The organism is Lignipirellula cremea (assembly GCF_056501455.1).
The window spans coordinates 3,845,515-4,076,200 of the sequence record NZ_CM151415.1; the positions used below are offsets into that span (position 1 = coordinate 3,845,515).

The window sequence follows — 230,686 nt, forward strand, 5'->3', positions numbered from 1 at the left end:
GAGCTACTTCTGGGCCGCTGCCGCCGTCACGCGCGGAAGCGTCCTGGTGGAGGGGCTGCGGTTCGACGCGCTCCAGGGAGACGTCGAATTCTGCCGGCGGCTGGAGGCGATGGGCTGCCGCGTCGAAGAGACCGCCGAAGGGATCCGCGTCGCCGGCGCCGACCGCCTGCGCGGGATCGAGACCGATATGAACGCGATCAGCGACACGGTGCAGACCCTGGCGGTCGTGTCGCTCTTCGCGGAGGGTCCGACGGAGATTCGCGGCGTGGAGCATATCCGCCACAAGGAGACCGACCGGATCGGCGACCTCGCGCGGGAACTGCGGAAGTTCGGCGCCAAGGTCGTCGAGTTTCAGGACGGCCTGCGGATCGAGCCCGGTCCGCTGCATGCCGCCGCGGTCGATACCTACAACGACCATCGGATGGCGATGAGCTTCGCCGTCGCGGGGCTCCGGATCCCCGGCGTGGTCCTGCGGAATCCGGCGTGCGTGACGAAGACCTATCCCTGGTTCTTCGAGGATCTGGCCCGGATCGCGACGCCCGTTAGCTGACGTCGCGTGCTGACTTCACGATGTCGGCTCGATCCCGGCGGCAAGCGGCCGGGAGAGCGCGAACGCCGCCGCTCAGCGCGGAAGCACGGGGGACTCACCGCGGAAGCACCGGGAGTTCGTCTTCCAGGCGCTCGCTGGAACGCCTCTCGCTCGCCAGATCCGAAGTCGTCGTCGGAAACGCGTCGGACTCGATTCGCGAACGGAAGCTTCCGCCGCAATGCGTGCACTGAACGCGACGTCCGACGAAGTGCATCCGGATCTGCAGGCGTCGGCCGCAGATGGGGCAACCCTGAACGACGAAGGTCTGCGACATCTCGGCGTGTCCTTCTACCGATGGGGAATCCCCGTGAACGTCACGCAGCATAAATTTATCGACCGCTAGAGTCAAGCGAAGGCAGAGAAAGTCGCATTGATGGGAGAGGAAGCTTCCGTGCGTCAGGTCAGGCCATGATAGAGACCGCCTCCCGGGTAGCAAGGGTTCGCGCGTGAAACCAGCGCAAAGATTGGAAGCGCTTATCGCGCGCAGTCGCAACTGCGAGATTTCATAATCGCACGGCCTGCTGACACGGCAGGACCGATCGCCGGAAATCCTCTCCTGGGAGAGGCCGGCGACACGACGTAAGAAGAGCTGCGAGAAGAGTTTGAGGAATAGCGGGCGCACGAATTTCGACGATCGTGCGCCGTTCTTTGCCGCCGCGCGGCGACCGGCTTTAGTACCGGAGCACGCCTAACGCTTCGATCTGCGCCAGATCCGAAGGAATCTTCTCGAATTCCCCCGTCGACGTAGTCGGCGATGCGGCTATCGCATCCAAAATATCAAGTCCGTTCACGACGCGTCCGAAGACGCAGTAGCCCTCGCCAGCCTGGGAGGCGTCGAAGTCGGGATTGTCGTTCAGGTTGAAAAAGAACTGCGACGTGGCGGAGTTCACGTCGTCCGGCAGACGGATCATGGCGACCGTTCCCTTGACGTTCTTTCGGTCGGGCGAGGATTCGTTCGGAATCGGGTCGCCGGCGTAGACCGGTCGGAGCTCGGAGTCGTAGCCTCCCGCGATGGCGATGAACCCGGCATCGACATGGTGGAAGACCGTGTGCGAGTAGAGGCCGTTCTCGACGTAGGTCTCCAGGAAGTTCTTGACCGTCTGCGGGGCTTCGTCGCGGAACAGCTCGATCGTCACCGGACCGCGGCTGGTGTGCAGCACGATCTGCGGACGGGCGCTCGGCGTGCGATCGACGACCGGCGTCTCCGCGGCGACGAACTCCGAGTCGACCGGCGGGGCAGGGGGCAGGCCGCGGGCGGTCGACGCCTTCGCGACGGTGGTCGCAGCCGCCGAGTCATTCGCAGCGGCGTTGGCCGGGGCGGACGTTCCCTGGGCGGTAGGGACTTCAGAGGAACCGCAACCCGCGACCGTCAGGGCGAGCGCGCCCGCGATCGAGGAAACGGACCAGGAAACGGTCGAATGAATGTGGCGCATCGTGGCCTCCCTGCGACGAAACGTGAGCTTCGTCAGTCGACTGCCGAAAAGGTTCGAACGCGTTTCGCCGCTCGGCGACTGCTCGAGGGCTCCGCGCGTCGTATCGGCCGCACGAGGGCATCTTGCCTTCGTACGGCGTCTGTACGCGAGCGATCCGCCCGCGGTTCGCGAGCGGACCAGAAAACTTATTCTTCGCGGGCGTATCCGAATCGCTCGAGATACTTGCCGCAGCGTTCGCCGATCTTCCGGCGAAGTTCGGCGTCCGGTTCGTGCTTGTTCGGACGGTAATCCTTGCGCGATTCCAGGTACTCGACGATCTTCGGGCGCACGGCGTCGAAGCCGGGAAGCTCGAGCTGTCGGTAGACCTGTTCCAGCGTTTCGAGCGGCGCCTTGACCAGGTCCTCGTAACGCATCTCGCAGAGGGTCTTCTCGTCGAAGCCGTGTCGCTGCGACTCGTACGCGTCGAAGAGGCGATCGAACGTGTCGAAGACGTAGTTCTCCAAGTTCCGATGCTTCGGAAACTGGAACCCCTGCGCCGCGTCGAGCGCCCGCCAGAGGCGATCGGTCGACGGGATCACCCGGTAGGGCGACCGGGCGATGTAGATGAACTTCGCGCCCGGGAAGAGCCGGGAGAGGAATTCCAGCCGTCCGCAGTGGGGCGGCGACTTGAGCACCAGGCGCTTCGGATTCTTGACCGTCAGGGCCTTGAAGAACCACTTCAGCGACTTGCCGAATCGCTCTTCCAGTTCGGGCTCTTCGCCCGACATGGAGTACAGCGATTCGTACGGCGCGGGCTCGTTCGGGAAGGCCATCCGCAGGTAGGGCGTCGGCGTTCCGAGTCCCAGCAGGGCGAATTCGTCTTCCTGCGGCAGATCGAACGCCGTCGCCATGTCGTCCATCGGACGCTTGCTCGGCATCAGGAACCAGATCAACTTCGGCAGCCAGCTTCCGGTCGCCAGGAAGTGATTCGGCGCGAAGCAGTCGTAGGTTTCCGAGAAAGCGAATTGCTCGTCCTTCACCATCATCTCGTGCAGCATCGTCGTGCCCGAACGCCAGTGCCCGACGATGAACACGGGCGGGGCGACGAGCTCGGTCTCTTCGATCCGCTTCGCGTAGAACAGGTTCTGCACGCGATAGAAGAGCGAATTGACGCCCGCGACCGGAACCAGCAGCACGGCCATCGGCCACCGCAGCGGGTGCATGCGAAAGCGATTGCGGGCCCACAGCGCGAACAGCGCGCGGAACCGCATCCCGTGCCAGAACCGGGGGCTGTAGAACGGGTAGGCGTTGAGCGGGGCGGGCTTCGTTCGCTCGGCGGTCGGCATGCGCGGCGGGCTGCGGAAAAAGCGACGAACGCCGCTGACGGAGTGGGGAACGTTCACCGGCGAATCCAGGCGCTTCGGTAGCAGACGCGTCGCGATCGGAGGTGCGATCGTCCGAGCCGTTGTACCGAATCGCCATTTTCGGGCATAGACGAGCTTACCCGGCGTTCGGGATCCGATGAACCCGGCGTCGCCTCCGCTTCGCTGCTTCAACGGACGAAGGGCGAAGGACGCGTCTGGACGCGGCGCAGGGGAATCGGATATAAGCCCCCGCCGATCCTGCGCCTTGGCGTCCGCTCTTCGACGCCGCGACGCAGCGTGCCTCCGTCTTCTTCCGCTCGGCGACCGCTGATGCACCGCCTCGCCAACTTGCTGACGTCGCTGGCTCTCGCGTCGCTCGTCTGCCTCGGATTCGGCAGCGCGGCGCTGGCGATCGACGCGGAATCGGCTGGCCTGCGACAGGACGCGACGCTGCGCGACGTGACGTTCCTCAATACCGAGGATGGCTGGGCGGTCGGCGATGCGGGAACCGTTCTCCGCACCACCGACGGCGGGGAGACCTGGATCCAGGCGGCAGTCGATTCGACCGCCATGCTGACGGGCGTCGCGTTCGCCGATCGCGAACGGGGGTTGATCGTCGGCTGGAAGCTCTCCCCCTACACGCATCGGGCGTCGGCCGAGGTCCTGTCGACCGCGGACGGCGGAGAGACCTGGATCCGTCAGACGAACGAATCCCGCAATCCGACGGCTCAGGCAGCCCGCTTGCAGCCCGGTTTTCTCGGACTGGCCGTGGGCGAAGAGGAACTTACCGCCTACGGCTACGTCAACCTGCATGCACGCACCGGCCTCGCTCCCTGGAGCGGGCCGACCATGGGTTTTCGCCGCGAGGGAATCGATCGCCGTGCCCCCATCACGGCGGCGACTCGGGCCGACGCGGGAACGTGGCTGTTCGTCGATGCACTAGGAGCGGTGAGCCGGGTTCGGGAAGGGACGCTGGAATCGGTGAAGTTTCCGGAGGCGAACCAGCCGGTCGTGAAGGCCCTGTCGCATGACGGTCCGATCGTCGCGGCAGCGGGGGCGGACGCTTTCGCCGCGGTCTCGACCGACTCGGGCGCGACGTTTCAGGTCGTTCGTCCGCTGCCGACGGAACTGAGCCGGATCGTCCATTGGAAGAGCGTCGCCGTCCGCGGGACGTCGATCTGGCTCGCCGGTTCGCCCGGTTCGATCGTCGCCGAATCGGACGACGTCGGCGCGACCTGGAAGTTTCATACGAATCTCGATCCGTTGCCGATCGAGCGAATCTTCTTCCTCGACCGCGGTCGAGGCTGGGCCGTCGGCGCGCTCGGAACGATCCGTCGGACGCTCGACGGCGGAAAGTCCTGGCAGGTGACCCGCGGCACCGGAAGAGCGGCAGCGCTCGCGACGTTCTCCGCCTCGCCGCACGATGCGCCGCTGGAGCCGCTTGCGAAGCATGCTACGGTCGACGGTTACCGCGCGGTGAACTGGACGCTGGCCGACGTCGACGACGAAGGCGCCTGGTCGGGACCGACCGCCGGCGCGAGACTCGCCTTCGCCAGCGCCGAGTGCGGAGGAGGATCGGTCGAGAACCTGACCGGTCGCGTCCTTCCGCCCGGGGCGCTGGAAGATATGAACGCCGCTCTCGGAAAGATGGCTCGCGAGGGCGTCGGCTCCGAGGAGGCGGCGATCGGGCGGCTGGCAGCCTGGATTCGAGTCTGGCGACCCGAAGCGGCGCTGATCCCTGCGCCTCCCTCGCTGGGCGGCACGCCGGCGGACGAGCAGGCACATCGCTTCGCCCTGGCGGCGTTCGATCGGGCTGCCGATCCTCAGTTCGAATACTCGGCGATGCGGACGCTCGGCCTGGAGCCCTGGCAACCCAAGCGGATCGCGTCGCCAACTTCCAGTCCGGACGTATCTCTCCGCACGGACGGCGCCGACTATGTCGCGGCCGCGCGACTTTCCCTGGTCGAGTACGCCCTGGTTCTGAACGCCTACCTCGAAACGGCGCCGGCACTGAAGTGGAAGGACGTCATCCGCTACGCGGAGATCCGTCGGAACCTGCCGCGCGGCGGTGCGAATGAACTGTTCGCCGATATCAGCGCCTCGGCAGGTTCGGCCCGCAGGCGCGAGAAGACGCCGCCCGACGCTTCTCGGCTGCGCGAGCATACGGAGGCTCTTCCCTGGCGCCGTTCCTTCGAGACGCTGGCTCATCCGGAGACGCAGGGAGAAAGCTTCGTCGCCCGGTTCGAGGACGCCGTCCGCCGCACGGCGACGTTCGGACCTCCGGCGGCGAGCGCGGCGTTGCATTCGTGCGCCTGCCTCGCGAGCGCTCGCGGGCGTGACGACCTGGCGGAGGTCGCGTGGCGAACGCTGGTCGACCGTGATCCGCAGGGAACGCTGGCCGAATACGCGTCGCTGCGGCTGGCGACGGCTGCTGCCAGCAAAGAAATTCGAGCGGCGAAAGATCGCGTGGCCGAAGCGCGAGCGGAAGCCAGGGAGCGGGAGACCGTATCGCTGCTACCTGGAGTGCAATCGTTCGAACTGCCGAAGCAAGCCTCGGATCCGAGCGGAGCGTCGGTTCGGAAGGACGACCTGGAGTATCGCGCGGTCGAGATCGAACCGGGCGCCATCGCGTTCGGCCCGGTTCCGAAGGCCGTGGCGGAACAGTTGAACGAAGTCGAACTGGGCATCGCGAAAGCGGACGACGTCGAAAGTCCGATCTCGCGCATCGATCGCATGAATCGCGCGGCGCCCTGGACGCTCGCATGGCCGCGACCGCAATTCGCCGCCTGGGCGATCGGACAGTCGCAGGGGGGAGCCGTCATTTCAGGGACGAATCCAGCTCAGCTCATCGCGACGCTTCCGCCGTCGCTCGCGGCGCTGATCGACGGAACCGTCGCCGGTTCGAGCGCCTCGCTGGTGCAGATCGTCCGCATGAGCGACAAACCTTACCTCGACGGTCGTCCGGACGAACCTGCCTGGATCGACGCCGCTTTGGCGGACCGACGCGACGGCGAACGTCTGGCGATCGGCTTCGACGACGACTTTCTCTTCGTCTTCTATCAGACGCCTAAGCTGTCGCCCGCACAGCGGGATGCCGGGCAGGCGCTGCCCGCTCGCAGAATTCCGGCGGCATCGGCACGTCGCGACGCCGCAGTGCTGGGAACCGAGCGCCTGGCCCTGGTCCTCGACGCCGACGGCGACGCGCTGACGTCGATGCGGTTCGAGGTCGATCGGTTCGGTCGCTGTCGCGAATCGATGATCGGCGACGCCAGCTTCAGTCCCACGTGGTACGCCGCGACGACCAGCGCGGGAGATTCGTGGAGCGTCGAAATCGCCATCCCGCGTACGTCGGAATGGGCCGGCAAGAAGGTCGCTCCGATCGTCGCGGCGCTCGGCGTCTACCGGATCGTGCCAGGCGAGGGGACGTTCGACGTTCTGTCGGGCCAGCCGGCTGACGATCCCAGCTTGCCCGTTCGCCGGACGCTCTGGATGGACGGAGGTCCGATGGGCGTCGCCGATTCGCCCGTAGCCGACTCGATGGGCGTCGACAGTGCGCCAGGCGTAGCCGGTCCGGTCGTCGAGAGTCTGCCAGAAGCGCCCTTCGCCCCGGGAGCGAGCGAAGCGCCTGTCGCCGCGGCGCCGGCATTCGAGCGACCTGCTTCGCTACCGAGCGCGGCGCTTCAGTTCGACGAGTCGCCGAACCAGCCCCTCCGACCGACGCGATTACCGAAGATGCGATAGAGGCGCTCCCCGCTTCGCGCGGAGGGCCTGCTTTCGAGCGTCGTGCCGGGGACGTATATTCCGACCTGCCCGTCGCCGCTGGTCCCTCTGCATCCCGGCGAACGCTGCCGATCGTCTTCCTGCCCGCGTTTCGCTGGATTCCATGGATCTGAAGAAGTACCTCCGCGACATCCCGGACTTCCCGCAGCCCGGCATTCTGTTCCGGGACATCACGCCGCTGCTCAAGCATCCGCCGGCGTTCCGCGAAGCGATCGACCAGTTCAAGCGGGTCTATCAGGACCAGCAGATCGACGCGATCGTCGCCGCCGAAGCGCGTGGCTTCATCTTCGGCGCTCCGCTGGCGCTCGAACTGGGCGTCTCGTTCGTGCCGGTGCGAAAGCCGGGGAAGCTTCCCTTCCAGACGATCGCCCACGAGTACGAACTGGAATACGGACACGACAAGCTGGAGGTCCACGTCGACGGCATCGAGGCGGGGCAGCGGGTGCTGATCGTCGACGATCTGCTGGCGACCGGCGGCACGGTCGAAGCCTGCTGCCGGCTGCTCGAACAGACGCAGGCCCAGATCGTCGGCTGCGCCTTCGTGATCGAACTGCGATCGCTTAAGGGGGCGGCCAAGCTTTCGCCCCACCCGATCCATTCTCTGGTGGTGTACGACTGAGCTCGGAGCGGAGCGCTCGAATCATGACGCCGTCGGATGAGAAAGCTCCAGCGTTCGACGGCGCAGAACCTGAAATCCCTGCCATGCATCGGCAGGGACCGACCGCGAGGACGCAGACGATCGGATGCCTGCTGGCGGCGTTCTTCGTCGTCCTTCCGGCGCTGGCGTATTTCGGGCTCTTCGCGGTTTTGGTGGTCGACTCGCTGTTCTTCGACGACCGGCTGTTCTTCTCCCTGCCGGACGGCATGGAGTCATTTCTGATCCAGGCGTACTCGCCGGTCACCTACTTTCTGCGACCCTTCCTGGCCGCCCTCTAGATCGCCGCCGGCATCGCGGTCGTTCGATAGCCCGGGCCTGCGATCGGCATCGAACCTGCCCTTCATCGCCGTCGAAACGCGATAGGCTACCGCTGGCGGGTTCGATAGAATGACGAAGAGAGGAAGAGTCGAGGGGCTCCGTCGTCGTTGCGGAATAGAACGGCGTCGAGGCGCTCTTCGCCTTCTCGCGACCTTCCGAATCGCTCTCCCCGACGCCCGTTCAGCGAACCCGCGGGACGCCAGCGCTTCGGCTGCACGCTCACCTTCCGACGAAAGGCGAACCTATGGCCTTGTCACGCTTTCAGGCCGGCGCTCCGCAATCTCTGGCTGTCGCCCGGCGATCTTGGACGACCGTCAGGCGATTCTGTTCGGCTGCGACGCTTGCCGCCTGTCTCCTGGGCGGCGCTTCCGTCCATGCGCAGGAGGGTCAGGCCGATCTCGACGCGGCCACCCAGCAGAAGATCACCGCCCGAACCGGCGACGACCTGAAGAAGGTCGTCGAACTGGTCGAGTCGGCGATGAAGAAGGGACTCGACGAAGAGAACACGGCCTTCGCGAAGCAACTCCTGACGTCGTCGCTGTACCAGCAGGCGGAGGAGATGGCCAATCGCATCACCGAGCAGTCGCCTCCTCCGCAGGAGTGGCCCCGGCTGCGTCGCGAATCGCTCAAGCTGCTCGTGCGGGCGATCGAGGTCGACAAGGACCAATACGACGCCCATCTGCTGATCGCGAAGTTGAACGCGCTTCCGCGCGGAGATCGCGAAGAGGGGCTCGTGTCGGTCGACGAAGCGGTCCGGCTCGCGAAGGACGATACGCAGAAGCTGGTCGAAGCCCTTCTCGTCCGCATCGCGCTCGCCGAAGAGGATGACCAGCGCATCGCCGATCTGAACCAGATCCTGGCCATCGACGACAGCAACGCCAAGGCGCTGCTGATGCGCGGAATGCTGCTCGCGCAGTCGGAAGAGTTCGAGAAGTCGCTGGCCGACTTCCAGAAGGTGCTCGAATCGGACGCGGACAACTTGCCCGCGCTGCAGGCCTCGATCGAGGCGCTGTTCCAGCTCGAACGGTTCGACGAAGCCGAATCGGTCCTGCAGAAGGTGATCGACAAGGCGCCGCAGAGCCCCGAACTGCAGATCATGCGGGCGAAGCTGCTGCTCGCGCAGGACAAAAAGGACGAAGCCAAGGCCGCGATGGACAAGGCGGTCGAACTGGCGCCCGACGCGCTCCTCCCCCGGCTGACGCGGGCGGAGATGTCGATCCAGCAGGAACGCTACGCCGAAGCGGAAGCCGACCTGAGCAAGCTGCTGACCGCGCAGCCCGGTCTCGTGCAGGCGCTCCTGCTTCGCAGCATCGCGAACGCCGGTCAGGAGAAGTGGGACGCTGCGATCATCGACATGAAGAAGCTGGTCGATTCGGCGCCGGGCGAAATCAGTTGGAAGATGCAGCTTGGGCTCTACTACAACGCTTCGGATCGGCCGCGGAAGGCGATCGAACTCTTCACCGAAGCGCTGGAACTCGAACCGGGCAGCATCGAAGCGCTGCGCGGACGGGCCGACGCCTACCTGAGCATCGGCGAGCAAGAGAAGGCGCTGCCCGATTACGAAAAGATCCTGGAGCAGGATCCGAAGCACGAAGGGGCGCTGAACAACTACGCCTGGGTGCTGGCCACCTCGCCGAAGGACGAAATCCGGGACGCGAAAAAGTCGCTGGAATTCGCGCTCAAGGCGGTCGAAGTCACCGAAGGTAAGAAGCCCCACATCCTGAGCACGCTCGGCGCCGCTTACGCGGAGAACGGCGACTGGGAGAAGGCGCTCGAGTGGTCGAAGAAGGCCGTCGAGATGGCCGAAGACGACGAGATGCGGTCGCAGCTCCAGAAGGAAGTCGACTCCTACGAAAAGAAGGAGCCGGTCCGCGAGCTTCAGCAGACCGAAGAGAAGCCCGACGTCGAGATCCCGGGCGAAGACGACTTCGACCTGTAAGCGCCGACGCCGAACGCATCGCGAAAACGAACAAAGGGAGAGCGAATCGTCGCTCTCCCTTTTTCGTTACGCGTTTATGTGACCCGGTCTCGTGCCCGCACGACATTCAGTCGTGGAACGCCTTACTGGCCCTGGGCCTTCTGTCCCCAGGTGGAGAGCTTCGTTCCGGCGGCGTTCGCCTGTTCGCGGAACTGTTCCAGCTTGGCCAGGTTCTTCTTCTCGATCCCTTCGCGGCCGACGACGATCGCCGCCTGCATCTCGTTGATGCCCTCTTCCAGGTAATCGTGATAGCTCGGCGGCGAGTCCGGGTACTCCGATTCGATGGCCGTCAGCATCGCGTCGACCTCGTCCAGCTTGGCGAGCGCCGCCTTCTGCGAAGCGGGAGCGCCGAAGAACGCGGCAGGCTTCGACGCCATGACCTGCACCTCCTGCAGCTTGGTCGCGGCCTCCTGAATCTTCGGCCCCCATTCGGAAGCCTGGAGCGAATAGCCCATGCCGCAGCCGGCGAGGAGCGTCGCCCCTGCCGCGAGCAGCGAACCGATGCAGAAGCGAAGCGGACGACTGAGCATGACGGAGAGGATCGTGAGCGAAACGAAGGAACGAAGTCGAAAGAGCCGGAGAGCGATCGACCCCTGCCTCAGCGAGGCGAGACGGGTTCCGCCTGCGATGCGGCGCCGATCGCGACGTCCGGCGCGGCCGATCCAGCGGCGACGCGCTCGGGAAGCTTGCCCGCGTCGGCCGAACCGAACCAGATGTTCCAGAGCAGGCCGCTGAAGCGTGGAAGGTCGGCGACGAACGTGGCGTAGCGCCAGCCGACGCCCTTTTTCCGCAGACCGCGAGGTCCCAGGATGTAGTTCGCCGCGCAGCCCACCGCCAGGTTGCGTCCGCCGGCGAGGCGGCGGTTGGACTCCGCCTCGGTTCCGCCGACGTAGGCCTCCTTGCGTCCGCCGGTCAGATGGGCGTAGTCGTGATTGTGGTGAACGGCGAGCGCTCGGCGGGTGATGTCGATCACCGGGAGTTCGCGCTCGTGCGCCGAGGCGACGACCCAGTTGTCCCAGTTAGCCCTTCCGATCGCGAACGCGGGAATCTCTTCGTACGGTCCCCGCGGGAAGACGAAGTAATCCTTGCAGACGGCCGGCGCGAGCGACCCGGTCTTCCTTGCGATGGAAATCAGGTCCTCCCGCTCCTCGGTCTTGCGGCAGTCGAGCGGAACCTCGATATCGACGTCGGTTCGGCGACCGATCGCCAGGAACGGCTCCTGCATCAGTTCGTCGAGCGCCGCGAGCGTCTCGACGAAGTCGTCGAACAGGGCGATGTCGGCGTTGACGTAAACGAGGTACTTTCCCCGTCCGCGCTGGTGGGCTTTGCGGAACAGGTCGTCGAGCAGGGGGGTGCCCTTCTCGTTCCGCGCGATGTCGGGGTGGTGGGTCACGCCGAACTCGGCGGCGGCCTCGGCGGTGCCCTCGTCGTCGCCGAACAGCAGCGGCTCGACCTGCGGACCCAGCGCGGCCCAACTGCTCACGGCGTTTCGCTGGATCGTCCCGACGTGACCATGGAAGGCCTTCGGCAGGGCGAACAGCGTCGCGAGCGGCGTCTCGCCCCGTTCGGAGCTCGACGCGGCGGCCTGATTCGGAGCGTCAGCGGACAAAAACGGGCCTCGCGTCGTCAGGCGGAGTTGCGGATCGTCGGCGAGCCGCGAGTTCCAGGTCGGAGGAGACAAGTCGCCCGATTATAATCTGGCGTCCGGAGCGTCCCGGCGGCATTCTTTCTTGAGTCCGATTTCCCGCAAGTCAGGCGTCCGACTCGCTGGATGTAGGGATCCTGCGTAAGACGCCGCCTGGACCGGCTGCTCGCGACTCGGCTTGCCCCGAATCTCCCCGGCGCGGTATCTCGGTCGAAGTACTCTGGACGCGGGGCGCTAAGGCTCCCGCCGCGTTCGGATTCGCAGAAAACAGGAGCGCCCGACCTCCGGGGAAGCGCCCTGTGCCCGGGAGAACCGCCGCCTTGTCCGCGATTTCCGAATCCTTCGAGTCGGGATCGAAAAGCCGATCCGACCGCGCCAGCCGCCCGCTTCTGCCCGTAGGCCGAGACTCGCGAAACGGTAGCGGCTTGTGCGCTGTTTCCGCAACGATTCAAGACGCCGGGAACGCTACATTGTCAGTGCGACACGCACTCGCGACCGAAACGCTCATGCCTGCCGCCACCGACCGCGAATCGACCCTGCAGGCGATCCGCTCGGCCATCCTCGCCGAACGGGACGGATTGCAGCGCCTGCATGACGGGGTCGGCGAACCTGCCTTCCGCGCGGTCGAAACGCTCGATGCCTGCCGCGGTCGCCTGATCGTCGCGGGAATGGGCAAAATGGGCTGGATCGGTCGCAAGATCTCCGCCACGTTCTGCAGCATCGGGCTCCCTTCGGTTTTCCTCCATCCGGCGGAGGCTATTCACGGCGACCTCGGCATCCTCGGCGACGGCGACGTCCTGCTGGCCCTCTCCAACAGCGGCGAGACCGAAGAAGTCGTCGTGCTGATGGAGCACGTCAAACGCTTCGGGATTCCTGTCGTATCGCTGACTGGCAACGCGGCCAGCTCGCTCGCGCGTTACAGCGATGTCGTGATCGACATTAGCGTCGAACGCGAGGCCGATCCGCTGAATCTGCTTCCCACCGCCAGCGCGGCCGCGTGCCTGGCCATGGGCGATGCGCTCGCCTCGGCGATCGTCGCCCGGCGGGGCTTCAGCCGGGAGCAGTTCGCGCTGTTTCATCCGGGCGGGAACCTGGGGCGGAAGCTGCTCTGGACCGTGGCGGACCTGATGCATCGCGGCGACCGCATTCCGGCGGTGCGTCCCGGGGCGCTCCTGAAGCAGGCGCTGGTCGTGATGACGAGCAAGACGCTCGGGGCCGCGTTCGTGGTGAACGAGGACCAGACGCTCGCGGGCGTCTACACCGACGGCGACTTGCGGCGAACGCTGGAGCGGGACTGCTCGGCCCTCGAGCAGCCGATCGACGACGTGATGACTCGCTCGCCCCGCACGATCCAGGCCGATGCGCTGGCCGCCGAAGCGCTCCACCTGATGGAGTCGAAGAAGATCACCGTGCTGCCGGCGCTCGACGAGGCGGATCGCGTCGTCGGCGCGATTCATCTGCACGATCTCGTCCGGGCGGGACTGGCGTGACGCCCGAGTCGCCGACCGAAGCGTCTGAGCATCCGATCGTTGCGCCCGAATCGCCGGTCGCTGTGCTCCTTGCGACGAGCGTTCCGTTCTGGCGACTGGAGCGCGGATCGCACCGCCGGATCGAGGCGATGGTTCGCTCGCTGGCGAACTCCGGCGTGCAGTGGAGCCTGGCCTACCTGGCGGACGACCCCTTTCCCGCCGACTTCGCGCCCTTCGGCATCGTCGAAGCGAGGCGCCTGCCGCATACGCCGGGACCGACGCCGCGAGGGCTCTCCGGCTTCCTGTCGAAGCATTGGAAAGGGACGGCGAACGCACTGAACATCGCCGCAGCCAGGGTTCGCGGGTCGATCGCGTCAGCGACGGGGTCGACCGCGTCAGCCTCGGGGTCGACTCCGAAGAAACTCGCCGACTTCTACTCGGGCGAAGCGGTCGAAGCGCTGGCCGAGTGGATGAACGAAAAGCGCTTTCATGGGGCGCTCGTCGAATACGTTCATCTGGCCTACCTGCAGCAGGCCGATGCGCTGCTGTCCGCGGAGCGACGTCCGACCTGGCTGATCGATACGCATGACGTCATGTGGCAGCGGGCCGAGCGCCATGCCCAGGCGGGCGCCTCGCATTGGCTCGCCATCGATCGCCAGGAAGAGTCGCAGGCGCTGACGCCCTTCGATGCGACGCTGGCCATTCAGCCGGTCGAACGGGAGACGTTGCAGGCCATGCTGCCCGGTCGACGCGTGCTGCTCGCGCCGCATGCGGTCGAGCTGCCTGAGGGCGTTGCGAATATTAGTCCGTCGCTTCCCGCGGCGTTCGACGCGTTGCGTCCGCTCTGCGTCGGATTCATCGGTTCGGGCGGGGCGATGAACCTCGATTCGGCGAAGGTTCTGCTCGAAGAGATCTGGCCGCGGATTGAAGCGGCGTGCGGCGACGCGGTCCGTCTGGTTCTCGCCGGCGAAGCGACGGAAGGCTTTCGCGAGTCGCACCGCTCTTCGCGCACGACGTTCCTGGGCCGCGTCGCGAACCTGAGCGAGTTCTATTCCCGCATCGACGTTTCCGCGAACCCCGTCCGCTTCGGCGCCGGGCTCAAGATCAAGAACGTCGAAGCGCTCGCCTACGGCAAGAGCCTCGTCACGACCACGGTCGGCGCCGCCGGAATGGAAGCAGGCAGCGGCGCCGCGTTCGTCGTCGCGGACGAGCCAGATCGCTTCGCCGAAGCGATCGTGAGTTGGTCGAGCGATCCCGCAGCGCTTAACGCGTTCGCGCGCGCGGGCCGCGACTTCGCGCGGAAGACGTTCTCTCCGGAGGCCGCGTACGGCGAAGTTCTCTCGCTGCTTCGCGAGGCGGCGAAGCGATAGCGTTTTCGAAGAGCGTTTCGTCAGTCGGCATCGTTCGTGTGCCACGGCTGGCTCGTCCAGCCGTGCGTGCGACGTGCTCCATTCGGCACGGCTGGCATGCCAGCCGCGGACCACGAATCAATCTGGCAGTTCGACTTCTCAGAGGTGTACGAAAAAGGCCGACGTCGGCTGGCGGGGGCGCGCGGTCGTCGTGGGCCAGTCGAGGGTCGAGTATCTAGAATTTCGACCGCGACGCCTGGGCCGGCGCTTATCCCCGCCGACAGAACGATACGCGCTGTCCACCTGAGAAGGCGACACTTTTCTTTCGCGCCCTGCGTAGCGAGCGGCGTCAGAAGTCCCAGGCGAGCGGAGGGTGTCAGCACTCCGTGTCTTGGAAGCTGATGCTCAGCGTCGTTCCAGCGCCGCCGAAGCGGGCGTCGCGACCGATTCCTTGCTAACCGCCGTCATCTCGGACTCGATCGGAGTGCGCTTCTGGGCCTTCGCCCAGACGCGGCGGGTCGCCCGTTCGACCCGGAGGCAGAACTGCAGGAACCAGTACTTCCGCGTCTGCTTGATGCTCGGCGTGGGACGCCAGCCGGCCCAGGCGGTCCGGTCGAGCGTCTCGAAGAACTTCTCGCGGAACGGGTGCCGGCAAGTGGCATGCCACGGTTTGATCCCGGTCGTGAAGTGCACGATCGCGGGATCATGCTTCAGCGACTCGAACGGCTCGGCCTCGAACGGGCTGAAGGTCCAGTCGGGAATGTCGTAAACGATCGAGCCCTGATTCCACCGCAACGGCAGCGGGCGCCAGCGCCCGGTCAGCGCGACGTTGAGCGCGTACTGGTCCCAGCACCAGGCGTGGCGACCATGCTCGTCGAGGATCTTCAGCATGCGCTCGGCCAGCCGCTGCTCGCGGAACGCGCTGAGGTTCAGGACGAGAACGCCCGAGTTGAAGTAGGGCGCCGCGGGATCGATCTCGAACGTGCGATAGTTCGGGACGGGAAACAGGCTGGCCATGTAGGGCGCCGCGCGGCGCCAGCGGGGCAGCGTCAGCGTGGCGTCCATCACCGGGGCGGAGGTCTCGGGCACGGCGAGCGCCCAGTCGTCGCCGACCGGTTCGTCCCACAACTTGCCGAGATCGTCCACGATCAGCAGATCGGAATCGAGATAGATCGCCCGCTCGATCGAAGGCGGGAGCACCTCCCCCGAGAGGATCCGCAGGTACATGCAGTGGTTGGCATGGTGCGAGATCGGCAGCTTCGCGAGCCGGGAACGGTCGATCGCGACGAACTCCAGGCTGGCGCGATCCGCCGGGAGCGACCGGCGCAGTTTCTCCTTGCTGGCGTCCGAGATGCCGCCGTCGAGGACGTAAGCGAACGCTCTTCGTTCCGGATCCAGTCGTTCGACCGCGGAGCGCAGCGTGACCGCCATCCCCATCACGTAATTGTCGTCGCCGGCCACGACGATGCGCGGGTCTTGCGGACGCGGGAGAGGAGGGGCGGCGTTCATCAGGCGGTTCGTTCGAGGCGTCGCGGCGATCGCAGTCGATGGCTCAGCGTTTTCGGAAGACGCGGTTCAGGACCTGGCCCGCTTTGAAGAACGTTCCCGTAATCGGGTGGGTCTGCAGTCCGTGGAGGATGGCGTGGGCCTGGGCCAGTTCGCCCCGGACGAGTTTCAGTTCCCGCCGGGCCTGGGCCAGATCGGCCTGCAGGGCGAGAACCTCGGGCGACGCCGTCGTGTCGCCGGCGTTCTTCGCGAAGGCAAGCGACGCGGCGGAGATCGTCGGCGTCGTCGATTCTTCGCCGTCCAGCACCCGGGCGGGGAAGACCGGCGGACGATTCGCGTCGGCGGCGGATTGAGCCTCGCGGCCCATCGCCAGAAGAAGATCGACCATCCGGTCGGTCGCGCTCGACTCCGATTGCAGGGCGTCGGCGAGCAGGAACCGCTGCAGGTCCCTCTTCTCCGGCGGCGGAGACATCAGTTCCCGCATCGTGCGCGGCAACGCCTCGCGGGAGGCGATCGTCCATGCGGCGGGGACGTAGATGGGGCAATGGTGATAGTCGAGCAGCGCGACCGGGACGCCTTGCAGCATCCCCTCGAGCATGGCCGTCGAGGCGGTCGTGACCACGGCGTCGACGTTGGCCAGCGCGGTCGCGAGATCCTTCCCCGTCAGGTCGCGGAGGTCGTTCCGCACGCCGAGGGTCTCTTCCAGGCTGTGCGTGATCCGCCAGACCGGCTCGATCGCGACGCCGTCGATCCGCGGGTTCTCGTCGAACCAGGTCTTCAGGTCGGCGAGCGACTTCAGCGTCCGTTCCATCTGCGACGGCGTGAACGCGGGAAATTTCGCGGTCATCACCAGCACGCGGAACGGGTCGCCGGGCGAACGTTCGCGCGGGCGCCGATCGCGGAGCGCGTCGAAACGGGGGATGCCGACGAGTTCGCACTTGCCGCCGTTCCCCCAACTCTCGAGGACGCGCACCTGGCTTCTGCCGATGCAGGCGACCTTATGGCTGAGGATCGGACGCATCGTCCAGGGGCACGAGAGCGAATCCGGGTTCAGCTCCCAGGTATTGCGCCACTCGAGGATGCCGTCCATCGCGTAGAGCGTGGCGACGCCCCGGTTCTTCAGTTCGCCGACCGCTTCGCGGAAGCGGTCGAAGTGCTCGGAGAAAAAGAGGCAGACGTCGCCTGGTCGAGCGAGTTCCAGAATTCGCGCGGGTTCTTCCACGCGAACGTCCAGGCGGCTCTGCAGCGGGGCCGCGTGGTGAGCGACTTCCGCGGCCGTGCCGGCGTAGTAGACCTGGCCGCGGTTGTCGGTCATGGCTCGTCGTATCGGTCGAACGGCGCTCCCGGAAAGCGGCGTGCGGATCAGAAGTTGTCGACCGGCTTGCCGTCGTCGCGGACGCTCAGGCGATGGAGCGTGTGGGCGTCGATCGTGTTCATGATCGGGCGGACGCTGCCGTCGCCGAGCGTGAACTGGCAGACGCCGGGGTGGACGCTGCCCCAGATCGGGAAGGTACCCGGGCCGGGCGGGGGAAGGCGAATCGACTTGGCGATCGTGCCGAAGAGGTGCCCGCCGGTGCGAACGGTGTAGGCCGGCGAGTTGCCGTTCCAGATCGAGCCGTCGCCTTCGCCGCCTGCCTGATTGATCGATTCGATGCTGACGGCTTTTTCGCCGATCATGAGCACGTTCGACAGACCGTCCGAGACGCTGGCGAAGTTATGGCGGTGCTTGATTTCTTTCAGGCGAAACGTGGAGGGGTCGTAGCCTAGCGTGCCGTCGCCGAACATGCCGTTATCGTTCGGGCCGGTCGCCCAGTCGGGATTGTCTCCGGCGTTGCCGCCGTAATCGCCGGTGGCGCCGTCCGGAGCGCCGGCGGCTTCGAGCGGTTCGCCGATGCTGATGGCGGGGGTCGCGCGTCGCGAAGGACAGACGAACGCCTCGACGTTTCGCTCGATCGCCGCCTGCGGCTGAGCGGCGTAAGGCAGGAAGATGTCGAACTGATCGTAGAGCGGCTGCTGCTCCATCTGGGGCAGGATCAGCACGCACCAGGTCAGATAGCCGTCACGGAGTCGCGCCGACGGGATCGCTTTGTGGGTGTCGTGAAAGTTGTGAACGGCCAGCCCGACCTGCTTGAGGTTGTTCGAGCAGCTCATACGGTTAGCCGATTCGCGCGCCATCTGCACGGCGGGAAGCAGCAGCGCGACGAGCACGCCGATGATCGCGATGACGACCAGCAATTCGACCAGCGTGAAACCGGCTTGACGACGAGCGGTCATGGGTTCGGACTCTCCTGAGAAACGACGTCGCCGGGTATGAACCGAGATTCCGGCGAACGGACGTCCGACCTCAAATGATAAAGGCCGGACGCAGAATGCGTTACGGCTTCGTCGCGCGAAAAAGTTCCTGAGCGGGCGATGTTAATCCCCCGAGGTCCGGCCCCCGACGTATGCCAGGAGCGTGAAGACCGGAAACTTCGATCGCGAGCGAAGCCGCTGTATCTTAGGGCGCCGTTCCGTGGCGTGCGAATTTTTCGTCTGGGTAGCGGCGGCCGACTGGATCAGGTTTGACGGCCAGCCGATTCCTCGGCCAGCGGGGCGAACTCGTCCGCGTCGAGGGCCAGCACGTACTCGCAGGAAGCCGTGAGGCCCGGTTCCCAGCGGACGCAGCGACCCTTGTCGAACTCGACCGTCCACTGACCGCCGCCCGGGCCGCAGACGTCGAGGCCGACGACGCCGCCATGCGAGAGCGTGCCGTTCAGGCGGCGACCGAGCGTGGCGTGCCAGGGCTGATCGAGCTTGCGGCGAACCGAATCGTCGATCCACTGCTGAATCCAGCGTGAAATCTTCGTCGGCTTCGCGCGGCGGCGGCCCCACTTGTCCTCTTCGCCGAACTTCAGATAGCGATGAATCATCGCTTCGTCGATGTCGGGACAGGGGAGGTGCCCGGCGAGCCGGTGCAACGTCGTGCAGTCGAACGTCGGGTCGAGCCGCTCGTAGGGAGCGTAGTGCCACATCCCCGAATAGAACCGCTTTTCGAATTCGGTCTGGTCCTCGGGCATCGGCAGGTTGCCGCAGCCGATGTACTCCACGCCGGTCGAATTGAAGTAGCTGTACGCCGCGTCGATGATGCGCCGCGGGGTGAGGGGCTCGTCCGGGGCGAGGTGGAAGGTCTCGCCGTTCGATTTCGGCGAATCGCTGAGGGACGTGATGACCTGCGAGACCCAGTCGACCGGCACGACGTTGCGGCGCTCTTCGCCGGTCATCGGCAGGCGGATCGGCGTGAAACGGCGACCGGCAGCGTTCTTCGGCTGCGACGGCACCAGCATCGCCATCAGGCGAAGGTACAGGTACAGGCCGTGGTAGGTGCTCGTGTAGCCGGTGACTGAATCGCCCGCGATGACGGCGGGTCGGTAGATCGCCAGGCGATCCCAGCATCCCGCGTTGCGGATGATGTTCTCGCCCGAGTGCTTGGACTTTTCGTAGTCGTTCTTGAAGTCCTGACCTTCGTTCAGGTCCCGCTCGTGAATGACGCCTTCGCGGTCGCCGCAGACGTAGGCGGTCGAGACGTAGTCCATCTCGCGAATATCGGATTCGCGGCAGAAATGAATGAACGCCTCGACGCCGTTGACGTTGGTGCGCCAGGGCTCGCCGGCAGGATCCGTGCCGTGGAAATGCAGGACCGCGGCGTTATGCAGGGCGCCGATGACGTTGCGGCGGACCCAGGAGCGTGCGTCGCCGCTGAGGCCCAGGCCCCGTTCGGCGAGGTCGCCTTCCAGCACCACGGGCCGGTTCAGGCGGACGCCCATCTCCTCTTCCCAGTGGACGAGGATCGACTCGATCCGCTCGGCCGCCGACTGCTTGTCGGTCGAACGCGCCATCACCGCGATGTGACGACCGTCCAGCAGGAGGTCGCGGAGGAGATAACGCCCGACCAAACCGGTCGCGCCCGTCAACAGCAGATAGTTCTTCACGGCGCTCACTCGTACTGGCGTCTCTTGATCCCAAGGTGCTGATGCCGCGTCGCTGTCAGTGTAATTCGCACCGTTTTCTCAACGAGCAAATTCTGACGACTCGAGCCATTTTCGCCGCGACCCGAACGATCGCGCGGAGCTTCCCGGTTAGGGGAAATGCGCAGCTCGCCGGAGGGGCAGAGTTGAACTTTAGTTCGCGAGAATAGGGAAAGGCGGGGGATTCGGCGGGCAACTGATAAGTGTGAGCGTAAACTAGCCGGAACCGCTTTCGCAATCAGTAACCGCGCTCCGCTATGTTTCACTGGCAAGCTTTGATGGGATTTGCGATCGCCGCGGGCGCCTTTTTGGCCGTGCAGTGGGCGCTCGTGGAGCGGTTCGGGGGCATTCTCCGTCATTCGTCTACCGATCGAAATGAAGGGGAAATTTCCCTAAACGCTGTCGTCGTCATGTGTCTGAGGGGTTCGGACCCCTTTCTGAAGCGCACGCTGGAGGCGCTCGCGACGCAGTCCCATCAACCCGTCGCCATCCGCCTGATCGTCGATCACGCCTCGGATCCGGCTGCTTCGGAGGTCCGAAGCGGACTTACCGAGTCGCTGGAGCACGGGCGAGCGCATCTGACATTCCTTCAAAATCCGCTTTCCGGCTGTTCGCTGAAGTGCAGCAGCCTGGTTCAGGCTTGCCGCGATCTGCCTGAAGAGGCCGAGGTCGTCGCTTTCCTGGATGCCGATACGCTGCCCGACTCGGAATGGCTCGCGCGATTATGCCGACCGTTCGAGGACGAATCGGTCGCCGTCGTCACCGGGAACCGCTGGTTCGATCCGCCCCGTTCGTCGTTCGGAGCCGTCGCCCGGCAGGTCTGGAACGCCGCGGCGATCGTGCAGATGTCCGAATACGGCATCCCGTGGGGCGGAACGCTTTGCGTGCGCCGCAGCTTCCTCGAAGAAGCGAACCTGCCGGAGAAGTGGGGCCGGGCGTTCTGCGAAGACACGATGCTTCGCCGGGAAGCGGGACGCCTCAAGAAGAAGGTGGTCTTCGAGCCGACGCTGCTGATCCCGAACGGCGAGGACTGCACGCCCGGCGATTTCCTGAGCTGGTGCTCCCGGCAACTGCTCACGGCCCGGCTGTATCACCCCGCCTGGATGCTGGTGAGCGGTCACGCGCTTCTGGCCGCCGGTCTGCCGGCGGCGGCGATCGTCGCGGCGGTCGTTTACGCGATCTTCGGCGAGTGGACGATCGCGGGCGGATACGTCCTGGCGCTCGCGTTCCTCGTGCTGGGGAACGCCGTGCTGGTCGAGCGGATCTACGGACTGGTCGCCAGGCTGTTCCGTCGGATGGGTCGTCCGCTACGCGAACGGACCCTGGGCGAGGCGCTGTTTCAGGGGTGCGTGACCGGGGTCAGTCCGTTTCTGTACCTGATCGCCTACCTGCAGTCGCTGTTCGTCCGCCGCGTCCGCTGGCGGGGCATCGACTACGACATTCACGGTCCGTGGGACGTGCGGATGCTGGGCTATCGCCCCTACGCGCCGCGTTCGACAGGCGACGAGATGTCGCTCTGAGCTTCCTGTCTGCTGCGGTCGACGCGTTCATCTGACGTCTGAGCGATCGCTTTACACAGCCTTCGATCTCGCGGTAGCCGTTCAGGAGGGTTCGAACTGGCTTCGCGGCGCGGTAGGCTCCGCGAAGATCGGTCGGAAGCGACAAGCGGAGCGTCACGTGCCGAAGTTCACCAGGAATCCGAAACGGATCGCGGAGCTCAAGCGTCTGCGCGACCAGATCGAAGACGAGCAGCGGGAGCGGACGCGCGAGCAGTCCGAGATGGACTCCTTCCGCATGAGCGAGGTGACGATCTGGTTGCGGATGCGCGACGGCTCCTTCGTTCAGGGATGGCTGCTGCAGGTGCAACTCGACTGGCAGGAGGAATGGCGATCCCAGCGTCCGACCGCCCGCGGATCGGTCTACCTGCTCAAGCTTCGCGGCGGCACGCCGTTCTGGGTCGACCTGCTCGAAGTCAAGGAAGCTCTCTTCCGAAAGCCGGCGGACTACGTTCCGTCCGGCCATCCGTTCGGCTAGAGCGAGGGGCGGCTGCGGCCATCTTTCCGTCGAAAGCGGTCCCTCGATCGACTACCTGGCTTCGGAAGAATCCGGAAGCTCGCGCAGTCGGGCGTTGCGGATCTGGACGCCGAAGTCGTCCCGGCTGAGGTTCTGGAACCCGAGATGTCCCCGCCGGGGACGGTCCTTCAGGGGCGGAGCGGGCGATCCATCGTGTCGCTGCGGGATCTTTGCCTGAGACGCCAGATCGACGTCCTGCACCGGGACGCCGTTCACTGCTGCGACGAGGCGACTTCCGTCGAGCCGAATCCGCACTACGTTCCATTCGGTCGGACGATAAACCTGCCGCGTCGGCGCGAGCGCCCTGTAGATGCCGCCCGTGATCTCCGAATCGAACGCGTCCGGGTTGTATCGCAGATCGGCCATCTGGAACTCCATGCCGTCGAAGGCTGGATCGCCGGCCAGCGGAGCGCGCAGCGCCAGACCGCTATTCCCTCGCGGTCCCAGACGGAACTCGTAGACGAGCTCGAAGTTTTCGTACTCTCGGTCGCTGACGAGCCAGTTGCCCCGCTCTGGACCGGAAGCGAGGACGCCGTCCTGCACCGTCCACGCCGCCTTCGCGCCGTGAACCTGCTGGGCCAGATCGTTCCAGGCGCGGACGCTCCATCCCGCGGGAGCGCCCTGCTCGGGAAAGAGCGAGGCGAAACCTTCTTCGTCGGCGCGAAGTCCGGCGGCGAGCGTCAGACCGACCGCAAGAACCGTGAGGGTGACCTTCATGGCTCGGCGTCCGCGTGGGAAGCGAAAGTCCGCCGTCACTTCTCGATCGGCACGAACTGCACGGCGTCGACGATGACGTGGCCGTCGGTTCCGGCGTTGCCGATCGTGACCGCGGTCGTTCCGCCGCAGTGGAAGACGCCGAGCGATTTCGCGGGCTGCTCCGCCGAAGTCCCCTGACGCTGGTCGACGACGAGCTTCTTTCCTTCGCGACCGAAATCGAGCTCGACCGGGACGTTCGAGGCGCGGTTCGACGAACTGCTGTAGTAGACGAAGACTTCGTACTTCCCGGGATCGAGTTCGGCCTCGAAGCGGGCGGTCAGTTCCCCCTTCGCGGTGTCGTTGTCGTGCAGGTAGCCGGCGCCGACGTAAGGCTTGATCGAAGCGGAGGAGGCCCAGGCGCCCGTCGTTTTCGCCTGGCGATCGTCGACGACGATGCCCGGGAGCTTGCTGGGGATCAGGCTCTTGCCGCTCTCGTGTTCCAGGACCTGCCCGTCGGCGATCAGCCGTTCGCGCAGATGGTCGTACGGGACGTCCTGCACGTCGAGCTTTCCGTCGATGGCCATCGCGGCCGCCGTCGCCGCCGATTGGCCGAGGATCATGAAGACGGGCTCCATGCGGATCGAGCCGTACGCGATGTGGCTCGACGAGACGGCGACCGGGACGAAGAGGTTGGTGCAGTCTGCCTTCTTCGGCACGATGGCGCCGTAGGCGATGCGGTAGGGGCCGGGCGTGCCGACGCCGATATCCCCCTCGTTCTGGACGTAGCCGTCCGGCTTCACGTAACGCTGGACGTTGTGCGAATCGATCGTGTAGGAGCCCATGCCGACCGAATCGGGAATGTCGGTCGTCAGCAGGCAGTCATGCTCCGTCATCACGTACTCGCCGATCATCCGCCGAGCTTCGCGGACGTAGATCTGATGGGGCCAGCCGCCGTTGTCGGTGAATTCGTCCTTCGCGAGGCCCCACTTCGACATCTTCGCCCGGACGTCCTCGGGCACACGGGGATCGTACGCGAGGAAGTGCAGCAGGCCCTGCTGGTACCGGACGTGATCCTCGATGATCTCCGCGCGGCGGTCGTAGGTCGCTTCGGGGTAGTCGTAGTTGAAGCCGATGTGGTCGAAGCTGAAGGGGCCGTGGTTGTTGGTATCGGTCTTGCGATTCGGGATCCGGTCGAACTTCTGGAACGCTTCGCGCCAGCCCGTTTCGAGCACGCGCAGCGCCAGTTCGTACTTCGCCGGGTCGTAGCCTTCGGGCTTCGGGAAGGGAATGCGGTTGTCCGGATCGTCGGTCAGACAGGTGCGGAAGCAGTAAGCCTGCACCCGATGATCCGCCTCTCCGTATTCGCCAGGGGGCTCGGCGCTGATGAACGGGAGCAGTCCGCTCGACGGGTCGCCCGGCGTCACGTAGGGATCGACCGGCTTCTTGAAGTGGTGGCCGTGATGCAGAACGCCGACCTGCACGCCGTTCCATTTCTCGCCGTAGGTCGCGTTCGCTTCGCGGCCGACGTGGAAGGCGACGCCCGCCTCGGCCAGCAGATCGCCCTCGTAGGTAGCGTCCATGAACATCTTGCCGCGGAAGGTTTTGCCGCTCTCGGTCGTCAGGGCGACGAGGCGATCCTCCTGCATCTCGACGCCGCGTCCTGCGTCGCGCTTCAGCCGTTCTTCGCGGACGAGGGGGATCTTCTCTTCGGCGATGAAGTCCTCGAAGACGGCCTCGGCAATGTGCGGTTCGAAGACCCACATCGCGGGCGATCCGCCTTCCTTCAGGGGCGGGCTGACGTGCGAGTCGCCGTATTGCTTCGCCGTTTCCTGGGTCCAGGCGTCGTCGGACTGGTACTTCTTCCAGACCCGTTCGTAGAACTCGCGACTGACGCCGCCGATGACCGCCTTGCTGCCGGTGTCGGTCCAGCCCAGGCCGCCCGCGCTCAGGCCCCCCAGATGTTTATCGGGCGAGACGATCACGACCGACTTGCCCATCCGCATCGCCTGGACCGCGGCGACGACCGCGCCGCTGGTGCCGCCGTAGATGACCAGGTCGTAGGTCTGGTTCTGGTCGGGCGCGACGTCCGCGGCCATCGCAGACGTCGGCGAACCGACATGACAGGCAGCGAGCAGGGCGACGCTCGCGACGAAGCGAGCGGACGATCGAAACAGAGACATACGGCGCCTGGAGGAGGAAAGCGTCGAGGCGGAAAAGAGCAGGTTCGTCCGATTGTCGTTCGGCATCGGCGACGGAACAACCGCCTTTCGGGCCCGGGTCACCATCGGCGGACGTCGCGACCTGCCGGAGCTTGCCGCGATAGAATCGAGCCCTCCCGTTCCGGCGTCCTGCGCTCTCACCCTATTCCGCCCCGTGAATCTGGAACTTCAGGATCGCGTCGCGGTCGTTTTCGGCGGCGCCCGGGGCATCGGTCGGGCGATCGCGGAGGGTTTCGCCGCGGAAGGAGCGCGTGTCGTCGTCTGCGACATCGCGCGGGAGACGGCGGATCTGGAAGCGAGTTCGGGGGCGCCCGGCCGGCGACCGCTGGCCGGCATGATCGTCGATGCCACGAAGCTGCCCGAGGTGGAGAGCGCCGCCCGGTCGATCGCGGAGCGCTTCGGACGCTGCGACGCGGTCGTCTACGCCGCGGGGATCGGGTCGGGGCAGTTCGGCTTTCCGTTCTGGAACGTCGACCCGTCCCGCTGGCCGCGCGTGTTCGAGGTGAACCTGTACGGCGCCGTCCACGTCGCTCATGCGTTCCGCGAAGGGCTGATCGCGTCGCAGGGGTCGCTGCTGTTTCTGTCGTCGGTTGCGGGGCAGATGGGCTCGCAGACCGATCCGCCCTACAGCGCGGCGAAGGCTGCCGTGCTGAACTTCATGCAGTGTTCCGCGAAGGACTTCGCCCCGTTCGGCGTGCGAGTCAACGCGATCTGCCCCGGCATGGTGAAGACCGACCTCAACCGCAGCGTCTACGAAGCCTGGGCAGACGGGCAGCCGGCCGACGCCACGGTTCCCTCGTACGAAGCCTGGGCGGAAGAGAAGATCCGCCGGGTCGTGCCGCTGGCTCGCTGGCAGACGGCCGAGGACATCGCCGCCGCGGCGCTCTTTCTCTCCTCGCCACGCGCCGCGAACGTCACCGGTCAGCAGTTCAACGTCGACGGCGGCTTCGTGATGAAGTGAAGCGAATGAATATTGAAAACAAACGCCTCGTGTTGGCCCGGCGCCTCGCCGAATTCCGAACGTGGTCTTACGAAGCGCTCGTCGCGAAGATCGAGTACACGCTGATCTGCGACTGTCTCGCGCACTTCGAGGAAACGTTTTCCGACGGCACGGGCTACCAGATGGAGTTCAACGTTTATTGGGACGACGAAGAGGGTGACAACGTCCGCGTCCTCGGCTCGTTGGACGCCGACCCTCACCTGCCGATTCCCGGCACGAGCGTTTACATGTCTCAGGTCACCGATTCGTTCATCATGGCGCCCGACGGCAGCTTCGTCGGCGAATGATCGGCTGCAACTCTCCGATCATTCGACGGAGCTAGCGGTTCACGGCGAAGAAACGTCGGCAGCCGGCGAGGCAGGGCCTTCGCCCTTGAGGTAGGCGAGCAGGTCGGCGAACTCCTTCTCCGTGACGGTCTTCTCGAAGCCGCTCGGCATCAGCGAGTTCTTGCTCGCGACGAAGAGTTCGATCTCCGATCGCAGGAAGCTCTCCTCTTTCCCCTGCGGCATGCGGAGCGTCACCGAGGTGGGCGAATCGGCGGCGAGCAGGCCGACGAAGGAGCGACCGTCGTCGGTGACGACCTGATACGCCCCGAAGCCCGCGGTGATCTCGTGATCGGGCGCGAGGATGTGCAGCAGGACCGCCGCCTTCGGCTGGTTGCGGATGCCGAACAGGTCGGGTCCGACGGCGTAGCCTTCCCGGTCGAGACGATGACAGGTCGCGCACTCGCGGCGGAAGGCGACGCGACCCTGCTCCGCGTCGCCGGGCGCGTCGGCGGCAGACTTCAGTCGCTCGTAGACTGCTGCCCGATCGCCTGAGACGGCGCCGAAGAGCTTCTCCGCCCGCGCCTTGATGGCTTCGTCCCGCACGCCGGCGAGTCTGCGCCGGCGAGTCGAATCGATCGAAGCGACCGGCACGGCGCCAGCTTCCAGCGCCTCGACTAGCGCGGCCGTCAGCGCGGCGTCCGAAAGCGCCGCGTCGAGAATTTCGTCGCGAAGCGTCGGGGCGTACGAGGCGAAGCGGGATTGATCGAACAGAATCTCGCCCGCTCGCGGATCGCCGAATGATGTCAGCGTCTTGGCCGCGGCGCTCTGGATGGCGGCGGGGTTGGAGGCGGCGAGAGCGTTCGTCAACGCTTCGGCGGATGCGTCGTACGAACCCAGCCCGACCGCTCGCAGAGCGATCTCTCGCGCGTCGGCGTCGAGCATACCGTCCTTCGCAACCTTCGTCGCGCGGTTGACGAGATCGGCGAGACGGTCGGCTGACGCCTCGTCCTCCAGCCCGAAGGCGACGGCGGCGGGAAGGGGATGCGCCGGATCCTTCGCGCGGACGTCGCGGATCGACGAACGGACAGAGTCGCCGAACCCGACGAGGAAGGCGAGGGCGTCCGAATTCTTTGACCAGCGTGATTCGAGAGCGAGTCGAGCCGCGGGTCGGCGTTCAGTCATGGGGAGTGCATTGCCGAGAAAGCGACCGACTTCGAGCCAGGCGATCGTCGCGCGTCCGGGCGTTTCAGCGGTATCGCGCAAAAGGTCTCGGAGAAACGCGATCTCCTGCCCGGAGAGACCGCTCAGGACAGCGGCCTGCGTCCAGGCGTCGTAGCCAGCCGTGGCGTAAATCGCCGCAAGGCGCGCGACGGCCCGATCGTTCACTGCAGTTTCGGTTCTGGCGACCTCGCCTAGCGCGACCGCGAGCACGAACCGAGTGCGCGGGTCGAGAGTTGAAGGATCGATCCCAACCAGCGCCTTTGCGATCTGCTCATCCTTGCCTACTGCCGGGGTAAGCAGTCGAATCGCGACCTCACGGACGCCGTTCGAAGGGCGATCGAGCGCGGTGAGAAGCGCTTCGGTGGTCTCTGGCGCCGCCGGGTCAAGCAGTTCCAGCGCCTGCGCCGCGGCGGCGGGATGCTGCGCCTCTGCGGCGATTCGTGTCAGCGACGCGATCGTCGCTTGGTCGAGGTCTCGCTCGCGCAGCAGCCGATGCGCCGTATCGCGGCGCCAGCCTTCCGGCGCATCGAGCGCGGCGACGAGCGCTTCGTCGTCGGCGTCTTGAGGGATCAGGCTGTCGGCGAAACGACGGGCCCGCTCTTCCGTCGACAGGCGTTCGTCGACCACCCGCCAGAGGCGGCCCATCCCCTTGCCGGAGTCGAAATCGGTCCGCTTGCGGATTTCGACCGGCAGGTAGTCCGGGTGCTCGATCGTCCGGCGGTACATGTCCGCGACGTAGAGCGCGCCGTCGGGCCCCGTCGTGACGAAGACGGGACGGAACCATCCGTCGCTCGAGCGGAGGAATTCGGTCTCCTTGGCGGTGCGTCTCGCCGCGAAGGTCGCGCCGTTCGGTTCGAGCGCATCGAAGTGAACGAGGTTCGCCGTCGGATCGCAGGAGAAGACGCCGCCGCGATAGACTTCCGGCAGACCGGCGCCTCGATAGACGTGCACCCCGCAGGCAGCGGTGAAGGCGCCGGCGTGGGAGTCGGCAGTCGTCACGTTCGCGCTGATCGGGAAGAGTCGGGCCGCCGCGCCGTGACCCTTCAGCGGTTCGCCCAGCATCTCGGAAGGGCAGTCGTGCACGGTCTTGGAGAAGGCGAGCTTCGGATGCCGGGCGAGCGTCGCTTCCGACAATACGACGTGCTGTACCTGCACGCGGTTGTAGCAGATGAATCGACGTCCGAAATCGTCGAACGTCATGCCGAACTGCGACCCGCCTCCCGCGGGTTCGCAGACGAGATCGCCGAAGCGAAATCGCAGATCCGTCCGCTTGATCGCGACCGGCGGTCGCTCGGGATGTTCGGGGCAGGTGATTTCTCCGCCCGTGAGACCGCTGGTGAGATAGATCCACCCGTCGGGCCCCAGCGTCGGATGACTGACGCGAAGCTGAGTGCTGCCCGAGGTGGCGAAGCCCGTGAGCAGCACGCGGCGCTCTTCCGCTACGCCGTCACCGTTTCGATCGGCGAAGAACAGCACGTCAGGCGCGCAGGTGACGATCAGGCCGCCCGCGTAGGGCAGGATGCCGTTGGGAAAGGTGAGACCGGTCGCGAAGTCCTGCCTTCGATCGGCGACGCCGTCGCCGTCGTCATCGATAAGTTCGACGATCCGACCGCCCGGACCTTCGCCCTCTTTGGGACCGGTGGGATAGTCGCGGTTCTCCGCGACGAACAGGCGCCCTCGTTCGTCGAACGCCATCGCGACGGGACTGTCGACCAGCGGCTCTCCCGCGACCAGTTCGACGCGCAGACCCGGTTCGAGCTCGAACGAGTCCGGCGCCTGCTGCGGCGTCAGCGGTCCGTCGATCGTCGGATGAGACGGACGTTCTTCGGCGACGACTGCGCCGAGAATCAGGCATGTCAAAAGCGCCGTCAGGGTCGCGATTCCGCTCCGCATCTGCCTCTCCGTCATGGTTGCTTCGCCGCGGGAATCGTTAGTCGACCGTCGGCTCATCGGTTCGTACGCCGACGCACTTCTCCAGTTCGAGCACGCCCCGCTCGCCCGTCTCGCGATCGTCGGCGAGCAGGCATCCGCTGACCCGGCTGTCGGTCACCTCGCGAAGCAGCAGTTCCGGCCCGTCGCAGTCGAGAACCGTGCAGCCGGTGACGTTCATGCGGCTGGAGCGTTCGATGAGCAGGCCGGCGTCGGCAGCGACGCCCTGGATGTGCAGACCCTGCAACGTGCAATCCCGGCAGTCGCGAAAGATCACGGCGTTCTTCGTCGTCGTCGCGTTCCCGTAGTCGTATGCAGGGTTCCGCTCGAAGGCGTTCGCTCCGACGACGATCTGCGTCGAGTTCTCGACCAGCAGATTCTCGTCGTATCCCATCCAGAACGTGTTCCCCTGCAGCGTGACGCCCCGGGCGCCGTCGAGATGAACGTTGGTTCGCACGTCGGAGAAGACGTTCCCGATGATCGTCACGTGCCCCCAGCGACGCCCTTGCTGCTGCGAAAGGGGTCCCGGGGATTCCCCTTCCGCCGGATCGGTGACGCCGCGGCCCAGGATGCGGACGTTCGCGGACTGTGGCGCCTTCGACTGGTGCTGGATGGTGCAGCCGACGATGGCGACCTCGGCGGTTCCGTTCCGCGACGTCCGGCAGTCGATCAGCACGTTCGCGGTCGGCTCGCCGTCGGCGGAGTGGTTCGACTCGAGATCGCACGTACCGATGTGAATGTTCCGGACGTCGCCGCCGCGGGAGACGATCCCTCCGCCGCCGCAGTAGCTGATGTGGCAGCCGACGATGTTCGACTGATGGAGCGAGACTTCGTCGTAGAAGATGCCGATCCCGCGGTTCTTGTAGAAGTGGCAGTCGCTGACTAGCAGGTTGCGATTGCGCTCCACCAGATGCACGCCGTGCCGGCACTCCGTGACCCGGCAGCGCGTGAGCGTCAGTTGCATCGTGCCCTTCGCTTCGATCGCGTCCGCCTCTTCGTGGGACCCGACGAACTCCACGCCGTCGACCGTCGGCATGCGCTCCGTTTCGAGCACGCCGGGATCGAACGAACCGGGATCCGCCGAACCCTTCAGATGCGACCCGACGAAGCGGAAGGCCGGCCCGGCGCCCGCCATCAGGATGCGACCGACGCCGGAGCCTTCGATGGCGATCGGCCCCGTCTTCGCGAGGTCGATCTCGACGGTGCGCTCCAGACGGAATGTTCCCTTCGGCACGCGGACGACGCCGATGCCGGACGCGATCGCTCTCTCGAAGGCGGCAGTGCAGTCAGCCTTTAAGTCGCCGACGGCGCCGTAAGCTCTGATGTCGGCGAACGCAGGTGGCGTTTCCTCGGGCGACGCGGGTGGCGTTGACTCTGCCGTCGGCGCCTGAGCGCGGGCGAACGGAGCGAGTTGCGCGGAACAGGCGGCGATCGTCAGACAGACGATCGTGCCCAGGCGGACGCTTCGCACGTAGGACGCCTCCGAAAGGAACGCGAGGCGCCGGCCGACATCGGGGAGGGAAAAAGGTCGGCAGGCGAAAGGGCGGGATGGAGGTTATCGTAAGAACCCGGGACGCGCGAAGCAATCTTCCGTCGCGTAAGCTGGAGGCGCTCGCGGTTCCGCTCTTCGATCTCGCCTCCGCTCTTCCAGCGCCGACTTCATGATCTCTCCTCATCGCTTTCGCCTCGCGTTCAGCGCCGCGTCGATCGCCGCGGCCTATCTCACTTCGTCAGCTCTCGCCCAGGTCGGCGATCCGACGCTCAGAACGGACCATCCGCATTACGCGGGCGAAGGAGCTTTCCAGACGGCGGCCGACTGCGTGGCGTTCGCGACGGAGGGAAAGAGTTCGCCGCAGGATCAGGCGATCGGGCTCTACCTCTGGATGCTGACGCATCAGTGGCATCTGGCTTCGCCGCAGGAACCGGGGCCGCGCGGCGTCGCCGATACTGCCGCGGGGAGCGACGATCTGATCGTGTACGACGCCGCGAGGTCTCGCTTCAGCTACGGCTACGGTCTGTGCGGAACGGTTCACGCGTGGAACGAACCCTACTGGCGGGAACTGGGGATGAACGCCCGGCGTCGAGGCTTCCCCGGCCATACGAACAGCGAAGTCTGGTACGACGGTTCGTGGCATGCGTTCGACACCGACATGGCGGGGCTGATCTTCCGGCCCGACGGCGTCGTCGCGGGATACGACGACGTGATCGCGGACCCGGCGCTCGCGAACGCGTACAAGCCGCCTCTGCCGCACTATCCCTTCGCCTGGCCGGGCGACGAGAAGGCGATGCGGGCGGGCTGGCAGGAGGTCGCGAAGAAGAAGGATTGGGACAGCCTCTACGCTGGCGGCTACGAGGCCCACCCGGGCATCGTGAATCTGCGACCGGGCGAGTCGTTCACGCGGTTTTTCGATCCCGATTCCTTCGGCGGTCCGACGAAACGCCGTTTCTGGCACCATCAGAAGAACGGTCCGCAACGGGACTGGACCTTCGCCAACAACGGCGTCCCGCGGCACGACGGCCCCGACTCGAACGCGCGCGGCTACGCCTCCTACTGCAATGGCCTGTTCGAGTACGAGCCGAAGATTGCGGAAGCGCTGCTCAAATCTCCTGAGGTCGAAGCGAGCGCTAACGTCGTCGTCGACGAAAAGACGTCGAGCCTGCGCACCAGGGACGGCCAGCCGGCGAGCGTCACGTTCCGTCACTTCTCGCCCTACGTCATCTGCGGCGATCCGACCGACGACGCCAACCCGATGACGGGGGCGGCGACGGACGGCCTGGTCATCTCGGGCGAGGTCGAAGGCGACGTCACGATCGAGGTCTCGGCCGACGAAGGTCAGACCTGGACGCCGCATGCGGGCCGATCGCTGCCGCTCGACGCGACGGACCTCGTCAAGGGGCGATACGGCTGGAAGGTGCGTCTCTCCTGGGAAGGCGAGGCGCGGGTGCACGGCGTCAAGTTCGCGACCACGACGCAGGTCTGCCAAGCGATCTATCCCCGGCTGAAGGCGAACGGCAGCGAGGTCGCTTATCGCGCCGCGGACCGGGCGGTCGTCGCGAAGCTTCCCAACTTCTCGCTGGCGGAGAGCGACGCGAACCTCTTCGAAGACGTCAGCAGCCGCAGCGCGAACGTCGCTTACCGCGGACGGAGCGCCTCCTCGCGGAACGCCTACGAGACGACCGACAACAAGCCCGGCACGATCGTCTTTCCGATCGAGGCGCCAGGGGAACTGTTGGAAGTGCGTGCGGCGATGCGCTACTCCGTCCGCGTTCCGCAGCCGGAGAATTGCGACTATCGCCTGGAGGTCTCGACCGACGACGGCGCGACTTGGTCGCCGCTCGCGAAGGCGGACCTGGCGCCCGACAACGACTTCTCCAGCGGCTGGACCTACGGCAGCGCGGACGTCGCGAAAGCCCAGACGAGCAAGGCGCTCGTCCGCGCGACGATCTACGCCGGCGGTTATCGCACGGGCCTCATCGACATACAACTCTACGGCATCTACGACGCTCCCTCGGTTGACGCGGTCGAGGTCGAATACGGCTGGCGCGAGGGCGACGCGAAGAAGAGCGAAACTCGCGCGATCGCCGCCGGCGTCCGCGAAGATCGCTGGACCGTTCCCACCGGCGCCGAAGTCCTCGACGACTACGTCCGCATCGTCGCGGGCGCGGGAAATTGAACCGAGCGAACGCCGGATGACGCCGAGACCCTGATCTCCGAAAGGCAAGCGTATGACGCCGAACGACGCCCGTGCTCTGGCGCTTCAGGAATCGCTCGGAGAGGCAGGCGTCGTCGTCGCCTTGCGAATCGGAAAGGACCCCGGCGCCGAGCGCATGGCCCGGCTGCTCTCGGCGCTCGAAGTGCTCTTCGAGGAACTGCGGGGCAAGCCGACGCTCGACCGGCAGTTGGCGGCGGCCCTGCATCAACTTTCCATGCAGATCGAGTCGCAGGCGAGCTCCTGGGAAGTGCGAGGTCGGACCTGGCGCGAGGAACTGATCGACGAGGAAGTGCCGAATCTGGCGCTTGCGGTCGAGTCGCTGTTCGAGGATGACTGGCTCGGCGATTGAGCGAGGGGAACTTTCGCATGCTGAGAGCGCACCCTTGCGGTGTGCACGTCTTCTCCGGGTGGCCGCGATTGCTGTGCCATCGGGGATAGGTCTTAACTCCCTTCCCTTCGTCTGCCGCGTCGTTCTGAACTCGGCGTGAGTCGAGTCCCTTCGCGGCCCGTCGGCAATCGCTGGCGGGCCGTGTTCGTTTCCCCAGGGCGACGAATCGACGCCGAGAAATCGCCCCTGTAGCGAATGCGAAGGGGACCCAGCATGGCGAAGCGAGGAGCAGCAGGGACGACAGGGACGCGAAGTTCCTTCCGTCCGAGGACGTCATCCAGAAAAGGGCCGAGACGATCTTCTAGCTGCGAGAGCATGGATTCGACCGTCAGTTCATCGAGACCATGATGCAGCATGATTTCGAGAACGCGCTGCCGCAGCGCCGACGCATGGCCGAGCGGAACGGAAAGAGCGTCGAGCGAATCGAACTCCTCTACTATTTCCTGCTGGACGACTGACGCCGCCGGCCCAGGGCGTCAGTCCGCGTGATCGGCGTCGCTCGTCTGATCCGTTCCTCGCCGAGTCGAGTTCCCCAGCGAGTCGATCGCCAGTCCGTTCCCTCGCTTCGAGGAACGCCCCGTACCGCACGTCCAAGGGACAGGGCGACCGGGAAGCGGTCGGGACAAAAGACGTCGTCTATCGATGGCCGTCGTCGTGCCGCTCAAGTCGCCCGTTGCTGCGGTCTCAAGGAGGAGGCAGGACACACACCGAAGATCGCCAACGATTACAGACGCTGACCCTTGATCACTTGGCTGAACGGCATCGATAGAATGGAGGAGGTTGCAACCTCCTCTCTGTCCACTCGTGCTATGTCCAACCACGATCCGGATGCTGCGCTGGCGAGCCTTAAGAAAATCGCCGCCGATTTCCAAAGCTTCTTGGCCGATCACGGTCGTGCGTCCGAAGCAGACACTCGCGCGAAAGTGATCACGCTCGTCCTGCGGGATGTTCTGTACTGGCCAGAAGGAGAACTGGATCGCGAGCCGTACACGGATTCGGGCCGGATGGACTATCGGCTCAAGGTGCGCGGCAAACCGTTTGTCGTCGTAGAGGCGAAAGCCGAGGGCATAGCGTTCACTCTCCCTGCGGACACCGGTAAGCAACGGATGTACGCCCTTGATGGCACCCTCGTTACGGATGCTGAAGTCAAGGCGGCGATCAATCAAGTTCGAAGCTATTGCGATGACGAGGGCATTCGCTACGCGATCGCGACAAACGGAGATGCGTGGATCGTCTTTCGGGCGATCCGAGACGACAACACTGGATGGAAAAGGGGCAAGGCCCGTGTATTCCCAAGTACCGAATACATCATTCAGAACTTTACGGAGTTCTGGAACTTGCTTGCATACCCAGCGATTTGCAACGACTCGCTCAATGCGCTCTTCTCAACTTCGTTGCGAACTTCACGCGAGATGCATCGAGTTGTAGCGAATCACTTCAACGCCGAACTTCCCCTGCGACGGAATAGGCTGGCGACGCACATTCAGCCGTTAATCAGGCTCGTCTTCGAGGACATCGCAGACCAAGAAGAACTAGAGGTTCTCAAGTCTTGTTATATTCACACGGGATCGCTGAAGCAGGCCGCTAACGACCTTAACACGGTCATCACCGAGTCTATCCCTAAGTTTCTTGCGGACGAGGGGACCGTTCCGGTCGGCGCGGACCACGATCGCAAAGGCTTTCTGCGCAGCATTAAGGACTCAGTGAATGTCACGCGAGGAGATCTCTTCCTCGTGCTTGGCGCTATCGGATCTGGGAAGTCCACATTTCTAAAGCGCTTTCGTCGATCTTCCGGCCAGCCTCAACTCGATGAGACGTCTCTATGGTTTGCTGTTGATTTCCTTCGTCCGCCGCAAAGAGACCAACTTCAAATCTTCGTCTGGAGAGCAATCCTCAAATCGATTCGGTCCAAGTATGCGCATTTCGACCTTGAAAGCCGAGAACACCTGGTCGAGGTGTTCGAGAAGGAAATTGCTGTCTTAGCAAACACAAAGCTAAGCGGACTCAAGCCCGGGCAGACGCGATACGAATATGTACTTTCTGCCGCTCTAGAAAACTGGCGGTCGGATGAAGCCGAATACGTCCCCAAGCTGATTCGAGCGTCTTGCATTCGACTCGGTCTCAAGCCCGTACTGTTCATAGACAACGTCGACCAACTCTCTCCAGACTATCAGCGAGACATCTTTCTTTTCGCCCAGCACGTCACGGGAGAGCTGTCGTCTGTCACTGTCGTCGCGCTTCGTGAGGAGTCGTATTACTCCGCCAGCATCAAGAAAACCTTCACGGCGTACAGCAGCCGAAAGTTTCATATTGCCCCGCCGCTGGTCCGTAAGCTTCTCGATAGCCGAATTACGTACGCGGTCAAACGCCTCGAAGAATCTCGCGAGGGGGATTCAGTTACGCCTCAGGAAGGTGCGCTGCGCGACCAGATCAGCGGGTTCCTCGCCCTCGTGCACGGTGCGCTTGATGAGAACCATCAGATAAAGGCGTTCATCAAGACAATTTGCTACGGCAACATGCGTTTTGCGCTTGAAATGTTTTGCACCTTCCTCGTCTCCGGGGTTACGGATGTCGAGAAGATGCTGCGCATTTATCGACGAGACGGATGGTACACCATTGCGTATCACGAGTTTGTGAAAGCCATCATGCTGGGGGACCAATCGCTTTATAAGGAAGAGCACAGTCCCGTCTGTAACATGTTCAACGCAGGTCCTGAGCCCAATTCGAGCCATTTCACGTCGTGTCGAATTATCTCGACGCTCATGAAGCACCGTGGTGAAACAACCCGAGAGGGTCGAGGGTACGTGGATCTTGCGAAACTCTTTACGGAGTTTGAAAGCGTCTTCGACAACACGGAGGACTTATTAGCCACCCTTAATCGGCTCGTGAGTCGGCATCTCGTGGAAGCAAATAGCCGCTCGACTGAGACCGTCGAGGGTGCCAGTCATGTGCGGGTAACGTCCGCCGGCTGGTTTTTCTATCGATACTTAGTGGAGACGTTCGCTTACCTCGATCTTGTCCTTCAGGACACGCCGTTGAATGACGCTCAAGTTGAGGGCAAGCTTCGGCAGTCGATCTATGACGTCAACAATCTCCCCGACGACGACGACCTGAAAATTGCGAGGACGGAGGTGCGGTTTAGGCGGGTGGAAACGTTCCTCGAATACCTTGAAGCGGAAGAGAAGCAAGAGCGAACTCGGTTCAAACTCGACGAGATTAACTCGCCCATTGCGGAGCCTGTCGTTTCGCGCATCCGAGCCCGGTTCGAGGACGAGCGGAAATGGATTTCCAAGCGATTGAGGGAAAATCGCGAGAAGTATCGCGAGGACTACACCTATCGAGCACCTAGTGAAGAGGATTTGGAGTTTCTGCAAGATTCAGACGACTAGCCGCATCGTTTGTAAATAAGCGGGCGGGTCAGATCCCGGCTCGCGTGCCCCCTACGGTCGCCGCAACGATCTACCCAAGAACGACCGAGACTGCCGGCGTCCCTCGTTCCGGATACGGCGCCGGCGATCCGAGGACGCGACGCATCTTACCGGTGGAAAAGATCGCTAACGACTGGCGACGCTGCGTATCGCCCTCGCATCACGAACTCCGCGACGGCCGGAGTCTGTAGCGTTTCGTCTTTAGTTCACCCTGTCCACGCCCACGGGATTGCACAGCAATCCGGGCCACCCCGTTCGTGCACCTCGCCGACAGTCTCGTTGACCGAACGCGGAGGGGGCGGGATGATTCCACGCTGCCTCTCGCGCTCGCGCGTCGCGATCCCCGCACGCGGACGAGGCTCGTTCTCAGCACGCTTCTGCCGCATGTTTTTCTCCTGGTTCACGCGTCGCCGTCGTCGCAAACTGCTCGCCGAGCCGTGGCCGAACGCTTCGCGCGATTGTCTGGCCGAGAGCGTCTGGCAGTACGCGCATCTCGATCCGAGCGCTCAGCGAAAGCTCGAGGACACGACTCGGGTGCTCGTCGCGGAGAAGAACTGGGAAGGGTGCAACGGTTTCGACCTGACCGAGGAGGCGAAGATCGGCGTCGCGGGTCAGGCGGCTCTGACGACGCTCGGTTTTCCGGAGGAGCGCTTCGACCGGGTGCAGTCGGTCCTGATTTATCCCGACGCCTTCGTCATGCCGCGGCGTTCGCCCGTGGGGGGCGGTCTGGTCATCGAAGAAGAGCAGGAACTCGAAGGCGAGGCCTGGTACCGCGGGCCGGTGATCCTCTCCTGGCAGGATGCCCACGCGGGAGGGCGCGACCCCAATGACGGGCGGAACGTCGTGATTCACGAGTTCGCTCATCAACTGGATATGCTGACCGGCGAAGCGAACGGCACGCCGCCGATGTCGGGCGGAGAGCGCCTGCGCGATTGGACGAGCGTGACCGGCGACGAGTTCAAGCGACTCGTCCGCGACTGCCGGCGAAACGACTATCCTCTGCTCGACTGCTACGGCGCCCAGAGTCCGACGGAATTCTTCGCCGTGGCCAGCGAGGCCTTCTTTCAATTGCCGCAGTATCTTCGTCGCGAGGCGCCCGATCTGTTCCGCGTCTTCAGCGACTACTACCGGCAGGATCCGTCCTGGTCGGAAGAGGGTTACTTCAGTTGAGCCGCACGCGGCGAACGTGCCTGGCCGACTCGCTCCAGCAGCAGAGGCGCCAGATCCTCCGGCGCTCCGAACGAACGCAGGATCAGCCGTTCGATCGCTTCGAGAACTTCCCGATCGGGAGGCTGCCCGCCGGATGCGGCCTCTTCCGCGAGCGCAGCCTGACGCTCGATCTGCTCCGCCAGCGACGACGATGCGGCCGCGTTATCGACGATCGGCGGCAGGGGAAGATTCTGCAGCGCGCGGACCTTCACCTGCGGAAAACTCTTCTGCGACGCGTCGCCTGACGACCGGCGGTGCAGCATCGCGTAGAGCGCCGAGTTCAGGTAGGCGACCAGCGTCAGGTCGGAGATGCCTTCGACGCCCCGGCAGGCGAGCAGGCTGTTGCGGAAGTAGGTCGGTTCAAGGTGACGCGCCGCGGTCGGGCGGTCGGCCGTCTGGCGAAGAAGTATGGGGGTCTCGAGGAAGCGTTCGAGTCGCCCGACCCGGCAGTACTCGCCCCGTTCCAGCGGAAGCGAAGTTTGCACTCCCCGTCGCGGCGCGAGGCAGGCGAACGGAATGACGTCGCGACCCTCCCGGACCGGGCTCGCGTCGGCGTGAGGCGCTTCCACGATCAGCTTGGCCGCTACGTTTCCCGAGTGAACGCCAGGGTCGCCGAACGTTCGCGGCGGGAACTTCGGCAGCCGCTCGATCCCGGCGAACATCGTCTCGATTCGATCGTCTTCTGCTGCGCCGTGCGTTAGCGACCTGCGAACGGCGCGGCGACCTTCGATCGGCCACGGATCGCCGTTCGCAAGGGAGCCGTCCGGATCCGCGCGGAACACGAAGAGCCCTGCCGGCTGAACGACGTCCTGGAAGGCGGACTCTCCCGCATCCATGACGGGGCGATCGAGCCGCAACCGTGTCGCGAGGGCGGTTCGCAGATCGGCGTAGGCGTCAAGGTCCGCCATCCGCAGCGGCAGAACCAGTCCCACGCGTCCGCCCTCGCGCACGATCTTCGCGGAGAGCGCCAGCAGCGCGGAGTGAAGCGCGGGCCAGCGTGCGATCTCGGGAAAGCGATCGACGAGGCTCGCGATCGCTCCGTCGTTCGCTTGGCCGCGATGCCTGCCGGAGTAGGACGTCCAGGGCGGGTTGCCGATCACGAGATCGAAGCCGCCGCGGCGCTCTGGCCAGTTCTTGACGAGCATGTTCGAGTCGAGGGCGGAGAGCGCGTCGCCGCAGAACGCGCGGTCGTCGATTGCAGGGGGCGCACGGTCCGCCGTTCGTGCCGCTCGTCGCAGGCGAAATCGCAGAGCATCGATCGCGAGCGGATCGATATCCACGCCGTAGATGCAGCGCTCGATCACGTCCGCCCGGGCGGCGTTCGGGTCGCAGGCCGGATCGCCCCGTTCGGTTCGCGCCTGCACGAGTCGGACGGCGACTCGATCGACGGCGGCGAGCAGGAACCTTCCGCTCCCGCAAGCAGGATCGACGACCGCGAGGTTCAGCAGCGCGTTCTCTCGCTCTGCCGGGTCGTCGCGGCGGGCGATCTCGTCGAGCAGCGGCTCGAGCGTCGCATCGAGCAGTCGCTCCACGATCGGGGGCGGGGTGAAGAAGCTGCCGCCTGCGCGTCGGGCCCGCGCTTCTTCGTGGTCGCGGACGGCGGGATGCCGGACGAACGGCGTCGTGGAGAGTCTCGCGAGCGCTTCGCCGAGAATGTCCTGATCGAATTCGAGCGGCGACAGATTACGCAGAACCTGCGTCAGTCGCTCGACGGCGGGCCTTCGCGTTTCGCCTGCTTCGGCGAGGAGAGCGTCGCCGGCCGGGTCAGCCTCTTCCACGATCGCGTAGGCGATGCGAAACGCGGCGGCGATCGCCTGACGCGCGAGATCCGCGGGGGCGAGCGTCCCCGCGTCGAGGCAGCGCTTAAGCGCGCTGTCGGCGCCGGGAGCGTCTTCGACCGCTTCGCCGATCAGAACGTCGACCAGTTCGCCGAGCGTTCGACTCAGAACGTCGAGCGGTACGCGTCGACGGTCGAAGCGGCGTTTCAACCTTCGCTGATCTCGTCCGCGTCGCTCTTCTGAACGGGACGCGCGGGTCGGCTCGGCACATAACCGCGAGCGGCGCCGCGACGGACGGGGCGGCCCCCTTCGCGACGACGACCGACGCCGCGTCCGCGACGTTTGGCCGTGTCGCCGCTAAGCTCGACCCACTTCGCCCGCTGCGGTTCAGTCAGCGTGCCGAGGATTTTGTCGAGCGAATCGCGACGGCGGGTGCGTCGCGCTTCCTGATCTTCGGCGCTCTCGCCCGCGGCGCGACGACCGGAGGCGGGAAGTTCGCTGATGAGGTTCTGGATCGTCGCGGTCTGTTCCGGCGACAGTTCCAGGGCCGCGATCAGGCCGGGATCGGAGAAGGCCTGCACGCCCTGGCGCTTGTAGCAGAGTTGCCGGAGCGTCTCCATCTGCTGCGGCGTCAGGACGTTGTCGCGCTCGACGGCGTACATGACCTGGACGGCGGTCTTTTGCAGCAGGGCGGGGCCCCGCCGCGTCAGATCCGCGGAAGCGGCGCCGTCGGCAGCCGGTACGTCGGCCTTGAGCGTCTTTCGCGACTCATGGACGTAGCGTTCGATCGCGGAGCGCTGCTCGACGCCGAGGATCATGCGCGACTGCACCCGATCCTGTCGCAACAGGCGGAACGCCATCAGCGCTCGGCGCTCTTCGGCTTCGTTCGCCGGCGTCTGGGAGAAGAGCTTCATGAAAGCCTTCAGCATGGCATCGCTCCGTAGTCTTGCAGCGGAGTCCGTCGTCCAGGGTTGGGTGGGCAGGAACGCGAAAGGTCGCGGTCGTTAAAAACGAGCGGCCCCGGCCGGGAGGGGATGGCCTTTGGCGCTCATCGGAAGGATAGCTTGTACGCGGTTCTCTTCGTCCACGAACACGACGATCGGCTTGTGGGAATCGAGTTCGGACTCTTCGACTTCGACGAACGTCATAATGATGAGCAGATCGCCGCGAAGACAGAGTCGGGCCGCGGCGCCGTTGACTTCGACGGTTCCGCTGCCCGGTTCGCCTTCGATAGCGTAGGTTTCGAATCGCTCGCCGTTGTTGAGATTGACCACCTGGACCCGTTCATGGGGCCGGATGTCCGCCTGACGAAGAAGATCGGGGTCGATCGTGATCGAGCCCACATAGTCCAGATTCGCCCCGGTCGTGACGCACCGGTGAATCTTGGAATGGAGCATGAAGCGTTTCATAACGGTATTCTAGCCGTCGCACGCATTCGATCGATCCGGGATCGCGTCGCGTCGACGGGCGTCAGTCAGAGCGAAAAACAGGCGAATTCGATCGCTGCGTCGCTCTAATCTTCGCCCAGACGACTCTTTACGGCTAGTGGAAACGCTCGATCCTCCGCGCGTCGAAGGTTTGATTCGGCTCCGCCAGCCGCGGAAATGAGCCGGCGAACGGAGTTCCCGCGGCAGGGAACGCCCTTTTCGGCAAGCTGGCAGGCTGCTGCAAATGGCAGCGAGCCTGCGAATCGTCGCAGGATGCGACGACGAAAGGGGAGTTTACGACCCTTTCGCGAGCCGTGAGGAACTTGTTCCGAACTTGGCGAGACTGCGAAACGCCAGGAAGGCGTTTTGCAGCGGCCTGATAGAGCAGGATTCTGATGAGCCGGTCAGGGCAAGTCAACGATTCGCTCCCCCCCAAACAGGCGAAGCGAAACATCCCGTCGGATGGCGCCGGTCGCTCCGGCGACGCCGAATGCAGCGGTCGTCACGACCTCCCGAAAACCGCGAACCGGGAAGCGAGGGGATCCCTCCGTTCTGAACGACAAATCAAGGCGAATCGACCCGTCAGTAAACACAGCGACGTCCTCGGCGTCGGAAGGAGCCCCCGATGAATTCTCGAAAACTGCGCGAAGCGGGCGTTCCGCAGGAGCACGTCGGTCTGGCCGTTCAGGCGGTGCAGGCGCTGGCGGAGCGGAACCGCGAACTGCCGAAGGAGGCGCGGGTCAAGCCGGACGATCTGCTGCGCGAGGTCATGGACCAGCCGCAGAACTTCCTGGGCGATGCGATCTTCGGCGCCCTGGCGGAAGCGATCGATCGCGACGGCAAGTTCGTGCGCCCCGAACCGATCGGCTACCGTACCTGGGGAGCCGATATCGACGAAGAGTCGCATAAGCAGATGCGCCAGGCCTGCGCGCTTCCGATGGCGGCGGGCGCGGCGCTGATGCCGGACGCGCACGTCGGGTACGGCCTGCCGATCGGGGGAGTGCTCGCGCTGGAGGACGCCGTCGTTCCGTACGCGGTCGGCGTCGATATCGCGTGCCGCATGAAGCTCTCCGTGTTCGACCTGCGCCCCGAGGATCTCGACCGGCGTCGGGCGACGTTCCGCGATGCGCTGGTCAACGGCTCGGTGTTCGGCGTCGGCCGCGGACAGGAAAAGCGCGTCGACCACCCGGTCATGGACGCCGACTGGTCGATCACGCGCGTGACCCGCGAGAAGAAGGACGTCGCCTGGAAGCAGCTCGGAACCTCGGGCAGCGGCAACCACTTCGTCGAGTTCGGGACGCTGACCGTCGCGGACGATCAGGAAGATCTGGGGCTGAAGGCGGGCGAGTACGTCGCGCTGCTCAGCCATAGCGGTTCGCGAGGAGCGGGCGCCGCGGTGTGCGATACGTACAGCGCGATCGCGCGGGCGCGGATGCCGTCGCGGTACGCCGATCTCGGTCGCCTGGCCTGGCTCGACATGACGAGCGAGGCGGGACAGGAATACTGGGCCGCGATGAACCTGATGGGAGAGTATGCCGCCGCGAATCACGCGGTCATTCATCGCCAGGTCGCGAAGCTGATCGGAGAGAAGCCGATCGCCGGGGTCGAGAACCACCACAACTTCTGCTGGCTCGAAGAGATCGACGGGAAGCCGCTCTACGTCCATCGCAAGGGCGCGACGCCGGCGGGCGAGGGCGTGCTCGGCGTGATTCCGGGTTCCATGGCCGACCCGGCGTACGTCGTGCGAGGCAAGGGCGAGGTCGCGAGCCTGAACTCCGCATCGCACGGAGCGGGGCGCGCGATGTCCCGCACCCAGGCGAAGTCGAAGTTCAACTGGAACGCGACGCAGAAGAATCTCGCCGAGCGCGGCGTCGAGGTGATCAGCGCGGGAGCGGACGAAGTGCCGGGCGTCTACAAGCGGATCGACGACGTCATGGCGGCGCAGACCGATCTGGTGGAGAAGGTCGCCCGGTTCGATCCGAAGATCGTCCGCATGTGCGGCGACGACTCCCGCGCGGAGGATTGACCAAAACGAACGCGAGGCGGCGCAGGTTCTGCGCCGCCTCGCGTTCATTCGGCACTCTGATCTCGGATCAGGTCACCGCAGCGGCAGCGCCGCCGACCAGCCACATGATCAGGACGATCACGAAGATCACCAGGAAGATCGCGAACAGTACCTTGGCGATCATGCCCGCGCCTCTCGCGACGCCGCCGAACCCGAGACCGCCTGCGATCAGCGCGATCACCAGCGCCACAATCGCCCAGATAAGTAAGTTGTCCATCTCGTCCGCCTCCGCGCCATCGAATTGAATCTACCCGGCGGCATGGTAGGAGCGACTCCATGAAAGAGAATCGTCCGATTCGATTTATCGTCGGCGGATGTCGCAGCGGAGTCGCCTGGAGGCATATCCTGAGACTTCTGCGGACTCGGTTTCTTGTCGGCAAGCGAGATGAACGATGACGCCTAAGTCGTTAGTCACGACCGCGGCCTTGCTGGCCCTGCTCGGTTTCGTAGCGGCTGCACCGGCGGCCGAACGAGAGCCGCTGGTGCAGAGGAATTTGGAGTACGCACGCGTCGGCGATTCGTCGCTCAAGCTCGACTTCTATCATCCGGAATACGACGGCGGTTCGAGCGGAACCCGCGAGGCGTCGCCCGGCGTTCCATTGATCGTGTGGGTTCACGGCGGAGCCTGGCGGTCGGGCAGCAAAGCCGACGTGCCGATTCTGCCGCTCATGGAGCGCGGCTTCGCGATCGCCAGCGTCGACTACCGCCTGTCGCCCGTCGCGAAGTTCCCCGCGCAAGCGCTGGATCTGCACGCAGCCATCCGATTCCTGCACGCCAACGCGGACGCTTACGGTATCGATCCCGAGCGAATCGCGATCGCCGGCTCCTCCGCGGGCGGACACCTCGCGGCGCTGGTCGGCGTCAGCGGCGACGTCGAGGAACTGACCGGTCAGCCCGAGGAGACGAAGGACGCCGGGCCTGAGGTCAGGGCGGTCGTTTGCTTCTACGGCGCGTCGAACCTGGAAACGATTCTCGACCAGTCGACCGAGCACGGGCTCTCGGTGCGCATTCCGGCGCTCAAGCTGTTGCTCGGCGGGCTGCCGGACGAGGAACCGGGCCTCGCCCGCCTGGCCAGTCCCGTCGCGCACGTCGATGCCGACGATCCGCCGCTGCTATGGATCCATGGCGACGCGGATCCGCAGATGCCGTTCGCCCAAGGGATCGAGATGCGCGACGCGTATGCGAAGCGCTCTCTGCCGGTCGAACTCGTGACCGTGAAGGACGGCCAGCATGGCGGGAAGGGCTTTTACGAGAAAGCCATGCTGAAGCGTGTGGCGGACTTCCTCGACCGATGCCTGAAGGGGACAGCCGAGCGTTGATCGCATGTCAGTTCCAGCTCGCGACGGGGAACGCTCAGGTCGGCGAAGATCCGACGGGCTGCTTCGCCGCGACGCGGCTGGCGATGCGGAGGCTGTCGGCGCCGAGCTTTTCGAACGAGGTCATCATCTCGACGTACGGGACGTCGATTCGTTCGACCCGTTCGGCAGCGACCATCGCGACGGTGCCCGACCAGGGATCGGGCGAACTGGGGAGATAGACGGTCACCAGTCCCTCCGCCGATCGTTCGACCTCCAGGCCCAGTCGCGTACAGTCGACGAAGGCGATCTTCACCGGCTTGAGCCGCCCCTCCGCGACGTCGCCGCCGATGTTGCCGATGATCTGGTCCTTGTAGATCGCGTAGCGCGGATAGAGGAGCGTCAAATTTCGCTCGGTCTGTTCGGACAGCCACTGGCCCAGCGAATGCCGCGCGACCAGTCCCGCGGCGAAGCAGCCGCCGATCACGATGCCGAGCGCTGCGCTGACGAGAATCGCGTAGGTGTACGGCGAGTCGAACGACAGGACTCCGCCGATCGCCTGAGCGATGGCGAACACCACCTGGCCGACCTGCCCCAGCAGGATGCCGACGACGATCAGCGGGAGCAGAAAGAGGATGCCCCCGAGGAGCGTCGTGCGCAGGAATCCGTAGGAGCGAAAGATATGTTCACGCATCGCTGTCCTCGCGTCGTCATGTCGTTCTGCAGGCGCGGAATTCTAACCGAGCGCGGGGTCGGCGCCGGAGAGCGATGCGCAAGCCTGCGTCGGCCGTACGGCGAAGCTATAACGGGAACCGGACCGGAAGCGATCGGCGAACGGGAAGGCCGCCCGAACCTGCCATGCTCACCCTGCTTCGCGATGTGAGCATGGCACAGCAGACAGAATCGACCCGACAGAAAACGCTCGACGGACCAGCAGTTCGAACAAGGGGAAGAGCATGACGGGGACCGTGCGAATCCTGGGGGCGCTGCTCGCGCTCGCGACGGCGTCGACGCTGATCGCGGACGAACCGTCGAAGCGGGATGCGCGGCAGGTTCTGTCGCCTTACTTCGATCCGCCGGCGGAGTTCGAAGATGACTTCGGCGAGTATCGTTCGCCGCTGCGGTTCGCCGACGGGAGCGTCGCGCGAACGCCGGAAGAGTGGCAGCGTCGTCGGACGGAGCTTCGCGAAGAGTGGACGACTCTCCTGGGCGCCTGGCCGCCGCTGATCGAGAAGCCGCAGGTCGAGATCCTGGAGACCGTCCGCCGGGAGAACTTCGACCAGCATCGCATTCGCTTCGAGTGGCTCCCCGGGCAGAAGACGACGGGGTACCTGCTCATCCCCCGCGAAGATGGATCGGAAGGCGAACTGCCTGAAGGGAAGGGGCCGCGGCCGGCGGTCGTGACGGTCTTCTACGAGCCCGAGACGGCGATCGGTCTGAAGGGCGAGCATCGCGACTTCGCCTATCAACTGGCGAAACGGGGCTTCGTCACGCTATCGATCGGAACGACCGAGACGACGGCGAACCAGACGTACTCGCTCTACTGGCCCGGCGTGGACGACGCGAAGCTGCAGCCCCTTTCCGCGCTCGCGTGCGCCGCGGCGAACGCGTGGTACGTCCTCGCAAATCGACCCGAAGTCGATCCTGAGCGAATCGGCATCGTCGGCCATTCGTACGGCGGCAAGTGGGCGCTCTTCGCCGGGTGCCTGTTCGACAAGTACGCCGCCGTCGCGGTTTCGGATCCGGGCATCATGTTCGGCGACGATCCGAACGTGAACTACTGGGAGCCGTGGTATCTCGGCTGGCATCCGCGGCCTTGGCGCAAGCGGGGCGTACCGACGGAGGAGAACCCCGCGCGGGGCCTCTATCCCGAGCTGCTCGAACAGGGACGCGATCTGCACGAGCTGCAGGCGCTGCTCGCGCCGCGACCCTTCTTCGTCTCGGGCGGCGCCGTCGATCCGCCATCGCGCTGGCAGGCGCTGAACCACCTGAGGAAGATCGACGCAATGCTGGGCTATGACCATCGCGTCGGTATGACGAACCGACCGGAGCATAGTCCGAACGCGGAGTCCAACGCCGTGCTGTACGCCTTCTTCGAGGCGTTCCTGAACGAGCCTCGGGACCCTCGCGAATCGGGCGAATGAATGTCGGATCTCTTCTTCAGGGGAGATTCAGCCGCCAGATCGCGAAGTTCAGCGCCCCGGCGAACGTGACCCACGCGAGGTAAGGCGTCATCATCCAGCCGGCCAGAAGCGAATGCCGGAAGAACAGGACGATCGTCGCGACGATCGCGAGCCAGAGCGCGACGATCTCGATCGCCGCCCAGCCCGGACTTCGCATGCCGAAGAAGATCCACGACCACGCGACGTTCAGCCCCAGTTGCACGACGAACATAACGAGCGCGGGCGCCACGCTTCGGGCGTTCGCGGGAGCGGCAGGATCCTCATCAGCGCGTCTCACGGCGCCCTGGGTTCGCCACACGAGCCAAGCCGCGACGGCCATCATCAGGTAGAGGGTCGTCCAGACCGGTCCGAAGACGGCATTGGGCGGCGACCACTCGGGCTTGGCGAGCGTCCGATACCAGCCGCCAATCTCCGGCGCCGTCGCGATCGAACCGAGCGCCGCAGCGCCGAAGCAGAGCACGATCCAGGCGAGCAGAACGAGGACGCTGCGGAGTTTGTTCACCGAGGATCTTTCGCAGATCGCGGAATAAGTCTGTCGAGATGGATCCTACACGAGCGACAGCGGCTCATGCGTTTCGGTCGTCGTCGCGCGCGTGGACCGCACCTTGCAGTTTGCGCGCATGAGCCTGGGTGGCCCGGACTGCTAGCAATCCGGGTCGAACGAAGTTCGACAAGAGGATCCAAGGCAAGCCGCGGAGCTTGGTTCCGCCCGCCGCTGACGGCCTCTTGCGGCTGGCCCTTTATCTTCAGGCAAGGGCCGGATTAACGAGCAATCCGGGCCACCCAGACCATGGAGTTCGCCGAAACTGACGACGCATCTTGAAGTGACTTCGAAATGCACGCGAGTTCCAATGCCAGTCACAATCCGCACAATGCACTCGCGCGCGTCTCGAACGAGAAAAGCCGGAGAGCCGCCTCCCCGGCTTAGTACCGTGCGGCGGGTTCCGCCGCAACGCGCGAGTTCCCGTCGAATCACTTCGGACGCGAGATGCCTTCGACGGCGTCGGCCGTATCTTCGTCCGAGGCGGTCAACGCGAGGTCGGCGACGGCGATGATGCCGATCAGGTTCTTGTCGCCGTCCAGCACGGGCAGGCGCCGGACCTGATGCTGTCGCATGAGCTGCGAAACCTCGTCGACATTCTGCTCCTCGAAGCAGAAGATCAGATCCTCGGACATCACGTCGCGGACAGCCGTCCTGTTCGGATCTTCGCCGTCGGCGACGCAGCGAATCGCGATATCCCGATCGGTCAGCATGCCGACCAGGCGTCCGCTTTCGCAGACGGGAAACGAGCCGACGTCCATGTCACGCATCTTTACGGCGACGTCGCGCAGCTTCTCTTCGGGGCGGACGCATTCGACGCCGCGAGTCATCAATTCTCGTGCAAGCATGGATCTCTCCTCCTGCGAGGTCAGAACTTCATGGTCGAACGAGATAGCCGTGCATAAGGTGTGCCCGGAACGGTCGATCCGGCGGAAGTGAAACCTTACCTTGTGCGGCAGAAATCGCCAGCGTGGCGAGGGGCTGCGAACAGAGCCTGGTTTTTCGGGGCTTTTTTTTCCTGTCCAGAAAGCTAAAAAAGCCTAACAGCGGGGACTCGCTTCACTGCCGGCGCTCGGCGCAGTGTGGGCAGAGTTACGAGGTGGCAGAGCGAGCGACGGTCGTCGATACGTCTCGCTCCCGCTGCCCCCCCGCGTCGATCGATATTGGTTGGCTGCTGCGAACGCGGGACGGGGATTCCGCGATCGTTCGAACTCCTTTGGAGCAGGTCGTTGACGATGACAGCAGAGAGGACGGCTGTCCTGACCCGAATTCTGATCGTGGACGATCACGAACTCATTCGATTCGGTCTGGCACGCGCGATCGAGAGTCAGCCTGGCTGGTCCCTGGTCGGCGAAGCGTCGGATACCGCGGAGGCGTTGCAGATCGTCCGCCGCGAGAAACCGGAGCTGGCCATCGTCGACCTTCGATTGCAGCAGGGAGACGGGCTCGAACTCGTTCGCCAGATCGGGACGTCTTCTCCCGACACCAAGGTGCTCGTCTACTCCATGCATGACGAGCAGCTCTACGCCGATCGCTGCCTGCGCGCCGGAGCGGCAGGCTTCGTCGGCAAGCAGGAGCCGGCCGACGCGCTGCTGGTCGCGATTCGTCGCGTCCTCGAAGGGGGGCGTTATCTGAGCGCCGCTATGACCGATCGGATTCTCGGACAGAATTCGGGGCGCTCGCCCGCCAATCAGTCGCCGCTCGATTCGCTGTCCGACCGGGAAATGGAAGTTTACGAGCTCATCGGCGCCGGCCTGAGCGTCAAGGAGATCGCGCGGCATCTCCACCTGAGCCCCAAGACGATCGAGTACCACCGGCAGCACATCAAGGAGAAGCTGCAGCTTCCCTCCAGCGCGGCGCTCGCTCGTCACGCGACGGCGCACGCGCTCGATCGCAGTTAGCAGCCCGTCGATCTATTCGACGGCTTCGCTCCGGGTACGGCATTTGCGGCGATCGATGACACGTCGATCGCCCTTTGCCGTCAGAGTCCGGAGACGAACATGTCCGCCAAATCGCGCACGCCCGAGCCCCCCTTTCCGCGGCAGCCGATCGCTCCGCCAGGCGACGAGCATGCGATGCATCCGCGCCCGAAGTACTCGGCGCCGAACTATCGCGGCTCGGACAAGCTCTCCGGCAAGGTCGCGCTCATCACCGGAGGCGACTCCGGCATCGGCCGCTCGGTCGCGGTGTTGTTCGCACGCGAAGGCGCCGACTGCGCGATCGTTTATCTCTCCGAACGCGAAGACGCCGAAGAGACGCAGCGGGCGGTGGAGAAGGAGGGACGCCGCGCGCTGTTGATCGAAGGGGACGTGCGAGAGTCCGCGTTCTGTCGCCAGGCCGTGCAGCGCACCGTCGAAGAGTTCGGCCAGCTCGACATCCTGGTGAACAATGCCGCTTACCAGCAGCACACGGGCGGACTGGACGAGATCGACGAAGAGCAGTTCGATCGCACGTTCAAGACGAATATCTACGGCTATTTCTACATGGCCAAGGCGGCGCTGCCGCACCTGAAGCAGGGGGCGTCGATCCTGAATACGGGGTCGATCACCGGCCTGGAGGGGAGCAAGGGCCTGATCGATTACTCCGCGACCAAGGGCGCGATCCACGCGTTCACGAAGTCGCTGGCCCAGAGCCTGGTCGAGAAGGGGATCCGCGTGAACTGCGTGGCGCCGGGGCCGGTCTGGACGCCGCTCAATCCGGCGGAACGCGACTACGACGACTACAAGACGTTCGGCCAGGAGACGCCGCTGGGTCGTCCCGCTCAGCCGGAGGAGATCGCGCCCGCCTACGTCTTCTTCGCCTCGAACGTCGATTCGAGTTACGTCTCGGGCGAGGTGCTTACGCTGCTCGGCGGCGCGACGACCGCGGGCTGAGGGAAATCGACTGAAACGACTTGCCGAAGGATCATGCGATGACCGCCGCCGTGCAGACGAGTTCGCTCTGGAGTTCGACCGCCTCGATCACGCCCCGTCCCAGGCTGACGGATTCGCTCAATGCGGACGTCTGCGTGGTCGGTGCGGGCATCGCGGGGCTGACGACCGCCTACCTGCTCGCTCGCGAAGGACAGCGGGTGATCGTGCTCGACATGCTGTCCGTCGGGGCCGGGATGACGCGGTACACGTCGGCCCATTTGTCGAACGTCATCGACGACGGCATCTACGAAACCGAACAGCTTCACGGAGCCCATAACGCGAGGCTCGCCGTCGAAAGTCACGGCGCCGCGATCGACCTGATCGAGGAGATCTCCCGCCACGAGGGGATCGACTGCGACTTTCGCCGGGTGGACGGCTATCTGTTCCTTGGCGAGGGGGATGACGAATCGACGTTGAACGACGAACTGGCCGCGGCACATCGGGCCGGTCTGACGTCGAGCGAGAAGGTCGTCCAGGCTCCTGTCATGCAGGGCCAGTCAGGTCCGGCGCTGCGTTTCCTCGACCAGGCGGAGTTTCACCCGCTGAAGTACCTGGCCGGTCTCGCCGATGCCATCGAGCGCCTGGGCGGTTCGATCTTCGCCGATTCGAAGACCGAGTCGATCGAGGACGGAACGCCGGCCCGCGTCAGGTCGGGCGGGCATGCAATTCACTGCGATTCGATCGTCGTGGCGACGAATACGCCGGTCAACGATCGCTTCGCGATGCATACCAAGATCGCGGCTTACGCGACCTACGTCATCGCCGCAGAGATGCCCTCCGGCACGCCGCACGCGCTGCTGTGGGACACGCACGATCCCTACCGCTACGTCCGCCTGCAGACGGTCGAGGACCAGCGCGGGCGCCGCGAAGTGCTGATCGTCGGCGGGGCCGATCATAAGTCGGGGCAGGCTCGCGAGGACGAACGCGAACGCTACGGCGAACTCGAAGCCTGGGCCCGCGAGCGCTTTCCGCAGATGGGCGCCGTCGAGCAGCGCTGGACCGGCATGTACTTCGAAACGATCGACGGGCTCGGTTTCCTGGGGCGCAACCCGGAAGGCCAGAACGTTTACATCGTGACGGGCGACTCCGGCATGGGCCTCACGCACGGAACCATCGCCGGGATGATCATCCGCGATCAGATCCTGGGGCGGGAGAACCCGTACGAGGCGCTGTACGATCCGGCGCGGAAGAACGTGCGAGGCTTGCCGGCATGGCTCAAGCAGCAGGCGAACGTCGCGGCGCAGTACCTCGACCTGGTCACGGGAGGCGACGTCGCGTCAGCCGATCAGATCCCGCCGGGGCAGGGCGCGGTCCTTCGCGAAGGCGTCAAGAAGGTCGCGTGCTACCGCGATGCCAGCGGCGCCGCGCACCGTATGACGGCCGTTTGCCCTCATCTGGGATGCATCGTCCACTGGGACGCGGCTGCCTCGACCTGGGATTGTCCCTGCCACGGATCGCGATTCGATCCGTACGGGAAGGTTCTTAACGGTCCTACGATTTCCGATCTGACGCCGGAGCCGGAGTGAGCGGGATCTACTTCGCCCTTACTTGGCGGCAGGCTGCTGAAGCCTCCAGGAAATTCTCCGGTAGTTGCCCTGCTGGGGTTCCCGGTCAGGTTTGGGAGACTATACCGCGTAGGGCGACCGTAACGACGGCGCGTTCTCGGCAAAATATTCCGATGCGACTCGTCAGGCGGCGAGTCGCTTGCCGGGAATGAGCAGCGCGGCGATTCATGCGTGGCGTCGGCTCCCTTGCACCTCTCTCAACGGAGTACCAGCTCATGGGGAATGGATGGAAGTCGGCTGCCGTGTGCGGCCTCGCGATCGTCGGACTGTTCGCTTTCGCCAGCGACGCCGACGCGTTCTGGGGCCGCAAGCATCGCTGCGGTCACCAGAGCCACGGCTGCCACACGAGCCACGTCGCTGCCTGCGCGCCTGCCGCGTCTTGCTGCGATTCGGCGCCGGTCGTCGCAGCCGCGCCCTGCTGCGACAGCGCACCGGTCGCTCACGCGGCTCCCTGCTGCGACAGCGCGCCGGTTCATCACGTCAGCCACGTCGCGTCGAGCGGTTGTTGCGGCGGCGGCCACGCCGGTCATCATCGCCGCCATCGCGGCGGATGCTTCGGCGGCGGACAGGTCGCTCATCATGGCGGCTACGCTTCGCAGGGCGGATGCTGCGGAAGCGGCGGCCATCAGTCGGCTCCCGTTTATGCTCAGCCGACGAGCGGATGCACGAACTGCCAGGCTCCCTGGTGAATCGAGTCACGTCCTGGTTCCTGATCAGGAACCAGCGATTTCGAAAAGGCCGGCCGCCTCTGTCGCGAGCCGGTCTTTTTTATTGCGCCGACGGACCGTCGGCGAATGTCGCTCCGCCGGTCGACTTGCAACGCGATAGACTGAAGTGGGAAGAGGCGACGTGATCGGCCTCGCGCCTCCTCGCCTTTCTCCTCTAACTTGGACTCTCCTTATGCCTGCCGTCGAAGTCGGACAACCTGCGCCCCCGTTCGAAGCGATCGGCTCCAACGGCGAGACGGTCCGGCTCGCCGACTATCGGGGGCAGCGGTCGGTCGTGCTCTTCTTCTATCCCATGGATGGCACGCCGACCTGCACGAAAGAGGCCTGCGCGTTTCGCGATTCTTACGAAGACTTCGTAGAGGCAGGCGCGGTCGTCATCGGCGTCAGCGGCGACTCCGACGCCCGACACCAGAAGTTCGCGGAGCGGAACCGACTCCCGTTCGTGCTGGTGAGCGATCGCGACGGAAAGCTCCGCGAGGCGTTCGGCATCTCCAATACGCTGGGGCTCATTCCCAAGCGGGTCACGTTCGTGATCGATAAGGAAGGGATCGTGCAGATGGCGTTCTCCGCCGTCTGGATCGCGGACGAGCATGTCGAACGGGCGCTGGAAGTCGTCAGGTCGCAGGCGCTGTAACGAGCGCTGCGGAGAGGCGGTAGTTCGTCGCGTGGCTCCTGCACGGGGGGTAGAATGCGGGTCCGCCTCCGCTGCCGCTTGCCTCCCGCCCTGTTGCGTCCCGCCCCCTTCGGGAGCCTCGCATGTCGACGTGCTACGACCGGATGCTGCGCTTCCGCAGTTCCTTGCCGCGAGGCGCCGCCAATCGCGTAGTCGGGACGCTTCGCATCCCCGGCGCCCTGTTCGCCGTCGTGGCGACGCTTTTCCCGCTGGGGCTTTCGGCCGAAGATCCTTCAAACGCGTTTCCCCCTCCGCTCTCTCCCAACGAAGGGCTGGCTTCGATCGACGTCCCCGAAGGGCTGCGCGTCGAACTCGTCGCAGCGGAACCGCTGGTCTTCGACCCGGTCGCGTTCGACTGGGGAACGGACGGCGAACTCTGGGTCGTCGAGATGGCCGACTACCCCAGCGGCGAAGGGGGGCGCGTGGTGCGTCTGACCGACTCGAACGACGACGGGCGTTTCGACCGGCGTGACGTGTTCCTCGAGAAGCTGCCGCTGGCGAACGGCGTGATGGCCTGGCGAGACGGAATTCTGGTAAGCGCCTCGCCCGAGATTTTCTACGCGGAGGATACGGACGGCGACGGACGCTGCGACCTGCGGCGGACGCTCTTTAACGGCTTCACCCGCGCGAACCCGCAGCATCTGATGAACGGCTTCGTCTGGGGCCTCGACGGCTGGGTGCATGCCGGCGGCGAAGAAGGTCAGGCGGAAGTCTCTGTCGAAGGCAGCGAGCCGGTTCGCATCCGAGGCGACTTCCGATTCGATCCGGAGACGTTGCGGATCGAACAGGAGAGCGGTCGTACGCAATTCGGGCGCGCGCGAAACGACTTCGACGACTGGTTCGGCACGACCAACAGCGATCCCGGCTTCCAGGTCACGCTTCCGGAGCGTTACCTGCTGCGAAATCCCCATCTGGCGGCGCCGTCGCCGCAGGCTCCCATTTCTGAAACGCCCGGCGCTTCGCGGGTCTATCCGAGCAGCCCGACGCTGGAGCGCTTCAACGATCTGAACAAGGCGAACCGCTTCACCTCGGCCTGCGGACTGTCGATCTACCGCGACGACCTGCTGGGCGAGGCCTACCGCGGCGCTTCGTTCGTCGCCGAGCCGGTCCATAACCTGGTCCATCGCGAGGTCATGACCCTGGACGGCGCACGATGGAGCAGCCGGCGTGCGGCAGAGGAGGAGGCGACGGAGTTCTTTCGTTCGTCGGATCCGTGGTGTCGCCCTGCCATGACGCGGACAGGACCCGACGGCGCGATCTGGATCGCCGACATGTACCGGGCGGTGATCGAGCATCCGGAATGGATCCCCGACGAACGCGAGGCTCAGCTCGACGTACGCGCCGGACACGAACGGGGGCGAATCTATCGCGTCGTGCCTGCCGATCGACCGCTGCGAGAGATTCCGCGAACGAAGGCCAAGTCGACGGACGAACTGGTCCGCGCGCTCGACAGCCCGAACGGAACGGCCCGCGACAGGGCGCACATGGCGCTCGCCTGGCGGGGCGACAAGGACGCGGCGCCTGCGCTGGAAGATCTGGTCCGCGATGCCGATGCGCCGGCGGTGCGGATTCAGGCGCTGGGCGCGCTCCAGTCGATAGAAGCGTTGAGCGACACGACCATCGCGGCGGCGATGCAGGATCGCGACGCGGAGGTCCGACGCTTCGCCGCTCGACTGGCCGAGCCCCGGCTGCGGGATTCGGCAGAGCTGCGTGCGGCGCTGGCGCAACTGATCGCGAGCCCTGCGGAGCGAGTTCGGATGCAGGTCGCCTTCTCGCTGGGCGAGATGCCGGAAGGCGAAGGAGGCGAACTGCTGGCCGAGATCGCGCTGCGCCATGGGGACGACGCGTACCTTCGCGCTGCCGTGTTCAGCTCGGCGACGAACGACGTCGAAGGCTTCGTGCAGCGTCTCATCGAACCAAGCGACGAACTGCCCGCGGAGGTTTTGACGGAGGCGCTCGGCCTGGCGGCCGCTCTCGGCGACGCGGAGTCGATGCGGGCGCTTCTGGCGGCGATCCTCCCGACGGAAGCATCGAGGCTCGACCGGTCGCGGCAGGTCAGAATGCTGGTCGAGCTGGACGCCGCCTTGCGAAGGCGATCCTCGTCTCTCGCCAAATTTCGCGACGATGCCGACGAGGATCTGGGGCGGCTCCTCGGCGCTATTGACGGCGTCGTCGCGTTCGCGAGACGCTGCGTGTCCGAAGAAAAATGGCCGATCGCCGAGCGAACGCAGGCCTTGCGGTTGATCGCGACGCTGGCGCAGGGGGAAGACCTCGACCGGTTCGCGGCGCTCCTTGCGACAGGCGTTCCGGCAGAGTTGCAGATCGCGGCGATCGACGCGGCGCTCCTCGCGAATCCCGCCGAGGCGCCCGAGCATATCGTCGGAGCCTGGAAGCATCTCGCGCCCGCGGCGCGAGCGACGGCCCTCGATCGGCTGGCGTCGGTCCGGACATGGCGAGTCAGTCTGCTCCAGGCGATCGCATCGGGGGCGATCCCGGCCTCGGCCCTCGACGCGGGGCGCCGGCAGTCGCTGCTGACCGATGACGACGAAGAGATTCGCGAACTCGCGGCCGTTGCGCTCGGAGGTCCGTCGGACGAAGAGCGGGGGCGGGTGATCGAAGGCTATCGCGCATCGCTCGGGCTCGCTGCCGAAGCGGAACGGGGCGCGGCTCTGTTCGACCGGCATTGTGCGACCTGTCATCGGTTGAGGGATCGCGGGCACGACGTCGGGCCCGATCTCGCGGCGCTGAGCGACCGGTCGCCCGAGGCGATGCTCGTCGCGATCCTCGATCCGAATCGAGCGGTCGAAACGAAGTTCATGGGCTACCTCGCTGTCGGTTCGGACGGGCGGACGCATCAGGGGCTGCTCGCTTCCGAAGCGGGGGATGCGGTGGAGCTGCTCGCTGCCGACGGGAAGCGGACGAAGCTGCTCGCATCGGAGATCGAAACGATCAAGAGTTCCGGCGTCTCGCTCATGCCGGTCGGATTCGAGAAGGACCTGACGCCGCAGCAGATGGCCGATCTGATCGCGTACCTCCGCGAGTCCCGCGCTGAACGAAAGTCGTTCGTCGGCAACGAGCCGAAAGCGGTCGAACCCGAGGGCCTCCGCGGCGAGTTCTGGCTGCTGGCTCCCGACGCGGAAATCTACGGGCCGACGCTGACGTTTCGTACCGAGCGGAACGATCTCGTCGCGTGGAAGAGCGACGCCGACTCCGTCGCCTGGACGGTCGACGTCCGGCGCGCCGCGACTTATCGACTCTCGATCGAGTACGGACGCGTCGCCACGACGGGCGGCGCCGTCGCGACGGTCGAGATCGACGGCCAGCCGCGGACGATCGAACTCTCGGGCACGGGCGGCGAAGAGATTTTCGTCGAACGGACCATCGCCGACGTACGTCTGGAGCCGGGTCGACGTCGCGTGACGGTTCGTGCGACCTCGACCGTCGAGGAAGAGATCTGGCGCCTCGAAGCCGTTCGCCTTCGTCCGATCGACTGAGCTGTCGTGAGTTCCCGCCTTCTACGCTCCTCGCTTTCCGCTCTCGCCCTGGAGGACTCCTGATGTCGCACCTCAGTTTTCGCGCCGTGCGTTCGCCCCTCGCATGGTTCTTTCTTGCGATCATTGCCGCGCTGGCGTGCTTCGGAGATTCCGCTTCCGCGGCGGAAATGAAGTTCGGGTTCGCCCGGGTCGACGTCACGCCGACCGAACCGGTGCGACTGAGCGGATACGGCAATCGTGCGACCCCGACCTCCACGATCGTCCATCGGTTGTACGCCCGCGCGATGGCGCTGAAGCCGGCAGGCGGCGAGGCGAGCGTTCTGGTCGCCGTCGATTCCATCGGATGCCCGGCGGTCTTCACGGAGAAGATCGCGGAGCGCCTGAAGCAGGAATGCGGCATCGCGCGGGAACGCTTCGTCCTGTCGACGACGCACAGCCACACGACGCCCCATCTGGTCGGCGGGCTGGGCAACCTCTTCGCCGCGGAACTGACCGAAGAAGAAAGCGCCGCGGCGGAACGGTACACGGCCTCGCTGGCTGACGCGATCGTCAAGGTTGCGGGCGAAGCCGTCGAAGACCTGTCGCTGGGAACGCTGGCGTTCGGGCAGGGCGAGGTCGATTTCGCAGTCAATCGCCGCGCCATTCAGGACGGCAAGTGGACCGGATTCGGCGAGACGGAGAACGGCTCGGTCGACCGGTCGGTGCCGATGCTCCGCGTCCTTTCGCCCGACGGAGAACTTCGCGGCCTGGTCTGCAACTACGCCTGCCATTGCACGACGCTCGGCCCGGCGGACGAGGTCTGCGGCGACTGGGCCGGCTACGCCGCGAGCTTCCTGGAAACCGATCGCCCCGGGACGGTCGCGCTCGTGACGGTCGGCTGCGGAGCGGACGCCAACCCCCGCGTACGCGGCGCGCGCGAGACGGCCGTGAAGTACGGTCGTTCGCTGGCGGACGAGGCCCTGCGACTGCTCGAGACCGAGCTCGATCCGATCGAATCGGCCCCAAGCGCGGCGTTCGACCACGTCGACCTGCCGATCGAAGTCCCGACGGAAGAGGCGGTGCGCGAACTGGCCAAGAGCGACAACGTTCAGACCCGGCGACACGGCGAGCAGATGCTCGCCACGCTCGAAGCCGGCGGAAAGCTTCGCGACTCCTATCCGGTGCCGGTGCAGACCTGGCGATTCGGCGACGAACTGGCGATGGTCTTTCTGGCGGGCGAAGTCGTATCCGACTACTCGCTCCGTTTGAAGCGCGACATCGACGACGCGAAGCACGTCTGGGTCACCGCGTACGCGAACGACGTGATGGCCTACGTGGTCTCCAAGCGCCTGCGGCCGGAGGGTGGATACGAGGTCGACTTCTCCATGATCTACTACGGACTGCCCGGTCGCTGGGCGGAGAACGCCGAGGAACTGCTCATCGGCAAGGTCCTGGAACTGGTCGACGCGAAGTAAGGTCCCGCGCCGACATTCTAAGGCTGGTCCTTTTCGGCGGGCGGAGCGAACTCGGCGAGAAGCTTGCCGGAGCGGTCCCAGACGCGAAGCGTTCCGTCCTGTCCGCCGGCGACGACGAACCTGCCGTCGGCGGTCGAGCGGACGACGTAGACGAAGTCGCTCGGCGTCGCGTACGCGGCGCCGGCTCCGCCGCCGACGTTGCGATTGACGACCTGCGCATCGCCGACCGCGACGGCGAATTCGTCCGTCGCGCCGAGGAAGCGGAGAGCGTTCGCTTCCTTCGCGAGACCCTGAATGGTGCGGATCTGCTCGCCCAGCTTCACGTCCCAGATCTTGATCGTCTGGTCGGCGGAGCCCGTCGCGAGGAGTCGATCGTCCGCCCTCCAGTCGACCGACAGAACGTGGTGCGTATGCCCTTCGAGCGAGCGAAGCGGCTCCCCCTTCGCGAGGTCGAACGTCTTCACGAAGCGATCGGCGCCGCATGACGCGAGCTGCGACCCGTCGCTCGAAAACGAAACGTCGAAGACCGTGTCGCTATGAGCGCCGGCGAAGTCGCGCACGAGCTCGCCCGACTCGACGTTCCAGAGCTTGAGTTCGCCCGACCGCGAGGGCTCGCCTCCTCCCGTCGCCAGCAGCGTCCCGGACGGATCGAACTCGAGAGCGACGACCCGATCGGCGAACGCGACGCTCGCATCGGGAGCGCCGATCGTCCGTTCCAGCCGCCAGACCGGGTCGCTCTCGAACGTCCGCAGCGACCCGTCGGCGGACGCCAGCGTCAGCCGATCGTCGGCATCGAAGGCGACTGCCAGAGGGCCCGAACCCTCGACCTCGAAACGCATCAGCGGCTCGCCGGTCTCGACGTGGAAGGTCGCGACCCCGCCAGCTTCGTCGACGATCACCGCTCGATCGCCGGACTTTGAGAACGCGACGTCGCGCAGGGAGGGTCGCTCCGCCGACTGCGCCTGCCGCGCCGAAGCGAGTACGAGATCGACGGTCGCGAGCGCGCCTCGCGGGCCGCTTGCCGCTTCGCCTTCGGCGAGGGCCGCGGCATGAGCCGTCGCGTACGCCGTCTTCGCTTCGGCAAGCGCGGCAGTCGCTTCTTGGACGAGGCGAGTCTTCTCCGCGTTCGCGGCTTCTGCCAGCCGTTCTTCTTCGACCTTCCGGACCTCGGCGGCGGTCCGGGCGTCTGAAGCCTCCGAGAATGACTCGGCTGCGGAAGTCGCGTTCCGCTGGGCGATCGTCACGGCGAGCTGTCGGAGTTCCTTATCGTCATCGGTCATCGCGGCGGAGAGTTTGGATTGCGCGTCGGCGAGCGCCTGGTCGGCGGCGTCCTTCCGCGCCGTCGCCGCCTGGACCAACTCGTTCGCACGGCTGAGCGCTTCTTCGGCGTTACGCTTCGCCGCCGTTCCTTGATCGAAGCTGGTCCGCTTGTCGACGGAGGCTTTCCAGGCCGCCTGAAGGCGCTCTTCCAGCGAGATCGCGGCTGCTTGAAGCTCGGCGTCCGCTTTCGCCTTCGCTGCCGCGACTTCGGCGGACGGCTCAGCCGGCGGATCGGTCATGGCGCGAACTCGCTGCCGAAGCGTCGCCGCTTCGCGCAGCGTGCTCGTGAGGAACGCCGTTCGTTCGCGCCGCCGTTCGGTCCGCGCTTCGGCCTGAGCGAGGAACGTCGCCAATTCAGCCTCCCGAGAACGTCTTTCCCCGACCTTTCGCATCCATTCTTCTTCGACAGCAGGCAGACTCGCGAGGGTCGCGGCGGCGATCTGGCGAGCGACTTCCGCTTCGCGTGCGGCAGTGCGTGCGCCTCCCTCGGCGACCGTTCGTTCGTCGATCGCTTTCTGCGCGATCGGTCGCAGGCGGTCGGCTTCCCGCTTGGCGTCGTCCCGCTTCTTCGTCGTCTCGGCGACGGCGGCGACGGCCTGCTTTTCCGCCTCGACGGCCACTTTCTCCCGCTCCTCCGCCGCTTTCAGCGTCGCCTCGTCGACTGCGCCCGATTCGCGCTGCGTGCGGGCCGTCGCAAGCGAAGCTGTCGCTTCGACCTTCGACGTTTCCGCGGAAGTCTTCGCCGCGATTGCCGCGTCCAGCGCCGCCTGAGCTTCATTCACAGCCTTCTCCGCCGCATCCTTCTCGGCAATCGGCTTCTCGGCGTCGGTCGCCTTTCGTTTCGCGGCCAGTCGCGTCTCGGCGGCGAAGAGTTCCCTGACATCGGAAACATCGGACTCGGCGCGCTCGCGTTTCAGGACCGTATCCAGATCGGATTTCGCCGTCCGCTCGAAGAGCTTCGCGACTTCGATCGCATGGCGCAGTTCGCCGTCGCGGAACTTATCCTCCGAGTCTCGCGAAACCTGCGCGATCCTGGCTCCCGACTCGACGTCCCAAATGGTCGCAGTGCCGTCGACGCCGGCTGTGGCGAGGCGCTTTCCGTCGGGGCTGATCGCGAGAGCGGTCAGCGGAGCGCCGTGATCGAACTGCCGCGTCTGGCTCTTCGTCGACAGATTCCAGAGCCGAGCCGTTCCGTCGATGCCGGCGGAGACGATCGCGTTCGCGTCCGCGGGAAGAGCAGCGACGGCGACGACGGCGCCCTGGTGTTCCGCAAGCTCGTTCGGCGTCGCGTTCTCGGGAGCAGCGGAAGTTGCGTAGACGCGAAGCATGCCGTCGGCCCCTCCAAGGACGATCGAGCTTCCGTCCGCGCTGAACGCAGCGGCTTCGGTCGAGGATGGGGTCGACAGCTTGCCCAGTTCGGATCCGTCGGCGACCGAGAACAAGACTCCTCCCTCGCTCGATCCGGCGAAGAGTCGCGTTCCGTCCGGCGAGAACGCGACGCATGCGACATCGAGCGCCTTCGTGCCGAACGCGGAACGAAACTCGTTCGTTCGGAGATCGAACAAACGGAGCGTGCCTTCTTCTCCGACGATCGCCGCAAGCGAACGATCGGACGAGTAAGCGATCGCGCGGGCGGGCAGCGCCTCCCCAGCGAACGTTCGGACGGGAGCGCCTTCGTCGCGTTTCCAGATGCGGACGGTGCGGAATCCGCCGGTCGCGATACGCTGGCCGTCGCGACTGAAGGCGAGCGACTGCACCGCGTCGAGATCGGCGACGCCGGCGCCGCGGTAGAGATCGCTATCGGCCAGCGACGGATCGACCAGTCTGCCGATCTCGCGCTTCGAGACCAGGTCGAACAGCATCGCCCGGTTTGCGCGAGCGGCGGCGGCGTAGCGCCCGTCGGAAGAAATGTCGGCCGCGTAGATGGGCCCGTATGACGCGTCGAGCGCCTGCCAGGCGACGGCGTCGCCCGCCGCGGGGTCGCCCTGTTTCGCCCCCTGATCGATCCACGCCTGGAGCAGGCCCAACTCTTCCGGCGAAAGATTCGCCGCGTTCGCGTCGTTCTCCGCCGGCGGCATGACGGGCTCTTCGCGATGCGCGGCGAGGCGAAAGAGCAGCGACTCGTTCGCCTTGCCGGTCACGACGGCGGGACCCGACGCTCCGCCCTTCAGAATTGCCTCGTGCGACTCGAGCGACAGGTCTCCCTCCTGAATGCTTGCGCTGTGACACGCGACGCAGCGCTTCTTGAGCAGGGGCAGAACGTGGCGGCCGAAGTCGACCTGCAGATCCGCTGCCGGGGCGACGAACGGCAGTCCGGGCTCGTCGCCGGCGAGGGCGCCGCTCAGCAGCGCCGCGGCGACTACGCACAGCGACGCGAGCGTTCGAGGCGGATGAAAGGATGGCGTCATGGCATCGCCGCAACGGGCGGCCCGATCGAGAGAGTGACAGGCCGTTCGATCTGCAGGCGCGTCCCCTCGTACGTCGCGCTTCCCCGCAGGGTCAGCTTCAGTTCGCCAGCGGGTCCCTCGGGCATAGTCTTGACGACGAGCTTCGCCTGCGTCGCTTCGGGCGAAACGACGACCTTGTCGACGGCGACTCCTGCGAAGTCGGCGGGGATGACCGCCTCCAGTTCCACGGCGTCCGCGAAGCCGAACGAGCGGGCGACGTCGACGACGAATTCCGCGTCGCTGCCCCGCGCGATCGCCGTCGCGGGCGGAGTCGCCGTGATCTCGAAGGACGCCTCGGCGATGGTGACCGTGACCGGCAGGGAATGCGCGACGACGGCGATCTCCTTCGGCTCGGCAGCCTTGGCCAAATCCTGCGCACGCTTTTCCAGGACCTTTCGCTCTTCGCCCGCCGCCTTGAGAGTTTCTGGATCGGCGTTCTCCGCCGTGAGCCTCGCGATCATGGCATCGAGCGCGGCCAGCTTCTCCGCGGCAGCGACGGCGGCCTGCGGATCTCTCGCGTAAGCGACCTGCGACTTCGCCGTGAGCACGAACGGAATCGGGCCGAGCGGCGCCTTGGGATCGAGCTTCAACTCGAGCGTCGCGTCGGTCGTTCCCTCCGGGGCCGAGAGGGCCGTTGCGACGATCTCCGCAGGAGCGCCGTCGATGGCGATTTCGACCGCCCGTTCGGCGCCTGCATGCCGGACGATGCGAACAGGGATCGTGACCTTGCCCGCACGCGAGGCCGAGAGGCTCGTTTCGCCAGCGATTTCCAGGGAGAGCGGCGTTTCTTCAGCGATCACGGATAGCGAAGCGTTGGCCGTGAGACGGGTTGCGGCGTTCGTGGTGCGCCCGACCTTTTCCCGAACGATCAGGGCGCCGATCGCGGCGCGTCGGACGGAGGCGCCGTCGATCAGGGCTTCTCCGACGATGCGGATCGGCGCCTGCGAAACGGCGGCGTCCGGCGCGGCCGCGAAGGCGAGCATCGCCAGAGTGCGCGCCGGTCCCACGGTCACCGGCGGCGACGTGACGCCTGAGGGAAGATCCGTCGCGGTGAGGGTCACGGCGCCGTCGAATCCGTCGCGGCGGATCACCTGCACGGCGATGACGGCGGTTCCGCCTCGCCTCAGGACGGTCGCGCTTGCGGTCTCGCCCATCGCGACCGGTTCCGCGAAATTCTTCACCGTCGCGACCAGGCGAAAGTCCGGCGCGGGGGGCCGAATCGCGAGAGCGTAGACTCTTCTGGGATCGGGCGTCGTCCCGCCCGCCAGATCGCGAACGCTGACCCGATACTCTCCGTCGACGTCGGCGACGAACACGAGCGCCGGATCGCGCATCGGGCGATCGAAGGGCGGATTGGCGATCGCCTTGTCGACGTCGTCCGCCGCGGCGACCTCCCGCGTCGTCACGATGCCGGTCGGGTCCGTCACGAGCTGCTCGACGACCAGTTCCAGGTCCGTCGGCTGACCCAGTCGCTGCGAAACGGCCTCGACGGCGAAGCGCTCGCCTGACTTCGCACGAAAAACGAAGCGATCGCGGTCGAGGGCCGTCGGCAGCGTTCCGACGATTTCGCACGGCGCTTCGACCGGCTGAGCGGCATCGGACGTTTCGCCCGCTTCGATCTCTCGAACGTTCGGCGCCGTCGCATAGCCGAGAAAGAAGGGTTCGCTCGATCCGACAGGCGTTTCGATCCGGTGAACGAAGCCGGAGAGATCTGCCGAGGAAACGTCGAACAGGCTGCTCAGCGCGGCGATGTCGGGATCGTCTCCGAGAACGGGCGCTGCGATCTCGACGTCGATCCGTTCGAGCGGTCGGCTGAACTCTGCAGTTCGCTGAGCCGGCGTTGCGCCAGGCAGCCCGCGACCGAGGATCTCGAACGGCGCCGCGGCGCCCGGCGTCGCGATCGGCGGAAAGACGGATTCGATGCGAGGGAGAGCCGCGACGGTCAGGCGATAGGCATACTCGTCCCCGCCTCGGTACAGAGCGTCGAAAAGCTTCACGACGAATTCGCCGTCCGAGGGAATCTGAAAGTCGAGCGTCGCGTCGCCCGGCGACTCGCCCCGGCTCACGGCCAGCAGAGTGCCGGTCGCGTCGAGCAGTTCCAGCCGCGGCATCACGGGCGAGTCGATCCGCGCCGCCTCGCATCGCAGAGAGACCGGCTCACCTGCCTTCGCAGGAAAGCGGAAGTAGTCGTACGCCTCGCTCCCGGTTCGTCCGTTGACGACCGAGCCGAAGGCGATCGGCATCGCCGTTTCGAGCGACTGCGGATTGCCGGTTTCGACCGTCTCTGGAAGCAGACCGACGGCGAACGAGCGCGGCGTCGACAGCCCGAACCGGCCCAGAGCACGGACCTCGTACAGCCCGGGCGGCACATCGCCTGCGATGCGGATCAGAAATCGATCAGGGACGACCCGCGGCTCCGTCTCGAAAGCGCGAGGCGGTTCCGTCTTCGTTACCGCGACGATGCCGGGGTGAGTGAAGGCGAGCGACGCTGCCTCGTCGAGATCGGTTCCCGAGATCGTCGCCTCGACCTCCGAACCGCGCGCTCCGCCCGGAGGGAAAATCGACTTCAGCCGGGGATCGGGCAGTTGCGCGCAGACGCTCGCCGATAGAAGCGCGGAGAGCGCAGCGACGACCGGGAAACGACGCAGGAAACAGATCATCGGAGGCGGGACGGGCGTTCGACGCGGGCGTAACTTCGATCGCGCGGCGAACGGCGGAACAGGAGGGGATGGCTGGGCTGCGACGCAGTCGCGTCAGCGCGTGAAGAGAAATTCCTTCGAGTTGACGAGCGACCAGACGACGTCCTCGAACGCCTTCTTCGCATCGTAGTTCGGCTCGCTCGACTTCCGCTGCACGTAGTCGTAGACCAGCGCTTCTTCTTCCGCCGTCGGCGGACGCGAGACGGCCTGCAGGTAGATGCGGCGGATCTTCGCGCGAAGCTCCGTCTCGCCGTCAGCCGAAAGCTTCGCGGCCAGTCCGCCGCCCGCGGAGAGCTTGTTCAGCGTCTCGTCGGAGTTGATCAGATGGAGCGCCTGGGCGAGGTTCGCGTCGCTGGTCCGTTCGCACTCGCAGGCGCTTTCTCCCTCGGGCCGTCCGAAGGTCGTCAGGAAGTACGAATTGAAGGCCGAGTCGGGAAGCTGCACCGCGCGGACACCTGCCGGGACGCCGGAGAATCGCGACGGCGATCCGGTGGCGCCGTCGACCGCGTCGAGCAGGATCTCCGCCGGAAGCCTTCGAGGGTAGTGACGCGAGTAGGCCTGGCTGTCGTCGACGTTGAATTCGTTCGGCGTCGAACTGAGCTGGTACGTCGTCGAGCGGCAGATCGTCCGGCAAAGCTCCTTCAGGTCGTAGCCGCTGTCGACGAACTGTTTCGCGAGCGCGTCGAGCAGTTCGGGGTTCGTCGGCGGGTTGGTCTCCCGCAGATCATCCTCGGGGTCGATCAGGCCGCGCCCGAAGAAGTGTTTCCAGTAGCGATTAGCGAGCGCCTTCGCGAAGAAGGGATTCGCCGGATCGGTCATCCAGTCGACCAGAAGATGCCGCGGATCCTGGTCCGCGGGAATCGTCAGCGGCTCGCCGCCGAGTCCCGCCGGCGTGACGGGCTGCTTCGTCTTGCTGTCGACCGTCGTCGCCACGCCGCGCTTGTGGAAGATACGTTCTTCGCCCGGGAGCGAGCCGGGTTTGCGACCGACCTGCGCGAAGAAGGCGGTGAATCGCCAGTAGTCCTCCTGGCTCCAGCGTTCGAACGGATGGTGGTGGCACTGGGCGCACTGCAGGCGAATGCCGAGGAAGAGCTGCGCGGCGTCCTCGGCCTGGACCTTCTGTTCGGGAACTTCGCGATACCAGATGACGCCAGGACTTTCTGCGGGTTCGCCGGAGGCGGCGATCACTTCGCGGACGAACCGATCGTACGGGGAGTTTTCGTGGAGCGACTTGCGGACCCAGGCATGAAACGCGAACGACCCGTGCTTTTCCTCTTCGGCCTCGCGCTTGTTGCGAAGGATGGCCGTCCACTTCTTCGCGAACCAGTCGGCGTAGTCGGCGCTTGCGAGGAGCGAGTCGATCTTCGCATCTCGCTTGGCCGGATCGGCATCGGCGAGGAACGCCTCGATCTCCTCCGGCGTGGGCAGACGACCGGCCAAATCGATCGTGACGCGACGGACGAACGTCGCGTCGTCGCAGACATCCGACGGCGGCAGACCGAGCGTCGTCAGCTTCGCGAAGGCCAGTTCGTCGACGAAGTTCTTCGCCGGGGGAAGCGAAGGCATCGGAGCGCCGAGCGGCACCGTCGCGCGGAACGTGGCGACTTTCGACTGGTAACGCACCATCACGGCGACGTCGCCCGCGCGATCGGTCGTGCGGACCAGGCCCCTGGCGTCGACCTCCGCCATCTCGGGAGCGTTGGCTTCGTACTGCGCCTCGGCGGTGACGTCGACCGTCGTGCCGTCGGTGTAGGTCGCGATCACGATCAGTTGCTGTTCGCTCTCGGGCGTCATCGTCCGCGTCGACGGATGGACGGAGATACTTTCGACGCGGGCGGCTGCCGGGTCGCCGAACGTAGCGCCTTCCGCGATCCAGCGGCGGAGCACGCGATAGTTCGTCGAGTCCGCCGCGATCAACGGTCCGCCGCCGTGCGGCAGGCCGCCGGACGCCTTCTGCAAGAGCAGGCTTCGCTCGGGCGACGCGGGGCTCAAGCGCCTGCCGCGCGATTCGCGGGCGAGGTGTTCGTAGTCTTCCTGCGGCTCGAACCCGAGGAGCGATAGGCGAAAGCCGTTCTGCCCGCCCGCTTTGCCGTGGCAACCGCCCGAGTTGCAGAGCTTCTTGGTCAGGATGGGCACGACTTCGTTCGTGAAGTTGACCGGCGGGTCGTGCTCGAACGAACGGACCTCGACGGATAGCGTGGCCGTCAGTCCCGCTTCCGAAGTCGCCACGACGGTCGCGACGCCGTCACTGAGCGGCGTGACGAAGCCGGACGGAGAGACTTCGACGACGCCTGCCGGGTCGGTCGACCAGGCGACGGTGCGGGTCAGATCCCGCGGCTTTCCGGAGGCGTCGGTCCCGGTCGCGATTAACTGGCGTCGCCGCTCGCTGCCGACGAGAACGACGGGAACTCCCGGCGTCGTGCCGGCGTTCAACGCGATCGAAACCGGAACGAATTCCGCTGACGACGCGGGTTCTTCTGCGGCGGCGAACGGAATCGCGAAGCAGGAGACCGCCAGCCATGCAAACGCGAAGGTCGACCAGGCGCCGAAGCGGCTGCGCGCAGAGTTCACCGACGGCATCGACGTTCGCATGCAGGAACTGACAGGGCGGGAGGAAGGCAGGGCAGGCAAGACGGCACACGAGCTTCGCGGGCAGCTTCGTCCCGGCTGAAGGTCGGCGTTAGATGAGCTCGCGAATCGGCTCGCCGTAAGGCAGGATGGGCATGGGGCGCCCGCTGAAGTCGGGGAAGGCGACGTTCCAGTCGATGCCGAGGTGGCGATAGACCGTGGCCCAGAAGTCGTTCGGCGTGAGGGGGCGATCCTTGGGCGCTTCGCCCTTGGCGTCGGTCGAGCCGACCACCTGGCCGGTCCGCATGCCGCCGCCGCAGACGAGGACCGACATCGCGCCGGGCCAGTGATCGCGACCGGGCTGCATCACTTTCGTCTGCGTGCCGATCTGGTTGCTGATCCGGGGGGTCCGACCGAACTCGCCGGTGACGACCACCATCACCTTCTTGTCGAGGCCGCGAGCGTAAATATCCTCCACGAGCGCGGTCACCGCCTGATCGTAGATCGGCATGCGGAACCGGGCGTCGTCGAAGATGTGGCCGTTGACGGCGTGCGAGTCCCAGTTGTAGATGACGCCGTCCGGGAACTGCTGGCCGGTCTTGAGCGGGTTCTCCATCACAACGGTGACGAAGCTGCTTCCCGCCTCGACGAGGCGCCGGGCCATGAGCGCCCGCTGTCCCCAGGGATGCATACCGTATCGTTCGCGCAGCTTCGGATCCTCGCGCGTCAGGTCGAAGGCGACGCGCGCCTCCTCGCTGGTGAGCAGTTCGAACGCCTTCCGCTCGAACTTGTCCATCGCCTCCATCGAACCTGAGCGGTCGATGTCCCGGCGGATCGTATCGAGGCTCGCCAGTAGCGACCGGCGGTCGTCGAGCCGCGATTCCATCTCGGTGGAGAGCGCCAGGTTCTTCACCTGGAATTCAGGCTGGCTCGGATCGCCCGGAACGTTGAACGGCGCGTACGCGGGGCCGAGGTAAGCGGCGCCGAAGCTGTAGGTATCGACCCCTGCGCGGCCGGCGTGCGTCGTCGAGACGTAGTTCGGCACGCCCCGCTGTACGTCCTCCCGCATCTTCGCCACGATCGACCCGACGGCGGGGGCATCGTTCACGAAGCCGGTCGGCGTCTTCGGGTGTCGCCCCGTGAGAAAGCGCTTATGGCCGCCGCCGTGGTCGGCGAACTCGTGCGCGATCGACCGGATGAGGGTGTAACGGTCCGCGCACTTCGCATGCAGAGGGAGCAGTTCGCTGACGTCGATCCCCGGAACGTTCGTCGGGATCGGTTTGAATTCGCCGCGATAATCCGCCGGAGCGTCCGGCTTCATATCGTAGGTCTCCATGTGCGGCGGACCGCCAGGGAGCCAGACGAAGATGACCGAAGTATCGGGCGCGGGCGCCGCCGGCGACGCGGAAGCTTCCCTCAGCCGGAGCAGGTCCGAGAGGCACATTCCGCCGACGCCGAGAGCGCCGATGCGCAATACGTCGCGGCGACGAACGGGACCGGGACAACGAGGGGCACGTCGATCCATCGAACCGTTCCAGGCGGGGATAAGTGGCGGGAAGACGCCGCGAACTCCGGACGATTCGATCCTCGAATCAGGCCCGGAGCGCTAGCGCCTGAAGTCAGTGTCCCTGTTCGTCATCGGATGTCAACGAGATTTTATGCAACTTTCAGGAGGCGGTAGGGGCTAAGGCGCGCCGCGCAGCCCGTCCGCGACTAGCTCCTGATCAGCCCGGAGATCACGTCGCCGTAGACGTCCGTAAGGCGAAAGTCCCGGCCTGCGAAGCGGTAAGTCAGCTTCGTGTGGTCGAGCCCGAGCAGGTGGAGCATCGTCGCGTGCAGGTCGTGCAGGTGGACCTTGTCCTCGACGGCGTAGTAGCCGTACTCGTCGGTCTGGCCGTAGAGCGTGCCGGGGCGCGAACCGCCGCCCGCCATCCACATGGTGTAGCCGTGCGGATTGTGATCGCGCCCGTCGCCGCCTTGCGCGACCGGCGTGCGTCCGAATTCGCCTCCCCACAGGACGAGCGTCTCGTCGAGCAGACCGCGCTGCTTCAAATCCTTGATCAGCGCGGCGATCGGCTTGTCGACCTGATTGGCCAGCTTGGCGTGCTCCGCCCTCAGGTTGCCGTGCGAATCCCAGTAGCCGTGACTGCACTGCACGAAGCGAACGCCCCGTTCGACGAAGCGGCGGGCCATCAGGCACTGCCGACCGAAACCTTCCGTTTCCGGATTATCGAGGCCGTAGTCGGAGAGCGTCTCCGCCGTTTCGCCGCTGACGTCCTGCAATTCCGGCGCGGCAGCCTGCATGCGATACGCAAGTTCGAAGCTGTTGATCCGCGCTTCCAGCGAATCGTCCGGCCCGACCTCGGCCAGCCTTTCGCGATTCAATTCCTGAAGCAGATCGAGCTCCATCCGCTGCAACTCTCGCGGCAGACCGTCGGCGTTCTCGACGAACGGAATCTTCGCCTCCTTCGAAGAGAGGGAGGAGTTGCCGATCGCCGTCCCCTGATAATCCGCCGGCAGGAACGCCGAGCCGTAGAGGTTGGCGCCGCCGTGACTCTGCGAGGGGCAGAACGTCACGAAGCCGGGCAGGTCTTCGCTCTCGCTCCCCAGGCCGTACGTGATCCAGGAGCCCATGCTGGGGCGGACGAACGTGTCGCTGCCCGTCTGCAGTTCCAGCATCGCGGCGCCGTGCCGCGAGTTCGAGCCGTTCATCGAGCGGATGATGCAGAGATCGTCGACGATCTTCGACATCTCGGGCAGCAGTTCGCTGACCCACGCGCCGCTCTGGCCATGCTGCGCGAACTTCCAGGGCGACGCGAGCAGTTCGCCCGTGGCGCTCGAAACCACTCGGGGCTTGGGGAACGGGAGAGGCTTGCCCGTGTCGCGATCGAGCTGCGGCTTGTGATCGAACAAATCGATATGCGACGGACCGCCGTGCATGAAGAGGAAGATGACCCGCTTTGCCTTCGCCGGGAAGTGAGTCGGCTTGGGAGAGAGCGGCCCGCCGAACGCCGGCTGCGACATCAGTCCCGCGAGCGCGACCGATCCGAAACCGGCGGCGATCTGGCCTAATGCCCGACGGCGGGAAACTCGCGCGAAGGCGTAATCGTCGCGTCGCATGAAACCTTCCGCTCAATCGAGGTAGACGTATTCGCTCGTCGCCAGCGTCGCGCGGCAGAGACTCTTCCACGCCCGGCGCTCCGCCTGGTCGGCCTCCTCGGGCTTCGTCTCTCGCCAGCGGATCTGGTACCGGTCCAGATAGGCGAGGGCGCGCTCGATCTGCTGCGGTTCGGGCGGTCGTCCGTAAACGAGGCGATAGAGCCGGTCGACGCGAGCGGCGTCGTCATCGAACTCGGCAAGCAGCGTCCCCGCTAACGCGTCGCTCCGATCGGCCACGAAGTCGCTGTTCATCGCGAAGAGCGCCTGGGGCGCGACGACCGTCGCATCCCGCTTCCCGGTGAGAGCGCTGGGGTCGGCGAAGTCGAACGCGGAGAACGCGTCGTACAGTCCGCTCCGCACGATCGGCAGATAGACGGAGCGTCGGCGCGTGTCGTACATCTTCGAGCGGAAGGCGGTCGACCCGTTGAGATATTTGCGGTTCTCGGCGTCGAGCGTTTTGCCGCCGACCGCGCGGTCGAGTTCCCCCGAGATCGCGAGCATGCCGTCGCGCATCGCTTCGACGTCGAGTCGCCTCCGCTCGCGGCGGTGGAGGAGCAGGTTCTCCGGATCGGCGACTTCGGACTGCGGGTCGCCCGCGACGCTCATTTGCCAGGTCGAGGAGAGCAGGATCTCGCGGTGCAGGTTCTTGAGCTGCCAGCCGTCGGCGACGAGCTGCGTCGCGAGCCAGTCGAGCAGTTCCGGATACGTCGGCGCGTCGCCCAGCTTTCCGAAATTGTCGGGCGAGCGGACGATCCCTTCGCCGAAATGCCACGTCCAGAGGCGATTGGCGATCACGCGCGCGGTCAGCGGATTCTGCGGCGACGTGAGCCAGTCGGTCAGTTCCTTCCGCCCGCTGCCGGATTCGATCGGCGGCGACGATTCGCTGCGCAGCACGACCGGGAAACCCCGCGGCACGACGGGCCCGAGCGTCAGGTGACTCCCCCGGTAGTGAATCGCGGCGTCCGTCGGGGCCGCGTCGATCACCGACATGGCCGACGGGATGAGGGGAACCTCGGCGGCCAGCTTCTGCTCCTCGGCCCGCAGCGCGGCGATGTCGGCCTTGCGGGACTCCTCCGTTCCCTCGGTCGACTTTTCCAAGGCGGCGATTTTCTCGCGAACCGGGGCCAGCTTCGCGCTGGCCTGATCGCGGGCGGCGAGAGAGTCGGGCGGAGCAATCTCCCGCTCGTGCCATTCGGCGACGACGGTGAGCTTGTCCATCGTCTGCGTGCTTTTGAAGATCCCGGCGAGAGCGTAATAGTCCGCGGCGCTGATGGGATCGAACTTATGGTCGTGGCACCGGGCGCAGCCGAGCGTCAGGCCGAGAAACGCGCGGCCAATGGTGTCGATCTGTTCGTCGACGATGTCCATCTGCAGCTTGACCGGGTCGTCCTCCGCCAGCATCTTCGATCCGATGCTGAGGAAGCCCGTCGCGATCACCGGCTCGAAGGCGTCTTCATCCGCGGCATCGGGAGACTCGACGAGCAGGTCGCCGGCGATCTGCTCGCGCAGGAACTGATCGAAAGGCTTGTCGTCGTCGAACGAGCGAACGACGTAGTCGCGATAGCGCCAGGCATTGGCATAGACGATGTTCTCGTCGAGGCCGTTCGTGTCGGCGTACCGAGCCACGTCGAGCCAGTGCCGGCCCCAGCGTTCGCCGTAGGCGGGCGACGCGAGCAGCCGATCGACCGTCCGCTCGAACGCGTCGGGCGATTCGTCGGCGAGGAAGGCTTCCACCTCTTCAGGCGTCGGCGGCAGTCCCGTCAATTCAAACGTCGCCCGGCGCAGCAGGGTCCGACGATCCGCTTGCGGGGCCGGGCGGATTCCGGCATGTTCGAGCTTCGCCAGAACGAACCGGTCGATGGGCGACTGCACCCACGCGACGTCGGCGACGTCCGGCGGCGTCGCTGCGAGGGGCGGCTGAAAGGCCCAGAACGACTTCGCCTCGTCGAGCATCGCGCTCTCGGCCTCGGCGGTGGTCGCCGGAGCGGTCGCCGGCGGAGCCTCTTCTCCCGGCCAGTAGGCGCCCTCGGCGATCCAGGCGGCGAGATGGGCGATCTCCTCCGTCGCCAGTTTCGACTTCGGCGGCATCTGCAGCGTCGCTTCGCTATGTCGCACCGCATGCATGAGGAGACTCGCCTCAGGCTGGCCCGGAACGATCGCGGGGCCGCGGGCTCCTCCCCTCAGCAGACCGGCGAGCGAGTCGACCGCCAGGTCGCTTTCCGCCCCGGCTTCGCTGTGGCATTCGGCGCAGCTCTCCAGCAGCAGCGGCCGGACATGCTTCTCGAACCGCGACGCACGCTCGTCCTCCGCGGCGAAGGCGACGCCGACGAACGACAAACCTGCGGCGATCGCGATCGCGAATCGCAGGGACATATTTTCGGAAGATGCGAGGCGGGAATGAGCGGCCCGAAGTGGCATCCGGCCGCGGCGAGTCTTATTTGCGAGGGCGCTTCGAGCCCCCCGCAATGAGTAACTTAATGGAACGCGTTGGCGAGAGCGAATCCTTTTTCGCATCCCGGCGAAATCCCGGTCGCGCCATCGCGAGGCGCTCCGCCGACCAGACAGCCGGCGAGACGATTCGTCGAATCTGGAGCAATCGCGCACGGGTACGTCGCCATGCGGCTCCAGAACGAAGACGGCAGGGAGGACCGCGCGAGAAGCACGAAGCTTGCGATCCGCGAGACCGGAGCACGACGATGCTCGTCCGCAAGCGACTCGATATTTCGTGGACCGAGCTGCTTCGTGCGGGGCTGGGCGCCTGCTCTGCGGTTGAATCGGGTTCTCGACGGGCGACCGATTCGATCGAAGCAGCGTTCGGAAGCGAAATCTTCGCGTGGCCCTGTCTGTCGGTACGGACGGGCTTTGACGCGACGCTTGCGGCGCTGAGGTTGCCGCCCGGCAGCGAGGTTCTGACGTCGGCGGTCACGATCCCGGGCATGCTGCGGATCCTGCACGAGCATGGCCTCGTGCCCGTGCCGGTCGAGGTCGATCCGTTCGAAGCCGCCGCGTCGCTCGCCTCCGCCGAGCGCTCGCTGGCTTCGCGAACCCGCGTTTTCCTCTCGGCGTCGCTGTTCGGCAGTCGGCAGAACCTGGCGACGATGGCCGACTGGTCGCACGACCGCGGGCTGATCTTCGTCGCGGACGAGGCGCAGGCGTTCGACGGTCCTGCGTCGTATGCCGCTTCGCCCGCCGACGTGACGCTGCTCAGTTTCGGCCCGATCAAGACCTGCACGGCGCTCGCTGGCGGAGCGCTGTTGTTTCGCGATCAGGCCCTGCGCGACGCAGCACGCGCGGTGACGACCGGCTATCCGCAGCAGAGGAACCGCAATTTCGCCGGTCGAGCGCTCCGCTTCGCCGCGATCAAGGCGCTCGGCTACGGTCCCGTCGCCGACCTGGCGGCATGCTCCCTCCGAATGATCGGTCGGGATCCGGATGCGTTCGCCGCGCAGGCGGCTCAGTCGTTCCCGGGCGACGACTTCTTCCGCAAGATCAGGAGGCGTCCGGCGCCGGCGTTGCTGACCACGCTCGCTCGCCGGCTGGCGACCTTCGACGCTGACCGTATCGCGGCGCGGGCGGTCGCAGGGAATCGCCTTCGCGAGCGGATCGGATCCGATTTCGTCGTCGTCGGGGCGGAAGATCCGGGTATGACGTACTGGACGTTTCCGGTTCTCGTCGAGGATCCTTGGGTGACGGCGGTAGCGCTTCGACGACGCGGTTACGACGCGACGGCGCGGAGCAGTCTGACGGTGGTCGAGGCGCCCGCGGGAAACGACTCTTATGCGACCGATCGGACCCGGGCATGGTTCGACCGCCTGATTTTTCTGCCGTTCGACGTCAGCTATTCCTCCCGCCGACTCGATCGATTGGCGGCAGAGTTTCTCCGCGTCGCCCGTCCATTTCGACCGGAGCGTTCGGAATCGGCTGCCCGGCGGGCGCGGCGACCGATTGCGACGTCAGCTTCAGCCGCGTCCTGACGCCGCAGGCGCTCGCCCGATTTCGCCTTTCGGTATGCTCAGGTACACTCGGTCGCTCGCTTTACGTTCGGCTCGGACGCGTGCATGACGGCCTATCGACACGTCGCCCTGATTGGGGTCGGTCTGCTCGGCGGATCGATCGGATCGGCGCTGCGCCGCGGGGGACTGGCCGAACGCGTCGTCGGATATGCTCGGAAGCGGGAGACCCTCGCTCTGGCCGTGCAGCAGGGCGCCTGCGATCAGGCGACGACCGATTTCGAGGCCGCCGTTCGCGGGGCCGACGTCGTCGTCGTCTGTACTCCCGTTCAGACGGTCGCGAAGCTGGCCCTCGCCGCGGAAGGGCTCCTCGCAGAGGGGGGCTTCGTCACCGACGTCGGCAGCGTGAAGGCGTCGATCGTCGCGGAAATCGAGGCGAACGGCGGACGCCGATTCGTCGGCAGTCACCCGATGGCGGGCAGCGAAAAGACCGGCGTCGAACATTCCCGGCCGGATCTGTTCGCGAACGCTCTGACCTTCGTGACGCCGACGTCGGCGAGCGATCCCGCGCTGGTCCAGAAGACGGTCGAGTTCTGGTCGCGACTGGGTTGTCGGGTGAAACAGATGTCGCCGGAAGCGCATGACGTCTGCGTCGCGGCGACCAGTCACGTTCCGCACCTGGTGGCGTCCTTGCTGGCGGCGTCGACGCCGGAGGACGTGCTGGACTGCGTGGCGGGGGGCTGGAAAGATTCGACGCGGGTCGCCGCCGGCGACATTGAAATGTGGCGACAGATCGTCTGCGAGAACCGGGCCGCCGCCGTCGCCGGGCTCGATCGGTTTCTCGCCGCTGCCGATACGATGCGTCGGTCGCTCGCCTCGGGCGACGACGACGTCTGGATACGAATTCTCGAGGAAGGGAAACGTCGCCGTGACGCTGTGGGAAGTTGATCTGCATCCTCGTCCCGGCTTCGTCGATCGCCGCGCGCTCGATGCGCTCGCTCAGGCCCGCGACGTCGGCGTCGGAGGATCGATTTCCGTTCGTTCCGCGCATGGATATCTGCTCGAAGGCGAACTGACGGCGGAGCAGGTCGAGAGCGCCTCGCAGCGGTTGCTCTGCGACGCGGTCGTGGAGATGTCCGTGATCGGTCGCTCGGGCGACGAGGCGCTGGTCGCGCTTCCCGCGGAGCGTCTCGACGGCCAGGCGACGACCGGCGCCACGCTGGTGCAGATCCTGCCCAAGCCGGGCGTGACCGACGCGGTCGCGGAGACGGCGCTTCGCTCCCTGCAGGATCTCGGCCTGCCGATCGAAGAGGTCCGCACGATCCGGAAGTACTGGCTCTTCGGCCTGGGCGAAGCCGACGCCCGACGCTTCGCGACCAAGGCGCTCGCCAACGAATCGATCGAGCAGATCGTCGTCGGTCCGCTGGCTCTCGAGTCGCTGCACGTCGGGGCGCCTTACGCGTTCCACAAAATCGTCGTGCGAATGCTGGGCGCGAATCCGGAACGGCTCGACCGGATCAGCCGCGACGGGCAGCTCAGCCTGACCCGCGAAGAAATGCTGACGATCCAGGCTCACTATCGCGAGACGGGTCGCGATCCGACCGACGTGGAACTGGAGACGATCGCTCAGACGTGGAGCGAGCATTGCAGCCACAAGACTCTGAAGGGTCGCATCCGCTACCGCGACGAGCGGGGCGAGCGACTGTTCGAGAACATGCTGCGCGAGACGATCTTCGAGGCGACGCAGCAGGTCCGCCGGGATTTGGGCGACCAGGACTGGTGCGTCAGCGTCTTCAAAGACAACGCCGGCGTCGTCACGTTCGCTGAAGAAGCGCACGTCACGATCAAGGTCGAAACGCATAACCGTCCCTCCGCGATCGAACCCTACGGCGGCGCGAATACGGGCCTGGGAGGCGTGATCCGCGATACGCTCGGCACGGGCCTCGGCGCCAAGCCGATCGCCAGCACGGACGTCTTCTGCTTCGCCCCGCCCGACATGGCGCCGGAGGACGTTCCGCCCGGGGCGCTCCATCCCCGCCGGATCATGAACGGCGTCGTCGCGGGCGTCCGCGACTACGGCAACCGGATGGGCATCCCGACCGTCAACGGCGCCCTCTACTTCGATCGCCGATACGTCGGCAATCCGCTGGTCTTCTGCGGCAGCGTCGGACTGCTGCCGAAGGACAAGGCTTTCAAGTCGGTCGAGGCGGGCGATCTGATCGTCGCGATCGGCGGACGAACGGGACGCGACGGCATTCACGGCGCCACGTTCAGCTCCGTCGAACTGACCAGCGAAAGCGAAACGGTCTCCAGCGGCGCCGTCCAGATCGGCCACGCGGTGACGGAGAAGATGGCGATGGACGTGCTGCTTGCGGCGCGCGATCGCGGCCTCTTCCGCGCCGTGACCGACTGCGGGGCAGGGGGCTTCAGCAGCGCCGTCGGCGAAATGGGCGAGGGGCTCGGCGCGGAGGTGCATCTTGACCGGGCGCCGCTGAAGTACGCCGGCCTGTCGTACGCGGAGATCTGGATCAGCGAAGCGCAGGAGCGCATGGTCTTCGCGGTGCCGCCCGAGAATTGGGAGGAGATGTCCGCGCTCTGCCGGAGCGAAGGGGTCGAGGCGACGGTCCTCGGCACGTTCAAGGCGACGGGACGGCTGCAGCTTTACTTCCAGGGGGCGGAAGTCGGCGACCTGTCGATGGACTTCCTCCACGACGGACGCCCCCCCATCGTCCGCGAGGCGACCTACTCCCCCCCTGAGCCGTCGGCGCCGACGCCCGCGCTCACGAAGCCTGAGGCTGGTCAACCGCTCGGAAAGAGCGAGCGTTTCGACGCCGATCTGTTGGCGATCCTCGCCGCGCCGAACGTGGCGAGCAAGGAATCGATCATCCGTCAGTACGATCACGAGGTGCTCGCCGGTTCGGTGATCAAGCCGCTGGTCGGAGCGCAGAACGACGGCCCCTCCGACGCGGCGGTAATCCGTCCGATCCTGTCGTCCCGCCGGGGGCTCGTCGTCGCCTGCGGCATGAATCCGCGTCTGGGGGATTTCGACGCCTACTGGATGGCGGCCAGCGGAATCGACGAAGCGGTGCGCAACTGCGTCGCGGTCGGCGCCGATCCGAACAAGATCGCCCTGCTGGATAATTTCTGCTGGGGACGGATCGACCGGCCCGAGACGCTCGGCTCGCTGGTTCGGGCGGCGCTCGCGTGCCAGGATCTGTCGGTCGCGTGGAAGACGCCGTTCATCAGCGGCAAGGACAGCCTGAACAACGAATTCCGCTACGACGGCCCGGACGGACCGACGACGCTGGTCATTCCGCCGACGCTGCTGATCACCGCGCTGGGGCAGGTGGAAAACGTCGCCCGGTGCGTGACGATGGACCTCAAGCAGCCGGGGAACGCGATTTACCTGATCGGTCGCACCTGGCCCGAGACGGCGGGGTCGCACTTCCATCTGGTTCGCGGTCTCGACGGCGGACTCGTGCCGCAGGTGCGGACGGCCGAGGCGATGGCGACGTTCCAGGGAGTGCATCGTGCGATCGCGGGCGGTTTCATCCGAAGCTGCCACGATCTGAGCGAAGGGGGCCTCGCCGTCGCGCTCGCCGAGATGGCGTTCGCGGGCGGGTTCGGCGCGGAGGCGGATCTCGACGAAGCGATCGCCCGGGGACTGGCGACGAGCGATTACGACGCGGATCAGAAGTCCGCCGGCGAGGCGCTCGGACCGGTCGCGACGGTTCTCTTCGCGGAGTCGAACAGCCGCTTCCTCGTCGAAGTCGCTCCCGATAAGGAAGCCGCCTTCCGGGACGCGCTCGGCGACGTCGCCTGCCTCCTCATCGGAACCGTGACGGACGCTCCGCAGCTCACGATTCGAGCGAACGGCGAAGCGAGCGTCGATTCGTCGCTCGCGGAGTTGAAGGAAGCCTGGCAGAAGCCGCTTCGATTCTGAGCCCGGACGTTTTGCTGACGCGAGCGACCGGCGAACGATTACTGACCGCGCGGCCTTCTACCGCCGCGAATCCTCGAACCGACCTGCATCGAATTCATGGCTCGACCCCGCGTTCTGATCCTGCGAGCGCCCGGCACGAACTGCGACGAAGAGACGGCGTACGCGTTCGAGGTCGCCGGCGCCGAGAGCCGGCGCATGCACGTCATGGAGCTTCTGCGCTCGCCCGCGTCGCTGGACGACTATCAGATTCTTTGCATCCCGGGGGGCTTCTCCTTCGGCGACGACATCGGCGCGGGGAAGGTCTTCGCCGGGCGCCTGCAACAGCATCTGGGCGAGGAACTGGCTCGCTTCCGCGACGCCGACAAGCTGACGCTCGGCATCTGCAACGGGTTTCAGGCACTGATCAAGTCGGGCATGCTGACGACGTCGAAGGGATCGCCGCTGGTCGAAGAAGGGACGCCGCCCGCGACGCTCTTCTGGAACGACTCGGGACGCTACGAAGATCGCTGGGTAGACGTCGCCGCCTGCGGCGACAAGTGCGTGTTCCTCCGTGGGATCGAGCGGATGTACCTCCCGATCGCGCACGCGGAAGGAAAGTTCGTCGCCCGGGACGCCGCGACGCTCGCGGAACTGGAATCGTCGGGCCGCCTGGCGCTGCGGTACGTCGACGAACGCTGCGATCCGAAGGCGGAGGTCTGCTATCCCTGCAATCCGAACGGTTCGCAGGCGAACGTCGCCGGACTATGCGACGAGTCGGGTCGGATCTTCGGCCTGATGCCTCACCCGGAGCGGCATCTCGATCCGACCAACCATCCTCGCTGGACCCGCGGCGAAGCAGGCGAAACCGGCGACGGACTGGCTCTCTTCATTAACGCCGTCCGCTACTTCGGCTGATCGGTCTCGTCGGAGGCGGCTGGCGGCTCGGACGTCGAATCGACCGCCGCTTCTTCAGGCGGATCGGCGTCGGACGGATCATCGTCCGACTTGGGCGTCGGTCCTTCCGGCCAGATCCGGACGAACGGCTCTTCCGGAGAGAACTTGGCCTTCGCACGGACGAGGGTCCAGACTTCGTCGACGAACGAGGCGTCGTACTCGATCGTCGCCGTTCCCTTGGGGCCGGTGACGTCGTACCGGACGGCGGCGTAGCGAACCTTGTCCTCGTAGACGATTTGCGCCTCGGTCCAGTAGGCCGGCTCGATCGGCGTCCCGAGGGCCTGCTGCACTTCGCTCGACGACCGAACGGCTTCCAGCGAGTCGCGGTACGCGGACGATTCTTTCACGTCAGCGTTCAGGCGGTACATCAGGATCAGCGGACCGGCGATGACGCCGACGAGCGGCGGCAGACCGACGACCGCGAACAGCAGCAGGCGCGCCCAGAGGTTAGCGCCGAAGAACGCCGAGAGCCGCGCGCCGATCGAGGGAGAGGAATCTTTCATCCGGAGTCCGCGGAACAGGAGCCGCCGGCGGGGCGTGCGATCGGCCCGGGACGCGCGGCAGAGAGCCTATTCTCGCCTGAACGAGCGTCCGCGAGTATGGCCCGCGTCGGTCGGTCGCAGGCGCGGCGCTCGTGAGGCGAATCGCAGCGCAGGCCCCGCTCAGCCAGCCGGATCTTCCACGGCGGGTTGCCCCGGATCGGGCGGAACGTCGGCGGAAGCGTTTCCGTTCTTATTTTCCAAATGCCCGAACGGATCGGCCGCGGCCGCCGGATCGGCGGGGGGCGCCTCGGGCGAGCCGTTCCGCGGGCGGTCGAGGTGGGCGAAAGGATCCGCTGCCGCTGCCGAGGCGTAACGCTGCGGATGGAGTTCCTTTTCGTCCTGCTCGACGCGAACGGGCGCTTCTTCGCGTTCGGCGAGGATCTCGTCCAGGCTGGTGAAGACGTTCAGCAGCGCCATGAGGACGCTGAACGCGAGGAGCGCGAGAATCACGATGAAGCCGCCGCCCGAGAGGCCGTCGCCGGGAAGAATCGACGCGTCGAAGAACTCGCCGTCGATGATCCGGTAGTAGGTCCAGAAGGGATTGCTCGCCTGGAGGGCGCTGTACTCGTACGCGAACGACGGACCCAGAAGGGCCTGAAGGGCCCAGGGAACGATCGAACCGACGACCAGCACGACGATTCCCAGGAAAAACGACAGCAGGATCCCGAGCGGCAGCAGCCGATTCAGTCCCTGGGCGAACAGCCGGACGAACCCGAGATAGCTGGCCGCGTAGAGCGGCGTGACGATGCAGATGGCGTACGTCTCTTCGGAGAATGCAGAACCGTCGGCGTCGAACAGGTCCGACGCCGCGTAGAGGGCGGCCGCGAAGATCGAGACGCCGATGACGTTGGCCACGACGAAGAAATAGCCGGCGCCCGAACCGGGGCAGAACCACGCGAGAAAGACGCGTCCGATCGTCGATCGAGGCAGCGACCTGCGCACTCGCGGCGAGAGCGCGCCGCGCTCGCCGACGATGAACGCCCCCATCAGCCCCCAGTAGCAGAGGGCGAAGATCGGGATCGCCGCGATGACTTCCGCCTGCTGATAGTTGATCGCGGGAAAGCACCACCAGCCGACGATCATCGCGCCGATGACGAGCATGATCGCCCGCAGACGCGTGGAGCGGTTCTCGCTGGCGAAGGTGATGCTCGCGGCGGCGGCGTTCACCAGCAGGACGATCGTCGCGATCGAGAAGCTGATGAGCGCCAGCATGGCGGCCCAGAATCCGGCGTCGTCGTAAGGAGGCTGCTCCGACAGCATCATGAGCTGCCAGAACGTCACGATCCCGCCGCCGATGAGGAGCGCGATCACCGTCAGCACGGAGAGCAGCACCATCACCAGCTTGGACCGCGACGCCGTTCCGACGAGCAGGCCCGCCGACGAAAACGCGACCGACGCCAGGAACAGCAGTCCGATCGTCAGACCGATCGTCAGGATGTCGATGCCGCTGAGCAGGTAGGTGAACGCGATGCAAGGGGCGATGGCGCAGAAGTAGACCAGCGTCTGGATGACCGCGCTTCCGAGCTTGCCGTAGACGATCTGACGCGAGGTCATCGTCGTGATGCTGAGCAGTTCGAACGTGCCGTCTTCGCGCTCGCCCGCCAGCGAGCGGAACGCCATGAACGGCACCACGACCAGCGCCGGAATCGCGAGGACGAGGTAGTACCCGATCAGGAAGCCGCGCCCCGCGGGCAGGTAGTAAATGCCGGGCGAGTTCGACGCGACGCCGAGCAGCGTCCAGATCCAGGCGCAGAAGAGGACCAGCATGAACGTCACGACGAAGTGACGACTCTTCAGCGCCTGACGCCCCTCCTTGACGAGAATCGGATTGAGATATTCCGACCCGCGCTCGCCCCAGATGCTGAGGCGATCGAGCCAGGAGTGCGGAAGCTGGACCGTTTCGGTCGAGGAGATCACGTCGGCGCCCGTGGCTTCTGCTGCGCTCATTGAACGGCTCCCCGCGTCACCTTCAGGAAGACGTCCTCGAGGGACGACTCCCGACTGACGAACTCCGCGACCTCGAACCCGGCGACGACCAGTTCCCGCAGCGTGCGCGCTTCGTCCGAACGATCGCCCGTGTGGCTATAGAAGACCAGGCTCCCGCTGTAGCGGACGTTCTCCACGTCGGGCCGCGCCTTCAGCCACTCCATGCACCCTTCGCTATCGGTCATGACGCGCACCTGGACGGTCGCGACATGCTTTTCCTTGGCCGTCAGGCGGCGACGAATGTCGTCCACCGACCCCGTGGCCAGGAGCCTGCCCCGTTCGATGATCCCGATCCGGTCGCTCATCTCGGCGAGTTCGGTCAGGATATGGGAACTGACGAGAATCGACTTCCCGTCGCCGGCGAGTCGTCCGATCATCTCGCGGAGTTCGATCCGGGCGCGGGGATCGAGGCCGGCAGCCGGCTCGTCCATGATCAGCACGGCGGGATCGTGAATCATCGAGCGCCCCAGGCAGAGGCGCTGCTTCATCCCTTTCGACAGGCCGCTGATCGGCTTCTCCGCCAGCACGTCGAGGCCGGTGAATTCCATCGTGCGACGCAAGGCGCGATGACGGTCGCGACCGATCAGGCCGTAGCTGCGGGCGAAGAAGTCGAGGTATTCCACGCAGTTGACGTCGTGGTAGGTGCCGAAGCTGTCGGGCATGTAGCCCAGGCGTCGCCGCACGCGATCGGGATCGTTGACGGAAGAGAAACCGTCGACGTACGCGTCTCCGTACGTCGGCAAGTCGAGCGTCGAAAGGATCCGCATGCTCGTCGTCTTGCCGGCGCCGTTCGGTCCGATGTAGCCGAACACGGCTCCCTTCGGCACCTCGAACGAGACGTCGTTAACCGCCCAGGTCGGTCCGAACGCCCGGTAGAGACGCCGCAGCTCGATCATCGGGGACTGGCCCTGATGGTAGCCGGCAGGCGTTTTGACTTGCTGTTCGGCGATCGCCATATCGGATGCCTGAATCCGTCCGTTCGGAGATGGATGCGGGAAAGGGTTCCCGGCGTGCGACGCGTTCTTGGGTCTCGATCAGTAGCGACCGAACACGACGTCGAGGTTCATTTCGCGGCTATGCCGATCGACCGCGTACGGAAGCCAGGGGGGCGCGTCGGCGAGCGCGAAAAAGGTTCCGGGCTCCAACTGCGGGACGTTCCGCTCGAGCGAGGTCCTCGCCCTCTGGATTCCCTGCTCGAACTTGGTCTCGTTCACGTTGAGGGGCGCCGAGCCGGAGTTTCCGTAGTAGTAGCTGTCGAAGCCGGTCAGCCATCCGAAGAACCCGCTGCGGTACTGGCTGCTGCGGAGGGCTTCGGCGTCGACGCCTTCAGGAATCTCCAGCGGCGAATCCTTGATCGCCTGGTCGAAGACCTTCGCCACCTCCGCCGGGTCGACCTTCACGAGTTTGGCGGTCGCTTCCTTCGCGACGTCGCCGGGCGCGGAGTAGAGCGTGCCGTCGGGTCCGACGCAGACGAGGAAGGAGAGATCGGTTCCGAGAAGGTTCTCGATCTCGGGAGCGCCGCCGTCCTTGGGAAAACGAACCGCGAGCGAGTATTTTCCTTCGCGCACGCCGTTGGCGACGAACTGCGACATGGTCCGCGAGGGGAGGTATCCCCGGGCCAGACGCTGCGTGCCGCCGTTCCAGTCGAGTTCGAAGCGTCCGCGCGTGTTGATCGTGCTGGTCGGGTCGAAGTAGAGGGGCGCCATGTAGCTCGACTCATCGAGCACGATGCCCTGCGACGGCGCGATGCCGGCGAAGTACGTCTGCCAGGACCAGGAGTAGGTCCGTTCCGCGTCGCTGTCGACGATCGAGTAGCTGCGGATGCGCGACCGCGTGCCGAGGCCGTCATTGAAGAAGGCGTAGGCGAACAGACCGAGGATCACGGCGAACGAGCCGATCGGCACCGTCAGGAGGAGAAGCGCCAGCCGCCGACGCTTCGCGAGGTAGAAGTAATTCGCCGGCCCGATCAGGACGACGAAGGCCGTGATCAGCGCGAGGAAGGTCCAGACCGGCGCGACGCCGACGCCCGGGATGCGATGACGCCAGAAGGGGACGTTCACGTCGGCGTACGACATGCCGTGCTTCTGCGTCCAGCTCAGGTGGTGGGGGGGGACCGAGTTGAACGCCCAGCGCCAGTCGTCCGTCGATCCGGCGAAGGCGTCCTCGTTTCCGATCCCGACGACGTAGCCGAAGTTGCAGCGGCGGGTCGCGATCACGAATTCCTGCGGCTGCGAAGATGCGTCGACCGGGGGAGCCGCGCCCTCGGCCGGCATTCCGTTCGCAGTCGTCGTAGAGGTCGTGTATGACGACCCTCGATAGCCCTGCGTGCTCGACCAGAGGCCGACCGCCTGGTTACGGAGCGTACGCGCGGGGCGAACCCATCCGCTGGCGAGCGGATTGCCCGGTTCGATGCTCTCGATCGGCGTCTCGTCCTTCGGCCACTCCGTCCGATCGACTTCCAGCAGATCCTCCAGCCGCGGCAACTGCTGCAGTTCCATGCCGACGTCGTAAACCATCAGCGTCCGACCCGCGAGCATCCAGTCGCGCAGCGCGGCGAATGCCTCCGGCCGGTTCGTCTTGAGCGTGTTCAGATCCGACCAGCTCAGCACGACGACTTCGTAGCAGGTCAGGTCGATCCAGCGTTCGGGCAGATCGTCCGGATGAAGCACGCAGAGCTGCGTGTTGGACGTATGCAGGTACGTCAGATAGTCGATCGTCTTCGCGTTGCCGCTAGCGTAGAAGGGTTCGTAGTAGTTGCCGGTGGCGACGTTCGAAATGGGCCCGATGTTCGGAATCTCAAACTCGTCGAACGCCGTGCTGCCGAAGCGGCTGGTCATGTTCGTGCGGTTGAACTGCTCCCGCGTCGGCGCCTGCGGTCCCACGACCAGAACGGACGGAAGCGATTCCTCGAAGCCATGCACCCGCGCGTAGTAGCCGGAGTTTTCGAATTCGCGCAGCGATTTCCCGTCCTCGTACACCTCCGAGGCCATGTAGGAAAGCTGCTGATTGATCGGGATCGAGATGGTGTCTTCGACCGACGTCGCGCCCTTGGCGAGCGTGAGCGTCTTCCGCACGATGATGGGGCCCGACGCACCGCTGTAGCTGTACGGGTAAAGGCGAACGTCGAGTTCTCGTTCGCTGGGGCTGGCGGCGCCGTTCGCGGTGTAGATCCGGACGCGGACCGGCTGGTAGCCGGGATGGCGCGGGCCGTACCAGTCGAGCTGCATCCGCAGTCCGGACCGATTGATCCGTCCGGTCGGCAGATCGACGTAGGGAGCGTCCAGCCATGCCGCTGAAGCGGAAGGCGCTCCCCACGCGGCGATCAGCGCCAGCGTCGCGACGAGCACGAACGGGCGCGTTCGCCCGGGAATCGTTCGCGGCTGGCGGCGGGAGAAGATCATAAGGCGACGCCTGCGGCAGAAGAGCGAACGAGCGGCGACGATGTTCAGGCTTCGAGCGGTTTACTGGAAATCGACCGGCGGCTCGATCTGCCGAGGCGACGGTTGAGCGCTGGTCGCGAACGGAGAGATGACCTGCTTCTTCCGACGAAAGAGGTCGGCGAACGCGGCCAGCGTGTAGGCGGCGCCGAAAATGAGCACCATCGCCGTCCAGACGAGCACGATCGACGCCTCGCCCAGCGAGACGCAGATCGCCCAGGTCTGCCCGGTCGCGGCGCTCGCCCAGATCATGCTGTTGAGCGCCAGCACGACGCAGACGACGATCCACGTCCTGAGCGAAAACCGGGGCAGAAAGGCGGTCGGCATACCTGCGACCCCTCCGCGGCGAAAGAATAGAATCGGTCAGGGAATAGACGGACGCCCGCGATCATGCCGGCATCCCGTCGCGGCGAACCAGCGACCGCCTCGCGGGAGCAGCCTGTCGGCGACTCGCCGAGTAGGGTAAACCATCGATGGGCGCGCTGCCAGCCGTACGGGATGTTCGTCAGCCGTGCTTCGTTCTTACCAGGAGAGAGCCGTAATCGATCGGAATTCTTCGGACGCGTCGCAGCAGGCGGCGTCCCCCTTCGTTCTCTCCCGGCGGTCCCTCTCCCGATGAGCGACCTGGATTCGCTGCGCAGCGCGTTCGGGCCGTCGATCGGCGTGCCGGAACGTGAATGGAATGATTTCGCCGCTGCGCTGCGGCAGTTCCCGCCCCTCTGCGTGCGCCTTCGGCCCGACGCGTCGCCAGGCGCCCGGGATTGGCTGGGCGACGCTCCGGCGGTTCCGTGGCATCCACGAGGTCGGCTGGTTTCGCCGACGGTTCGCCCGACGCGTTCTCCGTTCTACGGTGCCGGCGAATGGTACGTGCAGGACGCCGGCTCGCTGCTGGCCGATGAGCTGCTGGAAGTCGTGCCCGGAGAGAGCGTGCTGGATCTCTGCGCTTCGCCCGGCGGAAAAACGACGGCGATCGCGGAGCGCCTGGGCGCCACGGGCTTCCTGGTCGCCAACGAACCGGTCGCAGGTCGGCTCGACGCGCTCCGGTTCAACCTCGCGCGGCACGGATCGGCACGTCACGTGGTGGCCTCCGCCGATCCCGAGACGCTGGCCGAACGGTATCCGGCGCGATTCGACGCCGTGCTGGTCGACGCGCCCTGTTCGGGGCAGTCGCTCGTCGTACGAGGAAAGCAGGCGCTGTCGGCTTTCGGATCAGCGGCGGTCGAGCTCAACGCCGAACGACAGACGCGAATCCTGAACGCTGCCGCGAAGCTCGTCCGTCCGGGCGGACGAATGGTCTACGCCACCTGCACGTTCGCCCGGGAGGAGAACGAAGATCAGATCGCAGAGTTCCTCGAACGGCATCCGGAATGGGGCGTCGCGCCCCGCAGCGGTTTCGAGCCGTTCGAGAGCGAACTGCTTCCGGGGACTTATCGCTTGCTGCCCCATCGTCATCCCACCGCCGGCGCGTTCGCCGTCTGCCTTAGACGAAGTGATGAGACGACCGCAACCGACGGCGAAGACTCCGATCGCCGCGGAAGGTCGTCGGATCGAAAGCGTTCACGAGATAAGTCCCGCCCCGGGATGACCCGCGCGGCAGAGGCGGAGGCGAGGGCGGAGTTGTCGAACTTCGTCGAGGCCGGCGAATTCCGTCTGGTCGCCCGCGGACCGAGCGTCTTCGCATTCCCCGCCGACGTTCCGGACGACTTCGACGACCTGATGGCGGGCGGACCGGAGGCGCTCTTCGTGAAGGGGAGAACGTACTTTCCGTCTTATGCCCTTGCGATGCGTCGCGATGCGGAGGCGTCGCCGCGGTCGACGGTCGAAGTCGACGAAGAGGACGCCCGGCGGTATCTGCGCGGCGAATCGTTCGCCTCGTCCGCCCGCGGTTGGGGAGCGGTCGCGTATCGCGGCCTGTCGCTCGGTTGGTGCAAATCGGACGGTCGCGTGGCGAAGAACCACCTTCCCAAGCCGGGGCGACTGGGCGAATCGGAACCCTCGCTCTGACGGCTCGCGACCGGTCTGGACGATCGCAACTTCAGGAAGCCTCGTTCGCTTCGCTGGCTGCTTCTTCGCGGTGGGGCCAGGGGTTGGGCCAGTCGCCCCACTTCGTGAGGTAGCGGGCGAAGGCTTCGCTGGACGCTGCCCGCTCTTCGATCCATCCCTTCGCCTGACGGACGAGTTCCTGCTCACGCCCCAGATCGATCCATCCGACGAGAGCCGCGGTCCGCAGGAAGACGAAGTAGGTGTCGAGCACGTCGCAGCGGCAATAGTCGTGGATCTGCTGCGTATCGCCGGCCTGAAAGCGATCCTGGACGTCGGAACCGTGCAGAGTCATCTTGCCCGGCTTTCCGAGCAGATTCGCCGCCAGGTTCAGGCCGCCGGTGAAGCGGGCGCTTCCGAAGTTGGTGAGCACCTCGTGCAGATCGAAGTGGCTCTCCAGACGATAGCGATGCCGCGGCTGCTCGAAGCTTCGCGATTCCAGCGCGAACCAGCCGGGGATCGAGATGCCGTAGCGAAACGCCGCCAGTTCCATCAGCGGGATATCGAACGTGCGTCCGTTGAAGCTGACCAGCGTCGGGCGCCGGTAACGCTCCCAGCCCCGCCAGAAGTTCTCCGTGATGACGTGCGGACGATGCTCCGGCTCGTCCAGGGAGACGAGATCGATCAGCGAGTAGTCGGGGCCGATCTTCGCGGCGGCGAGGGAGATCGGAATCTGAAACGTGTAGGGGATGAAGTCCGACTCGTACTTCTCCATCAGCTCCGCGCGGTAGCGAGCGATCGCCTCTTCCGCGGAGAGCCCGGCGCCCGGGTAGCGGATGCGAGAGACGAGATCGCCGTCGGCGACGCTTTCGACGTCGAAGGCGAGGAAACTGACTTCGCGCTCGGACACGAACGACCTCGCTGCGGATTCGAGAGGCGACTCGCGGCCCCTACCAGCCGCGACGGACCGTATTCTATCGATTCTCGACCGGTCGTCGTCCGACCGCCGCATCTTCGCCTCCGTCAGGATGGCGCCCTCTTCAGGAAGCAGCCCCGCAGTGAGCCGCGAACGCCTGCTGAACCGATTTCTCGATTACGTCCGCGTCGATACCCAGGCCGGCTTCGACTCGGCGACCGTTCCGACGACGCCCGGGCAGCTTCTCCTCGGCGCGCAAATCGTCGAGGAACTTCGTGCGATGGGCCTCGTCGACGTCGAGCAGGACGCGACCGGAACGGTTTATGGAACCGTCCCCGCGACTCCGGGTTACGAATCGGCCCCCGTCGTGGCGTTCAACGCCCACCTGGATACGTCGCCTGAAACGAGCGGAAAGGGCGTGAAGCCGCGGGCGTTCGTCTACGAAGGAGGCGACGTACCGCTCGCCGGCGATCCGACGAAGATCCTTCGCGCGGCCGAGAATCCCGATCTGGCGAACTGCGTCGGGAAGACGATCGTCGTCACCGACGGGACGACGCTGCTCGGTTCCGACGATAAGTCCGGCGTCGCGGTCATCGTGGAAGCGGCAGCGCGGCTCATGGAGCGACGAGAGCTTGCGCACGGCCCCGTACGCATCTTCTTCACCTGCGACGAAGAGATCGGACGCGGCGTCGAGTATGTCGACCTCGCGAAGGTGAACGCCGTCGCGGCCTATACGCTGGACGGCGATGGGGCCGGCGCGATCGACGACGAAACCTTCGACGCGATGAAGGCGGTCGTCACCTTTCACGGCGTCAACATCCATCCCTCCATCGCGAAGGGGCGCATGACGAACGCCATTCGGGCGCTCGGCTTTTTTCTGGAGCGCCTGCCGCGAAACGAACGCTCCCCCGAGACGACGGACGGGCGCGACGGTTTCATTCATCCGGTCCGCATCCTCGAATCGGGCGTCGATCGAGCGGCGGTCGAGATGATCCTGCGGGACTTCGACCGGAAGAAGCTGGAGTCGCACCTGGAACTGGTCCGCGAGGCTGCCGCGGCGACGTGCGCCGAGTTCCCGGGCCTGACGACGGAGGTCGAAGCGACCGAACAATATGCGAACCTGGGCGCCGCTCTCGCGCAGCAGCCGCATATCGTGGAATACGCTGAGGAAGCCTATCGCCGTATCGGAATCACGCCCCGCCGCACGATTATCCGCGGAGGGACCGACGGGTCGTTTCTGACCGCCCGCGGCCTGCTCACGCCTAACCTCTCGACAGGCGAGCACAACCCGCACAGTCCTCTGGAATGGACGTGCCTGGAGGAGATGGAAACGGCGGTGCAGACGATCGTCGAACTGGTTAAGATCTGGGCAGAACGGGGAAACCGCTGAGCGTTCGTGCGGCATGCTCTGCCGGTCGCGAAGAATAGGGGATATGCGTCGAATGTTACGCAGGCTCAGGCACGCATCATCGGGGCGTTCAGGCCGGACGAATTAAGGAGGAGGAGGAAACCTGCGACGCGCAGAACCGTCACGACGACGGTGTCGGCCGCCGTATCCTCCGACTGCTCTGAGTGTCTGTCCGGAAAGTCGGCATCCTGCCTCCTTTCGGACGTTTCGACTTCGCAAAGATCGACTTTGCGGAGTCGTAGCGACCTTCTGTGGTCGCCGACGAGGCTATCCGGATAGCCTCTCAACGCCGCCAGCTCTCAAGGAAGACCAGCCGTGCTGCGGGTGTCGATCCTTCTCCCGTTCGTGGAGCCCTGCGAGCAGTTCGAACGAACGCTTGCGTCGGTGCTCGCCCATCAGCCCGTCGGCGCCGAGACGATCGTCGCTCTCTCCCAGGACTACGAAGACCCCTTCGGTCTGTCCGGGGAAATCGAGATCCTGAAGGCGGCGACGCTCAAAACGCGCGTCGACCTCGCGAACTTCGCCGCATTGCATGCCACGGGCGACGTCATCGCCGTGGTGTCGGGCCCCGTCGAAGTCGAAGCGGGCTGGTGCGAGGCCGCGCTGTCGCAGTTCGAGGCGTCTTCGGACGTCTTCTCCGTCTCTCCGACGATTCTGGACGGCCAGCGTCGCGACCGGGTCGCGTCTGCCGGCATCGAGTATCGCGCCAGCGGCTACCGCGGCGAATATGCCTGCGGGAAGCGGTTCGACCGCTCGGCCTTCCGCAGCTCGGCCTTCGTCGGTCCCTCGCTCGCGGCGGGGTTCTATCGACGCAAGGGATTTCTGCGGCTGGGCGGCTTCAATCCCCATTGGGGCGACGCCGCGGCCGACCTCGATCTGTCCCTCCGGGCGGCGGATCTCGGAATGATTTCGGCGCTCGAACCGAACTGCCGCGCGGTCGCGTTCGAGCGTCTGCGAAAGGTGTCGGCTTTCGAAGAAGGCCGGGTGACCGAGGAACTCTTCCGGCGCCGGCTGGAACTTGCGCCGTCGACGCTCACGACCCTGCGGCATCGGGCGCTCCTCGCGCATGAATGTCTGACGGGATTCGCCGCGCCCCGGCGCTGGCTGAGCCTCGTCGGTCGGATGAGCGCCAAGCGGACCGTCACGGTTCCTCAGGCGGAAGTCGCCGCGACCGCCGAGAAGCCGGCGAAGCGGACGCAGAAGCAGGGGGCGACCGTCCTGCGGATCGACGCCGCGCACACTCCTGAACAGACGGCTCAGCCGCTCGCCCCGCGCTCGCGCAGCGAGAGGATCCGGCTTGCGGTCCGGAGCGCGGAACGCCGGGCGGCTTGACAGGTTTCGCGAAGGCGTGTCGATTCGCAGCTACTCCGTGCGGTTCCGTAAAGACGCCGGAGACTCGAGACTCTACGAGAACGTCGCGGGAGGCCGCGGCGTCGCAGAGTCGCCGACCTGCAAGCTGACGCGGAATGGCTGTCGATCGTTCGGACTGCTGGTGCATCGTCGGGGCCGGTCCGTGCGGCCTGGCGGCGCAGAAGAACTTCCGGCAGGCCGGCATTCCGTACGTCGCGTTCGAACGGGACGACGACGTCGGCGGCGCCTGGAACGGGGCGGCGAAATCAGCACGGGTTTATGATTCGGCCCATCTGATCTCGTCGAAGCGGCTGACGGAATACGTCGACTTCCCGATGCCGGACGACTATCCGGCCTACCCGAGCGCGAAGCAGGCGCACGCCTACCTGCGGTCGTATGCCGACGCGTTCGAACTGCGGGCTTCGATCGAATTTCAGACCAGCGTCCTCTCCGCCGTGCGGACGGACGGAGGCTGGCTCGTTCGCACCGACCGCGATTCAGAGCCGATTCGCTTCGCCGGCCTGGTCGTCGCGAACGGCCATCACTGGGATCCGCTGATTCCCCAGTGGCCTGGAGCGTTCTCCGGCGAAATTTTCCACTCCCGCGACTACCGCGCGCCGTCGAAGTTCGTCGACAAACGCGTCCTCGTCGTCGGAGCGGGAAACTCGGGCTGCGACGTCGCCGTGGAAGCCTGCCAGGTCGCCGAACGCGTCGTGCATAGTCTGCGTCGCGGCTATCACGTGCTGCCCAAGTTTCTGCTCGGCAAGCCGATCGATCTCTGCGGAGAGCGGCTGCTGCGCTGGCGGCTCCCCCTGTGGTTGAGGCGTCGCATCGCGAGCGCCGCGTCGCGGATCTGCCTGGGCTCTGCCGCGCGCTACGGAGCGCCGACGCCCGATCATGCCCTGTTCGAAACGCATCCGATCGTCAACTCGCAGTGGCTCTATTTCCTAGGGCACGGGCGAATCGCGGTGAAGCCGCAGATCGAGCGATTCATCGGCGATCGCGTGCGATTCGCGGACGGTTCGGAGGAAGCGATCGATACGGTCGTCCTCGCTACCGGCTACCGCGTCAGCTTCCCGTTTCTGGACGATGAGGAACTGCCGCGCCCGAACGGCGCGCCCGACCTTTATCTGAACGCGTTCGACCGGATTCGCGACGATCTGCTCGTCATCGGGATGATCCAGCCTGACAGCGGCCTGTGGGGGCTCGCGGACTTGCAGAGCCGTCTGGCGGTCGAGTACCTCGGCGCCGTACGCGACGGCGACGAAGCGACCTCGACGGCGTTTCGCGAGGAGAAGGCGACCGCGCGGCCCGACCTGGGCTTCGGGGTGCGCTACCTCGATACGCCCCGGCATCGACTGGAGGTCGAGCACTTCGCCTACCGCCGACTGCTGGAGAAGAAGATCGCGAAGCTGCAGGCGAGCCGGAGCAGGGCAGGGCGTCGCCGCAAGGAACCGTCGGTCGCGACGCAATCCCATTAGACGTGCGAGCCTTATCGAAATCGAAACCGGAAGTTCGTTCCGGAGAGGTTGACCCAGAGAATGCCGACTTCGCCGTTTCGCCTTCGGGGCATCGTGCTTTCGCTCGCAGTCGCGGCCGCCGGTTGCGAATCGGAAGCGCCTGCTCCCGCGCCGCCATCGGTTGCGGCGCCTGCTCCGCCGCCGACCGCACCCGCGGACCCGCCCGAACCTGAGCGTCCTCCCCTCGTGCTGACGTCCGTCGATCAGGCGCTCGACGAGATGATCGCCGCGGTCGAAGAGCGACGCTCGAAGGACTATCAGGCGGCGAGCGATTACCTCCGCGCTCAGGGCGACGACGTGATCGCGGCGGTCGAGTCCCGGCTGGCGAACGGCGAGCTTTCGACGGCGGGGGAAACTGCGCTCGTGCGCCAACTCGGCATGACGGGCGAGGCCGCGCTGCCCCTGCTGGAGAAGCTGTCCGAACCTTCCCGGAAAGAGACCGTTCGTCTGAACGCGATCGATCAGATCGGCAGCGTTCGCCCCGTGACTCCCCGCGCGACGGAGTTCCTTCGTGCGCGACTGCGCGAAGGCGAACTTCGCGATCGCACCAGGGCACTCGATTCGCTCGACAAGCAGGGAGCGAACTCGCCGGAATTCGCGGACGAGCTACGTCAGATCATGGATTCCGACGCGCCCGAGACGCTTCGCGTGAAGGCGAAAAAGTCGCTGGACCGCGTCGATCCCCGGCGAACTTTCGAGGATCGAAGGTGAACGACGGGATTCCCGCGAAGTCCGTGACTCAAGGAGCAGGTCGGGTCGTACCGATCGTAGGGCTTCTTTCGCCAGGGGATCCATCCTGATAGGCCCCGCGACGGTGGGGGAACGAGCGTCGGATCGGCGTTTCTCGCATTTCCGGAACGTTTTCCCCGTCGTTTCCGCGCGGTAAGCGCTGAATCGGTCGGCCCTTGGAGCGGTCCCGGCCTATTCTTGTTCGCCGCTGACGGGACGGGACTGTGCCGCTCTCTGTCCGCGTGCGTCGCGTCTGGGGGCTGACAGAGTGACGAACACGCTCGAACCGCAAACCGAAGAGCGCCGCGACAGTTTCCGCGCCGGCGTCGGTCCGGAACGTCAACTTGCCGTCGTTCGCAAAGGGAAGCGCGAGTTCACGGTCTGGATCCGCAACGTCTCTGCCGGCGGCATCGGCTTCGCGATCAAGTCCTCCGCCAGGTTCAAAGTCGACGACAAGATCGTCGTCGTAACGAACTCGGGCACCTTCGAGGGGCGCATCGCCCACCTCACCCCGGCCGAACCCGGGATGCTGCTGGTCGGCGTGCAGCGAATGAAAATTCTGGAGAAGCTGCACGCACAGATCGTGGAACGAGGCGATCTGCCCAGGACGGCGGCCTGGATTCCGTCGTTAGCCGGTTGGACCGCGACCAGCGCCCTGGTCTGCGCGGGCCTGTTCTTCCTGGAAACCTCCGGCGCGCTCGAAACGTGGGGCGTTCGCTCGTCCTTCGCGGCGCCGGTCGCCGTCGAAGATTCGATCCCCGTCAAAGAGCAGGAGATCGCCCGACGGTTTCATCGAATCGACGCCTTACGCAGCGAACCGGCTCGTCGGCGACTCGCGCTATCGTTCCGTCAGGAGCGACACGTCGTCGTGATCGCCGAACAGACGGCCATGACGCTCGCTTCGATCTTCGTCACGGAAGGCGAAGCCGATCGCGTCGCCCGCGTCCGTCGCGGCAGCGAGGCCCTTGCGAGCGCGGAAGGCAGGATCGAAGAACTGCTCGAGGCGGATCAGGTCCAGCTCTGGCGCTCGCTTGCGCCTGCGATCATCGCCGACTGAGACGCGTGCCTCCTGAGGCGAACGTCGAACGGGGTCAGCGTCTGTCGTCGGACGCCTCCGCGTCGGTCTCCTGCAATCGATCGGCCGGAAGTCGCTTCATCACTTCCTCGAGGCTGGTCTCGCCGCGCGCGACCTTGATCAGCGCCGACTTGCGGAAGCTGATCAGGCCATGCTTGAGCCCTTCCTCATAGATCTGACGGCTCGTCTTGCCTTCGGCGATCAGATCGCGAACCTGAGGACCGACCGGCAGCGTTTCGAAAAGGCCGGTGAAGTTCGCGTACCCTTCGCCCAGGCAGAGTTCGCACCCGCCCGGTTTTTGCCCGTACATGACGCCCCGTTCCTCGGGCGTCAGCAGGTGGCGGATTTCCGCGAAGGTCGATTCCAGATCGGGCGATTCGTACTTGATGCGACAGTGCGCGCAGAGCGTCCTGACCAGTCGTTGCGAAATGACCGCACGCAGCGCCATCGACAGAAAGTAAGGATGGACGTTGAGCGACCGCATACTTTGCACGGCGTCGGGAGCCGTCGAAGCATGCAACGTCGCTAAGACCAGATGCCCGCTGTTCGCGGCCCGAACGGCCGTTTCGGCGGTCTCTTCGTCGCGGATCTCTCCGATCATGATGACGTCCGGCCCCTGCCGCAGGACGTTGCGGAGCATCTTCGGAAAGTCGAGCTCCGCACGGTAATCGACCTGCGATTGCCGCACGCCCGGGAGCGCGTATTCGATCGGGTCTTCGAGCGTATTGATCTTGCGCTTGCCGTCCGCCAGTTGCCGGAGGATCGCGTACAGCGTGGTCGTTTTTCCTACGCCCGTCGGACCGGTCACCGCGACGAGTCCGCTCGAAGCGTCGAGCGCCTGCTGGACCGTTCGGAGTTCGTGCGTCGACAGGCCGATCTGCTCCAGCGGGAGGAGGTTCCGCTCGCGATCCAGCACGCGGCAGGTGACGTCCTCCCCGTACAGCGTCGGGATCGAGTTCGCCCGGACGTCGATGAAGGCGTCCTTTCCCTCACGGCGGATTCGCATCAGGAAGCGACCGTCCTGCGGGCGCCGGGAATCGGCGATGTTCATGGCGCCGTTCGTCTTGACGGCGGTGAGGGCGCTGCGGCCATGATCGCGATCGAGCTTCGCGAACTCGCGCATTTCTCCCAGGCAGCGCATGGCAATTCGGACGCCGTCCGAATCCGAGAAGAAGAAAACGTCGCTGGCGCGGCGACGCACGGCCTCTTCGAACACCGTCTGCAGCAGGGCCTGGATGTTGTCCGTGTTGAGTTCGACCGTCTGAAAGTCGATGACGTCGGCCATGCCACGCTCCCGGCGATTCATAAGAAGGCGATTCGTATAGCAGGCTGCTGCAAAAGGCAGCGAGCCTGCGATTCGTCGCAGGATGCGACGACGAAAGGGGAGTTCACGCCCCTTTCGCGAGCCGTGAGGAACTTGTTCCGAACTTGGCGAGACTGCGAAACGCCGCGAAGGCGTTTTGCAGCAACCGGTTAGATCAGTTCGCCATGCGCACGGGTCGCGGATCGCGGACGGGTCCGGACCCGTCCGGCGCGTTCCCATGGCCTAGGCGGCCGGCTCGCTCGGGGGGATCTTCTCCGGCGAGTCGGCGATCGGAATCAGACGGTCGAGTCGCATCATCCGCAGGACGTCGAGCACGCTTCCTTCGCTGCAGCAGATCGCCATGCGTCCGCCTGCGTCGACGAACTCTTTGCGTTGCGTCAGCAGCCAGTTCACGCCGCTCGAACCCAGAAAGTCCGCCTCGCGCAGATCGAACGCCACGGTTCGACCGAAGACATCCTGACCGAACAGCGATCCGAGGTCGATCGCGTCCGACGAATCGAGCGGCGCGATTCGTCCGCGGAGCTTGAGCACGATCAGACCGTCGCTCCGGTGAGCATCGCTTTCCCGAGTAATCTGCATACGAGCTCGATAGATTCCGGGGATTTCCGGGTCAGTTTCCATAGCGGCGACTGGCTTCCTTATCCGTTTCTGGAATTTAGCCGTACGTATCAGGCCGCACAACGCGGCGCAGGGAGCGTCTCGAGCGATATTCACGGGAACTTCCCAATCAGCGTCAGGATAGAATCTCGGACGACCGCCCTTGAGTTGTCAGGCACGTTCAGCGACCGGTTCCTGCGCACATGCTTCAGCCCGATCCGCAACTCCACCTCGCACATCTGGTCGCCGCGACGAGCGCCGAAGGACCGGGCGTGCGGACGGCGGTCTGGCTGCAAGGGTGTCCGCTTCGCTGCACCGGCTGCTGCAATCCGGAAATGCTGCCGTTCCAGGGGGGAACCGTCCGCTCCGTCGACGACGTTCTGGCGACGGCTCTGGAGGCCCGACGCGACTCGGGCGCGGAAGGGATCACCCTGCTGGGCGGAGAGCCCTTCGCGCATGCGGCGGCGGCGCTTCTCGCGGCGAGGGCCCAGCAGGAAGGTCTCTCCGTGATGACCTTCAGCGGTTACGAACTCGAGGCTCTGCAAACGGGCGCCATTCCCTGGGCGAAGGACCTGCTCGCGGCGACCGACATTCTCGTCGACGGGCCGTACCGCAAGGACCTGCCTGACACGTCGCGGCGCTGGATCGGGTCGAGCAACCAGCGAATCCATTTCCTGACCGATCGCTACCGCGCCGATGACGAGGCCTGGACGAAACGCGATACGCTGGAGATCCGCTGGGACGGCAGCGAACTGAGCGTGAACGGCTTCCCCGCGTTGTCGGCGAAGGGCCTGTGGCGCCGCGGAGCGTTGACGAAGCGGACCGGCGCCGAACGCGAGGCTTCTTCTCTCACGCGCGACGAACAGGACGAAGGGACTTGAAGACCGTTTCGCGATTCGAGGCACGCCTGCTGCGACTGGCGGAGTTCTTCGTCGGCAGGGCGAACGTCGCCAGCGGCGCGCATCTGCTGTTCGGGGCGGAGCAGGAACCGCCGTGCCTCTCCCGAGGGGCGATCGAGGCGTTGCAGGATCGCCTGGCGAAAGGGATCGTCGGCTGGCTCGTCCGCACAGGCGGCTGGCGCGGCGAGGCCTACCTGCGCAAGGGCTCCGCGAGCGAGGGACCCGTGTGGCGCCGCACGCCGCCTGAAGCGCTCGGCCTGCACCTGACCGGACATTCCTTGCGGTTTCTGAACTGGGCGGCCAGCCGGGATGCGCAGGGGCAGAATGCGGGATGGGAGCGAAACGAGGAGCCCCGATCGCTGGGCGACGACCTGCTGCTCTTTCTCGCTTACCGCGCGGTCCGCAACGGGACGGCAGCGCGTCTGGAAACCTTGCTCGTCTCCTGGCGCCGGCTCGAACCGTTCCGTCGCAACGCGCTGGTGCGATTGGTCTATCCGCTCGATCTGCTGATCGAGGACGAGGAGGCGGTCGACTTCGACGACTGGTTTCAGCCTCCCGGCGACGCGGTCCTCGAATGCCTGCAGAGGACGCTCGCGGAAGAATGGCTGGAAGCGGAGCGCCGCCGCCGGGCGATTCGCAATCCCGTCGAGATGCGTCACGCGTCCGAACGGATCGAGCGAACGCTCGCGGCCTATCTCGATTCCGCCGATCGGGCCGGGCGGCGGGATCTGACGCGGTGCCTGCTCTCGGCCATGCGGCGCTGGAGTCGCGAACCGGCGGAAGCGCTGCGCTGGAGTCCGCAGCTCGACGTGTCGGAGTTTCGCCTGGCCGATCGTCTTCGCCACCGGGCTCAGGCGCTCGCCTTTCCCCGAGCGTTCCTGCGAACGAGCGTCTGGTTCGATCAGGCCCGCACGACCACGATCGTCGATGAAGACTATCCCGCTGCGAAGCTGCTCCGTTCGGACTGGGAGCGTCTGGCGGGAGAGGAATCGCGACTCTTCGCCGAGCGCCTGGTTCAGGATGCCGACCGGGGCATCGACGCGACGGGATGATCCGTGCGCGGCGCCGTCGACTCCGTCCATGACTGACAAGGTTGGCAAGCTACCCCGCCCTGCGCTCCGGCGATAGGATGAACGAGAGCGTCGGGACGAACATGCGGGGCGTTCGCACGCTCCCTTTCGGAGAGCGTCGTTCTCCCGGCGCCGACCGGTTCTTGCGAGAGGAGACGGATCATGAGTCGTGCGTATCGCATCGAAGTCGGCGAGTCGCTCAGCCGAACGCTGTCGAGCGACGACGAGATCTCCACGCGGATCGAGCTCCTCCCGGTGCTGCCCGAGGAGCAGATGCGGCGGATACTCGCCGAGGAACTTTCGAAGCGCGGCTTCCAGGAAGAGCGGGGGAAGCACGTTCGCAAGGGAGCCGGCGTCGTCGTGACCGTCGACGCGCAGAGCGGCGAAGTGACCGTTCGGGCGGAAGATTCGGAGCGGATCGATCTCGCCGCGAAGGAGACCGGCGTCTACGCCGACGATTGGGGACTTTCGCAGCGGCAGGTCGAACAGCAGCTTGCCGAGAAGCTCCGTGAAGGGCTGGAACAGCAGGCCGCGGAGAAGGAGAAGAAGCTCCGCAAGGAAACGACCGACCGACTCGAACGCGAACTGTGCGACGTCCTTCGCGAACTCGACCAGGTCACGAACCGCACGATCGGCGAAGCTCTCAAGATCAAAGCCCGCGAGATGGGCGACGTGAAGGAAATCGTCGAAGACGAGCGGACCGGCTCGCTGAAGATCGTGCTGGACGTTTGACCGGCAGCGTCGGTCGAACGAACGCACGTATACCGTTACCTCTCTGAGCGCTCCGCATGGCGACCATCGTTCCTGAAACGGAACTGCCGACCGATCTCTCCGTCGAAGAAGCGGTCGAGATCGCCTACTCGCGTGCCCTGGCGGAGATCGCGGACGACCTCGTGCGCGGCCTGCCGGTCCTGGTGGAGTGCGAGAAGGATCTGGCGCCCTACCTCTACATGAGCCTTCGTTCGCGACTGAAGCGGGCGGAGGTGAAGTGCGCCTACCTGGACGGACGACCGAAGGAAGATAAGCCCGACTCGGCGCCGGTGACGTTCGTCTCCGGGATGCTCGAACAGCTCCGCTCGACGGTACGCGGCGCGGTCGAGAAGCGGGTCGCCGCGCTGCCCCATCTCGATCTGCTGACGACCAGCCAGGGCGGGATCACCGCCGAAGCGCGGGAGGTCGTACCCCTGCTGTACGAGAACCCGGACCTCGTCTGGCTCGGGTTCAAGGATCCTTCGTTTCCGCTCCCCAGGGTGATCGAGAATCTGTTCCCCCGGCGACGGACGATTCTGGGCATCCCGCGCGATCGCCTGTCGCGGCTGGTGACGCAGCGCGAAGCGCGCAAGTTCGGTCGCGGGCTCAACGCCTGGGGACTCTACAAGTACGTCTCCGGCATGAACGCCGCGCGGCTGCGGCGGCTGCTCGCTTCGATGGAAGGGGAAGACTATCCCGCCGATCCGAAGAAGGCCTATCAGCGGATTCGCGGCTTCACCGTCCAGGGGGCGCTGGAGATTCCGACCATCGATCTCGACGCCGACATCGGCGGCTACGAGAAGGTCAAGACGCGCATTCGCCGGGAGATCGTCGACGTCCTCAAGAAGAAGGACGAACTGACCGACGAAGCGGCGGTTCAGCGAATGGAGAGGCTCATCCCCCGGGGCATGATCTTCTGGGGTCCTCCCGGTACGGGCAAGACGCTCTTCGCGAAGGGGATCGCCGCCTCCATCGGCGCGGCGATCACCGTCGTCAGTGGCCCCGAACTGAAGAGTCGCTGGGTCGGCGAGAGCGAGGAGAACCTGCGCCAGATCTTTCATCAGGCCCGGCAGTCGGCGCCGTCGATCATCGTCTTCGACGAACTCGATTCGTTCGCCTCCGCCCGCGGAACCTATACGGGTTCGGGCGTCGAACATTCGATGGTGAATCAACTTCTCACGGAGATGGACGGGTTCCGCAACGACGAACTGGTCTTCGTCGTCGGCACGACGAACTTCGTGGAGATTCTCGACCCCGCGCTCCTCCGGCCGGGACGGTTCGAGTTTCACCTGCACATTCCGCATCCCGACTCCGCGGATCGGCTCGCCATTCTGAAGATCTACGACGAGAAGCTCGATCTTCGACTGACTTCCGAAGCGATCGACTTCGCCGTGAAACGGACGGGCGACTTCGTCGAGGGGGCGCCGGCAGGTACCCGCTTCACGGGCGACCATATCAACGCGCTCTGCCGTGCGCTCGCCCGGATTCGCCTGCGGGAAGGATTGGAGGGGCCGACGGACGAGTTGCTCGTCGATCGCGCGCTCAGCGAGTACGCCGAGCGGCCGCAGATGTCGCCCCGCGAAGAACGCGTGGTCGCCGTACATGAAGCGGGCCACGCGATCTGCGCGCTCTTCTCGCCGAACGCCCCGACGATCGACCGGATCTCGATTCGCGGCGATATGGCGGGCGCGCTCGGATTCGTGCGGTATCGCGATCCCGATCGGAAGTACGTCGTGACGCGCGGCGAACTGCTCGACGACCTCTGTATTCTGATGGGAGGTCGCGAGGCCGAGAGGCTTTTGCTGGACGATCTCTCCATCGGATCGGCGGGCGACCTGGAACGTGCGACCGAGATCGCCCACGCCGTGGTGGAAGAGTTCGGCATGGGCGGCGACGAGACCGGCGTCGTGCGGTACATGTCTAGCGAAAAGCGTCGCCGGCGGGAGGACCTTTCGCCGGCGCAGCTCGAACGCCTGGACCGGGCCGTGCTGACGATTCTGGAAGAGGCCCGCACCCGCGCTGCCGCGATTCTGGAGAGTCGCCGCCCGATGGTCGTCGCCCTCGCGGAACTGCTGCTCGAACGGAAGGTCGTCGAAGCGAAGACCCTGGGCGAGCGGCTCGATCTGGACGACGTCGCGAAAAAGAAGCTCGAACCGACCGCCGACGGCCGCGTGCCCCGACAGGACGAGAGCGCGGGGGGCAAGGCCGATGCCGGGCGTACCAGCGGACCGACCGCGACGAAGTACGCAATCGAAGCGCCTCATGAGGAAAGCAGGAACGACTGATGGCGGAAATGACGATCCTGCTGGTTTGCGATCCAGAGACGGGCAAGAAAAACATCCTCGTCAAACTGGCGAGCGACGCGGAGGCGCTGCCGCTGGAACATGAGCGTCTGCATAAGCGGCTCGTCGATAAGCTCATCGAAGGCGGAACGCTGAAGGCGAACGAAGTCGGCGAAGTACGGATCGAGCGCGAAGCGACGGCCGAGGTCGAAGAAGGCGAAGTCTCGCAGGAACAGACGCCCCAGCGCCGCGAGGAGAGCCAGTCGTCGTAGAATCGACGCGTCGCGCAAGGTCGACTCGTTCGGGGAGCCTGCGCAGACGACGACTTCGTATCGCGTTCGACGCATCTGCTCATGCCGGGCCTTCGATTTCCCAGTTCCGAACTGCTGCAGTTCGCGATCCGCCAGGGGCTGCTCCCGGCGGAGACGGCGTCGATTCCGGTCGCAGGCGGACGGCTCGAAGAGGGCGCCGTCGCGCTCTTCTGGCACGAGCTGCCGCGCAAGACGAGCTTCGAAGCGCTGGAGGCGATCGGCGCCGTCCGCTTCGTCAGCCCGATCCGCGGCATTCGACCTCTGTCATCTCCGGCCGAAGCCGTGTCGCTCGTTCCGACGGAACCGGGGGGACATGACGATGGGGAGCAAGCCGTTCCGATCCTGTTCGAGTTCGTCGAGGCGGACGGCTTCGCCGCTGCTGACGGCTTCGCCGCCGCGGCGGGAGAACTGTTGCGGCTGGGAGGCGACTCGCTCAGCTTCGCCGTCGTGAAGGAGGTTCGGACCGGACGCGAGCGACGGTTCCTGCGCGTCGTGCGGCCTTCGTACTTCGTCGTCCAACGTGCGACGGAGGGGGACTTCGGACCGGTCGTGATCCGCAGCGAACGCGCGGCCAGGTTCTGGGCGCCGCTCGGCTATCGTCATCCGCTCGAAGATCTGCTGTCGCCGTCGCTCGATGCCTGGACTCTGCTGAGCGAAACGGGGTCGTGGGAGGCGATCGTCGCCCCGGAACTGTCGGACGTGTACGACGTCGTCACGCTCGCGACGCCGCACGATCGCGAATCGTTGACGCCGATCGAACCGCCGCGTTTGCGTACGCCGATCCGGCTGGTCGAATCGGGCGCCAGCGAACCAGCAGAGTTCTGGACGCTGCGCGGTCAGGCCATCGATAGGCTGCATCGCTTCGTGCAGGATCACGAACAGGCGCTGGCCGGTCGGCTGGCGTTCGCGGTGACGTCGGAGGCCGATCCGACCGTCATTCTCAGGACGCGCCCCGCGCCCGACGGACCGCCGACGATCAGTCTCGACGCGATCGGCTATCGTTCTTACCTGCGGATTCCGAATCTCTTCGTCCCGTGCGGGATGCAGCTTCGCCCGCGGCTGCGACCCGACGTGATCGCGTCGCGGCTCGCTCCGCGGCAGGACGAAGTCACGTGGCTGGAACCGACGGCGCCGGGCGAGTTCGCGCCGCGCGCGATTCCGGAGTCCGCGTTTCAGCCGCTGGAGGAATGGATCGAGTATTACCTCGAACGGGAACGCGAGCCGCTCTCTGTCTGGACGCGGTCGATGACGTTCGATTTCGAGCCGTTCGTCTGCGGCGAAGATCTCGCGCCCGGCGGTTCGCCGTCGAAGAGCGTCGCTCCGCCCCCTCCGCCCGGCAAGCCGACCTTCGACGACATGGTCAAGTCGCAGGTCGCCGCTTCGAAGCAGGCCCCGCCGAAGCGTCGGAAGGAACCGGAGGAATCGGCGAAGGCGCCGTTCTTCGCCGTCGATCGCGACCGCGATCAGGCGCTCCGTCGACTGCACGAACTGGAAGAGGCGTTCGTCGCGTTTCGCTCGCCGCCGGACAGCGCGGAGCGTCGCGACGCGTGGTTCGAGATGGCCAGTCTGCACTTCGCGCTCAAGCGTCCGCACGAAGGGTTCGTCTGCTGGACCGCCGGAGCCTGGGGGGACGACCACGCTACCGGGGGACGCCTGGAATCGCTGGCGCAGGGGCTGCTGCGTTCCGGCGAGGCGACCGATTGGGGCGCTGCGCTGGAGCAGGCTGACGATCGCGTCGTCGACTCCGAACGGGCGAGGGCGCTCGGCGCCGCGGCGATCGTGGCCGGAACCCAGCCGGCGAACGGCCTGACGGACACGCTTCGCTCGCGCGTGCGCGAGCGCCTTCAGGAATTCGTCGCGGCGCTCGAAGCGGGCGAACCGTATCTGCCGGTGCGAGCGATCTGGCTCGCGTGGCTCGGGATCGAAGCGGTCGCGGGGGAGGACGTCGTGAGGACGGCCCTCGTGCGGGATCGCCTGCTCGAGCGGGTTCATCGCGACGGACTCCGTTGGGATCTCGACCTGCCGGGGTTCCTCCGCAGGACCCGGCAGAACGACGTCGACCGGATGCGCGAACTGGCGGACGAAGCGGAGCGGATCCGACGGGGCTTCGGCGAGTGGATGGAGGCCGTTTCCTCGCGAAAGGATCGTCCCGGCGGAACCGACGTGCGCAAAGGCGCCGCGCCGACGCTCGACTACGTGCGGCTGATCTTCGCCTACGCCGACGCGGCGCTCGGGCAACGCGAGCGCGCGGAAGCGACGCTGGCCGAGGCGGGCGGGCGACTGCGCGCGACGGGGGACGCGGTCCACCAATGGCTGGCCGACGCGTTCGACTTCCGCATTCGCGAAGCGTTCGAGGGGCGTCGTTCCTTCCAGCGGCTGCCCGCGTCGCTGATGGAGCGGCTCGCGGATCTGGGAACGACGTCGCAGTACGTCGCGAACCGCGCGCGGCAAAAGCTCAAGCTGCTGGAACCGAACGAAGAGGTCGCGTCCTTCGCGCTCTGGCATCAGAAATCGGCAGGCGACGATTGGGCCCTGCGCGTGGCGAAGATCGGCCAGGAACCGCAACGCGGCGTCCGCGCTCAGGCGATCCGCGATCTGTGGCAAGCGGCTCAGCAGGCCCCGACCGCCGAGCGTCAGCGTGCCAAATCGCGGACGCTCGCGGCGGCGCTTTCGATGGGGCCCGACTTCGGCGCGTCGCAGACCGACTGGTTCCTGCGGTTCCTGCCGGAGGTTCTCGCCTCGACGAGCGACCTCGCGGAGAAGGCTCGCCTGTGGTCGCCCGCCGTGCGGACGGCCGCCCACTTCGGGCGTCAGGACGTCGTGCAATCGATCGTCGAAGAGTTCGAGCGCACGCTCCGCGGAGTCAACGAGGCGGATGAGCTGATCCCGATCGAGCCGCTGATCGGCGACTTCTTTCAGGACATGCGACGCTTCGGTTTGCAGGGAGAGATAGGACGTCTCTTCGACGCGGCAGAGGCCGCGGCTCGGCGACTGGCGAACGCGAAGCCCGCCGCCCGTTCAGCGCCGAAGCGGGGACGCGGGCCGCAGGAAACCGCTCGCCGCGACGAGGTCGCGCTGCATACGCATCGGCTGGAACTGCAGATCGCCCGCGGGCGCTTCTATTTCGGCCAGAACGACGCGGCGGAGGCGACGCTCGATCGGATCGAACGGACGCTCGAAACCAGCGAACTGAAGCCCGTGAAGCAGACGGAACTCGTCCAGGCCTACCTGCAGGCCCTGTCCGAAGCGCCGTCGTCCATCTTCCTGGCGCGAATCCGTCGGTTCTTCCGCATTCTGCCGACGGGCGCTCCGGCGATCCGCATCTCGGACGAAGCGCTGGGGGGCACGGCGAGCCACTTCCAGATCATGTTCCTCACCGTCGCCGAGTCGCTCGTCCGCGCGATGTTCTCCGGCGACCCGACGCAGTCGCAGGAGAGCCGGCGTTACGTCGAGGAGGACGAGTTCTACTTCCGCGATCGCGTCCACCGCGATCTGGCCGAGCGACTCCGCCGGGCGCAGGTCGAGTAATCGGGTCGGCCCGGGCCAGTCGTCTACTTTTCCTTCGGATCGCCGAGGGTGATCTCGACGTCGACTCGCTTGCCTTCGCGTTCGACGGTCGTCTTCACCTTCTCGCCCGGCTTGTAGCGGACGAGCGCGTCTGCGAGACCTTCGATGCTCTTCACCTCGATCTCGCCCATCTGGACGACGATGTCGCCGGCTAACAGACCAGCCTTTTCCGCCGGCGAATTCGGGTTGATGCCGGTCAGTCGCAAGCCCTCGACGCCGCCCGAGTAGTCCGGCACGACGCCGAGATACGACATCGTCCCGGTCGTCATCTTGATCGTCGGCGCTTCCTGACGGGTGGGACGTCGGTCCGCCGACTCGACGCCGCGGAGGAACGCCTCGGCCAGATCGACCACGCGGGTCATCCCGTCGAAGTTGATCAGTTCGACGTCGTCTTCCGGCGTGTGGTACTCGTCGGACAGGCCGGTGAAGAAGTGGATGCTGGGGATCTTCTTGAGGTGGAAGCCGTAGTGATCGCTGTTGGGCATCACGCCGTCGATCCGGTCGTAGACGATCTCGCTCGGGTTCGGAACCCGGTCGAGGAGCGGGCCGAACTCCGTCGCGGTGCCGAGACCGTAAACGCTGAGCTTGTTCTCGCGGAGGCGACCTACCATGTCGAAGTTGATCATGGCGACGGTCTCCTCCAGCGGGAAGAGCGGATGGGCGACGTAGTAATTGCTCCCCAGCAGGCCGCGTTCTTCGCCGCAGAAGGCGATGAAGACCATCCGCCGGGCGGGCTTCGTTTCGTTTTCGACGAACCGCCTGGCAAGCTCCATCAGCGCCGCGGTGCCGGAGGCGTTGTCGTCGGCGCCGTTGTGGATCTGCCGCAGGGCCGGCTTCCGCGAACCGTAGCCGCCCAGTCCGACATGGTCGTAATGAGCTCCGATCACGATCGTCTCGTTCGCGAGCGGACCTTCGCCCTCGAGCACGCCGACGATGTTGGCGACCTGGAAGGAACGCGCTTCCGCATGCGACGAAAGCGAGGCCGACCAGCCGGCCAGCGGCTGCGAGATCGGAGCGAGCGTCGCGTCGATGCGCTTCTCCGCTTCTTCGATCGTCGCGATCGTCTCCTCGCCGACCTTGAGCGGCGCGGCGGCCAGAATCTGATCGGCCACCGCCCGGGTAATCTGAAGCAGCGGCAGTCCCGCGGAGTTCGTGCCGAAGTCGCCCGGTTCGAGGACCGGATCCTGCCCCGCTTCGCCGTGCGGTCCGACGGCTCCGCGCAGGTCGTTCACGATCAGGACGGCCGCCGCCCCGCGTTCCTTCGCGATCTTCATTTTCGTCGCGACGAAGGCGTGCGGGCTGTTTTCCTTACCCGCGAAGGGGCTCGCCTCGTCGTCCTGTCGCGGCTCCCGCCGCAGTAGCAGGACGATCTTCCCCCGGACGTCGATCCCGGCGTAGTCGTCGTAGTTCGCGTCGGGCGCCGTGATGCCGTACCCGGCGAAGACGATCTCCGCGTCGGCCTTTCCGTTGCCGCCGGCGAAGAGCGCCTGCCAGGTCTCGCCCCGCTTCAGTTCGAGATCCTGTCCTTCCGGAGTTCGCAGCCGGAGATGCGTCTGCGCGTCGACGATTTCCGACTCGACGGTCACCTGGAATTCCTGGCGATAGTCGCCGTCAGGCGTACCGCTGGCCAGTCCCAGCCCGCGGAATTCGTCGCGAATCCGATCCGCCGCTTTCTCGATGCCGAGGGTGCCGACGCCGCGGCCCTGCATCTCGTCGGCGGCGAGAGCTTCGACGTCCTGCATCAGCCGAACGGTCGTCGCGGAAATCGAGCGATCGAGCGCGCTCGCGACGCGGTTCGACGCGGAACCGACGAGCAGCAGACAAACGACGAATCCGGCGACGCGGACGATCGAATCGGGTCGAAAGGAAGGCACGGCGGGATTCCTGGTGCGTGTCGCAAGGACGTAAAGCGTACCCGCGGACGGAACCGTCGCGGAAACGGCGCATCGGCGGCTGCAGTTTCGCGGGATGCGATCTTGAGGAAGTCGACCAGCGGACTCGACTCTATAATAGAGAGATCGCCGCCCGTGCGGCGAGCGCGACTTTCTATCCTAACGAGCCGACCATGCCGACGTACGTCTACCAAGTCGTCTCTGAATCGGGCGAACCGGGCGAGACTTTCGAGTTCCGCCAGGGCATGAACGATCCGCCGCTGACGCACCATCCCGAGACGGGCGAGCCGGTCGAACGGGTCCTGACCGCCCCGAACATCGCGGGATCGTTTAGCGATATGAAGATGGGCCGGTCGGCGCGCGACGACAAGAAGCTCGATAAGCTGGGCTTCACCAAATACGTGAAATCCAGCGACGGCACCTACGAAAAGACCGCCGGTAGCGGGCCGCGACACATCCAGCGGGACGGCAAGCCGCTGAAGTAGAGCCGGGAAGGTCTTACGATTCCCGAAGCTTCGGGTTCGTGCGGTGCCGGTCGGCGTCGCGGCGGGTTTTCTTCGCGAGGTTCGCCCGAAACGCGGCGGTCAGATCGACTCCGGTCTGATTAGCCAGGCAGATCAGGACGAACAGCACGTCCGCCAGTTCGTCCGACAACTCGCCGGGCGTCTCTCCCGATTTGAAGCTCTGGTCGCCGTACTTTCGGCTGACGAGCCGGGCGACCTCGCCCACTTCCTCCATGAGCTGGGCCAGATTGGTCAGCTCCGAGAAGTAGCGGACGCCGATCGAGCGGATCCAGGCGTCGACTTCGGTCTGCGCCGCAGCGAGCGTGAGCGATTCATCGACTGGCGATTCGTCAGCCGGCGAATTGCGCATTTCCGCCTCGTTCAAGGTCGACCCGTCGCTCAAGGCCGAAAGCCCCCGGCGACGCCTTTGACGGCGATCGCGGTGGCATCGTGCGGATGGAGGCTCTCGAAGTGCCGGGCCTCGGCTCGGTAGTCGAGAATCCCGGGCAGCTCCTCGAGGACCTTCTTCATCCGCCGGGCCGCATCTTCGCAGAACATCGCGTTCATGCCGTTGAGCCGGGCGAATTCCTGCTCGTCGGCCCGCTTCACCGCAGCCTGAACGGCGGTGCCGAGAGCCTCCTCGATGCCGTCGACGATGCGATCGACCAGCACGTCGAACGGGCCGGCGACGCTATCGTCCAAACGGACGAGAATCTCGCCGTGGCTGCGCTGGCTGTGCGGGATGGCGGTCACGGCGCCGACGGTCGCGATCCAGTGGGCGGCCTGTCGTACGGGGACGTTCGCTCGCCCGGCGAATTCGGTCTCGAACCGCTTCTGCATCAGCGCGCCCGAGAGCGCGGTGGAGCAGGGGCAGGCGCTCGAATAGACGAGCCGCACCTTCAGCGTGCGGGTGACCTTCCCTTCCAGCGTTTCGGCTTCGAATTCGACGGGGTAGGTCCGCCAGGCCTCGCGACCCGAAAGGAGCGACCCGCGGCGTCGCAGATAATCGAAGGCGATTTTGACGCTCGCCGAGCGGCTGAGATCGCTGTGGGAACGTACGAAGTTTTCGAGCAGTCGACCGAGCGTGTCGATCGAAAAGATTTCCGTTTCCAGCGTCTGATCGAGCGCGAGGTACAGCCGGGACATGTGAATGCCCCGGGCATTCGCGTCGTCGAGGCTCACGAAGGCGTCGGCAAGCGCCGGGGCGCGGACGAGCTCGTCGTTCTCGGTGCGATAGCGAATCGCCGTTTCGATGGCCCGCATGCCGACCCGTTCCAGGGTCGACGGAGCGTGCGTGACCGTATCCTGCGCGACGTCCGGCAGAATATTCGCGTCAGCGCCGGTTGCGCCAGGAGAGGCGCCGCCGTAGCCGGTTTCCACAGGATCAGAAAACATGCGTTGACGAAGTCGATTCGAGAGGTGATGCGAGCGGACGCGAGAAAGGATGCTCTCTCCGCACGGTCGTCCATCGTCCGACCGGTTATTCTACGCGGGATTAACCGTTTTCGGCGCCGCTGTCGGAGGGTATCGCCGGCGCTTCCGTGGAAGGGCCCCGGCGGCGCGCTCTTGAAAATCGCCGACGCAGGCCCAAGGTCTTTAGAGTCCTTTTCCGACGCCCGGGTTCGAAGAATCGACCAATTCCTTCGCTGGCAGTCTGCATGCATGCTGCAAATTGGGGTTCGGGCGGTAGGGGAAAGTTTGATACATTGTGCGGAATGCGGCGATTTACCCGGCCGCGCGAGCATCCCACCTCCCTAGTCAGGACGAACGACATGAAGCGGACCCTCACGGTCCTCGCCGCCTCTCTTTTCGCCACGAGCCTCGCCATCGCCCAACCTCCGGGCGGCGCGGCCCCCGGCGGCGGCGCTCCGGGCCAGGGAGCAGCTCCGGCGGCGCCCGAACTGACCGATCAGCTTCGGGTGAACGCCAGCTACGCGATCGGCGTCAGCATCGGCAAGAACCTGCAGGCCGACAAGGAAGCGCTGAACCTGGAAATGGTCATGCAGGGTCTTCAGGACTCGCTGACCGGTCAGGAATTGAAGCTCAACGACGAACAGATGAAGCAGGTTCTGATGGACTTCAACCGCGCCATGCTCGCGCGAGAACAGCAGAAGGCGATGGCGGCCGCGACGACGAACAAGCAGGAAGAGCAGCAGTTCCTCGCCACGAACGCCACTCAGCCGGGCGTGAAGGCGACGGCGTCCGGCCTGCAGTACAAAGTTCTCGCCGCAGGAGCGGGCGGGGCGAGCCCGAAGCCGACCGACATGGTCAAGGCCCACTATCACGGAACCTTCCTCGACGGGACCGTCTTCGACAGCTCGGTCGAGCGCAAGGAGCCGATCACGCTCCCGGTCAACGGCGTCATCGACGGCTGGGCCGAAGCGCTTCAGTTGATGAAGCCGGGCGACAAGTGGAAGCTCTGGATCCCGTCCAAGCTGGCGTACGGCGATCAGCCGCAGCCGGGCAGCCCGATCCCCGCCGGCAAGATGCTCGTCTTCGAGGTCGAACTGCTGGAAGTCAACCCGAAGCAGTAGCTCCGCCCGCTTCGCCTCAGCGCGAGGTTGTCGGACGCAGACCCGCGATCACCGAATCTTCGAAGGACGTCGGCGCCTCCGCCGGCGTCCTTCTTCTTTGGCCCGAACCGTTTCATCGGCACCCGACCGTTCGCTTCGCGACCCAGCTTATGGACCCGAGAGATCTTTTCGTCGGCGGACTGGCGATCGTGATGGGCGTCGGCCTGATCGTCGTCGCGGCGCTCGGTTCCGAGGCGCCGTTTCGTCTTCCGAAGCTTCGCTGGCTGGAATCGCAGATCGGACGGGGCCCCAGTCGCGCGACGCTCGCGGCGATCGGCCTCGGTCTGGTCGTGCTCGGCGCCCTGATCGCCGCAGGCGTCTCCCCCTCCGGCGACTGAACGGCGCTCGGCCCGACGATCAGCTCCTGCTCAGCTCCTGCTCAGCTCTTGCTGGTCGCCGCTTCGCCTTCGGACTCTCCGTACTGCTTTCGCAGCCGCGCAAGTTCCGCCTCCATCTCCTTGCGGATTTCGGCGAACGCGGGATCGTCGTACCGGCTCTGGAGTTCGTTCGGATCCTCCTGCAGGTCGAACAGTTCGCCTTCGCCCGTCTGGTAATAGCGGATCAGCTTGTACCGGTCGGTCCGCACGCCGTAATGCCGCGCGACGGCATGCGGGCCGGGGAACTCGTAGTAGTGGTAGTAAACGCTCTTCCGCCAGTCCTCCGGCTGCTCCCCCTTCAGAACGGGAACGAGCGACTGGCCCTGAAGGTCCGCGGGGATCTCGGCGCCTGCAGCCTCGAGGAAGGTCGACGCGAAGTCGAGGTTCATCGAGAGCGCGTCGCTGGTCGAGCCGGGCTTGACCGTTCCGGGCCAGCGGACGAGCAGCGGCGTGCGGAACGACTCTTCGTACATCCAGCGCTTGTCGTACCAGCCATGTTCGCCGAGGTACCAGCCGTTATCCGACGAGTAGATCACGATCGTGTTGTCGGCCTGCCCTGACTCGTCGAGCCAGTCGAGCACGCGTCCCACGTTGTCGTCGAGGCTCGCCACGCAGCGGAGATAGTCCTTCGCGTAGCGCTGATAGTTCCACTTCGTGAGGCCTTCCTTCGTGAGCCGGGATCGCGTCAGGGCCTCGTTCTCGTCGGCATAGGCCGCCTCGAACGTCTTGCGCTGCCCGGGGGTAAGTCCCTGCTGCGGCGACAGCTTCAGGTCGTGCGGAGTCAGGTGATCGGCGACCGTCATCTCCTGCTTCGAAGCGGGCGTCGCGCGGCCGGCGTAGTCGTCGAACAGCGTTTCCGGTTCCGGAATCTGAACGTCGTCGTACAGATCGAGATGCTTCGGCCCCGGCATCCAGTTCCGATGCGGCGCCTTGTGTTGGTACATCAGGAAGAAGGGCTTCGACTCGTCCCGCTTCCCCAGCCAGTCGAGCGCGAGGTCGGTGATGATGTCGGTCGTGTAGCCCTCGTGCTTGACCTTGCCCCCGGCCGTCAGCATGACCGGGTTGTAGTAAGGCCCCTGACCCTGCAGGACCTCCCAGTAATCGAAGCCCGTCGGTTCCGTTTCGAGATGCCATTTTCCGATCACGGCCGTCTGATAGCCGGCGCCGCGGAGCAGTTTCGCGACGGTCTGCTGCGAGCCGTCGAAACGATCGCCGTTCTGACGAAATCCGTTCAGATGGCTGTACTTCCCGGTCAGCACGACCGCGCGCGACGGCCCGCAGAGCGAGTTCGTCACGAAGCAGCGGTCGAAGCGCATCCCCTCGCTCGCGATCCGGTCGAGGTTCGGCGTCTGGTTCACGACGCTGCCGTAGGCGCCGATCGACTGATAGCCGTGGTCGTCCGCGAAGATGAACAGGATGTTCGGTCGCGCGTCTTGCTCCGCGGCGGCTAGTAGCCCGGAGTCGTGTATCGCGGAAGCGAAGGCTGCGATCGCCGCGAACGCGATCAGAAGTCGCCAGGAACCTGGTCGGGAAGGGAGGGAATCGGACACGTCGGTCTCCTGATGCGAAGTGCGGGATCGCGTAGCAGCCCGTTGATTTTCGCCGTCGTGGCGAAAATCACGCTCGGCAAGTTCGAAACAAGTTTCTCACGCCTCGCAGAACAGCGGAAAAACCGCTGTTCTGACGCCGCATCCGTGCGGCGAACGCAGCCCATTGAGAAACTCAACGGGCTGCTAGCGGACATCAGCGCTTCAGCGCCTGATCGACGAACTGGAACAGCTCTGCCGTCGCAGGATCGACTGGCTTGCCGAGGTTTTCGTTCAGCTTCGAGTGGTCGGTGTCTTTCGCGCCGAAAGGCTGGACCGGCACGTCCGCTTCGCGAAGAACGTTCGCCAGTCGCTGCGCCTGCGCGGTCGTGTCGGGATGGCCGTTGACGTACAGAATCAGGAAGGGCGGGATGCCCTTGTCCTTCGCGACATGCGTCACGGTGGAGAAGTCGACGTGCTTCGCCGGATCGTTTCCGAACTTCTGGCGGTGTCCGAAGGTGGGAAGCGGAAAACCGTGCACGCGGCACCGCGTCTCCGCAACCTCGATCATCGCCGGGATGTCGTACGTATCGCCGTCGACGGGAACGCACCCCTTGATCAGGGAGAGCGTCAGGCCTTCGTTCTTCAGGTAGCGTTCGTCCGTGCAGAGCAGCGCCGCGAGCTGCGCGCCTGCCGAGTGACCCATGACGAAGATACGCTCGGGGTCGCCGCCGTACTCCGCGATGTGTCCGTGCACCCAGCCGAACGACTGGGCGACGTCGCGGATGATGGTTTCCATCTCGACGTCGGGAAGAAGGCGATAGTTCGTCGCGACGAAGACGCAGCCCTTTTCGACGAACGCCTGCGGCTTGAGCTGGACCTCGGACTTGTCGCCCGTCTGCCAACCGCCGCCGTGAATCCAGAAGACCACCGGCAGGTTCTTCGCGTCCGCCGGAGCGTAAATGTCCAGCTTCTGACGCTCGTGCCCGGGCTCCGCATAGGCGAGATCCTTGTGCACGGTTTGTGCCTGGACTGAGGCGCTCCACAGCAGGACCAGGACGGCGAGCGTCGAGCCGGAACGCATGGAAGAATCCTTGAGGAGAGGGGTCGACAGGATGAGAGAGGAGGGAACGCGCAGCGGAAGAGTCGGCGCCGGATCGAAGCAGGAATCATGCGGACAACGCTCCGACTCCGCCGACCGATAGATTAGTCTTAAAAGTCGGCCGAAAACATTGAAGGGCGTCGAACCGCGAGTTCATCTCGCTTTTCTGAACACGCCCCCGGTCGCCTCTTTTCGCATGCTCCCGCTACGGAAATTCTATGGATCGCCGCACGTTCGTCGCCGCTGCCTTCGCCGCCTCGCTTGCGACTGCTCAGGCCCTTCGCGCTCGCGGGCAGGAAGGTCCGCCGAAGATTCTGCTGCGTTCGTCGTGGCAGACGGTCAACATCGGCGATATCGCGCACACGCCCGGCGTTCTGCGTCTGCTGGAACAGTACCTTCCGGAAGCGGAGATCCGGCTCTGGCCCAGCAACGTCGACAACGGCGTGAAGGAGCTCTTGCTCGCCCGCTTTCCCAAGCTCATCGTCGTGCAAGGCGCGGAAGCTTTGCGACGATCCTTCGAGGAGTGCGATTTCCTGCTTCACAGTTCGGGCCCCTCGCTGGTCGCCGAAAAAGATGTGCGACGCTGGAGCGAAGAGACGCGAAAGCCATACGGCGTCTACGGCATCACGCTTCCCCTCCAGGGTTCCACCGCGACGAAGCCGACGGCGTCCGAGGCATTCGCCCGAACGATCGAAACGTTGAGCGGCGCCGAGTTCGTCTTCTTCCGCGACTCGGCTTCGCTGGCGCTGGCGAAGGAGCGGGGTTGCACCGCTCCCGTGATGGAGTTCGGCCCCGACGGCGCGTTCGCCTGCGATCTGCGGGACGACGAGAAGGCGATCGCCTTTCTCGAAGCGAACGATCTGGAAGAAGGAGAGTTTCTCTGCTGCATTCCGCGGCTGCGGTATACGCCCTACTGGACGATTCCCAGCAAGAAGGCGGCGCTCGACGAAACGAAGCACGCCCGCAACGAAGCGATGAAGGAGCACGATCATGCCCAGCTTCGCCGCGCGATCGTGGAGATCGTCCGGGGAACCGATAAGAAGGTGCTCGTCTGCCCGGAAGACCAGACGCAGATGGCGGTCGGGAAGGAGCTCCTCTACGACAAGCTGCCCGAGGACGTCAAGAAGCGGACCGTCTGGCGAGCCGACTACTGGCTCACGGGCGAAGCGGTCAGCACGTACGTCCGGAGCGCCGGTCTCTTCGGCAACGAAATGCACAGCCCCATCATGTGCATCGGGCACGGCGTGCCGGCGATCGTCTGTCGCTGGGCCGAACAGACCAGCAAGGGGATCATGTGGAGCGATATCGGCCTCTCCGACTGGCTGTTCGACCTTGACGACGAAAGCCAGGTCGAGCGAATCGTGCCGACGGTCGTCGCCATGGCGAAAGATCCCGCCGCCGCCAGGGCGAAGGCAGCCGAGGCTCGGAAGTTCGTCGAACGTCGTCAGCGCGAAACGATGGGCGTCCTCGCCGGCCATTTCGCGTGATCGCGAGCGAACCCCCCGGCGGCGCAATCAGGCGATCCAAGCAAGACGGCAGCCGAACGCCCGTTTAGACTGGAGCGGTCTGAAAGCAGGGCGAAAATGATTCAGCCGCTGGGTCGGACTTCGGGCAAGGGAGAGACATCGATGCTTCGGTCAGCGGCGATGATCGCCTCGCTCGTCCTGTTCGGGCAGTTCGCTGCATCCGTGTCGGCGCAAGCTCCTTCGAAGGTCAGCTTCAACCGCGACGTGCGACCGATCCTGTCGAACAACTGCTTCTACTGTCACGGACCCGACGAGAAGCGTCGCGAGGCGGACCTGCGACTCGACACGCACGCAGGCGCGACCGCGGATCTGGGCGGACGGGCCGCGATCGTTCCGGGCGATGCCGACGCCAGCGAACTGATCAGCCGGGTCGAAGGACATGACGAAGATCTCGCGATGCCGCCGGCTGACAGCAAGCGTCCGAAACTTTCGGAGCACGACGTCGCCATCCTCCGTCAGTGGATCGCCGAGGGCGCCGAGTACGAGGGGCACTGGGCTTTTCTGCCTCTCGCGGACGCGCAGCCTCCTGAGGTCAAGGACGACGCGTTCGTTCAGAATCCGATCGACCGCTTCATTCTCGCGCGGCTCGAACAGGAAGGGCTGACGCCTTCCGCCGAAGCCGACCGCGCGCTCCTGATGCGGCGCGTCTCGCTCGACCTGACGGGACTGCTGCCGTCGCCGGAAGAGGTCGACGCCTTCGTCGACGATGCCGACCCCGACGCTTACGAGAAGCTGGTCGATCGCCTGCTCGCGTCGCCGCACTTCGGCGAGCGCTGGGGGCGCCATTGGCTCGACCAGGCTCGGTACGCCGACTCGAACGGCTACTCGATCGACGGCGATCGGGCGATGTGGCCCTATCGCGACTGGGTGATCAAGTCGCTGAACGACGATCTGCCTTTCGATCAGTTCACGATCGAACAACTCGCCGGCGATCTGCTGCCGCAGGCGTCGAAGAACCAGATCGTCGCGACGGCCTTTCACCGCAACACCCTCATCAACGAGGAAGGGGGCACCGACCGCGCCCAGTTCCGTCACGAAGCGGTCGTCGACCGCGTCAACACGACGGGAGCCGTCTGGCTCGGCCTGACGCTCGCGTGCGCGCAATGCCATACGCACAAGTTCGACCCCATCCCGCACCGCGACTACTACGCGTTCTTCGCCTTCTTCAACCAGGGAACCGACGTCAACGACCGCGGCGCCACGGTCAAGGTGGCGCGCGGCGAAGTCTTCGGCGTTCCGATCGTCGAGTCGCCGCCGCCTCCGGAGCCGGAACTAGCCCAGGCGCAGAGCGCGTGGGAGGCCGACCTTCGCAAGCGGATCGACGCGAGCGGTTCGCCCGCCGATTGGCGCTCGGTCGAGTACCTGTCGTACGACACGAAGTCCGGCGCCGGCTTCCGCCTGCTGGATGACCAGTCGTTGCTCTGGGATGGGAAAGCCTCGTCGAAGGATACTTATCGCGTGACCGCGGGAACCTCCCTGCCGAAGATCGCTGCCGTCCGGTTGCGGACGCTGCCGCATGAGTCGCTTCCCAAGCAGGGGCCGGGAACGGCGTCGAACGGGAACTTCGTGCTCACGGAGTTTCAGGTCCGGCTGGGCGAACGACCGCTCAAGGTCGCGGCGGCGTTCGCGGATCATGAGCAGCCCGGGTATCCGGTGACGGGAGCGATCGACGGAGACGCCGCCACCGGTTGGGCGATCAACGTCGATGCGAAGTCGAAGTCGCGGATGAACGCTCCGCATGAGGCGGTGTTCGTTCTCGAGCAGCCGGTCGCGATCGGCGACGAACCGCTGAAGTTCGAGGCGATGCACGACCTGAACGACGACTATCTGATCGGTCGATTCGCGCTGGACGTGTCCGAGACGGCTCCTTCCCTGAGGGAGCATCTGGATCCGCGACTGGTCGAGGTTCTCGCGATTCCGTCCGAACGACGCGACGAGAGGCAGGCGGCGCTCGTGCGAGAGGCTTTCCTTCGTGCGAATCCTGAATTCGACGATAAGGCGCCCGTAGCTCGTGCTTCCGACGTCGCGGACTTGATGGTGATGAAGGAGTCGGCTGCGACTCGCCAGACGTTCGTTTACCAGCGCGGCGATTTCCTGCGTCCTGACGAGGAGGTCGGCCCGCTGTCGCCCGACGTGCTCAGCGCGGTCTCGCCCCACTTGCCGGCGGAGGGGGAACGCGACCGGCTGACGCTCGCGAAGTGGCTCGTCGATCCGGCGAATCCGCTGACGGCTCGCGTGACGATGAATCGCGTCTGGATGCGGTACTTCGGTCGCGGGCTGGTCGAGACGGAGGAAGACTTCGGCACGCAAGGTTCGCCTCCTACGCATCCGGAATTGCTGGACTTTCTGGCAGGAGAGTTCATTCGCCGCGACTGGTCGCAGAAGGCGATGCACCGGCTGATCGTCACCAGCGCGACCTATCGGCAGTCGTCGACGGTACGCCCCGAACTGTTAGAGACCGATCCGCGAAACCTGCTGCTGGCGCGCCAGGAGCGATTTCGCTTCGAGGCGGAGATCGTACGGGACGCGGCGCTCGCGGCGAGCGGTCTGCTCGACCGCACGATCGGCGGACCGAGCGTTCGACCGCCGCAGCCTGCCGGACTCTACGCGTTCACGCAGAATCCGAAAGCGTGGAAGGACGCGACGGGATCCGACCGCTATCGCCGCGCGCTCTACACCCAGTTCTATCGAAGCGCGCCCTATCCGCTCTTCTCGACGTTCGACGCGCCCGATTTCCAGACGACCTGCACGCGGCGGCTGCGATCGAATTCGCCGTTGCAGGCGCTTACCGTAGCGAACGATCCAGCCTTCTTCGAGATCGCCCAGGGCATCGCGGCGCGTGCGCTGCGAGAGGTTCCGGACGACCAGAGCGCGTCCCGCATCGAGCGTCTCTTCCGGCTGGCCCTTTCGCGCGAGCCCTCGGACGAAGAGCGGCGCCTGCTCCAGGCGTACTACGATCGCGAACTGGAGCGGCTGCGATCGGACGCGAAGGCCGCAGGGGAGATGCTTTCGCCGGATCTGTCGCAGGGCGCCGACGATCCGGCGGTCGCCGCGGCGACGGTCTCCGTCGCTCGCGTCCTTCTGAATACGGACGCCTTCATCACCCGCGAGTAAGGCCGACCAGCGCGATGGGCGAGACCCACGAAATCCAGGAAACGGCGACGGCGCTGCATGAGCGGACGCGGCGGCATTTTCTCCGCGACTGTTCCGTCGGCATGGGCGCGATCGCTCTGCACTCGCTGCTGCTCGGCGAGGGCAGGGCGGCTCCGATCGCCATCGATCCCGCCAACCCGCTCGATCCGCGCCCGCCGCAGTTTCCGGCGAAGGCGAAGCGCGTGATCTTTCTCTTCATGGCGGGCGGACCGAGCCAACTGGAACTGTTCGACGACAAGCCGAAGCTGCGCGAACTGCACGGTCAGGCGCCGCCGAAGAGTCTGCTCGAAGGAAAGCGCTTCGCCTTCCTGAAGGGGACGGAGACCCTGCTCGGCTCCTCGCGGAAGTTCGAACAGGTCGGCGAGGCGGGCCTGACGCTCAGCGCCCTGCTTCCGCATCATCGCAAGATCGTGGACGAGGTCTGCTGGCTGCAGGGGATGACGACGGACGTCTTCAACCATGGCCCCGCGAAGCTCTTCATGAACGCGGGCTTCAACGCCCCGGGGCGTCCCGCGCTCGGCGCGTGGGCGACGTACGGCCTGGGGAGCGAATCGCGCGATCTGCCGGCGTTCGTGGTTCTGCAATCGGGTCCGCGCGGTCCCCGTGCGGGCGCGTCGCTCTGGAGCAGCGGCTTTCTCCCGACGTCGTACCAGGGGGTGCCGCTGCGAGGAAAAGGCGACCCGATTCTGTACCTGCAAAGTCCCGCAGGTTTCCCTCGCGACGCGGAACGAGACTTCTACGACACGGTCGGCGCTCTCAATCGGACGCGGTACGACGAGGCGGGCGATCCGGAGATCATGACGCGGATCAACGCCTACGAGATGGCGTATCGGATGCAGACGAGCGCGCCCGGACTGATGAACGTGCAGGATGAGACGCCCGAGACGCTGGCGTCCTACGGCGTCGAACCGGGCAAGGCCTCCTTCGCGTCGAACTGCCTCCTGGCGAGGCGGCTGGTCGAGCGCGGCGTCCGATTCGTGCAGCTTTACCACACGGACTGGGACCACCACGGCGACAAGGCCAACAACCTCAGCGAAGCGATCGAGAAGCGCTGCCAGGAAGTCGATCAGGCGAGCGCGGCGCTCGTGCTCGATCTGAAACAGCGCGGACTGCTCGACGATACCCTGGTCATCTGGGGAGGGGAATTCGGTCGGACGCCCATGGGCGAGGTCCGCGACACGATCGGGCGCGACCATCATGTCGACGCCTTCACGATGTGGCTCGCAGGCGGCGGGGTGAAGCCGGGATACATCCACGGCAAGACCGACGAACTCGGCTTCGGAGCGGTCGAGAACGCCGTGCACGTCCACGACCTGCACGCGACGATCCTGCATCTGCTCGGATTCGATCACGAGCAGTTGACGTATCGCTTCCAGGGCCGCGACTTCCGACTGACCGACGTCCACGGACGCGTCGAGCAGGAGATTCTGGCCTAGCTTCGATTCGCGGAGCGTCAGCGAACGATCACCAGGTCCACTGCACGCCGGCCCAGACGCTGAACCCTTTGCGGTGTTCGGCCATGTTGACGTCGAACAGTCGGTTTTCCAGCAGCACGACCGAGTAGACGTCGAGGCCCGGCGCCACGTGCCGGATCGTCTTCACCAGCCCGCGGTGGTTGTTCGTGTCGTGCAGGACGTCGCCCACGGGGTCGGGTCGGAACTCGCCGTAGTTGAAGTGCAGCGACCAGCGCTCGCCGAGGTAACCGAGATCGGCGTAGTATCCGACGCCGGTGAGCGGCTGGTGGTAACCCGCGTTGAGCTGCCGGTTGTAGTAACTCCGTCCCCAGAAAATGTCGTCGAGGGGGAAGCCGGGCCGGCGGATTCCGTAGCGGTCGAAGATCATCTCGCCGGACAGGATCCACCGCGAGCCGATCCGCACCATCGCGTCGAAGCCGAGGTGCTCGTTGAATTCCTTTTGCCCCTCGGATCCGATGCCGTCCTGGAGCTTGATCGACGCCCCCAGGTTCCACCGGTCGTCGCGGTTCCACCCGATTCGCGAGACGAGCGCCTTGGAGGAGTTCGTGTCGCGCTCCAGCGAGCCGTTGGTGAGAGCCGCGGTCAGGGAGACTTCCCCCAGGCGGCGTTCCACCATGACGCCGGTCTCTCGCCAGAGAATGGCTTCGCTTCGAATGAAGGGGGAGTCGCGGAAGTCGTTCGTATAGACCGGGTACCAGACGCGTCCGAACGGCGTCATGAACTTGCCGAGGACGAAGTTCCAGTCGCCCGTTTCGTATCGCAGGTAGAGCTGCGAGATTTCGAACGGCTCGACGTCGAAGTTGTGGGCGTAGGACTCGCGAAACGGCGTATCGACCAGCACGTTGCCGTCGAACGGCTGATTCAGAAAGAACTGCGCATGGGCGGTGGCGACGCCCCCAGCCAGTTCCTTCGACCAGCCCATGTCGAACACGCCCTCGACGCCGAACGTATCTTCCTGGCCCGTAAATTCGATCCGCTGATCGTTCACGAAGTAGCCGCGCGCGAGGAACCCTAATTCGAGCGCGGACCAGTCGAAGGGCGAGCAGGCGTCGCGAGCTCGCCGCTCGGCCAGCGCGGTCTCGACGACCGGCTGGGCGACCTCGATCGTTTCGGCTGCGATCGGCGCTGGGGCGGGAAAAGGCGCTTCGACGAATCCGACCGAAGACGACTCCCACACGGGAGTCTGCTGCACGAAGGGCGAGAAGAGTTCCTCGCGTTCCTGGGCGAGAATCGGCCAGGGGGCAGCGATCGCCAGACACAGGCCCGCGAGCGTACGCACGACCGTTCGTCGCGAGACGCGACGTCGACGGCGCCCGGGATCGGCTGCGTAACTCGCAGAACGCATGGAGCCCGGCAATCTGAGGGACGCTGCGGCGACGTCGATTTCGAACGGAAGGATCGCTCGTTCGAGTTATCGGTTCGCCGTCGAAACCGGCTTGACCGTCACAGGCCGATTTGCAGGAATTCCCGCCCCATTGCGTACGACGCGCTCAGCTTTCGTAAACCTCCCCGTTCGCCGCAACGTGCCGATAGCTCGCCCACAGGGCGTCGAAATCGAGCGTCGGTTCGTACAGATGCGCCCGATAGCCGGCCCGGACCGCGGCTTCGACGTTCTCGGGGCGATCGTCCAGGAAGAGGATCCGCTCGGGCGGCGTCTCCGCCAGATCGGCTGCCCGGCGGTAGATCGGCTCCGCCGGTTTCATCGAGCGGAGCTCGTAGCTCAGGGCGTGGACGTCGAACGCGGCCAGCCGCGGACCGTAATCCTGCTCCAGCACGAATTCCCAGTGAGCGGGACACGTGTTTGAGAGGATGCCCGTTCGGACGCCGGATTCGGCCACCTTCCCTGCCGCGGCGAAGCCTGCCTCGTTGGGGACGAAGATATCGCTCGCCGCGCGTTTGAGATCGGCGAGGGAATACTCGCTGCTCGGTGCGCACGCCTCGCGAAAGAGTCGTTCGAACGCCTCGCAGTCGATATCGCCCGTCTCGTACGCGATCTGGAGTTCGCCCTGGAACACGCGAGACCAAACGACGTCGTGCGCGGCGCCCGAAAGCTCCGCCATCTGCCTACAAGCCCGCGGATGGTCGAAAAAGAGCAGGACGTTCCCGAGGTCGAAGTAGACGAACTCGATCTCCGGTCGTTCCGTCGCGGGCATCTTCGCTCCTCCCTGGTTTCCGAGCCGGCGGTTCTTGCCCCGGCCTGAGTCGCGTCGAGGGCATGTTCGAGGCGGACGAAAATCTGCCTTACTTCGCCGGAGCGGGCGAACTTTCGCCGAGCGGCTTCAGGCGGATATTCCGATAGCTTGCCTGCGCCGGCTCGCCGCCGTGAATCTGCAGTCCGATGACGCCTGTCCGTGCGACGTCGGCGTCTTTCTCTTCGTAGTCGACCGTCTGCACGCCGTTGAGCCAGATCCGGATCCGCGGCCCTTCGCAGCGAATGACGAAGTCGTTCCATTCGCCCGGCTCGCGAGCGGCCTTCTTCGCCGCCTCTTCGCTCGGCTCGGCCAGCATCTTGTTGCGACGGCTTTCGTCGTAGAGGGCTCCCCAGACGGACCGGTCCCACGCCCGGCCCATGTCGCACTGATAGCCGCTGACTTCATGGTGATTCGGCACCCGCTTCGAGCGGAACTGGATCCCGGCGTTCTCGCCCTTGCCTTGCAGCTTCGCCTGCAGGCGAAGCTCGAAGTCGCCGTATTCCCCCTTCGTGCAGAGGAACTCGTTGTTCGGAATGGCTTCGGCCAGAGACCCCGCGACGATCGCGCCGTTCTCGACGCGGAAAGCCTTCTCGTTCCCTTCCCACCCCACGAGCGTCTCGCCGTAGAAAAGCGCGACGAAGCCGTGCTCGTCCTCCGCAACCGCGCGCGGTTCCTCGGAGAGAACGGCGGAGGCTTGTCCGGCGAACAGCGCTCCGAGAACCGCGAGGAGCGAAACTTTCGAGAGCAGGGGATGCAGCATCGCGAGGCGCTCCAGAGGGAAGACGGAGAGGCGGGAGGCGTTCTCGCCATTGTAATCCTGCCGCGAGGCGATCACGAAGCGAGCCGGACCTGCGCCGAATCGCCGGTCCCCTCCGTCACGTCGTGGCGGGTTCCAACTCGCGAAGCTCCATCCGCGCCGGATGGTAGAGCAGCAGGATGCCGAGCACGATGAGCCCGCAGATCGCGAACTGATAGCTGGGCGGGAATTCGAGCCGGTCGAACAGGTACGAAAAGCCCTGATAGAAAGCGCCTGCGATCGTGATGCCGATCCAGTTGAGCAGGTTCTGCGTCGCGATCGTTCGGCCCCGGAATCCGAGCGGGGGCCGCGATTGCAGCAGCGTCGTGAGCGGAACGGCGAACATGCCCGTGCAGGCGCCGACGACGCCGAGCGCCGCCAGACTGCCCCAGAAGCCGAGCAGGTGATTGACCTGGCCCTTAGCAGGATCGGCGGCCAGCAGCGAAGAACTCGGAGCAGCCAGCAGCAGCACGGAGACCAGCAACCCGGCGAGACCGACCCGCATCAGCCGGGGCTCGAACCGACCCCGACTGAGCCAGCCGGCCAGCAGGGCGCCGACGACGATTCCGAAACTGATCATCGCCTGCAGCAGCGAGTTGGGGCCCTCCTGCAGGTAAAGCTGTCGCTGGCCCAGCGCCACGATGGAGGGCTGTGCGAGCGACGCGACGAACCAGAAGGCGGTCGATGCGGCGAGCGCTTTGAACAGTTCCGGATCGCGGCGGCAGAGGTCGCGCATCTCGTGCGGAATGCCGAGCGTATCCCAGCGGAAGGCGAGGTCCGGATCCGACGCCGGAGGCCGCCTGAGCAGCAGCGACGTGAGCGTGCCGACGATCGCGATGCCGATCGTAACGAGTCCGACGATCCAGAGTTGGGGGCCCAGATGCTGCTTGAAGAAGCCCGCGATCACGGCGCCCAGAATGATCGCCAGGAAAGTGAACGTCACGATCACGCTATTGGCGAACGGCAGGTCTCGCTTTCGCAGCAGTTCGGGCAGGATGCCGTACTTTCCGGGGCCGAAAAACGCGCTCTGGGCTCCCATGCAGAAGAGCGTGATCAGCATTAGCGCCAGCGTCAGCGTTTCGTACCCGTAGGCTCCGAACCGCCAGAAGAGCAGGGCGCCTGCCGTCATGATGACGACCTCGGCCAGTTTGGCGGCGACGACGATTCCCCGCTTCGGGCGCTTGTCCGACACGTAGCCGGCGAAGCCTGAGAACAGGATGAACGGCACCGAGAAGACGAAAATCGCCAGGCCCTGAAGGTCGATCGCGTTTCCGCGCCAGGGCACCGAGACGAAGATGAACAGCAGCGCGAACTTGTAGACGTTGTCGTTCATCGCTCCCAGAAACTGCGTCGCGTTCATTCCCCAGAAGGAAGGATCGGCGAGCAGCGGGGCGTTCGACGGGGCGGTGCGGCTGTCGTTCGTCTTCAGCGACGAAGACTTCGCAGCGGAGGGCATGTCCGCCAGTTGAGCGGGGGCCGGATAAGCGTCGGCCGCGCCCCATGCGAAGTCGGAGGCCTCGGAATCGGTAGGCGACGTCATTCGCTCGGACGCTCCGTTCAGGACGTACGCGCCGAAACGAAGCGCCGGCGTCGCCAGCCAGCCTAACGCCGCGCGGCCTCTGGCGTCGAGGCCGCGTTAGATCGCAGGGAATGCGCGCTTCTGCGGGACGAGCGCTACGGAACGCTCCGTCAGTTCCCCGCGGTCTGCGGATCGAGAGCCACCAGCTCGTCCGTCGTCACCAGTTGGCCTTGGGCCGCCATCTTGCGGATGTCTTCGGTGATCTTCATGGAGCAGTACTTCGGTCCGCACATCGAGCAGAAGTGAGCGCTCTTGAAGGTCTCCTGCGGCAGCGTTTCGTCGTGGTACGACTGCGCCGTTTCCGGATCGAGCGACAGGCGGAACTGTTCCTTCCAGTCGAACGCGAAGCGGGCCCGGCTGAGCGCGTCGTCGCGATCGCGAGCGCCGGGGCGCTTACGGGCGACGTCGGCCGCGTGTGCGGCGATCTTGTAGGCGATCACGCCTTGGCGGACGTCGTCCGCGTCGGGGAGGCCCAGGTGCTCCTTGGGCGTGACGTAGCAGAGCATCGCCGCGCCGCTCCAGCCGGCGAGGGCTGCGCCGATCGCGCTCGTGATGTGGTCGTATCCCGGCGCGATGTCGGTGACCAGCGGGCCTAGGACGTAGAAGGGCGCTCCCTTGCAGACGTCGATCTGGCGTTCGACGTTCATGGCGATCTGGTCCATCGGAACGTGGCCCGGCCCTTCGACCATGACCTGCGTCCCCTTGGCCCAGCCCCGCTCGACGAGGCCGCCCAGCGCGTCGAGCTCCGCGAACTGCGCTTCGTCGCTGGCGTCGGCGAGCGACCCGGGACGAAGGCCGTCGCCGAGGCTCCAGGTGACGTCGTATTCCCGCATGATGTCGCAGAGATCCTCGAAATGCTCGAAGAGCGGATTCTGCTTGCGGTGGGCCATCATCCACTTGGCGATCAGCGATCCGCCCCGGCTGACGATGCCAGTGACGCGGTTCGTCGTCAGATGGAGGTGCTCCATCAGCACGCCGCAGTGGACGGTCATGTAATCGACCCCCTGCGACGCCTGCTTCTCGACCATGTCGAGGAAATGCTGAATCTGCATGTCCTCGATGTTGCCGCCCAGTTCCTCCAGCATCTGGTAGATCGGAACCGTGCCGATCGGAACGGGCGAAGCCTCGATGATCGCCCGGCGGATATTGTCAATGTTCTTGCCGGTCGACAGGTCCATCACCGTGTCGGCGCCGTAGTGGACCGACACGTGCAGCTTTTCGAGTTCGCCGTCGATGTCGCTCGTGACGGCGCTGTTCCCGATGTTGGCGTTGATCTTGCAGGTCGCCGCGATCCCGATCGCCATCGGCTCCAGCCGGCCGGCGAGGTGGACCTTGTTCGCCGGGATGACCATTCGCCCGACGGCGACTTCGTCGCGAATCGTCTCTGCGGAGAGATTCTCGCGCTTGGCGACGAACTCCATTTCAGGCGTCACGACGCCGGCGCGGGCGGCTTCCAACTGGGTCTTGTGCATCAGAAATCCTGGGCTGTCGCTTCCGCGGATCGCGAACGAACGGAAACGTTTACGTCTTCCATGGAGGGAGGAGCCGAGACCGCCGAAGCGACCCGGCCGCCGCACCGCTCATTTTGTCGGCCGTAGAGTTCCGGGACAAGGCGACGCGACCGTCGGTTGCGGGTCAGTTCTGAAGAACTTGACCTCTTTGCGGCGTTGGAGTCGTCAATCGAATCTTCGACCCCTGCCGTCGTCCCGATGCCGAACGGGCATCAGCGCCGCCCGCTCGATACACTGAATGGCAGGCCAGGGGGGGCGAAAACGAGAGGAGGCATGCCATGGGTACGGGACTGCTGCTCGCCGCGATGTTCGCGATCTGTCCGTTCGCCGCGGGCGAAGACTTCTACGGTCAGAATCCGGTACTGCTGCTCAACGACCCGAAGATCGCTTCCCTCGTGGGCGTGACGGAAGACCAGAAACCGCTATTTCAGCAGGATCTGAACGACCACATCGGCCTTCAGGTCGACCGATCGAAGCTGCAGATCGCGACGATCAAAACGCAGACCGAGACGGACCCAGTTGAGCGGGCGAAGCTCGAACAGGAGATCGCGACGCTCGAGCCGATCGTCGCGGAGTTCGATGCACGTCAAGACGCCATTGAGCAGGCCGGCGCAGAGCGGTTGACCCCTGAGCAATATCAACGACTGCGGGAACTCGCCTGGCAGTTGCTCGGCATCGAGGTCTTCTCGATTCAACGATACAAAGACAAACTCGGCATGACGAACGCCGACATGGCGATGGCGCAGCCGCTCATAAAAGAGCATGTCGCCAAGTTCAGAGAACTGAGCGGACGAATGAGAAAACCGGAGCCTGAGCGCTCCGAAGCTCTAAAGGAACTCGGGGCAGCGGAGCAGGAGATCATCGCCCGGATCGTCTCGCAACTGCAACCATCGACGCGAGCCACCTACGAGATCTTCGCCGGCGAACCCGGAGGCGTTTCGAGGTGGGAGCTTCGAAAATCGTTCGGCGTCGAACCTGTCGTGCGGAAGAAGTGACCGTAACGGCAGGCGACGACCTGCTGCGAGGCGCGTAACGATCGACCAGACGTCGGCGGCCAGTCAACGTCCGCCGACTTCACTTCGCCTCGATGCAGTACAGGTTCTGACGCCCTCGCAGGAAGAGTTGCTTCCCGGCGATCGCGGGCGAAGCGTCGAAGCCGTCGTCGAGCGTATTCGTCGCGAGAATCTCGAAATCAGGACCCTTCTTCGCGACGACGCAGCCGCCGTCGCGACCGGCGAAGTAGACCCGATCGGCCGCGCCGACGGGCGACGCGTACAGGCCGCGGATGCCTTCCAGACGGGAGCGTTCGAAAACGGCCTCGCCGGTGTCGGCGTTCACGCACGAAACGATCGCCTCATTCGACTGCGTGTAATACAAAAGTTCGTCGTAGAGCAGCAGCGACGGCACGTAGGGCGTGTTCCGGCCGAGCGACCAGAGAACCTTGTCCGTTCCCGTCACGTCGCCCGTGGAATCCAGGGAAATCGCCTGTAGCGACGAACCGCGATAACCGCTCGCGCAGTAGACGACGCCGTCGCGCGTCACCGGCGAGGGCGTCACATTGTCGACCTGCCCGCCGCACTCCCAAATGAGCGAGCCGTCGGCCAGGTCGTAGCTCCGCACGCGGTTCTTGCCGTTGGTGACGACCTGCGTGCGTCCGGCATGCTCCACGATCAGCGGCGTGGACCAGGTGGTCGGCTCGTCGCGATCCATCTGCCAAATCGTCTCGCCGGTCTTCGCGTCGAGCGCTTCGATGGTGTCCGCGCCTTCGTGGTCGCGGATGAGGACCAGCCGGTCGCCGTGCAGCACGGGCGACGCGCCTTCGCCGAAGCTGACGCGCGTCTCGACCTCCGGGTACTCGCGCTCCCATAGCAGTTCGCCGTCGAGGCTGTAGCAGAACAGCCCGACCGAGCCGAACCAGACGTAGAGCCGCTCGCCGTCGGTGGTGGGCGAAGCCGAGGCGTAGGTGTTGTCGCCGTGCGTGCCGCTGTGCGGAACCTTCTCCGCCGCGACCTGGCGCCAGAGTTCCTTCCCCGTGGCCCGGTCCAGGCAGAGCGTCACGTACTGGTGAAAGTTGTTCGGGAATTTGATGCCGAAGGGACGTTCCGGCTGCGTCGCGGGATCGGCCTTCGCGGGATCGATCTTGTCGGTCGGCACGACCGTCACGACGTAAACGCGATCTTCCCAGATGATGGGCGTGGCGTTGCCGCGACCCGGGATCGCGACCTTCCAGCCGACGTTCTTCGTCTCGCTCCATTCGGTCGGCGGATCGGCCTGCGGCGCGACGCCCGAGGCGAGCGGGCCCCGCCACTGATGCCAGTTGGACAGAACCGCGGCGGTCGGCTCCGCTCCGTGCGACGGGAGGGCGGAGAACGTCGCAGCGAGAGCGAGCGTCGAGAGCATCGCGAAGCGAACCAGCGACTTCATCGGCAGACCTCCGAAAGCGATCAGGAACCCAGTACGCGGCGAGCCGTTCAAGCCGCCGCGAGCGAATTCATGGTAGCGAACGGAGCGGTCGTCCGCGCCTCGGGCGACGCTATCGAACGATTCGACGGTCAATCGATCGACTCTGCCTGTTCCATCCATGTTTCGAGCGTGTCGGCCAGCCGTTCGATCATGCCCCCTTCGCCCGCGGCGAACGCCCAGACGGAGAGGCGATCCGACGGATCGACGCAGAGCAGGTCTTCGTTCTCGAAACCGATCGTCAGGAAGCCGCTGATCCGGTCGAACGCGATCTCTTCGCCGTCAGGACCGGAGGCGGTCGTCTCGCCGGTCGCTTCGGCGATCGATTTCGCGAAGAGTCGCGTCTGCTCGACGAACGGCGTCTTGTTTCCGTCGACGCTGACGTCGGACCAGAGCCTGTCGACGGCGACGAGCGTCCATTCGCGATCGTCGAAGAAGACGGTCGCTTCTCTCCCCAGTCCGCTGCGCCAGCCGAGGTAGCTGAGGGGAAGTTCGGACTTCGACTTGGCCATCGGAGTTCCCGTAGGACAGGCAATCCGTCTGATGTCGATGCGAGACCGAACCGCTCGGCATGCGGGAAGCCTGCCCGAAGGGAAGCACGGAGGTCTTACTCCCTCCGCTCGCCAGGACGAGAGTGGGCGACGCGCTTACGTTTCGCCCAAGTCCTTCCGTCTGCAGCACTGCTTGTACTTCTTCCCGCTGCCGCAGTGGCAGGGGTCGTTCGGACGGGGCTGCACGCCGACGTTGCGGATCGGTTCGATCTTCACGTCCTTCGTGGCGTCGATCGCCTGCTGCGACTGCTTCAGTTCCTCGGGCACCACGGCGGTCCGCGCCTGATCGTGACGCGCGGCAGTCTCGACCCACGTGGTGCTAACGAAATCCTCGTTAAGCTGCTCCATCTTGAACATCAGTTCGCTGGTGCGATCGCTGACGCTCTGCCACATCTTGTCGAAGAGCAGCATGCCTTCGCGCTTGTACTCGACCTTGGCGTCGAGCTGCGCGTAGCCGACGAAGCCGACAGAGCTTCGCAGGCGGTCCATCGTCAGCAGGTGATCCTTCCAGCTTCCGTCGAGGATCTGGAGCAGGAGCCCCCGCTCCATGCGCCGCATCTCCGGATGGAACCGCTCCGCATGCGCCTGGAGGAGCTTCGCGAGAAGCTTTTCGTGTTCCGGATTCTTCCAGTCGGAAGGTTCCAAGAAGAGGTGGTATTCCTGCTTGAGCCAGTCCTCGAACCCGGTGCGGTCGAAACTCGCCGGATCGGCCTCGAATTTCGCCCAGCGTTCGAGCAGCGACTTCTTCAGCGAGCGCCCCAGCTTCTGATGCTCGCCGCTGATCAGGAGCAGACGCTTTTCGACGTCCTCCCGCTGCATGCTCTTGAGATCGTCGGGGCTGATGGTCGTTTCGAACCGACGAGCCGCCCACTCGGCGAGCTGATCCTTGTCGACGATGCGGTTGCCTTGACCGTCGCCGCGCGCGAAGCGGTAGATCGCCGCCATGATCGGATACTGCGCTTCGCGGAGGTCGTACGACTCGCGGGCCAGTTCGTTCAGTCGCTTTTTCAGACCGTCCTTGTCGAGCTTCTTCAGGTCGGCGATGTCGAGCCGGCGCCCGAACTTGTGGCCGAACCAGCCCGCGAGCGACTTGATGCCGAAGTCGTCCTCCAGGAACGTATTGCCCTGCGACAGGTCGGTCGCCCGGATGTGGGCCGAGGCCTCTTCCGTCAGCTTGTCGATCAACTGGTCGCGTTCGATGCCGCGGAGATCGATGTCGCGATAGTTCGTTCCGAAGAACGCGTTCATGTACTTCGCGAGCGCCTGCCAGTTCCAGTCCTTCTGGATGTCGGCGTCGTCCTCGTCTTCGCCGCGCGCCTCGGGAAGGCATTCGTCGATCTTCGCCAGAACCAGCGCCTCGGCCTGACGGTCGGCCTCGTCGAGGGCGTACTGCGACGCCTGTTCGCCGTCCATTCCGCGGAACTGACGCGGGTTCTCGAACGGCAGCCTGAGTTCGTTCGACAGCCAGGCGGCGTAGGTCTCGATGCCGTAGTCGCGTTCCTGGAACAGGTCGACGTGGCGGTCGATTTCCTTGCCGACCATCTGCTCGACCTGTTCGCGCGTGTCGAATCCGTCGAGAACGCGCTGGCGGAAGCCGTAGACCCGCTTCCGCTGCTGGTCCATCACTTCGTCGTACTCGAGCAGGTTCTTGCGGATCTCGAAGTTCCGCTCTTCGACCTTCTTCTGGGCGCCTTCGACTCGGCGGGTGACCATCTTGCTTTCGATGGCTTCCTTGTAGCCCATGCCCAGGCCGTCCAGGATCCGGCGGACCCACTCGCCGGCGAAGATCCGCATCAGATCGTCTTCGAGCGACAGGAAGAATCGGCTGCTGCCCGGATCGCCCTGACGACCGCAGCGACCGCGAAGCTGCAGGTCGATCCGGCGGGACTCGTGGCGCTCGGTGCCCATCACGCAGAGGCCGCCCATCTCGCGGACGACCTTGCCTTCGGCCTTCATGCCGTGCTTCTGGTCGATCTGATGAGCGAGCTCGTCCCACTCTTCGCGGGGGACGTCCAGGCGGGTCTTGTACTTGTCCTGAAGAATGGCCCAGGCCATCGTCTCCGGATTTCCGCCGAGGATGATGTCGGTACCGCGGCCCGCCATGTTGGTGGCGACCGTCACGGAGCCGATGCGTCCCGCCTGGGCGATGATCTCCGCCTCGCGCTTGTGGTGCTTGGCGTTCAGCACCTCGTGCTTGATGCCGCGCTGTTCGAGCAGGCGGCTCAGCTTCTCGCTCTTCTCGATGGAGACCGTACCGACCAGGATCGGACGGCCCTTCGGTTCGAAGCTCCGCACCTTGGTCTTGGGGAAGGTCTGCTTTTCCTTCGATTCCGCCGGCTGCACGACATAGGCGTCGGCCTCTTCCTTGACCAGCGTTCCCGCGATTTCCTTGCCGTCCTTGAGCTCGAGCGTGTCGAACTTGTTCATGCGCTCGATCTCGTCGGCGAGCGCTTCGTACTTTTCCTTCTCGGTCCGGTAGATGACGTCCGGATACTCGATGCGCTGCATCCCGCGATTGGTCGGGATGGCGATCACGTCGAGCTTGTAGATCTTCCAGAACTCGTTCGCCTCGGTCATGGCCGTACCGGTCATGCCGCAGATCTTGCCGTAGAGCTTGAAGAAGTTCTGCAGCGTGATCGTGGCGAGCGTCTGGGTCTCTTCCTTGACGCGGACGCCTTCCTTCGCCTCGACGGACTGATGCAGGCCGTCGGACCACTGGCGTCCGTCCATCTCGCGTCCGGTGAACTCGTCGATGATGACGATCTTGTCGCCCTTCACGACGTAGTTCACGTCTCGCTTGTAGAGGTAGTGGGCCTTGAGCGAGTTATCGATCAGGTGGGGCCACTCCATGTTGCCCGGGGTGTAGAACGACTCCACGCCCGCGAGCTTTTCGGCGAGACGCACGCCCTCGTCGTTGAGGGTGACGTTGCGCTGCTTCTCGTCGATCTTGAAGTGGACCTCTTCCTTCAGCTGCCGCGCGATCCGGTCGGCTTCGGAGTACTTCTTGACGTCGTCGAAGGCGGGGCCGGAGATGATCAGCGGCGTTCGCGCCTCGTCGATCAGGATGTTGTCGACTTCGTCGATGATCGCGTAGTTCAGCGGCCCCTGCGACTGCTGGTATTGCTTCGGGAAACGATCGTCGCCGCGCGCCGCGATCCGCATGTTGTCGCGGAGATAGTCGAAGCCGAACTCGTTGTTGGTGCCGTACGTGATGTCGCAGTCGTACGACTTCTGGCGGTCGGAGACGCTCATGTCCGACTGGATCGTGCCGACCGTCAGTCCCAGGCCCAGGTAGAGCGGGCCCATCCATTCCATATCGCGGCGAGCGAGATAGTCGTTGACCGTGACGACGTGAACGCCCTTGGCTTCGAGGGCGTTCAAATACGCGGGCAGCGTCGCGACGAGCGTCTTACCCTCGCCCGTCACCATTTCGGCGATCGAGCCGCTGTGCAGCACCATGCCGCCGATCATCTGCACGTCGTAATGACGCATGCCGAGGAAGCGTCGGCCCCCTTCGCGACAGACGGCGAAGGCCTCGATCAGCAGGTCGTCGAGCGTCTCTCCGTTCGCCAGCCGCTCGCGGAATCGAACCGTCTGCGCACGAAGTTCCTCGTCGCTCATCGCCTGGTAGCGCGATTCGAGCGCGTTGATCGCCTCGACCTTGGCTTCCAGCTTCTTGATGTATCGGGCGTTCGACGAGCCGAACAGCCCGGTCAGGCCCCGCTCGAAACCCTGCAGGACGCCGTTGAAGGCCATCCCGGTGTATTCCCAAACGCGTTCCAGCGATTCCATGGCGTGAGGCCTGCTGTTTTCAAGCTCCGAAGAAACCGACCGTCCGGGCGAATTCCGGAAGGCGATTCCTCGGGTCGTTTTCGGGTTTAGAGCGATCCTGATGAAGTCATCGCGTCGCCTCGGGGCAACCGGTCAGACTTCCAGAACATTTGCACGTATACAATCGAGTCAGACGGCAGAGTCAGCCGTCCTCATCGCGTTTCGAAGCTCGCGTTTCGAAGCGGTCGTTCCGAAGGCATTTCGCCCGCAGGACTCCCATCTTCGATCGTTTCGTGCCTGCCGATTCGGCAGGCGATCCAGGGCGCTGCGACGGGCGAACCGATCGGCGCCCGGAACTCGTTCCGCTCCCTCCGAATCGCCGCGTCGACGCCGGCTGGCGCCGACGTTGAAACGAGTTTCGGGAGGGACGGATTCGACATAACTCTAGATCAACTGGAAATTTAAGCGCCAGCCACGGACGGGTCAACCTGAGTCGGTCGGCCCGCCAACCTCTTGCGGAGGGGCGTCAGCGTCCCAGAATGAGCCGGGTCGCGGAACCGCACGCCAGCGGCGTTCCGGAACCCTGCCGGCGTCGGAGACCGCAATTTCCGCGCCGCGCGGGTTTTGGGGCCCGTTCTTCCCCTCTCGTCCTCCCTGCTGCCGACCCCTTACGCCATGCCGGACGAAGCCGAAGGATTCGCCTCCGTTCGGGGGGAACTTATTCTGCTGGGGACGGGAACTTCCGTCGGCGTCCCGATGATCGGGTGTGCCTGTCCGGTCTGCCGGAGCGAGGATCCGCGGAACGACCGCACCCGCACCAGCGCCGTCTTCGGCCTGCCGCAGGGAAATTTGCTCGTCGATACGTCGCCCGATCTCCGCACCCAGATGCTGCGGGAACGCATCCGCCTGGTCCACGCCGTGGTCTACACCCACGAGCACGCCGACCACATTTTCGGAATGGACGACCTGCGGCTGCTCCAGTTTTATCTGGGGGGGCCTGTGCCGGTCTATGCGACAGCCGAGGTCGAGGAACGCCTGCGCAAGTCGTTCGATTACGCCTTCGCGAATCTCGAACCGACCCACGCCGGCGCGACGCCCCAACTGGCGATGCATCGGTTCGAGGAGGAGCCGTTCGACGTCCTGGGCGCGACGATCGTTCCGATCCGCCTGCTGCATGGCCCCCGCTTCGTGGTGCATGGCTTTCGCGTCGGGCGGGTCGCCTATTGCACGGACGTGAAAACGATTCCCGACGAGAGCTGGCCGAAGCTGGAAGACCTCGACACGCTGGTCATCGACGCGCTGCGTTACCGGGCCCATCCGACCCACATGAACCTGGAAGAGGCGCTGGCCGTGGTCGACCGCCTTCGTCCGAAGCGAACGATCCTGGTGCACACGTCGCACGACCTCGAGTACTCGACGATCTCTGCCCAACTTCCCGACGGCGTCGAGATGGGCTACGACGGGATGCGCATCCCGCTGACGTGAGCGAACTTTTCTTGCAGCGCAGGCGCCCCGCCTGCCTGGGGAGCGTGTACCAGGTTCGTGGCAGGCGAGGGCGCCTGCCCTACGAGACGGCTCTGCATGTCCGACCTTCCTCAATATCTATTCGTCACCGGCAAGCTTGCGGAAAGCGCGCTGCGGGAGACGCTCGTCCCGCTGGGGGAGAAGCGCGGTTTTCGCTGGCAGATCGAGGTTCTGCCGATCACGGTCGCCGCGCTGATGACGGTGGAGTGGATCGCGAAACGGCTGGTCGTTCCCGAAGGCATCCAGAAGGTCTTCCTGCCCGGCTATGTGCTGGGCGACGAGAAGCTGCTGGAGAGTCAGCTCGGCCTGCCGGTCGTAAAGGGGCCGAAGGATCTTCGCCAGTTGCCCGCCTGGTTCGGGGCGCCAGTGGTGAAGCCGGACTTCGGCGAACATACGATCGAGATCGTCGCCGAGATCAACTACGCGCCGCGAAAGTCGCTCGAACAGATCCTGCGCGAGGCGGAGCTTTACCGCGCGGCAGGCGCCGACCTGATCGACGTCGGCTGCGAACCGGGGCCGATCTGGATCGGCGTCGGGGAGGTCGTCCGGGCGCTGAAGGATGCGGGGCATCGCGTTTCGGTCGATAGCCTGCAGGTCGAAGAGATCGCCGCCGCGGCGAAGGCCGGCGCGGAACTGGTTCTGTCGGTCAACTCTTCGAATCGCGACGCGGCGCCCGACTGGGGCATCGAGGTCGTCGTCATTCCCGACAGGCCGGGCGAGAACGAGGAATTCGACCGGACGATCGAGTTCCTGGCGACCCGCGACGTGAAGATGCGGCTCGACCCGATCCTGGAGCCGATCGGCTTCGGTTTCGGCGAAAGCCTCGCCCGGTATCGCGAATGCCGAATGCGGTATCCCGACGCCGAGATCCTGATGGGGATCGGCAACCTGACCGAGCTCTCCGACGTCGACTCGGCAGGGGTCAACTTCCTGCTGCTCGCGCTCTGCGAAGAGTGGCGGATCGGCAGCGTCCTCACCACGCAGGTCGTCAACTGGTGCCGCACGTCGGTTCGCGAGTGCGACGTCGCCAGGCGGCTCGTCCATTACGCGATCAAGAATCGCGTGCCGCCGAAGCGACTGGCGGACGATCTCGTGATGCTCCGCGACAATGCGCTGGCGCCGTTCGGAACCGAGGGGCTCAGCGACCTGGCCGCGAACGTCCGCGACGCCAACTATCGCCTCTTCGCCGAGGAGGGGCTGATCCACCTGATCAATCGCGACGTTCACCTGACCGGCGCCGATCCGTTCGACGTCTTCGAGGCCCTTCAGGCGACGTCGCCGAAGAACCTCGATCCTTCCCACGCCTTCTACCTGGGCTATGAACTGGCCAAAGCGTCGACCGCCCTGACGCTCGGGAAGCAGTATCGCCAGGACGAAGCGCTCGACTGGGGTATGTTGACCCAGCCGGAAACGAGCCACCGGGCGAGAAAGTCGCCGCTGCCGGAGGGGTTCAAGCCGGACGATTCGACGAGCTCGTCTTAGACCGACGCTCTCCCCAAAACCTCCACGCTGTCGCCCTGTGCGATCATCAGCGTATCGATCTGCGTCAGAAACAGGCCGTGCTCGATGACGCCGGGAATCCGTTCCAGTTCGGCGGCGAGTTCCTCGTGCGGCTCCAGGGATCGAAAGGCGACGTCGAAGATGTAGTTGCCCTGGTCGGTCCGGTAAGGCTGGTCGCTCGCCGAGCGCAGGACCGGGACGCCGCCAAGTCGTTCGACGGCGCGCTTCGTCCAGGCGGCAGCGAACGGCAGAACTTCGAGCGGAAGGGGAAAGTTCCCGAGCCGCTCGACGACCTTGCTCGAATCGACGATCACGATCACGCGTTCGGCAGCGGAGGCGACGACCTTTTCCCGCAGCAGGGCTCCGCCGCCCCCTTTGATCGCGTGCATCTGGCGATCGATCTCGTCGGCGCCGTCGATCACCAGATCGAGCCGCCCGACGCTTTCGCCGTCCACGACGTCGATGCCGAGCGAACGGGCCAACGCGGCGGAGCGAGCGGAGGTCGCGACGCCTTCGATCTTCAGGCCCTCCGCGACGCGTTCGCCCAGTCTGCGGATCGCGTATTCGGCAGTGCTGCCCGTGCCGAGGCCGAGAAGCATGCCGTCCCGCACCTCGTCGACGGCTCGAATCGCCGCCAACTTTTTCTCAGCATCGAGATCCGACATATCGCTTCCCGAATCGCTCCGGCGTCTGCCGCGCCTAGTTCGATTCGGTCTCGGTCGGCGCTTCTTCCGCAGACTCGCTCGTCGTGGCAGCCGCGGCATCGCGCTCGCTGCCGGCGTCCGAGATTTCCTTCGCCTCCGCTTCGGTCAGAACGCCGTCATGCATGGCGATGTTCCAGGCCGGCTTCAGTTCGGGATACTTCTCGTACGCCGCGCGGGCCTGACGTTCCATCTCCGCGTTCGCGGTCTTGAGATTGATCCACTCCCACAGCGGCCAGAGCGAAAACGAAATCATGGCGACGATCATGAGGATCGCGGCGAACTGGGTCCATTGACGATTCAAGCTCTCTCCTTGGTCTGTCGAGCGCGAACGGCGCCCCCCCGATAGAACCGGAGACCACGTTAGCGCCTCGGAATTGAATCGACCAGCGCTTGTCCGAAGGGGCGAAGTCACGGTCGCGCGGAAAGGGCTTCGGCGAACGTCGCCGCCTCCCGTCGTGCGTAATCGCCTGCGAGACGCTATCAAGAGTGAGTGGGAAAACTCGCCCTGCCGCGACGTCGTTCAGCATTCCTATAAATCGTCCCTGCGCGTCACGACCGACGGCGCCTGGCCTGCGGGAACTCGCCTTTGACCGATTCCTCGATCCGACTGACGCCGCACGGCGTGATCGACGCTACCGCGGATCGATCGCCGGACGGCATCGCGCAGATCGCGCTGATCGAACCGGCGCTCGACGTGACGGCGGTCCGTCGGCGAGTGGCGGGTCGCGCGAAGCTTTGTTCGCTGGACAGCGCGTCGCCGGATGCCGAGCGGGGCCGCTATTCGTTCCTCTGCTGCGATCCGTTCGAGTGGTTCGAATGCGAGGTCGACGATCCCTCGGGGTTCGACCGGCTCGCTGATGCCTGGCGGCGCTATGCGAACGCTCCGCATGCGGACGATCTGCCGCCGTTTCAGGGAGGCGCCGCCGGGGCGCTCTCCTACGAACTGGTCCATCGATTCGAGCGTATGCCGCGTCCCCGCTTCGACGAGTTCGCGCTCCCCGTCGTGGCCATGGGCCTGTACGACGTCGTGATAGCGTTCGACGCCGTCGCGAATCGAACCTGGATCGTCTCGCAGGGTTTTCCCGAGACGGAACCCTCACGCCGTCGCGAGCGTGCGAAGGCGCGGATGGACGAGACGATCCGCCTGTTGACGGAGGAGGCCGGATCGTCGACGCGGCAGCGCGATCTGGCATCGCCGATCGAGTTCGCTGCGCCTTCGTTCGCGGTCGACCCGCGGATGCCGAAGCTTCGCAGCGACTTCGACGAAGCGGGCTACGTCGCCGCAGTGGAGCGTGCACGGGAGTACGTCTTCGCGGGCGACATCTTCCAGGTCAATCTTTCGCAGCGGCTGACCTACCCGTTCGACGGCGATCCGCTCGGCCTGTACGAAACGCTGTGCGAGGCGAATCCGGCGCCCTTCGCGGCCTATCTCGACGCGGGCAAGTTTCAGATCCTGTCGGCGTCGCCCGAGCGCTTTCTGCAGGTTCGGAACGGCTGGGTCGAGACGCGTCCGATCAAGGGAACGAGGCGTCGGCTGCACCGCGAGCCGGCGGATCTCTACCTGCGCGACGATCTGCTCACGAGCGCCAAGGATCGGGCGGAAAACGTGATGATCGTCGATCTGATGCGGAACGATCTGTCGCGGGTCTGCCTGCCGCAGAGCGTGCGCGTCACGGCGCTCTGCAAGCTGGAAACGTACCAGTACGTGCAGCACCTCGTCTCTGCCGTGGAGGGACGACTCTCCCCCGGGAACGATCCCTGGACGCTTCTCGCCGCGTCATTCCCGGGCGGATCGATCACCGGGGCGCCGAAGGTGCGGGCGATGGAGATCATCGCCGAACTCGAACCGACGGCACGCGGTTTCTATTGCGGCTCCGCGGGCTACGTCGGCTTCGACGGATGGAGCGACCTGTCGATCCTGATCCGCACCCTCACCGCGGCGGGCGGACAGCTACAATTGCCCGCAGGCGGCGGCATCACTGCCGGCTCCGATCCGCATCGCGAATACGAAGAGACCTGGCATAAGGCCCGCGGAATGCTGCAGGCGATCGCCTTTCACAAGCAAGATACCCCTCGTTGACAAACGGAACACTCTTGCGCGTGCTACTCGCGTCTCCTGGTGATCTCAATGATGAGCGCCAGAGATTTGAGCTAGTAGTCGCCGAACTCAATCACGTCCTCTCGACGAGACTTCTTATCTCATTAGAACTCGTGAAGTGGGAGACGCACACGCGGCCTGGGTTCGGCGTTGATGTTCAGGATGTGGTGAACTCGCAACTCGGCGAGTATGACATCTTCGTCGGCATGATGTGGACGCGATTCGGAACTCCGACCATGCGAGCTGAGTCTGGGACGGAGGAAGAATTCAACGGTGCGTATGAGCGTCTCTCCGGGCCGGATCCGCCACTCTCCGTCATGTTCTATTTTAAGAGTGGTCTAATCACTCCCGACGTCGACGTCGATCAGCTATCCAAGGTTCAGCAGTTCAAACGGCGACTGCAGAACCTGGGCTGTTTGTACCATGAGTTCAGCGAAGCGGATGAATTGGCGAACAAGGCACGCCTTCACCTGTTGGCAATGCTGCTCGACTGGAAGCAGTCGCAAGGTCAGCTCTTAAGAGCGAGTTCGGACGATCCCGTGTCGCAGCCAGAGATTGAAGAGCCGAGTCCTTGGGACACTGACGATCTCGAGCAACTGACGTATCGCGCACAGCGTGCCATGTCGTCAGTGAGCGAAGGAATGGCGCGACTAGTGCAAGCACAATTTGAATTTCACAGTAGTACAGAACGTCGGACTGCGGAGGTCGTCGAACTTCAGAGACGCGGTGACTATTCCGTCGAAGCGATGCTAAGGGGAGAATTTGCCTTTGCTCAAGCATGCGATGAACTTACGCAGCACTTAGAGCGTGAAACGCCGTACGTCCATCGACAGCTCGCTTCCTACTTCGAGAGTTTCAGTCGTTGCCTTTCGCTAATTGCGCTTCAACCTGAAGTAGACGAGGCCGCTGTTCGAGACGCACAGAAAGTGATGAGAGAATTTGCCGACGTCGTACGAGATAGCCGGGCGGCGGTAACAACAATGCGGAATTTCTTTGTTGACATAGAATGTCGATCGGACTTGCTCCGCTACGCAGCAAGTCAGCTAGCGAATGCCCTCGGTCGCTTTCTGATTCACAGTGATGCGGCGCATCAGCAGATAGATGATGCGGATGCCCTGCTGGCGAAACTGCTCGAAGCGATTAATAGGCGTACAATGCAATGAAGCTGATCATCGCGATCATTCAGCCGACGAAGCTCGACGCGGTGAAGCGTGCGCTGGCGGCGGCGGGCGTGGAGCGCTTCTCCGTCTGCGACGCCCTCGGCTACGGGCGTCAGCGGGGGCAGCCCGCTATGTTCCGCGGCGTCGAGTACAAGACGCAGCTTCTTCGGAAGGTCGAATTGCAGATCGCCGTGAACGACGACTTCCTGGAGCGTACGCTCGACGTGCTCGAACAGGTCGCGCGGACGGGCCCGCAGGGAAACCTCGGCGACGGAAAGATCTTCGTCCTGCCGATGGAAGAAGCGATCCGCATCGGCGATACCGTGAGCGGCCCGGAAGCGGTGTAGCGTCTACGCGAACGAGGTCGTTGGGCAGGCTGCCTGACGACCTCGTGAACGAAGCCGAACGTGGGATAGGGCGTCGTTACGCGACCAGGTTCTGCGGCAAGGCGTGCTGGGCCTGCGGAACGGCGATCGCCTGCGTGTTCGCGTAGCTGATGCCGCCTAGCACGGCCATCAGGATGAAGGCGACCGTAAAGATGGGCATGAGCTGCCGGGCTTTGTACTTATCGACGTTCAGCCAGCCGACGACGATGGCGAACAGAAACCCGATCCCGCAGATGCAGAGAACCAGCGAGATGATCCCCATCATGGGATCGCCCGCCTGGAACATCTTCACCACGAGGATGATGAAGCAGATCACCGAGACGATCGCGGCGGCGGTGGCCACCAGACTGAGGATGGTATAGAGCATAGGAGCGCCTCTTCGACGATAACCGCTTCGTCGATACGCCCCGCGTGCCGCGAACGCCGCGACGAATGCGCGAGCCGCATACCGACGGGCGCGATTCTATCCTCGCGCTCTCGCTCACGAGCGAAGGCTCAGCGAAAATCTCCGCTACAACCGGTTTTCTCCGCGCAGCCGGCGCCGGTTCCGGAGACTTTGCGGGCATTCTTAGCTCGCGAACTTCCGCTGCCCCGTCGGGTGACTAGCGTCGAAGGATGGGCCTGGCGGGCAGATCGCAGCCCTCGCTATCGAGCGGCTCCGGTTCCTTCGGGGAGTCCGTGGGCGGAAGGGTCCTCGCCCGCCGCGATCGGCGTCGACTCGTCCTGTTAGGTCGACGCTTCGTCTCGAAAACAGCACGCGACGTCTCATTTTGACGACGCCTGTCCGCGACGCGAATTCTTTCGCGTAACGCGTAAGCGCTTTTAACGCTTGGCTTTGCATCCCGACTTCGGCGCCGGGCCGCCGAACGGTCCCCCGGGTGCATCACTCCGGTCGCGTCACCACGACGATGGCCTCGCCCGACGACGGCGAGCGGCACGAAGCACCAGGAGCAAGCATCGATGGCAAAGACTCGCCGGAATCGCACGGTCATCGCCCGGAAGCGAATCGTCTCCAAGCCGCGGAAGTCCGCGACCGTTCGCGCCCGGGCTCCCGAGACCGAGGTTCCTCGCGAGGAGTTCAAGGTCGCCAAGCGGGCCGGCGGCGAAGGCTCCGGCGACGACATGACGGACGATCCCGTTCGCATGTACCTGATGCAGATGGGGCAGATCCCGCTGCTCACCCGGCAGGAAGAGCTTTCCGCCGCGCAGAAAATCGACGGCACCCGCGTGCGGTATCGCTACTCGATGATGGCGTGCGACTACATGCTGCGGCATGCCCTGTCGCTGCTGGAGCGGGTGCAGACGAACGACCTGCGACTGGATCGCACGATCGAGGTTTCGGTCACCAACGCCGTCCAGAAGAAGAAGATCATCAAGCGCCTGGTCCCGAACATCGCGACCCTTCGCGGGATGCTCGAAGCGAACCGCCGCGATTTCAGGATCGCCCTGAACAAGCACGACGATCTGGCGACGCGGAAGGAAGCCTGGCGCCGACTGGTCCGCCGTCGCTACCGCGCGGTCCGATTGGTCGAAGAGTTCGATCTGCGCATCAACCGCCTGCAGCCGCACTTCGAGCAGCTCGCGCAGATGTCGCACCGCATGGACCAGATCCTGGCCCAACTCAAGAATCGAAAGGCCGGGGGGAGCGTCGTCGGTCCGACTGACGCGGAACTCCACGCGGAACTTCGCTTCCTGATCCGGGCCGCCGGCGAGAGCCCCGCCACGCTTCGCCGACGGGTGTCGCGAACGCTGAGCTTTCAGCGCTCCCATGACGCCGCGAAACGGACGCTGTCGGCGGGCAACCTCCGGCTGGTGGTCTCGATCGCCAAGAAGTATCGCAACCGCGGTCTGTCGTTTCTGGACCTGATCCAGGAAGGCAACACCGGACTGATGCGGGCGGTGGACAAGTTCGAACACGTTCGCGGCTTCAAATTCAGCACCTACGCGACGTGGTGGATTCGTCAGGCGATCACCCGCGCCATCGCCGATCAAAGCCGCACGATCCGCGTGCCGGTTCACATGATCGACACGATGGGCAAGGTGAGGGCGATCGCGCGGCAACTTCACCAGGAACTGGGGCGGAACGCCGACCTCGAAGAAATCGCCGTGCGGGCGGGCCTCACCATCGACGAGACCCGCGTGATCCTGAAGATGTCGAAGAACCCCCTCTCGCTCGACCAGCCGGTCGGCGATCACGACGACAGCTACTTCGGCGAGTTCGTGCAGGACTATCGCGACGACGACCCGCTGGCAGACCTGAACCGTCAGGCGTTGAAGGGCTGCATCGAAGAAGCGATGGACACCCTGAACTATCGCGAGCGGGAGATCCTGAAGCTGCGCTACGGCCTGGCCGACGGCTACGCCTACACGCTCGAAGAGGTGGGGCGGATCTTCTCGGTCACCCGCGAACGCGTCCGGCAGATCGAATCGAAGGCCGTGCGAAAGCTGCAGCAGCCTTACCGCTCGCGAGCGCTGAGCAGCTTCATCGACGGACTGGAAATCGAGATCGACGAAGAGCAGACCGAAGGCGTCTGAGCGCGGACGTACCGAACGCGAACGAGCCGGACGAGGAATCGTCCGGCTCGCTTTCGTAGGTCGACCGCATGGCGAGCGGAGGGTGTCAGCCCTCCGTGGTTCTCGAATCCGCGCCGAATCTCAGGAGACACGGAGGGCTGACACCCTCCGCTCGCCTGAAGAAACTTCGAATCTCTACGCCTTCTTCACCTGCATCGACTCGAAGTCGTATTCCTTCCGCATCGACGGCATGAGCAGGGCGTTCGCTTCGGCGTCGCCGACGATCTCTTCCTTGGCCGGGTCCCACTTCACGGGGCGGCCGAGCTTCATGGCGATGTTGTTGAGGTGGCAGATCGTCGCCGTGCGGTGGCCGATCTCCGCCGTCGCCATGGTCGCTTCGCGCGATTTGACGCAGTCGATGAAGTTGCGATGGTGACCCGGGCTGCGACCGAGCTGGACTTCGAGCGACTCGGGCGCGATGCTCAGCAGGTTATCGCTCGACGCTTCCAGCTTGCCGCCGTGGATGTGGATGAAGATCCAGCCCTCCTTGCCGATGAACTTCAGCCCGCGCGGCGCGTTCGAAGTGCCGATCATCTTCAGGCCGTTGGCGTAGGTGTTCTCGAACTCGAAGTTCCAGAACGCGTCGTACAGCGAGTTCGGGTTCTGCTGGCCCTTGGCGATGAATTCCACGGGACCCGTGTCGTCCATCCCCGCGCCGAGCTGCGCGATGTCGATGACGTGGGCGCCGCGGTCGGTCATCTCGCCGCCGCCGTAGTTCAGGATGAAGCGCCACCAGAAGTGGCACCGCTTGTCGGAATAGGGCGCGACCGGCGTGTGGCCCAGCCAGTAGTCGTAGTCGAAGCCCTCCGGAATGGGCTGCTCGGCAGGGATGCCCTGGAACTCCATGCAGGCCTTGTGATGCGGATCGTCGGTCGGAAGGTTGACCTCGATCGCGTTCAGGTCGCCGATGCGTCCGCTGCGGACCAGTTCGCAGGCGAAGCGGATGCTGGGCGTGGACCGCTCGTGGCTGCCGCACTGCAGGATGCGATTGTTCTTCTTCACGGCGTCGGCGATCGCGCGCCCTTCGCCGACGGAGTTCGCGAGCGGCTTCTCGCAGTAGATATCCTTGCCGGCGTTCGCCGCCGCGACGCTGGTCACCGCGTGCCAGTGGTCGGGCGTGGCGATCGAGACGACGTCGATTTCCGGATCGGCGAGCAGTTCGAGAAAGTTCGTGTAGCTTTTGCAGTCCTGATTGCCGTAGACGCTGTCGACCTTCTCCTTCGCCATCCGTGCGTGCTTGGCGTCGACGTCGCAGACCGCCTTCACGTGGACGTCGCCGAAGCTTAGGAACGTCTCCATGTTGTTGCGGCCCTTGCCGCCCGTACCGATGCAGCCCATCACCAGCCGTTCGCTGGGAGCGGCCTTGTCTTCCGCTCGCGAGAGCTTGGAGAGGAACGTCGGCAGACCTGCCGACACGGCGGCGCCGGCGGCGATGAAGGTACGACGCGAGGGACGAAAGGAAGTCATCAGGAACGCTCCGGGGAGGGAGTTCAGGGAGAAGATTCGAGCGAGAGACGAGGTTCGACGCCGAAAAAAAGCGGCGTCAGTGACGCAGAACGAGCACAGCACAGTGGGCCAGCCGGACCGTGCGTTCGGCGACCGAGCCGAGCAGCAGCCGATTGAGCCCCTTGCGTCCGTGCGACGGCATCACGATCAGATCCGCGCCGATCTGCTGAGCGAACTCGGCGATCCGGGAACCAGGATCGCCGGTCAGGACGTCGAACGCGCACGCGGCGCATTCGGGATAGCGAACGCGAAACGCGTCGCGGACCTTGGCCGCGCGCGACTCGTCGTCCTGCGTCTCCCACATCATGCCGGGCTCGGTAATGGGGAGGTCGGCGAGAACATGCACGACGTGCAGTTCGTCGCCTTCCGTGAGCGCTGCCATCGCGCGACTCAGCGCCGCGTCCGAGTCTTCGGTGAAGTCGATCGGAACGACGAGATTGCGAAAACCGAATTGCGACATAAGAGTGCGCCGACGAGCGAGTTCTTTTCGTGAGAGGGCAGTCGACGACTGCTCCGGGGGGAGGCGGACTACGGCTGGCTCTCGGGCGGGTTATCGGAGCGCGGCTTGAGCGTCAACACCAGGCACTTCGCCCGCCGGACGACTTCTTCCGCGACGCTACCCATCACCAGCCGCACGAGGCCGGTCCGACCGTGGGTCGACATGACGACCAGATCGACGGAGTTCTCTTCCGCGAACCGGACGATCGATCCTGCCGGTTCGCCGGCGGTCAGATGACGCTCGACGGAAATTCCCGTCGGCAGGCGGATCTCTTCCAGCATCTTGCGAAGGGCTGCGCTGTCGGGCTCCGCGATGCCGTAGTACATCTCGCCGGCGCCGTAAGCGACCGGCGCCTCCTCGACGTGGAGCAGAATGAGCGTTCCGCCCGACTCCCGGGCGAGGGCTGCGGCGATGCCGACGGCCTGATCGCTGAGATGCGAGAAGTCCGTGGGAACGAGGATCTTCTTCCAGTTCATGGCGCCCGGGGGGTGTTGCGGCAACGCGGAACGATCGGGCTTTACGATACCCTCTCCGCAGGGAATTTTCACCCTAGCCGCAGAAAGTTCGTACCGATGCGCGGCCCGCTCTCGCAGGGCGCCAGCGTCACGCCGTGGTGCGGCCGTTCGTTATTCGAAGAACGTGTCGTCGTGCTCGTATGCCGGCGCGCAGCAGCAAAGGAAGACCAGCGGCGTTTCGCCTGACGTCGCGATCTGGTGCCACGCGCCGGGAGGAATGGCGACGGCGTCTCCTGGACGAACGAGGCGGATCTCGGCGTCGACCTCCATCCGTCCTTCGCCGGAGAGGATGTAGTAAATCTCCTCGGTCTTCGCGTGATAGTGTCGCTGCGTCCGCTTGCCCGGCGGGAGCGTCGCCTCGGCCAGGCTCTGCTGGCGGATGGAAGAGTTGCGATACGCGAGAAGTTCGCGGATCGTCGAGCCGTCCTTCGTCGTGAACGGAGGAGCTTCGTCGCGCGCGATGACGTCCATGGGAAAAGCGCCGAGGCGCTGAAGAGGGAGAACTCGAAGGGTCGAAACGCGACGTGGGCGTCGCTCGATGCCAGGAACGCGACGTGGGCGTCGCTCGATGCCAAGGGTAGCGCTTCGGCGCGTCGACGAAAAACGCCCGGCGTCTGCAGGAGACGCCGGGCGGTGAGATCGCTGAGTGTTTCGAAGCGCAACGCGTTCGCTACTTCTTGGCCTTCTCTTCCGGCGTGACGAAGGTGACGGAGTAGAAAAAGTACTTCGACGCCAGGTCCTCGTAGCCGACGGCGCCGTCCAGCGCGTCCATGATCGGCTGGAGTTGGTTCGGGTAGGTTTTGTAGTACCCGTTCAGCAGGTAGTTGTAGATTCCCTGCTCGTAGTTCCGCGAGGCGACGGCCATATCGCCGGCCATCGTGATCCAGTCCTTGAAGCCGTACTCGTAGCCGTAGTACCCGTAGATGAAGCTGTAGTAGGCGTACGATTCGCCGTAGTAGAACGAGCCCTGCGTCTCGCCGTCGTCGTAACCGTTGGCGAGCGCGATCTGCCGGGCGTATTGGGCGTAGAGGTAGCCGGTGTAGGAAAGCGTCGCCCCCGTCATGGAGAAGATGCGGAAGTACTGCCAGGGCGTGTGCTTCTTGGGACGGCGTCCGTCCGGATTGGCCAATCCGACGTTCGCGAACGACGTCAGAGCGATCGTCGCGATCAGCAGGGGGATGAGGTACTTGCGAAACATCGGCGCTCGTTCTCCAGAATTACGTAAAGGCTCTGCCGGCGAGCAGGCGGCCGGACTTTGACTGCCGTTCATTCCTGAACGAAAGATTCCGCCTCGCTCCCTGCGGAGTCCGCGCGTGCGGCGCGCCGCCCATCCTCGGACGCCCTCCACAAGTAATTGAATTTGTCCGACGCTCAAGTGCGTGTGGCGAATTCGAAACGGAAATTCGTCGCAAAGCGTCGGATCGCGTCGTTAACTCCCCTCGGAACGGGGGATCGCTCCGTTAACGGTGAGCTGAGAGCGGTTCGAAATATCCACGCCAGGGCCGGATACCGAACGAGCCGTCGAATCGAGAGAGCGGTCCTGACCCTGCCGATCATCGCCTTGCCGCGCGTAGCGACGGGGAGGATATTCAGGCTTCCCGGCGGGTCCGGCCCGTGAGGTCGCGGACACCGCTTCGAATACGGATCGCGAGGAGGCGCTCACAGATGGTTATGGCGAACCAGCGGACTTCGAAGGCCCGCCCTCTCTGCGCATCGGCGGTCGCGCTTTTCCTGACGCTCACGCTCGTCGGCTCTGCTCGATCGGAGGAGGCGACCTACGCGTTCGCTCTGCCGAGCGTCGCGGAAGGCCAGGTCGAACTTTCGTCGGCGACCGCCGCCGACCTGACGATCGTCGCGTTCCTGGGGGTCGAATGTCCCATCGCGAAGTTGTACGCTCCGCGCTTGCAGGCCCTGGCCGACGACTTTCGCGAGCGCGGCGTTCGCGTCATCGGAATCGGCAGCAACGTTCAGGACTCTGTCGAAGAACTCCGCGACTTCGCCGAAACGCACGATCTGACGTTCGACATCTGCAAGGACGAAGGGAACGTCGTCGCGGACCGCTACGGGGCCGAGCGGATCACGGAAGTCGTCTTGCTCGATCGAGCGCTCAAGGTTCTCTATCGGGGCCGCATCGACGACGAATTCGAGCCGGGACTGGTGCGGGCGACTTCGCGGAAAGAAGACCTGCGTCGCGCGCTGGTCCAGGAGCTCGCGGGCGAACCGATCCGCGTGCCGCGTACGAAGGCGGTCGGATGCCTGATCGGCCGCGAGCCCTCCCGCGTGCGCCCGCGTGGGGAGACCGGCGAGGCCGTCGCGGCTGACGCGGTTACGTACTCCGGCGAAGTCGCGGCGATCCTCCGAAAACATTGCGTCGAATGTCATCGAGCCGGCGAGATCGGACCGTTTTCGCTGACGGATTACGAAGAGATCGTCGGCTGGGGACCGACGCTGCTGGAGACGGTCGACGCGGGGCGAATGCCTCCCTGGCACGCCGAACCGGGGCATGTCCGGATCGCCAACGAGCGCGTCATGACGGACGCCGAAAAGCAAATCCTGAGGGACTGGGTTAACGCGGGTATGCCGCTGGGCGATCTGGATTCGCTCCCCGAAGCGAGCAGGGCGAACGCTGCTCCGGTCGACCATGTGTCCCCGGCCGACCTGATCGTCGAAATGGGGGATCGTCCGTTTCAGGTGCCTGCGAGCGAGACGGTCGAGTATCAGTACTACGTCGTCGACCCTGGCCTGAAGCGGGATTCCTGGGTCGTCCGCGCCGAGGTCGTTCCCGGCAACCGATCGGTCGTGCATCACTGCATCGTCTTCGTTCGCCCGCCTGACGGCGCCCAGGCGGAAGGCATCGGCTGGCTGTCGGCCTACGTTCCCGGACAGCGATCGCTGCCGTATCCGAAGGGGCATGCGCGACGCATTCCGGCCGGGTCGAAGCTCGTGTTTCAGATGCACTACACGCCGACGGGAACTCCGCAGGAAGACGTCACCAGCATCCACCTCGACTTCATCGATGAAGCCGACGTTACGCACGAACTGTTCACCGTTGCCGCGATCCGCAGCGACTTCGAGATCCCGCCGAACGCGGGCGATCACTCGATCGTCGCGTCGCGGGGCCGCCTGCCGAAGAACGGAAGTCTGCTCGCCGTCTCGCCGCACATGCATCTGCGCGGCAAGAGCTTCGCGCTCTATGCCGAGTCAGGCGACGAACGGCGGAAGCTGCTCTCTGTGCCGCGGTATGACTTCCAGTGGCAGCATGTCTATGCCTTCGAGCGCCCGATCCCTCTCGCCGACGTCGATCGCCTGACGGCCGATCTGCGGTTCGACAACTCGTCCGGCAACCCGACGAACCCCGATCCTTCCGCCTTCGTCTACTGGGGCGACCAGACCGACGAGGAGATGGCGATCGGGTTCTGCGAGATCGCCGTTCCGCGGTCGACCGTTCATACGGGTGACGTCGCCACGGTCGCGCCGCCTGAGACGCGCGACGCGAGCGACTCCGGTTCGAGCGAGTATGCGGCAGAGTATTTCCGTCGCTTCGACGCGGACGAGGATGGACGCATCGTTCCCGACGAGTTGCCGGACTCCGTCGCGAGGTTCGGATTCGGGAAGCTGGACGCCGACGGTAACGGCGCGCTGAGCGTCGAGGAGATCGAGGCCATTCATCGGCAGCGGTCCGCTCGATGAGCGGCGCTTTGACTCGAAGGCTCGTCTCCGTCTCCCAGCGGTCCTGGTTCGCATACGGCGTGCTCGCGGCGCTGACCGGCGTCTCGACGTTCGGCCTGTTCGCGCCGCAGGACTGGCTCGAACGCGATCGCGGGCAGCCGGAACCAGCGCCCGCTTCCGTATCGCCTCCCACGGTCGCGGCACCGGCTCCCCCTTCCGACGATTCGCGGTTTCGCCTGACCGATTACGACGTGATCGTCGTCGCGGAGAGCGAACGCTTCTTCACCCCCGACGGCAGCGCGCGTCTGCGGGCCGTGGTCGAAGCGCTGCGCGAGCTGCCGGAGGTGTCGGACGTTCTCTGGATGGACGACGTACCGCCGATCAATCTGTTCAGCCTGCGCGACTCGGTCTTTCCGCCCGCGACCGCGTCGCAGCGACTGTTCGACCGCGCTCGCGAACGCGCGCTGGCCGACCCGCTCATCGGCGGACAGATGCTCTCCGAGGATGGCGAGGCGACGCTGATTCTGATTCGGCTCGACTGGCTTTTCGTCGAGAGCGACGAAGCGATCTCGACGCGCGTTCGCGAAGCTGCCGAGCGAGCCGCTGCGTCGAGCCCCGGAGACGACTTCGTCTTCGAGGTCGGCGGCAAGATTCCCACCTACGTCGAGATCCAGCGCTCGCGCGAGGAGAACGAGAAGCGGTACCAGTTCATCGGGTACGGCATGGCGTTTCTCATGGCCCTGCTGCTGTTCCGGGAGCTTCGCGTCGTCGCGATCGCGGCCATGGTCCCGGCGGTCGGCGTCTACTGGACGCTCGGCCTGCTGCGTCTGATCGGGCTCGACGATAACCCCTTCAACGACATCGTGCTGCCGGTGCTGATCAGCATGGTCGGGTTCGCCGACGGCATTCACGTGCTGATGGAGATTCGGCGGCGACAGGGGGAGGGGACGAGTGCAGCGGTCGCGGCGCCCGAAGCTCTGGCCGAGGTGGGGGGAGCGTGCTTCTTAACGTCGCTCACGACCGCGATCGGCCTCGGTTCGCTGGGACTTGCCTCTCACGAGGTCGTTCGCGAGTTCGGTTGGAGCTGCGTGATCGGCGTGGGGGCGGCGTTCGTCGCGGTGGCGCTGTTGACTCCGCGACTTTGCACGCTGCTCCTCCGCCATGCGGACAAGCGTCCGCCCAAGCGAGGCCTCGCGGACGCGTGGGTGGCGCCCGTAGGCCGGATCGTCGACTGGTCGCTCTCGCATCGGGTCGGCATGACGGCCCTCGGGGTAGCTCTCGCTCTGGGGCTGGTCGGAGTCTCCGCGACGTTGCGCCCGGACCAGCGCCTGACGAGCCTGCTCCCCTCCGATTCAGAAGCCTCGCGAGCTCTCGCGCGACTGGAACACGTCACGGGGGGCATGGAAAGCGGCGTCGTGCGGATTCATTGGACCGATGAAGTCGACGGCGATTCCGACGCTCTGCTGGAGGTCGTCGCCGCCGCGGACGCCGCCCTGCGACGCGACGACCTGATCGGCAGTCCCATGTCGCTCAAGAGCTTCGTCGACGCGCTGCCGGGCGATCCGGAATCGTCCGAGCGAATGTCGCTGGCGGAACTGCTACCCGGATCGCTCAAACGGATCTTCTACGAGCCGGAGAATCGCCAGGCGACGGTCACCTTTCGCGTGCGCGACGTCGGCATCGCGGCTTACGGACCGGTGTTCGAGCAGGTCGAAGCCGACCTGCGTTCGATCGAGGCCAAGCATCCCAACTTCACGCTGTCGCTGACCGGATCGGCGGTCGAACGCTGGCGCGGTCTCTATCGCGTGATGCTCGATCTGTTCTACAGCCTGGGGACGGCGGCGATCGTGATCTTCGTCGTCCTCGGCGTCGCCTACCGATCGCTCCGCCTGGGCCTGATTTCGCTGCTGCCGAACATCTTTCCGCTGGCGTTCACGGGAGCGTGCCTGGTCGCCGTCGGACTTCCGCTGGAGCTATCGGCCGTCTGCGCGCTGACGGTCTGCCTGGGCATCGCGGTGGACGACACGATCCATTTTCTGTCTCGCTATCAGGTGGAGCGCAGGACGCTCCCCGAGATCGATGCCATACGGACCGCCTTCGCGAAGACCGGCACGGCGCTGATCGCGACGACCCTGGTGATCGTGCTGGGGGTGTCGACGATCGTCTTCAGCGGCATGCGTGAGCAGCGGATCTTCGCGATCATCACCTGCCTGACGCTCGGCTCGGCGCTGGTCGCCGACCTCCTGTTCCTGCCGCCGCTTCTCGCCGTGTTCTCTCGATCCGATAAACGCGAATCGCCCTGATCTCGAACCTGCCGTTGGGAAACGGCACCGTGGAACGTCGAGCTCGTTTCAGCGCAGGCGCTCAAGAGCGGACTCGCTCAACGTGGCCGTCGCCGCCGGCGTCATGCTCTACGAGCTGGTTCGACGGGCCAAACTGGGGGCGTGACGTTCGCCGAGATCGAAGAAGGCATTGAACGGGATCGACCCGGAAACGAAGAACGGAATGAAGATCGAACGACCGATCACGCTGTTGAGATTCGTCGGGCTCGCCGAAGGAACGTCGTTCCTGGCGCTGCTGCTCGTCGCGATGCCGCTCAAGTACCTGGCCGGCCTTCCGATCTTCGTGCAGATCGCCGGAAGCGTGCACGGCGGATTGTTCCTGCTCTACGTCGCGGCCGCGCTGTTCGCCTTTCGCGCGAACCGCTGGTCGTACGGGAAACTCGCCAGGACGCTCGTGGCGTCGCTCCTTCCCGCCGGCCCTTTCTTCATCGATCGGGAACTTCGCGAAGAAGCGCGAGCGACCGAAAGGACGTAGGCGACCCTTACAGTCGAGGATCGACGGGCTCGCTTTCGAGGGCCAGCGTCGCGAAGACGCATTCATGAACGCGGCGCAGCGGCTCCTGGGCGACGAACCGCTCCAGCGCTTCGACGCCGAGCGCGAATTCCCGCAGCGCCAGCGACCGCTTCCGCCCGAGACTTCGCGACCGCAACCGCAGCAGGTTCTCCGGCAGATCGTAGTCCGGTCCGTAGATGATCCGCAGATACTCCGGCCCGCGACATTTTACCGCCGGCTGCACGGCGCGTCCGCGATTCGTCGCGACGAAGTCGAACGGCTTGACGACCATTCCTTCGCCGCCCGCGGCAGTCGATTCCTTCCACCAGGCGACGGCGTCCGCTTCGCTCTCGGGCGACCCCAGATCGACCGTTCGCCATCGCGTGGCAAGCAGAACGTCGGCGTCAGCGCGGCAGATCTCCGCCATCGTTTCCATATGCCAGACGTGCGAACGGTCGAAGTAGGTCTTCCCCTCCGTCGCCAGAAGGTGGAACGGCGCGAGCTTGAGGTCGGACACGCTGCGGACCGGCCAGCAATACCGGCGATAGGCTTCCACGAAGCGATCGACGTTCGACGCCTGAGCGCGGTAGGCGTCCTGTAACGCCGCGAGGCGCTCCCGCTCCTCGCCGACGACATGCAACGCCGCTCGCTCCAGCGCCTGAATCGCTGCCGGGACCGAGGCAGACCCGGCGGCGCCGACGGCCGCATATTGCGAGCGCAGCAGTTCCTGCGCCTTCGCCGACCAGGGCATCAGTTCGCAGTCGAAGCACGCCCAGGACGTGCCGAACGTCTCCCAGAAATTCGTGGCGTCGAGGGCCCCGCGAAGCCGGGCGAGCAGTTCCGCTTCGGTCGCCGCGTCGTTGAAGAATCGGCGACCGGTCCGCGTGTAGACGATGCCGGCCTCGCCGCTCGATACGAGGAACCGTTCGCGCGCGGCGGCGGCGTCGCGACAGACGATCGCGACCGCGCGGGAACCCATGTGCTTCTCCTCGCAGAGGACGGTCGCGACCCCTTCGCTCCGGAAGTAGTCGAACGCCTCGGCAGGGTGTTCCAGCAGACCGGGCTCCGCGGAAGTGGCAGGGGGCGACATCGTCGGCGACAGGTAGATCAGCCATCGCGGATCGACGGCGAAGCGGCTCATCGCTTCCAGCGCGGCGGCGGCGTTCTCCTCCCGAATCGTGACGTTGCCCGCGAGTCGCGTGGCGACGATCCGCTTGCCCAGGACGTCCTGCGCGTCGAGCGCGACCTCCTGTCCGCTCGCGTCCGCGCCCATCGCCGCTCCGTTGGGCGATTGCAGGAACGGTCGCGCGGGTTCGCAGTACGTCTTCCTGGCCGGAACGGAGACGAACTCCCGCTCCGGATAACTCAGAGCCGTCAGCGCGCCGCCGAAGACGCACCCGGTATCGACGTTCACGGTCCGGTTGAGCCACTCGGGCTTCGGTACGGGCGTATGGCCGTAGACGACCGTCGCGGCGCCGCGATATTCAGCCGCCCAGTTCATGCGCACGGGCAGGCCGAACTCGTCGGTTTCTCCCGTCGTTTCGCCGTAGAGCGCGAACTCGCGGACTTTTCCCGACGCCCGTCCTTGCATCTCTTCCTTCATGCCGGCGTGGGCCACGACCAGGCGCCCTTCATCGAAGACGAGATGACTGACCAGGCTGTCGAGAAAGGTCGCCAGTTCGGCGCTGAATCGCGGGCGGACTTCCTCGGGCAGGGCCGCGATTTCCTCCAGCGTCTGCGCCAGCCCATGCGCGACCCGGACGTTCGCCCCGCCGAGTTTGCGGAGCAGCTTGGCGTCGTGATTCCCCGGTACGCAGAACGCGGACCCGGCGACGACCATGTTGCGCACCAGGCGCAGCACGTCGAGGACGCGCGGCCCCCGATCGACCAGATCTCCGACGAAGACCGCCCGTCGTCCCTCCGGATGCCGGAAGACGCGAGCGCCCCAGACGTCGTCGACGGGATCGACGTCGCTCGCTACGTAGCCGAGATCGGCCAGCAGGTCCTCCAGTTCGTCGCAGCAGCCGTGGACGTCGCCGATGACGTCGAACGGTCCCGACTCGCCGCGGCGGTCGTTCCAGAGCGGCGTCCTGACCAGCGTCGCGGCGTCGACTTCCTCCGCGCTGCGCAGCACGAAGACCTGGCGAAAGCCTTCCCGCTTCAGCGCCTTAAGAGAGCGGCGCAGTTGCGAGCGCTGGTTCCGCACGACATGCGGTCCGAAGTCGCGGTCCGCGCGGCCGCGGTTCCGTTCGCGACAGACTCCTTCGGGCAGGTCGAGCACGATCGCGACCGGCAGGCAGTGATACGTCCGCGCCAGTTGCACGAGCGGGCGCCGCGATTCGGGCTGGACGTTCGTCGCGTCGACGACGACGAGTTTGCGGCGGGCCAGCCGCTTCGCGGCCACGTGATGCAGCGCCTCGAACGCGTCGACGGTCGCCGACTGGTCGTTTTCGTCGTCGCTGACCAGCCCGCGGAAATAGTCCGACGACAGGATCTCCGTCGGCAGGAAGAACCGGCGCGCGAAGGTGCTTTTGCCCGACCCGCTCGGGCCGATCAGCGCCACGAGCGATAGTTCCGGTACGCGAATTTCGCTCACGATTCGAAGACTCCCATCTGCGTCGGCGCTCCCAGTTCCGCGCTTTCGGGACCGATCGGCGCGAAGCGCACGCGGTAACCGTAGCGTGCCGCGACGGAAGTCGCCCACGCCTCGAACTCCTGACGCGTCCACTCGAAGCGGTGGTCGGGGTGTCGGAACCGACCCGCGGGAAGCGTCGGCCAGGTCGCGTTGTACTCGCGGTTGGGGGTCGTGATGACGACCAACTTCGGCTTCGCGAACTCGAACACGACGCGCTCGAAAGCCGCCAGCCGCGGCGGATCGAGATGCTCGATCACTTCCACGGCGGCCGCGGCGTCGAAGCCCTCCATCCGCCGATCGCGATAGACGAGCGAACCGTGCAGGAACTCCAGCCGCTGCGCCTTCGCGTCCGGCAGCCGATCGACCTTCAGTCGTCGCTTGGCCATCTCCAACGCGCGAACGGAGACGTCGAGCCCCGCCAGTCTTTCGAAGCGCTTGTCGTCGATCAGCTCGCGCAGCAGCCGCCCTTCGCCGCAGCCCAGATCGAGGACGCTCTTCGCTCCGGACGATCGCAGGACTTCGGCGACGGATTCGTGCCGAAGGTCGTTCAGGCGCCTGGGCTTCTCGAGAACCTCCTCGGCGGCGTCGCTCGCCTTCGCCGACGCTTCGTCCTCTTCGATCGGAATCTCGTCTGCCAGCCGCGCGAGCGCCTGCCGGTAGAGACCGGGATGGCGGCCCAGATAACGGCGCGCGATCTCCTCCCGCGCCGGATGCGCAGCCAGCCATCCGTCGCCCTTCGCGAGCAACTTCTCGATCTCCGCGTCGCCGACGAAGTAATGCTTCCGTTCGTCGAAGACGGGCATGAGGACGTACAGATGCGTCAGCAGTCGCGACAGCGTCGTCGTGCCCGTCAGCTTCACCGAGAAGTACGGACTCCCTCCCCACTCGGGAAAGGTTTCGTCGAGCGGGTGACGCTCGACCGAGAGTTCGTAGCCGAGCGGCTCGAACAGGCGACGCAGCGACGGTTCTCCGCCGCGTACGGGCAGGACCTCGATCGACGCTTCCAGACGCATCGATTCGCCGACCAGTTCCGGACGATCCTTGCACCGACCGCCGAGCGCGGAGCCGTACACCTGCGCGATCGCGACGCTCAGGAACGACGAAGCGACGTAGGGTCGATCGTTGACGTACTGATCGAGCAGACCGGCTTGGGACTCTCCCTTCCCGCGTACCATGCCGACCCGATCGACGTCGAGCAGCAGGGCCGCCTCGCATCGCTGATCGTCCGCCTGCGGGTAAAAGACGTGCGCCTTGCCGAGGCTGAGGTCGAACGATTGCACGCGATCAGGTCGCTTGTGCAGCAGATACCCGAGATCGCGTGCGGGCGACCGTTCCGTGGCGATGGTGAGCAACATGAGGCGGAGGTTCCGCGACTTCCGTGCGGACCGGCGGACGAGTCGATACGATGCCTTCGACAAGCTAGAGCGGCCAGGCGTCCGAGGGTTCGCAGCGAACTCGCATCAAGTGACGCGTTCAAGCGATCTTGTTGCCGGAGGCAATCTTTCGCGGCGCCGGCGAACCTGATCCCCTCGGCACGCCGTCTTCGACGTCGAAGCCTGCTGACTTGCCGTACCTGATGTCTGGACGCGAAGCTCGTGAATCTTATCTACTCCGTCGGCACGAAGGTCGTCGCGCTCCGCGACGTCGAAGATCCTCCCGGCAGGCGGGCGCATCCCGCGGGCGCCGTCGGCGTGGTCGTGCAATCGCCCTCGGATGAGAACTCGCCCTACCGCGTCCGCTTCATCGACGGCGTCGAGGCGAAGCTTGCGCATGCAGAGATCGAACGGCTTGCCGAGTTCTCGCGCGGAGAACCAGGCGATCACATTCCTTTAGCCGATCTTTACGATCGCGTCATTCTGAAGTGCGTCGTCGGCTCGCGAGCGTTCGGCCTGGACGGCGAGGATTCGGATACCGACCGCCGCGGCGTCTATCTTCCGCCCGCGGCGCGGCACTGGTCGCTCGTGGGCGTGCCGGAGCAGTTGGAGAACGACGCGACGCAGGAGGTCTACTGGGAACTTCAGAAGTTCCTCGTCCTGGCGCTGAAGGCGAATCCCAACGTCCTGGAGACGCTCTACTCGCCGATCGTGGAATTCGCGACGCCGCTCGGCGAGCGACTGCTCGCGATGCGGTCGATCTTTCTGTCGCGGATGATTTACCAGACCTACAACGGCTATGTCCTGTCGCAGTTCAAGAAGTCGCTGACCGACCGGCGTCTTCGCGGCACGGCCAAGCCCAAACACAGCATGCATCTTCTGCGGCTGCTTCTGTCAGGGATCGCGGCGCTGCGGGAGGGTTCGATTCGCGTGGACGTCGGCGAGCATCGCGAAAGGCTGCTCGCCGTGAAGTCGGGCGAATTGTCCTGGGAGCAGGTCGAGGCTTGGCGGAAAGAGTTGCATGAAGAGTTCGACCGGGCCTACGCCGAATCGACGCTGCCCGATCGTCCCGATTACGCCGCGGCGGACGCGTTCCTGATCGAAGCGCGTCGCGCTGCCGTCCACGAGGAACTGCCATGATCGACCGCGAGGACCTGCTGCGACGAACGGCGGCGAGCCATCCCTATCCGCTCCTGTTCGCGACGATCAGCGGCGCACATCTCTACGGATTTCCTTCTCCCGACTCGGACTTCGACCTGCGCGGCGTGCACCGCCTGCCCCTGCGCACGGTCGTCGGTCTGCGCGAGGGCGAGGAGACCGTCGAGCGAAACGAAATCGTCGAGGGGACGGAGATCGATCTCGTCACGCACGACGCCGCGAAGTTCTTCCGACTGATGCTGAAGAAGAACGGCTACGTTCTGGAGCAACTCTTCTCCCCGCTGGTCGTGACGACGACGCCCTGGCACGACGAATTGAAGGCGATCGGCCGCCGCTGCGTGACGCGCTTTCATGCACATCACTATCTCGGCTTCGCGGAGACGCAGTGGAAGCTGTTCGAGAAGGAACAGCCTCCGCGAGCGAAGCCGCTGTTGTACGTCTATCGCGTGCTGCTGACCGGACAGCGCCTGATGCGAACCGGCGAGATCGAAGCCAATCTGCTGCTGCTCAACGAGGAGGCGAAGTTGCCGTTCATCGACGACCTGATCGCACTTAAACTCGCCGAGCATGAGTCCGTCACCCTGCCGAGCATCGACGTCGAATTCCACCGCGATGCGGTCCGGCGCCTGACCGGCGATCTCGAAGCGGCGATGCAGGCGTCCTCGCTTCCGGACGCGTCGGACGCCGAAGCGGACTTGAACGATCTGCTCGTGCGGCTGCGTCTGGATGAATAGAGCGTAGCCCCCTGTTATTTCAGGAGCGTTGCGCGCGAAACTCGGAGGGCGTCATGCCGACGGCGGATCGGAAGGCGCGCGTGAAAGCGCTGTGGTCGTAGAAGCCGCAGGCCGTCGCGATTTCGGCGACCGATCGTTCGGAACCGCGAAGCAGGCGCGAGGCGGCGGCGATCCGGGATTTCGTGATGAACTGGCTCGGCGTCAGGCCGAACAGCCGCTTCGTCAGACGAGCCAGTCGCTGCGACGAAAGTTTCGAGCGACGTGCCAGCCACGCGGGAGTGATCTCCGGCGAAAGCGTTCGTTCGAGCTCGTCGACCGCGCTCGCGAAGTCCTCCGGAATTTCGTGAGACTCGACCGGAACGCGGATGTCGCGCGAGAAGCCGATCAGGCCGACGACGGCGCCCGCGGAATCCTGAATCGGCAACTTCGTGGTCAGGCACCAGACCGGGTCGTTGGGTCGATGCCACTGCATCTCGAGGTGGTCTACGAGCGGACGTCCCGTACGCAAGACTCGCTCGTCCTGCTCGGTGGGGATCCGCCCGAAGTCGCCGGGGCAGATGTCGCTCGGGCGCCTGCCGATCGCGAGCGATCGGTCCTTCAGGCCGTGTCGCGCCATCAGCGACTCGTTCACGGCGACGTAGCGTCCCGCGGCGTCCTTGACGAAAAACGCTACGTCCGGCGAGCGGTCGAAGAGCCGCTCCAGCAGGGCGACTTCCACCTGCGAAACATGCGGCGATCTGGTCGCGTCCGGAACTTCTGTGCGCGGATTCACGGTTCGATGCACTTCTTAGCCAAGAGCGTTCTCTTCGCGGAATATAGACTGAAATCCTCCGACGCACCGACGTCGATGCGACGGGAAGGGGACTAAGCTGCGCTCGCGGCGATCCTGGGTTCGACCAACCGGAACTCGTTCGATGACCGAAATCTACCGACGTCGTTTCGTCCAGACGGTCGCGATGGCGCTGATTCTGCTGGCGGCTTACGCTGTCGACGCTCCGGTCCGATCGCTCGCTTCCGGCGACGAACCGTCGGACAAGACGAAGCCGGTCCAGGTGTTCGTCCTGCTCGGACAGTCCAATATGGTCGGCCTGGGGAAGGTCGCCGGCAGCGACGTTTCCCTGGAGCATGCCGTCAAGGAGAAGCAGAAATACTCCTACCTCGTCGACGAGTCAGGCGAATGGTCCGATCGTAAGGACGTGCGCTACGTGCGCGTCATGGACGGCCGTGGCGGCGGGACGCAACTCTTCAACAATGAATGGATGACCGTCAAAACGTGCAAGACGATCGGTCCGGAATTCGGCATCGCGCACTTCGTCGGGAACGCGGTCGACGCGCCGGTGATGATCCTCAAGAGTTGCATCGGCAATCGGAGTCTGGGCTGGGATCTCCTTCCGCCGGGTAGCGAACGCTACCCGTTCGTGGTCAAGGATCGGCAGGGCGTCGAAAAGACGATGGTCTACGCCGGCTATCAGGATCGTCCCGATTCCTGGGAGATGGACGAGGCGAAAGGCGTCGCGACCGACCCGGGGCCCTGGCTCGACAAGGCCGGCAAGCCGATCGACTGGTATGCGGGCAAGCAGTACGATTCGGACGTGAGCAAAGCCCGGAAGGTCCTCGCGGAACTCAGCACGTACTATCCCGACGCTACCGAATTCGAGGTCGCCGGTTTCTTCTTCTGGCAAGGCGAGAAGGACGCGGGGAATCCCGGTCACGCGAGCCGCTACGAGGAGAATCTGGTCCGTTTCATCAAGCAGTTGCGGAAAGACTTCGATGCTCCGAACGCGAAGTTCGTCCTAGCCACGCTCGGCGAGAGCACGAAGGGAAGCGAAGGGCCTGGGGGCATGATTCTCGACGCGCAGCTCGCCGTCGACGGCGACAGCGGCAAGTATCCGGAATTCGTCGGCAACGTCGCCACGGTCTACACGAACCCCATGGCCCAGGGCGGCAGCGGCAACGGCCACTACGGCGGCAAAGCCGAAGTCTACATGGACGTCGGCGAGGCCATGGGTCAGGCGATGGTCGAACTCCTGAAGGAGGGGAAGTAGCGATGACTTCGCTGGCCCTGCTTCCTGTCTCGTCGCCGCGGAGCGACCTCGAACGCCGGGTCCAATCGTCATGAATCGGCTTGCGCTGGTCGCTCTCCTTTCGATCCTTTGCGGCCAGGTTTCCGCGGCCGACGAAGCGAATCCTAACGTCTTGCTAATCCTCGCCGACGATCTCGGGTACGGGGACGTCGGCTGCTACAACGACCGGTCGAAGGTTCCGACGCCCCATATCGACCGCCTGGCGAGCGAAGGGATGCGGTTCACCGACGCACACAGTCCGGCGACCGTTTGTACGCCCTCGCGTTACAGCCTGATGACGGGGCAGATGGCGTTTCGCGTTCCGAACGGCGGAACGGTGTTCACCGGAGTCGGAGGACCTTCCCTGATCTCGCCCGGCCGGCTGACTCTGCCGGCCATGCTCCGGGATCGCGGATACGCCACCGCGTGCGTCGGCAAGTGGCACGTCGGCTTGACGTTCTACGACGAAGACGGAAAGCCCGTCCGCGGCTCCGGCGTCGAAGCGGTGCGACAAGTCGATTTTTCGCGCCGGATCGAAGGGGGGCCGATCGATCACGGCTTTCAGTCGTTCTTCGGTACGGCCTGCTGTCCGACGACCGACTGGCTTTACGCCTTCATCGAAGACGACCGCGTGCCGACGCCGCCGACGAAGCTCGTCGACCGGTCGAAGTTGCCGCAACATCCGTACGCGAACGATTGCCGTCCCGGCCTCGTCGCGCCCGATTTTCCGATGGAGGAAGTCGATCTGGCCTTCCTGAAGCGGAGTCGCGAGTTCCTCGAACGACACGTTCGCCAGTCGCCGGAGAAGCCGTTCTTTCTCTTTCACTCCGCGCAGGCCGTGCATTTGCCGTCGTTCGCGGCGCCGCAGTTCCAGGGACAGACGGATGCGGGTCCGCACGGCGATTTCATTCACCAGCTCGACTGGATCGTCGGCGAGTTGACCGCAACGCTCGACGAACTTGGAATCGCCGAAAATACGCTGGTCATTCTTACGAGCGACAACGGACCCGAAGTCACGAGCGTCGTCCACATGCGTGCCGACCACGGCCATGACGACGCTCGGCCTTGGCGCGGAATGAAGCGGGACGACTGGGAGGGCGGACATCGCGTCCCGTTCATCGTCCGCTGGCCCCGTCGGGTGAAGGCGGGTTCGGTCAGTCCCCGGCTCGCGAGTCTCGTCGACGTGATGGCGACGGTCGCGGAGATCGTCGGCACGGAGCTCCCCGACGCCGCCGCCGAGGATAGTATCAGTCTGCTGCCCGCTCTGTTCGAGGACGCTGCGGCGCCGGAGCGTCCCTATCTTTTGCACCAGGCCTTCGGCGGCGCAAGGACGCTATCGATTCGTCGCGGAGATTGGAAGTACCTCGATCACGCGGGCTCCGGCGGCAACCGCTACGAAAGCGACCCGGACCTTCAACCGTTCCAGTTGCCTGAAGCCGTGCCCGGCGCTTCCGCACAGCTTTACGACCTCTCTACCGATCCCGGAGAGACGACGAACCTCATTTCCGAACGTCCCGAGATCGCTCGCGAACTGAAAGCGATGTTGGAACGATCGAAATCGGAGGGTCGGAGTCGACCGCCCAGGCCTCTATCGACCGCCCCATGAATCGGACAAGCAAGAGCTTTCCCGCGCTAGGCGCAACGTCGCTCGGCTTTCGCCTGTCGATCGTGCTTGCGCTCCTCGCAGGAACTGCGACCGCGAACGGCGGCGATCCGTCCTTGCCGGGCAACCATCCCCTGACGCAATCGCAGGCAGGCGACCTGCTGATCTCCGAGTTCCGCTGCGTTTCCTGTCACACCGGGATCGAGGGAAACTCGATACCGGCGAAGTCGGCGCCTGACCTGACCGGCGTCGGTTCGCGAGTCTCGCCGGAGTACCTTCGACGATTCCTCGCGTCGCCGTCGACGGCTCATCCGGGCTCGACGATGCCGGACCTGCTGGCTTCGGAGTCCGAGGAGGAGCGAAACCGTATCGCGGAAGCGCTGACGCACTTTCTGGTCGCGCAGTCGACGGACGTCTTTCAAGCTGAGCCTGAGCAGCCGATCGATCGTCAGGAAGGAAGGGCGTTGTTCCATTCCGTCGGCTGCGTGGCCTGTCACGGACCGAAAGAAGCGCTCGAAGTTATGCAGGGAGCTTCTAAGCGAAACGACGGGAGGGACGACGCCTACGAAGCGGAAGACGACGACGAGACCCTCGTCGCGAAGGAAGCGGTCAAGCCGGACGCCGTCCCGTTGAGTCACGTCGGCGCCAAGTACAGCGCGAAGTCGCTCAGCGAGTTTCTGTTTCAGCCGCTGCGAGTCCGGCCTTCGGGTCGCATGCCCGATATGAAGCTGACGCCTGCGGAGTCGCTGGCGATTGCCGGTTACCTGGTCGGCGACCAGGCGCCGACCGTAACGGCGCTGGTCCCGGACGCGAATCTCGTGAAGGAGGGCGCGAAGCGCTTTCAGGAACTCAACTGCGCCGCGTGTCATTCGCTGCCCGGCGTAACGGCGGCTCCGCCGATCAGTTCGCTTGCGACTGCCGACCTGACTCGCGGCTGCTTGTCGACGACGAGCGACAGCAGTCCGCGGTTTCGATTCGACGACGCGCAGGCCAAGGCGATCGTCGCGTCGCTCCGCGAAAGTCGGCTCCCCGAGTCCGACGAAACCTCGATAGCGAAGACGCTGACCGCGTTTCGCTGCATCGCCTGTCACGTTCGCGACGACTTCGGAGGCGTGCACGACGACGTCAACGCCTTCTTCGGCGGCAGTCAGCCGAACCTCGGCGACGATGGTCGTATCCCGCCCCCCCTCACGCACGTCGGAGCGAAGTTGCGTCCGGTCTGGATGAAGAAGGTCCTGTTCGACGGCGAAAGCGTTCGTCCCTACATGGCGACCCGCATGCCTCAGTTCGGCGCCGACGACCTTCAGGGCCTGCCCGCGCTGCTGAGCCGAGTCGATATTGCGGAGGACTCGACCTGGCAGCTTCCGAATCCGGAGAGTCGCGTCGAGAGCGATCGCGAGCGCGAGAAGCTGATGCGTCAGGCGGGGCGCGAACTGGTCGGCGATAAAGGGCTGAACTGCATCGCGTGTCACAACTTCAACGGCAAAGCGTCGCCCGGGAATCAGGGCATCGACCTGACGACGAGTTACCAGCGACTTCAGCCGCAATGGTTCGACAGCTACCTGCGGAACCCCGGCGCCTATCGTCCGCGAACGGTCATGCCGACGGCGTGGCCGAACGGGCAAGCCTTCCTGACGACGATCCTGGACGGCGATACGGATCGTCAGATCGAAGCGATCTGGTACTACCTTTCGCTCGGAACGTCAGCCGCCGATCCGCCGGGCATTCGCGCTGTGGCCACGAAACTGACCGTGGAGGATCAGACGAAGACTTATCGCGGTCGAAGTCGCGTCGCCGGTTTTCGCGGCATCGCCGTCGGTTTCCCGGAGAAGCTGAGCTACGCCTTCAACGCCGAGACGGGAGCGCTCTCGGCCATCTGGCAGGGAGACTTCATCGGCGTGAACTGGAGCGGTCAGGGGTCAGGCGATTTCAATCCGAGCGCCGAACCGATTTTGCTGCCGCAGGATGTCTCGTTCGCGACGCTCGCGGACGACGACTCGCCATGGCCGCTGCTTCCCGTGATGACGCAAGAGGCCAAAACCAATCCGGACCCGCTCTATCCCAAGAACGTCGGCTACCAGTTCCGGGGATACGCCCTGGACGAAGCGGAAGTTCCCACGTTCATGTATCGCGTCGGTACGATCGACGTCGAGGATCGATCGACGGCGGCGGGCCCCGAGTCTCGACGCCGGCTCGAACGGGTCCTGCGGTTCGATTCGCCCGCGGAGCAGACCGTCTGGTTCCGTGCGCTCGTCGGGGAAATCGTCCAGGAGTCCGATCGCGTCTTCCGCAGCGAACGACTGCGACTGACGATTCCGGAGACGGAAACGAAGCTGCGATCTTCGCCCGACGATCCGAAGCGATCCGAGTTGCTGCTGCGACTGCGAATTCCCCAGGGCCTGTCTTCTTCGGAGTTCGTCTATGAACCGCTCAGCAAGTAGGTCCCTGAAGGTTCTTTGTCTGACCCTTTCGATGGCCGCATCGTCGATCGGAACGCTCCGCGCGGAGGAAGTCGGCGAGCGTTGGGGAACCGAAGAACGCGAGCGCGAGTTCTATCCCATCGTCGATATCCCGCTGCCCGAGAACGCGGTCATCGAGGCAGGAGCGTTCGCCGCGCTGCCGGACGGACGAATGGCGGTCGGGACGCGACGCGGCGAGATCTACTTGATCGACGGCGTCGACGCGCCGAAGCCGATCCCCACGTTTCATCGGTTCGCGACGGGACTCGACGAGATCTTCGGACTGACGTGGAAGGATGACGCGTTTCGCGTCACGCAGAGCTGCGAACTGACTCGCGTCAGCGACGCGAACGGCGACGGTCTGGCTGATCGCTTCGAGACGTTGTCGGACGCCTGGGGATACGCGAATTACCACGAGTACGCGTTCGGCTCGAAGCTCGACGCCGACGGAAACCAGTTCGTGGCGCTTGGCCTGTCAGAGTCGTACTATTCGCACGCCTTGAACCGCGGCTTCATCATGAAGGTCGCGCCGGACGGAACGACGACCGCGTTCGCCAGCGGCCTGCGCAGTCCCGGCGGAATCGGATTCGACGTACACGGCGCGCTCTTCTACATCGAGAGCCAGGGTCCGTGGAATTGTTCGTGCAGCTTGAAGGCCGTGTCGCCGAGGAGCTTTCACGGTCATCCGGCAAGCTTCCACTGGTACGAGCATTCGCCCGAACTGGGGCCTGTGCCGCCGATGCCGAAGTCCGGAACTCGCATCGCGACGGAAAAGGACCGCGTCGAAACCCTGACGCCCTACGCGGTCATCTTTCCCTATATCCGGATGGGCCGGTCGATCACCGGCTTCCGCGTGGACGCCACGCAGGGAAAGTTCGGTCCGTTCGAGAACCAGATCTTTCTCGGAGACTACACGCAGTCGATCCTGATGCGCGCCACGACCGAACAGGTGAACGGCGTCTGGCAGGGAGCCTGCTATCCGTTTCGCGAGGGACTGTCGACCGGAATCCTCGACGTCGAATTCACCCCGGGCGGCAACCTGCTGTGCGGAGGAACCAACCGCGGCTGGCCCGTGCGGGGCATCAAGCCCTACGCGATCGAACGCCTCCAATGGAGCGGGAAAATGCCGTTCGAGATCGAACGCATTACGATCGAGCCGGACGGGTTCAGGATCGCCTTCACCAAGCCCGTCGATCGGAGCGCCGGGCAAGCAGCGGATTCTTACGCGATCTCCGCCTTCACGCACCCCTACCACGCCGGCTACGGCGGACCGGAGATCGAGCGATTCGAAGCCTCCGTCGAAGCGGTCGCTCTCGCCGAGGACGGGCTTTCGGCGACGATCGCTCTCGACTCGCTCAAGCAGGGATTCGTGTACGAATTCGATCTCTCGGGCCTGCGTTCGCGCGACGAGGAAGAACTGCTCCATCGCAACGCGTTCTATACGGTCAACGAGATCCCCGCTCGCTGACTGCGGGCGGCTCCTGCGGGCGGTCGCTCCGGCGAGCCATGCCTCCCGCTAGGCTTCGCGTTGCGAGAATGATTTCGGAAATCTCTCCTCGGTAGCTGCGACGATGACTTCGACCGCCGTGCGTTTCGGACTGCTCGCGATCGTCCTGTGCGCGTCGGTCGCGATGGTAAGCGACGGAGGGAGCCTCGGCGCCGCCGAGCTTCCGAGCGCGGAGAGTCCGCTGTGGCTGACGTATCCCGGCGGCGACGGTCCGGGCGCCGGCAAGCATGTCGTCCTGATCGCCGGAGATCAGGAGTATCGCAGCGAGTACGCGATGCCGATGCTGGCCCGTCTCCTTTCCGCACGCCACGGATTTCGTTGCACGGTTCTCTTCTGTCTGAACGCGAACGACGAGGTCGATCCTACGCAGAAGATCCGGTGGGAAGACCCGAAGGTCGCGCACCGTATTCCAGGACTCGAATGTCTGCAAACGTGCGACCTGGTAATCGTGTTCACGCGTCTCCTGTCGCTTCCGCCCGATCAGTTGCAGAGCCTCTACGACTACCTGGACTCAGGAAAGCCGATCATCGGCATCCGGACAGCCAATCACGGCTTCCTCGATTTCGACTACCGAAAAGAGGGCAGGAGAATCGACTTCGGCGAAGACGTGCTGGGCGGCAGCTTCCGCAGCCATCACGGACGCTGGCAACGCGATTCTACGCGGGGCCTCATCGTCGACGCGAACGCGAGCCATCCCATTCTGAAGGGCGTCGAGGACATCTGGGGCACGTCCGACGTTTACCGCACCTACAAGGAAGGCGGCGCTCTGCCTGAAGGTTGCTTGCCCCTGGTCGAGGGCCAGCCGCTCGTCGGTCGAGAGCATGACGACGCGATCAATACCGAGTTGATTCCGCTGCCGGTCGCCTGGACGAAATCATGGACGGGGAACGCCGGAAAGACGGCGCGCGTCTTCCATGTCACGATGGGCAGCGCCCGGGACTTCCAGAGCGAGGGGCTGCGCCGTCTGACGGTGAACGCGGCCTACTGGTGCCTCGGCATGGAAGGCGACATCGACGCCGCCTCCTCCATGGACCTCGTCGGTGAATACGATCCGACCGACAGCGGCTTCAACTACGAGAAACTCGGAATCGTGCCGCGGAAGCCCGACTTCTACAAGTAGCTTTTGCGAGAAGCGCTGCGGCGCCGCCAGGCTCGTGCAGAGCCTTCCCGAACGCCGCGATCGATTCCTGTCGCGGAGACGCATAAACGGCGTCTGCTCTTGCGGCTGGAGCCGCGACCGACCAAGCTTAACCGGTCGAGCTCGATCGACCGGGCGTCGCCTCGGTCAGGACGCGGCCGCCGAACGGCGCTTCGCCGCCGAGCTCGACCGTCCCCCCCCTCCTGCCTCATTCGCAAGACCACGGCGAGGGCAACCGCCTTCGTTGCGTTCGACCCCCTCTTCGCCCGACCTGCGCCGCTCCTCTCGATTTCTCCCGACAGCCCGTCGCGCGCAGTCGTGGGAAAAATCATCGCGCATCGACGCCGACTATGACTATGTCCCGCCTTCGCTTCTCGGTTCCTTCCTACCTCGCGCTTCTGTGCCTCGGCTTCGCCGGCATCGTTCGCGGAGAGGAACCGTTCGAGACGTTTCTGGAGAAGCGCTGCGCCAGTTGTCATGGGGCGGAGAAAGAGGAGGGGGACCTTCGGTTCGACCGACTGTCGCGCGACTTCAAGTCGGGAACGGACTCGCATCATTGGGCCGAGGCGATCGACAAGGTCAACAGCGGCGAGATGCCGCCGGCGACCGAGCCGCCGCCGACTCAGGACGAGATCGCCGCGTTCGTCACGAGTCTCGACGCGAAACTCAAAGAGGGTAGGGCGGCGCGAATGGCGGCGCGGCCGTCGGTGTCTCATTACCGACTGAGCCGCAAGGAATATCAGAACACGGTCTACGACCTGCTCGGGGTGCGCTACGATCCGGCCAAACCGGGGGAACTGAACGAGGACACGCTGTGGCACGGGTTCGAGCGCATCGGTTCGGAGCTATCGCTCTCGCCGTCGCATATGGACCGCTACTACCGCGCGGCCGACATCGTGCTCGACCGCGCGTTCCCCGCGACGTCGGTCGAGGCTCGCAAGGTCCGCATGACCGCGGCGGAACTGCGCTACGGCGGCGGGAAGAGTCAGCAGGAGGCGCTGGACCGGTTCGGCATCAAGCGGCCGCTCCGCTCCCTCCACTTTCCCGGTCGCGTCGAACCCGCACTGCATTCTCACTGGTTCGGAAGGACCGGGCCGGAACATAGCGGGCTCTACAAGCTCCGTCTCCAGGCCAGCGGCAGCCGACCGCCCGGCGGTCAGCCCGCCCATCTCAGCATCGGCAAGCAGACGAGCGAAGAGACTGTCGAGGGCCTGATCGAATTCGACGTCACCGCGCCGGAGGACGAACCGCAGGTTTACGAGTTCGAGGTCTTTCTCGAGATGCCGACGACGCTGCATTTCTGCGTCGTGGCCACCGACGTCGTCGACCGCAGGGCGGGCGCCGCCTTCCGCAATGCGCTCTCCAGCAGGGATTACGTCTTCACGCACAGCAGCGAGACCCTGCTGCTGAATCCGAACGCGCCGCAGATGTTCGACCAGGAAGGAAACGGCATCTTCTCGACGGCGCTGCTCGACTGGATCGAGTGGGAAGGGCCGATCGTCACCGAGGCGGAAAAGGCTCGACGCGACGGCGTTTCCCCCCCCGACGACGCCCCTCCCGAGGCGGTCGCGGAAAGCCTGCACCGCTTCGCCGAACGCGCCTGGCGCCGGCCAGTGGCGTTGGACGAACTGCAACACTATCTGCAGTCCTATCGCGAAGAGCGCGAGGCGGGCGAATCGACGGCTGACGCCTATCGCATCGCGATGCTGGGCGTGCTGACGTCCAGAAACTTCATCTATCTCGTGGAAGGCGATCCCGTCGCTCGCGAACGCCTGACGGATTGGGAACTCGCCTCGCGGCTTTCGTATTTCCTGTGGAGCTCGATGCCCGACGACGCGCTGTTCTCCGCGGCAGAGAACGGAGCCTTGAGCGGCGAGGGCCTGAAACGCGAAGTCGACCGCATGCTGTCCGACGAGCGGATCGACCGCTTCGTCGACGACTTCTCCCGGCAGTGGCTGCAACTGCATCGCGTCGGCATGTTTCCGCCCGACAAGAAGCTCTACCCCGCCTACGACGACTGGTTGCAGACGAGCATGCGGGCGGAGCCCGTCGAGTATTTCCGCGAAATGTTCGCGCAGAACCAGCCGATCGAGGGTTTTCTCGATTCCGACTGGACCATGGCCAATGCCCGGCTCTGCGACTTCTACGGACTGCCCGAGCCGAAGGAGGGCGGTTTCCAGCGGGTCTCGCTCAAGCCCGAGGATCACCGCGGCGGTCTGCTGACGATGGGCGCGGCGCTCGGGCTGACCTCCGATGGAACGCGCCACCGTCCGGTGCATCGCGGCGTGTGGGTCAGCGAAGCGATCTTCAACAGGACTCCGCCGCCGCCTCCGGCCAACGTCGATCCGATCGAGCCGAATCCGCCGACGAGTCCCAAGGCGACCATTCGCCAGAAGCTGGCGGCGCATGCGCAGAACGCGAGCTGCGCCGCATGTCATCGCGGGATCGATCCGCTCGGTTTCGCGTTCGATCAGTACGACGCGATCGGCCAATGGAGAGAACGCGAACAGGTGGCAGCCGGCATCGGCGAAGATCCGCCGGTGGACGCCTCGGGCGTGCTGCCCGACGGACGGCCGTTCGCCGACTCCGTCGAATTCAAGCGACTGCTGATCGAGGACCGCGACAAGGTCGCGCGGGCCTTCATCGAGCACCTTTGCACGTACGCGCTCCGCCGGGCGCTGACCGTCGACGATCAGGACGACCTGCACGCGATCGAGATCGAAGCGCAGCGGAACGGCTACCGCGTGCGGGACATCGTCCTCGCGGTAGCGACGTCCGACCTGTTGAGAAAGCGATAGCAGGAATCGCCGGACCTTCCTCGCATCAGGGCGATCCGGCGAAAATTACCGAGAGAGCGTCTGCTCCATCCCTCCCCGCTAAAAGCTAACGGCCAACCGCTGATGAGCAATTTTCTTTCCCAATCGTGGTTGATCGACCGTCGGCATGCGCTCCGGGCGCTGGGGACGTGCGTTTCGCTCCCCTTGCTGGAATGCATGGTCCCGCTCCGCGCGGCCGAGCAGCCGACGGCGTCGCCTCGCCGGAGCGCGTTCGTCTACCTCGCGAACGGCGTCCATTCGCTGAACTATCAGATCACCAAGCCGGGAAAGGACTACGAGTTCTCGCGGTCGCTCAAGCCGCTGGAGAAGCATCGCGATTCGATCACGCCAATCAGCGGGATGCATCATCCGGGCGCCCTCAGCCACCACCACAACTGCATCTCGGTGTGGCTCACCGGCGGAAAGCTCGGCCCTTCGGACCGAAACTCGATCTCCGTCGACCAGCGAATGGCGGAGGTCGCGGCGCCCCACACGCGTTACCCCTCGATGGAGGTCGCTCTCACGCAAGGCTCGCTCGCCTGGACCGCCGACGGGGTCCAGCTTCCCGCGCTGCGTCGCTGCAGCGAGATCTTCGCCACGCTCTTCGAGGAACCGCAGGGCGGCACGGCGGTCCAGCGGAAGGCTCTACGACGCAAAGCCAGCGTCCTCGACGACAACCTCGCTGAAGTGCGCCGGCTCGAGCAGAAGATGGGAGCCGCCGACAAGGGGCGCCTGGACCAATACCTTACCTCGGTCCGCGAAACGGAGATCCGCACGCGCCGCGCTGACGCCTGGCTCGACACGCCGCTGCCCGCCATCTCCGACGCCGATCGCAAACGGACCGATCGCGATATCGCCGCCACGATGGCGGGGGACTACTTTCGCACCGTCTACGATCTGATCGTGCTGGCCTTCCAGACGGACGTCACGCGCGTCGCCACGTTCAGCCTCGGCGGCGAAGGCGATGCCTTCGCCATTCCCGAGATCGGCATCACCGAGTCGCGACATCAGCTCAGCCATCACGGCGGCGACGCCGGCTACATGGAGAAGCTCACCAACTACGACACGTTCGCCATCGAGCAGTTCAGCTACTTCCTCGGCCGGCTGGCGGACACGCCCGATCTGAACGGTCGGCCGCTCCTCGGTTCGACGATGGCGCTCTTCGGCAGCGGCATGTCCTACGGCCACAGCCACGGCAACGCCAACCTCCCGCTGGTGCTTGCCGGCGGATCGGACCTCGGCGTGAAGCACGGCAGCCATCTCGACTTCAACCAGGGCCACTTCCCGGGCTATCAGCTCGACAAGCCGGGCGAACACTACGGGCTCTGCAGCCGCCCGGCGAATCCCGACGCTCACATGAGCAACCTGCTGCTCATGATGGCCCAACGTATGGGCGTGGAAACCGATAAATTCGGCGACAGCAAAACGGCGGTCGAACTCTGATCGGACGCCGCCTACCAGCCGCAGACGAGCGCTCGATCTTCAGATGCCCGCGAACATGATCTCCCCGATGACGCCGAAGCCCCTCTACCGTCTTGCGATATGCCTCGTTCTCGCGGCGAGCGCAGTTTCGACGGCTTTCGGCGAAGAGCCGTTCCGCCCCGAAGCGGGAAAGTTCCCTCCTCTGGAGCTGGCGCATTCCTATCAGGGAGAGCTGGCGTTCGTGGATCATGCCAACCGTCGCGGCAGCGTTCGCGTGAAGGGGTCGGGCATGTTTTTCCGAAACGACCCGCACCCGTTCGCCATGCTTCCGTACGGCATCGTGCGCTATCACGGCGCGCCGGCGGATCTTCGCGACGTCCCGCTCGGCACGGTCCTGCACGTCCATGCGTTTCTTCCGCCGGACCCGAAGATCTCCGCCGTGCCGGTGTTGCCCGTGGACAACAAGGCGAAAGACGCGAACCACAATCGCGGCGCCGGCGTCGCGCCCGCCGAAAATCATGTACTGCTGCTCGAAGACGAATCGAGCCGTTGCCAGCGCGAAGGCAAAGTCTGGAAGCTCCGCGAAGTCGAGGTCAAGGATCGCGCGGGGATGATCGTCGCCGCGCTCGAGCCGAAGGAAGGTTCGGACGACTCGGCGACCGAGGAGAAGTTGACCTTCGACGCCGCGACCCGCATCTGGCGCGGGCGCGAACTTCTCGCTGTCGAGGACCTGATCGCTGACGGGGTCTGGCCAGCCGAGGGAAAGAGGGCTCTCGAAGGCCAGGCGGTTCTGCTGGGACTCACGTGGAAGCCCACGCCGGACGGCGTCTTCACGCGGTTTCATATCTCGGACATCTGGCTCGACGACGCCGCGATGCAGCGTGCCGCCCGTCAGCAGACCGAAACGCACAAGGCCTTCATCCGAAACCGCTGGATGCCCGCGTGGATCGACGCGGTCGAGTACGGCAAGTTCGGCCAAGCCACGGCGACCGCGACCCTGTTCGGCGGCATGGACGACTCGCTCTACGCCGATTTCAAGCAGGATGTCCCGGCCATGATCAACGCGGTCGAGAACACGCTGAAGCATACGCACGGCGCCTACGGCCCTGGGCACATGGCTTCAGGCGGCAAAATTCTCGACGTCAGCACGACGCCCGAGGCGCCGCTGGGCAGCAGCGGCGTTCAGATCCGGTTCGAGACCGACCTGATCATCGAAGGCATCCGCCCCGGCAGGGTCGTCCGGATCCGCCCCGGCAACTGGCCCCTGGTCCAGCCGCCTCGGGAGGAATACCTCAACGATGCGTCCAGCATGGACGAGCGCTTTCCGACGCCAGCCATCTTTCCGAAATACTGACGAAAACGGCGGCTCACGGTGGCGATGCCGGAATCGAGCCATCGAACCGGCGACTTACCGCTCGTTCGAAAGTCTCTTGAGTTCGTCGAGCGTCGCTTCGGCCTCCTTCATTCGTCTCTGCACGTCCTGCTCGCGAAGCGCGGCGAGGATCTTGCCTCTGTCGCTTCCCGACAGAGGGAGCGACACGTTTTCGCCGAGCGCTTCCAACGGGACTTGCTCCATCCTCCAGTCATCGCTGCGTTGCGTGGCGAACGGCAAATCCTTGTTGCCGACGGCCTGCAGATTCGCGAGCGGGTTTCTGCCCCACGCATATCGAAAGTGCACAGGGCTCGCGACCATGGCGCTGCTCAGTACCAGTCGCTTGCGGTCGTACTGCATCGTACCGCGATCGTCGACGCCCTTTTCCGCGTACGCCGCGTCGGCAGGATGAAACCGCCGATCCTCATCGGCGACGGCGAAACCCTGGATGGCGCCCTCCTCGGGGTCGCCGACCTCAGTATCGAACTCGAGCTCAAGCGCTCCGTCGGACCGTTCGACGCTCAACAGCATCGGCGGCTTCCACTCGATCTGACCGCCGAAGCCGTACTGCGTCGCCAATGCCCATCGCGCGATGCGCTCGCCTGCCGGGATTTTCAGTTGCGGGTGATACCATCGTCTGCGGAGATCGTACGTGCTGGCGTAGCCGACGTTCGCGTCGCCTGACTCGTAGAGGTTCAGGAACGTTCGATACTGCACCTCGCGCAGTTCGATGCCGGCGTCGAACATCTTTTCGCAATAGTCGTCGCGAGTCTGCGGATACCCGTCGGTACAAAGCGAGAGAATGCCGAAAGGCATCGCGGGATCGTCGAACGTGCGACGCCACGACGCGATCATCTCCGGAAAGACGTCGCGGTACATGTCGACGCCGACGGATCCGTCGAACGCGTTGTTGTAGCCCTGATGAAAGATCGCGCCCTTGATCGAAAGTCCCGCGAGAGGCGCGATCATCCCTGCGTAACAGTTGCCCGGATAGTTCGGGTCGCCGATCGGGCCGGGACGGAGGTCGTCGGGCGTCTTCCGCTCGTCCTCGGAGATCGATTTTCCCTCGGCGGCCAGTCGCTCGACTCGTTGTCGATGCTGTTCGATTCGCCGTTCGAGGTCGAGTTGCGGATCCCATGCATCGACTGCCGCGTCGAATTTCGCGAGCAGGGCCTGCGTCGGTGCGCTCTCCATCGCTCGCAGCGAGGCCGACGGCGTCCAGGCTTCCACCGTCGTACCGCCGCGGGACGCGTCGATTACGCCGATGGGTATCTGCGAGGCGGCATGGATGCGGCGAGCGAAGACGTATCCGATCGCCGAGAGCTCCTTCGCCGTTTCGGGCGAACAGACCTCCCAATAGCCCTTGCGAAAATGCCGCCCCGACCAGTCGCTCCACTGGTAAAGCTGCGGGAAGCCTCGCTTGAGTTCCGGCCCCTCGCCGTAAGGCACAGTCAGGATGCGGATCTGAGGGTAGTTCGCGGAGACGATCTCGAGCGGGCCGTTTTCGACTTTCGCGAGCTCGAATTCCATGTTGCTCTGGCCGCCTAACAGCCAAACGTCGCCGACGAGAATGTCGTCGAGGACCAGATCTTCGCCTTCGCCTCGAACGTTCATCGTGCGCGGCTCGCGGCTGGCGGATAACGCGGGAAGCGAAACCGCCCACGTTCGATCGGAGTTCGCCGTGACGCTCGCCTCGTTGCCGCCGAACGTAACGACGACCCGCTCTCCCGGTTTCGCCCACCCCCAGACGTGAATCGGCTTTTCGCGCTGCAAGACCATCCCGCTCTGAAAGACGTTGCTGACGCAAAGCCCTTCGCCGATCGCGGGAGCCTCGACGAGATCCTCTCTCGGTCTCGGCTCTGCGGATATCGCTTCGTCAAGCGACGCGAAGACGACGGCGAACGACGTCAGCAGACAGGCGAGGGTTCGGTGTTTCATCGTCGGAAAAACTGGAAGTCCCTGGGACGTCGATCGGCGCCCGAGATCGCCGCATGGGACGTTTCGGGGCGGACGGTTGATTATGTGCTGCGGCTGCGAGGTCAGGATCTGAATTCGCCCGGATGTCGCCGACAGCTACGCGGAAGTCCGGGGCCCAGCCGAACCGCGGATGCCGGCGCAACGGTTCGCCCCGGCTCGCGCAGCCTGCGGAGAATCGCTAATCTGGTGCGAGTCCGCGGCCAACTCGCTGACATTCTCCTCGACCTACGAACATGCCTTCGAAGCCCCTTTCGGCGCTCGTGCTCCTGGGAGGAATCGCCATGACCGCCGTCGAATCTGCGGAACGTCCGCCGGTTGCTCCGGTTCGCCCCGTCACGGAGGCGTACCACGGAACGCTCGTCGTGGACCCGTATCGGTATATGGAGAACTTCGACGACCCGGAAGTCCGAGCGTGGGTTCATGATCAGGCCGACTATGCGGAGCGCACGTTGCGCGCGATCCCCGGACGCCAGGCGCTGCTGGCTCGTATCCGGGAAATCGAAGCCGGAACGCCGTTTCGCGTCACCGACGTCGCTCGCGCGCCGAACGGCGACCTGTTCTATCTCCGTCAGGAGGCGAGCGAAAACGTCGCCAAACTCTATCGCCGCGTCGCCGCGACGGGCGAGGAACGACTCCTGATCGATCCCGAGACGTTGCCGAAGGCCGGTCCGGACGAGCATATCTCGCTGGCGTTCTTCAAAGTCTCTCCCGCGGTCACGAAGATCCTGTACGGCTCCGCCGCATCCGGATCGGAGGAGACGGCCCTGCGCGTGCGCGATCTGGCGACCGGTCGCGACCTGCCGGACACGATCGACCGGCTGGAGATCGTCTACGCGACTCCCGACTGGCTTCCGGACGACGAGAGTTTCGTCTACAGCCGACGTCGCAAGCTGCCCGAGGGGGCGCCTCCGGATGAAGGCTACGAATTCACGCAGGCGTTCCTTCATGCTCTGGGAACCGAAGTCGAAGACGATCCGATCGTTTTCGCGCAGGGCGCTCCCGGGTCTCCGGCGATGTCGGAGATGGACTTCCCTGCCGTGATCGTGACGCCCGCCTCGGACTGGGTCGTCGGTCAGATCAGGCACGGCGACGACACCGACCTGACGCTCTATACGGCCTCCCTGGCATCGCTGGCGAAGGCGACGCCGAACTGGACGATCGTTTGCCGTCGAGAAGATCAGGTCGCCGACTACGCCGTGCATGGCGACCGGATCGACCTCGTGACGGCGAGCGACGCGCCTCGATCGAAGCTCGTCCGAACGTCGTTGAGCGCGCCCGATTTTTCCTCGGCGACCGTCGTCGTCCCGCCGGGGTCCTACGTCGTGCGCAGCGTCGCCGCTGCGTCAGACGCCGCGTACGTCGGGATTCTCGAAGGCGCGACGAACGCGATTCTGCGTGCGCCCTACGCCGACGGAGAGCCGCCCGCGCGTCTGGCGATGCCGAGCGAGGAACCGTCCGGAAGCGTCTCGTCCGCCCGCCCCGATCTACCCGGCGTCTTCGTCGAGACGAGTTCCTGGACGCGGGCAAGCCGGTCGTACGTCTTCGATCCCGCCGTCGGCGAACTGATCGACGCGAAGCTGGCGCCGCGCGGACTCTACGACGATCCGGACTGGTTGACTTCGACGGAAGCGCTCGTGCCCAGTCACGACGGTACGCCGGTTCCGTTGTCGATCGTGCATCGGAAGGACATCGTGCTCGACGGAAGCGCTCCGACGCTGCTTAGCGGTTACGGCGCCTACGGTTTCACGAACGCGATGAACTTCTCGCCTTCCAGCGCGGCCTGGCTCGAACGCGGAGGCGTATTAGCCGTCGCGCACGTCCGCGGAGGGGGCGCATTCGGAAAGGAATGGCATCTCGCCGGTCGCATGACGACGAAACCGAACACCTGGAAAGACTTCATCGCCTGCGCAGAGTTCCTGATCGATCGGAAGTACTGCTCGCCGGCGACGCTCGCCGGAAAGGGCGGAAGCGCCGGCGGGATTTTGATCGGTCGAGCGATCACGGAGCGACCTGATCTGTTCGCCGCCGCCCAGATCGCGGTGGGCTGCACCGACATGCTGCGATTCGAGACCACGTTGAACGGCCCGCCGAACGTTGCGGAGTTCGGTTCGACGCAGGATCCGATTCAGTGCGCGGCGCTCCTGGAAATGAGCGCCCTGCATCAAGTTCGCGACGGCGTGGAATACCCGGCCGTGATTCTGACGCATGGAATCAACGATCATCGCGTCGAACCCTGGCAGTCGGCCAAGGCGACCGCACGATTCCAGGCCGCGACGGCGAGCGGTCGACCGATTCTCTTTCGCGTCGATTACCAGGCCGGTCATGGCATCGGGTCGACGAAGTCTCAGCGCCAGGAGGAACTAGCCGACGTCTGGTCGTTCCTGCTGTGGCAGATGAACGCGCCTGGGTTTTGACCGGCGACGAACGCGAACCGACAATCGGAACGGACGTCTCGCCCGTTCTGCTCGTCTTTCGGCCGCAGTTCATTCCTCCCGCCGCTCGGAGCCTCGATGTCACAGCCCGTCGAATCGCGCTCGCGGTCGCTGCACAGGGCGACTGCTCGCGCCGTCGTCGTAGCGACGGCGATCGTCGCCGCATTTCAGTGTTTGACGGCTGCGGGAGCGGAGAATGATTCGCGCCCGAACTTCGTCCTCGTCATGGCCGACGATCAGGGCTGGGGGGATATGGCCTACAACGGTCACCCGGTCCTGAAGACGCCGAACTTCGACGCGGCGGCCGCGACGGGTTTCCGATTCGACCGGTTCTATGCGGCGGCGCCGGTCTGCTCCCCGACGAGGGCGAGCGTGATGACGGGGCGCCATCCCAATCGGATGGGCGTCTTCAAGTGGGGCTACCCGATCCGCCCGCAGGAGACGACGGTGGCCGAGGCGCTGAAGCAGGCGGGCTACGCGACGGCGCACTTCGGCAAGTGGCATCTCGGCTCCGTTCGCAGGGAAAGCCCCGTTCACCCCGGCGCGAACGGCTTCGACGACTGGATCAGCGCGCCGAACTTCTTCGACAACGATCCGATCCTCAGCGACGAGGGAACCGCGGTCCAGTTCCAGGGCGAGAGCTCCGACGTCGTGGCGACCGCCGCGATCGACTGGATCGCGAAGCATGCCGGCGCCGAACGGCCGTTCCTGGCCGTCGTCTGGTTCGGGTCGCCGCATAATCCGCACGTCGCGGCCGAAGAGGATCGCCGGTTGTACGACGATCAGCCCAAGGCGAAGCGCGATTTCCTGGGCGAGATCACGGGCATGGACCGCGCCTTCGGCCGAATTCGGGACTCGCTTTCCGAACTGGGCATCCGCGAGAACACGGTCCTGTGGTACTGCAGCGACAACGGCGCTTTGCCGAAGGTCGGTTCGACCGGCGGCGCGCGGGGGTCGAAAGGCAGCGTCTACGACGGCGGGCTGCTCGTCCCGGCGATCCTGGAGTGGCCCGCGAAGCTCGGCTCGGCCCGCTCGACCAACGTCCGCTGCAACACGTGCGACATCTATCCGACGATTCTCGAACTTGCCGGCGTGACGGTCGAAGATCAGCCGGTCCTCGACGGAATCAGCCTCATGCCGCTGTTGAGAGGGGACCTCGCCGAGCGCACGCGTCCGATGGGTTTCTGGGATTATTCGATCGGCGGCATCGGCACGCCCTCGGCCCAATGGATGGGCGAGCTACTTGCCGCCCAGCAGGAAGGTCGCGATCTGCCGCCGCACGAATCGAGCCGCCGGGCGGCCGAGTTGCCGAATCCGCTCCATCCATCCGAGCGCTTTCCCGGCCATTCCGCCTGGCTCGACGGCGACTGGAAGCTTCACCGGATCGAGGATCCCGAGGGGAAAACGAAGGTCGAACTGTACGATCTCGCCGCCGATCCCGCCGAGGCGAACGACGTTTTCGAGAAGCAGCCGGAACGTGCCGAGCGGATGCAGAGGGAACTAGTCGAATGGCTCTCCTCGGTGGTCGAAAGCCTCAATGGGCGGGACTACTCTCCGAAATAGCGCTCACATCGAGAATGGGCTGACAGTCGCGCGCGGCACATGAGGCGGCGCGACCGAGCCCGCCTCGTTTCGCGAGCTCCTCTTGCCCGACCTTTCCTCCCCAGGGCTCCCCGCCATGAAGATCGTTCTCTCCGCGGCGATACCGCTGCTGCTGGCTTTCTCGGCGACGCTCGCGACGGCATCCGATCCGGCGAATGAGGCGAACGCTGGAACCGCCGCCGCCCAGGCGGGCAGCCGGCCGAACGTCCTGTTCCTGTTCGCCGACGATCAGTCGTACGAGACGCTCGGCGTCGTCGGGCGGACGGATATCGACACGCCGAACCTCGACCGCCTCGCGCGCCGAGGGACGCGGTTCACGCGGGCGTACAACATGGGCTCGTGGAGCGGCGCGGTCTGCGTCGCGAGCCGCACGATGCTCCTCACCGGGCGAAGCGTCTGGGATGCGCACCGCGTCTATGACCGGACGGACGCAGAACGGAAGGCGGGGAACCTCTGGCCCCAACTGCTCGGCGAGGTCGGCTATCGCACCTACTTCACCGGCAAATGGCACGTGAAGGCGGACGTTGCAAAGGCGTTCGACGTGGCGCGGCATGTCCGCGGCGGTATGCCGGGCACGGTTCCTTCGGCGTACGATCGCCCCCACGCGGGCGAGCCCGACGCCTGGAGCCCCTACGATCGCTCGCTGGGGGGCTTCTGGGATGGGGGCAAGCATTGGAGCGAGGTCACCGCCGACGACGCGATCGATTTTCTCGGTGAGGCTGACGGGACCGAGAATCCATTCTTCATGTACATCGCGTTCAATGCGCCGCACGACCCGCGACAGGCGCCGCAGGAGTACGTCGACCGCTACCCGCCCGAGCGCATCGACGTGCCGGAGAACTTCCTCGCCGAGTACCCCCATGCCCGGGCGATCGGCTGCGCTCCGACGCTGCGCGACGAGCACTTGGCGCCCTTTCCGCGAACCGAGCATGCGGTCAAGGTCCATCGGGGCGAATACTACGCGCTGATCGAACATCTCGACGCCCAGATCGGGCGGATTCTCGACGCCCTCGACGCGTCGGGTCAGGCGGAGAATACATGGATCTTCTTCACCGCCGATCATGGGCTCGCCTGCGGGCATCACGGTCTGATGGGCAAGCAGAACCTGTACGAGCACAGCACGCGCGTGCCGTTCCTGATCGCGGGGCCGGGCGTGCCCGCGGGCCAGACGCGGGACCAGCCGATTTACCTGCAGGACGCGATGGCGACGACGCTCGCCCTCGCCGGCGCGGAGAAGCCCGAGCAGATCTACTTCAACAGCTTTCTGCCGCTGATCGACGACCCGGATGCGCCGTCGCCGTACGACGCGGTCTACGGCGCGTACCTCGGCCTCCAGCGTTCGATCACCGTCGAGGGTTACAAGCTGATCGTCTATCCGCAAGCGTCCGTCGTGCGGCTCTACCACCTCGACGTCGACCCCGAGGAGATGCAAGACCTGGCCGACGATCCCGCCCATGCTCAGCGCCGGAGCGACCTGCTGCAGCGCCTGGTCGAGTTGCAGGCGAAGCTCGGCGACGACGTCGACCTGTCGGCGTTCAAGGCGCGGTAACCATTTGAGTCCTGCGGTCGCTCGCTTTGGTGCATTTCCGTGCTTGTACGTTGAACGGAAGAGGGAGCAGCCTCCGCTTTACGGATGTACGGATCGCCTTGTCCCAGCGTCGAGATGCGCCAGACGATTAGCGTCACGTCTAGCTCCCTTCGGTCGCGACGGCCCTCGACAGCAGGAGGGTGCGTACGCTCCAGGACGTGCCCCAACGCCGTCCGTCCGAATGCATACGCCGCACTCCGCTTACAATCGAGCGAGGCCTGCGACTTCCGGTTTCAGGGAAGCCCTGTCGACGAGGGAATAAGCGAAGTGCAAGTCATGTTTCGGTCGATCCTTCTCGTCGCGGCCGCGGTTTTCTCGGGGCCGTTCGCCTGCTCCCTTCAGGCGGCCGACCCGCGCCCCAATATCGTCTTGATCCTGGGCGACGATCAGGCGTGGGGGGACTACGGGTTCATGGGCCATCCGGACATCCGGACGCCGAACCTCGACAAGCTGGCCAGTCAGAGTCTCGTGTTCGGACGGGGGTACGTCGCTTCGCCCCTGTGTCGGCCGTCGCTGGCGTCGATGGTGACCGGGCTGTTCCCGCTTCAGCACGGCGTCACGGGCAACGACGTCGACGGGCGCAACGATCGCGCCGCACTGGACGAGCCGCTTCGAGAACGGTTTCATCGGCTCCCGAGTTTCATCCGGCTGCTCACGGCGAACGGCTACCTCGCTCATCAGTCCGGCAAGTGGTGGGAGGGTTCCTTCGAAGACGGAGGATTCACGCACGGGATGACCCACGGAGATCCGAAGCGGGGAGGCCGACACGGGGATGCGGGACTCGCGATCGGGCGCGAGGGCATGGAGCCTGTCACCGCGTTCATCGACCATGCCGTGGAAGCGAAGAAGCCGTTCTTCGTCTGGTACGCGCCGTTTCTTCCCCACACGCCGCACAATCCGCCCGAGCGCCTGCTGAAGAAGTACGAGACGCCTGACCGGGGCGCGGACGTGGCGAAGTACTTCGCGATGTGCGAGTGGTTCGACGAAACGTGCGGCGAGTTGCTGGACCGGCTGGAGCAGAAGGGAATCGCGAACGACACCCTCGTGCTCTTCCTCTGCGACAACGGCTGGGCCGCGAGGAGCACGAACGCCGACGATCCGAATCAGCAGGCGTGGGGCGGTTTCGCGCTGCGTTCCAAGGGGTCGCCCTACGAAAACGGCATCCGCACGCCGATCCTGGTTTCGTGGCCCGGCCGCTTGCGACCGCAGCGATGCGACGATCTCGCCCACGCGGTCGACCTGTTCCCGACCATAGCCGCCGCCGCCGGTCTCGAGCCGCCAGCGGATCTACCCGGCGTCAATCTCATGGACGTCGACGCGCGGACTCGACGCCTGCGGGTGTTCGGCGTCACGCACTCCATCCACAACATGACCGTCGGCGATCCGGGCGATACGCTGCAATACCTTTGGTGCGTGGACGACGAGTGGAAGCTGATCCTTCGATTCGACGGCCAAGACACGACCGAGTACCGAAACGTGCATGCGTGGGATACGGCGCCGATCCACCTGTACGACATCGCGTCCGATCCGAACGAAATGCATGACCTGGCCGCCCGAAAGCCGGAAGTCGTCGCCCGCCTGAAGCAGGAAATCGACGCCTGGGCCAAGAGCCAGTCCGCCGCGCCGAAAATGTCCGACGACTGACGATTCACCGACGGAATCGTCCGACGCCCCCCGCTTCGCGTGAGCGGCGACAAGTCCGACGGCCATTGTCGGACAGTCACTTAAGGCGTTTGATATGATGGAGGAGCGCTTCCGCCCGTAACCCGCTCCAATTCTCGCCGCCGCGGCATCGCCATGCTCAGCCGTCGTTCCATGCTCCGGGGAGTCGCAGCCGGCGCCGGCTGCGCGTTGAGCCTTCCCTTCGCTTCCGAGCGTCTGCTCGCCTCGCCCGCCGCGGGGCTGAAGGCCCCTGCGAAGACTCTCAAGCGGATCGTCTTCTTCTTGCAGAACCAGGGTTTCGATCCGAAGACGTGCGTACCGGAAGGGATGACGATGAGCGGCTCGCTCGCGGGGGTCAAGCTCCCCGAGCCGATCAGCCCGCTGGAGCCGATCAAGGAGCGTCTGCACATCATCAACGGCCTGCACGGCCTGCACACGTCGCCCTCGCATAGCGCCTTCTTCGGCGCGCTTGGCGGCTATCGCGGCGGTGACGGCGTGCCGCCGAGCGGATCGACGATCGACTACGAGCTGAGCCGCGTTCTGCCCGAGACATTGCTGCCGCACCTTTGCATCGGCATGGACTCCCTCGAGAACATGAAGGCCAAGCCGACGATCGCGACGCTCTCGGCGAGCGGAGCTGGCCAGCCGATCTTCATGCACTCCAACCCGAACCACCTCTACCAGATGCTCTACGGCGGCATCGCCTCCGGAGAGATCCGCCGGCAGCACGAAGCCGCGGCCGACGTGATGACCCAGGTCGAGTCGCTCGCCAGCGCGAAGAGCGGCGACCTCCCCGCCGCCGAGAAACGACGCTATGGCCAGTACATACAAGGCTTCCGCGAGGTGAACGGCCTCCGCGACCGGCTCGAAACGGTCGCCGATCGACTTCGTCGGCACGCCCCGCAGGTCGACGATCTCTACGCCCGACCGCAGTTCGAGACCGACTGGCACGACCGCCTGCTCGACCTCGGCATCTCCGCCCTCGCCTCGGGGATCACCAGCACGCTGACGATCGGGTCGGGCCGCGGCGAGATCTTCGGGGCCTGGAAGGGCATCGGCGTCGAAGAGCAAGGGCATAACCTCGGGCACATGACGCAGCCCGAGAATCCGATCTGGATCAAGATTCGGCAGTACAACAGCCGCATGCTGCTGAAGATCGTCGAATCCCTCGAATCCGTCCCGGAGGGAAGCGGCACGATGATGGACCATACGCTCATCGTCTACACGAGCAACAACGCCGACAGCCAGCACACCAACGGGGGGAACTGGCCGGTGATGCTGATCGGCGACTTCGACGGCGCGATCAAGACCGGACGCTTCACGCAACTCGACGGAAAACGTCCGATCAACTCGCTGTACGCAGCCCTTCTGCGAGCTGCGGGCGAGAACGTCGATCGCTTCAACATGAGCGACCAGATCGCTCGCCAGTTCGATTCCGGCGAAGGCCCGCTGCGGGAGGCCCTCGCGTGACTCGGCTCGCAGCCGCGTCGGCGCTGCTGGCGCTCTGGTTTTTCGCCGGCTTTTCGATCGCTGCGGAGCCCGGAGAATCGTTCGTTCCCGGCCGACCGGTCGACGCGTCGTTCGACGAGTTCGCCAGACCGTTTCTGACGAATCACTGCGCGGATTGCCACGGCGACGCGGACTCCGCGCCCGAAGGCGGTCTGTCGTTGACCGAACTCGGTCCGGTCGACGAGGTCAACGCTGCGATCTGGAAGTCGGTCTGGGCTCAGGTCGCCTTGAAAGAGATGCCGCCGCCGGAGACGGGCGAACCTGGCGTCGTCGAGCGGTTGCGATTCACGGACTGGGTAGTCGGCGAATTGACCGACGCGATGCGCGACAAGGGCGGCTTCCAGGATCATCGCGATCCCGACAAAGGCAACTTCGTCGATCACGACTTGCTCTTCGGGAAGTTGCCTCCAGGCGTCCGACTCGTGCCGACCTCTTCGCCGGCTCGGCTCTGGCGGCTGACTCCCGACGAGCACATCACCCGGCTCAACGACTTGATCAATACGGAGCCCGCCCACGATCCCGAAAAGCCGGGCCTTCGCGCCCATGGCGACGCCGTGCCGACGAACCATGGGGGCGAGTTGAAGCTCTACTTCGGCGTCGACCGCATCCTCCAATGGCAGGGCGGAACGGTCGCCTACGCGACGGCGGTCAAGAGCGTGCCCGCGGCGCTCTCGTCACCTCGCGATCACGGGCTCAAGAACTACCCGGACTTGACCACGGTCAACAGCGCGGAGGCGACGCAGATCCTCGGAATGGCGGGCGACGTCCTTCGTTACATGGCCGTCGGGCCGCTTTCGATCGCCGAACCGTACCAGATCACTGACGATCCCAAATCGATCGCCGATAAGATGAAGGGCGACCTGCGCGGCCTGCCGACCAGCATCGTCTACAGCACGAAAACCGTCCGACCTTTGACGCCGGTCATCGATCTGTTCGAAGCTGAAGAAATCACCGACGAGTCGCTGCGGTCGTCGTCGGATTATCTGTTCGAGGCGCTGACGTTTCGTCCTCCGACCGACGTAGAGTCTGACGCCTACCTTGCGATCGTTCGCGACTCGGTCGAACGGCTCGGAAGGGAGGACGGCGCCGTCCTCGGGCTTTCCGCCGTCTTCCTCGACCGCGACGCCCTGTTCCGCCCGGAACTCGTCGACTACGGAGAGCCGGACGAGTATGGTCGCGCGATGCTGCAGGGCTGGGAACTCGGCCTCGCCGTCAATCACGCGCTGCGATACGTTCGACCGGACGAGTCGCTCCGAACCGCCGTGCTCGAAGGCCGGATGCGAACTCGCGAAGACGTGCGGCGCGAAGTCGAACGGATGCTCGCCGACGAGACGGTTCGCAAGCCGCGGATCCTGCAATTCTTCCGCGACTACTTCGACTACGACCGCGGCGGATACGTTTGCAAGGATACGCGGGCTCTTGCCCAGGCGGGCGTGATCGATCGCGGAGATGCGCACTACCGCGCTATGTTCGACGCCGCGGCGAGCTCCGACCGGTTGATCGAACGAGTCCTCGCCGACGATCGCGACGTGCTCAAACGGCTGCTGACGACCGACGAGGTCGTCGCGACGTCCGCGGATTCGCTCTACTTCGGTCGGTTGCGCACGGACGAAGAACGGATGGCCGCGGAGAAGGAAGCGAAACGGGTCGCGGCCGCGACCGAGAAGCGACTCGCCGCGGAGATCGAGACTGCCGAACGGGAAGTCGCCGAACTGGAAGCGAGACTTCGGACTGCCGCCGATGCGAAGGGGCTCGAGCGGTCGCTCGCGCAGAAGAAGAAGGAGCGAGACCGGTTGAAGAACGAGGCTGCTCGGAAGCCGGGGCGCCGGGGCGTCGACGCTGCCGTCGCCGAAGCGGATCTCTCAGGACCCATGCTCTATGCGCGGGTGGGACGTCGCAGCTTCGGCGCCGGATCGCTGAAGCCTGAGCGGACGCTCGCAGTCGCACCGGAAGGGGAACGGCTCGGCATCCTCACGCACCCGAGTTGGCTGGTCTCGCATTCCGACGCAATGGACAACCATGCGATCCGCCGCGGACGGTGGGTCCGCGAACGACTCCTCGGCGGCGGCATTCCCGACGTGCCGATCACCGTCGATGCCATGCTTCCCGACGAACCGCAAAGCACGCTGCGGGAACGGATGCGCGTCACGCGCGAAGACTACTGCTGGACCTGCCACGAAAAGATGGACCCGCTTGGGCTCCCGTTCGAAATGTACAACCACGCGGGCCTCTACCGCACGACCGAACTCGGCGAGCCGGTGGACGCCTCCGGCGAGATCGTCGGTTCCGGAGCCCCCGAACTCGACGGCGAGGTTGCAGACGCGCTCGAGATGATCCGCAAGATCGCCAAGAGCGAGCGGGCCGAGCAGGTCTTCGTCCGACACGCCTTTCGCTATTGGATGGGGCGGAACGAAACGCTTCACGACGCCCCCGTCCTTCAAGCAGCTCATCAGGCGTATCGAGAGAGCGGCGGCAGCATGCGGGCCTTGCTCGTCTCGCTGCTGACGTCGGACGCGTTTCTGTACAGGACGCGGGACGAGGCGCCTCAGGCAGCGGGTCTGTGAGTTCCCCTGCGAAAAGGGGGGCCGATTTCGGGCGGCGCAGCTTGGCGTCTGTCGAACGTTCGGAGGCTGCGTTTATACGGCCAGCCTCCCAATCGCGTCGAAGCTTGAGGAGGGCGAGCCGAACGGCGAACGCGATGGTACGCCGCCTGACGACGCGGCGGATTCCGATTTCGCTCGCGACTTTCGGCTCACGTTCGCGAGGCGCCTGACTGTCGGGAAAGCGACGCCGACGCGAGCCGTCGATCGGATCCTGGAACGCTCTATCGCAGGAATGAGGCGAAAACTTGGCTCCGCGGCGACTCTTACGCCGTACGCGAGGAAGCGCTCGATCGGACCGGTATGATCCTCGACGAGACCGGGATCGAGAGCTCCATAGTGTTCGATCAAGCGGCCGTAAGCGTTGAGCAGCTTCGTGTACCAGTTGCCGAGCGTCGTATGGCCGTCGTCTCCGTACTTCGGCAGCCGGACATACCGGAGAGCCAGGTCGATTTCGGCGTTTCGACCGGCGAGAACGACGAACGGCCATTCTGCGCCCTGACGATGGTGCGTTTCGCCGTTGTCCGGGAAGTAAAGCAGTACGGTGTTGTCGAACATCGTGCCGCTTCCCTCCGGCACGCTCTTCAACCTCGTGACGATCCGGTCGATCAGTTTCGCGTGCTGGGCACGAGTTTTCTTAAGGTTGGCGGTTAACAAGTCCCCCGAAGAGCAGTACCCATCTCGGAGCTGGAGCAAGATGACGTCGATTGACGAGCGGGCGTTCGACGTCGCAGCCGTGGACGAAGTCTCGATCCGCATCGATGCACATGCTGCCGGCGGAAAACAGTTCCGCGTTCGCGAAAGCGATCGAGAGACTTGTCGGAGCGGTGGGATCGTTTCGAGAACGATCGCCGATTGCAGTCAAGTTCAGGCAACGAAGGGTGACAGGACGGTCGCCGTGCATTGGGATCGGGTCGGGGCCCGCGGGCTGTAACGCGATGCGTGCATCGGGGCGTACACGCTGGAGGGCCGACAGACCGAACGCGATTACCGATCGAAGATCAATCTTCAGGAAAGCCGCATGGACTGTATCGCCATCCTCGGAGCTACGGGAGGCGTCGGCGGAGCGATCGCCCGCCGCCTGGTCAGCCATGGTCGGAGCGTGCTGTTGGTCGGTCGCGACAGCGAAAGGCTCTCGCTCCTCGCCGCCGAGTTGGGCCAGCCGTTCGTGACGGTCGACCTCAGCGCGACTCAGCCGTTGGAGGATGCCCTGAAGCAGGCGACGGAATCGAGCGGCGGTCTGGGAGGTCTTATCAACTGCGTCGGGTCCGTATTGCTTAAGCCAGCGCACGCCACTACCGACGACGAATTCCGACTGACGATAGAAACCAACCTGTTCTCGGCCTTCGCGACCGTTCGCGCCGGGGCCAGGCTCCTTCGCGAGCGCGGCGGGTCGATCGTGCTCTTCGCATCGGCCGCTGCGGAAGTCGGGATTCAGAATCACGAAGCGATCGCCGCCGCCAAAGCGGGCGTGATCGGCCTGGCTCGCTCGGCTGCGGCGACCTACGCTCCGCACAACATACGCGTCAACGTCATCAGTCCGGGACTCGTCCGCACCGACATGACGCGCCGCATCTGGGAGAATCCCGCCGCTGCCGCAGCCTCGACCGCGATGCATGCGTTAGGACGGCTGGGCGAGCCTGAACAGATCGCCTCGTTGGCGACGTGGCTGGTCGATCCCGAAAACGACTGGATCACCGGCCAAGCGATCGGCGTCGACGGCGGACTGGGGCGCGTGCTGCCTCGCAGATGAGACCCGCATGACATCGCTCGCGAAGAGCCCGGCCGAGGAATGCCTGCGCATCGATCGCTTGACGGACTTTCAGCCCGCCCTGTGGATCGGCGCCCTTCTGCTCGGGAGCGGCATTTTTCACCTGGCGTGGATGGCGCTGACCGGAGCGGAGTGGAACGGTCCGCTGTCGCTTCGGAAACCGGCGCTCTTCGGCGTTTCTGCAGGATTGACGGCCTGGTCGATCGCCTGGGTCTTGACCCAGCTTCATCCCCATCGGCTGGATCGATTGACGGCCGTGACAATGGCTGGCGGCCTGTTGCTTGAAGTCGGACTGATCACCGTACAGCAGTGGCGGGGAGTTCCCTCGCACTTCAATCGCGCGACGACCCTCGACGCAGCCGTGGAATCGACCATGCTGGGGTTGATTCTGTTCGTCACCGCCGGCATCGTGTGGCTGACCCTGCGGTCCCTCCGGCTCCCGCCGATGGACGCTTCGCGTGCGATCGCCTTGCGCGGAGGCCTGTGGCTGCTCACGCTATCCTGCGGACTCGGAATCGTGGTAACGGTTCTGGGAGAGACGAACTTGCGAGCGGGCAGATCGCCTGAGGTCTGGGGACCTGCCGGCGCGTTAAAGTTCCCGCACGGAGCGGCGCTGCACGCGATTCAAACGTTGCCTCTTCTGTCCTGGATGCTGCACAAGCTGCGCGTACCGAATTCCGCCTGGCTCGTTCGCGCGGCGCTCTGGTCTCAAGTTCTTTTTCTCGTCTTCGCGACGCGGCAAACGATCGACGGACGTGCCCGTTTCGACGTCGATTGGGTCGGAACGGTCCTTCTCGTCGCCGCCGGGTCGCTGATCCTGGCGCCGATCGCCGCGCTGCTGGAAGCGCTCCGCTCATTTGCCGTCGGTTTGCGGCGGCGCAGATCCTGACGAGATTCGCCGCTCGGGATCGTCGATAGGTATCCGGTCCGAGATCGTCGATGCGGCCGCTCCTGCTGCGTTCTCCGAAACTCGCGAGCGTGGCAGTCGGGAACGAACGGAACCATCTTCGAGGAAACGTCGCGTGCCAGAACTGATCCTGCTGACCGGCGCCACCGGCTACGTCGGCGGGCGACTCTTATCGGCGTTGCAGGATCGCGGTATCCGAGTTCGCTGTCTGACCCGTCGCCCCGAGGCGCTCCAAGACCGATCGAACGCGACGACGGAAATCGTCGCCGGCGACGTACTGGATCGCGAGTCGCTCGCCAAAGCGCTCGCCGAAGTCGACACGGCCTATTATTTCGTGCACTCGATGGGCGCGAACCGCGACTTCGAGCAGCAGGACCGGATCGCAGCCGCGAATTTCGCGCAAGCGGCGGCAGCTGCCGGCGTGCAGCGAATCATCTACCTGGGCGGCCTCGGAAACCCTGACGAAAAGCTCTCGAAGCATCTCCGCAGTCGCCAGGAAACTGGAAACGTTCTGCGGGAACACCACCCCGAGATCATCGAGTTCCGCGCCTCCATCGTGATCGGTTCGGGCAGCCTCTCGTTCGAGATGATCCGCGCGCTCGTGGAGCGACTGCCGGTCATGATTTGTCCGCGCTGGGTTCAGGTGAAGGCTCAACCGATCGCCGTAGAGGATCTGTTGTCCTACCTGCTGGCGGCTCTGGATCTGCCGCGGGGCTCATCTCAGGTCTACGAAATCGGCGGACCCGATCAGGTCTCGTACGGCGAGATCATGCATGAGTACGCGAGCCAACGAGGCCTCTCGCGGTGGATGATTCCCGTTCCCTTGCTGACGCCGTATCTTTCCAGCCTGTGGCTCGGCCTGGTAACGCCGCTGTATGCCCGGGTCGGCAGGAAACTCGTCGAAAGCCTCCGGAACCCGACGCTCCTTTCCAACAACCTGGCTGCTAAAACCTTTCCGGTTCGGCCTCGCTCGCTTCGCGAAGCCATCGCCCGGGCGCTGGCGAACGAGGACCGCGAGTTCGCCGAAACAAGTTGGTCGGACGCCTTGTCGTCGGCGGGCGCTGCACGCGACTGGGGAGGCGCTCGATTCGGTTCCCGACTCGTCGATTCGCGAACGATCACTGTCGCCGTTCCGCCGGATCGCGCGTTCGCACCGATCCGTCGGATCGGCGGTCGGACCGGCTGGTACTACGGAAACTGGTTGTGGTCGCTTCGCGGTTTCTTGGATCTGATCGTCGGCGGCGTAGGCGTGCGGCGGGGCCGCCGCGATCCGGAGCGCCTGCATGTCGGCGATGCGCTCGACTTTTGGCGCGTCGAAGCCTACGACCCGCCGCGTCGCTTGCGACTGCGCGCCGAAATGCGACTGCCGGGACGCGCCTGGCTCGAATTCGAGGTCACTCCGTGCGAGCAGGGCAGCAGCATTCGCCAGACGGCGATTTTCGATCCCCTGGGCCTGGCCGGACTGGCCTATTGGTACGGTATCTCTCCGCTGCATCAGTTCGTGTTCGCCGGCATGTTGCGGAACCTGGGCCGCGCCGTCGAGCGGTCGGATCGCGACTCGGCGCCGCCTCGCGACGTCGTGCCCGAAGCGACCGCCGGGAAGCCGCAGGGATGCCTCGCGTCGATCCCCGCTCACGAATCCGGCGAACCGTCGAGATAAGTCGCGACGGCGCCCGTCCCCGGAAAACAACGAATGTCGAACTTCCGAACCGCAGGAATCATCGGAGCCGGAATCGCGGGACTGGCCTGCGCTCGAGACCTGCGCGGTTCCGGCATTCAGGTGACGACGCTGGAAAAGTCGCGCGGCGTCGGCGGTCGCATGGCCACTCGCCGGACCGACTCAGGGGGCGCCTTCGATCATGGTGCGCAGTATTTCACGGTCCGCGATCCGGCGTTCGACTCGCTTGTGAAGCGATGGCGCGAGGAGGGCGCGGCAGGTCTCTGGCCAGTGCGGATCGTCGTCTTGAACCAGGGACTCGCGACCGATCTCCACGAGCCGAGAGAACGGTACGTCGGCGTTCCGGGAATGAACGCGATCGCCAAATCGCTGGCAGCGGGTCTGGACGTACGAACCGATGTTACGGCGGAACGCATCAGTCGCTCCGACGGAGCTTGGCTGGTCGAGGATACCGAAGGAAACCGGCATGGGCCTTTCGATTTGCTGATCTCCACGGCGCCGCCGCCGCAGACGGCGAGGCTATTCGCGAACCAATCGGCTGCCATCGAAACAGCGCTCTCGAACGTCACGATGGATCCCTGCTGGGCCGTGCTGCTGCAACTTCGCGAGCGCGTGGAGACTCCGTTCGATGCGGCCTTCGTCCACGATTCGTCGCTGACCTGGATAGCACGGAATTCCAGCAAGCCCGGTCGTCATGCGTCGGACTGCTGGACGCTGCATGCTTCGCCGTCGTGGTCTCGCGACCGCCTGGAGGATTCCGCGGAGTCGGTCGCCGCGGATCTTGTCGCGGAGTTCTGGCGATCGATCGCGCGACCTTCGCAACCGCATGAATTCGTGACAGCCCATCGCTGGCGATACGCGTTGCCTCAAGATCCGCTGCCGGAGCGCTATCTGCTAGACCGCGATTCGAATCTAGGCGCCTGCGGAGACTGGTGCGGCGGTCCCCGCGTGGAAGGCGCCTTCCTCAGCGGCAAGGCGCTCGCTGAAGCAGCGATCGCCATGAACGCATCCACAGCCTGAGAATTCCTTATCGGCCACAAAAGGCGGCTTATCCGCCACCCTATCGCCCTTCGGACTTTGAAGAAACGTCGACAAATCGCCCTGAGTCCAACGAAAAAGCCGCCCCGCGACGATTCGCAGGGCGGCTTGAGATACACCCCAGTGGGCTCGACCCACTAACCTTCGGTTCCGAAGGCGGTGGGGGCCTCAACGGACGGAGACGTGGTTTCAACGTCCATGTCTCATAAATACCGCGGGAGGCAGCGGTTCGCAAGCTGTTGCGAGGAGTGTCGTTCAGGCACGTCCTGATGCTGTTAGAGAAGCAAACCAGTACGAAAACAGTACAGCGTTCCGAACGGCAGGGCAGGGTGCCCATTCAGCAGGAACACGGTCGGAAGCGGATCACAAAACCGGTTATTAGAATCGTCCCGCGGGAGGTCGTATCGTGCGATGAGCCGAGGTCGAATTTTGTGCTTCGCCTGGCTCTCGTGAAGCTTCGCTTCGCCCGCCTTCTGATCCGCCACGTCGACGCAAGCGCCGGTTATGAAGAACTGCCGGTCGTCTTCGCCGTCGCTGAAGATGTCGCCCTGGTCGCGCAGCCAGCGGACCGTACCGTGGGGCCAAACCGCTCGCTTTCTAGGGATACCGGAGGCAACATTTTCCAAACGTTGGAAAGTTGAGTCGGTACGGTCGGCGGCTGCCTACCTTCAGTGCCTGCCTCGGGACCTCCGCCGTTTGCTGCGAGCGAGCTCTCCGATTATCGTACAACGCCTCTCCCTTGATTCGAGTCTCGCTAGCGATACGCCCTTCGCGTCGAAGATCCCTCGGCCGGTGGACGCACTCCATCGACTGGGGAGGCGAACGCCCGAAACGGATGCAGGAGAGAGTTTTGTACAGACGCTTGTCGCCACGCTCGCTGATTGCGTTGTTCGCCGTCGCGACGATCGCTTCGCTCGCGGCCGGGCCGCCCTCGACCGAGCAGCCGCAAGGCCTTCGGGACGTCCGTGTCGATCGTCATCTGTTGAAGGGCGCTCGGGTCGTCGTCGCGCCCGGCGAGACGCTGGATAACGCGGACGTCCTGATCGAATCCGGACAGATCCGGGCGGTGGGACCCGGACTGGTCGCTCCGCCCGGCTGCGAGATTCACGACCTGGCCGGGAAGACGATCTATGCGGGCCTGATCGACGCATACTGCGAGTCGAAGACTCGCGTCGAATCTACTGCCGCCGCGCCGTATTGGAACTCGGCGATTCGGCCGGAAGTGCATGCGGCGGAAAGCCTCGACAACGACGCGGCGACGAAAGAGAAGCTGCGAAAACAGGGATTCGTCGCCCAGCTGACGGCGCCGACGGGCGGGATTCTGAGAGGGGTCAGTTGCGTCGCGACGCTCGGCGATTCCGAGCCCGGCAAGTCGTTGCTGGTCGACGAGGCGTTTCAACACGTCCGTCTCACCGCCGATCGAAGCGGTTCGTCCTACCCTCGGTCGCCCATGGGCGCGGTCGCACTAGCCCGTCAGGCGATGTACGACGCGGATTGGCACTCCGCAGCGACGAAGGTCGCCGCCGAGAACTCGGCGCTCGTCGCTCCGGAACCGAACGATTCGCTGACGGTCCTCGCCGACTGGCGGGACGCTCGTCGACCATTCCTCGCCGAAGGGCTCGACGAACAATACTTCCTGCGGGCCGACGCGTACGGACGCGAGTTCGATCTGAATCTGGTCATTCTCGGATCGGGACGCGAGTATCGCCGACTTGCCGAGATCGCGGCGACGAAGCGTCCGATCGTTCTGCCGGTCGCCTTTCCCGCGCCCCCTGACGTGCGGACGCTGGAAGGCGCAGAGGCGGCGACGCTCGCCGAGCTGATGCACTGGGATCATGCGCCCGAAAACCCCGCACGACTTTTCGCCGCGGGCGCGCGGATCTGTTTCACGAGCGCCGGCCTGAAAGACGTCGGCGAATTCCTGAAGCAGATCCGCGTCGCGGTCGACCGGGGCCTTCCCGCCGACGCGGCTCTCGCGGGACTCACTACCACGGCGGCCGAACTGCTCGGCGTGGACGACTCGCTCGGTCGCGTGGAACCCGGCAAACGCGCATCGTTAGTCGTGGCCGACGGCGATCTCTTCGCCAGGAAAACGAAGATCGTCGAAACGTGGATCGACGGCGAACGATTCGCGTTCGACGAGAAGAACGATCTGGGAATCGCCGGCGCCTGGAAGATTTCATCGACCGGAGGTGCGAAGCTTCCCTCGATGTCGCTGCTGATTGAGGGAGACGAGAAGAAGCCTTCGGCGGAGTTCTTCGCGTGGCCCCCGATCGAAGGCGAAGTGGATCCGCCGAAACTCGAAGACGTCGCGTGGCGAAGCCCTTCGTTGACCGCTCGCTTCGACGGGCAAGCGTGGAAGCGACCGGGGCCCGCGTTCCTGTCGCTCGTTTTCGTCGCGAAATCGGAGACTGCCGAGGCGATCGACGGCCGAATCGTCTGGAGCGACGGATCGACTTCGTCCCTCAAGGCGAGCAGGACCGATCCGCCGAAGCCGAAAGAAGATGCCGAGAAGAAAGCCGAGTCGTCGACGCCGGACGCCGGCGATGATTCGCGAGACGAAGAAGATTCGAAAGCGGACGACGAGACCGACGACGCCGAAGAACGGGCCGAAGGCGAGTCGTCCGAGCAGACGTCGGAGTCGGACGAGCCTTCAGCGGATTTCGACCCGAAGTCATCCTTTCCCACGCTCTATCCGTTCATGGCGTACGGGCGCGAGGCGTCGCCCGAATCTGCTGGTCTGACCATGTTCGAGAACGCTACGGTCTGGACCTGCGACGAGCGCGGCGTCCTCGAGGAAGCCGACGTCCTGATCGGATCGGGCAAGATCCTGGCGGTCGGCGTCGATCTCGCGGCGCCGTCGGGGACGAACGTGATCGACGCCTCCGGAATGCACCTCACGCCGGGGCTGATCGACTGCCATTCGCACATAGCGACCGACGGCGGAGTGAACGAAGCGACCCAGGCGATCACCGCCGAGGTTCGCATCGCCGACTTCATCGACGCGAACGAGCCGGCCATCTACGAACAGCTCGCCGGCGGCGTCACGACGGTCAACGTGCTCCATGGCTCGGCGAATCCCATCGGGGGGCAGAACCAGGTCCTGAAGCTGCGGTGGGGGGCGACTCCTGAAGGACTGAAATTCGCCGAAGCGCCGGCCGGCATCAAGTTCGCGCTCGGCGAAAACGTAAAGCAGAGCAACTGGGACGAGCCGACCTCGCGCTATCCGAAGTCTCGTATGGGCGTGCCGGAGCTGTTCGCCGACGCGTTTCAGGGAGCTCAAGCCTATCGACTCGAACAGGCGGAACGACGCCGATCCGGCGCCGGCCTTCCCGTCCGCTTCGATCTCGAGAAGGAAGCCCTCGCGGAGATTCTCGAAGGGAAGCGCTGGATCCATTGTCACAGTTACCGTCAGGACGAGATCCTGGCGCTCCTGCGCGTTCTGGACGAGTTTCACGTCACCGTCGGAACGTTGCAGCACATTCTGGAAGGCTATAAGGTCGCCGACGCGATGGCCGAACATGGAGCCATGGGATCGAGCTTCTCCGACTGGTGGGCGTACAAGGTCGAGGTCTGGGACGCCATTCCCTACAACGGCGCGCTGATGCACCGCGCGGGCGTCTGCGTTTCGTTCAACTCGGACGATCGCGAGCTCGCGCGACGACTGAACGTCGAGGCCGCCAAGGCGATGAAGTACGGTGACGTGCCGCCGGAAGAGGCCATTAAGTTCGTGACGCTCAATCCGGCCAGGCAACTTCGAATCGACGCGTACGTCGGTTCGATCGCGGCAGGCAAGCAGGCCGATCTGACGCTCTGGACCGGGCCGCCTCTCAGCGCGTTCTCCCGAGCCGAACAGACCTGGATCGACGGGCGGAAGTACTTCGATCGCGTCGAAGACGCCGAGTTGCGCACGACCGTTCGGTCTCGCAAGGCCGCGCTCGTCGCCAAGGTTCTGGCGTCCGGCCAGAAGCCTTGCAAACCCGGCGAGCGCGAAGAGGAGGAAGCCGACAACTGGGAACGCTACGACAGCTTTTGCGGTCACGATCACGGCGAGCACGATCACCAGGACCATGATCATTCCGCTCACGCTCACGAAGGAGCGAACCGATGAAATCGAATCGTTCGGCCTCGCTCGCTTGCCTGAGTTTCGTGTCCGCGTTCTTGTCGGTCGCAGCGATCGCGGGCGCCTCGGAAGAGATCCCGGGCGCTCCCCAGAAACGACCGATCGCCCTCGTCGGTGCGACCATTCACCCGATCGACGCGCAGCCGATCGAGAACGGCATGCTGCTGTTCGATCAGGGGAAGATCGTCGCGCTCGGCGCGACGATCGACCTGCCGGCGAACGTTCAGAAGGTCGACGTCTCCGGAAAGCACGTCTATCCAGGATTGATTCAGGCGTTCGGTCACCTCGGGCTCGTCGAGATCGATTCGATTCGTGCGACGATCGATAAGTCGGAAACCGGCGAGTTCAATCCGAACGCCGAGGCCGTCGTCGCGATCAACGCCGATAGCGAGTTGATACCTGTGACTCGATCCAACGGAATCCTGACCGCGCTTAGCGCTCCATCCGGAGGCCGCGTCTCCGGCCGAGCCGGGCTGATTTCGCTCGACGGATGGGACTGGGAGGAAATGACGCTCGTTCGATCCGCCGCAATGGTGATCGATTGGCCCCGATTCGCGACGCCCCGGCGCTTGCGCGGCGAGGACGCGGCGAAGTTCGCCGAACGCCGCGACGAAGAACTCGAAGAATTGAACGATCTGTTCGATGCGGCGAGTCGGTACCGGACGGCCCGCGCCGAAGATCCCGCACATCAGCCTGTAAATCGACCGCTGGAGGCGTTGTTGCCGGTCATCGACGGCGCTCTGCCGATCCTGGTCCATGCCGACGAACGGGCGTCGATCGAGTCCGCGATCGCGTTCGCGGTCGAGCGCAAGCTGAAGATCATCATTCACGGCGGTTACGGCGCCCCGGAATGCGCCGAAACCCTGAAACGCTACGACGTGCCCGTGATCGTTTCCGGTACCTTGCGGCTGCGGTTGTCCGACGACGATCCGTACGATGCCCCGTACGATCTTCCCGAGCGACTGCGTGCGCAGGGCGTGAAATTCTGCATCGGAGGGGATGGTCGTTTCGACGCGTCGAACGCTCGAAACCTTCCCTACCACGCAGCGATGGCTGTCGCGTACGGCCTGCCGCACGACGAGGCTTTACGAGCCGTTACGCTATCGCCCGCCGAGATACTCGGGGTCGCCGAGCGTCTCGGTTCGCTGGCGCCCGGCAAGGACGCCACGCTGATCGTTACCGACGGCGATCCACTCGAGATTGCGACCACGGTCGAGAAGGCCTGGATCGGTGGACGGCCAGTCGATTTGAATGATCGGCAGAAGCGCCTCCACCTCAAGTACGGGCGAAAATAGGATCGACAGCCCTGGCGGGTAGTACCCGCTCAGCTTCACCAGGTCATTTCCACGCCGCCGTTGCCGGTGTGGAAGGTCTGCCGGCTGTTGAACTGGAGATCGTAGCCCCCGAAGAGCGCGACGTTCGACGTCAGATCCAGCCGCAGGCCGGCGCCGGTGACCGCCCAGTCGCGACCCAGATTGGCGCCGTAGGTCGTGAAGCCCGCGCCGGCGCCAGAACCGACTCCGGAGAGGCTCGTACTGACGGACTGGCGGGTTTCGAGAAACTCGTGCATCCAACTGGTTCGGACCATGGGCGTCCAGCGATGGCGTGCGGTCGCGAACGATCGCTCCAGCGACAGGCCCAGGCCGCTCCGAAGGGAATCGACTTCGAGATCGTCGCCGATCAGGTTCAGCGCGCCGGCGCCGGTCTCTTCGAACGCATCCTGTCGCAGGTGCACGTACTGCAGCGAGGCGTAAGGCTGCCAGAGAAAGCCGCCCAGGTCGAACGTCGTGCCTTCTTCGAGGTAGGCGAACGCCTGCGTGCCGTCGAACTTCGAAGAGGCTTCGCGGTTGATCCAATCGATCGACCGACCGACCTCGTAGTTCTGGAATCCGCCTCCCAGGAGCGCGAGCGTGTAGGCGTAGTCGCCCAGGCGCTGCAGCGAGACGCCGAACTGATAGCTTTCGAACTGGCCGTTCTGCCCCACGTCGTCGAGCGTCACGCTGGACGAAGAGAAGTCGCAGAAGGCGCCCGCGGCGAACCCGTCTCCCAGGCAGCGCTGCACGCCCGCTTCGGTACCGCCGAGTCCGTAGTCGAAGCCCGACGCGTTGCCGTCGCCGCTGGCCTGACCGCCCATTCCGTAGCCGCGAACCCAACCCAGCGTTTCGTCGCCGCGTTCGCAAGGCAGGTTCATCGCCAGCCGATGCCGCAGCAGCGACAGGTTACGGCTCGTATGCTGCAGCTGCGCGTTCGCGAGCGTCGGATAGATTTCGCCGCCAGTCTGCTGCAGCGCGGCCTGGATCCGCACGTCGATCATCAGTTGCAGCGCCGCGATCGCCGCGGCCAGATCGCCCGTCGCGCCGGCGGACTCGACGTCCAGGTAGACGCCGGCAGAGATCTGGTTTTCGGTGACGCCGATTGACGCGAACGACGCCGCGACGGCCAGCAGTTCGAATCCGATCGCCTGACCCGGGTCGTCGTAGAACAGCGTCGCGTCATAGAACGACAGGTCGTCGACGATGCCCGCGAACGTTCCGGCGCGAACGCCGCCGTAGGTGAGGAACGTGTACTGCGTGCCGGCGGAGTACGTTCCCGGCGCGGCGACGACCTGAACCGTGCCTCCGGTGATGGTCACGTCGCCGGAGACGTCGTAGAGATCGTTGTTGACGCCCGGCACGGCGCCAGCGTCGTCGATTTCGACCTCGACGTCGCCGCCGGTCGTCAGGGTGCCGCCGAAGGTCTGCGTGCCGATCGAGTTGCCGGCTGCGAGACGACCCGCGCTGGCCACGTTGCCCGCGATCGTGCCGCTGCCCCCGAGTTCGCCGTTGGGGCCGACGGTCACGTCGCCTGCCAGACTGCCGTTCACGGCCAGGCGTCCATCGTCGACGGTCGTCATGCCTGCGTAGGTGTTGGCGCCGCCGAGGATCAGTTCGCCCTCGCCCGATTTCGTGAGCGAGCTGGCGATGCCGCCCCCGGCGGAGTCGTCGGCGATCGAGTCTTCGATGATCGCCGTGCGGCCCTGGCTGACTTCGATGCCGAGGTTCTCGCTGTGCAGGAAGATGGCGCCGCCGAGGGCCTGGCCGTTTCCGCCGACGCCTCCCTCGATGGAGACGCCGCCCGCTCCGGCGATCAAAGCGCTGTCGGTGAGGTTCGTGTCCTTCAGGACGAGGGATCCTCCCTCTCTCACGAAGAGGGCTCCGCCGAGGGCGGCGCCGCCGCCTCCCGCGGGGACGATGCCTGGGTCGCCGTTTCCGCCGTATTTGCCGCCAAGGCCCGAGATGCCGCCAGCCCCGCCGCCGCCTGCCCCGCCCCCTCCGAATCCGCCGTTTCCTCCGACGCCGCCGTTTCCTCCGCTGCCTCCCCCGCCTGCCCCGCCGCCGCCTCCGAATCCGCCGTCGCCTCCTGACGTGCCGCCGGCAAAGAAGAAGGCTCCTCCGCCGCCGCCGCTCGCGAATCCGCCGTCGCCGCCGTCGATGCCGGTGCCGTTGGGCGCCCCGCTGCCGCCGTTCGGTCCGCCGCCGTCGCCGCCGTCGACGCCCGCGTTGCCTCCGTCGCCGGAAAGACCGCCGCCGCCGCCACCTCGGTAGCTGTAGTCGGCGTCGCCCCCTCGGCCGCCGGCGGCTTCGCTCCCGCCGATCTCGACGCTCGACAACGTAACCGCGGCGCCGCTGTTGACGAAAACGGCGCCGCCTGCCCCCAGTCCGCCGCCGCCGCCGCTCGTGCCGCCGTCGCCGCCCTGGGCGCGACCGTTGGCGATCTTCAGCGAGGCGATCTCGACGGTTCCCGCATCGACGAAGAACGCCCGATGCGCGTCATTGCCGTCGATCGCGAGATTCGCGGCGGCCGACCCGTCGATCGTAAGGTTCTGACCGATCGGCGGCAGGTCGCTTTGCAACGCGATCGTGGCGCCGGCGAGCGTTCCGTCGAAGACGATCCGATCGCCTGGCTGCGCGACGAGCATCGCCTCGCGCAACGAACCGGGTCCGGAATCGTCGCTGGTAATTACCGTGAGATCGGCCGCCAGCGCGCCGCTTCCGGTCGCCAGCGTTATCGCCAACCAACACGCCTGCACGAAACGCCCTGCCCGCGTCATCGACGTCCTCGCCATGTGAACGGAGTTCGGACGGCGCAGGGCGTGTCCAACCGACTCGAGACGAGATCGCCGATCGATCCGGTTTAGTCAGAGTTCGCCAGGCAGACGTTCGTGCACGAAAGTGCGGATTCCGGAAGCGACGCCGATCATGCGGCGTTTAGTGACAACGTCGACGATCCGTCGACCGCACCTTGAGCGCCGTGCCATTCGATGTCGCAATTCGACCTGCTCCACTCTTGCGGGGGCCCGCCGGAGTCTGCCGAGAATCTATCCTCGCTGTTCCAGGGACGTCGTGCGTTTGATCAGTTAACGGGCGGATCCCTGGGCAATCCGGAAGGCTCCACGTTCATCGACTCAATCGGCGACTGCCGAGGTCACGCCGAGTCCTAGAAACCGGTTTGTAGATCTCCTCATCGTCGATCGGCGGAGGATTCATTGTCGGGCGGCGACGGAGTCGTCGAAGTCACTGAATGTGGCGCTCGAGAGGGTTCGGTTCGAAGCACGACTCTCGGACACGCCGGATACGGATTCGTAACCTGCGCGAGGAATGACGCTACGATTCGAACCGCTCGAAGCCAGGATCGCATCTTGTCCGACTAGTCGACGACGCCTTCAGCACGCGGCGCATGACCCTGAGAGCCGCGTCGCAGTCTTCGGCTTCGTTCGACGCGATGCCGTCGCTCGGGACGACGATCCGATAATCCCGCATGTAGGCGTCGTTAGCGGTGAACAGGACGCAGATGTCGGCGGCGAACCCGCCGATGACGAGCGTATACACGCCGAGGTGCTCCAGCAGCGTGTCGAGCGTGGCCGAGAAGAAGCCCGAGCGCTTCGGCTTGAGCACGAAATAGTCTTCAGCATCCGGTCGCAGCCGATCGAAGAGCGGCCGACCTTTGCAGTCCGGCTGCGAACATCGCTCGACGACGGCCGATAGATCGGACCGCCAGCGACCGAAGTTGTCGTTGGCGTAGACGATCGGAACGCCAGCCGCTCGCGCGCTCTCCTTCAGTCTCGCCAGTCGCTCGGCGACGTCGACCGCTTAGCGAAGCAACCGATCGGCCTCGGGAAAGTCGAGCGGGTTGATGACGTCGACGAGCAAGAGCGCGACGCGACGGTCGTCGGGCGCGCTACCGTTCACGGGCTGTTCGGCAGCATGATTCGCTTCCGGGCGAACAGGACGGGCTATCTGGCCCTCTCTGCTAGGAAGGACTTCGCAAAGGACCCCTATTTAGACGTGCTGGCCACCGTCTCCGAGACGGTCGAAGAAACGTATCTCTGCCCAGAGTTCGAGCGGCGTGCGCCGGGGACCGGGCATCGAGGATGAGCCGGGAATGATCGCAATGTACGGCATCCTGAAGTGGGGCTCGCAACGGGTCCATTGGGTCAAGACGACGGTTTCCCCAATGCGATCCTCTCGCACTCCTCAACCAAAGACATTTGCTCCGCTTTGATCTTTCGACGTGCCGCAGCCACGTCGAAGAAGTCTGCCCGGTCCATCTCAGGAAACTCCATCTGCCGCCGTGACTTTGGAGGCCATTCCATCGAGAACGTGTTGCTGACGATGGCGCTCGGATCACAGTCGCCCATGAATGCCCATGCGTGAACGGTCTTGCCGCCCTTCTGCTTGATCGGCGTCAATTCGATGAACGGGCCTGTCGGCGTGACGCCGGTTTCCTCGTGGAACTCCCGCTTGGCGGCTTCGAGCATGTCCTCGCCCGGCTCGATCTCGCCCTTGGGTACCGTCCAGGCCCCGTCATCCTTGTTCTTGAAGAACGGACCACCGGGATGGGCAAGAAGCACCTGCAACTTTTCCTCGTGAATGCGATACATCAGCAACCCGGCGCTGACACGAGGCATAAACGCCGACCTGATCCCTTCTACGTCGAGCCGGTTGCTTGCTTGAACGCTGCGAGGAATGCTTCGGGCGGTTGGGCGCCGGACAGCGTGATCTCGCCGTTGATGATGAAGTACGGAACACCGTCCACGCCAAGCCGCCGTGCCTGGGCGCCAGCCTCGTCGATCGCATCCGTTCCCTTGTCGCTAGAGAGCATGGCTTCGGCCCGCTGCTGATCGAGGCCAGCCTCGGCAACTACGTCGAGAAGCGTCTGCCGTTTGCTGATGTCTCGTCCGTCAGTGAAATAGGCCCGGAACAGCGCCTCCACGACGGCATCCTGAACGCCTTCCGTCTCGGCCAACCAGATAAGACGGTGGGCGTCGAGCGTGTTCGGAGTACGCTCGATCCGGTCGAAAGCGAAGTCTATGCCTTCGGCTTCTCCGGTTGCAGCTACTTGGGCGTCGAGTTGCATCGACCGTTCCCAACTGCCGAACTTCGCCGTGCGATATTTGCGCCTGCTGATGCCTTCCTTCGGCATCGTCGGGTTGAGTTGATACGGGAGCCAGCGGACCTTCACAGGCGTATCGAGAGCGGCAATGGCCTTCTCCAAACGTCGCTTGCCGATGAAGCACCACGGGCAGATCACGTCGGAGATCGCTTCGACGGACAGATTCATTCGTCATCCTCACGCTTCTCGACGTCGAGCCGACCGTCCGGCGACAACTTGCGAACTGGGGCTCTCGTTCGACCTAGTGAACCAGTACGCCCACAAGATCAAAACGATTTGCAGCAGCAGTCGGAGCAGATGCACCATAGGCGGTGCGGGCACCAACTCCTGATTTTGGAACAGGTAGATGTTCGCCGGAAAGACGGCAATCAACAGGGCGATAATTCCCCAAGCCGCAAATCGTGAAAACCGTGGAACTAGCAACAGCGCTCCCAGGGCGACTTCGAAGCAGCCGCTCAGGTAGACCAGTTCCAAATGGAGCGGCAAGTACGGCGGCATGATCTTCAGGAAGAAGCCAGGGTTCACGAAATGCGTGATGCCCGCTCCGACCATGAGGATCGCCAGGAGGAATTTGAAAGCGGTCTTCGTTCGGTTCATGGGGTGATCTTCCTGAAGGTCAGGTTGATCCGCTCCGAGACGTTGGCCTTAGTCTTCGGGATTTCATGCTTCCAAAACTGCTGCATCGTCCCGGCCATGACGATGAGCGTGCCGTGGCTGACGTGGAAGCTCCTCGTCTCCTTCGACCTGATGTGCTGGATCCGAAACCTCCGGGTCGCTCCCAGGGATAATGAGCCGATCACGTTGCCTACCTCGGGTTCGTCATCGGCGTGCATCCCCATGCTGTCCTGGCCGCTGCGGTATCGGTTCAGCAGGCAATAGTTGTAGCGACCCTGGACCGCTTCGATCTTCGCCTTGATCTCCACCAGGGTCGGCGTCCACGGCAGCGCCACGTAGTCTTGGCCGGAGTACCGATAGACGATCCCCGGCTCGCCGTAGGACGCAATCAGCCGAGGTTGCATGTGGCCGAAGATGCCCGGCTTCTGCTCCCAGGCACAGTGGTCCCGCAACTCGGCAAAGTACCGGTCAGCAAGGTCGGAAGGCAGGAAGGCGTGGTCGTAGTGGAGGATGCCGCCGTCCGTGAGTTCGATGGTCTGCACTGGTCCTAACCACGCTTTCAGACGGTAGTACGCCCGACGAAGGAGAGGAAGACGTTACTGTAGATTGGCTGGCGGCCCGTTTCAGACTGGTCGCACTCGTCGAACGCCGAGCCATCCTCGCACGGAAATCTGGTGATGAAGGAGATCGAACCTGAGTCCACCGTCAATCTTGGACGACGGGCCGTACTACGCAACGGGACGCTACTGCTGGCGGCTGCTGCGACGACGCAGGCTCCACTCTTCGCTGCGGATTCGGAGCCGAAACTCCGCATCGGGTTGATTACCGATCTTCACTACGCAGACAAGCCGCCCGCCGGGTCGCGTCACTACCGAGAGACGCTCGGAAAGCTGGCCGAGGCAGCGGGGCAGTTCGGGCGGGAAAAACCGTCCTTCGTCGTCGAACTCGGCGACCTGATCGACGCCGCCGATTCGGTCGAGACGGAACAACGCTGGCTGAGCAGCATCAACAAGGAGTTCTCGGCTATCTCCGAGGATCGTCACTACATCCTCGGCAACCACTGCGTGGACACGCTGACCAAGGAGGAGTTCCTTGGCGGCGTGGGCCAGGAACGGTCGTACTACTCGTTCGATCGGGACGGCTTCCACTTCGTGATTCTCGACTGCTGCTTCCGCAGCGACGGCGAGCCGTATGGCCGGAAGAACTTCGAGTGGACCGACCCGAACGTTCCGCCTGCCGAGATCGAGTGGCTCGAAGCCGACCTGAAGGAGACCCGTAAACCGGTAGTGGTGTTCGCACACCAGCGGCTCGACGTGAGCGACAACCACGGCGTCAAGAACGCTCCGGAGGTGCGAAAGGCGCTGGAGGACTCAGGCAAGGCGCTCGCCGTCTTTCAGGGGCACAGCCACAAGAACGATTACCGGGAGATTGGCGGGATTCACTACACCACCCTCGTGGCGATGGTCGAGGGCTCAGGGGCCGAGAACAATGGGTACTCCGTGCTGGAGATCCGGCCTGACGGCACGATGAGCCTTCGAGGCTTCCGTCAGCAGAAGAGTCATCTGTGGGAGCGGAAGGCGTGAGAGAGGCTGTCGGGCCAAGCCGCCGCCGCCGCTACACAGCAGGGACGACATCGTGCTCGGGCTCGATCGGCACAGCGAGACGGACGAGCGAAGTCTTCGCCTTCGGGCCCGACTCTGGCGACTGTGGAGACGGCCACGCGCACGTTTCTCGATCGAAGGTGATGCCATGCAAGCCGATCCCGGACTGATCGAGCCGAAACCGTCTCCGCCGATTCCGAGCGACGGTCAGCCGTCCTCCTCAGCGTATGCAGCCGGTTGCCTGCCGGAAGCTTTCTTGATCCTGCTCCCCGTATTCCTTTACTTCGGGTTCTTCGCGGCCATCCTGGTCGACGAACTGGTTCTCGGGACCAGCTACATCGGGCAGAATCTTCCTCCGGTCTTGAAGGACGGTACGGAGTTCGTGCACGCGCCGCTGTTTCGAATGTTGAGGGCCATGGGCCTCGAGATCTAGGCGATGGCGCAGCTATCGCAGTCGCCGCCTACGGCATCGCGAGCGTACTTACCAGCCAAGCGAACGTCAAAACTCCACTGCTTCTAACGCCGTGTCGAGCGCTGTCGGGGTGACCGCCTGACGCGAACGGATCCTTTCGCGGTCACTCCGCCTCTTCGACGTTAGCCGCCAGCGCGTCCACGAACTCGATGGACGCCAGATCGCTCTGTGCATACGCTCCTGCCGCGTAGGCATGCAAGCTGGCGGACAGAGCGTTCTCGTCGCCGCCGATGACGAACGAGTCGTAGAAACTTTGTCCCGCTAGATACGAGGTCGTCGACTGCTGATGACGCAACGTGGCGTAGGCGGCGAGATCGCTTGCCGTGGGCGAGCCCATCGCTCCCAGATCGTCGCCTGCAAGGGCTCCCAGGACGTAGGCAGAGGCCGCGAATTGCAGCCCGGCGGCGGATGAGGAGCCGCCGCTCTTCTGGCTGGAACTCCTGGCCCCGCTGGCGTACGACTCGCGCACGGCAGAGTCGGCATTCAACGCGCCGGCCCGAGCCCTGCGGACCCTCCGCACGTTGACGATTATGGAGTCATTCGCCTTCGCCCCGGCTTCGTCCGTCACCGTCAGCGTGACTTTCGTTTTGCCGACCTTGAACGTGCCGAACGTCTTGGGCGCACGGAACTCGGCGATCGACGCGCCGTTGGCCTTCCAACTGTACTGAAGAGCGTGTCTGTCCGGATCGCTCGAGCGACTTCCGTTCAGCGCCACTCGCACGCTTCGCTTGCGGGCTTTGACGGTGGCGTTCGAACCCGCGTTCGCCTTCGGATTGCGATTCAGCACCGTGACGGGCTGCACGGCGGTCGCGACGTTTCCGCTGTCGTCGATCACGGTCCAGCGGACTTTGGTGACGCCGAGGGGATAACGTCTGTCGTTGGGAGCGTCGTTTGTGAGTTTCGGTTTAGGGTCGCAGACGTCGCGGACGGTGGGCGGCGTCAGGTTTCGAGTCGCGTACAACTCTCCGCGGTCGACGTAGGCACGGACCGGCGGAACGACGATCACGATGGGCGACTTCGTGTCGGCGACGGTGACGCTGGTCGTCGCGCTGGCTGACGCTTCGCCGTCGGTTACCTGCACGCCGACTTCGGTCGTGCCGTGCGGATAGTCGTACTCGAAGGACGCCGTCGCGCCCGGAACGACGTTCGGAGTCGTCTTCTTAACCGCGCCGTCGACCGTCCAGGTGACCGTCAGACGGTTGCGGGCGTCGGCGTCGATCGCCTTGGCGGAGAGGGTCACGAGGTTCTGTGCGCCGGCGCACTCGATCAGCGTCGTCGCCGGAATCGTGATCGTCGGCGGCGAGTTCGGAGGCAGCGTGATTCGGAACGGGACATGCTCTTCTCCGGTCGACAGCGCTCCGATTCCGACCAGGACTCGCCCGTCGTCCGACACGTCGAAAACGTAGTCGAATCGTGTCCAACCCGTCACCGTCGCGGCGCCGTACTCGGTGACCAGGTACTCGTACAGTTGTCTCACGTCGCGATCGATCCAAATGGCGGCGTCTCCGCCCGTCAGACCGTCGTTATTCGACGCTCCGACGATCACTCTTCCGTCAGCAGAGAGGCCATTGACGCTGCTGGTTCTCGGCTCGAACGTCGTCGGAAGGGATTCCAGGGCGACGATTCCTTCCGCGGCGGTCCAGATGAAACCGCCTGTCGCAGCGGACGAGCCGATGATGACCTTTCCGTCGTGCGAAACTGCGCGAGCGGAACTGTGGCCCGGGAATTCATAGAGCGGATCCAGGTCGATCGGCGGTCCGCCCGTTCGTGAGAAGATGCAGGCGCGGCGGTAGGAGCCGTTCACCGAAATCCCGACGATCGTCGAGCCGTCGCCGGAGATGTCCCGGGCGTACGTGTAAGGGTCGATTTCGGCAGTGAAGGCGCCCAAGTCTCGCGGAACGCCGTTCTCCCATAGAACCGGCCGGCGCGTTCGACCGGAACTTCTATTCCAGCCCACGATCAACGAGCCGTCGTCCGAGACGCCGTAGGCCACGCTCTCGACCATGTTAGGTAGGAGGGCGAGCGACGAGATAGAGCCCGCCGCGTCGCGATAGAACGAGTGGAAGGCTCCTTCGTCGGTTTCGCCGTGACCGACCACGACCGAGCCGTCGGCAGATGCGGCCTGAGCATGGGAAGCCCTCTCGTACGGAGGCATGTCGTTGAGCCCCAGGTCGACCATGCCTGTGGCCGACGTCCATCGAAACGCATGCAGCCGATCGCCTACGGGATCACGAACGACCGCCTCGCCGACGACGACCTGGCCGTCGCCAGAGACGGCGAAAGGGCCTGCCTCCGGGATGCGTGAGTCGAGGTAGCCCAAGTTCTCGATAACTGCCGTTTGCGCGAACGCTGAGCCGCTGCAAACCGCGAACGCTAAAACTGCAAACCAACGATTCATGACGGCACGTCTCTGGCCCACGGATCGAAATTTAGGCATGCAGCGATTGTAGCCGGAATAGCTCCCCGCGAAGCCGTGAAAGCAGGCCATGCCCGGACCTCCAGAGGGAGACCGCGGCGACCTACGTTGAACGACCGGAGGCTGCCAGGAGCAGAAGGCTCAAGAAGTAGTTACACGGACGGAGGGAGAAGTGACGAGACTTTTGACGTCATTGGCCTGAATTCGCGATCGTGGTCCGACGGTCTCTTCAGAGGCCCGGCCGGCGGGCAACCTGATGGCGGATCGCTGGCGCCTGCGTAGGCTCGCTCGCCGGCCTGTCGAACGTCGATTGTTCGGCCGTGCCCGCTAGAATGTGCCGCGTGGTTGGGCGGAGTTCGCCCGCCGCGTCACTATGAAGGGAATTCGATCTATGTTCCGCGAGCTAGGCCGTTCGATTCTCCTACTGGCAATATTGGCGGCGATCGGTTCTCGCGAATCGCGGGCGGAAACGTCGCGAATCGTGTTGCCGGAAAAGTATGTCGCGTTCGCGATGCGAACGGAGAACGGCGATCTCGTCGCCGTCGACCAGGAGAACGGCATAGCGGCGCTTTTCAGCGCGAAGGACCTGACGGCCGGAGAGACGGAGCCGTCCGCGACGCTGCGTATCGGCGACAAGCCGTGCAAGGTCTGCTGCAAGCAGTTCGGCGATAAGACCTACTACGCGGTCGTCTGCCAGTTCGACGCGCACGTCTATCTCATCGACGCCGCCGATTTCTCGCTGGCGAAGTTCGTGCCGATCGCCGCGGGAAGCCCCGCGCACGTCGCCTGTTCCGAGAATCCCGCCGATCCGTTCGTCTTCTACAACTACAGCGGCGGCAGCGTGTACGGCGTCACCACGGACTTCCTCTGCGGTGCCGTCGACCTGCGCACGATGAAGGACGTCGGAAAGCTCTTCGACGATGCGCGGGAAACCACGCTCTCCGCCGACGGAAAGTTCGCTTATCGCCAGACGGGCGGGTCGATCCCCCAGCTCGCGTCTCTCCAGCGGATGAACGACCTCGGCGCGGAAAAGCCGACGTTCATGAACGTCATCAGCGCCGAACAGGCCTCCGCTCCCTACGTGCCCGATCCGCACGGTCGGTACACGGCCCACGGCGCCAGGCTTTACTCGCCCGACCTGAAAACGATCGCTCAGGATCTGGGGTTCGTTGCTGTCGGCTTTTCCCGCGAACGGCCGCTCATCTTCGGGCTTCCTGTGGAGGCTGCCTCGGATCCGGGGCTCTACCTGCAGGCGCTGTCGTACAACTCGTTCTCGACCGTCGGCGAACCGGTCATCATCGAACTGGCCAGGCCCGTCGAGACGGCCGAGGTCCCGATCGGATCGGTGGTCCCTTCCCCGAAAGTCTTCGCCGACGACGTTCACGATCGGCTGATCGTGGGATACCAGGACGACGTCTACCTGGTTCCGTACGCCGATTTTCAGGCTCCGGAAGAGCCGCTGCTCGCGTCGACGTTCGTCGCCCCTGAGACGTTCCAGGTCGGGCAGCGTTACGAGATCCAGATCAAGATCTCCGATCCGCGAACGAGGATCGTCGTTCGGGGGTTGCCTGACGGCATCGAAGCTCGGCCTGATAAGCTCATCTGGACGCCGACCGAGCAGCAGGTCGGCGTCGCCGAGTTCAGATACTCTCTTATTCTGGGCGAGTTAGAGACGACCATCGTCGAGAAACGGAAGGTCGAATACCCGCATATCGAACTTCCCTTCTCGGCCAAGGAATTGAGGATCGACGCCGAGGGTTCGCGCGCGGTCGTCTGGAGCGTCGAGGATCCGTTCGCACGCGATTTCGGTCCGCCCGGCTCGCGGCCGGCGACGCCGCAACGACTTGCCGTGGTCGATCTGAACGAAAAGAAAACGCTCGTCGAGAAGGCGATTTCCTCGCGCATCGTTCGACTGGCCGTGGCGGGACAGTATGTTCTCGTGACGTACGACGACGACCAGATGCAGGTCGAAGTTCTGAACCTGAGCGACCTCAAGCGGGCGACCGCTCTGCGGATCGCACGGCCGGTACGCGAACTTCGCGTTTTCAGAGAGTTGGCGGTCGTCACCTTCGAGGGAGGCGCCGAAGTCTACAAGCTGGGCACGTGGGAGCCGGTCATGAAAGCCGATTCGCCGCTACCCTTGCCGATGCGGGCAGCGGTCACGCCCGACGGGCTCGCCCTCGGAGGAGCGCTGTACGACGAGACGTTCGCACGCAAGCTGATTTTCGCGCCTGGCGGTCTGACGAGCGTCACGGCCTTCGACGCCGAATCGGCGTCGCTCCGTTTCTCCGAACCGCCGAAGCCTGAGCAACCGTTCCCTGGCATGTTTCGGGAAGGCGAACCGATCACCATCAAGAAAGCGCTTCCCGGATCGTCCATCGAGGCGACGGCGGAACTGATGCGCATGGCGAGTCCCTTCGTGAATCCCTACGGGACCGCGCAGCCTCGCGACATCCTGTCGCTCCGATTCGAAGGCGCGATCGATCGTCGTATCACGCTCGACGACCGAACGCGACCCGCTCCGACGACTCACCGCATCGACACGCCGATTCCGCAACTCGAGACGGCGTCCGATCGGGCGGTCGTGCTTCTGGAGAATCGCATCTACGCCGTATCGGCCGCATCCCCGGACGACCCCGAACCGGTCGCGAAGGTCTCTGCGATGTCGTTCGTTCCCCGACAGTCGACGTTCTGGGTCGGCGAGGAACCGTCGACCGTTCTCAAGCACGAAGTTCGGGGCGCGAAGGGACCCTTGCAATTCGAGCTTCGACGACCGGTCAGCGGAATGACGATCGACGAAACCTCTGGCGACGTGACCGTCGACGCAGCGGCGCTTCGCAAGTTCGCGATCGAAGCTTACGTCGGTTCGAGGGAGGGTTCGCTCATCGTGCAGGCTCTCGCGAAGCAGCAGGCGACCGGCAACGTGCTTCCGGCGACCGATCGCGCGTCTCCCGCAGCCATGCTTCGCAGGGCCCAGACTTCGGCTGCCGACGCGGGCGAGCGTCTGACCGGACGCAAGTCGACCGGGATCCCCGTCGCGGTTCCCGTGTACGTTTCCGCTCGGGATGCGGAGGGCGACGAAGCGACGCTGCAATACTTCGTCCTGGTCGACGCGTCCGTCGATCAGGTCGTCGCGCAGATGAAGGCGAAATCGCCGTCAGCGCCCGTCGTCCTGTCAGGTCCCGAGGCGATTGCACGGCGGGGAGCGGGGCCGATGAACGAGACCGCCGAACTTCAGCGCCGCCTCGCCGCGCTTGAGGCGCGCGACGACATATTGACGCGTCAACTCGAGCAGGCGCTGGAGAAACTCGACGGCCTCGCACCGCGCAAGCAGCCGTAGTCGTCCGAGACAGGCCCATCAGACCGCCGGTAACGATCTCCGGAGGATGTTCGCGACGGAGAACGTCGATCGAATGATCATGCCGGAGCTTCAGAAGCGCATGCGAAACAAGGAAATTCAGACGACGCAGATCTACATCGCGAGGGCAACCCGCATGAAGCGCGAGAGCGCGGCGCACGTCTTCGTGTCGGACGTGTTGACGAAGGCCGAAGCGGTCTAGCAGTCCTGCGCTCGCCGTCGCTGCTTAAAGTTGCGGAGGAACGTCGCGTGAGATCTCAGAGGGACTTTAGCGCCTTCCGAACTTCGGCGATCGCGGTGGAAAGCTCGACATTCGGATCGTCAGCGTCTCGCCGTTTCCCATCGGGACAACTGCAAAGGCCGAGAAGCATCAACCAGAACTTCACCGCGCCTTCGTCGAGATCGAAGCTTTGCATTCCGAGATCGGCGAGAGGGCAGTTCCCGGGCCTTGGCGACGCGGCGATAGCCTCCGCTTCATTCAGCAACGATCTGCCAGTTTCCGCAAATCGTCGCGTGTCATGATCGCCGTGACGTGTTTTTGACGTGTTACGTCCGCGCGACGTGTCGGTAGTGCCCTCTGAAAACGACGCAAGCCCTTGATTTCTCAAGGGCTTGCGTTAGTACACCCCAGTGGGCTCGAACCACTAACCTTCGGTTCCGTAGACCGATGCTCTATCCAATTGAGCTAGGGGTGCGGGAGTTCGTTCGTCTGTGCGGAGGCGACGTGGCCCGCGATGTCTTATCGCGGATCTGGAAGCTTCTTCGAGAACTTGGATGCCTTCTCGCGAACAAGGGTTCGCGGGAAGACGCTGAAATGGAGACCGATTCGCCGGCTCGCTTCAGATGTCTTGGTTTTAGCGCGACGGGGCATCCGCTTCAAGAGGGAGACGAGGAGTAATTCGGCTGCCGGGGGGCGAATCTTCAGGGGAGTCGCGGTTCTGCGGGTTGAAGGCGGGGCTTGGAGCAGGCGAAAAAGGCGACCGCGGAAGGGCCGTGGCGCGGCGGTTCGCGGGGGGAAGATCCGCTGATAGAATGCCGCCCTTGCCGTCTGTAGCCCCCTCTGGGGTTGAGTCTCCCTCCGAATATCGATCTCGCATGTCCTCCACGAAAGTCCGCCGGGCGCTGATCAGCGTCAGCGATAAACTCGGCGTCGCCGATTTCGCTCGTGCCCTCAGCGACGCGGGCGTCGAGATCTACAGCACGGGCGGCACCCGGCGCTACCTGGAGCAGGCGGGCGTCACCGTCGTCGATATCGCGGCGTATACCGGCTTCCCCGAGGTACTCGAGGGCCGGGTGAAGACGCTTCACCCCAAGATCTTCGGCGGCATTCTGTTCCGCCGGGACGTGGAAGAAGATCTCGAAACGATCGAGGAGCATGGCATCCTGTCGTTCGAGATCGTCGCGGTGAACCTCTATCCGTTCGAGGCGACGGTCGCCCGCGAGGACGTCACTCGCGACGAGGCGGTGGAGAACATCGACATCGGCGGTCCCAGCCTGATCCGCGCGGCGGCGAAGAATCACGCTTTCGTCGCGGTCGCGACCCATCCCGAACAGTATTCGGCGATCCTGGACGAAGTGCAGGAGACGGGCGAGGTCTCGGAAGGACTTCGCCGCCGGCTGATGGTCGAGGCCTATTCCCATACCGCCGAATACGATCGCGCCATCGCCGACTGGTTCAGTCAGGAGGCGAGTTCCGAAGCGCTGCCGCGGACGCTGTCGCTCAATCTGAAGAAGAAGGCCGAGCTGCGTCACGGCGAAAATCCGCATCAGTCGGCGTCGCTCTACGCGCTGCCGAACGTGCGGGGAGCGTCGCTGGTGACCGCGCGTCAGTTGAACGGCAAGGAACTCTCGTTCAACAACTATCTCGATCTCGACGCGGCGCTGAGCGCCATTCGATTGTTCGAGCAGCCCGGCTGTGCGGTGCTGAAGCACACCAACCCCTGCGGCGCCGCGATCGGCGAGACGCTGGCGGACGCGGTACGTCGGGCGTTCGAGGGCGACCCCGTCAGCGCCTTCGGGTCGGTAGTCGGCATGAACCGGACGGTCGACGAGGAGACCGCGACCTTTCTATGCACGCCCGGCCTGTTCGTCGAGGCGATCGTGGCGCCCGATTACAGCGCGGCGGCCATGGGCATGCTCACGACGTTGCCGAAATGGAAGAACAACGTCCGGATCATGCAGGTCGGACGTCTCGACGGCGAAACGGGCGGCAGGCAGTACCGCAATATCGACGGCGGGATGCTGGTGCAGGATCTGGACGACGCGCCGGACCTGTACGCGATGTGGAAGACGTTGACGAAGGTCGCCCCGTCGCCCGAACTGACGGCCGAGCTGCGCTTCGCCTGGCTGACGGTGCGGATGCTGAAGTCCAACGCGATCTCCGTCACGCGCGACCGGATGCTGATCGGAGCCGGGGCAGGGCAGATGAGCCGGGTCGACTCGGTCGAGATCGCTCTCAAGAAGGCAGGCGAGAAGGCCCGAGGCGCCGTGCTGGCGTCGGACGCGTTCTTCCCCTTTCCCGATTCGATCGAGCGTGCCGCGGAGGCGGGCATCGCCGCGATCGTACAGCCGGGCGGTTCGGTGAAGGACGCCGACGTCATCGCCGCCTGCGACGAGCGGGGGATCGCGATGCTCTTCACGGGCCGCCGGCACTTCAAGCACTGATCGGTTCGGGATTCCAGCCGCCGATCGGTCGGCGCGACGTGCGGCCATGACGATCTCTTCCGGGTTCGAGACTCCGACGATCGCCCCGACCCCGGCGTTCGCACGATGGTCGCTGTCGCAGGATTGCGACTTCCGCGAGCAGGCGAGCGATCCTTTCGATCCGACCGCGGTCGAACGGGAACTGCGCCCGCTGCAGGAGGCGTCGGTCGCTCGCGCGGAGGGACGGTTCGTCGACGGCATCGCGATCGAACGCGGCGACTGGGGCCGGCTGCGACGCGGGGACGGGACGCTCCTGCGGTCGGAGATTCGCGGCTTCTCGATCGACGAGATCCTGGACTACTACGGCGAAGAGGAAGCGGCGGACGCGACCTGCCTCGCCTGCCCCGCGAATACGGGCGAGGGCCGCAAGTCGCCGTGGGCTGGATGCTTCGGCCTGATCCTGCCGGCGGAAGGGACGTCGCTCGCAGAGTTGGAAACGACGCTCGAATCTTCGGGCGCCTCAGCGTCTCTCGACGCGGCCTTCCCCCTCACGACGCCGCGATGGTTCGGCTGGTGGATCGACGGAGAGTGGAGCGTCGCGCAGGTCGAAGCGTTTCTGACGGCGCTCGATCGATCATCGCTGCACGGGACGACGCTGAAGCAGCGACTCGCGGGAGGCGAAGCATTGCACGAGGCGCTCATGCGGAGTCTTCAGCACAATCTTTCATTTCGCGTCGCGGCGTTCCCGCCGGGGCGGATCGAGGGAAGGGAGTGGATCGTGGACTCGCACTGTCCGCGTTGCAAAGCGCCGGCGGCGGCGACGGCCCGGTTCTGTCGCGTCTGCCGCAGGGCAGGGGGGATGTTTCCCGCCCGCGTGCGGAAGGCCCGCGGCGAGCGTCCGTTCCATCCACTGGGCAAATTGATTTCCGCCGACCGCATCGACGCCATCGCCGAGGCGGTCGCCCGGTCGAACGTCGCCGACTAGACTTCGACTTCCGCCATATACGCCTGATCCGAAAGAGCGACCGCGTGACCAACGTTCTCGAACGCATCGTCGACAAGAAGCGGGAAGAAGTCGCCGCGCGGAAGCGAGCGTGCGCTCTCGAGTCGCTGCGCGAACAGGTTCAAGGCCTTCCGGCGACGCGCGGCTTCGCTGAACGTCTCTCGGCGCCGGGGCCGATCAAGCTGATCGCGGAGTTCAAACGGCGGAGTCCGTCGAAGGGGATCATTCGCGAAGGCTCGACGCCGGCGGAGATCGCGAAGATCTACGAGGCGAACGGCGCGACCTGCATGAGCGTCCTGACCGACGAACCCTTCTTCGGCGGCACGCTGGACGACCTCCGCGAGGCACGCGCGGCAGTTGATCTGCCGATCATCCGGAAGGATTTCATCCTCGATCCGTACCAGCTTTACGAAGCCCGGCTCGCCGGCGCCGATGCCGTGCTGCTGATCGCCGAATGCCTGGACGACGTGGAGCTCGCGACGCTGTTGGCCGGCGCGGAGGAATTGGGGCTCTCGGCGCTCGTGGAACTGTACGACCCCGAGAACGCCGACCGGGTCGTCGCTTCGGGCGCGAAGCTGATCGGCGTCAACAACCGCGACCTGCGGTCGTTCGAGGTCGACCTGCGACATACGCTGCGGATGCGGGAACGCATTCCTGCCGATCGGGTTCTCGTCGGCGAGTCGGGCATTCGTTCGCGAGCGGACGTCGAACTGCTCGCGGAAGGCGGAGTCGACGCCATCCTCGTCGGCGAGACGCTGATGGTGCGTAACGACGTGGGAGCGGCGGTGCGGGAGCTTCTCGGACGCTGAGCCCGCCCGATTTTTCAGTCGGAGCGAGGCGTCTCGGCGATGCTCGCCAGCCCCTCGCGCACTTCGCGTAGCTCGGGCCGGGAGACTTGCTTCACGACCTGGCCGTCTCGCATGAAGACCAGCGTCGGCCAGAGCTTCACGCGGAACGAACGCCCCAGCCGACGACCCGGGCCGTCCTCGATCTTGAGGTGCCGGATCTCCGGATGCAGCTTCAGTTCCTGCGCCAGCTTCGGCGCGAGCGCCTGGCAGTAGCCGCACCAGGTCGCTCCGAACTCGACCAGGGCAGGGCCTTCCAGCGCGTCGATCTCTTCACGGGACGGTTCGTGCGGGATGCTGCTGTCGTCGGTCATGATCCTGCTCCGTGATTCGCGTTCGATGTGAGACCGCGAAGCGTCGCTGCACGATCGGCGCCGATCGGGGGCGGCGAGGCTCACCTCGGCTTCGCCAGTTCGATCGTGAGGCTCTCGATCTTGCCGTCGAAGGGGAAGGGACCGTCGTAGCTCCCGACGATTCCACCCTCGTCGCGACCGACGTGCAGGCCGTCGACGGGCATGGACAGCACCAGACCGCAAACCGCCGATCCGCGCTCCTTGCCGTCGACGACGATCGTCGCCTCGCCGTTTCTCGCCAACGTGACCTCGACGGTCGATCCCTTCGTCAACATGATTGGACCGATGCTCGCCCCTTCCAGTCCGTTCGGACGCCGGACGACGAAACTCACTGATCGGTTCTCGCAGTAGAGCGCCCAGCCATGCGAGCTGCCGCCTTGCGCGACAAGGACGCCTTCGGTGCCCGGCTCGGCAATTTTCACGCGAACGGTGAACCCCCGTTTCGCCACATTCGGCGCTTTCGCCCGCGGCAGATCGGCGTCGCCCGGGAGTTCGAACCGCGTCTTATCGCTGAAGCGTTCGCCGCCGCCTGCGCTCGCTTGTCCCCGCCAGCCTCCCAGCGGAAGCACGTTGGCACGCGCGGCCCAGGCGTCCCACTGGGTTGAAAGTTCGACGACCTTCTCCGGCATCTTCGCGGCGAGGTCGTCGCTCTCCGTCCGATCCTGCGACAGATCGTAAAGCTCCCAGGGCCGATTCTCTTTGGCGACCAGTTTCCAGTCGCCGACGCGAATCGCGCGGTTGCCCTCATGTTCCCAGAAGAGCGGCTGCTTCCGGTCGAGCGGCTTGCCGGCGAAGGCGGGCGCCAGGCTGACGCCCTCGAAGGGGACGATCGGTTGACCGTCGACCTCCGTGGGATAGGCCGCATCGGCCAGATCGATGCAGGTCGCCATGATGTCGATCAGGTGCCCAGGCTGAGTTTCGATCGCGCCTCGCTTCGCCACGCCGGCGGGCCAGTGGGCGATCAGAGGCGTGGAGATGCCGCCTTCGTGGACGAAGTGCTTGTACTCTCGGAACGGCGTGTTCGAGACGTTCGCCCAGTTCTCGCCGTAGGCGATGTAGGTATCGCCCGGACCTGGCATCACGCCCGGCCCGCGGCGGACAGGCTTGCCGTCGCGGGTCTGCTTCGGCTGAACGGCTTCGCGAAGCGCCTCTGCGGGAATCGGATCGTACTTCGCGGCGTTCGCCTGGGCGTCCTGCGGATTCCTGCCGATTCCCTCCTGGCAGCCGCCGTTGTCCTGCAGGAACAGCACGAGGGTGTTCTCGTCCTTCCCGGTCCGCCGCAGCTCCTCGACGATCTTCGCGATGCCCTGGTCCATGCGATCGACCATCGCGGCATAGACCTCCATGCATGCGGCTTCCCACTCCTGGTCGCCAACCTTGTCCCAGTCGGCGACCTGCGGCGAGAGCGTCGTCTCTTCCGACAGAAGGCCCAGCTCCTTCGCCCGGCGGAGGCGCTCGGTGCGGATCGGTCCGTAACCCTCGTCGTAGCGACCTTCGTACTTGGCGATGTCCTCCGGCAGGGCGTGCATCGGCCAGTGCGCTGCCGTGTAGGCGACGTACAGGAAGAAGGGCTGCTCGGTCTTCGCCTCGGCATGCTCGCGCACGAAGCGGACCGCGTGGTCGCTGATCGCGTCGGTGTAGTAGTAGGTTTCCGGCTGATACTCCTCGTCGGCGAACGGCGAGATCATCGTGTCGTCGCGGGTAAGCGTACCGGGGTCGTAGAAGTCGCCGCCCCCCGTGATCGTTCCGTAGAACCGATCGAAGCCGCGCTGCAGCGGCCAGTCATGTTTCGGTCCGTCGGGACGCATGTCCCGCGCGACATGCCACTTGCCGACGCCGTACGTCGCATAACCCGCGGGGCGCAGAACCTCCGCGATCGTCCGGCAGTTGCGGTTCAGTTCCCCTTGATACCCGGGCAGATCGCCTTGCCGCGACGTCATATGCCCCACGCCCGCCTGGTGGGGGTAAAGACCCGTGAGCAGCGACGCCCGGGTCGGGCAGCAGCGCCCCGTGTTGTAGAACTGCGTGAACCGCAGGCCGTTCTCCGCCAGCGAGTCGAGCGTCGGCGTCGCGATCTCTCCGCCGTAACAGCCGAGATCCGACCAGCCCATGTCGTCGGACATGATCAGGACGACGTTGGGACGTTGAGCGGCAAAAGCGGACGAGACCAAGGCGAACAGAGCCGCCGCGGCGAATGCCTCGGCCAGGCCGAGACGCAGGCGCTGAAACATGGCGGGAGAGAATAAGAAGCAGAGGGTCGGTACAAGCGGAGGTCGCGGGCCGCGCCCTCGACTACGCCAACCTACTCTTCCGCGTCCGCCGTCGCCACATGCTGCTAAGCGCTAATCAGTGCTTAGGCGACGCGATGCTTCTGCGAATCGCCGCTCTCGCGCTCAGTTCAGCACGCTGTCGTGCAGCAGGGTGAGCAGGCTGCCCGTCTCCAGCGTCCAGAAGTCGCGACCGGCGGCGCCGCGACGACGGCGGGCCTTGGGTTCGGCCAGCGACTGCCGGCGGACGGTGACCTGCGGGGCGAGCCGGTCTTCCTCCGTCGCCCAGGAGAGCGCCTTCGCGGCGGCGGCGACGGCGCCCTCCGCTCGCACGACCGCCTGCAACGAACCCGACTCGACGATATACCGGCTCATGGGTGATCCTTTCCGCATCGGTCTCGCGACTCCCGGTCGCGAGTTCAGTTCGGCGACGACTGTCGCTCTCGATGCAGATAGGATCGGGGCGCCCCCTGACACGTCCGGTCCTGCCGGTCAGGAAAAAAGCGCCGGTGTGGAGAAAATGTCGAGTTCTCCTCGCATACCCTCGGGCATGCGGCTACGGATTGATTGGCAGCAGTTGCAGGTAGTCGATGCCGACGAACGTCGCTTCGACGCCCTCCGCGGCGGCGACGATTTCGAACGAAAGCGTGTGCTTACCGGGGCGGAGGAGCCGCATCTTGTCCGCGATGACCGTCGTCGCCACGGCCGGCCCGTGCAGGCTGGCCTCTTCGGCGATCGTCTGGTCGTCGAGCTTGATCGAGACGACGCCGTAGTCGGGCGCCTTCGTCGCGCCGACGCCGATCTCGTACAGGCCCCCCTTCGGGACGTCGAACTCCAGCGTCAGCACGTCGCCGACCTTGCCGCCCCGCCAGAAGAGCTGCTTGCCGCCGCTCCAGGGGCCGCCCGCGAATCCGGTCATCGACTGCGCCGAGGCGTTTCCGCCCGTGACGCTGGCGACCTTCATCGCCTCCGCTTCGATCGCGAACTTCACCTTCTCGATCGGCGCGGCGACCGGCGCCTCGGGATGTACGATCTTCGGAACGGATTTCTCGAACGTCTCCCGATCGACCGTCTGCATCCGATGGTGCAGGACGTGGCAGCCCTTCATGCCGCCCGTGACGACGTCGAGCAGTCCGTCGCCGTCGACGTCGTCGACCACGAGCTGTCGCCCGATGCCCGCCTCGCCGTCGATCAGGAACGGAACCCAGATCAGCTTGCCGTCCTCCTGCTTCTGCGGCGCGAAGCGATAGACGACCGCCCCGGCGTCCCACATCGGACTCCGGTCGTGATGCGAGCGGTACGTCTTGCCCGTCACGATCTCGCGGACGCCGTCGCCGTCGAGGTCGGCCATCGCGACGGAGTGCATCTCCGTGAAGAGCAGGCCGTGCCGATTCTCTTCCGGCGTCTTGCCCACGATCAGACGCCGGCGAAAGGCGATCTCTCCGTCGGACTCGATCTGCTCGTACCAGGCCAGACCGTACTCATGCGCGGCCAGGCTGGTGATGACGTCCGCATCGCCGTCGCCGTCGACGTCTTCCGCGTACATCTCCGCCCCGCCGTAAGCGTCGGTGAAGGGGCCTTCGTGGAAGATCCAGCGCGACGTCTCCGGCGCTTCCGCCGGCTGCTCGAACCAGCCTTCCGCGATCAGGATGTCCTTCCGCCCGTCGCCGTTCACGTCGCCGACGCCCAGGCCATGTCCGAACGGCTTCGGCGCCGTCTTCTCGGAGATGCGCCGGAAGGTCCACGCCTCCAGCGGACGCTCCCAGTCGATCGTGACGAAGCCGTAGGCGCCCCCGTTCGTGCAGACGAACTCGGGTCGCTCGTCGCCGATGATGTCGACGAATTGGGGCGACTCGTTCGATACGGAATCGACGACTTCGATCTTCTCCCAATGCTGATCGAGCTTGTCCGGCCCCGGGTTGCGATAGACGAAGCCCGGCGTTCCGGGAAAGCCCGCGACGAGGATGTCGTTCGCTCCGTCGCCGTCGAAGTCGTAGACCCAACTGAAGAAGTTGTCCGCGTAGCCGTTCGCGTTCTGAGGCTTCGCCGGATAGATCTCGCGCTTGGTCGTGAACTCCGGCCCCTGGAACCAGTAGGGGCCGTAGACGACGTCCTTTTTCCCGTCGCCGTCGAGATCGCCGACGCTCGCTCCTTCGGAGTAGTACGTCCCCGTCAGCTGCTGTCGCTCGAAGGTATGCAGGGCGAACTGTTCTTCCGCGTTCGCGAAGCGAGTCCCCGCGACGTTCGCAAGAACGGCCATCGTCAGCAGCGCCGCAGGCAGGGAGGCACGCATGGAAGACTTCCCGAAGATGAGAGAGGAAACGTCGGAGAGGCGCGAGGAGACCCCACTAGCTTAATGACCGCCGCGACCGCGGAACGCGTCCGATCGTTTCTTTCGCTTCGCCGTTCGGCTACTCTGACTTGCGTTCGCTCCTCCTCTCCGACGTTGCGTGGCCCCCGGCTGCGTCCCTCCCGTCGACCGCTCCGTTTCCGGAGACCCGCCATGTCGAACCGTTCTTCGCTGAACGCCGCCCTGCTGTGCGCGCTCGCCTGTTCGTTCCTCGTCGCAGGCAGCCTGTATCCACCCGAAGCTTGCGCCGCCGACCCGGTGGAACTGGAGGCCCGCGCCCGGGCGAAGATCGTTTCCGGCGACTCCGAGAAGTGGACGACCGAGCTTCGCAAGCTGGCCTGGGACCCGACGAAGACGGCGATCGTCGTCTGCGATATGTGGGACCTGCACCACTGCAAGAACGCGACCGACCGCGTGGCCGAGATGGCGCCGCGGATGAACGAAGTTCTGAAGGCGGGGCGAGAGCAGGGGATGCTGATCATCCACTGCCCCAGCGACACGATGGCCTTCTACGAAGGAACGCCGCAGCGAAAGCTGGCCCAGTCGGCGCCGGTCGTGGAGACGAAGATCCCCCTTCAGCGCTGGTGCTTCCTCGACGAGAAGCAGGAGGCCCTGCTCCCCATCGATGATTCGGACGGCGGCTGCGACACGCCCGCCGACGAAGCCGCGGCCTGGGCGAAGAAGCTCGAGGCGATGGGCCGCAATCCCAAGCTCCCCTGGAAGCGCCAGATCGAGACGCTCGAAATTCACGACGGCGACGCGATTACCGACAGCGGCGAAGCGTTCTACCTGATGAAGCAGCGCGGCGTAACGAACGTGATCGTGATGGGCGTTCACACGAACATGTGCGTGCTCGGTCGCCCTTTCTCCATCCGCCAGATGGTCAATCAGGGGCAGAACGTCGTCCTGATGCGGGACATGACCGACACGATGTACAACCCGGCGATGCGGCCGCAGGTGAGCCACTTCGCGGGCACCGATCTCGTCATCGAGCATATCGAACGCTACTGGTGCCCCACGATCACCAGCGCGGCGCTGCTGGGGGGCGAGCCGTTTCGCTTCTCCGGCGACGATCCGAATCGAAAGGAAGCCAGCCTCGACGATTTCGCTGCTGCGCAGCCCGCAGGCGCCCTCTATCGCAAGTGGTCGCCCCTGGCCGTGCCCGGCGTGTGGGATGAACGTTCGAACGGCGCGCTTGCCGGATACGATGGCGTCGCGTGGTATCGCTGCCTCGTGCGCCTGCCGGCAGGCTGGTCGGGCAAGGATCTGGAACTCTTCGTCGAGAAGGTCGACGACGCGCACGAGGCCTATTTCGACGGCCAGCGGATCGGCGAAAGCGGCGCTTTTCCGCCTGCCTATGCCAGCGGCCTGGAGACGCCGAAGCGTTACGCGATCTCCGGCGCCCTCGCCACTCCGGGCGATCACGTCGTCGCGATCCGCGTCTACGACCACGGCGGACGCGGGGGCTTTAAGGGCCTGTCGCCGGCGCTCTTCAACGAACGCTCCGTGATCGAACTTGCCGGTGAGTGGCAGTTCCGCCTGGGGAACGATCCCTCCTCCGCGATGCCGGCCAGCGATGACGAACGGGCGGCGATCCCCGCCTTCGATCAGGTCGTTCGCGCCGCGGAGATCGCGCCCCGGGAAGTCGGCGTGGTCCGTCAGGAGGGCTATCTTCCCCCTGAGGAGGCCGCGAAAAAGCTCCGCGTCGCCGACGATCTGACGCTTACCGCCGTGCTGACCGAGCCGACGATTCAGCAGCCCCTGTTTCTGGACTTCGACGAAAGCGGACGGATGTGGGTGGCGGAGTATCGCCAGTATCCGCATCCCGCCGGCCTGAAGATGCTCAGCCGGGACGATTACTGGCGGGCGGTGTACGACCGCGTGCCGCCCCCGCCGCCGAATCACTTCCGCGGCGCCGACCGGATCAGCATTCACGAGGATACGAACGGCGACGGGACGTTCGACTCGCACAAGACCTTCGTCGACGGGCTCAATATCGCGACGTCGTTCGCTATCGGACGCGGCGGCGTCTTCGTGCTCAATCCGCCCTATCTGCTGTTTTATCCCGATGCCGACGGCGACGACGTTCCGGACAGCGACCCGGAAGTGTTGCTCGAAGGCTTCGGCATCGAAGATACGCACTCGGTCGCCAACAACCTCACCTGGGGACCCGACGGCTGGATCTACGGCGCGCAGGGAAGCACCGTCAGCGCCGCCATTCGCAGGTACGGAAGCGAGGAGCCGCCGATCCGCTCGGCAGGGCAACTCATCTGGCGATATCACCCCGAACAGCGAAAGTTCGAGATCTTCGCCGAAGGGGGCGGCAACGCCTTCGGCATCGAAATCGACGAGAAGGGCCGTCTCTTTTCCGGGCATAACGGCGGCGACACCCGCGGCTTTCACTACCTGCCGGGCGCCTATTTGCAGAAGGGCTTCTCGAAGCACGGGCCCCTCTCGAACCCGTACGCCTTCGGCTACTTCCCGCAGATGGCCCATCACAGCGCGGCGAGGTTCTCGCACGACTGGATCGTCTACGAAGCCACGCATCTGCCGGAACGTTACCGCGGCAAGCTGCTCGGCGTTGAACCGTTGCAGGGCCAGGTCGTCGAATCGGAAATCACGCCCGTCGGATCGACTTTCGCCACGAAGGATCTCAGCCGGCCGATCGCCAGCGACGATCCCTGGTTTCGCCCCGTCCACATCGCCTTGGGCACTGACGGCGCGGTCTACGTCGCCGACTGGTACGACGCGCAGGTTAATCACTATCGCAATCACGAAGGGAAGATCGATCCCGGCTCGGGCCGCATTTACCGGCTGTCAGCGAGCGGACAGGAACTGCCGCAGCCGGCGAAGCTGGCCGAGCTTTCGTCGGAACAGCTGGTCGAGCGGCTGGCTTCGCCGAATCGGGAGATCCGCCGCCTGGCGTTGCGGCTGCTCGCCGACCGACGCGACGAAACCGTGACGCCGACGCTGAAAACCATGCTGGCGTCGAAGTCGAAAGAGGCGGCGCCGAAATCAATTTCTGACGGGCAACTCGCGCTCGAAGCGCTCTGGGCGCTGCACCTCGTGAGCGGGTTGGACGACGAAGCGGCGTTGCAGGCGTTCGCTCATGCGGATCCGCACGTTCGCCTGTGGGCCGCCCGAATCGTCTGCGATGATGGGCAGATCAGCTCCCCCCTCGCGAAGGCGCTCGGCGAACTGGCGAAGCGAGAAACGAATGTCGAAGTTCGCGCCCAACTCGCCTGCTCTGCGAGGAGACTCTCCCAGGAGTCGGGCCTGCCGCTGCTGTTCGCCCTGCTGGAACGCTCCGAGGGCGTCGACGATCCGCAGTTGCCGCTCCTTTGCTGGTGGGCCCTGGAGACGCACATCTCGGCTGACCCCGACCGGGCTCTCGCGGCCGTCCTCGCCGCGAACCTGTGGGAGCAGCCGATCTTCGCCACGCATCTGGCCGAACGGCTGATGCGGCGCTTCGCAGCGCCGGGCACGCAGGACGATCTTGTTCGCGCAGCCAGGCTCCTGAAGACAGCCCCTCAAGCTTCGCGTCCTGCGCTGCTCGCAGGCTTCGAACAGGAATTCGCCGGTCGATCCCTCGCGGGCGTTCCGGACGGCCTGGTCGATGCCCTGATCGCGGCAGGAGGCGAGTCGCTGTCGCTGAAACTGCGTCGCGGCGACCCGGACGCCTTCATCGAAGCGACGCGGCAGATTGCAGACAGCGCTGTCGAATCGACCCGGCGAATCGAACTGATCGAGACCCTGGGGCGACTGCGAATTGCCGAATCCGCGAAGCCCCTGCTCGAACTCTTCCAGAACGAGCAGGACGCCCCTATTCGGATCGCGGCCCTGAACTCGCTCGCTGCGTTCGACGACGCCGAGATCCCGAAGACCGTCCTGAAGGAACTGTCGAAGCTGGATGCAGCGACGCGGGAAGCGGCGGAGGGACTTCTCGCCGGCCGCGTCGCTGCGGCTGCCTCGCTGCTTTCAGCGGTTGAATCGGGAGAAATCGCCGCGTCGAGCGTCTCGCTGGAGACCGGTCGGCGGATGCTCCTGCTCCCCGACGAAAAGCTTGCCGCCCGGGTGCGCACGCTCTTTCCGTCGCTCCAGGGACCGACTGCCGCGGAACTCGAAGCCACGATCGCGAAACGGCGCGACGAACTGGCCCAGGGGATCGGCAACCCCTACCGCGGCAAGGAGCTTTACCGACAACAGTGCGGCAAATGCCACGTCCTGCACGGCGAAGGAGGGGCCATCGGGCCCGACCTGACGCCTTATCAGCGGCACGATCTGGCGGCGCTGCTCCTCGCGGTAACGAATCCGAGCGCCGAGATACGCGAAGGCTTCGAGACCGTGGCGATCGTCACCGACGACGGACGAAGCGTGACCGGGTTCATCGCCGATCAGGACGACCGGACCGTCGTCATCCGCGGCACGGACGGTCGCAGCGCCATCGTCGACCGCGGTTCGATCGAGCAGCGAAAGGTGATTCCGCAGTCGGTCATGCCGAGCGGACTGCTCGACGCCTACGATCCCCAGGCGGCTCGCGACCTGTTCGCTTACCTCCGCAGCTCGCAGCCGTTGAACGACTGAAGAATCCGCGGAAATGCCGTCTGCTACGGCGCTTCGGCGCGAACCGGGCCGGGCGAATACCGCTCTTCTAACGCACTCGGAGGTCCCTCCGGTTCGGGTCCGTTCGGCTGGTTCGAAAACGTCTGAAGACGGCTCGAAATCTTGTCGAATAAAGCAATCCGCCCCCGCGGCCAGCGCTTCGGAAAAGGTTCGTGGCGCCTTTGACAGCGGGGCAGGACGCAATAAAATGACGGACCTTCGATCGGGGGAGACTTCCCCCTTTCGGGCGCATAGCTCAGTTGGTTAGAGCGCGACACTGATAATGTCGAGGTCCGTGGTTCGAGTCCACGTGCGCCCACTTCCGCGGCTCGTTTCGGATGCGCGAGGCCGAAAACGCTTCGCCTTCTGGCGAATGCGGATATCGGCGTGAGAGCGAAAACTGCCGGCGGTAACTACCGTAGGCAGCGAAGAATCGAACGCTGCGGGGCCGTAACTCAATTGGGAGAGTGCCACCTTTGCAAGGTGGAAGTTGTCGGTTCGACCCCGATCGGCTCCACTCGGACAAGATCCTGAAAAATCCCGCTCGACGGGGTTGACCAGCGACCGAGTCCGAATAGAATCCTGCCTTCCCTGACGGGAAGCTTCGGCGGCCAGACCCGCCGGTAAACGTTCTTTGACAATTCAGCAGCGGTGATCGTTGGTATCGAGCGGGTCGCGGAAACGCGGCGTGCGAGGTCGGCGGTCTCTGGTCATGCCGACGGAATCGTCGAAGCCGCAAGGCTTCGGGGGTGACGGAGTCGGGCTGGAGGCAATCGGTTTCGGCGTCGGGCGGATGCGATCCGCACACGACAAAAAGCGAGCGCCTTGTTTGATTTAAGCGCTGTCCGTTCGCAAAAGCCGGACAGCGGTCGATCGGCTCGAAAGAGCCGGGAGGCAGCTTGAATCACTCGAAGGTCTTGCGAAGCCGAGGGTCGCGTCGTCGGTCGTGCTCTTCCGTGAGGAACGGCAGGATCGGTCGGTCGGATGAAAGAAGGGTCGAGAGGCCTGGGCGTCATGTGGTCGAAAGCGGCGTGCGAAACGGTTTCGCAGAAATGGCGAGACCCGCCGGGGCTGGTTTCTTCTTGCAGAGGAGAGCTGGTCGCTGGCGTTTTCTGGCGATTCCTTGCGAAGGTCGACTGCGGTCGGTTCTGGTGTCGGAAGCGGGTTCTTCGGGGCCTGGTTTTGATATGAGGGTCGAGAGCGGTTCGATTCGGATGCGGGAGCGTGGGAAAATTGCGGTCAAGTTACTAAGGGCGCATGGGGGATGTCTTGGCGTCAGAAGAAGAGGCGTGGAAGTCTGCGAAAAGCCCGGGGGAGCCGACAAACAGGCGCCGATCCCGGGATTCCTCGGATAACCCAGGGAACTGAAACATCTAAGTACCTGGAGGAAGAGAAAGAAAAATCGATTCCGTCAGTAGCGGCGAGCGAAAGCGGAAGAGCCCAAACCGGAAGGGTTTCCCTTCTGGGGTTGTAGGGCCGCACTTTTAGAAGCAGGCGGATAGCGGAACGGTTTGGAAAGGCCGGCCATAGCGGGTGACAGCCCCGTACGCGAAATCCAAGAGCTTCGTGAGCGGTACCTGAGTAGGTCTGGTCACGTGAAACCCAGACTGAATCTACGGGGACCATCCCGTAAGGCTAAATACTCTCTGACGACCGATAGCGAAGAGTAGCGCGAGCGAACGATGAGAAGAACCCCGGCGAGGGGAGGAACGTGAACCTGAAACCATGCGCCTACAAGCGGTCGGAGCCCGATTCTACGGGTGACGGCGTGCCTTTTGCATAATGATCCGGCGAGTTAGCTTCTGCGGCAGGTTAAGACCTTACGGGTCGGAGCCATAGGGAAACCGAGTCTGAATAGGGCGTTAGTCGTAGGGGCTAGACACGAAACTGCGTGAACTACCCATGAGCAGGTTGAAGCGCGGGTTAAACCGCGTGGAGGACCGAACCCACTTGGGTTGAAAACCGAGGGGATGACTTGTGGGGAGGACTGAAAGTGTAATCAAACGCAGAGATAGCTTGTTCTCTCCGAAATATCTTGAGGGGTAGCCTCGAGCCACTACGTGTCGGGGGTAGAGAGACTGAATTGGATGGGGGCTCTTCCCAGGGTACCCCACCGAACCAAACTCCGAATACCGATACGACTATCTCGGGAGTCAGTCCGCGAGGGATAAGCTTCGCGGTCGAGAGGGAAACAACCCAGACCGTCGACTAAGGTCCCCAAGTCCGTCTCAGTCACTAAGGAAGTGGAATTGCAGTGACAGCCAGGATGTTGGCTTAGAAGCAGCCATCATTTAAAAAGTGCGTAACAGCTTACTGGTCGAGCAATTCCGCGCCGATAATGAACGGGAGTAAGTCGGACACCGAAGTCGCGGGCTTGAATTTTCTTCGGAAGAATCAAGCGGTAGGAGAGCGCCGCACGTCAGATACGAGCCGTACCGTAAGGAGCGGTGTTGGGGCGTGCGGGCGATTATGCCGGAATGAGTAACGATAAAGCAGGTGAGAATCCTGCTCGCCGAAAGCCTAAGGTTTCCTGGGGAAGGTAAATCCGCCCAGGGTTAGCCGGTACCTAAGTCGAGGCCGAAAGGCGTAGACGATGGATAGCGGGTTAATATTCCCGCGCCGCCACTGCTTAATACCGATGGGGGGACGGCGTCCAGAAGACGAGCGGTACGACTAGAAATGTCCGTGTACCGAACTGAGCCGGGAGGTAGGTAAATCCGCTTCCGTAAAGCAAGGTTCGGGACCGACCGCGTTGACGATCGGGAAGTCGTCGGAAGGACGTCCAAGAAAAGCCTCTAGGTGAGCATGCGACCGTACTAAAACTGACACAGGTAGGTGAGTCGAGTAGACTAAGGCGCTCGGGAGAATGGTGGTTAAGGAACTCTGCAAAATGACCCCGTAAGTTCGCGATAAGGGGTGCCCTCTGGGGTGAATAGCTCTGGGGGGCCACAGTAAATCGGCTCTAGCGACTGTTTATCAAAAACACAGGACTCTGCCAACTCGCAAGAGGATGTATAGAGTCTGACGCCTGCCCGGTGCCGGTAGGTTAAGGAAGAGGGTTAGCGTAAGCGAAGCTCGCGACCGAAGCCCCGGTAAACGGCGGCCGTAACTATGACGGTCCTAAGGTAGCGAAGTTCCTTGTCGGGTAAGTTCCGACCTGCATGAATGGCGTAACGACTGGAGCACTGTCTCAACCACCAACCCGGTGAAATTGTAGTCGTGGTGAAGATGCCACGTACCCGCGGTCAGACGGAAAGACCCCATGAACCTTTACTGTAGGCTGATATTGGGCTGAGGCATGTTCTGTGTAGGATAGGCGGGAGGCTACGAAGTTCGTGCGCCAGCACGGGCGGAGCCGACGTTGAAATACCGCCCTGAAGATGTCTTAGTTCTAACCCCGCACCGGAAAACCCGACGGGGAACAGTGTCAGTTGGGCAGTTTGACTGGGGCGGTCTCCTCCCAAAGAGTAACGGAGGAGCGCAATGGTACCCTCAGCCCGGTCGGCAATCGGGCAAAGAGCGTAAAGGTAGAAGGGTGCTTGACTGCGAGACTCCTAAGTCGAGCAGATACGAAAGTAGGTCTTAGTGATCCGGTGGTCCCGAATGGAAGGGCCATCGCTCATCAGATAAAAGGTACTCTGGGGATAACAGGCTTATCGCTCCCGAGCGCCCACAGCGGCGGAGCGGTTTGGCACCTCGATGTCGGCTCATCGCATCCTGGGGGTGAAGAAGCTCCCAAGGGTTTGGCTGTTCGCCAATGAAAGCGGTACGTGAGCTGGGTTCAGACCGTCGTGAGACAGGTCGGTCCCTATCTGCCGTGGGCGTACGAAACTTGCGAAGGTTCTTCCCTAGTACGAGAGGACTTGGAAGGACGAACCTCTGGTATCCCAGTTGTCACGCTCGTGGCATGGCTGGATAGCTATGTTCGGAAAGGATAAACGCTGAAAGCATCTAAGCGTGAAGCCCGCTTCAAGATCAGGTTTCGTAAGGACAATGTCCGAAACTCCCCTGGAAGACTACCAGGTCGATAGGCCGGAAGTGCAAACGCAGCAATGCGTGCAGCGAACCGGTACTAACGGAGAAACGCTTGACCGCAATTTTCGAGCGCTCCCGATGACGGCATAGGAATATGCCCAGGGAATCGAGAGAAGGTCGTCTAACGACGACTCGGATCTCGCCTCGCTCGCTGATTGAAGTAATCCGTACTGACGATCCCGCTGCTGAGAATACAAGTCGACGAGAGTCGACATGAGGGCCGACAGGGCTTAACCCCCTGTCGGTCCTTTTCCGGCGATCATATCGAAAAGGAAACACCTGTTCCCGTCCCGAACACAGCAGTTAAGCTTTTCGAGCCGATGATAGCTCCAAAAGAGTGAAAGCAGGTCTCGCCGGATCTTATACAACGAAAGCCTCGCCTGGCTTAAACGCCAGGCGAGGCTTTTTTCGTTGCGCGATATCCGCCGAGCGAGCATTTGCAAGCTCGGCGCTTCTCGTCGACTCGTGTCGGACGCTCCCAGTCGATGCCTGGGGGACCGACGTCCGCCAGGCTTCCGATGAGGTTCTTGTGTTCCGTTCTTAGATGAGCACGGAAGCGACCGCGTCGCAGAGGCGGTCGACGTTCGAGGGGAGGATCGCGGCGACGTTGATCCGTCCGCTTCCGACGATGTAGATCCCGTGTTCGGACTTCAGTTCGTCGACCTGCAGGGGCGTCAGTCCAGAGAAGGAGAACATCCCCCGCTGTTCGAGCAGGAAGGAGAAGTCCCGCTGCGGGACGCGCTCTTTCATCTTCGCCACGAACAGTCCGCGCATCGCGTGAATACGGTTTCGCATCGCCGCCACCTCCTCGATCCACATCGGACGGAGCTCGGCGGAGTGAAGGATGGCGTCGACGATCGCGGCGCCGAATTTCGGCGGGTTGCTGTAGTTCGTTCGGATGGCCGACTTCAGCTGGCTGAGCACCGCGGTAGCGGCGTTTCGCGTGTCGCAGACCGCCGTGACCGCTCCCACGCGCTCCGCGTAGAGTCCGAAGTTCTTCGAGAAGGAATTGCAGACGAAGAATTCGAGCCCTTCGTCGAGCAGTACTCGTACTGCCAGGGCGTCTTCCTCGATTCCGTCGCCGAAACCCTGATAGGCGAAGTCGACGACCAGGATCAGCGATTTCTCCCGAGCGATCTGCGCGACGGCTCGCCACTGCTCGGGCGAAAGATCGACGCCGCTCGGATTGTGGCAGCACGCGTGCAGAACCACCACGTCGAGCGGGGACGCCTTCTGGAGATCGCTCGTCATTCCCGCGAAGTCGAGTTCGCGGTTACCGGGCGCCAGGTAAGCGTATTGGCGACAGGCGAGTCCCGCCGCGGTGAAGATCCCTTCGTGATTGGGCCACGTCGGGCGGCTCAGCCAGACCGAGGAGTGGGGATACTGTTGAGCGAGAAAATCCGCCGTGACTCGAAGAGCGCCCGTTCCTCCCGGCGTCTGGCACGTCGCCAGCCTGCCCGCGCGAACGGCTTCGTGTTCGGCGCCGGCCAGCAGTTTCTGCGTCGCCTGGGCGTATTCGGGAAGACCGGCGATGCCGAGGTACGTTTTGGATTTCTCTCGCGACGCGACCAGTCGCTCCGCTCGCAGCACCGATTCCAGAATCGGGGTCTGTCCCGCGTCGTCCTGGTACACACCGACGGCGAGGTTCACTTTCGCCGGATTCGGATCGTTCAGGAACGCCTCGGTCAGGCCGAGGATGGGATCCGGGGGAGCGGCGGCGATCGTCTCGAACATGAGCGCGATGAAGGACGGAGAGTCGGCGTCGAACTGCGCCCTCGTTGGGAGCCGTTCCGGAGACTGCCGAGAGCCGGGAAAGGTTCGAAGCAAGCGCCGATTTTCGTTGCAGGCGTCTCCGGCGCCAACGGACCGTCAGCCCTCCGGCGGCGATTCTCCGAGGAAATTGGCGGCGCTTTGCCGGCCGATCGCAGCGAGTCGCGGGAACTTCGTTCTGTCGACGACCTCGCCGTCGCTCTGCCGCGGCCTTCCGATTCGCTGCGGCGTTCGGCGTCGTGACCTGCCGCCGGGGCGAGTGATAGAATGACGGGCGTCGCGAAGTTCGCGACATCGCTTCTCTCGCCGCGGAGTTCGGTGATGACGGTCCGACTTTCCCGTATCGCCGCGTTCTTCGTTTTTTCCATCGCCTTGGGCGTCGGAGCGTTCGCGGAAGAGGAGGGCCGGGGCCAGGGCGAACGACACAGCCCGCTGAAGCGTCCGTTCGACGTCAAGATTCAACTCGGCGATTCGGAACTCGCGATTATCGATCTGCGACCCCGGGTCGAGTACGAAAAGAGTCATCTCCCCGGCGCCGTGCATGCGGACATCGCCGAATGGAAGGCGAAGTCGCTCGCGGAGAACGGGCTCGACGATCTCGACTGGTGGGCGAAAAAGCTGGGCACGCTCGGCGTCGCGACCACCAGCCAGGTCGTCGTCTACGGCGAAAACCCCAAAGACGTCGCCCGGGCGTGGTGGATCCTGCGTTATCTCGGCGTGCAGCACGCGTCGATTCTCGACGGCGGGTTCGCGCGGTGGACGCAGGCGAGCGGCCGGCTCGAATGGGACGAGTTTCCGCCGGAGGAGCGAACGTTCGCTCCGATGCCGGAAAAGGCGAGACTCTGCCCGCTGCCGAAACTTCGCGAGTCGCTGACGTCGAAGGAGTCGAAGATTCTCGACGTCCGAAGTCCCGAAGAATACTCGGGCGAGCAGGAAGGCGAAGAAAAAGCGGACGCCGACTCGCGGTCGGGGCACATCCCCGGGGCCGCAAACCTGGAATGGTCTGAACTGCTCCAGCAGGACGGTACGTACAAGGACCCGGAAACGATCCGGGAACTGCTGCAGGAAAAAGGAATCTCTGCCGACGATTCGGTCGTCGTGCACTGCGAAGCGGGGGGAAGAGCTTCCGCCGCGGTGTTCGCGCTGGAACTGGCCGGCTTCGAGGACGTCGCCAACTATTACCCGGGCTGGACCGAGTACGGTTCCGCGAAGGGTCTTCCGACGGAGACAGGCGACGGATCGGGTTCGCCTTAGCGGTGTTCGCGAAGCGAACGGCGACGAGCGCGAATCGAGCCCTCCCTCGACGAGTTTCGGATTCTACTGACGTGACGCGGGCGGGCCCGCCCGCCTCCTTGCCGGCAAGGCGCTTCGAACCTGGTCCCGATGGATTCCAAGAGCAAGGATGGCGCGGCGATCGACCGGACGGAGATCCAGTCGCCGGCGGATCTCTCTGACGCTCGCGCGCGCAGCGTGGAACGAGCGCAGCCTCCCGGCCGCGTGCCGGGTTACACGATGGTCCGCTTCCTGGGGGCAGGCGCCTACGGCGAGGTCTGGGAGGCCCGCAACAACAACACCCAGCGCCGGGTGGCGATCAAGTACTTCACCCGCGGCGATCTCGACTTCTCCGCGCTGGGGCAGGAAGTCGACAAGCTCCTCAAGCTAGCGAACGATCGCTACGTGGTGCAGGTGCTCGAGGTCGGCTGGGACGC

General features: G+C 65.0%; 162 protein-coding genes, 3 tRNA genes, 2 rRNA genes and 1 pseudogene (2 of these 168 running past the window's edge). 96 read left to right on the top strand and 72 right to left on the bottom strand.

Annotated features, from left to right (window positions below):
- Nucleotides 1-550, top strand: the final stretch of a protein-coding gene (aroA, locus tag SH602x_RS15230; protein ID WP_479473118.1) for a 3-phosphoshikimate 1-carboxyvinyltransferase. The gene continues 758 nt to the left of window position 1, outside the view; only the last 550 of its 1,308 coding nucleotides appear in the window; the start codon falls outside the window, past its left edge; its stop codon occupies nucleotides 548-550.
- Between the two features lie 94 nt (nucleotides 551-644).
- Here the strand turns inward: aroA and SH602x_RS15235 are convergent, their stop codons facing one another.
- The 3 genes from SH602x_RS15235 to SH602x_RS15245 all read right to left on the bottom strand — a co-directional run bounded on the left by SH602x_RS15235 (nucleotide 645) and on the right by SH602x_RS15245 (nucleotide 3,404).
- Nucleotides 645-863: a hypothetical protein gene (locus tag SH602x_RS15235; protein WP_479473119.1), complete on the bottom strand. Its 219-nt coding sequence runs from the start codon at nucleotides 861-863 to the stop codon at nucleotides 645-647.
- Nucleotides 864-1,260: 397 nt separating this feature from the next.
- Entirely contained in the window at nucleotides 1,261-2,022 is a 762-nt protein-coding gene (locus tag SH602x_RS15240; RefSeq protein WP_479473120.1) for a peptidylprolyl isomerase, read from the bottom strand.
- Nucleotides 2,023-2,207: 185 nt separating this feature from the next.
- On the bottom strand, nucleotides 2,208-3,404 hold the full coding sequence (locus SH602x_RS15245; protein ID WP_479473121.1) for a sulfotransferase family protein: 1,197 nt from the start codon (nucleotides 3,402-3,404) through the stop codon (nucleotides 2,208-2,210).
- A gap of 291 nt (nucleotides 3,405-3,695) precedes the next feature.
- Between SH602x_RS15245 and SH602x_RS15250 the strand changes: the two genes are divergently transcribed.
- From SH602x_RS15250 to SH602x_RS15265, 4 genes are all read left to right on the top strand, one after another.
- Nucleotides 3,696-7,106: a YCF48-related protein gene (locus SH602x_RS15250; protein ID WP_479473122.1), complete on the top strand. Its 3,411-nt coding sequence runs from the start codon at nucleotides 3,696-3,698 to the stop codon at nucleotides 7,104-7,106.
- A 142-nt stretch (nucleotides 7,107-7,248) separates the two neighbouring features.
- The gene (locus tag SH602x_RS15255; protein ID WP_479473123.1) at nucleotides 7,249-7,764 is read left to right on the top strand and encodes an adenine phosphoribosyltransferase; all 516 of its coding nucleotides are present in this window, start codon (nucleotides 7,249-7,251) and stop codon (nucleotides 7,762-7,764) included.
- A gap of 83 nt (nucleotides 7,765-7,847) precedes the next feature.
- Nucleotides 7,848-8,081: a hypothetical protein gene (locus tag SH602x_RS15260; protein WP_479473124.1), complete on the top strand. Its 234-nt coding sequence runs from the start codon at nucleotides 7,848-7,850 to the stop codon at nucleotides 8,079-8,081.
- Nucleotides 8,082-8,365: 284 nt separating this feature from the next.
- Nucleotides 8,366-10,060 carry a tetratricopeptide repeat protein gene (locus tag SH602x_RS15265; protein ID WP_479473125.1) on the top strand — a complete coding sequence of 565 codons (1,695 nt, stop codon included), beginning with the start codon at nucleotides 8,366-8,368 and terminating at the stop codon, nucleotides 10,058-10,060.
- A 122-nt stretch (nucleotides 10,061-10,182) separates the two neighbouring features.
- On the opposite strand, the gene SH602x_RS15270 is transcribed toward SH602x_RS15265, so the two are convergent.
- Both SH602x_RS15270 and SH602x_RS15275 read right to left on the bottom strand, forming a co-directional pair.
- On the bottom strand, nucleotides 10,183-10,629 hold the full coding sequence (locus SH602x_RS15270) for a hypothetical protein (RefSeq protein ID WP_479473126.1): 447 nt from the start codon (nucleotides 10,627-10,629) through the stop codon (nucleotides 10,183-10,185).
- A 68-nt stretch (nucleotides 10,630-10,697) separates the two neighbouring features.
- Nucleotides 10,698-11,780, bottom strand: a complete 1,083-nt coding sequence (locus SH602x_RS15275; RefSeq protein ID WP_479473127.1) for a glycosyltransferase family A protein — start codon at nucleotides 11,778-11,780, stop codon at nucleotides 10,698-10,700.
- Between the two features lie 470 nt (nucleotides 11,781-12,250).
- Here SH602x_RS15275 and SH602x_RS15280 point away from each other — a divergent pair, with 470 nt between their 5' ends.
- Complete coding sequence (locus tag SH602x_RS15280; protein WP_479473128.1) at nucleotides 12,251-13,234, top strand: KpsF/GutQ family sugar-phosphate isomerase; 984 nt, start codon at nucleotides 12,251-12,253, stop codon at nucleotides 13,232-13,234.
- 128 nt (nucleotides 13,235-13,362) lie between these two features.
- Nucleotides 13,363-14,583, top strand: coding sequence for a glycosyltransferase family 4 protein (locus tag SH602x_RS15285; protein ID WP_479473129.1), 1,221 nt, complete (start codon nucleotides 13,363-13,365; stop codon nucleotides 14,581-14,583).
- A 384-nt stretch (nucleotides 14,584-14,967) separates the two neighbouring features.
- Here the strand turns inward: SH602x_RS15285 and SH602x_RS15290 are convergent, their stop codons facing one another.
- The 4 genes from SH602x_RS15290 to SH602x_RS15305 all read right to left on the bottom strand — a co-directional run bounded on the left by SH602x_RS15290 (nucleotide 14,968) and on the right by SH602x_RS15305 (nucleotide 20,036).
- Nucleotides 14,968-16,071, bottom strand: a complete 1,104-nt coding sequence (locus SH602x_RS15290; RefSeq protein ID WP_479473130.1) for a glycosyltransferase family 8 protein — start codon at nucleotides 16,069-16,071, stop codon at nucleotides 14,968-14,970.
- Between the two features lie 43 nt (nucleotides 16,072-16,114).
- Nucleotides 16,115-17,383, bottom strand: coding sequence for a hypothetical protein (locus SH602x_RS15295; protein WP_479473131.1), 1,269 nt, complete (start codon nucleotides 17,381-17,383; stop codon nucleotides 16,115-16,117).
- 47 nt (nucleotides 17,384-17,430) lie between these two features.
- Nucleotides 17,431-18,342, bottom strand: a complete 912-nt coding sequence (locus SH602x_RS15300) for a DUF1559 family PulG-like putative transporter (RefSeq protein ID WP_479473132.1) — start codon at nucleotides 18,340-18,342, stop codon at nucleotides 17,431-17,433.
- A gap of 281 nt (nucleotides 18,343-18,623) precedes the next feature.
- Nucleotides 18,624-20,036 (bottom strand): SDR family oxidoreductase, encoded by a 1,413-nt coding sequence (locus tag SH602x_RS15305; RefSeq protein WP_479473133.1) that lies wholly within the window; start codon nucleotides 20,034-20,036, stop codon nucleotides 18,624-18,626.
- Nucleotides 20,037-20,482: 446 nt separating this feature from the next.
- Between SH602x_RS15305 and SH602x_RS15310 the strand changes: the two genes are divergently transcribed.
- Together SH602x_RS15310 and SH602x_RS15315 are read left to right on the top strand one after the other, a co-directional pair.
- Nucleotides 20,483-21,592 carry a glycosyltransferase family 2 protein gene (locus tag SH602x_RS15310; protein ID WP_479473134.1) on the top strand — a complete coding sequence of 370 codons (1,110 nt, stop codon included), beginning with the start codon at nucleotides 20,483-20,485 and terminating at the stop codon, nucleotides 21,590-21,592.
- Between the two features lie 157 nt (nucleotides 21,593-21,749).
- Nucleotides 21,750-22,106 (top strand): hypothetical protein, encoded by a 357-nt coding sequence (locus tag SH602x_RS15315; protein ID WP_479467522.1) that lies wholly within the window; start codon nucleotides 21,750-21,752, stop codon nucleotides 22,104-22,106.
- A gap of 51 nt (nucleotides 22,107-22,157) precedes the next feature.
- Here the strand turns inward: SH602x_RS15315 and SH602x_RS15320 are convergent, their stop codons facing one another.
- On the bottom strand, nucleotides 22,158-22,862 hold the full coding sequence (locus SH602x_RS15320; protein WP_479473135.1) for a 3-keto-disaccharide hydrolase: 705 nt from the start codon (nucleotides 22,860-22,862) through the stop codon (nucleotides 22,158-22,160).
- Nucleotides 22,863-22,897: 35 nt separating this feature from the next.
- A complete protein-coding gene (locus tag SH602x_RS15325; protein WP_479473136.1) occupies nucleotides 22,898-25,021 on the bottom strand; it encodes an FAD-dependent oxidoreductase in 2,124 nt (707 codons plus the stop codon).
- A 193-nt stretch (nucleotides 25,022-25,214) separates the two neighbouring features.
- Between SH602x_RS15325 and SH602x_RS15330 the strand changes: the two genes are divergently transcribed.
- Both SH602x_RS15330 and SH602x_RS15335 read left to right on the top strand, forming a co-directional pair.
- Entirely contained in the window at nucleotides 25,215-26,021 is an 807-nt protein-coding gene (locus tag SH602x_RS15330) for an SDR family NAD(P)-dependent oxidoreductase (protein ID WP_479473137.1), read from the top strand.
- 5 nt (nucleotides 26,022-26,026) lie between these two features.
- Nucleotides 26,027-26,347, top strand: a complete 321-nt coding sequence (locus tag SH602x_RS15335) for a hypothetical protein (protein WP_479473138.1) — start codon at nucleotides 26,027-26,029, stop codon at nucleotides 26,345-26,347.
- 39 nt (nucleotides 26,348-26,386) lie between these two features.
- Here SH602x_RS15335 and SH602x_RS15340 read toward each other — a convergent pair whose 3' ends face one another.
- Together SH602x_RS15340 and SH602x_RS15345 are read right to left on the bottom strand one after the other, a co-directional pair.
- The gene (locus SH602x_RS15340; protein WP_479473139.1) at nucleotides 26,387-29,455 is read right to left on the bottom strand and encodes a PVC-type heme-binding CxxCH protein; all 3,069 of its coding nucleotides are present in this window, start codon (nucleotides 29,453-29,455) and stop codon (nucleotides 26,387-26,389) included.
- A 22-nt stretch (nucleotides 29,456-29,477) separates the two neighbouring features.
- Nucleotides 29,478-30,947, bottom strand: a complete 1,470-nt coding sequence (locus SH602x_RS15345) for a right-handed parallel beta-helix repeat-containing protein (protein ID WP_479473140.1) — start codon at nucleotides 30,945-30,947, stop codon at nucleotides 29,478-29,480.
- Between the two features lie 190 nt (nucleotides 30,948-31,137).
- On the opposite strand from SH602x_RS15345, the gene SH602x_RS15350 reads away from it, so the two are divergent.
- The 4 genes from SH602x_RS15350 to SH602x_RS15365 all read left to right on the top strand — a co-directional run bounded on the left by SH602x_RS15350 (nucleotide 31,138) and on the right by SH602x_RS15365 (nucleotide 38,175).
- Complete coding sequence (locus SH602x_RS15350; protein WP_479473141.1) at nucleotides 31,138-33,150, top strand: hypothetical protein; 2,013 nt, start codon at nucleotides 31,138-31,140, stop codon at nucleotides 33,148-33,150.
- Nucleotides 33,151-33,202: 52 nt separating this feature from the next.
- Nucleotides 33,203-33,538 (top strand): hypothetical protein, encoded by a 336-nt coding sequence (locus SH602x_RS15355; protein ID WP_479473142.1) that lies wholly within the window; start codon nucleotides 33,203-33,205, stop codon nucleotides 33,536-33,538.
- Nucleotides 33,539-34,317: 779 nt separating this feature from the next.
- Nucleotides 34,318-36,966: a hypothetical protein gene (locus tag SH602x_RS15360; RefSeq protein ID WP_479473143.1), complete on the top strand. Its 2,649-nt coding sequence runs from the start codon at nucleotides 34,318-34,320 to the stop codon at nucleotides 36,964-36,966.
- Nucleotides 36,967-37,389: 423 nt separating this feature from the next.
- The gene (locus SH602x_RS15365) at nucleotides 37,390-38,175 is read left to right on the top strand and encodes a M90 family metallopeptidase (protein WP_479473144.1); all 786 of its coding nucleotides are present in this window, start codon (nucleotides 37,390-37,392) and stop codon (nucleotides 38,173-38,175) included.
- Here SH602x_RS15365 and SH602x_RS15370 read toward each other — a convergent pair.
- The 3 genes from SH602x_RS15370 to panD all read right to left on the bottom strand — a co-directional run bounded on the left by SH602x_RS15370 (nucleotide 38,163) and on the right by panD (nucleotide 41,401).
- A complete protein-coding gene (locus SH602x_RS15370; protein ID WP_479473145.1) occupies nucleotides 38,163-40,202 on the bottom strand; it encodes an Eco57I restriction-modification methylase domain-containing protein in 2,040 nt (679 codons plus the stop codon). The genes SH602x_RS15365 and SH602x_RS15370 overlap by 13 nt on opposite strands.
- A complete protein-coding gene (locus SH602x_RS15375) occupies nucleotides 40,199-40,921 on the bottom strand; it encodes a hypothetical protein (protein WP_479473146.1) in 723 nt (240 codons plus the stop codon). Before SH602x_RS15375 ends, SH602x_RS15370 begins: the two co-directional genes overlap by 4 nt.
- 75 nt (nucleotides 40,922-40,996) lie before the next feature.
- On the bottom strand, nucleotides 40,997-41,401 hold the full coding sequence (gene panD / locus SH602x_RS15380; RefSeq protein ID WP_479473147.1) for an aspartate 1-decarboxylase: 405 nt from the start codon (nucleotides 41,399-41,401) through the stop codon (nucleotides 40,997-40,999).
- Nucleotides 41,402-42,044: 643 nt separating this feature from the next.
- Here panD and SH602x_RS15385 point away from each other — a divergent pair.
- The gene (locus SH602x_RS15385) at nucleotides 42,045-43,445 is read left to right on the top strand and encodes an RtcB family protein (RefSeq protein ID WP_479473148.1); all 1,401 of its coding nucleotides are present in this window, start codon (nucleotides 42,045-42,047) and stop codon (nucleotides 43,443-43,445) included.
- A 67-nt stretch (nucleotides 43,446-43,512) separates the two neighbouring features.
- Here the strand turns inward: SH602x_RS15385 and SH602x_RS15390 are convergent, their stop codons facing one another.
- The gene (locus tag SH602x_RS15390) at nucleotides 43,513-43,701 is read right to left on the bottom strand and encodes a DUF1328 domain-containing protein (RefSeq protein WP_479473149.1); all 189 of its coding nucleotides are present in this window, start codon (nucleotides 43,699-43,701) and stop codon (nucleotides 43,513-43,515) included.
- Nucleotides 43,702-43,876: 175 nt separating this feature from the next.
- Here SH602x_RS15390 and SH602x_RS15395 point away from each other — a divergent pair, with 175 nt between their 5' ends.
- Nucleotides 43,877-44,803 (top strand): alpha/beta hydrolase fold domain-containing protein, encoded by a 927-nt coding sequence (locus SH602x_RS15395; protein ID WP_479473150.1) that lies wholly within the window; start codon nucleotides 43,877-43,879, stop codon nucleotides 44,801-44,803.
- Nucleotides 44,804-44,837: 34 nt separating this feature from the next.
- Here the strand turns inward: SH602x_RS15395 and SH602x_RS15400 are convergent, their stop codons facing one another.
- Complete coding sequence (locus SH602x_RS15400) at nucleotides 44,838-45,473, bottom strand: DUF502 domain-containing protein (protein ID WP_479473151.1); 636 nt, start codon at nucleotides 45,471-45,473, stop codon at nucleotides 44,838-44,840.
- A 262-nt stretch (nucleotides 45,474-45,735) separates the two neighbouring features.
- Between SH602x_RS15400 and SH602x_RS15405 the strand changes: the two genes are divergently transcribed.
- On the top strand, nucleotides 45,736-46,923 hold the full coding sequence (locus SH602x_RS15405; protein ID WP_479473152.1) for an alpha/beta fold hydrolase: 1,188 nt from the start codon (nucleotides 45,736-45,738) through the stop codon (nucleotides 46,921-46,923).
- A 16-nt stretch (nucleotides 46,924-46,939) separates the two neighbouring features.
- Here the strand turns inward: SH602x_RS15405 and SH602x_RS15410 are convergent, their stop codons facing one another.
- Entirely contained in the window at nucleotides 46,940-47,464 is a 525-nt protein-coding gene (locus tag SH602x_RS15410; RefSeq protein WP_479473153.1) for a TspO/MBR family protein, read from the bottom strand.
- A gap of 470 nt (nucleotides 47,465-47,934) precedes the next feature.
- Nucleotides 47,935-48,351 (bottom strand): CBS domain-containing protein, encoded by a 417-nt coding sequence (locus SH602x_RS15415; RefSeq protein ID WP_479473154.1) that lies wholly within the window; start codon nucleotides 48,349-48,351, stop codon nucleotides 47,935-47,937.
- Between the two features lie 429 nt (nucleotides 48,352-48,780).
- Here SH602x_RS15415 and SH602x_RS15420 point away from each other — a divergent pair, with 429 nt between their 5' ends.
- From SH602x_RS15420 to SH602x_RS15450, 7 genes are all read left to right on the top strand, one after another.
- Nucleotides 48,781-49,404 carry a response regulator gene (locus SH602x_RS15420; RefSeq protein ID WP_479473155.1) on the top strand — a complete coding sequence of 208 codons (624 nt, stop codon included), beginning with the start codon at nucleotides 48,781-48,783 and terminating at the stop codon, nucleotides 49,402-49,404.
- 99 nt (nucleotides 49,405-49,503) lie between these two features.
- Complete coding sequence (locus SH602x_RS15425; protein WP_479473156.1) at nucleotides 49,504-50,376, top strand: SDR family oxidoreductase; 873 nt, start codon at nucleotides 49,504-49,506, stop codon at nucleotides 50,374-50,376.
- A gap of 38 nt (nucleotides 50,377-50,414) precedes the next feature.
- Entirely contained in the window at nucleotides 50,415-51,941 is a 1,527-nt protein-coding gene (locus tag SH602x_RS15430; protein ID WP_479473157.1) for an FAD-dependent oxidoreductase, read from the top strand.
- 254 nt (nucleotides 51,942-52,195) lie between these two features.
- Entirely contained in the window at nucleotides 52,196-52,669 is a 474-nt protein-coding gene (locus SH602x_RS15435) for a hypothetical protein (protein ID WP_479473158.1), read from the top strand.
- A gap of 211 nt (nucleotides 52,670-52,880) precedes the next feature.
- On the top strand, nucleotides 52,881-53,342 hold the full coding sequence (locus SH602x_RS15440; protein WP_479473159.1) for a peroxiredoxin: 462 nt from the start codon (nucleotides 52,881-52,883) through the stop codon (nucleotides 53,340-53,342).
- 122 nt (nucleotides 53,343-53,464) lie between these two features.
- On the top strand, nucleotides 53,465-56,875 hold the full coding sequence (locus SH602x_RS15445; RefSeq protein WP_479473160.1) for a PVC-type heme-binding CxxCH protein: 3,411 nt from the start codon (nucleotides 53,465-53,467) through the stop codon (nucleotides 56,873-56,875).
- A gap of 62 nt (nucleotides 56,876-56,937) precedes the next feature.
- Entirely contained in the window at nucleotides 56,938-58,329 is a 1,392-nt protein-coding gene (locus tag SH602x_RS15450; protein WP_479473161.1) for a neutral/alkaline non-lysosomal ceramidase N-terminal domain-containing protein, read from the top strand.
- Between the two features lie 17 nt (nucleotides 58,330-58,346).
- Here SH602x_RS15450 and SH602x_RS15455 read toward each other — a convergent pair whose 3' ends face one another.
- The 3 genes from SH602x_RS15455 to SH602x_RS15465 all read right to left on the bottom strand — a co-directional run bounded on the left by SH602x_RS15455 (nucleotide 58,347) and on the right by SH602x_RS15465 (nucleotide 67,228).
- Nucleotides 58,347-62,057, bottom strand: coding sequence for a WD40 repeat domain-containing protein (locus SH602x_RS15455; RefSeq protein ID WP_479473162.1), 3,711 nt, complete (start codon nucleotides 62,055-62,057; stop codon nucleotides 58,347-58,349).
- Complete coding sequence (locus tag SH602x_RS15460) at nucleotides 62,054-64,756, bottom strand: hypothetical protein (protein ID WP_479473163.1); 2,703 nt, start codon at nucleotides 64,754-64,756, stop codon at nucleotides 62,054-62,056. The genes SH602x_RS15455 and SH602x_RS15460 overlap by 4 nt, the downstream gene beginning before the upstream one ends.
- Before the next feature lie 93 nt (nucleotides 64,757-64,849).
- Complete coding sequence (locus SH602x_RS15465) at nucleotides 64,850-67,228, bottom strand: DUF1549 domain-containing protein (protein WP_479473164.1); 2,379 nt, start codon at nucleotides 67,226-67,228, stop codon at nucleotides 64,850-64,852.
- Between SH602x_RS15465 and SH602x_RS15470 the strand changes: the two genes are divergently transcribed.
- Nucleotides 67,215-67,466, top strand: a complete 252-nt coding sequence (locus tag SH602x_RS15470; RefSeq protein WP_479473165.1) for a hypothetical protein — start codon at nucleotides 67,215-67,217, stop codon at nucleotides 67,464-67,466. The genes SH602x_RS15465 and SH602x_RS15470 overlap by 14 nt on opposite strands.
- A gap of 9 nt (nucleotides 67,467-67,475) precedes the next feature.
- On the opposite strand, the gene SH602x_RS15475 is transcribed toward SH602x_RS15470, so the two are convergent.
- From SH602x_RS15475 to SH602x_RS15485, 3 genes are all read right to left on the bottom strand, one after another.
- Nucleotides 67,476-68,888, bottom strand: a complete 1,413-nt coding sequence (locus SH602x_RS15475; RefSeq protein WP_479473166.1) for a DUF1501 domain-containing protein — start codon at nucleotides 68,886-68,888, stop codon at nucleotides 67,476-67,478.
- A gap of 188 nt (nucleotides 68,889-69,076) precedes the next feature.
- Nucleotides 69,077-70,483, bottom strand: coding sequence for a DUF1501 domain-containing protein (locus SH602x_RS15480; protein WP_479473167.1), 1,407 nt, complete (start codon nucleotides 70,481-70,483; stop codon nucleotides 69,077-69,079).
- Nucleotides 70,484-70,495: 12 nt separating this feature from the next.
- Nucleotides 70,496-72,895: a PSD1 and planctomycete cytochrome C domain-containing protein gene (locus SH602x_RS15485; RefSeq protein ID WP_479473168.1), complete on the bottom strand. Its 2,400-nt coding sequence runs from the start codon at nucleotides 72,893-72,895 to the stop codon at nucleotides 70,496-70,498.
- Nucleotides 72,896-73,218: 323 nt separating this feature from the next.
- Here SH602x_RS15485 and SH602x_RS15490 point away from each other — a divergent pair, with 323 nt between their 5' ends.
- The 4 genes from SH602x_RS15490 (at nucleotide 73,219) to SH602x_RS15505 (ending at nucleotide 79,309) form a co-directional block, all read left to right on the top strand.
- On the top strand, nucleotides 73,219-74,496 hold the full coding sequence (locus SH602x_RS15490; RefSeq protein WP_479473169.1) for a DegT/DnrJ/EryC1/StrS family aminotransferase: 1,278 nt from the start codon (nucleotides 73,219-73,221) through the stop codon (nucleotides 74,494-74,496).
- Nucleotides 74,497-74,580: 84 nt separating this feature from the next.
- The gene (locus tag SH602x_RS15495; RefSeq protein WP_479473170.1) at nucleotides 74,581-75,420 is read left to right on the top strand and encodes a prephenate dehydrogenase; all 840 of its coding nucleotides are present in this window, start codon (nucleotides 74,581-74,583) and stop codon (nucleotides 75,418-75,420) included.
- On the top strand, nucleotides 75,401-78,415 hold the full coding sequence (purL, locus tag SH602x_RS15500; RefSeq protein WP_479473171.1) for a phosphoribosylformylglycinamidine synthase subunit PurL: 3,015 nt from the start codon (nucleotides 75,401-75,403) through the stop codon (nucleotides 78,413-78,415). The genes SH602x_RS15495 and purL overlap by 20 nt, the downstream gene beginning before the upstream one ends.
- A 96-nt stretch (nucleotides 78,416-78,511) precedes the next feature.
- Entirely contained in the window at nucleotides 78,512-79,309 is a 798-nt protein-coding gene (locus SH602x_RS15505; protein WP_479473172.1) for a phosphoribosylformylglycinamidine synthase subunit PurQ, read from the top strand.
- Here the strand turns inward: SH602x_RS15505 and SH602x_RS15510 are convergent.
- The 5 genes from SH602x_RS15510 to SH602x_RS15530 all read right to left on the bottom strand — a co-directional run bounded on the left by SH602x_RS15510 (nucleotide 79,297) and on the right by SH602x_RS15530 (nucleotide 85,640).
- Nucleotides 79,297-79,851 (bottom strand): cytochrome c oxidase assembly factor Coa1 family protein, encoded by a 555-nt coding sequence (locus SH602x_RS15510; RefSeq protein WP_479473173.1) that lies wholly within the window; start codon nucleotides 79,849-79,851, stop codon nucleotides 79,297-79,299. The genes SH602x_RS15505 and SH602x_RS15510 overlap by 13 nt on opposite strands.
- Before the next feature lie 159 nt (nucleotides 79,852-80,010).
- Nucleotides 80,011-81,837 (bottom strand): ABC transporter permease, encoded by a 1,827-nt coding sequence (locus tag SH602x_RS15515; RefSeq protein WP_479473174.1) that lies wholly within the window; start codon nucleotides 81,835-81,837, stop codon nucleotides 80,011-80,013.
- The gene (locus tag SH602x_RS15520; RefSeq protein WP_479467486.1) at nucleotides 81,834-82,832 is read right to left on the bottom strand and encodes an ABC transporter ATP-binding protein; all 999 of its coding nucleotides are present in this window, start codon (nucleotides 82,830-82,832) and stop codon (nucleotides 81,834-81,836) included. The genes SH602x_RS15515 and SH602x_RS15520 overlap by 4 nt, the downstream gene beginning before the upstream one ends.
- Before the next feature lie 78 nt (nucleotides 82,833-82,910).
- Nucleotides 82,911-85,277 carry a hypothetical protein gene (locus tag SH602x_RS15525; protein WP_479473175.1) on the bottom strand — a complete coding sequence of 789 codons (2,367 nt, stop codon included), beginning with the start codon at nucleotides 85,275-85,277 and terminating at the stop codon, nucleotides 82,911-82,913.
- A 60-nt stretch (nucleotides 85,278-85,337) separates the two neighbouring features.
- Nucleotides 85,338-85,640 carry a hypothetical protein gene (locus SH602x_RS15530; RefSeq protein ID WP_479467484.1) on the bottom strand — a complete coding sequence of 101 codons (303 nt, stop codon included), beginning with the start codon at nucleotides 85,638-85,640 and terminating at the stop codon, nucleotides 85,338-85,340.
- A 288-nt stretch (nucleotides 85,641-85,928) separates the two neighbouring features.
- Here SH602x_RS15530 and SH602x_RS15535 point away from each other — a divergent pair, with 288 nt between their 5' ends.
- Entirely contained in the window at nucleotides 85,929-87,317 is a 1,389-nt protein-coding gene (locus SH602x_RS15535; protein ID WP_479473176.1) for a methyltransferase RsmF C-terminal domain-like protein, read from the top strand.
- A 31-nt stretch (nucleotides 87,318-87,348) separates the two neighbouring features.
- Here the strand turns inward: SH602x_RS15535 and SH602x_RS15540 are convergent, their stop codons facing one another.
- Entirely contained in the window at nucleotides 87,349-88,203 is an 855-nt protein-coding gene (locus SH602x_RS15540) for a 3'-5' exonuclease (protein WP_479473177.1), read from the bottom strand.
- A gap of 148 nt (nucleotides 88,204-88,351) precedes the next feature.
- Here SH602x_RS15540 and pepT point away from each other — a divergent pair, with 148 nt between their 5' ends.
- The 5 genes from pepT to SH602x_RS15565 all read left to right on the top strand — a co-directional run bounded on the left by pepT (nucleotide 88,352) and on the right by SH602x_RS15565 (nucleotide 94,273).
- Complete coding sequence (gene pepT / locus SH602x_RS15545; RefSeq protein ID WP_479473178.1) at nucleotides 88,352-89,599, top strand: peptidase T; 1,248 nt, start codon at nucleotides 88,352-88,354, stop codon at nucleotides 89,597-89,599.
- A 333-nt stretch (nucleotides 89,600-89,932) separates the two neighbouring features.
- The gene (locus SH602x_RS15550) at nucleotides 89,933-90,949 is read left to right on the top strand and encodes a glycosyltransferase family protein (protein WP_479473179.1); all 1,017 of its coding nucleotides are present in this window, start codon (nucleotides 89,933-89,935) and stop codon (nucleotides 90,947-90,949) included.
- A gap of 134 nt (nucleotides 90,950-91,083) precedes the next feature.
- Nucleotides 91,084-92,448 carry a flavin-containing monooxygenase gene (locus SH602x_RS15555; protein WP_479473180.1) on the top strand — a complete coding sequence of 455 codons (1,365 nt, stop codon included), beginning with the start codon at nucleotides 91,084-91,086 and terminating at the stop codon, nucleotides 92,446-92,448.
- A gap of 225 nt (nucleotides 92,449-92,673) precedes the next feature.
- Complete coding sequence (locus SH602x_RS15560; protein WP_479473181.1) at nucleotides 92,674-93,198, top strand: hypothetical protein; 525 nt, start codon at nucleotides 92,674-92,676, stop codon at nucleotides 93,196-93,198.
- A gap of 286 nt (nucleotides 93,199-93,484) precedes the next feature.
- Nucleotides 93,485-94,273, top strand: a complete 789-nt coding sequence (locus tag SH602x_RS15565) for a PilZ domain-containing protein (RefSeq protein WP_479473182.1) — start codon at nucleotides 93,485-93,487, stop codon at nucleotides 94,271-94,273.
- Nucleotides 94,274-94,307: 34 nt separating this feature from the next.
- On the opposite strand, the gene SH602x_RS15570 is transcribed toward SH602x_RS15565, so the two are convergent.
- Together SH602x_RS15570 and SH602x_RS15575 are read right to left on the bottom strand one after the other, a co-directional pair.
- A complete protein-coding gene (locus SH602x_RS15570; protein WP_479473183.1) occupies nucleotides 94,308-95,576 on the bottom strand; it encodes a GspE/PulE family protein in 1,269 nt (422 codons plus the stop codon).
- A 261-nt stretch (nucleotides 95,577-95,837) separates the two neighbouring features.
- Nucleotides 95,838-96,194 carry an STAS domain-containing protein gene (locus tag SH602x_RS15575; protein ID WP_479473184.1) on the bottom strand — a complete coding sequence of 119 codons (357 nt, stop codon included), beginning with the start codon at nucleotides 96,192-96,194 and terminating at the stop codon, nucleotides 95,838-95,840.
- Between the two features lie 221 nt (nucleotides 96,195-96,415).
- On the opposite strand from SH602x_RS15575, the gene SH602x_RS15580 reads away from it, so the two are divergent.
- The 6 genes from SH602x_RS15580 (at nucleotide 96,416) to SH602x_RS15605 (ending at nucleotide 105,052) form a co-directional block, all read left to right on the top strand.
- The gene (locus SH602x_RS15580) at nucleotides 96,416-97,093 is read left to right on the top strand and encodes a 4Fe-4S single cluster domain-containing protein (protein WP_479473185.1); all 678 of its coding nucleotides are present in this window, start codon (nucleotides 96,416-96,418) and stop codon (nucleotides 97,091-97,093) included.
- Nucleotides 97,090-98,163 carry a hypothetical protein gene (locus tag SH602x_RS15585; RefSeq protein WP_479473186.1) on the top strand — a complete coding sequence of 358 codons (1,074 nt, stop codon included), beginning with the start codon at nucleotides 97,090-97,092 and terminating at the stop codon, nucleotides 98,161-98,163. Before SH602x_RS15580 ends, SH602x_RS15585 begins: the two co-directional genes overlap by 4 nt.
- Before the next feature lie 180 nt (nucleotides 98,164-98,343).
- Nucleotides 98,344-98,913, top strand: a complete 570-nt coding sequence (locus tag SH602x_RS15590; RefSeq protein ID WP_479473187.1) for a hypothetical protein — start codon at nucleotides 98,344-98,346, stop codon at nucleotides 98,911-98,913.
- Nucleotides 98,914-98,969: 56 nt separating this feature from the next.
- The gene (locus tag SH602x_RS15595) at nucleotides 98,970-101,216 is read left to right on the top strand and encodes an AAA family ATPase (protein ID WP_479473188.1); all 2,247 of its coding nucleotides are present in this window, start codon (nucleotides 98,970-98,972) and stop codon (nucleotides 101,214-101,216) included.
- Nucleotides 101,216-101,485 (top strand): hypothetical protein, encoded by a 270-nt coding sequence (locus tag SH602x_RS15600; RefSeq protein ID WP_479467470.1) that lies wholly within the window; start codon nucleotides 101,216-101,218, stop codon nucleotides 101,483-101,485. The genes SH602x_RS15595 and SH602x_RS15600 overlap by 1 nt, the downstream gene beginning before the upstream one ends.
- Nucleotides 101,486-101,566: 81 nt before the next feature.
- A complete protein-coding gene (locus SH602x_RS15605) occupies nucleotides 101,567-105,052 on the top strand; it encodes a hypothetical protein (protein ID WP_479473189.1) in 3,486 nt (1,161 codons plus the stop codon).
- A 23-nt stretch (nucleotides 105,053-105,075) separates the two neighbouring features.
- On the opposite strand, the gene SH602x_RS15610 is transcribed toward SH602x_RS15605, so the two are convergent.
- Entirely contained in the window at nucleotides 105,076-106,965 is a 1,890-nt protein-coding gene (locus SH602x_RS15610) for a M28 family peptidase (protein WP_479473190.1), read from the bottom strand.
- 191 nt (nucleotides 106,966-107,156) lie between these two features.
- Between SH602x_RS15610 and SH602x_RS15615 the strand changes: the two genes are divergently transcribed.
- Nucleotides 107,157-107,468 (top strand): FmdB family zinc ribbon protein, encoded by a 312-nt coding sequence (locus SH602x_RS15615; protein WP_479467467.1) that lies wholly within the window; start codon nucleotides 107,157-107,159, stop codon nucleotides 107,466-107,468.
- Nucleotides 107,469-107,481: 13 nt separating this feature from the next.
- Here the strand turns inward: SH602x_RS15615 and SH602x_RS15620 are convergent, their stop codons facing one another.
- Together SH602x_RS15620 and folE2 are read right to left on the bottom strand one after the other, a co-directional pair.
- The gene (locus tag SH602x_RS15620; protein WP_479473191.1) at nucleotides 107,482-107,856 is read right to left on the bottom strand and encodes a nucleotide pyrophosphohydrolase; all 375 of its coding nucleotides are present in this window, start codon (nucleotides 107,854-107,856) and stop codon (nucleotides 107,482-107,484) included.
- 29 nt (nucleotides 107,857-107,885) lie between these two features.
- Complete coding sequence (gene folE2, locus SH602x_RS15625) at nucleotides 107,886-108,881, bottom strand: GTP cyclohydrolase FolE2 (protein ID WP_479473192.1); 996 nt, start codon at nucleotides 108,879-108,881, stop codon at nucleotides 107,886-107,888.
- Between the two features lie 377 nt (nucleotides 108,882-109,258).
- On the opposite strand from folE2, the gene bamJ reads away from it, so the two are divergent.
- Together bamJ and SH602x_RS15635 are read left to right on the top strand one after the other, a co-directional pair.
- The gene (gene bamJ / locus SH602x_RS15630) at nucleotides 109,259-110,020 is read left to right on the top strand and encodes a BamJ family beta-barrel-assembly machinery protein (RefSeq protein ID WP_479467464.1); all 762 of its coding nucleotides are present in this window, start codon (nucleotides 109,259-109,261) and stop codon (nucleotides 110,018-110,020) included.
- A 149-nt stretch (nucleotides 110,021-110,169) separates the two neighbouring features.
- Nucleotides 110,170-110,397 carry a hypothetical protein gene (locus tag SH602x_RS15635; protein WP_479467463.1) on the top strand — a complete coding sequence of 76 codons (228 nt, stop codon included), beginning with the start codon at nucleotides 110,170-110,172 and terminating at the stop codon, nucleotides 110,395-110,397.
- A 41-nt stretch (nucleotides 110,398-110,438) separates the two neighbouring features.
- On the opposite strand, the gene SH602x_RS15640 is transcribed toward SH602x_RS15635, so the two are convergent.
- Together SH602x_RS15640 and SH602x_RS15645 are read right to left on the bottom strand one after the other, a co-directional pair.
- Nucleotides 110,439-111,986, bottom strand: coding sequence for a sulfatase family protein (locus tag SH602x_RS15640; RefSeq protein WP_479473193.1), 1,548 nt, complete (start codon nucleotides 111,984-111,986; stop codon nucleotides 110,439-110,441).
- 193 nt (nucleotides 111,987-112,179) lie between these two features.
- On the bottom strand, nucleotides 112,180-113,046 hold the full coding sequence (locus SH602x_RS15645; protein WP_479473194.1) for an alpha/beta hydrolase: 867 nt from the start codon (nucleotides 113,044-113,046) through the stop codon (nucleotides 112,180-112,182).
- Between the two features lie 236 nt (nucleotides 113,047-113,282).
- Between SH602x_RS15645 and SH602x_RS15650 the strand changes: the two genes are divergently transcribed.
- The 3 genes from SH602x_RS15650 to SH602x_RS15660 all read left to right on the top strand — a co-directional run bounded on the left by SH602x_RS15650 (nucleotide 113,283) and on the right by SH602x_RS15660 (nucleotide 119,179).
- Nucleotides 113,283-114,551 (top strand): polysaccharide pyruvyl transferase family protein, encoded by a 1,269-nt coding sequence (locus SH602x_RS15650; RefSeq protein WP_479473195.1) that lies wholly within the window; start codon nucleotides 113,283-113,285, stop codon nucleotides 114,549-114,551.
- 141 nt (nucleotides 114,552-114,692) lie between these two features.
- On the top strand, nucleotides 114,693-117,704 hold the full coding sequence (locus tag SH602x_RS15655; protein ID WP_479473196.1) for a PSD1 and planctomycete cytochrome C domain-containing protein: 3,012 nt from the start codon (nucleotides 114,693-114,695) through the stop codon (nucleotides 117,702-117,704).
- Nucleotides 117,705-117,718: 14 nt separating this feature from the next.
- On the top strand, nucleotides 117,719-119,179 hold the full coding sequence (locus SH602x_RS15660; RefSeq protein WP_479473197.1) for a DUF1501 domain-containing protein: 1,461 nt from the start codon (nucleotides 117,719-117,721) through the stop codon (nucleotides 119,177-119,179).
- A 28-nt stretch (nucleotides 119,180-119,207) separates the two neighbouring features.
- Here the strand turns inward: SH602x_RS15660 and SH602x_RS15665 are convergent, their stop codons facing one another.
- The 5 genes from SH602x_RS15665 to thiC all read right to left on the bottom strand — a co-directional run bounded on the left by SH602x_RS15665 (nucleotide 119,208) and on the right by thiC (nucleotide 125,257).
- Nucleotides 119,208-120,497, bottom strand: a complete 1,290-nt coding sequence (locus SH602x_RS15665) for a hypothetical protein (protein ID WP_479473198.1) — start codon at nucleotides 120,495-120,497, stop codon at nucleotides 119,208-119,210.
- 211 nt (nucleotides 120,498-120,708) lie between these two features.
- Nucleotides 120,709-121,371 carry an HAD family hydrolase gene (locus SH602x_RS15670; RefSeq protein WP_479473199.1) on the bottom strand — a complete coding sequence of 221 codons (663 nt, stop codon included), beginning with the start codon at nucleotides 121,369-121,371 and terminating at the stop codon, nucleotides 120,709-120,711.
- An 88-nt stretch (nucleotides 121,372-121,459) separates the two neighbouring features.
- Nucleotides 121,460-122,170 (bottom strand): 3-keto-disaccharide hydrolase, encoded by a 711-nt coding sequence (locus SH602x_RS15675; protein WP_479473200.1) that lies wholly within the window; start codon nucleotides 122,168-122,170, stop codon nucleotides 121,460-121,462.
- A gap of 115 nt (nucleotides 122,171-122,285) precedes the next feature.
- Nucleotides 122,286-123,746 carry an MFS transporter gene (locus SH602x_RS15680; protein WP_479473201.1) on the bottom strand — a complete coding sequence of 487 codons (1,461 nt, stop codon included), beginning with the start codon at nucleotides 123,744-123,746 and terminating at the stop codon, nucleotides 122,286-122,288.
- Nucleotides 123,747-123,895: 149 nt separating this feature from the next.
- The gene (thiC, locus tag SH602x_RS15685) at nucleotides 123,896-125,257 is read right to left on the bottom strand and encodes a phosphomethylpyrimidine synthase ThiC (RefSeq protein ID WP_479473202.1); all 1,362 of its coding nucleotides are present in this window, start codon (nucleotides 125,255-125,257) and stop codon (nucleotides 123,896-123,898) included.
- 317 nt (nucleotides 125,258-125,574) lie between these two features.
- Between thiC and SH602x_RS15690 the strand changes: the two genes are divergently transcribed.
- On the top strand, nucleotides 125,575-126,291 hold the full coding sequence (locus tag SH602x_RS15690; protein ID WP_479473203.1) for a hypothetical protein: 717 nt from the start codon (nucleotides 125,575-125,577) through the stop codon (nucleotides 126,289-126,291).
- Nucleotides 126,292-126,370: 79 nt separating this feature from the next.
- On the opposite strand, the gene SH602x_RS15695 is transcribed toward SH602x_RS15690, so the two are convergent.
- The 3 genes from SH602x_RS15695 to secA all read right to left on the bottom strand — a co-directional run bounded on the left by SH602x_RS15695 (nucleotide 126,371) and on the right by secA (nucleotide 132,099).
- The gene (locus tag SH602x_RS15695) at nucleotides 126,371-127,720 is read right to left on the bottom strand and encodes an outer membrane protein assembly factor BamB family protein (protein ID WP_479473204.1); all 1,350 of its coding nucleotides are present in this window, start codon (nucleotides 127,718-127,720) and stop codon (nucleotides 126,371-126,373) included.
- Between the two features lie 128 nt (nucleotides 127,721-127,848).
- Nucleotides 127,849-128,268 (bottom strand): hypothetical protein, encoded by a 420-nt coding sequence (locus SH602x_RS15700; RefSeq protein WP_479473205.1) that lies wholly within the window; start codon nucleotides 128,266-128,268, stop codon nucleotides 127,849-127,851.
- Nucleotides 128,269-128,403: 135 nt separating this feature from the next.
- Nucleotides 128,404-132,099, bottom strand: a complete 3,696-nt coding sequence (secA, locus tag SH602x_RS15705; protein ID WP_479473206.1) for a preprotein translocase subunit SecA — start codon at nucleotides 132,097-132,099, stop codon at nucleotides 128,404-128,406.
- 654 nt (nucleotides 132,100-132,753) lie between these two features.
- Between secA and SH602x_RS15710 the strand changes: the two genes are divergently transcribed.
- On the top strand, nucleotides 132,754-133,563 hold the full coding sequence (locus SH602x_RS15710) for an MBL fold metallo-hydrolase (protein WP_479473207.1): 810 nt from the start codon (nucleotides 132,754-132,756) through the stop codon (nucleotides 133,561-133,563).
- 96 nt (nucleotides 133,564-133,659) lie between these two features.
- Nucleotides 133,660-135,084: a DUF6513 domain-containing protein gene (locus tag SH602x_RS15715; RefSeq protein ID WP_479473208.1), complete on the top strand. Its 1,425-nt coding sequence runs from the start codon at nucleotides 133,660-133,662 to the stop codon at nucleotides 135,082-135,084.
- On the opposite strand, the gene rpiA is transcribed toward SH602x_RS15715, so the two are convergent.
- Nucleotides 135,081-135,767 (bottom strand): ribose-5-phosphate isomerase RpiA, encoded by a 687-nt coding sequence (gene rpiA / locus SH602x_RS15720; protein ID WP_479473209.1) that lies wholly within the window; start codon nucleotides 135,765-135,767, stop codon nucleotides 135,081-135,083. The genes SH602x_RS15715 and rpiA overlap by 4 nt on opposite strands.
- 34 nt (nucleotides 135,768-135,801) lie before the next feature.
- Nucleotides 135,802-136,107 (bottom strand): hypothetical protein, encoded by a 306-nt coding sequence (locus SH602x_RS15725; protein WP_479473210.1) that lies wholly within the window; start codon nucleotides 136,105-136,107, stop codon nucleotides 135,802-135,804.
- Between the two features lie 285 nt (nucleotides 136,108-136,392).
- On the opposite strand from SH602x_RS15725, the gene SH602x_RS15730 reads away from it, so the two are divergent.
- The 3 genes from SH602x_RS15730 to SH602x_RS15740 are packed head-to-tail and all read left to right on the top strand — an operon-like array spanning nucleotide 136,393 to nucleotide 139,411.
- Entirely contained in the window at nucleotides 136,393-137,886 is a 1,494-nt protein-coding gene (locus tag SH602x_RS15730; RefSeq protein ID WP_479473211.1) for an anthranilate synthase component I family protein, read from the top strand.
- 14 nt (nucleotides 137,887-137,900) lie between these two features.
- The gene (locus tag SH602x_RS15735) at nucleotides 137,901-139,067 is read left to right on the top strand and encodes a DUF4062 domain-containing protein (RefSeq protein WP_479473212.1); all 1,167 of its coding nucleotides are present in this window, start codon (nucleotides 137,901-137,903) and stop codon (nucleotides 139,065-139,067) included.
- Nucleotides 139,064-139,411, top strand: a complete 348-nt coding sequence (locus tag SH602x_RS15740) for a P-II family nitrogen regulator (protein ID WP_479473213.1) — start codon at nucleotides 139,064-139,066, stop codon at nucleotides 139,409-139,411. Before SH602x_RS15735 ends, SH602x_RS15740 begins: the two co-directional genes overlap by 4 nt.
- 76 nt (nucleotides 139,412-139,487) lie before the next feature.
- Here SH602x_RS15740 and SH602x_RS15745 read toward each other — a convergent pair whose 3' ends face one another.
- On the bottom strand, nucleotides 139,488-139,817 hold the full coding sequence (locus tag SH602x_RS15745; RefSeq protein ID WP_479473214.1) for a hypothetical protein: 330 nt from the start codon (nucleotides 139,815-139,817) through the stop codon (nucleotides 139,488-139,490).
- Between the two features lie 593 nt (nucleotides 139,818-140,410).
- On the opposite strand from SH602x_RS15745, the gene SH602x_RS15750 reads away from it, so the two are divergent.
- Nucleotides 140,411-141,985, top strand: coding sequence for a sigma-70 family RNA polymerase sigma factor (locus SH602x_RS15750; RefSeq protein WP_479473215.1), 1,575 nt, complete (start codon nucleotides 140,411-140,413; stop codon nucleotides 141,983-141,985).
- Nucleotides 141,986-142,159: 174 nt separating this feature from the next.
- On the opposite strand, the gene SH602x_RS15755 is transcribed toward SH602x_RS15750, so the two are convergent.
- The 5 genes from SH602x_RS15755 to SH602x_RS15775 all read right to left on the bottom strand — a co-directional run bounded on the left by SH602x_RS15755 (nucleotide 142,160) and on the right by SH602x_RS15775 (nucleotide 145,742).
- Nucleotides 142,160-143,491: a Gfo/Idh/MocA family protein gene (locus SH602x_RS15755; RefSeq protein ID WP_479473216.1), complete on the bottom strand. Its 1,332-nt coding sequence runs from the start codon at nucleotides 143,489-143,491 to the stop codon at nucleotides 142,160-142,162.
- 76 nt (nucleotides 143,492-143,567) lie between these two features.
- Nucleotides 143,568-143,990, bottom strand: coding sequence for a universal stress protein (locus tag SH602x_RS15760; protein ID WP_479473217.1), 423 nt, complete (start codon nucleotides 143,988-143,990; stop codon nucleotides 143,568-143,570).
- Nucleotides 143,991-144,058: 68 nt separating this feature from the next.
- Entirely contained in the window at nucleotides 144,059-144,529 is a 471-nt protein-coding gene (locus tag SH602x_RS15765) for a universal stress protein (protein WP_479473218.1), read from the bottom strand.
- Nucleotides 144,530-144,655: 126 nt separating this feature from the next.
- Entirely contained in the window at nucleotides 144,656-145,015 is a 360-nt protein-coding gene (locus SH602x_RS15770; protein ID WP_479467436.1) for a cupin domain-containing protein, read from the bottom strand.
- A gap of 199 nt (nucleotides 145,016-145,214) precedes the next feature.
- Complete coding sequence (locus SH602x_RS15775) at nucleotides 145,215-145,742, bottom strand: hypothetical protein (protein WP_479473219.1); 528 nt, start codon at nucleotides 145,740-145,742, stop codon at nucleotides 145,215-145,217.
- 467 nt (nucleotides 145,743-146,209) lie between these two features.
- On the opposite strand from SH602x_RS15775, the gene SH602x_RS15780 reads away from it, so the two are divergent.
- The 3 genes from SH602x_RS15780 to SH602x_RS15790 all read left to right on the top strand — a co-directional run bounded on the left by SH602x_RS15780 (nucleotide 146,210) and on the right by SH602x_RS15790 (nucleotide 151,030).
- Nucleotides 146,210-148,234 (top strand): redoxin domain-containing protein, encoded by a 2,025-nt coding sequence (locus SH602x_RS15780; RefSeq protein WP_479473220.1) that lies wholly within the window; start codon nucleotides 146,210-146,212, stop codon nucleotides 148,232-148,234.
- Complete coding sequence (locus SH602x_RS15785; protein WP_479473221.1) at nucleotides 148,231-150,516, top strand: efflux RND transporter permease subunit; 2,286 nt, start codon at nucleotides 148,231-148,233, stop codon at nucleotides 150,514-150,516. Before SH602x_RS15780 ends, SH602x_RS15785 begins: the two co-directional genes overlap by 4 nt.
- A gap of 202 nt (nucleotides 150,517-150,718) precedes the next feature.
- On the top strand, nucleotides 150,719-151,030 hold the full coding sequence (locus SH602x_RS15790) for a DUF3817 domain-containing protein (protein WP_479473222.1): 312 nt from the start codon (nucleotides 150,719-150,721) through the stop codon (nucleotides 151,028-151,030).
- Nucleotides 151,031-151,037: 7 nt separating this feature from the next.
- Here the strand turns inward: SH602x_RS15790 and SH602x_RS15795 are convergent, their stop codons facing one another.
- Both SH602x_RS15795 and SH602x_RS15800 read right to left on the bottom strand, forming a co-directional pair.
- On the bottom strand, nucleotides 151,038-153,644 hold the full coding sequence (locus SH602x_RS15795) for a polynucleotide kinase-phosphatase (protein WP_479473223.1): 2,607 nt from the start codon (nucleotides 153,642-153,644) through the stop codon (nucleotides 151,038-151,040).
- Nucleotides 153,641-155,038, bottom strand: a complete 1,398-nt coding sequence (locus tag SH602x_RS15800; RefSeq protein ID WP_479473224.1) for a 3' terminal RNA ribose 2'-O-methyltransferase Hen1 — start codon at nucleotides 155,036-155,038, stop codon at nucleotides 153,641-153,643. The genes SH602x_RS15795 and SH602x_RS15800 overlap by 4 nt, the downstream gene beginning before the upstream one ends.
- A gap of 240 nt (nucleotides 155,039-155,278) precedes the next feature.
- On the opposite strand from SH602x_RS15800, the gene SH602x_RS15805 reads away from it, so the two are divergent.
- Nucleotides 155,279-156,196: a nucleotidyltransferase domain-containing protein gene (locus tag SH602x_RS15805; protein WP_479473225.1), complete on the top strand. Its 918-nt coding sequence runs from the start codon at nucleotides 155,279-155,281 to the stop codon at nucleotides 156,194-156,196.
- The gene (locus SH602x_RS15810) at nucleotides 156,193-156,948 is read left to right on the top strand and encodes a nucleotidyltransferase domain-containing protein (protein WP_479473226.1); all 756 of its coding nucleotides are present in this window, start codon (nucleotides 156,193-156,195) and stop codon (nucleotides 156,946-156,948) included. Before SH602x_RS15805 ends, SH602x_RS15810 begins: the two co-directional genes overlap by 4 nt.
- 19 nt (nucleotides 156,949-156,967) lie before the next feature.
- On the opposite strand, the gene SH602x_RS15815 is transcribed toward SH602x_RS15810, so the two are convergent.
- Nucleotides 156,968-157,720 (bottom strand): helix-turn-helix domain-containing protein, encoded by a 753-nt coding sequence (locus SH602x_RS15815; protein ID WP_479473227.1) that lies wholly within the window; start codon nucleotides 157,718-157,720, stop codon nucleotides 156,968-156,970.
- A 142-nt stretch (nucleotides 157,721-157,862) separates the two neighbouring features.
- On the opposite strand from SH602x_RS15815, the gene SH602x_RS15820 reads away from it, so the two are divergent.
- The 8 genes from SH602x_RS15820 (at nucleotide 157,863) to SH602x_RS15855 (ending at nucleotide 171,310) form a co-directional block, all read left to right on the top strand.
- Nucleotides 157,863-158,993: a sialate O-acetylesterase gene (locus SH602x_RS15820; protein ID WP_479473228.1), complete on the top strand. Its 1,131-nt coding sequence runs from the start codon at nucleotides 157,863-157,865 to the stop codon at nucleotides 158,991-158,993.
- A 70-nt stretch (nucleotides 158,994-159,063) separates the two neighbouring features.
- On the top strand, nucleotides 159,064-160,617 hold the full coding sequence (locus SH602x_RS15825) for a sulfatase family protein (RefSeq protein ID WP_479473229.1): 1,554 nt from the start codon (nucleotides 159,064-159,066) through the stop codon (nucleotides 160,615-160,617).
- Nucleotides 160,614-163,055, top strand: coding sequence for a hypothetical protein (locus SH602x_RS15830; protein WP_479473230.1), 2,442 nt, complete (start codon nucleotides 160,614-160,616; stop codon nucleotides 163,053-163,055). The genes SH602x_RS15825 and SH602x_RS15830 overlap by 4 nt, the downstream gene beginning before the upstream one ends.
- Before the next feature lie 31 nt (nucleotides 163,056-163,086).
- The gene (locus SH602x_RS15835; RefSeq protein ID WP_479473231.1) at nucleotides 163,087-164,541 is read left to right on the top strand and encodes a DUF7133 domain-containing protein; all 1,455 of its coding nucleotides are present in this window, start codon (nucleotides 163,087-163,089) and stop codon (nucleotides 164,539-164,541) included.
- Between the two features lie 103 nt (nucleotides 164,542-164,644).
- The gene (locus SH602x_RS15840) at nucleotides 164,645-165,700 is read left to right on the top strand and encodes a ThuA domain-containing protein (protein WP_479473232.1); all 1,056 of its coding nucleotides are present in this window, start codon (nucleotides 164,645-164,647) and stop codon (nucleotides 165,698-165,700) included.
- Nucleotides 165,701-166,074: 374 nt separating this feature from the next.
- Complete coding sequence (locus SH602x_RS15845) at nucleotides 166,075-168,516, top strand: DUF1592 domain-containing protein (RefSeq protein ID WP_479473233.1); 2,442 nt, start codon at nucleotides 166,075-166,077, stop codon at nucleotides 168,514-168,516.
- A gap of 102 nt (nucleotides 168,517-168,618) precedes the next feature.
- Nucleotides 168,619-169,977: a DUF1552 domain-containing protein gene (locus tag SH602x_RS15850; RefSeq protein ID WP_479473234.1), complete on the top strand. Its 1,359-nt coding sequence runs from the start codon at nucleotides 168,619-168,621 to the stop codon at nucleotides 169,975-169,977.
- Nucleotides 169,978-170,020: 43 nt separating this feature from the next.
- Entirely contained in the window at nucleotides 170,021-171,310 is a 1,290-nt protein-coding gene (locus SH602x_RS15855) for a hypothetical protein (protein ID WP_479473235.1), read from the top strand.
- Nucleotides 171,311-171,364: 54 nt separating this feature from the next.
- Here the strand turns inward: SH602x_RS15855 and SH602x_RS15860 are convergent, their stop codons facing one another.
- The gene (locus SH602x_RS15860) at nucleotides 171,365-173,266 is read right to left on the bottom strand and encodes a hypothetical protein (protein ID WP_479473236.1); all 1,902 of its coding nucleotides are present in this window, start codon (nucleotides 173,264-173,266) and stop codon (nucleotides 171,365-171,367) included.
- A 320-nt stretch (nucleotides 173,267-173,586) separates the two neighbouring features.
- Between SH602x_RS15860 and SH602x_RS15865 the strand changes: the two genes are divergently transcribed.
- The 14 genes from SH602x_RS15865 to SH602x_RS15930 all read left to right on the top strand — a co-directional run bounded on the left by SH602x_RS15865 (nucleotide 173,587) and on the right by SH602x_RS15930 (nucleotide 195,510).
- Nucleotides 173,587-175,719 carry a prolyl oligopeptidase family serine peptidase gene (locus SH602x_RS15865; protein ID WP_479473237.1) on the top strand — a complete coding sequence of 711 codons (2,133 nt, stop codon included), beginning with the start codon at nucleotides 173,587-173,589 and terminating at the stop codon, nucleotides 175,717-175,719.
- 96 nt (nucleotides 175,720-175,815) lie between these two features.
- Complete coding sequence (locus SH602x_RS15870) at nucleotides 175,816-177,300, top strand: sulfatase-like hydrolase/transferase (protein ID WP_479473238.1); 1,485 nt, start codon at nucleotides 175,816-175,818, stop codon at nucleotides 177,298-177,300.
- 115 nt (nucleotides 177,301-177,415) lie between these two features.
- The gene (locus tag SH602x_RS15875) at nucleotides 177,416-178,888 is read left to right on the top strand and encodes a sulfatase family protein (RefSeq protein WP_479473239.1); all 1,473 of its coding nucleotides are present in this window, start codon (nucleotides 177,416-177,418) and stop codon (nucleotides 178,886-178,888) included.
- 315 nt (nucleotides 178,889-179,203) lie between these two features.
- On the top strand, nucleotides 179,204-180,571 hold the full coding sequence (locus SH602x_RS15880; protein WP_479473240.1) for a sulfatase family protein: 1,368 nt from the start codon (nucleotides 179,204-179,206) through the stop codon (nucleotides 180,569-180,571).
- A gap of 153 nt (nucleotides 180,572-180,724) precedes the next feature.
- Nucleotides 180,725-182,059, top strand: coding sequence for a DUF1552 domain-containing protein (locus SH602x_RS15885; RefSeq protein WP_479473241.1), 1,335 nt, complete (start codon nucleotides 180,725-180,727; stop codon nucleotides 182,057-182,059).
- Nucleotides 182,056-184,662, top strand: a complete 2,607-nt coding sequence (locus SH602x_RS15890) for a DUF1588 domain-containing protein (protein ID WP_479473242.1) — start codon at nucleotides 182,056-182,058, stop codon at nucleotides 184,660-184,662. Before SH602x_RS15885 ends, SH602x_RS15890 begins: the two co-directional genes overlap by 4 nt.
- A gap of 339 nt (nucleotides 184,663-185,001) precedes the next feature.
- Nucleotides 185,002-185,352, top strand: coding sequence for a hypothetical protein (locus SH602x_RS15895; RefSeq protein ID WP_479473243.1), 351 nt, complete (start codon nucleotides 185,002-185,004; stop codon nucleotides 185,350-185,352).
- 367 nt (nucleotides 185,353-185,719) lie between these two features.
- Nucleotides 185,720-186,451: an SDR family NAD(P)-dependent oxidoreductase gene (locus SH602x_RS15900; protein WP_479473244.1), complete on the top strand. Its 732-nt coding sequence runs from the start codon at nucleotides 185,720-185,722 to the stop codon at nucleotides 186,449-186,451.
- A 7-nt stretch (nucleotides 186,452-186,458) separates the two neighbouring features.
- A complete protein-coding gene (locus tag SH602x_RS15905; RefSeq protein WP_479473245.1) occupies nucleotides 186,459-187,358 on the top strand; it encodes a hypothetical protein in 900 nt (299 codons plus the stop codon).
- A 133-nt stretch (nucleotides 187,359-187,491) separates the two neighbouring features.
- A complete protein-coding gene (locus SH602x_RS15910; RefSeq protein ID WP_479473246.1) occupies nucleotides 187,492-189,036 on the top strand; it encodes an SDR family oxidoreductase in 1,545 nt (514 codons plus the stop codon).
- Nucleotides 189,037-189,069: 33 nt separating this feature from the next.
- Nucleotides 189,070-190,074: an NAD(P)/FAD-dependent oxidoreductase gene (locus SH602x_RS15915; protein ID WP_479473247.1), complete on the top strand. Its 1,005-nt coding sequence runs from the start codon at nucleotides 189,070-189,072 to the stop codon at nucleotides 190,072-190,074.
- Between the two features lie 449 nt (nucleotides 190,075-190,523).
- On the top strand, nucleotides 190,524-190,733 hold the full coding sequence (locus tag SH602x_RS15920) for a hypothetical protein (RefSeq protein WP_479473248.1): 210 nt from the start codon (nucleotides 190,524-190,526) through the stop codon (nucleotides 190,731-190,733).
- Between the two features lie 221 nt (nucleotides 190,734-190,954).
- On the top strand, nucleotides 190,955-194,203 hold the full coding sequence (locus SH602x_RS15925; protein WP_479473249.1) for an amidohydrolase family protein: 3,249 nt from the start codon (nucleotides 190,955-190,957) through the stop codon (nucleotides 194,201-194,203).
- A complete protein-coding gene (locus tag SH602x_RS15930; protein WP_479473250.1) occupies nucleotides 194,200-195,510 on the top strand; it encodes an amidohydrolase family protein in 1,311 nt (436 codons plus the stop codon). Before SH602x_RS15925 ends, SH602x_RS15930 begins: the two co-directional genes overlap by 4 nt.
- Nucleotides 195,511-195,545: 35 nt before the next feature.
- Here SH602x_RS15930 and SH602x_RS15935 read toward each other — a convergent pair whose 3' ends face one another.
- From SH602x_RS15935 to SH602x_RS15960, 6 genes and pseudogenes are all read right to left on the bottom strand, one after another.
- Nucleotides 195,546-198,320, bottom strand: coding sequence for an autotransporter family protein (locus SH602x_RS15935; RefSeq protein ID WP_479473251.1), 2,775 nt, complete (start codon nucleotides 198,318-198,320; stop codon nucleotides 195,546-195,548).
- Nucleotides 198,321-198,858: 538 nt separating this feature from the next.
- Nucleotides 198,859-199,326 (bottom strand): annotated as a pseudogene (locus SH602x_RS15940) (cysteine hydrolase family protein); the annotation flags it as partial.
- 362 nt (nucleotides 199,327-199,688) lie between these two features.
- Nucleotides 199,689-200,162 (bottom strand): NUDIX hydrolase, encoded by a 474-nt coding sequence (locus tag SH602x_RS15945; protein ID WP_479473252.1) that lies wholly within the window; start codon nucleotides 200,160-200,162, stop codon nucleotides 199,689-199,691.
- 20 nt (nucleotides 200,163-200,182) lie between these two features.
- Nucleotides 200,183-200,815: a DsbA family oxidoreductase gene (locus SH602x_RS15950; RefSeq protein ID WP_479473253.1), complete on the bottom strand. Its 633-nt coding sequence runs from the start codon at nucleotides 200,813-200,815 to the stop codon at nucleotides 200,183-200,185.
- Between the two features lie 9 nt (nucleotides 200,816-200,824).
- Nucleotides 200,825-201,244 carry a DoxX family protein gene (locus SH602x_RS15955; RefSeq protein WP_479473254.1) on the bottom strand — a complete coding sequence of 140 codons (420 nt, stop codon included), beginning with the start codon at nucleotides 201,242-201,244 and terminating at the stop codon, nucleotides 200,825-200,827.
- Nucleotides 201,241-201,804: an alpha-ketoglutarate-dependent dioxygenase AlkB family protein gene (locus SH602x_RS15960; protein ID WP_479473255.1), complete on the bottom strand. Its 564-nt coding sequence runs from the start codon at nucleotides 201,802-201,804 to the stop codon at nucleotides 201,241-201,243. Before SH602x_RS15960 ends, SH602x_RS15955 begins: the two co-directional genes overlap by 4 nt.
- A gap of 135 nt (nucleotides 201,805-201,939) precedes the next feature.
- On the opposite strand from SH602x_RS15960, the gene SH602x_RS15965 reads away from it, so the two are divergent.
- Together SH602x_RS15965 and SH602x_RS15970 are read left to right on the top strand one after the other, a co-directional pair.
- Nucleotides 201,940-202,845, top strand: coding sequence for a metallophosphoesterase family protein (locus SH602x_RS15965; protein ID WP_479473256.1), 906 nt, complete (start codon nucleotides 201,940-201,942; stop codon nucleotides 202,843-202,845).
- A gap of 166 nt (nucleotides 202,846-203,011) precedes the next feature.
- Nucleotides 203,012-203,296, top strand: coding sequence for a hypothetical protein (locus SH602x_RS15970; protein ID WP_479473257.1), 285 nt, complete (start codon nucleotides 203,012-203,014; stop codon nucleotides 203,294-203,296).
- A gap of 142 nt (nucleotides 203,297-203,438) precedes the next feature.
- On the opposite strand, the gene SH602x_RS15975 is transcribed toward SH602x_RS15970, so the two are convergent.
- Complete coding sequence (locus SH602x_RS15975; protein WP_479473258.1) at nucleotides 203,439-205,733, bottom strand: HYR domain-containing protein; 2,295 nt, start codon at nucleotides 205,731-205,733, stop codon at nucleotides 203,439-203,441.
- A 409-nt stretch (nucleotides 205,734-206,142) separates the two neighbouring features.
- Between SH602x_RS15975 and SH602x_RS15980 the strand changes: the two genes are divergently transcribed.
- The gene (locus SH602x_RS15980) at nucleotides 206,143-209,091 is read left to right on the top strand and encodes a hypothetical protein (RefSeq protein ID WP_479473259.1); all 2,949 of its coding nucleotides are present in this window, start codon (nucleotides 206,143-206,145) and stop codon (nucleotides 209,089-209,091) included.
- 46 nt (nucleotides 209,092-209,137) lie between these two features.
- Nucleotides 209,138-209,311 carry a hypothetical protein gene (locus SH602x_RS15985; RefSeq protein WP_479473260.1) on the top strand — a complete coding sequence of 58 codons (174 nt, stop codon included), beginning with the start codon at nucleotides 209,138-209,140 and terminating at the stop codon, nucleotides 209,309-209,311.
- 419 nt (nucleotides 209,312-209,730) lie between these two features.
- Here the strand turns inward: SH602x_RS15985 and SH602x_RS15990 are convergent.
- Nucleotides 209,731-209,804, bottom strand: a tRNA-Arg gene (locus tag SH602x_RS15990).
- Between the two features lie 400 nt (nucleotides 209,805-210,204).
- On the opposite strand from SH602x_RS15990, the gene purH reads away from it, so the two are divergent.
- Genes purH through trpC form a run of 3 tightly spaced genes read left to right on the top strand, consistent with a single transcriptional unit; the run spans nucleotide 210,205 to nucleotide 213,564 of the window.
- Nucleotides 210,205-211,773 carry a bifunctional phosphoribosylaminoimidazolecarboxamide formyltransferase/IMP cyclohydrolase gene (purH, locus tag SH602x_RS15995; RefSeq protein WP_479473261.1) on the top strand — a complete coding sequence of 523 codons (1,569 nt, stop codon included), beginning with the start codon at nucleotides 210,205-210,207 and terminating at the stop codon, nucleotides 211,771-211,773.
- Nucleotides 211,774-211,819: 46 nt separating this feature from the next.
- Complete coding sequence (locus SH602x_RS16000; protein ID WP_479473262.1) at nucleotides 211,820-212,737, top strand: hypothetical protein; 918 nt, start codon at nucleotides 211,820-211,822, stop codon at nucleotides 212,735-212,737.
- A 44-nt stretch (nucleotides 212,738-212,781) separates the two neighbouring features.
- A complete protein-coding gene (gene trpC, locus SH602x_RS16005) occupies nucleotides 212,782-213,564 on the top strand; it encodes an indole-3-glycerol phosphate synthase TrpC (RefSeq protein WP_479473263.1) in 783 nt (260 codons plus the stop codon).
- 14 nt (nucleotides 213,565-213,578) lie between these two features.
- On the opposite strand, the gene SH602x_RS16010 is transcribed toward trpC, so the two are convergent.
- From SH602x_RS16010 to SH602x_RS16025, 4 genes are all read right to left on the bottom strand, one after another.
- Nucleotides 213,579-213,914 carry a thioredoxin family protein gene (locus SH602x_RS16010; protein WP_479473264.1) on the bottom strand — a complete coding sequence of 112 codons (336 nt, stop codon included), beginning with the start codon at nucleotides 213,912-213,914 and terminating at the stop codon, nucleotides 213,579-213,581.
- Between the two features lie 80 nt (nucleotides 213,915-213,994).
- On the bottom strand, nucleotides 213,995-216,184 hold the full coding sequence (locus SH602x_RS16015) for an arylsulfatase (RefSeq protein WP_479473265.1): 2,190 nt from the start codon (nucleotides 216,182-216,184) through the stop codon (nucleotides 213,995-213,997).
- A gap of 162 nt (nucleotides 216,185-216,346) precedes the next feature.
- Nucleotides 216,347-216,595 (bottom strand): hypothetical protein, encoded by a 249-nt coding sequence (locus SH602x_RS16020; RefSeq protein WP_479467197.1) that lies wholly within the window; start codon nucleotides 216,593-216,595, stop codon nucleotides 216,347-216,349.
- A 181-nt stretch (nucleotides 216,596-216,776) separates the two neighbouring features.
- Nucleotides 216,777-218,513: an FG-GAP repeat domain-containing protein gene (locus SH602x_RS16025; RefSeq protein ID WP_479473266.1), complete on the bottom strand. Its 1,737-nt coding sequence runs from the start codon at nucleotides 218,511-218,513 to the stop codon at nucleotides 216,777-216,779.
- Between the two features lie 210 nt (nucleotides 218,514-218,723).
- Here SH602x_RS16025 and SH602x_RS16030 point away from each other — a divergent pair, with 210 nt between their 5' ends.
- From SH602x_RS16030 to rrf, 5 genes are all read left to right on the top strand, one after another.
- Nucleotides 218,724-223,154: a PVC-type heme-binding CxxCH protein gene (locus SH602x_RS16030; protein ID WP_479473267.1), complete on the top strand. Its 4,431-nt coding sequence runs from the start codon at nucleotides 218,724-218,726 to the stop codon at nucleotides 223,152-223,154.
- 263 nt (nucleotides 223,155-223,417) lie between these two features.
- A tRNA-Ile gene (locus SH602x_RS16035) sits at nucleotides 223,418-223,491 on the top strand.
- Between the two features lie 125 nt (nucleotides 223,492-223,616).
- Nucleotides 223,617-223,689: transfer RNA gene (locus SH602x_RS16040), tRNA-Ala, on the top strand.
- A 720-nt stretch (nucleotides 223,690-224,409) separates the two neighbouring features.
- Nucleotides 224,410-227,267, top strand: a 23S ribosomal RNA gene (locus SH602x_RS16045).
- A 191-nt stretch (nucleotides 227,268-227,458) separates the two neighbouring features.
- Nucleotides 227,459-227,566: ribosomal RNA gene (rrf, locus tag SH602x_RS16050) — 5S ribosomal RNA — on the top strand.
- Nucleotides 227,567-227,747: 181 nt separating this feature from the next.
- On the opposite strand, the gene SH602x_RS16055 is transcribed toward rrf, so the two are convergent.
- Nucleotides 227,748-228,941 carry an amino acid aminotransferase gene (locus SH602x_RS16055; protein WP_479473268.1) on the bottom strand — a complete coding sequence of 398 codons (1,194 nt, stop codon included), beginning with the start codon at nucleotides 228,939-228,941 and terminating at the stop codon, nucleotides 227,748-227,750.
- A 357-nt stretch (nucleotides 228,942-229,298) separates the two neighbouring features.
- On the opposite strand from SH602x_RS16055, the gene SH602x_RS16060 reads away from it, so the two are divergent.
- Nucleotides 229,299-230,231, top strand: a complete 933-nt coding sequence (locus SH602x_RS16060) for a sulfurtransferase (RefSeq protein WP_479473269.1) — start codon at nucleotides 229,299-229,301, stop codon at nucleotides 230,229-230,231.
- A 129-nt stretch (nucleotides 230,232-230,360) separates the two neighbouring features.
- Nucleotides 230,361-230,686, top strand: partial view of a protein kinase domain-containing protein gene (locus tag SH602x_RS16065; protein ID WP_479473270.1) — the 5' portion only. It continues 1,999 nt past the right edge of the window; only the first 326 of its 2,325 coding nucleotides appear in the window; it begins with the start codon at nucleotides 230,361-230,363; its stop codon lies off the right edge, out of view.

Excerpts from the sequence above, each read along its gene's own strand:
- SH602x_RS15235 (WP_479473119.1), bottom strand. The coding sequence starts at position 863 with ATGTCGCAGACCTTCGTCGTTCAGGGTTGCCCCATCTGCGGCCGACGC.
- SH602x_RS15240 (WP_479473120.1), bottom strand. The coding sequence starts at position 2,022 with ATGCGCCACATTCATTCGACCGTTTCCTGGTCCGTTTCCTCGATCGCG.
- SH602x_RS15250 (WP_479473122.1), top strand. The coding sequence starts at position 3,696 with ATGCACCGCCTCGCCAACTTGCTGACGTCGCTGGCTCTCGCGTCGCTC.
- SH602x_RS15255 (WP_479473123.1), top strand. The coding sequence starts at position 7,249 with ATGGATCTGAAGAAGTACCTCCGCGACATCCCGGACTTCCCGCAGCCC.
- SH602x_RS15260 (WP_479473124.1), top strand. The coding sequence starts at position 7,848 with ATGCATCGGCAGGGACCGACCGCGAGGACGCAGACGATCGGATGCCTG.
- SH602x_RS15265 (WP_479473125.1), top strand. The coding sequence starts at position 8,366 with ATGGCCTTGTCACGCTTTCAGGCCGGCGCTCCGCAATCTCTGGCTGTC.
- SH602x_RS15270 (WP_479473126.1), bottom strand. The coding sequence starts at position 10,629 with ATGCTCAGTCGTCCGCTTCGCTTCTGCATCGGTTCGCTGCTCGCGGCA.
- SH602x_RS15280 (WP_479473128.1), top strand. The coding sequence starts at position 12,251 with ATGCCTGCCGCCACCGACCGCGAATCGACCCTGCAGGCGATCCGCTCG.
- SH602x_RS15285 (WP_479473129.1), top strand. The coding sequence starts at position 13,363 with ATGGTTCGCTCGCTGGCGAACTCCGGCGTGCAGTGGAGCCTGGCCTAC.
- SH602x_RS15290 (WP_479473130.1), bottom strand. The coding sequence starts at position 16,071 with ATGAACGCCGCCCCTCCTCTCCCGCGTCCGCAAGACCCGCGCATCGTC.
- SH602x_RS15295 (WP_479473131.1), bottom strand. The coding sequence starts at position 17,383 with ATGACCGACAACCGCGGCCAGGTCTACTACGCCGGCACGGCCGCGGAA.
- SH602x_RS15300 (WP_479473132.1), bottom strand. The coding sequence starts at position 18,342 with ATGACCGCTCGTCGTCAAGCCGGTTTCACGCTGGTCGAATTGCTGGTC.
- SH602x_RS15310 (WP_479473134.1), top strand. The coding sequence starts at position 20,483 with ATGTGTCTGAGGGGTTCGGACCCCTTTCTGAAGCGCACGCTGGAGGCG.
- SH602x_RS15320 (WP_479473135.1), bottom strand. The coding sequence starts at position 22,862 with ATGAAGGTCACCCTCACGGTTCTTGCGGTCGGTCTGACGCTCGCCGCC.
- SH602x_RS15325 (WP_479473136.1), bottom strand. The coding sequence starts at position 25,021 with ATGTCTCTGTTTCGATCGTCCGCTCGCTTCGTCGCGAGCGTCGCCCTG.
- SH602x_RS15335 (WP_479473138.1), top strand. The coding sequence starts at position 26,027 with ATGAATATTGAAAACAAACGCCTCGTGTTGGCCCGGCGCCTCGCCGAA.
- SH602x_RS15340 (WP_479473139.1), bottom strand. The coding sequence starts at position 29,455 with ATGACGGAGAGGCAGATGCGGAGCGGAATCGCGACCCTGACGGCGCTT.
- SH602x_RS15350 (WP_479473141.1), top strand. The coding sequence starts at position 31,138 with ATGATCTCTCCTCATCGCTTTCGCCTCGCGTTCAGCGCCGCGTCGATC.
- SH602x_RS15355 (WP_479473142.1), top strand. The coding sequence starts at position 33,203 with ATGACGCCGAACGACGCCCGTGCTCTGGCGCTTCAGGAATCGCTCGGA.
- SH602x_RS15365 (WP_479473144.1), top strand. The coding sequence starts at position 37,390 with ATGTTTTTCTCCTGGTTCACGCGTCGCCGTCGTCGCAAACTGCTCGCC.
- SH602x_RS15375 (WP_479473146.1), bottom strand. The coding sequence starts at position 40,921 with ATGCTGAAGGCTTTCATGAAGCTCTTCTCCCAGACGCCGGCGAACGAA.
- panD (WP_479473147.1), bottom strand. The coding sequence starts at position 41,401 with ATGAAACGCTTCATGCTCCATTCCAAGATTCACCGGTGCGTCACGACC.
- SH602x_RS15385 (WP_479473148.1), top strand. The coding sequence starts at position 42,045 with ATGAATTCTCGAAAACTGCGCGAAGCGGGCGTTCCGCAGGAGCACGTC.
- SH602x_RS15390 (WP_479473149.1), bottom strand. The coding sequence starts at position 43,701 with ATGGACAACTTACTTATCTGGGCGATTGTGGCGCTGGTGATCGCGCTG.
- SH602x_RS15395 (WP_479473150.1), top strand. The coding sequence starts at position 43,877 with ATGACGCCTAAGTCGTTAGTCACGACCGCGGCCTTGCTGGCCCTGCTC.
- SH602x_RS15400 (WP_479473151.1), bottom strand. The coding sequence starts at position 45,473 with ATGCGTGAACATATCTTTCGCTCCTACGGATTCCTGCGCACGACGCTC.
- SH602x_RS15405 (WP_479473152.1), top strand. The coding sequence starts at position 45,736 with ATGACGGGGACCGTGCGAATCCTGGGGGCGCTGCTCGCGCTCGCGACG.
- SH602x_RS15415 (WP_479473154.1), bottom strand. The coding sequence starts at position 48,351 with ATGCTTGCACGAGAATTGATGACTCGCGGCGTCGAATGCGTCCGCCCC.
- SH602x_RS15425 (WP_479473156.1), top strand. The coding sequence starts at position 49,504 with ATGTCCGCCAAATCGCGCACGCCCGAGCCCCCCTTTCCGCGGCAGCCG.
- SH602x_RS15430 (WP_479473157.1), top strand. The coding sequence starts at position 50,415 with ATGACCGCCGCCGTGCAGACGAGTTCGCTCTGGAGTTCGACCGCCTCG.
- SH602x_RS15435 (WP_479473158.1), top strand. The coding sequence starts at position 52,196 with ATGGGGAATGGATGGAAGTCGGCTGCCGTGTGCGGCCTCGCGATCGTC.
- SH602x_RS15440 (WP_479473159.1), top strand. The coding sequence starts at position 52,881 with ATGCCTGCCGTCGAAGTCGGACAACCTGCGCCCCCGTTCGAAGCGATC.
- SH602x_RS15445 (WP_479473160.1), top strand. The coding sequence starts at position 53,465 with ATGTCGACGTGCTACGACCGGATGCTGCGCTTCCGCAGTTCCTTGCCG.
- SH602x_RS15450 (WP_479473161.1), top strand. The coding sequence starts at position 56,938 with ATGTCGCACCTCAGTTTTCGCGCCGTGCGTTCGCCCCTCGCATGGTTC.
- SH602x_RS15455 (WP_479473162.1), bottom strand. The coding sequence starts at position 62,057 with ATGACGCCATCCTTTCATCCGCCTCGAACGCTCGCGTCGCTGTGCGTA.
- SH602x_RS15460 (WP_479473163.1), bottom strand. The coding sequence starts at position 64,756 with ATGATCTGTTTCCTGCGTCGTTTCCCGGTCGTCGCTGCGCTCTCCGCG.
- SH602x_RS15475 (WP_479473166.1), bottom strand. The coding sequence starts at position 68,888 with ATGGATCGACGTGCCCCTCGTTGTCCCGGTCCCGTTCGTCGCCGCGAC.
- SH602x_RS15480 (WP_479473167.1), bottom strand. The coding sequence starts at position 70,483 with ATGCGACGCGACGATTACGCCTTCGCGCGAGTTTCCCGCCGTCGGGCA.
- SH602x_RS15485 (WP_479473168.1), bottom strand. The coding sequence starts at position 72,895 with ATGTCCCTGCGATTCGCGATCGCGATCGCCGCAGGTTTGTCGTTCGTC.
- SH602x_RS15490 (WP_479473169.1), top strand. The coding sequence starts at position 73,219 with ATGCTCGTCCGCAAGCGACTCGATATTTCGTGGACCGAGCTGCTTCGT.
- SH602x_RS15495 (WP_479473170.1), top strand. The coding sequence starts at position 74,581 with ATGACGGCCTATCGACACGTCGCCCTGATTGGGGTCGGTCTGCTCGGC.
- SH602x_RS15505 (WP_479473172.1), top strand. The coding sequence starts at position 78,512 with ATGGCTCGACCCCGCGTTCTGATCCTGCGAGCGCCCGGCACGAACTGC.
- SH602x_RS15510 (WP_479473173.1), bottom strand. The coding sequence starts at position 79,851 with ATGAAAGATTCCTCTCCCTCGATCGGCGCGCGGCTCTCGGCGTTCTTC.
- SH602x_RS15515 (WP_479473174.1), bottom strand. The coding sequence starts at position 81,837 with ATGAGCGCAGCAGAAGCCACGGGCGCCGACGTGATCTCCTCGACCGAA.
- SH602x_RS15520 (WP_479467486.1), bottom strand. The coding sequence starts at position 82,832 with ATGGCGATCGCCGAACAGCAAGTCAAAACGCCTGCCGGCTACCATCAG.
- SH602x_RS15525 (WP_479473175.1), bottom strand. The coding sequence starts at position 85,277 with ATGATCTTCTCCCGCCGCCAGCCGCGAACGATTCCCGGGCGAACGCGC.
- SH602x_RS15530 (WP_479467484.1), bottom strand. The coding sequence starts at position 85,640 with ATGCCGACCGCCTTTCTGCCCCGGTTTTCGCTCAGGACGTGGATCGTC.
- SH602x_RS15535 (WP_479473176.1), top strand. The coding sequence starts at position 85,929 with ATGAGCGACCTGGATTCGCTGCGCAGCGCGTTCGGGCCGTCGATCGGC.
- SH602x_RS15555 (WP_479473180.1), top strand. The coding sequence starts at position 91,084 with ATGGCTGTCGATCGTTCGGACTGCTGGTGCATCGTCGGGGCCGGTCCG.
- SH602x_RS15570 (WP_479473183.1), bottom strand. The coding sequence starts at position 95,576 with ATGGCCGACGTCATCGACTTTCAGACGGTCGAACTCAACACGGACAAC.
- SH602x_RS15575 (WP_479473184.1), bottom strand. The coding sequence starts at position 96,194 with ATGCAGATTACTCGGGAAAGCGATGCTCACCGGAGCGACGGTCTGATC.
- SH602x_RS15580 (WP_479473185.1), top strand. The coding sequence starts at position 96,416 with ATGCTTCAGCCCGATCCGCAACTCCACCTCGCACATCTGGTCGCCGCG.
- SH602x_RS15590 (WP_479473187.1), top strand. The coding sequence starts at position 98,344 with ATGAGTCGTGCGTATCGCATCGAAGTCGGCGAGTCGCTCAGCCGAACG.
- SH602x_RS15595 (WP_479473188.1), top strand. The coding sequence starts at position 98,970 with ATGGCGACCATCGTTCCTGAAACGGAACTGCCGACCGATCTCTCCGTC.
- SH602x_RS15600 (WP_479467470.1), top strand. The coding sequence starts at position 101,216 with ATGGCGGAAATGACGATCCTGCTGGTTTGCGATCCAGAGACGGGCAAG.
- SH602x_RS15605 (WP_479473189.1), top strand. The coding sequence starts at position 101,567 with ATGCCGGGCCTTCGATTTCCCAGTTCCGAACTGCTGCAGTTCGCGATC.
- SH602x_RS15615 (WP_479467467.1), top strand. The coding sequence starts at position 107,157 with ATGCCGACGTACGTCTACCAAGTCGTCTCTGAATCGGGCGAACCGGGC.
- SH602x_RS15620 (WP_479473191.1), bottom strand. The coding sequence starts at position 107,856 with ATGCGCAATTCGCCGGCTGACGAATCGCCAGTCGATGAATCGCTCACG.
- folE2 (WP_479473192.1), bottom strand. The coding sequence starts at position 108,881 with ATGTTTTCTGATCCTGTGGAAACCGGCTACGGCGGCGCCTCTCCTGGC.
- bamJ (WP_479467464.1), top strand. The coding sequence starts at position 109,259 with ATGAAGCGGACCCTCACGGTCCTCGCCGCCTCTCTTTTCGCCACGAGC.
- SH602x_RS15635 (WP_479467463.1), top strand. The coding sequence starts at position 110,170 with ATGGACCCGAGAGATCTTTTCGTCGGCGGACTGGCGATCGTGATGGGC.
- SH602x_RS15645 (WP_479473194.1), bottom strand. The coding sequence starts at position 113,046 with ATGCGTTCCGGCTCGACGCTCGCCGTCCTGGTCCTGCTGTGGAGCGCC.
- SH602x_RS15650 (WP_479473195.1), top strand. The coding sequence starts at position 113,283 with ATGGATCGCCGCACGTTCGTCGCCGCTGCCTTCGCCGCCTCGCTTGCG.
- SH602x_RS15655 (WP_479473196.1), top strand. The coding sequence starts at position 114,693 with ATGCTTCGGTCAGCGGCGATGATCGCCTCGCTCGTCCTGTTCGGGCAG.
- SH602x_RS15660 (WP_479473197.1), top strand. The coding sequence starts at position 117,719 with ATGGGCGAGACCCACGAAATCCAGGAAACGGCGACGGCGCTGCATGAG.
- SH602x_RS15670 (WP_479473199.1), bottom strand. The coding sequence starts at position 121,371 with ATGCCCGCGACGGAACGACCGGAGATCGAGTTCGTCTACTTCGACCTC.
- SH602x_RS15675 (WP_479473200.1), bottom strand. The coding sequence starts at position 122,170 with ATGCTGCATCCCCTGCTCTCGAAAGTTTCGCTCCTCGCGGTTCTCGGA.
- SH602x_RS15680 (WP_479473201.1), bottom strand. The coding sequence starts at position 123,746 with ATGACGTCGCCTACCGATTCCGAGGCCTCCGACTTCGCATGGGGCGCG.
- thiC (WP_479473202.1), bottom strand. The coding sequence starts at position 125,257 with ATGCACAAGACCCAGTTGGAAGCCGCCCGCGCCGGCGTCGTGACGCCT.
- SH602x_RS15690 (WP_479473203.1), top strand. The coding sequence starts at position 125,575 with ATGGGTACGGGACTGCTGCTCGCCGCGATGTTCGCGATCTGTCCGTTC.
- SH602x_RS15695 (WP_479473204.1), bottom strand. The coding sequence starts at position 127,720 with ATGAAGTCGCTGGTTCGCTTCGCGATGCTCTCGACGCTCGCTCTCGCT.
- SH602x_RS15700 (WP_479473205.1), bottom strand. The coding sequence starts at position 128,268 with ATGGCCAAGTCGAAGTCCGAACTTCCCCTCAGCTACCTCGGCTGGCGC.
- secA (WP_479473206.1), bottom strand. The coding sequence starts at position 132,099 with ATGGAATCGCTGGAACGCGTTTGGGAATACACCGGGATGGCCTTCAAC.
- SH602x_RS15710 (WP_479473207.1), top strand. The coding sequence starts at position 132,754 with ATGCCGGACGAAGCCGAAGGATTCGCCTCCGTTCGGGGGGAACTTATT.
- SH602x_RS15715 (WP_479473208.1), top strand. The coding sequence starts at position 133,660 with ATGTCCGACCTTCCTCAATATCTATTCGTCACCGGCAAGCTTGCGGAA.
- rpiA (WP_479473209.1), bottom strand. The coding sequence starts at position 135,767 with ATGTCGGATCTCGATGCTGAGAAAAAGTTGGCGGCGATTCGAGCCGTC.
- SH602x_RS15740 (WP_479473213.1), top strand. The coding sequence starts at position 139,064 with ATGAAGCTGATCATCGCGATCATTCAGCCGACGAAGCTCGACGCGGTG.
- SH602x_RS15745 (WP_479473214.1), bottom strand. The coding sequence starts at position 139,817 with ATGCTCTATACCATCCTCAGTCTGGTGGCCACCGCCGCCGCGATCGTC.
- SH602x_RS15750 (WP_479473215.1), top strand. The coding sequence starts at position 140,411 with ATGGCAAAGACTCGCCGGAATCGCACGGTCATCGCCCGGAAGCGAATC.
- SH602x_RS15755 (WP_479473216.1), bottom strand. The coding sequence starts at position 143,491 with ATGACTTCCTTTCGTCCCTCGCGTCGTACCTTCATCGCCGCCGGCGCC.
- SH602x_RS15760 (WP_479473217.1), bottom strand. The coding sequence starts at position 143,990 with ATGTCGCAATTCGGTTTTCGCAATCTCGTCGTTCCGATCGACTTCACC.
- SH602x_RS15770 (WP_479467436.1), bottom strand. The coding sequence starts at position 145,015 with ATGGACGTCATCGCGCGCGACGAAGCTCCTCCGTTCACGACGAAGGAC.
- SH602x_RS15775 (WP_479473219.1), bottom strand. The coding sequence starts at position 145,742 with ATGTTTCGCAAGTACCTCATCCCCCTGCTGATCGCGACGATCGCTCTG.
- SH602x_RS15780 (WP_479473220.1), top strand. The coding sequence starts at position 146,210 with ATGGTTATGGCGAACCAGCGGACTTCGAAGGCCCGCCCTCTCTGCGCA.
- SH602x_RS15785 (WP_479473221.1), top strand. The coding sequence starts at position 148,231 with ATGAGCGGCGCTTTGACTCGAAGGCTCGTCTCCGTCTCCCAGCGGTCC.
- SH602x_RS15790 (WP_479473222.1), top strand. The coding sequence starts at position 150,719 with ATGAAGATCGAACGACCGATCACGCTGTTGAGATTCGTCGGGCTCGCC.
- SH602x_RS15800 (WP_479473224.1), bottom strand. The coding sequence starts at position 155,038 with ATGTTGCTCACCATCGCCACGGAACGGTCGCCCGCACGCGATCTCGGG.
- SH602x_RS15810 (WP_479473226.1), top strand. The coding sequence starts at position 156,193 with ATGATCGACCGCGAGGACCTGCTGCGACGAACGGCGGCGAGCCATCCC.
- SH602x_RS15820 (WP_479473228.1), top strand. The coding sequence starts at position 157,863 with ATGACCGAAATCTACCGACGTCGTTTCGTCCAGACGGTCGCGATGGCG.
- SH602x_RS15825 (WP_479473229.1), top strand. The coding sequence starts at position 159,064 with ATGAATCGGCTTGCGCTGGTCGCTCTCCTTTCGATCCTTTGCGGCCAG.
- SH602x_RS15830 (WP_479473230.1), top strand. The coding sequence starts at position 160,614 with ATGAATCGGACAAGCAAGAGCTTTCCCGCGCTAGGCGCAACGTCGCTC.
- SH602x_RS15835 (WP_479473231.1), top strand. The coding sequence starts at position 163,087 with ATGGCCGCATCGTCGATCGGAACGCTCCGCGCGGAGGAAGTCGGCGAG.
- SH602x_RS15840 (WP_479473232.1), top strand. The coding sequence starts at position 164,645 with ATGACTTCGACCGCCGTGCGTTTCGGACTGCTCGCGATCGTCCTGTGC.
- SH602x_RS15845 (WP_479473233.1), top strand. The coding sequence starts at position 166,075 with ATGTCCCGCCTTCGCTTCTCGGTTCCTTCCTACCTCGCGCTTCTGTGC.
- SH602x_RS15850 (WP_479473234.1), top strand. The coding sequence starts at position 168,619 with ATGAGCAATTTTCTTTCCCAATCGTGGTTGATCGACCGTCGGCATGCG.
- SH602x_RS15855 (WP_479473235.1), top strand. The coding sequence starts at position 170,021 with ATGCCCGCGAACATGATCTCCCCGATGACGCCGAAGCCCCTCTACCGT.
- SH602x_RS15860 (WP_479473236.1), bottom strand. The coding sequence starts at position 173,266 with ATGAAACACCGAACCCTCGCCTGTCTGCTGACGTCGTTCGCCGTCGTC.
- SH602x_RS15865 (WP_479473237.1), top strand. The coding sequence starts at position 173,587 with ATGACCGCCGTCGAATCTGCGGAACGTCCGCCGGTTGCTCCGGTTCGC.
- SH602x_RS15870 (WP_479473238.1), top strand. The coding sequence starts at position 175,816 with ATGTCACAGCCCGTCGAATCGCGCTCGCGGTCGCTGCACAGGGCGACT.
- SH602x_RS15875 (WP_479473239.1), top strand. The coding sequence starts at position 177,416 with ATGAAGATCGTTCTCTCCGCGGCGATACCGCTGCTGCTGGCTTTCTCG.
- SH602x_RS15880 (WP_479473240.1), top strand. The coding sequence starts at position 179,204 with ATGTTTCGGTCGATCCTTCTCGTCGCGGCCGCGGTTTTCTCGGGGCCG.
- SH602x_RS15885 (WP_479473241.1), top strand. The coding sequence starts at position 180,725 with ATGCTCAGCCGTCGTTCCATGCTCCGGGGAGTCGCAGCCGGCGCCGGC.
- SH602x_RS15895 (WP_479473243.1), top strand. The coding sequence starts at position 185,002 with ATGATCCTCGACGAGACCGGGATCGAGAGCTCCATAGTGTTCGATCAA.
- SH602x_RS15900 (WP_479473244.1), top strand. The coding sequence starts at position 185,720 with ATGGACTGTATCGCCATCCTCGGAGCTACGGGAGGCGTCGGCGGAGCG.
- SH602x_RS15905 (WP_479473245.1), top strand. The coding sequence starts at position 186,459 with ATGACATCGCTCGCGAAGAGCCCGGCCGAGGAATGCCTGCGCATCGAT.
- SH602x_RS15915 (WP_479473247.1), top strand. The coding sequence starts at position 189,070 with ATGTCGAACTTCCGAACCGCAGGAATCATCGGAGCCGGAATCGCGGGA.
- SH602x_RS15930 (WP_479473250.1), top strand. The coding sequence starts at position 194,200 with ATGAAATCGAATCGTTCGGCCTCGCTCGCTTGCCTGAGTTTCGTGTCC.
- SH602x_RS15935 (WP_479473251.1), bottom strand. The coding sequence starts at position 198,320 with ATGGCGAGGACGTCGATGACGCGGGCAGGGCGTTTCGTGCAGGCGTGT.
- SH602x_RS15945 (WP_479473252.1), bottom strand. The coding sequence starts at position 200,162 with ATGCCTCGTGTCAGCGCCGGGTTGCTGATGTATCGCATTCACGAGGAA.
- SH602x_RS15950 (WP_479473253.1), bottom strand. The coding sequence starts at position 200,815 with ATGAATCTGTCCGTCGAAGCGATCTCCGACGTGATCTGCCCGTGGTGC.
- SH602x_RS15955 (WP_479473254.1), bottom strand. The coding sequence starts at position 201,244 with ATGAACCGAACGAAGACCGCTTTCAAATTCCTCCTGGCGATCCTCATG.
- SH602x_RS15965 (WP_479473256.1), top strand. The coding sequence starts at position 201,940 with ATGAAGGAGATCGAACCTGAGTCCACCGTCAATCTTGGACGACGGGCC.
- SH602x_RS15970 (WP_479473257.1), top strand. The coding sequence starts at position 203,012 with ATGCAAGCCGATCCCGGACTGATCGAGCCGAAACCGTCTCCGCCGATT.
- SH602x_RS15975 (WP_479473258.1), bottom strand. The coding sequence starts at position 205,733 with ATGAATCGTTGGTTTGCAGTTTTAGCGTTCGCGGTTTGCAGCGGCTCA.
- SH602x_RS15980 (WP_479473259.1), top strand. The coding sequence starts at position 206,143 with ATGTTCCGCGAGCTAGGCCGTTCGATTCTCCTACTGGCAATATTGGCG.
- SH602x_RS15985 (WP_479473260.1), top strand. The coding sequence starts at position 209,138 with ATGTTCGCGACGGAGAACGTCGATCGAATGATCATGCCGGAGCTTCAG.
- purH (WP_479473261.1), top strand. The coding sequence starts at position 210,205 with ATGTCCTCCACGAAAGTCCGCCGGGCGCTGATCAGCGTCAGCGATAAA.
- SH602x_RS16000 (WP_479473262.1), top strand. The coding sequence starts at position 211,820 with ATGACGATCTCTTCCGGGTTCGAGACTCCGACGATCGCCCCGACCCCG.
- SH602x_RS16010 (WP_479473264.1), bottom strand. The coding sequence starts at position 213,914 with ATGACCGACGACAGCAGCATCCCGCACGAACCGTCCCGTGAAGAGATC.
- SH602x_RS16015 (WP_479473265.1), bottom strand. The coding sequence starts at position 216,184 with ATGTTTCAGCGCCTGCGTCTCGGCCTGGCCGAGGCATTCGCCGCGGCG.
- SH602x_RS16020 (WP_479467197.1), bottom strand. The coding sequence starts at position 216,595 with ATGAGCCGGTATATCGTCGAGTCGGGTTCGTTGCAGGCGGTCGTGCGA.
- SH602x_RS16025 (WP_479473266.1), bottom strand. The coding sequence starts at position 218,513 with ATGCGTGCCTCCCTGCCTGCGGCGCTGCTGACGATGGCCGTTCTTGCG.
- SH602x_RS16030 (WP_479473267.1), top strand. The coding sequence starts at position 218,724 with ATGTCGAACCGTTCTTCGCTGAACGCCGCCCTGCTGTGCGCGCTCGCC.
- SH602x_RS16055 (WP_479473268.1), bottom strand. The coding sequence starts at position 228,941 with ATGTTCGAGACGATCGCCGCCGCTCCCCCGGATCCCATCCTCGGCCTG.
- SH602x_RS16060 (WP_479473269.1), top strand. The coding sequence starts at position 229,299 with ATGACGGTCCGACTTTCCCGTATCGCCGCGTTCTTCGTTTTTTCCATC.